The following is a 230,686-nucleotide window of genomic DNA, read 5'->3' on the forward strand; positions in this document are numbered from 1 at the left end:
CGGTCATCTGACGTTAGCGGTGGCGGAGTCGGAAGAGTTCGGTGAACACACCGCGGAGCAGTTACATGCCCGCGTACAAGCCAGTTTGGAAAAAGCCATCAAAGCCGGTGAGTTATCGCCACCGGATCAGGTTTTGGTGCTGGGATTGTGGGATCGTTTGCTGGAACAGGCTATTAAATAACCTTTGGCCCTGAAATCGCAGGGTTAGCGCTGTTGCACCGGTCTGCCTTTCAGTAATTTTCGAATCCAGAAGCGGTTAGGATTCAGTGCCGCCAGGGTAGAGGCATCCAGTGGCAGCGGTTCGCCAAATATCTGTGCTGCCAGAATTTCAGCCACCAGTGGCGCACTGCATAAACCACGTGACCCCAATGCACCCACCATAAATAACTCCGGCCACACTGGGGCTGGGGCTATTTCATCACCGCGCTGAATTTTGCGTGGCAGATCCTGATACTGCGCCAGAGTTGCGGCGTACTCCGGCACCGCACCGACCATCGGTAAATGGTCACGGATAGCACAGCGCACCCCACAACGGGCCTGATTATCACTGATATCAACCTGTTGCGGCCAGCTCACCTGTGGTAAGCAGCGTAAGAGTCGATCGCGGTTCTCTTGCTGCTCGTCAGCCCGAAAATCAGTGGCGACATCGCCGCGCTGATAACTGGCCCCAATACAGTGATGCTGATTGGCGGGGTTCACAGGTGTTAGGTAGCCGTCATAGCACAGAACCTGCCGTAACTGACTGAGTACGGGCGTGGTGGGGATATGCGATACCTGGCCGCGCACGGCAGAGAGCGGCAGATGGCGAGTTTGTTCCCACTCGGGTAAGCGGTGACCGGTTGCCAGAATCACGGTGGCATGCTGTTTGGCGGCTTGTGCAAAGGTTAGCTGCCACTGCCCATCAATCTGCGCTAACTGCTGCAATTCATGCTGATAATGGCAAACCATGCCGTTTTGTTGTCCCAGCGCTATGAGCGCGATGGTGAGATCTGATGGGCAGAGCCAGCCACCGGCAGGGTAGTGTATGCCATCGTGGGCGCAATCTAATCCGGCCAGCGCACTGAGTTGTTCGCGGTTCATCCCTTGGGCGAGAGCTTCCGGCCACTGGCTTTGCAGCATCTTATCAATCTTGCCGCGGCTTTTTTCATCAAATGCTAATTGGCTAACACCGCACCACTGGTGATCAAAACGAATACCTTGCTCAATCAATTGGTCATATTGGCGGCGGGCAAAGGTAAAGGCGCTGGTGAAAAAAGCCTCCAGTGCATCATTTTTGCCATTCAGCAGCGGGTAGAGCGCACCTTGCCGGTTACCGGATGCCCCCTGTGCCGGTTGTGTATCGGCGCAATAGAGTGTGACCTTCGCCCCACGGCGCTGCAAAGCCAATGCGGTTAATGCAGTGACAATCCCGCCGCCGACAATTGCGATATCATCACCATGGGCAGCAGAGGGGCGGTGATACCAAGGGGCGCATTGCGTATCGAGGCTTTGTGGTAAGGTGCCAGTCAGCATTTCACGTTTTTGCCCGAAGCCTTTCACTTTAGCGACCTCAAATCCTGCCTGCTGTAACCCTCGGCGCACAAATCCGGCGGCGGTGAAAGTGGCAAAAGTGCCTCCCGATCTGGCCATACGCGCCATCGAACTGAACAGGGTATCATTCCACATATCGGGATTTTTGGCGGGTGCGAAGCCGTCGAGGAACCAGACATCCACTTGATTATTCAAGCTGGCATCCCGCTGTGGCAGCAAGGTATTGACATCACCAAACCACAAATCCAGCGTGATAGCCCCTTCAGCCAGCAAAATACGGTGGCAGCCAGCAAGGGGCAGGGGCCATTGCGCTCGCAACTGTTCGGCAAAGGTCGCCAGTTCCGGCCAGCGTGCATGGGCAGCCGCCAAATCGGCGATCTGTAGGGGGTATTTCTCGAAGCTGATATAGTGCAAACGCTGAAGTTTGGCGGTGGGATTTTGCTGCTTAAATTGGGCAAAATCGCGCCATAATGTCAGAAAATTCAACCCGGTACCAAAGCCGGTTTCAGCAAAAATGCAGTTATCTCGTGGGTGTTGGGCAAAACGTGCCGGAAAGCCGTTGCCCTTGAGAAAAACATAGTGCGTCTCTTCCAGCCCATCGTCATTGGAAAAATAGATGTCATCAAACTGTTCCGATACAGGTGTACCCTGTTCATTCCAGCTTAATGTTGCAGTTTGGATTGGCGCTTGGCTCACGTTAAAAGACTCGTATCTCAAGGGGTGGGGCGATTCTAACTATGTGACCCGCCGCGTGCAAATTGTAAAATTATCTGGCTATATTACGCTGATCGGACTTGTTCGGCGTACAACTGTACGCTAAAGTGCGTTGCAAAATCCCGAATGTAAAATTAGTGGAAGAGGTATTGAATGAAGCGTGCAGTCATTACTGGCTTGGGTATTGTCTCCAGCATTGGTAATAACCAGCAGGAAGTTCTGGCATCTTTGCAGGAAGGCCGTTCTGGCATTACTTTCGCTCAGGAATTTAAAGACGCAGGTATGCGCAGCCATGTCTGGGGCGATGTAAAACTCGCCGCTGAGCCAAAAGATCTCATTGATCGCAAAGTGCTGCGTTTTATGAGCGACGCCTCAATTTATGCTTACCTTGCGATGCAAGAAGCGATTGCAGACTCTGGTTTGTCGGATGAGCAGGTCTCTAATTTCCGTAGTGGGCTGGTTGTCGGTTCTGGTGGTGGTTCTCCCCGCAACCAGGTGGCCGGCTCCGATGCCATGCGTACCCCCCGCGGCCTGAAAGGCGTAGGCCCTTACATGGTGACAAAAGCCATGGCGTCTGGTGTCTCCGCTTGTCTGGCAACACCCTTTAAAATCAAAGGGGTGAACTACTCCATCAGCTCCGCTTGCGCAACTTCTGCCCACTGTATTGGCCACGCTTTGGAGCTGATCCAACTGGGCAAACAGGATGTGGTCTTTGCCGGTGGTGGGGAAGAATTGTGCTGGGAGATGGCCTGTGAGTTCGACGCGATGGGCGCATTGTCGACCAAATACAATGAAACGCCAACCAAAGCTTCCCGTACTTATGATCAAGACCGCGATGGTTTTGTGATTGCAGGCGGTGGTGGCATGGTGGTGGTTGAAGAGCTGGAACATGCTCTGGCCCGTGGTGCACACATTTATGCTGAAATTGTTGGCTACGGTGCCACCTCTGACGGTGCCGACATGGTGGCACCATCAGGTGAAGGTGCAGTTCGCTGCATGCAGATGGCAATGGAAGGTGTGGATACTCCAATCGACTACATGAATGTACACGGCACTTCTACACCGGTTGGTGATGTGAAAGAGCTGGGCGCGATTCGTGAAGTATTCGGTGATAACACGCCAGCTATCTCCTCAACCAAAGCGATGACCGGTCACTCTCTGGGGGCCGCAGGTGTCCATGAAGCTATTTTCAGCCTGTTGATGGTTGAGCACGGTTTTATCGCACCAAGCATCAATATTGAAAATCTGGATGAGCAAGCGGCGGGGATGAATATCGTCACCAAGCCAACTCAACGTGAACTGACCACGGTGATGTCTAACAGCTTTGGTTTTGGTGGGACTAACGCCACCCTGGTTATGCGTAAATACCAGCAATAAGGTCAGTGGCAGATATTTCTGCTAGTTGATACTGAATAACTAGGCCCGCGAGAGATCGTGGGCTTTTTTATTCGCTATAAAATATAATTTATGCAAAAAATGGCGTGTCATCATCAGAGAGACGTATCTTTCTTGTTAATTTTATCTTTTTGTATAAAAGAATGAGAGGGGATCACTTGTTATTCATAAAAACATCTTATACTAAATAACTAAAGTGGATAACAATATAAAAAGTAGGTGGTTGAATGCTAACGTATTAGCTTAAATCTCACTTTTTTTTAATGTGCTCTTAGTTGCTTAAAGTCAAATTTAGCGTTAAAAACCCCTTGCCTGCCTAAAAGCGTTAATTCACAATATTAGAACAATAATTAAACAAACCTATTTTTGCTTTTTAATTTACCAACACAGCAGGGTAGTTCAATGAGCCATAATCAAAGTGATCAGAAGCTGAAGATTGCCGATTTAAACGAGCGCGTTGTTCATGAAATACTGGAAGTAATAAGTGATGGTATCTGGGATTGGAATGCAAACAATGGATTTGTTTACCGTAATTCCGGTTGGTATGAAATGCTGGGATACCCTGTTCATGCATTTGAAAATACAGTACATACGTGGGAAAAAATTATCCATCCCGATGATTTTGAGCGGGTCATGTTTCAGTTTGATGCCTATATTAATAATCAGTCCGAAAGATACCAGATAGAGTATCGCTGCCAGACTCATGAGGGCGACTATATCTGGATTGAAGATCGCGGCAAAGTGATTGAACGTAATCGCGATGGTTCGGTATCAAGGATGATCGGGGCTCACCGAAATATTCATGATAAAAAACATCGCCTTGAAAAGTTAGAGCTAAAAAACAAAACGCTGGAAGCATTAGTTGAAGAGCGAACGTCAGAGTTACGTAAAATCAATTACCAGCTACAGCAGCAATTAGATATCAAAAAAAGCCTTTCCGAAACCGATGTATTAACCTCAGCCGCCAACCGCTATTTACTGGAGAAAGTTCTGAAGCATGAATATAACCGTGCTAAGCGATTTTGCCAGCCGCTATCATTGCTTTCGCTGGATTTAGATAATTTTAAATTTATTAATGACCAATATGGCCACTCTGTCGGGGATTTAACGCTGACACATATTGTTGATGTGATTAGGAATAATATTAGGGAAATCGACGTTTTGGGCCGTTGGGGGGGCGATGAATTTATGATCGTGTTACCGAACACGCAATTAAACGAGGCTAAAACCATTGCTGAGGAGATCAGACAGCTCATTGAGGTAATGCCGGTGGATGGCAATATTCACGTGACAATGAGCTTGGGCGTGGTCGAGTTGGCGCAAAATGAAGCGCAGGAGCAATTATTAATCCGCGCGGATAAAATGCTTTATAACGCCAAGGCTGCGGGTAAAAATGTTATTAGAGGCTGATATTTTCATGCTTGCCGTTGCTGGCTTGCTATAACCGCAACGGCAATAACATTGGCGTTAATAACTAGCCGCTAATAACAATTAGGGTTTCAGTGCATACTCTGCGGCGGCTTTGGCATGGATAGCTGTGGTATCGAAGACCGGCACACTGGCATCTTGTGCATTTACCAGCAGGGTAATCTCAGTGCAGCCAAAGATAATGCCTTGCACACCTTGTTGCTCTAATTTTCCTATAATTCGGCGATACTCTTGGCGGGAGATATCATTGATAACCCCTAGACACAGCTCTTCATAAATAATGCGGTTAATGACTTCACGGTCAGCACTGTCTGGCGTAATAACCTCAATATCGTGTTTTTCAGTTAAGCGGCCACGATAGAAATCTTGCTCCATGGTATAGCGGGTACCCAATAAGCCTATTTTATTGATCCCTTGCTGCTTAATTTGTGCGGCTGTGGCATCAGCAATATGTAATAACGGCAATCCACTGGCGGCTTCAATATCATCGGCCACTTTGTGCATGGTATTTGTGCATACCACTACCACCTCAGCCCCCGCGAGTTTTAATGATACGGCAGCATCAGACAGCACTTTTGCCGCGCTCTGCCAGTCACCTTTAACTTGCAGCTGTTCAATTTCATGAAAATCAACACTGTAGAGAATAATTTTGGCGCTGTGCAACCCGCCTAATTGCTCTTTAACCTGCTGATTAATCATCCGGTAATAAGGAATGGTCGATTCCCAACTCATCCCACCAATAAGGCCCAAAATCTTCATCGTTATATTCCTGTCAGCATCGGTTGTGAGCTATCGGAAAAATCTATTCACTCTTATACCATTAACGGGTTTGATTGGCGCTTATAGGAATATTACTAGTAAACAGGCGATCACTATGGCTACCGCGACAATCACCAGTGACGGTTTTTGCAGTAAGTTTTGTACTGATTGCGGTAATGCGACAATCATTGGGTTAATCAGTGGCTGTAGGATTTTTTGGTCTTCGGCTAAATTTTGTGTCGCATTGGCCCGGTCTAATCGGGCGGAAAATAGCACATTGATAATATCGTTCAGCTGCGCTTGTGTCAGTGGCGTCGAGGGGCTGGCCTGAAAGCGGTTCTGGCTATAATCGAGCAATAACTGCTGCTCTTGCGCAGTGGCGGGCTGTTTTAGCGCGGTTTGTAGATTAACCAGTGTCGGCGCAGTTTGCTGGCTAAGAGCCACTTTAGTCTGCAAAAACTGGCTGAGGATCTGGAAATGGCGCGCTGGTAGCGGGTCACTACTTTTCACCCCCACCATATCAAATAGCGCTTGCCATATTTTTGCCGGCTGTTCGCCGGTGACGGCACTGAGTTTTGCCACCAGCGATTGAATATTTTGCTGTTCTGCCGGTAATAGTGGCCGGTCAGTTATGGTGGTCAGCTGTGGCTGCGGAATATTTAGCGTGCCGGATTGCAGCAGCACTAATACTTGCTGTAATTCGAAATGGCTTAACTGGCTTAATACTGTGTGACCAAAATTCTGGCGAATAAAGTCGCTCACCGCCTGTCGATTATTACCCTGCGGCAGCAGTTCAGTCAGTTGTTGGCGTAACTGGTGATTGGCGTGATTTTCCTGTGTCTGCAACAGGCGGGTTTGCAGCAGTTGTTCCGCTGGCTGGAAGTGGCGAGCGAGCAAATCACTGGTGCTGCTAAGGGATAAATCGTGACGCAGGGCGGCCCAGATCTCGGCTGACTTAATCGGGCTGAGAGCCATAATCCGCACAATCAGTTTTTCCAGTGTGGTGCGTTGAGCAGGAGTCAGTGCCTGATCGTCCACTTGGCCCTGATGGGTCATCTTGGTCGGTGCGACATTGCGATCACTGGCAAGGGGGGCACCTGGGCCGTTCAAAGGTTGCATATAACCGGTCCTTCGCTGTGGAGACGATACGATGGAAAATAGTGGGATTAGCCAGCGATAGGGCGGGCCGCCGACATGATACCTGTAAATGTGTCGCCTACATTACATTTTTTAAGTAAATGCCTTGGTCATTAATTGTAATGTTGAGTGATAGTTTAGGTTCAGACATTGATAATCTTGATTATGCCGCTAAGATGAGCGCTCATCCTGTATGGGACTGACTCAATAATTTTTGAGATGAATCGCCCGGATAATGGTTAAGCAAGGATAATGGTTAAAAGACAACGCGCTGCTAAGTGGTTCCTCTGTCTGGCTTGCCTGGTCATACTGGTCTGTATGACGCAACGCATTGCCAGCCTGCACGCGTTGGAAAAAACTCTCCTCCCTAGCTCGTCATCACAGACCCTTGCCGACACCAATGAAGCCCCCACACCTTGCGAGCTAAGTGCCAAATCTCTCTTGGCCTCACCGCCGGTACTGTTCGAGTTAGCCATTTTCTCTTTGGGTCTGTTACTGCTGCTGTTGATGCCGACCGCACCGACCCGCATGAGATTCCCGCCGCCCAGAGTTATCTCACCCAGTGATTTGAGGGTGCATCTGCGATTATGCATTTTCCGAGAATAGAGACGTTTTTGGCGTCATGACGGCAACCCAGTTGTTGCTGTGATTAATCTATTTTTGGAGAAAAACAGTGCTCAATTTAAGCAAGACAGCCCTGTTCTGTCTGTTGCTGCTATGGATGCCCACCCTTTGGGCGGCAGACAGCGGCTGGCTGGTCAGTCCACAAAATGACCACGCAAAAGTTCGGCTACGTGCCGAACCATCAACGGGCGGTGAAACCCGCATGTTACTTGCCGTTCAACTGCAAGATGGCTGGAAAACCTACTGGCGCTCGCCAGGAGAGGGGGGGATTGCGCCCACCATTGCATGGGATCTGCCGCTTGATGCAGTAAAATGGCACTGGCCAGTACCGCAACGTTTTGATGTTTCTGGGATTTCAACTCAGGGATATCATCAGCAGGTGATGCTGCCGATCGTCATTTCCGGGCCGCTGCCCAAGAGAATGAGCGGAACATTAACCCTATCGACCTGTAGCAATGTCTGCATTTTGACCGACTATCCATTTAGCCTCGATCTCTCCTCGCCGATAAGCGCTGAAAACCAGCAGCAATTTATGCACGATTTTGCCCAGGCGATGGGGCAAGTGCCGATTGCTAATGCCTTGACCAAACAGATTCAGGTGGGCTATGGCAACGGCGAAGTGCAGATTCTGGCGCTGCGTGAGGAGGGGTGGTGGCAGCCCGCGTTGTTCTTCGATACGCTGGATGACGTGGATCTCGGCAAACCCATCGTTAGCGTGCAAGGTAACCAACTGTCGGTGCGGGTTGCAGCCACGGATGGTTGGGGGGAAGGGACGGCGGATCTGCGCGGCAAGCCGCTGACCATGGTGATTAGCGATGCTGGCTTGGCGCAAGAAACCACGCTGAACATTGGGTCGGCACTCAGATTACCTGCGTCATCCACCACCTTTTGGTCGTGGATATTCATGGCGCTGGCGGGCGGATTGATTCTGAATCTGATGCCCTGCGTGCTGCCGGTATTGGCGATGAAACTGGGTTCGATCCTGCAAACAGAGCAGCAAACTCGCCGTCAGGTGCGTTGGCAGTTTTTGGCCTCTGCGGCAGGGATCATCAGCTCATTTTGGTTGCTGGCACTGCTAATGACCGCCTTACGTTTAGGCAATCACGCCCTGGGTTGGGGGATTCAGTTCCAGAGTCCGTGGTTTATCGGTTTTATGGTGCTGGTCACCGCGCTTTTTACCGCCAATCTGCTCGGCCTGTTCGACATCCAGCTCTCCTCGTCACTGAACAGCCGCATTGCTGCCCCGCGCATTGAGAAATCAGGCGCCCGTAGCATGGCGGGGCACTTTGGGCAGGGCGCACTGGCGACCCTGCTGGCAACCCCTTGTTCCGCGCCATTTCTCGGCACGGCAGTGGCGTTTGCCCTAGCGGCCCCGCTACCTGCGCTGTGGGGAATATTTACCGCGCTCGGGGTCGGTATGAGCTTGCCGTGGCTGGCGGTGGCCGCGTGGCCGACATTAGCTCTTTGCCTACCGCGCCCCGGCCGCTGGATGATCCATCTGCGCATTGCCATGGGGGGGCTGATGCTAGCCTCCAGTCTGTGGTTACTCACTCTGATGATCAGCCATATTGGCCTGCTAGCGGTGATTATCACGGCTGGCGTGCTGCTACTGGCGCTGTTACTCGCCATTGGCTGGCGCTATGGCGCCCGTGTTGCCGTCATCGTCAGCTTAATCAGCGTGCTGATTATAGGTGCCCTACTGCTGGCCGGTTCACTGACGGCTAACCTGTGGCGTCAGCCGCTCCATGACAACATCCCATGGCAGCCGTTAACAGAATCCGCCATTAAACAGGCACTGCGCGAGCATAAACGGGTGTTTGTCGACGTCACGGCTGATTGGTGTGTGACCTGCAAGGTCAACAAGATACATGTGCTGATGCGCGATGATGTGCAGCAGGCGCTGCAAGCGCCGGACGTGGTGGCGCTACGGGGTGACTGGACACGGCCCTCGGCTGCTATCACCCAATTTTTGCGCGAGCGCGGCACTGTGGCTATCCCATTCAATCAGATTTATGGGCCGCAGCAACCGCAAGGGGTAGTGCTCTCCCCGCTGCTGGATCGTGATGTTTTGTTGAAAGTTTTGGCCGATGCCAAAGGAGATAAAGAGTGAAAATTTTGATGATTTTGTTACTAGCGCTGATCGCCACGCCACTCTGGGCGGCAGAACCCTTCACACCCGCACAAGAGCTGCGGATCAAAGCGTTAATCCGCGAAACCCTGGTAGCGAACCCGGATATTCTGGAACAATCAGTCAATGCCTGGCAGCAGCAGGCCAATCAGGCGCAGGGGCAGCAGTTGAGTCAGTTTATCGCCGCCAATCAGCAAGCCCTATACCTAGACCCCGCTAGCCCACGGTTCGGTGCGGCAAAACCCGCACTGACCTTGGTGTCATTTACCGATTACAACTGCCCATTCTGCAAAACCTTTGATCCACTGCTGGAAAAAATAGTGCAGGAGTATCCGCAACTGGCGGTGGTGATAAAGCCTCTACCATTTAAAGGGGAAAGCTCAGTGACCAGCGCCCGACTGGCGTTGACTCTCTGGCAGCAGCACCCGGATCAATTTATGGCATTTCATCAGCGCCTGATGACGAAAAAAGGGCTCCATGACGCCAATAGCATTGCCGCGGCGCAGAAAAAAACCGGTGTCACGCCAGTGGAACCGAGTGAGCAAAGTCTGAATGTGCTGCGCAGTAATCTAAAATTGGCCGATCAACTGGGCATTCAGGGCACCCCCGCCACTCTAATTGGCGACCAACTGGTGCCGGGCGCTATCTCCTATCAACAGCTGGAGGAGATAGTGAAACAGCAACTGGCATCGGTGGATAAATGAGCCGCTTAAAGCGCTGGAGCAAAGAGCTGGCGGTTTTAGTGCTGCTGGTGGCGGTGGTTTCGCTGGGAATGGATTGGCTGCGCAGCCCGCAGGCACCGTCTGATTGGTCAGATACGCCTTTGCAAACGCTCACCGGGGAAACCGTCTCTTTACAGGCGATGAGCCAAAACAAACCGCTGCTGATCTATTTCTGGGCGACATGGTGCGGGGTGTGCAAATTCACCAGCCCCAGTGTCAATCAGTTGGCGCAGGAGGGCGAGAATGTGTTGACCGTAGCATTGCGCTCCGGAGATACCCCGCAGCTTGAGCGCTGGCTGAGCAAAAAAGGCTATCAATTACCGGTGGTTAACGACTCATCCGGCCAGCTATCAGCCCAATGGCAAGTCAGTGTGACGCCGACGCTGGTGATCCTCTATCAGGGCAAGATGGTGCAGCACACCAGCGGCTGGAGCAGTTATTGGGGGATGAAGCTGCGCCTGTGGCTGGCGGCATTCTGATATAACATTTTTCTATGCTATCGCCCGGTGCATTCATGCCGGGCTTTTTTTGGGCTTTATTGTGCGCTTTTTCTGCGCAGCGGCTTGCGCAGGCGCTGAGCCAGTATGACACCCGCGAGGGTAATGCCGCCGCCAATCAGGTGGTAGCTGTGCAATTGTTCATGAAGGAGAGTTACGGCAATAATGGCGGTAAATACGGGCGTCAGATTCATAAATATTGACGCGGTGTTTGCACCAAGGCGCATAACACCCTGAATCCATAAATAGGGCGCAATAATGGAGGCGGGAATGCCGGCAAATAGCACCAGCGGGATATTTTGCGCGGTTAATTGGACATCCGCTGCCAGCAGGAAATTAGGGATTAATAGCAGGACACCAAAGGCTATCTGCATATAAAGGGATTGCCAATTTGGTAACTGAATGGCCCAGCGCTTGGTTAACACCCCATAGAGGGCATAGGATGCCGATGCGCCTAACATCATCAATTCACCTTTGCCGATGCCATGTTGCAGCAATTGTGCGGGGTTGCCCGCACTGACTAGCCACACTAATCCCCCCAATGACAACAGGCTACCCAGCGCGATGCCCACTGTCGGGGCCACACGTAGCAACACAATACTAATCAGCACCGTCAGCAGCGGAATCAATGAACTGAGTATTCCCATAAACAGGGCGCTAACGCTGTGGGCCGCGTAATAGGCCAGACTTTGGTACAGCACCATGCCCAGTAACCCCAAAATCATCAGTTTCCACCAATAGACGCGTATCGCTGACCAGTTACGGATCACGCCCAACAGCAAAAATGGGGTTAATGTCAGTAGCGCTAACACCCAGCGGTAGAGAGAGATTGCGGCGGGATCAATGGCGGTTGCCGATACTTTGCTGACCACGGCATTGATTGACCAAATAATCACCGCGAACAGGGGGAATAACACATTCATGCTAATAATTCTCATCCATACACTTATGCGGTGCAGTTTACCGCTGTCTGGTTTATTCTATATAACGATAATCAGACAATAATTGGGGTAATCAGGACAATTTAAGCCGCAGGAATGGGGCTTGCCGGAGCCAATGCATCATGACAGAACCCTCTTTTCCCGTGGTGGCCGCCATCGAGCCGCAGAGTTTGTCCTTCCGCTGTGAGAGATATCATGCCAATACTGAATTCCTGCCGCATACCCACACCTACGGGCAATTAATCTGTGTAAAATCAGGGGTGTTGGCGATGAGTATTGGCGGTCAACGCTTTTTAGCACCGCCTGAATTCAGTGTCTGGGTTCCCGCCGGGGTCGAGCACTCCAGCTTTAACCGCAAATCACTACATTTTCGTGCCATTGATATTGCCCTCGATCTCTGTGATGGCTTACCCGATTCCGCCTGTTTGATGAATATCAGCCCAATCGTTAGCGCCATTATGGAGGATTGCTTCTCTCGCGGCTTATTGATGCCGGAAAGTGAGCAAGATAGGCGATTAGCCCACGTATTTATTGATCAGCTCAGGGTGTCACCGGTGCAGCGCACCTATCTGCCCACTTCGCAAGATAAACTATTGTCGCCAATCCTGGCCGCACTGGAGCGCTGCCCTGCGGATAACACCTCGCTGGCACTCTGGGCCAAGCGGGTCTATACCACTGAGCGGACATTATCGCGCCGTTGTCAGCAAGAGCTGGGAATGGCATTTAGCGAATGGCGGCAGCGACTGCGGTTTCTCCATGCTATCTCATTGTTAGAACAGGGAAAAACCGTACAAAATGTGGCGCTGGATGTAGGCTACAGCTCGGCATCTGCGTTTATTGCGATGTTTCAGCAAGTGGCAGGGACGACACCAGAGCGTTTTCGCCGCGCAAATCCCCGTCGTCCTTGAAACCACAGGGGTGTTAGCTGTGCTCACTTACCCGAATCACTTACTGATGTAAGCTCATCGGGATGCGTTTGCTGGCTGCCTACCTGTGGCTCCAATGACTTTGGGGATTCCTGTGCTCTTGAAACCACAGGGGTGTTAGCTGCGCGCACTTACCCAAATCACTTACTGATGTAAGCTCATCGGGATGCGTTTACTGGCTGCCTACCTGTGGCTCCAATGACTTTGGGGATTCCTGTGCTCTTGAAACCACAGGGGTGTTAACTGCGCGCACTTACCCGAATCACTTACTGATGTAAGCTCATCGGGATGCGTTTGCTGGCTGCCTACCTGTGGCTCCAATGACTTTGGGGATTCCTGTGCTCTTGAAACCACAGGGGTGTTAGCTGCGCGCACTTACCCAAATCACTTACTGATGTAAGCTCATCGGGATGCGTTTACTGGCTGCCTACCTGTGGCTCCAATGACTTTGGGGATTCCTGTGTTCTTGAAACCACAGGGGTGTTAGCTGCGCTCACTTACCCGAATCACTTACTGATGTAAGCTCATCGGGATGCGTTTGCTGGCTGCCTACCTGTGGCTCCAATGACTTTGGGGATTCCTGTGCTCTTGAAACCACAGGGGTGTTAGCTGCGCGCACTTACCCAAATCACTTACTGATGTAAGCTCATCGGGATGCGTTTACTGGCTGCCTACCTGTGGCTCCAATGACTTTGGGGATTCCTGTGCTCTTGAAACCACAGGGGTGTTAGCTGCGCGCACTTACCCGAATCACTTACTGATGTAAGCTCATCGGGATGCGTTTGTTGGCTGCCTACCTGTGGCTCTGCGTTTTTTGGGTATATACTAAGCCCCTGTTTTTCATCTGTAGGGCAGTGAGCTGCCGGAGAATAACGTGAAGATTCTGGTTGATGAGAATATGCCATACGCGGAGGATCTATTTCGGCGTTTAGGCGATGTGCAGGCGGTGCCGGGGCGACCAATCCCCCGTGAAGCGCTGGCTGACGCCGATGCGCTGATGGTGCGCTCGGTCACCAAAGTTAATGAGGCACTGCTGCAAGGCACCTCAATTGGTTTTGTGGGCACGGCGACTGCCGGTACTGACCATGTCGATGACAACTGGCTGCGGCAGCAGGGGATTGGCTTCTCCGCCGCTCCGGGTTGTAACGCGATAGCGGTAGTTGAATATGTTTTCTCCGCACTGATGATGATGGCCGAACGTGATGGCTTCCAGTTGCGCGATAAAACGGTCGGTATCGTTGGGGTAGGGAATGTGGGATCACGACTGAATGCTCGCCTGCAAGCCCTTGGTGTGCGCACACTGCTCTGTGATCCACCCCGCGCAGATCGTGGCGATAACGACACTTTTTGGCCGCTGGAAAAACTGGTGCGCGAAGCGGATGTCCTCACCTTTCATACGCCACTGAATAAAACCGGTGCTTATCAAAGCCTGCATATGGCGGATGATGAGCTACTGGCGGCCCTGCCGGATGGTCGTATCCTGATCAATGCTTGCCGTGGTGCGGTGGTGGATAACGCCGCACTGCTCCGCGCGCTGGAAAAAGGCAAAAAACTCAGTGTGGTATTGGATGTGTGGGAGCCGGAACCGGAGCTGTCGTTACCGCTGCTGGCCCTTGTCGATATTGGCACGCCACACATCGCCGGATACACCTTGGAGGGCAAAGCGCGCGGCACTACGCAAGTGTTCGAAGCTTTCAGTCAGCATCTGGGGCAGCCACAATCGGTAGCGCTAGCCACCTTATTGCCAGCGCCAGAGTTCAGCCACTTACAGCTCAATGGTGAGCTGGATGAAGGCAAATTAAAACGATTGATGCACTTAGTGTATGATGTGCGCCGCGACGATGCACCGCTACGCCGTGTTGCTGGCCTGCCGGGGGAGTTTGATCGCCTGCGTAAGCACTATCAGGAGCGACGCGAATGGTCATCACTTTGTGTGCAGTGTGATGATGCGGCCAGTGCCGAGCTGTTGCAGAAATTAGGTTTTATGACTCAGCTATTGTAACCCAATAACGCGATCTGAAAGGTGAGGATGGGTAGAAGAGTAAAGTGTCCGCGCCAGGGATGGCTTTTTTTTCAAAGGACAGACGGCGTCTTTACGATCTGCCTATTCTCACCGCTGTAAGAGCTGGGTCATCAACCTCAAGAGGTATTTTACCGTCTCTTTGTATTTGTATAAATCCTTGTATTTTAATGAACGTTAGTGGAGAAAACCAACATGTCTGACGGCTGGAATATTGCTCTGTTAGGAGCGACGGGCGCAGTAGGTGAAGCTTTGCTGGAGCTGCTCCATGAGCGCCAGTTCCCGGTTGGTGAGTTGTATCCGCTGGCCAGCGAGCGCAGTGCTGGGGCTACCGTGCGCTTTAACGGCAAAAGTATACTGGTTGAAAATGTTGCTGAATTTGACTGGTCACAGGCGCAGTTGGCTTTCTTTGTCGCCGGCCCTGAAGCCTCGCAGCAATATGCGGAAGAGGCGGGTAACGCCGGTTGTCTGGTTATCGACAGCAGTGGTCTGTTCTCAATGGAGCATGATGTGCCGCTGGTGGTGCCGAGTGTCAATCCTCAAGTGCTGGCGGATTACCGTAATCGCAATATTGTTGCGGTGGCCGATAGCATGACCAGCCAGTTGTTGACAGCTATCAAGCCGCTGACAGAACAAGCGGGTTTGTCCCGCCTGCATGTCACGGCGCTCATTTCTGCCTCAGCCCACGGTAAAGTCGCGGTGGACGATCTCGCCGGACAAAGTGCTAAGCTGCTCAACGGCATCCCTGCTGAACCGGGCTTCTTTGCCAAACAGCTAGCATTTAATGTCTTGCCGCTGATGGCGGATGAAGAGGGCAGTGTACGCGAAGAGCGCCGCTTGGTAGATCAGGTGCGCAAAGTGCTACAAGACGATGGTTTGCCTATTTCGGTGACTTGCATTCAGTCGCCAGTATTCTATGGCCAGGCGCAGGTGGTGCATCTGGAAGCGCTGCGCCCAATCTCCTCGGATGAAGCCCGTAGCGAGCTGGAGAGCTGCGAAGATATCCAATTATCTGAAGAAGATGATTACCCCACACAGGTCAGTGATGCATCGGGCAGTGATGTCCTGAGCATAGGTTGTGTGCGCAATGACTATGGTATTCCCGAGGTATTACAGTTCTGGTCGGTGGCCGACAACATTCGTTTTGGTGGCGCATTAATGGCGATTGAAACGGCGGAGCGCCTGTTGCAGGAGCAACTTTACTGATGTCCGAACTTGAGTTGGCTCAGCAAAAAACAGTTGCGCAGCAAGAGGGCGCAGTGGCAGAAACGGCCAGTTTGAAGATTGCGCTGGGTATCGAATATAACGGCAGCCGCTATTTCGGCTGGCAACGTCAGCAAGAGGTCACCAGCGTGCAAGCTTGCCTGGAGGCGGCACTCTCGAAAGTTGCTAATGCGCCTATTGGCGTATTTTGTGCAGGGCGGACGGATGCGGGGGTGCACGCGACCGGGCAGGTGGTGCATTTTGTCACCACGGCAGTGCGCAAAGATGCCGCCTGGACGATGGGGGTCAATAGCCATCTGCCGGGCGATATTGCAGTGCGCTGGGTAAAAACGGTTGATGAAGATTTCCATGCCCGTTTCAGTGCCACGGCCCGCCGCTACCGCTATATTATTTTTAACCATCGCTATCGCCCGGCGGTATTGGCGCAAGGGGTGACCCATTGCCATCAGCCACTGGATGCCGAAAGAATGGAGCAGGCTGCGCAGTGTCTACTTGGCGAGAATGATTTTACCTCGTTCCGCGCCGTGCAGTGCCAGTCGCGCACACCATGGCGAAATGTAAAACATATCAAAGTTACCCGACACGGCGCGTATATCGTGGTAGATATCAAGGCCAATGCCTTTGTGCATCATATGGTGCGCAATATTGTCGGCAGCCTGATCGAAATTGGTTGCGGTAATCAAGATGTGACCTGGATGGCCGAGTTGCTGGCGCTAAAAGACCGAACTCGCGCGGCGGCAACCGCGAAAGCGGAAGGGCTATATTTGGTCTCTGTTGACTATCCTGAGCGCTTTGGTTTACCCGCAGCGCCGATGGGGCCGCTTTTTTTGGCAGATGATTGATTAGGATAAAATGATGGGTGTTTGGCTGAACACTGACCTTAAGCTAAGGAATACTTAAGGAAGTTCAGCTAGTCTCAATCAAAGTTTAAGCTTGCTCACCACTCGAGAGTATTTATGGAATTTATACGTTTCGTTATTGATTTTATTTTGCATATTGATGTTCATCTGGCTGAGTTGGTGGCGCAGTATGGGGTCTGGGTTTATGGCATTTTATTCCTGATTTTATTCTGTGAAACCGGTCTGGTGGTGACGCCATTCCTGCCTGGCGACTCTTTGCTCTTTGTCGCCGGCGCGCTGGCATCATTGCCATCCAATGATATCAATGTGCATATCATGGTGGCCCTGATGGTGACGGCGGCTATTTTGGGGGATGCTATCAACTACACCATTGGCCGAGTGTTCGGTGAAAAGCTCTTTAGCAACCCGGATTCCAAAATTTTTCGCCGCAGTTATCTGGATAAAACCCATCAGTTTTACGAGAAACATGGTGGAAAAGCGATCATTCTGGCGCGATTTGTGCCCATTATTCGCACTTTTGCACCGTTCGTCGCCGGAATGGGGAAAATGTCCTATCGTCACTTTGCGGCCTATAACGTGATTGGGGCGTTGGTATGGGTGCTGTTATTCACCTATGCTGGTTACCTGTTTGGTAATGTGCCTATCGTACAGAACAATCTGAAATTGCTGATTGTCGCCATTATTGTGGTGTCAATTTTGCCCGGTGTATTTGAGATTTGGCGGCATCGGCGCGCGGCGGCACGTCAAAAAAATCAGTAAAAACGTTACCTAAGCCAAGGGTTCGACCAGTTTTTTATCTACACTGTCGAGCCAATATGGTTTAATGAGTGACATTTATGGTCTGTTCCTGCGGACAACCCGAATTTCTGTGCCTTAGCCACGCTGTGTTGGCGTGTATCTCAGGCATTTTTTATTGGGGCGTTTTCAGGGAGATGGTTAAAGCATGAACAGCGGACTGGCAACGGCCAGGTTCAAACAGAAAGGTCATCGATGAGCTGGATTGAACGAATTCTTAACAAAAGCAATATCACACAAACCCGTAAAGCGAGTATTCCTGAAGGGGTGTGGACGAAATGTGACAGTTGCGGTCAGGTACTTTACCGTGCCGAGCTAGAGCGCAATCTGGAAGTTTGTCCTAAGTGTGATCACCATATGCGTATGTCAGCCCGTGCACGGTTACATATGCTGCTGGATGCAGGTAGTGAAGTTGAATTGGGTAGCGAGCTGGAGCCGAAGGACATCCTGAAATTCAAGGATTCCAAAAAGTATAAAGATCGTATTTCGGCCGCTCAAAAAGAGACTGGCGAGAAAGATGCTTTGGTTGCCATGAAAGGAACCTTGCAGGGCATGCCTGTTGTTGCCGCCGCATTTGAGTTTGCCTTTATGGGCGGTTCAATGGCGTCAGTAGTGGGGGCGCGTTTCGTCCGCGCCGTAGAGCAGGCACTGGAAGATAATTGCCCGCTGGTGTGCTTCTCCTCCAGTGGCGGTGCCCGTATGCAGGAAGCATTGATGTCACTGATGCAGATGGCAAAAACCAGTGCGGCGCTGGCTAAAATGCAAGAGCGCGGTTTGCCCTACATTTCAGTGCTGACAGACCCTACCATGGGGGGTGTTTCCGCCAGTCTGGCGATGCTCGGTGATATCAATATCGGTGAGCCTAAAGCCCTGATCGGTTTTGCCGGCCCACGGGTTATCGAGCAAACCGTACGAGAGAAACTGCCGCCGGGCTTCCAGCGCAGTGAATTCTTGATTGAAAAAGGCGCTATTGACATGATCGTGCGCCGTCCGGTTATGCGTCAGACGATTGCCAGCATCTTGTCTAAATTGACTCATCAGCCACAGCCAAACGTGGTTGACGCCAAAGATAGTAGTGCTGCGACGGATACTCAGGCAGAAGCTTGATTCTCCCAACGGGCATCACCCTGATAAGGTGGTGCCCGGTTATTGTGAATAAAGGTCAGTGACGGGACTCATGAACAATCATCAAACTCCCCAAGCCACGTCGCCTTTGGCCGCGTGGCTTTACTATCTTGAGCGCTTGCATTCTCAGCCAATCGAGTTGGGTCTGGAGCGTGTTAAACAGGTTGCTGAGCGTCTTGATCTGCTTAAACCTGCCCCGAAAGTATTTACCATTGCCGGCACTAATGGCAAAGGCACCACCTGTTGTACTCTGGAATCAATTCTACTGGCAGCTGGCCTGCGGGTAGGGGTCTACAGCTCACCTCATCTTTTGCGTTACACCGAGCGAGTCCGTATTCAGGGGCAAGAGCTACCTGAGGCCGAACATAGCCACTCTTTTGCCCAAATTGAGGCCGGGCGCGAGGGTATCTCGCTGACTTACTTCGAATTTGGCACCTTATCGGCGCTGCAACTATTTAAGCAAGCTAAGCTTGATGTAGTGATTCTGGAAGTGGGGCTGGGTGGGCGTTTGGACGCGACCAATATTGTTGATTCTGATGTCGCGGCTATCACCAGTATCGCGATAGACCACACCGACTGGTTGGGCTTTGATCGCGAAAGCATTGGGCGCGAAAAAGCGGGTGTGTTCCGCGCCGGAAAACCCGCCGTGGTGGGTGAACCCGATATGCCGCAATCCATTGCCGATGTCGCCGCGCAACTTGGCGCACCACTCTATCAGCGTGATAAAGCATGGCAATTTAGTCAGCAAGCGAACCGTTGGAGCTGGCAGTGCGACGATCAGCAGTGGCGTGATTTACCGCTGCCCAATGTGCCGTTGGCGAATGCGGCCACCGCATTGGCGGTGCTGCACTATTGCGGATTACCATTGAGCGAATCAGTTATTCGCCAGGGCTTGCAGGCTGCCCGCCTGCCAGGGCGCTTCCAGATTGTCAGTGAGCAACCTTTGTTGATTTTGGATGTTGCCCATAACCCACATGCTGCACGTTATTTGACCGACAGACTCGCTCAATTGCCGAAACAGGGTAAAGTACGGGCAGTGGTTGGGATGTTATCAGATAAAGATATTGCTGGAACCTTAGCGTGCTTATCCGAACAGGTCGACGAGTGGTATTGCGCACTGCTAGAGGGGCCGCGTGGGGCTACTGCGGCGCAGTTGGCTGAGCATCTCACGCTATCTCGCCAATTTAGTGATGTTGAAACTGCCTGGCGTCAGGCCATGCAAGATGCACAACCACAGGATGTGGTCATTGTCTGTGGCTCTTTCCATACTGTCGCCCATGTGATGGCTGCATTGAATCTATGACCGTATCCTTTTGATAAAAATCGAATTTATAAACGAATGAACGTGGGGAATGCGAGTGGCAAGTAAGTTCCAGAACCGTTTAGTCGGGACCATCATTCTGGTGGCGTTGGGCGTGATTTTGCTGCCGGGGCTGCTGGATGGTAAAAAGAAGCATTATGAGGATGAGTTTGCTGCTATCCCATTAGTGCCAAAACCCGGTGATAGCCAGGAGATTGACGCGGTTCCACCGGTCAGTCAGCCTTTGCCTATCGCGCCACCAGAAGGTGCAGCGCAAGCGGTGGAAGTCCCTAAAGATGACTCCGCCTCTCAAGCCGCTAATGATGCCGGTAACCTGCCATCTGAACCGACAATCGTTGCACCGCCAGCGATGCAAAATAAGCCGATTGAGGTGAAACCTGTCGAGAAGCGACCGGTCGAAATCAAACCGACTCCGGCAGAGAAAAAACCGCAGGAAGTTAAGCCTAAAGCGGAGGTTAAGCCAGAAGTTAAACCAGAAGTTAAGCCGGAGAGCAAACCGGCCGCAGAAGAGAAGGCACCGGTAGGGCAGGCTTATGTCGTCCAACTGGGGGCGCTCAAAAACGCTGCTAAAGTGAATGAGGTGGTCGCTACATTGCGCCTGTCAGGCCATCGGGCATTTACGGTGCCTGCGACCCCGGTTCAGGGCCAGATAACACGAGTATTTGTCGGGCCGGATGCATCAAAACAAAAACTGCAATCCGCACTGCCGGAGCTTAATTCATTAAGCGGGCTGAATGGGCAGGTCAGGCCCTATAGCACGGGGCGTTAAGATTTAGCTAAGCAGTAGGATGTCAGTGCGCACGGGGTTTGGGCGCTAAGTTTGTGCGGCGATTGTTGTTTTTAAAATCGCCGCACTTTAATTTGTCGCGGGGTCAGAAACCCCTACGCAAACGTTTTCTTTTTCTGTTAGAATTCGCCGCGAACAGGATGCAGCGGCGATTTCGTCATTGGAATAGTCATGGTCTGGATTGATTACGTCATTATAGGGATTATCGGATTTTCTGCGTTAGTCAGCTTAATCCGGGGATTTGTCCGTGAAGCATTGTCACTTGTAACATGGGGATGTGCGTTTTTTGTCGCCAGCCATTTTTACACTTACCTTGCTATCTACTTCACCCGTTTTGAGGATGAAGTGGTACGTAACGGCATTGCCATCGGCATTTTGTTCATCGCGACATTGATCGTCGGGGCTATTGTTAACTATGTGATTGGTTCACTGGTTGAACGTACCGGGTTATCAGGAACAGACAGGGTATTGGGGATCTGTTTTGGGGCGCTGCGAGGTGTTCTGATTGTCTCAGCCATGTTGTTCTTTCTCGACACGTTTACCGGCTTCTCACAAAGTGAAGACTGGAAACAGTCACAATTAATCCCGCAGTTCAGTTATATCATCAGGTGGTTCTTTGACTACCTGCAGAGCACGTCGAGTTTCTTACCGAATCAATTACCGATTCGAAGCGGCTTATGAGGAAAAGACAACATGTGCGGTATTGTCGGTATCGCCGGTTTTGCACCGGTAAACCAGTCGATTTATGATGCGCTGACGGTGCTCCAGCACCGAGGCCAGGATGCTGCGGGCATCGTTACCATTGATGCCCATAATGGGTTCCGGCTGCGTAAAGCAAATGGCTTGGTGAAGGATGTATTTGAAACCCGGCATATGCTGCGCTTACAGGGGAATATGGGGATTGGCCATGTTCGCTACCCGACCGCTGGCAGCTCCAGTGCTTCCGAGGCTCAGCCCTTCTACGTTAACTCACCGTTTGGCATCACCCTGGCTCATAACGGAAATTTGACTAACGCTCACCAACTGAGAAAGAAATTATTCGAAGTTTCTCGCCGTCATGTGAACACCACCTCTGACTCAGAAATTCTGCTGAATATTTTTGCCAGTGAATTAGATCGTTTCCAACACTACCCGCTGGAATCTGACAACATTTTTGCCGCTGTTGCCGCCACGCATCAGTTGATCCGTGGTGCCTATGCTTGCGTCGCGATGATTATCGGCCACGGCATGGTCGCCTTCCGTGACCCTAACGGCATCCGTCCGCTGGTGATTGGTAAACGCACCCTGGTTGATGGCCGTAATGAGTACATGGTTGCTTCTGAAAGTGTGGCACTTGATACCCTTGGCTTCGAATTCCTGCGTGATGTAGCGCCGGGCGAAGCGGTGTATATCACCGAAAAGGGCCAGTTGTTCACCCGTCAGTGTGCTGAAAATCCAAAATTCAATCCGTGCTTGTTTGAGTATGTCTATTTTGCCCGTCCTGACTCCTTTATGGATAAAATTTCTGTTTACAGTGCGCGGGTGCGCATGGGGCAGAAATTGGGCGCAAAAATTGCTAAACAGTGGGAAGATCTGGATATTGATGTGGTTATCCCTATCCCGGAAACCTCCTGCGATATCGCGCTGGAAATTGCCCGTATTCTGGATAAACCGTATCGTCAGGGGTTTGTGAAAAACCGCTATGTAGGCCGCACTTTCATCATGCCGGGCCAGCAAGAGCGCCGTAAATCAGTGCGCCGCAAACTGAACGCCAACCGTGCCGAGTTCCGCGATAAGAATGTGCTATTAGTGGATGACTCAATCGTACGTGGTACGACCTCAGAACAGATAGTCGAGATGGCACGTGAAGCTGGGGCGAAGAAAGTCTATTTTGCTTCTGCCGCTCCTGAGATTCGCTTCCCGAATGTGTACGGTATCGATATGCCTAGCGCCAATGAGTTGATTGCCCATGGCCGCGAAGTGGACGAGATTCGCCAGTTGATTGGTGCCGATGCACTGATTTTCCAGGATCTTCCTGACCTTATCGAAGCAGTACGCGAAGATAACCCAGATATCACTCAGTTTGAGTGCTCAGTCTTTAATGGTGTTTACGTCACCAAAGATGTGGATCAGAGCTATCTGGAGTATCTGGAGTCGTTACGTAACGATGATGCACAGGCATTACGTAATCATAACGAAGCAGAAAATCTTGAAATGCATAATGAAGGGTAATTACTCCCTCGTGTTTTGAGTTGCCGCACTATAGGCCGCATATCAAAATCTACCGGTACATCCAGTGCCGTTTGAGCGGTAAAGGCAAATGAATTAAAAAGGTGCAACCTGCGCTCAGGCGCGGTGCACCTTTTTTGTTATCGATTCATCGGCAAAACAGTCGAGAGTGAGTGGCTATAACTTGCTAATCCCTGCCTGATACGGCAAAGTTTGCCCCTATTTCTTTATGTTATGCTTAGTTTGAAAAGCATAATGTCAGTGTGAGGCAGTGTTCCATGAAACGACTTATTATCGGTATCAGTGGTGCCAGCGGGGCCATCTATGGCGTGCGGCTGTTACAGGTGCTGCAACATGTCGAGGGCGTGGAAACGCATTTGATTCTCAGTCATGCGGCGCGTCAGACTCTGGCGCTTGAAACCGAATTCAGTGTTAAGGATGTGCAGGCGCTGGCGGATGTGGTGCATGACTCACGAGACATTGCGGCTTGTATCTCCTCGGGGTCATTCAAGACCCATGGCATGGTTATTTTACCCTGCTCAATCAAAACCTTATCTGGCATTGTCCATAGCTACACCGATGGATTATTGACTCGTGCTGCTGATGTGATATTGAAAGAGCGCCGGCCATTGCTGCTGTGTGTTCGCGAAACCCCGCTACATTTAGGCCATTTACGGCTGATGGTGCAGGCCGCTGAGTTGGGTGCGGTGATTATGCCCCCGATGCCTGCGTTCTATCACCACCCTCAAACCATTCAGGACATTGTTGATCAGACCGTTAATCGGGTTATCGATCAATTTGATATTGAGCTACCTGAAGATCTTTTTGTTCGTTGGCAAGGCCATAATTAACATTTCCCACTTAATTGATACATTTGTGCAACATCGCACTGAAATGGGGCGAGTAATGCACCATAATGATCCCGTTGCACGATCTGTGCTGTGATATAAATTGCCAATTTGATTTCTGTTCATAGCCTGATGCCCTGATTTAGTGATGATCGTGCTAAGAAAGCAGTGATGGAATCTGCTTTCCCTCCAGATAATTACTGGCACGATTACTGCAAATTGATCTATGAAAAGTTATTAATTTAAGAAAACTCTGGGCTGTGCAGAAATCTAACGTGCTTTATGGCATCGAAAATCAATTTGAGGATTATGTATGAATAAGAAGATTCTGGTTCTTCCTTTAGTTTTAGCATTGGCTGCCGCGAGCAGTGCTTTTGCTGCCATTCCTAAAGATGTCAAGATTGGTACTGATCCCACTTATGAACCATTTGAATCTAAAAATGCCAGTGGTGAACTGGTCGGTTTTGATATCGATATAGCAAAAGAGTTATGCAAACGCATTGATACTAAATGTACTTTTGTTGAGAGTGACTTCGATGCATTAATTCCATCACTCAAAGCTAAAAAAATTGATGCCATTATCTCCTCGCTCTCCATCACTGAAAAACGGCAAAAAGAGATTGCCTTCACCGACAAACTTTACGCCGCCAATGCCCGCTTAATTGCGCCAAAAGATAGCAAGATCGAACCGACTTTGGTGGCCTTGAAGGGCAAACGTGTTGGCGTGTTACAAGGGTCGACTCAGGAAGCATTCGCCAATGCTGAATGGCAGCCCAAAGGCATCGATGTTGTTGCCTATCAAAACCAGGACTTGATCTATGCTGACCTGGCTTCAGGTCGCATTGACACCGCTTTCCAGGATGAAGTGGCGGGCAGTGAGGGTTTCCTGAAACAAGAGGTCGGTAAAGGCTACGCCTTTGCTGGGCCGTCAGTTAAAAATGATCAATTCTTTGGCGTAGGCACCGGAATGGGCTTGCGTAAAGATGATGCAGAACTGAAAGCCGCGTTGGATAAAGCCTTTGCCGAAATGCGTAAAGATGGCACTTACGACAAACTGGCGAAAAAATATTTCGATTTTGATGTTTACGGCGGTTAATTCTATTACCGTCATGGCCCCTGTCTATTCCGGCAGGGGTCACTAAGGGTACTTAATAATAGTCATTTACCAGACTCCTTACTCAGTAAAACAGGATAACCCAGATGCTGGATGGATATTCGAAACTGATATTTGAGGGTGCGCTGGTGACGCTGGAGTTAGCATTGTGCTCAGTGCTGCTGTCAGTGATTATCGGCCTGATGGGTGCCGGTGGAAAGTTATCATCAAATCGGCTGTTATCTGGCTTATTTGAGTGCTACACCACGCTTATTCGCGGTGTACCGGATTTAGTTTTAATGCTGCTTATCTTCTATGGTTTGCAAATAACCCTAAATAGCGTGACTGAATCGCTCGGTTTTGAACAAATCAATATAGACCCTCTCTCCGCCGGGATTATTACCCTCGGCTTTATCTATGGTGCTTATTTCACGGAAACCTTCCGTGGTGCTTATATGGCGGTTCCTGCCGGCCAAATTGAAGCGGCCACCGCATTTGGTTTCACCCCAAGCCAGATTTTCCGCCGAATTATGTTTCCGGCGATGATGCGCTATGCACTACCAGGTATTGGTAATAACTGGCAAGTCATTTTAAAAGCAACAGCATTGGTCTCTATTTTGGGATTAAATGATGTGGTTAAAGCAACCCAGTTGGCGGGAAAGGGGACCTATCAACCCTTCTTCTTTGCTCTAGTGGCGGGTGCGGTTTATCTGATCTTCACCACGCTATCAAATGGTGTATTGCTATGGTTGGAACGGCGCTATTCCCAAGGGGTGAAGAGGGCTGAACTATGATTGAAATCCTGCACCAGTATTGGCAAGCACTACTTTGGAGTGATGGCTACCGCTTTACCGGAATGGCCGTCACTTTGTGGTTATTAATATCCTCGGTAGTCATGGGGGGGCTGCTAGCTATTCCTTTAGCGGTAGCTCGGGTGGCCGAACGGCGCTGGATTCGCTTACCGGTCTGGATTTTCACCTATATCTTCCGTGGCACACCACTATATGTGCAATTATTGGTATTCTATTCCGGTATGTACAGTCTGGAGATAATCCGAGGCAATGATCTACTTAATGCATTCTTCCGCAGTGGATTAAATTGTACTATTTTAGCGCTGACGCTAAATACCTGTGCCTATACTACCGAGATTTTCGCCGGTGCCATTCGTTCGGTGCCACATGGTGAAATTGAAGCAGCCAGAGCTTATGGTTTCTCGCGCTTTAAAATGTATCGTTGCATTATTTTACCTTCGGCCCTGCGTATTGCCTTACCGGCCTACAGTAATGAAGTGATTTTAATGCTGCACTCTACGGCGCTGGCTTTTACAGCCACAGTGCCGGATATACTGAAAATAGCGCGTGATATTAACGCCGCGACTTATCAGCCGTTTTATGCTTTTGGTATTGCTGCCGTACTTTATCTGATTATCTCCTTTACGCTAATTAGCCTGTTCCGCCAGGCAGAGAAACGTTGGCTGGCTCATATAAAACCGCAGGCATCGCATTAAGTACGGAGAAACCATGATGGACACATTAGAAACTATGACTGACGCATCAGAAACTAAAATAGCTGAAACCAAACTGTCTGTGACCGAATTGCATAAGCACTATGGTGAACACGAGGTTTTAAAAGGTGTTTCCCTCTCAGCCAAAGCGGGGGATGTGATCTCCATTATTGGCTCCTCCGGCTCGGGGAAAAGTACTTTTTTACGCTGTATCAATTTTCTGGAAAAACCCAGCGAAGGCACGATCAGTGTAAATAATCAAAATATCCGCTTAGTTCGAGATAAAGATGGGCAATTAAAAGTCTTCGATAAAAAAGAGCTGCAATTACTGCGTACCCGGTTAACGATGGTATTCCAGCATTTTAATTTATGGAGCCATATGACAGTGCTGGAAAATGTCATGGAAGCACCGGTTCAAGTATTAGGGCTGAGCAAAGCGGTGGCGAAAGAGCGGGCTATTCGTTATTTGGATAAAGTTGGCATTGATGAGCGGGCGCGGGCGAAATATCCGGTACATCTTTCTGGCGGTCAGCAACAACGTGTTTCTATTGCCCGCGCATTAGCAATGGAGCCGGATGTATTACTGTTTGATGAACCCACCTCAGCGCTAGACCCTGAACTGGTCGGTGAAGTATTACGTATTATGCAAAAACTGGCAGAAGAGGGGAAAACCATGGTGGTAGTGACCCATGAAATGGAGTTCGCTCGCCATGTTTCGAACCATGTTATCTTCCTGCATAAAGGGGTCATTGAAGAGGAAGGCCCGCCGGCTGAACTTTTTGGGCACCCTAAAAGCCTCCGCTTACAGCAGTTCCTTTCTGGTGCACTGAAGTAATCTACTCCAATGAGATGGGTGTTCTACTCATCTCATCGCCCTACCAACCTCTCAGCTTTTCATCTCCATAATAATAAAAATTCAAATCATTATGATTTGAATATAATGATATCAATATAAGCAATATAACATCTCATGTAAAAATAAATTAAAGAGTTTATAAGTTAATTATATTAGATAAAAAATTCATGTGTGATATTACTGTTTTTTCCTGTAAAGAAAGTTATTTTTTTAGCAAGTCCTGTGCTTAAAGTTAATACATTATTAATGATAATTAAGCATTAATAATTAATACTGATAACATATCATAAATTAATATTGGAGACACCATGAATAAGCCTATAGCTGAGTGGGGTGAGGTTTCATCTGAATACATTCACTTACTAAGTGAAAAGAATCCCCTTAGTTCCAAGGGAATGAATTATGACTATCAAATTATTTTCCAACTGGAGGATGATGAAGGCATTCGTGATGCCGTGAAGTATTCAGCTGCAAAACATCCAGATAAAACAATCATTATCCAATATGATATTAAAAATAAGAGGCATCGAATTGTCTATGGTGATTTGGAGAAAATGCAAGGTGATAATGTTCGTTGGCAGTTGAGTGGACATGGAGGTGCTAGGATTGGCATCACAAATTCTCGCCTTGCTTCTAATACTTCAGATGAACTTATTATCGGCATGCTGGAAATAAAAGAGAGGCTAAAATCAATCAATCCTAAACACATTGTTCTTTATGGTTGTAATTTAGCTAATGAGAATTATGTTGGCTATTTTGCTTTAAATTTTTCCAGAGGAATATGGAAAAACGGCATTAATGCATCAGTTAAAGCTTTCAATCAAGGTATTGTTGCTAATGTATTGGGGGAGAAATTAGGTATAAATACAGGTGTTGATTTGTATTATGATTTTGGTATTAAAGACAATAGTCATCGCGTTATTTATAGTAAAGATATAGAGGGTAATATTATTTTTAATGATAAGATGGTGTTGGGAGTCCTAATAAAAAACATAGCGCAGGAGTATATATCGATCCCTCGTGCAATTAGAGATTTCCCTGATCTATTAGAAAAAGAGTTCTCTCAACAGGGTAAGATATCTCCAGAATTAATAGAGAATGCGACCAAAGACTTGGATGCTAGTGAAAAATTTGGTTTTTTTTTGGATAAAAAATGTAAAGGAGAGATCCCCAAGGAAGAGTCCTTTTCTAATTGGGTAATGAGGGAAGCTAATAGTGGAAGTTTCGATGAGTTATTGGCTAAGGATTATTTACTAAATATAGAGAAAAATGAGAGTAGACAGATAGCTGATGTTATTGAAAATACAGATCTAACACAACCTAAACTCAGTGATCATCAAGACAGTGACTTGGAGCGATCGCTAGATAAGCCTACATCTAAAACTGTGGTTTTATTAGATGCTTTAGCTGACGGTAGTATCAGTGCTACCGACCTAAGTAAAAATACAAAAAACTGGCAGGGGATAGACATAACTCATCCTGACGAACTCTTGCTTAGCAGAGAAATACTAAAAGCAGTGAGTGAACCAGACTATTACCAAAATATACATTCGGATCTACTTGAACTACAAAAGATAAGTGCAAAAAATACTGATTTACTGGCAGTGCCAACAACTGACATATTAAGTCCCAGTCGAATCTTAGATAAAAATCAGGTTGGTAAAAATTTAAGCCTAATGAAAACTGCGGGTGATGATCAGGTCAAAGATATTAATCCTCACGGTTTGTCTGTAAATCGTTTTCAATCACTTGGGCAAAAAGTGGGTGCTGGTGCTCAAACAATAGGGATGTTGACCTTGTCTATTGCCACAGCAACAATGGCAAAAAGATTATTAGCGCTGGATATAACAGATGAGGAGCGAGCTGAAATAACCAAGCAATTAGCAATCAGTTGGAGTTCTACAGTCGTAGATTTAGGCACCGATCTTATGCAGCCCACGTTTGATAAATTACAGGGCTACTTTAATAAGAAACTCTTATCGGGAGTCCATTCGAGGGGAGGGCGTGCTGGCTATAAGATGGCGGCTAAATCGGCAAAGTTTGCCGGGGCGGGTTTAAATGTAGCTGCGGCTGGTTTTGAAATTTATGAGGCGATTGATAATTTTAGCAAAGCTGAACGAGAAACTGATCGAGATTTAAAAACAGACTATATTGTGAATGGCTCGCTCTCAACGATTGGTGCTGCGGTAAGTACAGCAACCGCGATAGCATTAGTCATGGGCGGGAGTATTGCTGGCCCTATTGGCATTGCTATTGGGGCGGCCATCATGTTAGCAGGTATGATATATAATGCGGTTCGCCAGGTGGAGTATATTAAGCGCGAAATTGAGCTTAATGGTTGGGAGGAGTTTAAAACCGGCATACGTCTGGCATTTGGTGCAGAGCCTGAAGAGTATATTAAGCAAAGGCTGGAAGAGAAGAGCAAGGCGGAATTAAGCACCTATATTACACAACAGGTTAATGATACCTTTGAGCAGCGCATAAAACCACTGGGATATAATCGCTACGCATATGTCAATGAACCTGTAGATTTAACCCCAGTTAAGAAATACGTTTATATTTATAAGGCAGATACCTATTTTATCGGGATGGAGGATAAGTACTTTAAGAGCGATTATAAAAATGGGTATATAACTGATAGCTTTCTGGATTTATTATATTCACATAATTATAGTGAAAAGAATCAAGATAGATATGGATTAATGCGCTATTCCAGAAGGCCCCTTTCAGAGAATGAGTTGAATCGCTGGAAAGAGAGTGTAAATGTTGATGACTATAAAATAATAGAGCTAGAGGTTACAGATTTAAATAATAAAGATGAACAAGATAATGCGATTATTTTCAACCGAGATCTTTTTAATTTCTATAATACAATTGGCTCAGCGCGAGATATTTGGCTCGACAGGGAGTCCAGCACAAGGGTTATTCTAGCCAGTGGTAAAGAGTATAATGACTTGAGTACACATTTTAATTCTGGTGGTGGAGATGACCTAATTTTCGCTCATGCAGATCATAGAAATAGCTTCGATGTTTCTCAAGGTCATAAAATATTCGTTGGTGGAGATAAAGAAGATACCTTTTATTTGATGGGTGATGTTGAAGCATCTGTTCATCGTCCTGCCAGTATTCTCGATGGTCAGGGGGGGAGTGACACCATTATAGCCATGGGTGTTCGTTTTAGTGCTGATGGTTATGAGATTAATTTAGCAAAAGGCTTTGTGAAATATATAAATGATAAATTGAGACTTGCTACTATTTATAATATTGAAAATGCTTATGGCCAGGCGGATACGAGTGACAAGTTGATTGGTGATGACAATATAAACTACTTAAATGGTGGTGGAGGCGATGGTTATGACCGACTAGAGGGGCTGGGAGGAAATGATATTCTTGTGTTACAACAAGGGGTGGCGATTGGTGGCAAAGGCTCAGATAATTATATTATATCTCCCCCCGTCACCAGCGTTATTGATGTGGTCATTATGGATGATGGACTAGATGAAGTCAGTACAGTTCAGTTGCCTTATAATGCCGAGAAAATACGTAATATTTTGCTAGATGGAAGTGATATAGTTATATCCCTTGGTGATGAGTATCATGAAAGTGGCGTAATTAGATTAAAGGGTGCTTATAAGACTAATGAGGCGGGTGATAAGAAGGCCCTGTCTCATCACTATATTATCCAAACTGCGGATAATCTGATATTGCTTCCAGAGTGGCCTCAGACATTGGATATAGCTGAAAATAAACTTCCGTTATCACTTAAAATGAATGCACACTATAATCCAATGGTTGAATACTTAACTCAAGCAGAGAACAAACAATCTGAACCGCCAATAGTGACTGTATATAAAAGAGGGAGTAGGGGTGACACTATTACCGTTAATGATAAAACCAGTACATTACCTACTTTCATTCGAGCTTCACTTAATAGTAGTCAATTAATAAAACATAAGTTTTTTGGTGATGGAGCGGGTTATCATTTTGAAAATTTAGGCCCCGGAGATTCCGTTGTTGCTAATGGCGGGGATAATACGTTCTATATTCCGAAATTATCTCTTCCAGAAGAGCGTGATAGTGACTCGCTAATTATTGATTGTCGTTTGCTGACTAATTATAGCCGAGAGGATAATCGAGTTAATTTGGTGCTAGGTGATATAACGGGTTATGAACTGCGGGTCACTGAAAATAGCCTGGGGGACTTAAGTCTCACTCACCGTGATAAACCTAATACATTCTTGAAGATAGCACTTAATTGCCCTGATGATCTTAAGTATAAAGATTCTAAGCGATTAATTTCATTCGTTGATAAGAATCACAATACTTTTTCTATTGAGAATAGAGGCGGTGGGTATGAAATTCATCCCGACTCCCCGGTAATAGTTAATCCGACAGCGCTCGGCGAGGATATTATCCTTCCTGAAGGCTATCGCCTGTTAAATAGTACACTAGATCTTATGGCGGGTGATGATTCCATTAGCGATCTGAGCTGTATTGGCCATAATATTGATGGTGGTTTAGGTGATGATATTATTTATGCCAAAGGTGGTGATAATAGACTTATTGGCGGAGAGGGGAGTGACCAGTTGTTCTCTGGTAGTGGTAATGACTATTTAGTCGGTGGTGATGGGCAGGATATACTATCCGCAGGCAGTGGAATAGATAAGATGGAAGGCGGTGAGGGAGATGATATTTATGTTATTGAGTTGGGGGTTGGGAAAACTACAATTCGAGATAACCACGGGAAAAATAGTGTAATACTTAAAGATATTGATCATAGAAAATTATGGTTTAAAAAACAGAATAACAACTTACTGGTTAGAATACTGGGGGTTGAAAAAGAGGTGGTGATAGAAGGTGACTCTCCAGGTCACAATATATTGGCGGGTTTTGTTCTGCAAACTAATGACCATAAAATAGAGGGGGAAGGGCTGGATTTATTGGTCGATAATATGATGCACATCCCAGATGTCATTCACGATGGTCGTAAGGAACCGGCCAGCCAAATATCTAATGATGTTCTCCAACAAGCCTGGAAAAATATCATTGCGGCATAATTTTGTGCCTTGTAGATCAGAGCATCGGGCCGTCGTCCGCCAATCTTCGAGCTATAAGATAGGTTTGTCAGCAAGATATTCCCCCTATAAGGAATATCTTGCTGGTCAATTTTACGTTATAGGTTTTTTCAGTACATCACGAAGTGCTTCTTCCAGTTCAAAATAGCGGAAAGCAAAACCAGCCTCTTCTAATCTTTTCGGTACTGCCCGTTGTCCACCCAATACTAAGGCTGCGGATTCGCCCAGTAATAAACGAATTGCCGCCGCAGGAGTACGAATGACCGCCGGGCGGCCTAATGCCTCGGCCAGGGTGGCAATAAATTGTTCGTTATGCACCGGATAAGGGGAGACCATATTAAAGGGGCCATTTAGGCCATTGGTCGTCAGTAAAAAATAGATGCCATGAACCATATCATCGATATGTATCCACGGCAGATATTGGCGACCATCACCAATAGGGCCGCCTAAACCGAGGCGCAACAGTGGCACCATCTTAGCTAATGCCCCACCGTGCGGGGCCAGTACGATACCGGTGCGCAGTAAACATACGCGGGTATGACTGCTTTCAGCGGCGCGAGCCAGACTCTCCCAGCGCTCACACAACTGATGAGTAAACTCTTCGTGTGGCGTCTCCTCTTCAGTGACCAATGCTTGCCCTTGGTCACCATAAAAGCCTACCGCCGATCCAGAAATAAGCACCGTCGGTGGCGCACTGCTGGCCTTGATTAAAGTGGTGAGTTTTTCGGTTATCTGCCAGCGACTTTGGCACAAAATCTCTTTTTGTTGTGAGGTCCAGCGTTTTTCTGCAATAGGTTCACCAGCAAGATTGATCACCGCATCAAAATTATTGAGGTCATGCTGATCATCTAGCGTCGACCAATAAGTGACTTGTGTGCCGAGCAGGTGATTTGCCCGCAGCGGATCTCGGGTTAGAGCGGTGACATGGTGGGCTTGTGACAAAAGAAAGGCCGTTAAATGGCGCCCAATGAGTCCTGTCGCTCCGGTTATTAAGATACGCATAGCCAATCTCCGTTTATGCCGTTTTTACTTCAGCATAGGTGATCCTGCACACTTCTCCCACGACCTTGAGCACATCCTGAGTGAATTTTTTGATAATATAAAAATAATAACTAAATAAATCTGTCGATCTGTCCGATTAATAGAGAGTTAACACACAGGTAATACCAGATCATGGCTAGCGCTGAACTGTCCTGCTTCTGCGCACGGGCAATAGTGATAAGCCACGGCATTGAATACTTTTAACACACTGAATTCACAGAAATCTGCTAGAGTAAACAGACAAATCTGAATAGAGGAGCGAACAGGCTCTCCCTGTGAAGTTGAAGGTTTTATAAATAACCGTTGTCTGTTTTATAAAAACCTGTGGTGGCTTATAAATCCTCTGGCTGAGATCAGTTGGTGATCTCATTGTTGTCCATACACTTTTCAGGTGCTCATGAAGCTAAATATCGAAGTTAATTGTTCTTATGTATGTGAACCCATATATAAGCAAGACGGTAGCTTATTAGCAGTCGAGTTATTGAGCCGATTTTCAGCTAAGTCGGTCGATTTACCCATTGATATAGAACAGTTTATTAGGGACATGAGTGTCGATGGAAAGCGTGAGTTATTCCAGGATCAATTGCGTGCGGTGAAAACCTATAGCGATTGGTTTATTGCTAACAATGTTCTGTTATCGATTAATATCGATTTTGATTTGGCCAGCGTGATTGTTAGCGATGACTCAACCGACCAGATGTTAGATGACATGCCCTTCCTGCGGTTAGAGATCATGGAGACCTTCTCCAATTTATCTGATGGCATGAATAACCCATTGTTACGTGAGTTGGCCGAGCGCTATCCATTATGGTTGGATGATTTGGGCAGCGGGGGTTCTACGTTAAATGCGGTCACGGCCAATATCTTTGAATATGTGAAAATAGATAAGCATTTCTTCTGGCAGCACAACAAACATACCTTCCCGATATTGATCAATAACATTAAGAAATACTGTCTTGGGGTTATTGTTGTTGGCGTCGAAAATCAAGATGAGTCGGAACAGCTCAAGGGGACTAATATTGATGCAATGCAGGGATATTTATTTAACTCTATGACATTGGCTGAGTTAGTGTCCCAACAGGCGCAATAACTGCTGCTCCCTCGTTTTACCTCATTTCGCGCTGACATGATTTTATTCTGTCAGCGCGATTTTTTGCGATAAAATACGCTAATGACAGATAGCTGTTTTTATCAGATTAATCCGACGGATTGGATGATAGAATAGTGGCTCTTTTAGCTCTCATTAAGTGCTGCGGCAGTGCTTGTCGCCTGATTTGCTGAGATTAGACCTGAGAAGACGATGTTATGAAGTTAATGTTTGCTTCTGATCTACATGGTTCACTGCCAGCGACTGAAAAGGTGCTGGAGATTTTTGCCCGCAGTGATGCCCAATGGCTGGTGTTATTGGGTGATCTACTCAATCATGGCCCGCGTAATGCGCTACCGGTGGGGTATCAACCAGCAGCAGTAGCTGAGTACCTTAATCCCCATAAAGAGCAGATTATTGCAGTGCGCGGCAACTGCGATAGTGAAGTCGATCAAATGCTGCTGCAGTTCCCTATCATGGCCAGTTGGCAGCAGATTATTATGCCGGAAACACGTCTATTTTTGACGCATGGTCACCTTTATCATCCCGGTGCACTTCCCCCGTTGCGTCATGGGGATGTCTTAGTCTATGGTCATACTCATCTGCCGCAGGCAGAGTGGCAGGATGAGGTGATTTGCTTTAATCCCGGCTCCGTTAGCATCCCTAAAGGGGGATATCCGGCGAGTTATGGCATGTTGGACGGCGCTGTTTTACAGGTTCTGACCCTACAAAATGATGAGCCTATCGCCCAGTTGGCATTGAAAAAACCAATAATATAAATAGTATTTACCCCCATTCAGGGTGCGCGTAGCAGAGTGCGGCCTTGAGGCGTCAGGGGAATCTCTTGATTAACAATTGCGCGCGTCTCATCGCGCCTAGATAGAAGGTTTTAGAGGATGGTGGAGCAAAATCCAGCAGCAGTCATCGAGTGGGTTGATATTGTTGATGAGCAAAACGAGGTTATTGCTCAATCCAGTCGTCAACAAATGAGAGCTCAACGACTACGCCACCGTGCTACCTATATTGTGGTGCATGATGGAATGGGCAAAATTCTGGTACAACGCCGAACTGAGAGCAAAGATTTCTATCCCGGCAAGCTTGATGCGACCGCCGGTGGTGTGGTGCAAAGTGGCGAGAATTACCTTGAATCTGCGCGGCGCGAAGCAGAAGAGGAGCTAGGTATCGCGGGTGTTCCGTTTGCCGAGCATGGGCAGTTCTACTTTGAAGAGGCCTGTTGTCGTGTGTGGGGGGCGTTGTTCAGCTGTGTATCTCATGGCCCATTCGCCTTGCAGGTGGAAGAGATTGATGAAGTTCGTTGGATGCTACCGGAGGAGATCACCGCGCGTTGCGACGAGTTTACACCAGACTCTCTGAAAGCCCTGTCACTGTGGTTAACCCGCAACAACGAACAGGATTACGGCAAGATTACGCCACGGGAAGATTGAGTCCAGATTATGGTTAATGTCCCGGCCAGCAGGCCGGGATGCTGAATCAACTTCACTGTGGGGCGGTTGGGCCAGCCAGCTATCTGAGCAAAACATGCTGGCGAATAACAGCGGCGATGCCCGGCTGCTCATTGTCGGCGATAACCAAATCAGCCCGCTGCTTGATGGCGTCAGCGCTGTTACCCATCGCCACGCCCAGACCAGCGCTCTCCAGCATACTCAGGTCATTAAAGTTATCTCCGAAAGCCACCACCTCGCGCATACTGATGCCCTGAGACTCAACCCATTGCTGCAAGCGCATACCTTTACTGTTGCCCGCTTGGGCGATATCCACTTGATCATGCCATGACCATTCACAGGCCAGCCCCATTTCATCTTCAACCATGGTAGCAAAGGCTTTCAGCTGTGCGGTATCGGCGTGGGAGGTGGCGAACTTCCAGATGGCGGTGGCGCTGTGGGCGGCATCTAATAAGCTATCGACGTGGAGCAGTGTCGGGCGCTGGGCGGCGGGTAATGACTCGGCCCAACTCAGTGAGCGGGTGACATGCCCACTGGTCTGCTGGTAGAGCATTGCATCATCGACATACATCAGCCCGTGGATATGGGTTTGCTCTAGCAACTGCAAGACCTGAACCGCTTGCTTAGGCTGCAATGGATTTGAATCCAACACTTTTTTGCCATGATAATCATAAATATAGGTGCCGTTACAGCAAATGGCGGGTGTATCAAGCTCTAACTCCTGATAAAACGGATGAATAGCCACATGATGACGGCCAGTTACCACCACCACCTTAACCCCTTCGGCACGGGCTTGAGCCAGTGCTGATAAAGATTCCGGCAGAATACGTTTTTTGTGATCCAGTAGTGTTCCATCCAGATCCAGTGCAATTACGCGATAGGTCATAGCAGTCCCAGACTTATTGAAGGGGCGAGTGAAATAGTATGTTTCAATATGATTTTCTGATAGTACACCGGATAAGCCACTGATTAAACCAGACTGTATATCGGCTAAGAGTAAGCAGGGTAAGTTTATCGCCACGAGGTCAGAGTGTTGCTATAGAGTGTTGTTATGCCCACTCAGTCAGGTAAGCTAGGCTAAAATAGTGTGTTAATAATCGATATTTGCTTAAGGCCGAGTGGGATGAGTCAGACTCATTCGGCTAAACAGTGTTGCCCAACAGGCTCGACTAAGGAGTAGAGATGAAGCAAGTGGTTTACGTGGCAAGCCCAGACAGTCAGCAGATCCATGTCTGGCAATTAGATTCCGCCGGTGCATTAACCTTGCTGCAACAGGTTGAGGTTCCGGGCCAGGTGCAGCCGATGGTCATCAACCCGAATCAGCGCCATCTGTATGTTGGGGTGCGCCCTGATTTTGCTATTGTCAGCTACAACATTGCCGATGATGGCACCCTGACTGCCGCAGGTATGGCACCGCTCCCCGGTAGCCCGACCCATATTGGCACTGATTTACAAGGCCATTTCCTGTTCTCTGCCTCTTACAGCTTCAACTGTGTCAGCATTAGCCCTATTGATGAGCATGGTGTGGTTCAGGCACCTATTCAGCAATTGGATGATTTGCCAGCACCGCACTCAGCGAATATTGACCCAACGAATCAAATTTTGCTGGTACCTTGCCTGAAAGAGGACAAAGTGCGGTTATTTGATTTAAGCACTGATGGCAAGTTAACGCCGCACGCACAGGCTGATATTAAAGTTGCTGCTGGTGCAGGGCCGCGCCACATGGCCTTCCACCCGAATCAGCAGATTGCCTATTGCGTCAATGAGCTTAATAGCTCAGTGGATGTGTATCAAATCAGTGATAACGGGCAGGAGTACCAACTGATTCAGACTCTGGACGCCATGCCTGCTGATTTTACGGGCACCCGCTGGGCTGCTGATATCCATATCACGCCAAATGGTCGCCATCTCTATATCAGCGACCGAACTGCCAGCCTGTTAGCTATTTTCAGCGTATCGGAAGATGGCCGTGAAATCTCACTGGTAGGGCATCATCTGACAGAAGCGCAGCCGCGCGGCTTTAATATTGACCACAGTGGCAACTTCCTAGTCGCATCGGGTCAAAAATCTGATCATATCGCAGTGTATCGGATTGATCAGAACAGCGGCGAACTGACGACGCTGAGTCGGTATCCGGTCGGAAAAGGCCCTATGTGGGTCAGTATTGGCGCACCACGGGCGTAATTGCAATTAACAGCCCGAAAGGGCTGTTTCCATACCCGCCACCGCACTTATCACGGCATCGGTGAGTCGGGTCAAAGCTTCGGGTGAGATGATATAAGGCGGCATAAGGTAAATAAGCTTGCCAAAAGGCCGAATCCACACGCCGTGTTCGACAAATCCCCGTTGCAGACGGGCGACATTAACCGGTTCTTTCATCTCCACCACGCCGATCGCCCCCAACACCCTCACATCTGCCACGGCGTGATGCTCTGCCAGCGGCAGTAGCGCCTGCTTCAATTGGCTCTCTATCGCGCTCACCTGCTGTTGCCAGCGATTCTCCGCCAACAGATTAAGAGTGGCGGAAGCCACGGCGCAAGCTAATGGATTTGCCATAAAGGTTGGCCCATGCATAAAGCACCCAGCATCACCATTACTGATGGTTTCTGCCACATTACGGCTAGTCAGTGTGGCGGATAATGTCAGATAGCCGCCGGTCAGCGCCTTACCCAGACAGAGAATATCGGGCACGACCTGCGCGTGTTCACAAGCAAAAAGCTTGCCGGTACGGCCAAAGCCAGTGGCTATCTCATCGGCAATCAACAAAATTTGATGCTGATCGCACAGCGCTCTAACCTGCCGTAGATAGGTGGGGTGATAAATTCGCATCCCGCCTGCGCCTTGCACTATCGGCTCTAGGATCACCGCCGCAATCTCGTCACAGTGCGCGGCAATCATGGTGGCGAAATCAGTGATATCGTCAGGGTTCCACGCCTCATCGAAACGGCATTGTGGCGCAGTGGCAAACAGATTTTCGGCTAAATAGCCCTGATACAAGCTGTGCATTGAGTTCTGAGGATCACAAACCGACATCGCACCGAAAGTATCGCCGTGGTAGCCATGGCGCAGGGTCAGGAGCCGCTGACGCCGTTCCCCTTTGGCCTGCCAGTATTGCAGTGCCATTTTCAGCGCCACTTCGACCGCCACCGAACCCGAATCCGCTAAAAAAACGCACTCCAGCGCCGGGGGAGTTATGGCGACCAACTGCCTGCACAGCTCCACAGCGGGGGGGTGGGTAATGCCGCCAAACATCACGTGCGACATCTTATCTAACTGCTGATGTGCGGCCTGATTCAGTGCCGGATGATTATAGCCGTGAATAGCTGACCACCATGAAGACATGCCATCAATCAATCTTCGACCATCTGCCAGCTGTAGCTCAACCCCCTCAGCGGCAACCACCGGATAGCAGGGCAGAGGGTCGGTCATTGAGGTGTAGGGATGCCAGATATGGCGTTGATCAAAAGCCAGGTCAGAAGGTGTCATGAGAGTTTACTGTAAACCAATTTGCTACAAGAATGGTTGACAGTATATCGAGTTTATTTACACTGACGACACTTTTTTCTCTTCTTTGGAGAAGCCGTAATGGCAAATTATATCCGCTGGACAGTCGGGCAAGCCCAGGCCCTGTTTGAGAAACCGCTGCTGGATTTACTGTTTGAAGCTCAGCAGATCCATCGTCAGCATTTTGATCCCCGCCAGGTGCAAGTCAGTACCTTACTCTCGATTAAAACCGGTGCCTGCCCGGAAGATTGCAAATATTGCCCACAAAGCTCGCGTTACAAAACCGGGCTGGAGAGCGAACGGCTGATGCAGGTTGAGCAAGTGTTGGCGTCCGCTAAAAAGGCCAAAGCGGCCGGCTCCACCCGCTTCTGTATGGGGGCTGCGTGGAAAAATCCCCATGAGCGCGACATGCCTTATCTGGAGAAAATGGTTGAGGGCGTCAAGGCGATGGGCATGGAAACTTGCATGACACTCGGCACACTGGATAAACAGCAAGCTCACCGTCTGGCAGATGCAGGGTTGGATTACTACAACCACAATCTCGATACCTCACCGGAATTCTACGGCAGCATCATCACCACCCGCAGCTATCAGGAGCGTTTGGATACCCTCAGCGAAGTACGCGATGCCGGTATCAAAGTCTGTTCCGGCGGCATCCTTGGACTGGGGGAGACAGTCCGTGACCGCGCCGGATTGCTGGTGCAGCTAGCGAATCTGCCCAAGCCCCCTGAAAGTGTCCCCATCAATATGCTGGTCAAAGTGAAAGGCACGCCGCTGGAAAATAACGATGATGTCGATGCGTTTGAGTTTATCCGCGCCATCGCGGTGGCGCGCATCATGATGCCCACCTCTTACGTCCGGCTCTCAGCTGGCCGCGAGCAGATGAACGAACAGACACAAGCCATGTGCTTTATGGCGGGTGCCAACTCCATTTTCTACGGCTGCAAATTGCTTACCACACCGAATCCAGAAGAGGATAAAGATAGGCAACTGTTCCGCAAATTGGGGCTGAATCCCCAACAGACCGCCACTGAGCAAGGGGATCGCGAGCAGCAGCAAGTATTGACCGAGCAATTGTTGCACAGCGATTCATCACCTGAAGACCGCGTTCAATTTTATAACGCGGCGGTGTAATGAGCTGGCAAAGCAAGATAGAGCAAGGGTTGCAACAGCGGCGTGCTGCGGCGGCCTACCGCAGCCGTCAGGTCAATGATGGGGCTAACGGGCGCTGGTTGCAGTCCGGCGAGCGGCAATATCTCAACTTCGCGGGTAATGATTATCTGGGACTCAGCCAGGATGCCTCGGTGATTGCCGCCTGGCAGCAGGGCGCACAGCGCTACGGGGTTGGCAGTGGTGGCTCGGGCCATGTGACCGGTTACAGCCAGCCCCATGCCCGATTGGAGCAACAACTGGCCGATTGGCTGGGTTACCCGCGTGCACTGCTCTTTATCTCCGGCTATGGGGCGAATCAGGCGGTATTGGCGGCCCTAACCAATGCCGATGACCGCATATTGGCCGATAAACTCAGCCACGCCTCGCTACTGGAGGCGGCTACGCACTCGCCGGCTCAGTTGCGGCGTTTTGCGCATAATCAGCCGGATTCACTGCAAAAGCTGCTGAGCAAGCCCTGTTGCGGCCAGACTCTGGTGGTCACCGAAGGCGTTTTTAGCATGGACGGTGACTGCGCGCCGCTGGCCGCGTTACAGCAACACAGCGCCGCCGCAGGGGGCTGGCTGATGGTGGATGATGCGCACGGCATTGGTGTGCATGGCGAGGGGGGGCGTGGCAGCTGCGCGTTACAAGGGGTGAAACCCGAGCTGCTGGTGGTGACCTTTGGCAAGGCATTTGGCCTTAGTGGCGCCGCGGTGTTGTGTCAGGAGCCGGTGGCTGAATATCTGCTGCAATATGCCCGCCACCTGATCTACAGCACGGCGATGCCCCCTGCGCAGGCCGTTGCTCTGCAAGCGGCACTATTACGCATTCAGCAAGGTGATGATCTACGCCAACAGCTTCAGCAACGTATCGCACAATTTCGTCGCGGTGCGGCGGATTTACCTCTGTCATTAGGGGCTTCAGACACCGCTATCCAACCGCTATTGGTGGGGGATAACCGGCAAACAGTGGCACTGGCACAGCAATTGCGCGCGGCCGGTTTATGGGTGACGGCAATTCGCCCACCCACTGTCCCGCCGGGCGGGGCCAGATTGCGCATTACCCTTAGCGCCGCGCATCAGCCGGATGATATCGACCGATTACTGGAGGTGCTTTATGGCGCTTGCCACTGAAAATCTGCCGTCAGCATCAGTGGATAAATCCGCGATTGCCGCTGCATTTAGTCGGGCAGCGGGCAGTTATGACACGGCAGCCGATTTACAGCGCCAAACGGGGGAGACCCTGCTGGCGCTGGGTCATCAGCATAGCGGGGTGGCGGTGCTGGATGCAGGATGTGGCACCGGTCATTTCAGTCGCCGCTGGCGTGAGCTGGGCAAGCAGGTCATTGCGCTGGATCTTGCCGCGGGCATGTTGGATCACGCGCGCCAACAGCAGGTCGCAGACCACTATTTACTGGCGGATATTGAGCATATTCCGCTGCCAGATCAATCAGTTGATATCTGCTTCAGTAATCTGGCGGTGCAGTGGTGCGCGGATTTATCGGTGGCATTGGCACAGCTGTATCGCGTTACGCGTCGTGGTGGCATTATCCTCTTCTCTACCCTGGCGGAAGGTTCACTTGATGAGTTGGGGCAGGCGTGGCAACAGGTGGATGGCAAGCGCCACGTCAATGATTTCCTGCCATTTCAGCAGATTAGCGCCGCTTGTCTGGAGTACCGCCATCAGCTGATACCACAGTTATATCAGCAACAATTTCCAGATGTGATAGCCCTTATGCGCTCGCTACAAGGTATTGGCGCTACCCATTTACATCAGGGGCGTGAGGCCGGCTTGAGTGGTCGTCAACGTCTGCTGGGGCTGCAACGGGCTTATAACAGGCAAGCGGATCACTACCCGCTGAGTTACCATTTAGTTTATGGGGTTATCTATCGTGATTAAATCTTGGTTTATTACTGGCACTGATACTGATGTCGGTAAGACGGTCGCCAGTTGCGCCTTATTGCAAGCCGCCGCCCGGCAGGGCCATCGAACTGCTGGCTATAAGCCGGTCGCTTCCGGTAGCCAGATGACGGCGGCTGGTTTACGTAACAGTGATGCGCTGGCACTACAGGCGAATAGCAGTGAGGCGCTCGATTATGTGCAAGTCAACCCGCTGACGCTACTGGAAGCTACCTCGCCACATATTGCCAGCGAAAGTGAAGGGCAGCAGATTCATTTATCTGCCCTATCGCAAGGCTTACGGCAGCTTGAACCATTAGCTGACTGGATAGTGGTAGAGGGGGCTGGCGGCTGGTTTACCCCACTCTCCGCGCAAGCCACTTTTGCTGATTGGGTGCAGCAGGAGCAATTGCCGGTGATTATGGTGGTTGGGATCAAGCTGGGATGCATCAATCATGCACTGCTGACTGCGTTGGCTATTCGGCAAGCGGGTTTGGCTCTGGCCGGTTGGGTCGCCAATGAGGTCATGCCAGCAGGAGGGCGGCAAGCAGAGTATCTGGCGACATTGACGCGGATGATCGATGCACCGCTACTGGGTGTTGTCCCCCATCTGACTGATCTTAATCAGTATCCGGTCACTGAACGTCGTGATCTGGGTGGCTTTCTCGACTTGAGCTTACTCTTCACCACAGACTTACACTCCACCACAGATAAGTTAACGGCGTAAGTGCGAACTGATAAAAGGGAGGTTGATGACACACCTATTTTGTCACTCCGAAACTGGCGGGGCGACTGCACCGATGGGCGCTCCGACGGTTCACGCCGTTACGACCCATTCGGCACATTTCCCCGCTTATCAACTTTGCCAGCAGTCTGAGGGCTAATAACCACTATTAGCCCGATAATTTTTGCGGCGCCATCGCCGCGGTCGGCCTGATGAGTTGCTGCGCTGGGCTGCATCAACTGGCCAAATGCTCAATAATCATATCCTCATCCAACTGATCCAAAGTCCCTTGCGCCACATTTCTCCCGCCCGCCATCAGGCAAAATCGATCCGCCACATGCTGAATCAGTGGTAATCGATGCTCAACCAATAAAACGGTCAAACCCAGGCTACGACTGAGTTGATGCAGGATATTGCCGATATCTTCACTCAACGGCGGCAAAGTGCCGCTCCCCGGTTCGTCGAGGATCAGTAGCTCCGGCTCCGCCACCAGCGCTCTGGCGATAGCCAACTGCTGTTGTTGATTGCGGGTGAGTTCGCCACCGCGTTGGCCACGTTTGTCATACAACTGGGGGAACAAATCAAATACCCAGCCTGGAATATGGCGCGACTTATGACGGCCCGCCAACACGGCGATCAGCATGTTCTCCTCGACACTCAATTGAGAAAAAATCTGCTGCCCTTGAGGAACATAACCGATACCCAGCGCAGTGCGCCCCTCGACCGGCTGCTGTAGCAAGTTTTGCGGCGGCTCATGGTTGGGCTGCCAAGTCATAGTGCCACTCTTAATTGGCAAATGGCCCATGATGCAATTAATTAACGTGGTCTTCCCGACACCATTGCGCCCAATCAGACAGGTGCATTGCCCACGGGGAAGCTCCAGATTGATATCCCAAAGGATATGATTCTGTCCATAGTATTGATTTACGGCGGTTAAACTCAGCATCAGTGCTTCTCCTCAGTCGATCTCAGTGGTTCACAGGTGGCCCAGTGTTCTGTAACGGCTAGTGAAGGATTAACCAGCAAATCTGCATACTTGATAGTGGCAGTACAGCATAAAACACCACACTTATGGCGGGTGGTTGTTAGTGTAAATTGAGCTAAATTTGGCTAATAGCGGTATAAAAACGCAATAACGGGCTATTTCTACTGCTAATCACCCCGCCTATTGGATAATTATCAGCCTATTGATGCGCTGCACCGATTTAGGTCATTTAACCTCTAATTTCTCTATTTCACAGAGATATAAAGCAACTCTTGGGCCAAGTTGGCGTAGATAGCGGTAAAACGCGTATGTTAACGAGCTGTAAATGGTTTTGACGTGGGGCGATAAGTGAAAGTCATTTAACCGGTGAGAAAAAGGCGGTGAGTGGCGGATGAGTTGCACCCAAGCGGTGCTCTGATGGAGATCTTGGTGCAGAAAAAACAGATCGGTGAAAATGATTGGCGCAGGGAGCGCAGAGGAGGAAACTTTAGACTTAGTAAGTCGAGTAGTTAGTTCTATTTGAAATATATGCTGAAATAAAAATGTAAAAAAAACACTAAAAAAGCTAATTAGTCCCTATTTCATCGTGAAGCTTTGCTTTTCGCCAACTCCCAGCCCCCATGGGGTTGAATGAGTTATCCACCATTCCTGTGGATAACCTTGTGCATTAGCCATAGAAAACTGATGGCAAGCGAGAGCGGGCGCGGCTTCTGACCCTGTTGTCCGGATTCTCTACTTTTAAAAAATACTATTTATTTTCAATTGGTTAATTAAAATCAAGCATCCTAAATTATAATCAGTGGTGATGGGTGGTCTTTAATCAATTAACTATCACTAAAGTGTTTCTGTTAACCCTTGGGGATAAAAATACCTTTACAGTGCAGCTACCGTCTGGGTGTCGCTGTCACGAAGCAATTCGGTGCGTAATTAAAGAAATTCCTACATTTTGGTGCTTGAAGCTGGTTTTATATCCAGTATCATAGGGGTGGCAAAATTTTATGGGGCTTTCATAATTAGCCTCCTGATAGTGTGTGTTCCTCCGGCGGGTAGCAAATTGATGAATAAAGCATTCAAACTACATTCTGAGTTTAAGCCTGCGGGCGATCAACCTGATGCCATTCGTAAACTGGAGGAGGGGCTGGAGAATGGTCTGGCCCACCAGACACTGTTAGGGGTGACGGGATCAGGTAAAACCTTTACGGTCGCCAATGTCATTGCTGACTTAAATCGGCCAACTATGGTGCTGGCACCGAATAAGACATTGGCCGCCCAGCTTTATGGCGAGATGAAAGAGTTTTTCCCCGATAACGCGGTAGAGTATTTCGTCTCCTACTATGATTATTATCAACCCGAAGCCTACGTCCCCAGCTCCGACACCTTTATCGAAAAAGACGCCTCGGTAAACGAACATATCGAGCAAATGCGGCTGTCCGCCACCAAAGCACTGCTGGAGCGGCGAGATGTGATTGTGGTGGCCTCGGTCTCCGCCATTTATGGTTTGGGTGACCCCGATTTATACCTGAAAATGATGCTGCATCTGACCAAGGGCATGATTATCGATCAGCGCTCAATATTACGCCGCTTATCAGAGTTGCAATACAGCCGTAATGATCAAGTGTTTCAACGGGGTACTTTTCGAGTGCGTGGTGAGGTTATCGACATCTTCCCTGCCGAGTCTGATGAGTGGGCGCTGCGGGTTGAATTGTTCGATGAAGAGGTTGAACGGCTCTCGATATTTGATCCACTGACCGGCCAGTTGCAGCATGAGGTGCCACGTTTTACGGTTTATCCGAAAACGCACTATGTGACCCCAAGAGAGCGCATTTTACAGGCCATGGAAGAGATCAAAGTCGAACTGGCTGAACGGCGTAAGGTACTGTTAGACAACAATAAACTGTTAGAAGAGCAGCGCATTGCTCAGCGGACTCAGTTTGACCTCGAAATGATGAATGAGTTGGGCTATTGCTCCGGCATCGAAAACTACTCCCGCTACCTTTCGGGGCGCGGCCCGGGTGAGCCGCCGCCGACGCTATTCGACTATCTGCCCGCCGATGGTTTGCTGATTGTCGATGAGTCCCACGTGACTATTCCGCAAATTGGCGGCATGTACAAAGGTGACCGTTCACGTAAAGAGACACTGGTCGAGTATGGATTCCGGTTGCCATCGGCACTGGATAACCGCCCGATGCGTTTTGAAGAGTTCGAGGCCTCGGCACCACAAACTATTTATGTTTCAGCAACGCCGGGCAAGTATGAACTGGAGAAGTCCGGTGGTGATATCATTGAGCAAGTGGTGCGGCCGACCGGCCTGCTTGACCCATTGATTGAAGTACGGCCTGTCGCCACGCAAGTAGATGATCTGTTATCCGAGATCCGTATTCGTGCTGCGATTAATGAGCGGGTGCTGGTGACCACCTTGACCAAACGAATGGCTGAGGATCTGACTGAGTATCTCACCGAGCATGGTGCACGGGTGCGTTACCTGCATTCGGATATCGATACCGTGGAGCGGGTAGAGATTATTCGTGATTTACGTCTGGGTGAGTTTGATGTGCTGGTGGGCATCAACTTGCTGCGGGAGGGGCTGGATATGCCAGAAGTTTCACTGGTTGCTATTCTCGACGCCGATAAAGAGGGTTTCCTGCGCTCTGAACGCTCCTTAATCCAGACCATTGGCCGCGCGGCACGTAACCTCAATGGTAAAGCCATTCTCTATGGTGACCGAATTACCGCCTCGATGGAAAAAGCCATTAGTGAAACGGAGCGGCGGCGCGCTAAACAACAAGCTTACAATGAAGAGCGTGGCATTATTCCGCAGGGGCTTAATAAGAAAATTGGTGACCTGCTACAACTGGGTCAACCCTCTACCCGTGGTAAAGGGAAAGGGCGGGGTGGTAAAGCGGCAGATCCTAATAATTACATGTCATTACCACCGAAAGCACTGGATCAGAAAATCCGCGAGTTGGAAGCCAAAATGTACACTTACGCGCAGAATCTGGAGTTTGAGCAGGCGGCAGAACTACGTGATCAAGTTCATCAATTGCGGCAACAGTTTATCGCCATCTCCTGATGAACTTAGCTCGCTAAGGGAACGGGTGATTAATCGGGAATTTTGCTTGTCGCATCAGCCAATCCTGATTACTGTGTGCGGCTGATAAAATTGTCACCTAATAAAGTGTGAGATAAATAATGAGTGATCACTTATCCAAAGACCCGCTGCACGGTATTACGCTGGAGCAATTGCTGACCAAATTGGTGGAGCACTATGGCTGGGAGGAGCTGGGATACCGTATCCAGATCAACTGTTTCACCAGTGATCCCAGCATTAAATCTAGCCTGAAGTTTTTGCGCCGTACCCCATGGGCACGGGCTAAAGTGGAAGCACTCTATATCCATACCATTGATAATGCGGCGTTGCAGGCTAAATCCAGGGAGTCACGCTCTTAGCTCATTCTAGGTGGAAGCAGTACCACCCAGTTGTTGCAAAGTGGCTTCCAGTGCCAGACGCAGTAGCTCGCGGTCATGGCGATAAGGAATATCTTTAGCTTCCAGCGGTTGCTGGACAATAATTCGATCTGTTACGCCACTGATATCAATCTGTGGGCTGACAATTGCCGCATCAATAATTTTGCGGCCAATTTTGCTCTCCATAATAGCCAGTTTTTCTTGCAGTGAGAGCGCCGCCGCCGCCACACTTAGTTCGCGTCCCAAATTGCCAATATAGATCATACTGGCAGAGCTGCGGCGTAAAGCTTGGGTTAAATCATCCAGCAGCAGCAGTGGCATCAGGCTGGTTAAAAAGCTGCCGGGGCCGATCAGAATGACATCTGCCTGACCAATGGCTTCGATTGCCTCCCGCGTCGCGTGGACATGAGGTGACAACAGCATCTCTTGCGGCATCTGAGCTAACTGGTCGATATTCACCTCACCATAAACCGGGTGTCCTTCACTATCGATAGCCAGCAAATCTACCGGGTGTTCGGACATTGGGATGAGCCAGGCATCCACTTTCAGCAAGCTACGTACCAGATTGATGGCTTCAATTGGCCGAATACTAAGATGATCCAGTGCCTTGAGCATTAGATTTCCCAGATTGTGGCCCGCCAATTCACCATTACCAGTAAATCGGTATTCGAACATGGCAGAGGCTACACTTGGCTCAGTAATCAATTGATTAAGGCAGTTTCGGGTATCGCCCCAGGCAATTCCGCCTTCTGAACGGCGTATGCGCCCGGTCGAACCGCCATTATCGGTGGTGGTAACAATACCTGTCAGGCGCGAGCCTAAAGGGGAGAGGGCTGACATCACGCGGCCCAGTCCATGACCGCCGCCTAATGCAACCACCCGATCGAGATCCGCTAATGTGCGATTTCGCATATTTTTCCTGTCTAAATATTGTTGCTTGGTTCTAATTACGGATACCTGCCATCTTTTCAATTGTAGGTGCCTTTATGCACCTTGAAATCTATTGGGTATCGCTAATGGTGGAATTGCTGCATAAGTTAACGGATTTGTCGCGACAACGCGATAAAAGTCATGATTTTCGTGATTTTAAACAAGGTATTAGCCGTCAGTAAAATAATTATCAATCACCGTGAGTTGTATTAGCTAAGTCGTTGTATATAAAAATATATAGCGAAAAACTGCGATTGGCTATCCTGTCGTTTTAGCGTTAGAATCTTGAGGAAAAGTGGGGTTTTTAGCCTGTTGCTGCTGTTATTGACTCCACTTTTTAAAACCATGGTTCAGTACAGTGCACAAACTGCGACTGAACATAAACTCCTAGCCTTGGTGTCTACGTTGTCCGGTGTCGCGAATACGTTTTTCGTTTACCGGCAATATGATGCTCTGGCCGTGGCTTTAAGCCACCAGGGTGCGAGGTAGAAATGCCTGCATCTCCCGTATTTGGAAAGGTGTTATGGTACAACTTACTGACGCATTTGCGCGCAAGTTCTATTATTTGCGCCTATCGATCACCGACGTGTGCAACTTTCGCTGCACCTACTGTCTGCCCGATGGCTATCGCCCCGACGGGCTAAAAAGTTTTCTGAACCTTGACGAGATAAGCCGCGTTAGCCGCGCCTTTGCTCTGTTGGGAACGGAAAAAATCCGCCTGACCGGTGGTGAACCCTCTATGCGGCGTGATTTTACCGATATTATCGCCACTATCCGGCAAAATCCCGCGATCCGCACATTAGCGGTGACCACCAATGGTTATCGTTTAGCGCGTGATGCCGCACAATGGCGGCAAGCTGGGCTGACGGCGATTAACGTCAGTGTCGATAGCCTCGACCCACGGCAATTTCATGCCATCACTGGGCAAGATAAATTTCATCAAGTCATGCAAGGCATTGATGCGGCTTTTGAGGCCGGTTTTGACAAAGTCAAAATCAATGCGGTGTTGATGCGCGATGTCAATGATCGCAATTTGAGCGCCTTCCTGAATTGGATAAAACCGCGACCGATCCAACTACGATTTATTGAACTGATGGAAACCGGCGAGGGCGGTAATCTGTTCCGCAAACATCATATCTCCGGTGGCGTCATTCGCCAGCAATTACTCCAGCAAGGTTGGCAGCAGAAAGAGCGCGCGCGCAGTGATGGCCCGGCTCAGGTATTCCATCACCCTGATTACTTAGGGGAAGTGGGGCTGATTATGCCGTACGAAAAAGAGTTCTGCGCCAGTTGTAACCGCTTGCGTGTTTCAGCGCTGGGGAATCTGCATCTATGCTTATTTGGCGAACAGGGCATTACGCTGCGTGATCTGCTGGGTAGCGACGATCAGCAAGATGAGTTGATGGCACGGATTCAGAGTGCACTGCAAACCAAAAAACAGACCCACTTTTTGCATCAGGGCAACAGCGGCATTACGCAGAACTTATCGTTTATTGGCGGCTAATGCCCTAAAACGTCAGCACGAAGGATTGACTTATGACACAACTGACCCACATCAACGCCGCAGGCGAAGCCCACATGGTGGATGTGTCCGCTAAAGCCGAAACCGTGCGCGAAGCGCGGGCGGAAGCTTTTGTTGAGATGCAGGCGGCGACCCTGGCCATGATTATTGAGGGTAGCCACCACAAAGGTGACGTGTTTGCCACGGCACGAATTGCCGGCATCCAAGCCGCTAAGCGCACTTGGGAACTGATCCCTCTGTGTCATCCGCTACTGCTGACCAAAGTGGAGGTTCAACTGGAAGCGCAGCCAGAGCACAACCGGGTGCGTATTGAGTCCTGCTGCCGCCTGACCGGCAAAACTGGGGTCGAAATGGAGGCCCTGACGGCGGCTTCAGTGGCGGCGCTGACCATTTACGATATGTGCAAAGCGGTACAAAAAGATATGATAATTGGCCCGGTTCGCCTGCTGGCGAAAAGTGGCGGGAAGTCCGGTGATTTTAAGGTGAACCCATGATTCAGATCCTCTTTTTTGCTCAAGTACGTGAATTGGTGGGCACTGACCGCCTGCAACTGGCCGCGGAGTTTCCCACAGTCGAAGCCCTGCGACAGTCGCTGTGTCAACGAGGTGAACGCTGGCAGTTAGCACTTGAAGAGGGCAAGTTGCTCACGGCGGTCAATCAATCATTAGTTAGCGCCCAGCATCCACTGGTGGCGGGTGATGAAGTGGCTTTCTTCCCACCGGTAACCGGGGGTTGATGATGGATCACACCCGAATCTACGTTGGGCCAGAAGCGTTTAACGTCGGCGATGAATATCATTGGTTATCGCAGTGTGATGAAGATGGTGCCGTTGTGACCTTTACCGGCAAAGTGCGCAACCACAATTTGGGTGAGAGTGTCAGTGCATTGACGCTGGAACACTACCCCGGCATGACCGAGAGAGCGCTGGCTGAGATTATTACCGAGGCTCGTAGCCGTTGGGCCTTACAGCGGGTCGCCGTGATCCACCGCGTCGGGCCGCTATTTCCCGGTGATGAAATCGTCTTTGTCGGCGTGACCAGTGCTCATCGTGGCATGGCGTTTGATGCGGCTGAATTCATTATGGATTACCTTAAAACGCGTGCGCCTTTTTGGAAACGGGAAGCTACTGCGCAGGGTGAGCGTTGGGTTGAATCGCGGGACAGTGATCATGCGGCCGCTAAGCGTTGGTAAATGGTACGTAAACCCATGTAAAGATCAGTGCTAAATGCCTATTTTTACTCCCTTGTTTAGGGTGGTTCTGTGGTAACCTAAAAGAGTCGGTGGGCTGTCAGTTGATAGCCTGTTTCATTATTTATATGCATAAGGTAACTACCATGGATCGCTATCCACGCTCTAATGGTTCTATTGTCGAACGTGCCAACACTGGCATTCAGGCATATATGGCGCAGGTATACGGCTGGATGACCTGTGGTCTGTTATTAACGGCGGTTGTCGCCTGGTACGCAGCGAATACCCCTGCGGTACTTAACTTTATCTTCTCTAGCCAAATCACCTTTTTTGGGCTGATTATTGCTCAGTTAGGTTTGGTGTTTGTGATTTCTGGCATGGTTAATCGCCTGAGTGGTTCGATGGCAACCAGCTTGTTTATGCTCTATTCCGCGTTAACGGGTCTTACACTCTCGAGTGTATTGATCATGTATACCGGTGCCTCCATTGCCAGCACCTTTATCATTTGTGCGGGTATGTTTGGCGCGATGAGCTTCTACGGTTACACCACCAAGCGCGATTTGAGCGGCATGGGCAGCATGCTGTTTATGGGTCTGATCGGTATCGTTCTGGCATCGGTTGTTAATATCTGGCTGAAAAGCCCAGCCTTAATGTGGGCTGTGACCTATATCGGCGTGTTGGTGTTTGTTGGCTTGACCGCGTATGACACCCAGAAGCTGAAAAATATGGGTGCACAGCTAGATGCTAACGATAAAGATAGCTTCCGCAAATACTCTATCGTCGGCGCATTGACCCTGTATCTTGATTTTATCAACCTGTTCCTGATGTTGTTGCGGATTTTCGGCAACCGTCGTTAATAGGACGTCGCCAGCTTAAGCTGGTGGCTTGAGGTTTTGAAGAAGGACACGAGGTTATTGATAAAGTGCCGGTTGCGGAGAGAACAGCTAGATCGTAAAGACGCCGTCAATCCATCCCTGGAGGCTCGAGCCGCGCCATCCTTGGCGCGGACGCTTTACTCTTCTATCCGTCCTCTCCGTTCCAGATCGCGTCATCGGGTTTTGTCAGTAGTCTGAAGGACACCAATCTGGTGTCCTTTTTGTTTGGGCCGAATATCAACTGAAACCAGATCTGATCCCCTGCCAACTAAACTTAATCCCTTAGGCTATTTTCCGCCTAAACATCCCATAAGCCGCACTCCCCGTCGTGGCGGTGATCACCAACAGCGGCCACAAACTGTGCCAGATAATATCGAAACTGGCATCCTTGAGATAAATCTGTTTGGTGATATCAGTAAAGTGGCGAATAGGATTGATCCAAGTGATGTTTTGTAGCCAAACTGGCATGTTCTCTACTGGCGAGACATAACCAGAAAGTAGGATCGCCGGCATCATAAACACAAACACGCCGATAAATGCCTGCTGCTGAGTGGAGCACAGTGATGAGATTAGCAAGCCAAAACCCACTAATGACAGCCCATAGAGCAGCATGGTGCCGTAAAATAGTGCCAGTGAGCCGGCAAACGGGATCTGGTAGAAAAAGATGCCAATAAACAACACGATACTTGCCTGGAAGGCGGCAACAATCAGCGCCGGAACGGCCTTGCCAATAAAAATCTGCCAGGTGGTCAGTGGTGAAACCAGCAACTGTTCCAGAGTGCCTTGCTCGCGCTCACGCGCTACCGAGAGTGCAGTCACAATCAGTACGCCGATGGTAGTTATCATCGCAATCAATGACGGCACTACAAACCATTTGTAGTCCAGATTTGGGTTATACCAATTTCGAATTACTAACTCACTGTTATTGGGCTTAATTTGGCCAGCGGTTAGCTCTAGCTGGTAATCACGCACGATTTGCTGAATGTAGTTCGCCGCAATCTGCGCACTATTAGAGTTGCGCCCATCCAGCACTAACTGTAACTGAGTGGTTTTACCGTTCGCCAAATCCGCACTGAATTGTTCCGGGAAGCGAATTAACAGCAGCGCTTTCTGGTTATCAATCACCGGTTGGATCTCTTGCGGGCTATGCAGCAGCAACACATGGGAAAATGCTTCGGCTTTCGCCAAGCGCTGGGTGAGTTCCACCGAGGCTTTGCCGCTATCTTCGCTATAAATGGCGATAGTGGCGTTGGTCACTTCCAAAGTGGCGGCGAACGGGAATAAGATCACCTGTAATATCACCGGCATGATTAATATCGCACGGGTTTGCGGTTCGCGTAATAGCGACTGTAACTCTTTAATAATCAATGTGTAGAGGCGATGAAACATATTTTGCTTCCTTCCTTTAATCTCACCGATGCTTAATCTAATCTGCGCTGCGTTTTCCATGCCGTCAGGCCGATAAACACGGCTGCCGAGGCTATCAGAAACAGGAGATTAACCACCAACACGGTTGCGATATTTCCCGCCAGGAATAGGGTTTGCAGGCTGCTGACAAAGTAGCGGGCAGGAATGATATAGGTCACAGCGCGCACTATCGCAGGCATGCTATCAATTTCGAAAATAAAGCCCGATAGCATCACCGCCGGCAGAAATGCGGCGTTCAGTGCCACCATGGCCGCATTGAATTGATTGCGGGTGATGGTTGAAATCAGCAGCCCCATCCCCAGCGTGCTGGCTAAAAACAGGCTGGTCATGACAAACAATATCCACAGTGAGCCGCGATAGGGCACGCCCAGAATAAACACCGCCACCACCATGCAGAGTGTCATGGCTATCATGCCGAGGACGTAATAGGGGATAAGTTTTGATAGCAGTAACTCGCTGCGCGTGACCTGAGTCGACAGCAGCGCCTCCATGGTGCCGCGCTCCCATTCACGGGCGATCACCAGTGAGGTCAGAATTGCGCCAATGACCGTCATGATAATGGTAATTGCGCCGGGAATAATAAAGTGTCGGCTGATGGCGGCGGGGTTAAACCAATAACGAACCTGAACTTCAATCAGCGGATCACTCTTTTGCCCTAAATTTTGCGCCTGTTGTTGCTGCCAGAGTTGCCACACGCCTTGCGCGTAGCCTTGCACAAAGTTGGCGGTGTTTGGCTCGCTGCCATCGGTAATCACCTGGATCGGCGCTTGACTCTCTGGCCGCGCCAGTTGCTCGGCAAAATCATTTGGAATGACGATTAAGCCGCGAATTTTCCCCGCTTGCATCGCCTGAATCAGTGCCGGACGATTATCACTGATTTGCGGTGTAATATAGGGCGAGCTGGCAAAGGCATTCGCCAGATCCTGCGCCGGTTTGCTCTGCTGCTCCATTAAAATGCCGACGTGCAGTTTGCTGGAGTCCAGATTGATGCCATAGCCAAAAATAAACAGCAGCAGCAGCGGGATGACGAAGGCGATCAGCCCGCTGCTGGGGTCACGCAGAATTTGGCGGGTCTCTTTCCGGCATAAGGCACGCAGGCGACGCCAGGAAAACCCGGTGTCCTGATAAGTTTCGCCCTCATTTACCGACGAGCTATTTGTCGGCGACTGATTTATTGGTAATGGATGTGGCTCGGTCATGACGATTGCTCCTGATCGTTTTGTTGGTCATAGCGCTGAACCAACCCGATAAATGCCTCTTCCATTGATGGGTTAAGAATTTCATCAGTGGCCACCTGCTGCTTTAGCTCATCCGGTGTGCCCGCCGCAATAATTTTGCCACGGTAAACCAGCCCGATACGGTCGCAGTACTCCGCCTCATCCATAAAGTGGGTGGTCACCATGACGGTCACCCCTTTATCGACCATCCCATTGATATGCAACCAGAACTCGCGGCGAGTTAGCGGGTCGACCCCTGATGTTGGCTCATCAAGAAACAAGATATCCGGCTCATGCATCAAGGCGCAGGCTAGCGCCAGCCGCTGTTTAAACCCCAGTGGTAGCGAGTCCGGCGTCTGCTTAAGAATCGGCGTAAAATTAAAGGCTGAGGTCATGTCTGCTATTTTGTCGCGCTGCGTTTTGCCTCGCAGGCCATAAACACCAGAGAAAAATTTTAGATTTTGTTCAACTGTCAGATTGCCGTACAGCGAGAATTTTTGCGCCATATAGCCCAAATGTTGTCGCGCCTTGCCGGAGCTGGTTTTCAGATCCATCCCCAGCACCAATGCATTACCGGAACTGGGTACTAGCAGGCCACACATCATCTTAAAAGTGGTCGATTTACCGGCACCATTTGGCCCGAGTAGGCCGAAAATCTCACCGCGCTTCACCTTAAAATTCACATGGTCAGTGGCGGCGAAATCACCAAATTTTTTGGTTAACTCTTGGGCTTCAATCACCGTCTCATCATGGCCGCCTTCCACTCTCGGCATGATTTTCGCCAGTGCCGATTCACTGGCTGGGCCACCGCCCAACAGGTCGATAAAGGCATCTTCAAAGCGGGGTTCAGCCTCCATCATCTCGGCATTGGGCTGATTGAGCAGGGGCAGTAGTTGGCGGTGATCAACCTCCGGCTTGAGGATCAGTCGCACATATCTCCCCTGAATCACCCCGTCACTGACCTGCGGTAAGGTGAGGGCGTGTTGCAACAGTTTGCGGTGGGTGCCCGTTTGGGCGGCCACCATAATTGTCCGGCCACTCATGCGCTGGGTGAGACTCTGCGGCGCACCGCTATACAGCAATTGACCCTCATTCAGCAGCAAGACTTCACGGCACTGTTCCGCTTCATCCAAATAGGAGGTGCTCCAGAGGATGAGCATACCGTCGCTCGCCAGCTCATGTACCATGCGCCATAACTCGCGGCGTGAGATGGGGTCGACCCCCACTCCCGGCTCATCCAGTAGCAGGACTTTAGGTTGACCGACCAGAGTACAGGCCAGGCCCAGCTTCTGTTTCATCCCGCCGGACAGTTTGCCCGCTAAGCGTTCAGTAAAGCGGGTCAAATCAGTAAAGGTCAGCAGGCGTTCAAATGTCTGGCGGCGCTGTTCGCCGGTCACCCCGCGCAGATCGGCATATAGCGTCAGGTTCTCCATCACCGTGAGATCTTCATATAAACCAAATTTCTGCGGCATATAGCCGAGAATTGAGTGCAACTGCCGATCGTTTTCCAGCGGATCGAGGCCCACTACTGTCATCTTGCCCTGGCTGGGTTTGAGTAAGCCGGCCAACATACGCAGCAAGGTGGTTTTACCAGCGCCATCCGGCCCGACTAAACCGGTGACCGCGCCACTGCGGATCTCGGTCGTCAGGCTGGCGACAGCAGGATGATCCAGTCCGGGGAAGCGCTTTTCAACGCCATCCAGAGTAATGAGATGCTGGATTCCATTCATAGCTTATGCCGCCTTAAGGTTGTGCAAAACGGACGGTGACCGGCATACCTTGTCGTAGCGACTCATCAGCGTCTGTGATGATAATTCGCAAGCGATAAACCAGGTCGGTGCGCAAATCCGGCGTTTCGACACTTTTAGGGGTAAATTCGGCGGTCGGCGACACGAAACCTATCTTGCCGTGATAAGGCTTGTCCGGGCGTCCATCGGTAAAAACTTCCACCTGTGTACCGGGGATAGCTCTATCTAAGTTGCGCTCACTGACATAGGCGCGCACCCAGACCGGATCGGTCAGTGAGAGGGTAAAGACAGTATTACTGGCGGATAAAATGGTTCCCGGTTCAACCGCCCGGGTCAGCACGGTGCCTGCTGATGGGGAGAGTAGGATGGTGTCTTGCAGATTGAGCTGGGCTTGGGCCAGTTCAGCCTCAGCCTGGGCCAGATTGGCCTCCGCCTGAGCAATTTCCTGCGGACGATTACCACTTAAATATTGAGCGAGCTTATCTTTCGACGCTTGCAGATTGGCCTGTGCCTGATTACGCGCCGTGCGGGCATTTTCCAGCTCGTTAGCGGAGGTCGCTTTGCTGGCCCACAACCCCTGCTGCCGTTTCAGGAAGCTATCGGCGTAGCTGAATGCAGCCTCACGTTGGGAAACTTCAGATTTCACCTGCGCTATCTCTTCGTCGCGATAGCCCGCCTTTAGCAACGCCAGCTGCGCCTGCGCACTTTGCACATTGGCTTGCGCCTGCTTGAGCGCATTGAGATAGGGGCCGTCATCCAGTTTCCCCAGCAGTTGCCCCGGCTGGAGTTCATCCCCCTCATCAACCGCCAGCGATGCCAGACGGCCGCCGACCCGGAAGCCCAGATTCACCGTGCGGATATCCACATTGCCGTATAAGGTCAATGATGAGTCATGTTGCTGACGATAATAACGCCATCCGTAACCCATCGTCGCCAACAGGGCGACAATCACAACGGCCACTATAATCTTCTTGCGATTCATAATGCTCCCTATCTGTTACTGGCTTTTATCACCACGGCCATGATCTTGATGAAAAAACAGTCGCGATTTCACTTGGATGCCTTGGCCCGCAATCCGTAAAGAAGCAGGTCAATATGTTCGATAAGCACTTGATTAATCATCTCAATTTCAGCTGGCCCCATCTCCTGCCAACCCGCTTGTCGGCGGATTGTCTCCCGCCCCATACGAAAAGCTAAAACCTCACCAATCAATGCATGGGTATGAAGAATGGTTTTAGTCGCGCTGGCATCAGCACCAATGAATGCGGCCAGTAGCAGGTTCAATTTTTGGTGTAATGGTGCAATGGCTTGAGCATGAATCAGCGGATAGGCCTCACTGGGCGAAAGTTGCTCGCGCGCCATGATTTTGCTTATATTTAAGGTCTCTGGCTGTGTCATCAAATGGCTAAATTCCAGTAATCCACGGCGAATATAGTGCAACTGTTGCTCGGCAGTTTGATCCTGAGGGGGGCGCTGGAGGAATTGATTAATCTCCTGCGCTAATGGCGCAAACGCCTGCTGAATAAAATCAGCAATTTGCTGAGCCACCGCCAGATATAACCCCTCTTTGGAGTTGAAATAGTAAGTGATGGCGGCGATGTTCTGACCCGCCCGCTGTGCAATATCTCGTGTCGTCGCGCCTTTCAGCCCCAGCTCGCCGAATAGTTCGGTTGCTGCCTGAATCAATTGCTGGCGCGCCTGCTCACCACGGCTGGTCACTGACACAGAGGTTGTTAAAGCATGAGGGGTGGAATGGGACATAGGCTCCCTACTCGGTTAACGGGTTTTATACCAATACCATTTGCGCCACTATTAATAGGTAGCCAAATAATAAATCAATCATATGATTAACTTTAGGATCACTCTATGAGTCTGTAAAGTTATGGTGCGTCAAAGCCCTATTTTTGTGAGCAGAGCGGGATTAATAGTCAGTAACAAGTCAGTTTTTTGGATGTATGTCGCATTAAAAAACTGAATAAACGTGTAAATATCCCTTTTATTGCTAAACATCTGTTATAATCAGCCGCAATGGTGCACTGCAGTTTGTGCCAATCCTCGTGGTAATGCCTCAATTCATGCCTCGTCTGATAATCTTCCCTTGAAACTGCACCTGACGATATCGTCGGGATTGGGAAGATCTGGAGCTTCTCGTAATATGTCATTTGATTCTCTCGGCCTAAACGCCGACATCCTGCGTGCTGTTGAAGAGCAGGGCTATCTTGTGCCGACGCCAATACAGCGTCAGGCAATCCCTGTGGTACTGGAAGGCCGTGATTTAATGGCCAGTGCACAAACCGGTACCGGTAAAACGGCGGGCTTCACCTTGCCGCTGTTACAACTGCTTAACCAGAACCAAGAACCAATTAAAGGTCGTCGCCCGGTGCGCGCGTTGATTTTAACGCCAACTCGTGAACTGGCTGCGCAGATTGACGAAAACGTACAGAGTTACAGCAAATACCTGAAGCTGCGTTCGCTGGTGGTATTTGGTGGCGTTAGCATTAACCCACAGATGATGAAATTGCGTGGTGGCGTCGATATCCTGGTCGCCACCCCAGGCCGCTTACTGGATCTGGAACATCAAAACGCGGTTGACCTCTCCAAAATTGAGATTTTGGTACTGGACGAAGCTGACCGCATGTTGGATATGGGCTTTATTCACGATATCCGTCGTGTATTGGCTAAACTGCCAGCTAAACGCCAGAATCTGCTGTTCTCCGCCACCTTCTCGGATGAGATTAAAGGTTTGGCCAGCAAGCTGCTGCACAATCCGGTCTCGGTTGAAGTGGCGCGCCGTAATACGGCTTCTGAGCAAATCACCCAAAGCGTTCATTTTGTGGATAAAAACCGCAAACGTGAGTTGCTCTCTCAGATGATTGGCGAAGGTAACTGGCAGCAAGTATTGGTGTTTAACCGCACTAAGCACGGCGCGAACCATTTAGCTGAACAGCTAAATAAAGATGGCATCACTGCCGCTGCTATTCACGGCAATAAGAGTCAGGGCGCACGTACTCGTGCACTGGCTGATTTTAAAGACGGCAAAATCCGGGTACTGGTAGCGACTGATATCGCTGCACGTGGTCTGGATATCGATCAGTTACCTCATGTGGTTAACTATGAGTTGCCGAACGTACCAGAAGATTACGTGCACCGTATTGGCCGTACTGGTCGTGCGGAACGTACCGGTGAAGCGATTTCACTGGTTTGCGTTGATGAGCACAAACTGCTGCGTGATATCGAACGTTTACTGAAACGTGAAATCCCACGTATTGCGCTGGATGGCTATGAGCCGGACCCAAGCATTAAAGCTGATCCGATTCAAAATGGTCGTCAGGGCCGTGGTGCGCAACGTCCGGGTATGGGCCGTGGTAGCAGTGCGGGTCGTCCACAAAATGGTGGTGGTGCAGCAGGTCGCGGCGATAGCCGTAACAGCCGTCCGCGCAGCCAGGCTGATGGTCAACGCCGTCCAGCAGGCCCGTCCTCTCGCGGACGTAGCCGCAATCCGGGCGAATAAGCTGTAAATGCTATTTGCTGATGGAACCGCCTCTTTGAGGCGGTTTTTTTTCATCTCAATCACCGCAACCAAGCGGTTATTCCTTGTTATACGCCGCTTTTCCCCCGTATTATTGCCGCTCTTTTTTGCGGTTATGCTGAGTGGGATTTATAGTCAGGGGCCGCTGAGTGTGATGGTACGGATAATGGATCAGGGTAATTAGCATGCGGGTAATATTGGCACCGATGGAAGGTGTATTAGATTCACTGGTGCGCCAATTACTCAGTGAAGTGAATGATTATGACCTTTGTATCACCGAGTTCTTGCGGGTGGTCGATCAACTCTTGCCGGCGAAATCCTTCTACCGCCTGTGTCCAGAGTTGCATAATCAAAGCCGTACGCAGTCAGGCACATTAGTGCGAATCCAATTACTGGGCCAGTATCCAAAATGGCTGGCGGAAAACGCGGCCCGTGCCGTTGAACTTGGCTCATATGGCGTAGATTTAAACTGTGGTTGCCCTTCAAAACTGGTCAACGGCAGTGGCGGTGGGGCCACGTTGCTAAAAGATCCTGAACTGATTTATCAGGGGGCAAAAGCGATGCGCGAAGCCGTACCGGCGCATTTACCGGTTACCGTCAAAATCCGCTTAGGCTGGGATTCTGGTGATCGTCAGTTTGAAATTGCTGATGCTGTGCAGCAAGCCGGTGCGACCGAACTGGCAGTGCATGGTCGAACCAAAGAAGATGGCTATCAGGCTGAACGGATCAACTGGCAGGCAATTGGCGAAATCCGTCAGCGCCTCACTATTCCGGTGATAGCTAACGGCGAAATTTGGGATTACCAGAGTGCTCAAGAGTGCATGAATGTCACCGGCTGTGATGCTGTAATGCTAGGGCGCGGTGCGCTGAATGTGCCCAATCTGAGTCGCGTCGTAAAGTATAACGAACCGCGTATGCCGTGGCCGGAAGTGGTCAAATTACTGCAAAAATATGTGCAGTTGGAAAAGCAGGGCGATACCGGCATGTATCATGTAGCGCGTATCAAACAGTGGTTAGGTTATCTGCGTAAAGAGTATGCCGAAGCGACAGATTTATTCAGTGAAATACGTGGGTTAAAAACCTCGAAAGATATTGCGCTAGCTATTCAGCGTATTTGATTGACAGATATCTATATTTGCAGATATTTATTAAGTCTTAGCGCTCAATAACTCAGTAAGTAACTTATCCCGTGCGGAAATATGAAAATAAGCACTGCTGCAAACGAGCCAATGATGCATGTTTGCAACAGTCGTTTTATTAGATATTAATGACCGTCATGCTGCATTGTTTTAAGGATTTTACCGAAACTGATTGTTTTACTTCCCACCTTTCTCATCCCATCTTCTGGAAGATAGCTGAACTTAACATAAAGTACTTTACCTTCTGCTTTATCTTTATGGCTTAAATGCTTAATAACCTGATACATTTCATTTATATCAGAAGGCATACCGGCAGCATCGGTTAAAATAGTGCCTATCGGAACGAATTTTAACGCCTGCTCGACAGTTTTGCTCAACAGGTCATGTAGTGGAAATAAGCCGCTAAAGCGCTTATGCGGCACATAATTTGTGATACCCATATAGATGTCAGGAAGTTCTTTAATATGATTCTCTATGCCGCGAGTCTCGTTCTTAATCAAAAATTCTGAAATTTCGAGTGGGGTGCCGATAAGTACTAAAGGCTTAACGCCACTCCCTTTCTCAGAAAAAAGATAATCGTTATGACTACTTTTGACTGCTTTTTGTAGTTCACCTCGATCAAGTATAAGGCTGTAATACTCCCCCTCTTTCACCACAGGCGCGGGTTCACGCCATAACGTAATTTCATTGGCAGATACAGAGCCAACTTCCATTGCGCCGGCCATTAGCAATATTAATGGAATTATGGTCTTTTTCATCAATAAGTTCCTTCTTAAAGTGGTTGCAGTATAAAGGTCAACAATCATGACATAATAATATAATATCTTTACTTAGCATAAGGATAGATAGAGTAAGAATACCCACACAATAAGATATAATACACGGAATATGCTTACTCATGAAAGTGCCGAAGTAAAAAATAACATTTAAAATATTAATGATTAAGTTCCGAGTTGATACTTAGCTATAAATTTTGACAGTTTGTAGTAACGATTAAACAACATGTTGTTATGCTAACAAAAGACGCATTACACGCCTTTTGTCATCAATGATAGTGAATTACTATCTCTTCTTACGCCCGATAAATTTAGCAACTCCTAGCAGGAATACCGCGCCAACAAAGATTAGTAAAGCATCAACCCAGAATGTCAGTGATGCTAGATTTTCATCATGAATATCAGCTAAACCTGCAGCTATCAAAAATACACCAAAGAAAATACCAAAAATTGTTGTTCCCATAGTAATACCTATAAATCCGAATTATTAAAAAATCATTCTGACAATTATAAGTTAATAATTAATTTGGCAGGATCTTTTTTACTACTATTGAGACCCCGTTTAGGTTTCTGCGGCTAATGGCTGCGCTAATTTACCTCACCGCCATATAATCTACTTAAATTGATATCCCTAGCGGGTCTTGATTGTCTTATAAACAACCACTATCGTTCAAAATAGACCTTTCAATCACGGCATACCCCGTTATCACTGAGAAATGTTTACCTTTGGGCAGTGATTAGTCAGCTTTAATCTTTGTAACAATCATTTGAAGAATGTGTGATGCGAAGGGCATTACTGTAATTTATAATGCGCTAGCTCAACCACAACCACTCCCAATAACCTATTTAAGCTGATGAACATGCATGTGAAAATCCGTTCTGCACTATTAAGTATTTTGCTTTTATCGACTGGTATCAGTGCTGCTCCTTTAGCCGTCGCCAGTGGTGGAACGACTGAAACTAAAGGGAAAGCCCCCCTGGAGCTGGCGTCCGGGAGTGCAATGGTGGTTGACCTACAAACCAATAAAGTCATTTATGCTAATAATCCAGATGAGGTCGTACCGATCGCGTCAATCACCAAACTGATGACAGCAATGGTGGTATTGGATGCTAAATTACCGCTTGATGAAATTATTTCGGTCGATGTTCATCAAACTAAAGAGATGAAAGGGGTATTTTCGCGAGTACGTGTAAACAGCGAAATTAGTCGCAAGGATATGCTGCTGTTGGCGTTGATGTCGTCAGAAAATCGTGCTGCGGCCAGCTTAGCTCATCACTACCCAGGCGGTTATAATGCATTTGTTAACGCAATGAATGTGAAAGCTAAATCTTTGGGAATGACGAAAACCCATTATACCGAACCCACGGGCCTATCGATTGATAATGTATCCACAGCACGTGACCTGACAAAACTATTGATAGCGACCAAACAGTATCCGCTGATTGGGCAGTTGAGCACCACGACAGAGAAAATGGCCACTTTCCGTGAGCCAAATTACACACTGCCTTTCCGTAACACTAACCATTTGGTTTATAATGATAAATGGAATATTCAGCTAACAAAAACAGGTTTTACTAATCAGGCTGGGCACTGTTTGGCGATGCGTACCGTCATTGGCAGTCGTCCTGTTGCACTCGTCGTGTTAGATGCTTTTGGTAAATATACCCATTTTGCTGATGCAAACCGCCTGCGTAGCTGGATGGAAACTGGCAAAGCTGCGCCGATTCCAGGTGCGGCGAAAAGTTACCGCCAACAAAAAGATAGCCAGGCACGTTTAGCTCAGGTCTCAGAATAAGCATCACAACGGAATTGAATGGCGGAGTTTGCAGCTAGGGCTGTAAACTCCGCCTATAGCTTTAGTCTGATTGACGACAATATATGTCAGGCACTGATATAACACTTTATTCAATGTGGCCGGTATTCAATACGATAGATGGGTATCACCCTCAGTGCCGTCATTTTTCTTGCCACTGTTTTAATTTTGAAGTTTTGCCGATCCCCGGATTAAAGCTATTGGTTGGATCTATCTGCTGATAAAAATCCTTTAATGCGGGTTTTGCTATATAAAGATGCCCGACATTATGCTCAGCTGGGTATTCCGCACCTTTGTCACTCAATAGTGCCAGCATCTTTTGCTTTAATGCTTGGGTATCGACGCCTTTCTTCACAATATAATCCTGATGGAAAACATGACACAAGAAATGACCATAATAGAGCTTGGCGACCAGACATTGATCTATTTCTGGTGGAAGTGTCTCAAACCACTGCTCTTCATTGCGTTGTAAGGCAATATCCAGCGCCAGAATATCTTCCACTTTGTCGGCGTGAACGGCGTGATAGCGCACCGCCGCACCTGCCGCGGCAAAGCGGTGCAAAAAGGCCTTTTTACCCTCCTCAGCGGTGCAGGTGATAAAGTTACCCTCAGCAGTGGCAAAAAAGTTTTTTAAGAATTGCTGTGCTTCCTCGATACCGCTACCTGACATTTTAAGCATCAGATGATGCTCATATTTATTGCGATACATCTTAAGGCGCTTAGGTAAATGATTAGGCAGTATCTGGCTGAAGCCCTGCATTATCCGATCAGTTAAGTGGTTGATTAGAAAAGGAACTTTACTCAGGCGGGCATCAATTTTTCCTTTTAAGGTAAAGAAGCGGGGGATGTTATTGGTACCCATACTATTGATCATCACAAAAGTGTCTTTGCCGTACACTTCGGCAATATCAAAAATATCGCGATGCATATATTCACCCGCTACCGGTAACTGCTTGAAGTCACGTAAAATAGCACGGCGTAATTCAGTTAATACCTGAGTTTGATTAGTGCCGATATAAAAGACTTGCTGCTGCTTTTCACTTGGGAAGGTATCCAGCCGTACTGCAAATACCGCTAATTTACCGGCACATCCAGAAGCTTCAAATAATCGTCTGGGATCGGCATTAAAGCGGGAAGGGGTCGGTGCATCAATATCTCGCACTCGAGTGGCATATTCGTGGTCTGAGGTTTGTTGTGCGCCTTGGCTAATATCACTGGCTCGGTATTTACCGCGTTCCAGACGTTGCAGAATTTCTTCTGGTGTATTACCTAGATTTATTCCTAAGTGATTAATTAACTGTAATTCACCTTGCGCATCAATTTGTGCATATAGTGCCATTTCAGTGTATGCCGGCCCTCGTTGAACTAAAGAGCCACCTGAGTTATTACAAATACCGCCAACTACGGAAGCACCAATACAAGAGGAGCCAATCACTGAGTGTGGTTCACGGTCATAAGGTTTCAGCAGCTTTTCCAACTGATTCAGAGTACTACCAGGGAAACCAATGACTTGCTTCCCATTATTCAATAATTGAATTTGATTGAGGCGTAAAGTATTTAGTATAACAATCGGTCTGTCATAATCATTGCCGCTGGGTGTGGAGCCTTCAGTCAATCCGGTATTCGCTGCCTGCATGATAACAATGGTATCGGCAGCCACACAGAGTTGTAGTAACTGCCATTGCTGCCATAACGTTGAAGGGAATACCACTGCGAGAGCCGCTCCTACTCCTGATCGGAACCCCTTACGATATCGCTCGGTTTGCCGTTCGCTGGTGAGCAAATAACGTGCACCCACAATCTGCTGTAATTGATTCAGCAAGGTTTGCGTTTTTTCATCATTGAAGTGATTCATTGGTGCGATTTCCTGTAGTGACATCGATTTTTTATATCACCGGGCATTACACCCGCGCGCAGATTAATATGAAATAGATATATTAGTGTCATAAAGTAAACATGAGGTAGGAGAGGCTTTCTCGATAAATCGTTTTATTTGTGATCAGTCTCACGTTCTTAGTGCTTAAACTGCTTTTAACCATGCAGTAATCGCAGCTTAAATATTACTAACATTAATGATTAAATTAGATAGTGATTCAATAAATATGGGCTTGTTAGATCCTCCCGGTCTTTTGATAATAATTTTGATTATTGCATGATGAGGTATAGGATCGGACTTCATTATTACACGGATCAGTAAGGTACCCATGAGTGAGCATTTTGTTGGTAAATATGAAGTTGAGTTAAAGTTTCATATATCGAATATTGGCCAATTACATGAGCAGTTGAAAATATATCAAGCAACACCATTTACCCTCAATAATCATGAAAAAGATATCTATCTGGAAGCTAACGGTGGTGATTTAGCGGCGAACCAGATCAGTATGGTTTTACGGGAGATGAACCCATCTGGCATTCGGTTATGGATAGTCAAAGGGCCAGGAATAGAGCGCTGTGAAGCCAGCAATATTGAAGATATCGATAAAGTGAAAAGCATGTTGGGCACTTTAGGGTATCAGCCGGCATTTACACTGGAAAAACAACGTAGTATCTATTTTATTGGGAGGTTTCACGTTACGCTGGATCACTTGGTAGGGCTTGGCGATTTTGCTGAAATTGCCATCATGACTGATGATGCAGCCGCGCTTAATAGTCTGGAGACTGAATGCCGACATTTAGCCGACAAGCTAGGATTATTGCCAGAACAGCAGGAGCATCGTTCATACCGGCAATTATTGGGTTTTTAATCACTCAATGACAATTAAGCAATATTGGTCGCCATAAATTCCGCGACCAAGCAGGCTTATTTTTTCATCAATGATTTTAGGTTTGCGAATGGATTATGGGTTGCAACTCCCTGATCATTCTGGGCGTCATCGCCTGCTATCACGGTTGAACCATATTGATCCGCTTCAGTGTATTTAGAGTGTTCATGATCATGGCAAAAAAGGCATAACATCTCCCAATTACTGCCATCTTCGGGATTATTACTGTGATCATGGTCAATATGGTGAACCGTCAATTCTCGCAGATTGGAATAAACAAACTCTCGAGAACATTTGCCACAAACCCATGGGAAAATCTTTAGTGCTTTCTCCCGATAGCCACTCTCCAGACGGGTATAGTTCTTCGGTATATATGCCATGTTAACCTTCAATTTCGTGCAAAATAATACTTTTATTTTAGCGTGAAATCAGGTTGTAGACTATCAACTATTGATGATAAATATCTCGATAGTGAACTATCCTGCCCGCAGGATGACTTAGGAAGATACTGAATCAATTATTATAAAAAGGGTTTAGATATTAATCGTATCCAACGTGTTTTTGAGACTTTTGCTGATGATTTAAAGGGCAAGAGCGTTTTACACTATCAGTAAGTGTTTACCACCTCATGTTGTGACTACCAGCATGTTTACATTATCAGTATAAAGTTATTAGCATGAGATTATCAGTATCCCGCTAATAGACTTACTTTACGGCAGGCATGCAGTGTGTTTCGCCTGAAATCCTTTGCCGAAACAGTTGAGGCGATATGAAAGAATCTGAAGTGCTGGCCGAAGTCAGTAATGAAAACCAGACATTAGTCGCCGTGGTGCAGCAGGACCAACGGGTCGTGTATTTCTATATCTATCCGCAGGAGGCATTTGAAGAGCGCTTCCCAGTTCGTGCTTGTTGGGTAAGAAATTTGGTTGCCGCCCCCCAATCTGCTGATAATGCTGCCCTTGAACAAGGCTTAGCCCCGCGATTAGCGGCCGAGTTTTGCCGTAATGTAGCCGGTGAGGCAGAACTTGATCCACAATTTATTACGATAGTCTGGTCTGAAAGTGATGATGGTGCGGCATTATGGTATCAGGGCCAATTACTGGCGATTATTCCTGGCTGGAGCTTATATATCGATCACTCCATTTGTTATTCTGCCAGCTGTATTAAAGATAATCCCCTGACATTACCCCTTGGCTCAGCTTCAACCAATACTCAATATGCCAACGCACAAAATACCCGTCAATTTTGGCGGAGTTGGCAGCAGGAAGAGGGAAATCCGTGGCCCGCATTACAGGCTGAATATATTCAATGCTATGAACAACACTTTGGTCCATCGTTGAAATATTATGCCATCGACCAAGGCAAGTGGCCGCCAATGGCCATTTCTCAGCACGAAAAAGAGGGAATATATTATTTTCTGACATTGGGGGTCAGTATTCGCCCTCAGCCGTGGGTTGAAATATTATTCAATGATGATGCCGCTAAATATCGGCGTTTGGAGATGGCAATAGCGATAGATGGGCAATATGTGGATGAGGACAATGCTATTCATATGGCCAGCGCTTTGGCTGGGTTCTCTCATGTTCCCTGGAGCAAAATAACTTGGCTAGGGGAGGGGCATACATTGGAGTCGTCAGTTGCGCCTCAGGGCTACGAAGGCTACATTTTATCGTCAGAGTTATATGCTGATGCAGACAATCTTACATTGCCCCAACAACAAGGCGACCCGGTCAATATATATTGGGCCAGCCCCATCTTTACTAGTGAAAGGGAGTTCGCTCATAGCATGCCAAATGGGGGGATTGATTTGTTGAAAAAGTTACAACAACAGGGTGTTAACCAGATTGTCATACCGCGTCAGCCAGTTATTTGATTTGTGCTGAACATTGCTGATCTGATTTGCAGATTTTGTTATTCGGGTCTTAACTTAATAATGATGATAGCTGTTTAAGCTTGTAATAGTGAGTTTGTCATGTTTGTTTGAGATCTTATGCTTAAGGCCAAAAGCAAGACGTGAACGACGGATTATTTACAGAGTCGCTAAATTAGCTGTCAGCGAAAATTAATTTTATGGAGGTGCTTATGGGCATACTATCTTGGATTATTTTTGGTCTTATTGCCGGTATTTTGGCTAAATGGATTATGCCCGGGGAGGATGGCGGTGGCTTTATTATGACCATCATTCTCGGTGTGGTCGGGGCTTTGGTCGGGGGCTATATCAGCACCTTCTTTGGTATGGGGCGAGTTGATGGATTTAACCTTGGTAGCTTTGTGGTTGCAGTTATCGGTTCGTTGGTCGTGCTATTTGTCTACCGAAAGTTAAGAAGTTAGCCCCGCCAAAGAGATTTGTGATAATGACATAAAATAATCATTACTCACTACAATCTATGCGCTTAAAAAGATATGAAAGGTGGCTATTTTTTTGTCACCTTTCTCTCATAAAACTATCATCGATATGCAATAAAAATATACGTTAATGGCTCATGACTACAGGCAATCTGAGAGACATGATATGGGCCAGGCATTGCGTAAATTCACTGTGGCTGATTATCCGGCTACGGTGCAAGAACCGCGTAAGAAGGTACTTGCCGTTAAAGGATTAGTTAAAGCATACAAATCACAGCATCGCGTTTTAGATGATATTAATTTCGAACTTCATGCTGGTGAATTTGTCGCAATTATTGGCCGTTCAGGTGCCGGTAAATCCACATTGCTGCATGTGTTAAATGGCACGATCCCTAGCAGTGCTGGTGAAATTATTAATTATCATGACAATGGCGATATGCAAAATATTGCAGCACTCACAGCAAAGCAGATGCGCAAATGGCGTGCCAAATGCGGTATGATTTTTCAGGACTTTTGTCTGGTCCCCCGTCTTGATGTTATTACTAATGTCTTATTAGGCCGCCTCAGCTATACCTCAACACTAAAATCATTCTTCAAAATATTCGCTGAGCAAGATCGAGCCAGAGCAATCGAGTTATTACAATGGCTTAATATGTTGCCCCATGCCCTGCAGCGTGCCGAGAATCTCTCTGGTGGCCAAATGCAGCGAGTTGCTATTTGTCGCGCCATGATGCAGAACCCCAAAATATTATTGGCCGACGAACCCGTTGCTTCTTTGGACCCAAAGAACACAACACGTATTATGAATACATTACAGAAAATAAGTGAAAACGATATTGCAGTGGTCGTGAATTTGCACTCTGTTGATTTAGTTAAGGACTATTGTACCCGCGTTATTGGTATAGCACATGGAAGAGTTGTTTTTGACGGGCCTCCGGCGCTACTGAATGACACCATTATTCAAGATATTTATAGCGATGAATCAACTGATCTTTTGCATTAATCCCTACTTATCCCTTTATCATAATAGGTTATTTTAATGAAAAAAATATTTTGTCTTACCTCATTATTGGCAAGCATGATGGTATTTAATGCTACAGCAGCGGATGCACCGAAAGAGATTAATCTGGGTATTCTTGGCGGGCAGAATGCGACACAGCAAATTGGCGATAACATGTGCGTCAAAGAGTTCTTGGATAAAGAATTAAATGTAAAAACGAATTTGCATAATGCATCTGATTATTCTGGTGTTATCCAAGGTCTATTGGGTGGGAAGATTGACCTGGTATTAAGTATGTCCCCCTCATCTTTTGCCTCTGTTTATATTAAAGATCCTAAAGCTGTTGATATTGTTGGCATTGCAATCGATGATACAGATAAATCGCGCGGCTATCATTCAGTTGTCGTGGTAAAAGCAGATAGCCCTTATCAGAAAATTGAAGACTTGAAAGGCAAAGCATTTGGTTTTGCTGATCCTGATTCAACGTCAGGTTTCCTGATCCCTAACCAAAGTTTTAAGCAGAAATTTGGTGGGACGGCAGATAATAAATATAACGATTTCTTCTCTAGTGTGACTTTTTCTGGTGGTCATGAGCAAGATATTCTCGGGGTTATTAATGGTCAGTTTGCCGGAGCGGTGACTTGGGCCTCAATGATCGGTGATTATAATACCGGTTATACCAGCGGAGCATTTACTCGCATGATCCGCATGGACCACCCTGATTTAATGAAACAGATCCGCATCATCTGGCAATCTCCATTGATTCCTAATGGCCCGATTTTAGTTCGCAGTGCATTGCCAGCTGAATTTAAAGCGCAATTAGTTGCAGCGGTTAAAAAATTGGACAAAGAAGATCACGGTTGCTTCATTAAAGCGATGGGCGGTAAACAACATATTGGTGAAACATCACTTAGCGAGTATCAAAATATCATTGATATGAAGCGTGAATTAACCAAAGGCGATCGTTAAGCCGATCCGGCGGATAAATAATATATCCCCAAGGGACTTGGAGTTGTAGGCAGCAAACAGATAAATCCCGACTCACTTATATATGTAAGCGAGTCGGGTGAGTGTGTGCCGCTAATCTCCTGTCAGCTCAAGTCAGTAGGGTATAGCTCTGGCTTAGCTGGGGTTATTGCTCTTAGGTGGTAGCTAATTTTGAATACAGACTTTAACCACTACTATCAGCAGATACGCGGTAAACAGAAACGTGAAACGTTGATTTGGTCATTAACATTGGCAATTATCTATCTTGGCGCGGGAAGTATTGCTGAGTTTAATTTGCATACTGTTTTTATTTCCATTCCAAATTTCTTTGATTATTTGGCTGAGACCATACCCGTACTCCATTGGCAAAGTTTATTTGCGGACGGTCGTACAGAAGGCTCTTTTGCTTATTGGGGCTATCGGCTTCCTATTCAGTTACCGCTGATTTGGGAAACACTACAATTGGCGGTGGCATCAACTATTTTATCCGTAATAGTTGCCACTATCCTCGCCTTTTTAGCCGCGAATAATACGCAAAGCCCACCTTGGTTGCGCTTATTTATTCGAACTTTTGTTGCATTTTTGCGTACCATGCCTGAATTAGCTTGGGCGGTGATGTTTGTAATGGCCTTTGGTATTGGCGCGATCCCTGGTTTTCTAGCACTTGCATTGCACACCATTGGCAGCCTGACCAAGCTATTTTATGAGTCGCTGGAAACAGCATCAGATAAACCTGTTCGCGGCTTGGCAGCTTGTGGTGCTGGTAAATTGCAACGAATGCGTTTTGCTCTCTGGCCACAGGTAAAACCAATTTTCCTCTCTTATAGTTTTATGCGTCTGGAGATCAACTTCCGCCAATCAACAATTTTAGGTTTGGTGGGGGCTGGAGGAATAGGACAAGAGCTGATGACCTCGATAAAACTGGATCGTTATGACCAAGTGAGCATGACGCTATTGCTAATTATCATTGTGGTTTCATTGTTGGATTACACATCCGGTAAATTACGTAAGCGAGTGGTAGAAGGAGCATCATAATGTTGACTTATCAGCTGACAACGGAGCAGATATCAGCGCTCAAACAGCAACATCCGCAGCTTTTTTTACAGCAAAAACGTTATGTTAGACTGGTTGCAGCTATTGCTGTGGGGATCTTTTTGTATTACATTTTTTTCTTCAAGGTTTTTGGTATTCCTTGGCAGACATTGACTCATGGAAGTCAGCAAATAAGCCGCTATTTTTTACGAATGTTTGTTTGGCATGATTTTATTAACTGGCCATTTAAATATTATTTCAGTCAGATATTTATCACCTTAGCTATTGTTTTTGCCGGGACACTCACGGCGACATTGATCGCTTTGCCCTTATCATTTTTGGCTGCGCGGAATGTCATGTCGACACCGGGTTTGCGTATTATTTCCTTTATGATTCGCCGCTTTTTAGATATCTTCCGGGGCATTGATATGGCCATTTGGGGGTTGATTTTTGTCCGTGCCGTGGGCATGGGGCCACTGGCTGGGGTGCTGGCGATTATCATGCAAGATATGGGATTACTGGGTAAACTCTATGCTGAAGGGCATGAAGCTGTGGATAAATCGCCCAATCGTGGCCTGACGGCTATGGGAGCGAATGCACTACAAAAACATCGTTTTGGCATATTTACTCAGTCCTTTCCAACATTTCTGGCGTTAAGTCTTTATCAAATTGAATCTAATACCCGTTCGGCAGCGGTCTTAGGTTTTGTGGGGGCGGGGGGTATTGGCTTGGTTTATGCTGAGAATATGCGGTTATGGAACTGGGATGTCGTGATGTTTATTACATTAATCATGGTGGTTATTGTCATGATCATGGATAAGATATCTGCCATCCTACGCAGAAAATATATCATTGGTGATTATATCTCGCTTTATCAGCCTGTCAATGGTATTAAGGCTAGTGTCTGAGATTACATAATAATAAAAGGTTAAGATGATAGTTAAGTAATATGTTTCATTGATATTTTAATGCTCATCTTAATATAATATTAGTCATTCCCTATAAATAATAGTGTTAACAGCCGTCTATTATCTATTTTGAGCTATGACCATTAATCAGATTTACATTGAGAAAATCAACGTTGATCTATACAATACTGCCCGCTAGACGTTAAAGAAATGTTTTTTTCTTGCGATATTCGCCACGTCTAATCTAAATAATAGGAATAGGGCAGTAATATGATGAACAACGATGTGCTCCGTAGTGTTCGCTACATGCTTAACGTAAATGATACCAAGATAACAGAAATCATTAAGCTGGCTGATTTTGACGTGAACAATGCGGATGTCGTTAATTTCCTTAAAAAAGAAGATGAAGCTGGTTATCAGGATTGCCCTGATCTGGTGATGGCACATTTCCTTAATGGCCTGATCTTCTTTCGTCGCGGTAAAGATGACAAGTTCCCAGCACCTGCGGTAGAACCCGTCATTACTAACAATATTGTGCTAAAAAAACTGCGTGTAGCATTTGAGTTGAAAGATACCGATATGCACGATGTGTTCAACGCGGTTGAATTCCCAGTGTCAAAACCTGAGCTGAATGCCTTGTTCCGTAAAGAGGGCAGCAAAAACTTCCGCCCTTGCGGTGATCAGGTTTTACGTTATTTCCTGAAAGGTTTGACTTTACGTATTCGTGGCCCTAAAAAGTAAAATTAATGATATCGGCCAACAGTTGTTATATTGATATAAGCAACTGATACATATTAGTGATAAGAAAACAGGAGTGGCAATTGTCATTCCTGTTTTTCGTTAAAATCAATGCTCCCATTTCTGAACTGACTCATCTCTTTTGTATTTCTCATATTAATGATCCCTCACATTAAGACTCAAGTTTTTTGCACTATCTGTGCTCATGCATTGCGCATTAATGGTGCAGATAATTCGCTGATATATTCAGTTATTTGACCATTATATATATATTCTTCAATTAAATTATCAAGATATAAAACTGGCATGGCGATTGCGCAGAGTAATTCGATCTTGTGTATTTTACTCAACGACCAGAGGTTAACGCAATGCAACATCGTAACTTAATTAAGGTTTTTGCACTTTCGGCTTCGGTTATCAGCATGGGGGTGGCTTTTGGCTCGCTGGCTGCGGATACAATTAAAGTGGGCATTTTGCACTCGTTGTCCGGCACGATGGCTATCTCTGAAACACCATTGAAAGATATGGCTCTGATGAGTATTGATGATATCAATGCCCATGGTGGCGTGTTGGGTAAACAACTTGAGCCAGTTATTGTTGATCCCGCATCTAACTGGCCGCTTTTTGCTGAGAAAGCACGGCAATTATTAACCCAAGATAAAGTTGCGGTGGTATTTGGCGCCTGGACTTCGGTTTCCCGTAAATCTGTATTACCGGTATTTGAAGAGTTGAATGGTTTACTGTTCTATCCGGTGCAATACGAGGGAGAGGAGATGTCGCCGAATGTTTTCTATACCGGTGCCGCACCCAACCAACAAGCTATCCCCGCCGTGGAGTATTTATTAAGTGAAGATGGCGGTGCAGCTAAACGCTTTATTTTGTTGGGTACTGATTATGTTTATCCGCGTACCACTAATAAAATTCTGCGCGCTTTCTTACACACCAAAGGCATTCAGGATAAAGATATTGAGGAGATTTATACCCCATTCGGCTACAGCGATTATCAAACCATTGTTGGCAATATTAAAAAATTCTCTGCCGATGGAAAAACAGCTGTTATCTCCACTATTAATGGTGATTCGAATGTTCCTTTCTACAAAGAGTTAGCCAACCAAGGTATTAAAGCGACTGATGTTCCGGTAATTGCTTTCTCAGTGGGAGAGGAGGAGTTACGTGGCATTGATACCAAACCATTAGTGGGTAATCTGGCTGCCTGGAACTATTTCCAATCGGTGGATAATCCGACTAATAAGAAGTTTGTTGAGCAATGGAAAGCTTACGCCAAAGCACACAAGTTGCCGAATGCGGATACTGCCGTCACTAATGACCCGATGGAGGCGACTTGGGTCGGTATGCATATGTGGGCACAGGCGGCCGAAAAAGCCAAATCAACGGATGTGGATAAGGTTCGTGCTGCCATGGCAGGGCAAACTTATCCGGCACCTTCAGGTTTTACGCTGACGATGGATAAAACTAATCATCATCTGCATAAACCTGTGATGATCGGTGAAATTGAGGCGAACGGGCAGTTCAATGTGGTATGGCAGACGGATGCTCCAATTCGTGCTCAGCCATGGAGCCCGTTTATCGCAGGGAATGACAAAAAACCAGACCATCCAGTAAAAAGCACTCAGTAGCGGTGACTTTCCAGAGTTGGCTTTTGTCGATGACGACAACTGACTCTGGATCTCTTTTGCCATATATCAGTGATGAGTGAGCCTATGAAATCATTAATTCCTGTGTGGGGGCGAGCGGCCAATTATATGCTCAGGCTGATGATTGGCCTGTTACTGGGGATGTCGACATTGGCAGTTGCTGGGCCAGCCCATGATTTTGCCGCGGCCAATCGCTCACAACAAGCCACTCTGTTACAGCAATGGGCGACAGAGCCAGATGCCAGCCGATTGCCTTTATTGCAGGCACTGAAACAGGAGACGTTGGTAATAGATAGCGCGGGGCAGGCTTTCGTCCAGAGTAATCAGGGGTTTACCCCGCTAGAAGGGCAATTGCAACCAACAGATACACCGAAGAAAGTGTGGCTTAACAACCGGTTACGAATCTTGATTGCCAACGCGCTGGCGTCTCAACGGTTGGTGAGTGCGGATGAGTCAGTGCGCTTACAGGCCGCATTAGAGTTACAGCAGCAGGCCAAAAGTGACCAATTGCCGCTACTTAACCAGCGTCTGAAATTGGAAACTGATAGCAAAGTTAAAGAAGCATTAGGCATCGCACTGGCTAATTTACAACTGACTGACAGCAATCCGCAGGTGCGTCTGAATGCTGTTCAGCTGTTGGGGCAATCCGGTTCACCCCAGACTCAGTCACGGCTGCAAATCTTAACCGATGCCAAGGTTGAACCTGATGCGCAAGTCCGCACTGCGGCGGCCAGTAGCCTAAAACAGGTGCAAAACCGATTATTGGTGGGCGATATTATTGGCCAAGTGTTCAGCGGGTTATCACTGGGTTCCATCTTATTGCTGGCGGCATTGGGCCTGGCTATTACTTATGGTTTATTGGGGGTCATTAATATGGCCCATGGTGAGATGCTGATGCTGGGGGCCTATTGCGCTTATTTGGTGCAATCACTGTTTCAACAATTTGCACCGCACTGGTTGGCACTGTATCCGCTGGTCGCTTTGCCAGTCGCCTTCTTTATCACTGCCGGTATTGGCATGGCGCTAGAACGTACGGTGATCCGACACCTCTATGGGCGGCCATTGGAAACGCTGTTGGCGACTTGGGGGATCAGCCTAATGCTGATTCAGAGTGTGCGGATGATTTTTGGTGCACAAAATTTAGAAGTCGCCAACCCGGCGTGGCTCTCTGGCGGGCTACAGATCTTGCCGAATTTAGTTTTACCCTGGAATCGTATTGCGGTGATTGCATTCGTAGTCGTTATTCTGCTGCTCACTTGGTTACTGTTGAATAAAACCCGCCTTGGATTACAGGTGCGGGCCGTGACACAAAACCGAGCAATGGCTGCTTGCTGCGGGGTGGCGACAGGGCAGGTAGATATGTTGGCCTTTGGCCTCGGCTCAGGTATTGCTGGGTTAGGTGGGGTGGCACTATCTCAACTGGGGAATGTCGGCCCAGAGTTAGGGCAGGGTTACATCATCGACTCTTTCCTGGTGGTCGTTCTCGGTGGTGTCGGCCAATTAGCGGGCAGTGTGGTTGCGGCGCTGGGGCTGGGAATGCTGAATAAAATTCTGGAACCGCAGATTGGCGCAGTACTAGGTAAGATTTTGATTTTAGTGCTGATCATTTTGTTTATTCAAAAACGACCACAAGGTCTGTTTGCCCTCAAGGGCAGGGTGAGTGACTGATGAATCAACCTCTAGCGATCACTTTGACGCAAAAAGCACCAATTGTCAGTCGGTCATTGGGTGCCGTAGCGGTGGTGGCACTAATGATTCTGCCTTTTCTGGTGTTGTTGCCTGCGGAGAATCCACTGGCAATATCGACCTATACCTTAACACTTATCGGTAAAATTCTATGTTACGCGGTGGTCGCTATTGCACTCGACCTGGTGTGGGGGTATGCCGGATTACTATCACTTGGGCATGGCCTATTTTTCGCCCTCGGCGGTTATGCCATGGGGATGTATCTGATGCGGCAGGCGGCAGGCGATGGGCTACCCGCATTTATGTCTTTTCTGTCATGGTCTGAGTTGCCGTGGTTTTGGAGTGGTAGCCAACACTTTGCTTGGGCGTTGTGCCTGATCGTGTTGGTGCCCGGCTTACTGGCTTTTATTTTTGGCTATTTTGCATTTCGTTCCAAAATAAAAGGGGTCTATTTTTCCATCATGACACAGGCATTAACCTATGCGGGGATGCTACTCTTTTTTCGCAATGAAACCGGCTTTGGTGGTAATAACGGCTTCACGGGTTTCACCACCATGCTGGGATTTCCGGTATCGGCAACCTCGACTCGTATTGCCCTGTTCCTCGCAACACTTATCCTATTAATCGCCAGCCTGGCACTGGGGTTTGCATTAGCTCGTACCAAGTTTGGCCGGGTACTGACCGCAGTGCGTGATGCTGAAAATCGGCTGACATTTTGTGGTTATGATCCGAAAGGTTTCAAGCTGTTTGTCTGGACACTATCCGCCGTGCTGTGTGCTTTGGCAGGTGCTCTATATGTGCCACAGGTCGGTATTATCAACCCCAGTGAAATGTCGCCGACTAACTCCATTGAAGCCGCTATCTGGGTGGCACTTGGTGGGCGCGGCACTCTTATTGGCCCAGTACTGGGGGCGGGAATTGTTAACGGCGCAAAAAGTTGGTTCACCATGGCTATGCCGGAATATTGGCAATTCTTCCTCGGCTTAATATTTATTCTGGTGACCTTGTTCTTGCCGAAAGGTGTTATTGGCTTGCTGAAGCGGGGGAGAGAAAAATGAGCCGATTTCAAATTACTGAGCAACTGATTTATCCAGAGATCATCGCTCAGGAGCCAGGAGCTATTGAGTATGCGGCTGATAAGTATCGCCAGCAACGTGATCCCGTGCTGACATTGGAAAATATCAATGTCAGCTTTGATGGTTTTCACGCGTTACGTGATCTCTCATTACAAATTGGTGTCGGAGAGTTACGCTGCATTATTGGCCCAAATGGTGCGGGTAAAACGACCTTGATGGATGTGATAACCGGTAAAACGCGCCCACAGACCGGCAAGATGATGTATGACCAACAGCATGATCTTTCAACGATGAATACGATTGAAATTGCCCAAGCGGGGATCGGGCGGAAATTTCAAAAACCCACAGTATTTGAAGCGCTAAGTGTCTTTGAAAATCTAGAGCTGGCGCAAAAAAGTACCAAAACAGTTTGGGCGAGTCTAGGTGCCAAGTTAAACAGTGAGCAGCGGGATCAAATTGATGAAACGTTGACCATGTTACGCCTCAGTGATATGCGGCAACGGCAGGCAGGGTTGCTATCTCATGGTCAAAAGCAATTTCTTGAAATTGGTATGTTATTAGTGCAAGACCCACATTTACTACTATTAGATGAGCCAGCCGCTGGGATGACTGATGCAGAAACCGCCTATACTGCCGAGTTATTTAATCAACTGGCAGGAAAGCATTCACTGATGGTTGTGGAGCACGATATGGGATTCGTTGAGACTATTGCCGATCATGTCACGGTATTGCATCAAGGGCAGGTGTTGGCCGAAGGCTCACTAGCAGAGGTGCAAGCTAATGAACAGGTGATCGAGGTGTATCTCGGGCGCTGATTTGCCTCCCTATTATGGGTTAACCAAATGCTGGATGAGGTTTGATTGTTTTTTGATCGATCACTATCCGTTGAGTTGAGGGTAAAATATGCTGCAAGTAAATGAACTCGAACAGTATTATGGCGGCAGTCATATCTTGCGTAACTTGTCATTCGAGGCTGCTGTAGGGGAGATTACCTGCTTATTGGGCCGTAATGGCGTCGGTAAAACTACGTTGCTTAAATGCCTGATGGGACTCGTGCCACTCAAAAATGGTAGCATCACTTGGGAAGGTAAAAATATTAGCCATCAAGCACCACACCAACGGGTAAAAGGTGGAATTGCTTATGTGCCACAAGGGCGAGAAATTTTCCCCCGACTCACAGTAGAAGAGAATATCTTGTTAGGCCTTTCGCGCTTTCCCGGCTCACAGAGCAAGGTTGTGCCAGAGAGTATTTATCAACTTTTCCCCATCTTACAAGAGATGAAGCATCGCCGTGGTGGGGATTTATCCGGTGGTCAGCAGCAGCAACTGGCGATTGGTCGGGCATTGGCTTGCCAACCTCGGTTACTCATTCTGGATGAGCCAACCGAGGGAATTCAGCCCTCAGTTATCAAGGAGATCGGCGTGGTTATTAAAAAGCTGGCCGCCCAAGGAGATATGGCCATTCTTTTGGTTGAGCAGTTTTACGATTTTGCCGCAGAACTGGCTGATAACTATTTAGTGATGTCCCGCGGAAAAATTATTCAGCGGGGGCGTGGTACTGATATGGAACAGGATGGCGTCCGTGGGCTGGTCGCTATTTAGCTCTCCTTTATGGAAGGTGAGTCTCATCAATTGGCAGAGAGTCCGATGCACCCCATTCAGCCCACGAGCCGTCATAGAGTGATACCGATGGTGCATTTACGGCTGCCAACCCCAGAGCAACGACGGCGGCTGTTACACCAGAACCACAACTGGTAATTATAGGTTTGGTTAAATCTACCCCTTGGGCTGCAAAAATTTTTGCCAGCTCTTGTGGTGATTTTAAATTGCCATTCTCTACCATGCTCCCCCAAGGAGTATTGATACTGCCGGGGATCCGCCCAAGGCGTAAACCGGGGCGAGGTTCTGGTTCCTGTGCTTTAAATCTACCTGCTGGTCGGGCATCTAAAATCTGTATTTGATCATTGCCAAGTGCGGCGATAACCTCATCAACACTTTTGACGGCTGCTTTATTAAAACTCACATTGAAAGTTTGATGGGTTGGTTTAGTCGTACCACTTTCTAATACGTAACCAGCCTGATGCCATCCGCTAATACCGCCGGCCAAGATACGTACATTTTTGGCACCGAATATACGGAACGTCCACCAAACCCGTGGTGCAGAAAAGAGATTACCATCATCATAAATCACTAAGGTATGTTGCTCACTGATCCCTAATTGGCCAACCATCTCACTGAACTGCTGTGGGGATGGCAGCATATGAGGTAAGTCAGTGCTGTGATCTGCTATTGCATCAATATCAAAGTAAACGGCGCCGGGAATATGCCCCTGCTTAAACTCGGTCTGAATATCTCTTTTAGGTATCAATCCTGGCGGCGACATTCTGGCATCCAAAATAACGATTTTTCCATCGTTCTTATGTTCAGCCAGCCACTGCGGTGTAACCAGAAAAGGTGAGCTCATAGCGAATTACCTGTAAAAATCAAAAGGAGCAATTGAGTGATCGCTTCATCGTGGTGCTCACTATATAACGAAATTACGCGATTGAAACCCTGACTTATCAGCTATGCGTAACATCTTGCATTTTTCGAAATCTATTTTTCAAAAAATTACATAATGAAAATATATAATTATGTTCACTGTTCGATTTTTGTGAATTGGTCACTGAGGATTTCTTCTGTTTATGCAATATTCATCAGCTTGAGAATATTTTTCGTAGTACATCGCAAAAAGAGTCTTTCATTCTATTTTCGTCTTGATAATGAAATTTTGATTTCGTATAACCATTGGCATGTAAAGCCTCTGATGGGGGCAATAATCTATAAGCAAGCAGAGGAAATAGGATGAAAAAGGTTCGAATTGGCCTTATCGGTACGGGTTATATTGGTCTTTGTCATACCATTGCTTATGCGCAGGTTGCGACTGTTTTCCCATTAAAGGGCTGTCAGTATTAGAAATGCTGGCAGAAGTCACCCCAGAACTAGCCCGGTAGCGTGCCGTAGAGTTTGGATTTCCCCTGAGTTTCCCTACCACTAATCCCACAAACAAAAAAACCAACCCTAACGGATTGGTTTTCTTGAGGTATTTTGGTCGGCATGAAAGGATTTGAACCTTCGACCCCCGACACCCCATGACGCCCGTCTCTAACCTTTGAAACCCGCATAAACACTGGCTTTCATTTGTTTTAACTGTATAAACAAACAGTGCATTTTTTACGATTTCCACGCTATACACATCAACGACTTAGGGTATGGTTTTACCATCGAGTAACCTTTGATCATCTAACATGATTTTTTAAAATGAAGGGGTCTGCAAGCATTGTTATATTCTAAATAAAATGTTAATCATCGTTTAAAAGTTGTAACTCTTTAGCACATATCCCTTTAATTCTATCTATGGCTCTGTCAGTGTCTTCTTCAATATATTCATAGTACTCTAGAGACGATTCTTCTTTTTCTTGATTCAATCTATTTAAAATTATTGATAATTCTTTAAAAACATCTTTGTCAATAAAAATAGACTTAACTTGCATTTTTTCTAGCACTATTTTCAATGACTTAAGGTGATTAATTTTTAAAATATTAAAATTCTCTATTTCCTCTTCAATATCTGGTCTTTTATCATAAATGGCCTTTTCTTCTTTCCAAGCATCTTCCATTTGTTTCAATGCACTTTTGGTGAGGTAGTCTTCAGGAAACCCTGGGTCCTGAAAGGAACTAAAGTAGTATGCTTTATCGATAGTTTTAACATTCTCACTAATGTAATTTTTTATATGGTATAAGCATAAAAAAATATCTTCATAAATTTCTTGTTTTTTTAACCAAACTTGCTGATTAATCCATAGCTTATGTGTAAATCTCGATTCTATACTTTTTACTATCTCTGTGTTTTCAACTAATTGTTTTTTTAATGTTATAAAATTATTAGTTATAGCTTGTATTTCAGAATATTTGACTGAATAGCCTTTTACAAAGATAAGTAAAACTGAAAATGTCGGTATCAATAAAAATAAAAGTAACGCTACCCAAATACTTGAATCTGTAGATTTTATAATTTCTAAGAGCGCTTTATAATCTGCTATTGTCATATAATTCACCTAACTGTAATTTCTGCATGTGGTACTGTAACCCATGCTACATGATTCTCTGTATAAATCTGCGTTGATTTAGCATCGCTATGAGCCATGCGAGCTTGCGGATCCATGCCTTGTATTTTAAACATGTGGGCGGCGAGGGCGCGGATCTCATGAAATGTTGGGCGTTGCTCAAAGGGCAATTTAGAACCTACACCCACTTGATCACGTAGCGTAGAAAATGCCCGACTCAAATAATCAGGTGCCACCTGGGTTGGGTGGCGTACTTCTTTGCTGGTGGGATTGCTACGATTGAGTGGTAAGCGATGGACAACATATGGACTGGCGATGTTATCCCGGCTTTCATCAATGATAGCTTTGAGGACATTGCCTATGGGTATGGCCACATGAGATGCTTCTTTGTGCTGAACCTTTTGACGATGAATGTAAAGCATCCCATAAATCCCGTTTACTGGCTCGTCATACATTTTACAGCCACAAACACCTTCTTTGGGTTGGCTGATATTGTAACGAATACGTGATACTTCTAATCGTGCCTGGGCAGTTTGAATTGCCAGATCCATTGCCGTTCTCAACCATCGATCAGCAGCATTACGAATTTTAATAAAATCTTCAATTGATAATCGGCGTCTTATTTTGCTATCTGTTCGCCGCATTTTTTTACGCGCGGCCGGATTATCCATCATCAGTGATTCATCGACTGCATAGCTGAATAGTTTTTTTAGAAAGCTGGCTTTGCGGTTCTGAACATTTGCTGATGCATCAGCATGATAGTGTTGGATGAATCCATTTACGTGCTCAAGGTCGATATCGCAAGTGGCAATATTGGAAAAATATTCTTTAACTCTCACTTTGTCGCTTTCCCAGTCGGCCTTGGTCGCTGCTGCTGGTTTTTCATCGATAATTGCACGGGCTAATATTTTATCAACATGCTCTGAGAATGGGCGTGCTTCGCCATTATTGCCGCCAGATTCCCGGATCAGTGAATGGATAGAAACCGTTTTTTCTGGGCGCATTTGATTGTTGTATTCGCGCGCAACAGCGATGGCAATAGCACGATCAGTGCCGAGAGATTTTCTCTTGCCGGTAACCAGGGTAAAACGATAAACACCCGTAGATTTATCAAAATACAGTTGGTCTGGTAAATGCCTGTTTACTCGCTGCCGGGGACGGGCTGCCATGATTTACGCCTCAGTAATCATTTGATGAACAAGTGATGAGATTGCTGTTTCAACTCCCCAACGTTCTGAGGAATTAACCCAGATACCCCCATCAATAATTTTTCCTTTCAGTTTTCCAATCTCAATCCAGCGCTTAATAGTTCTATTATCTGGAACAGAACCCTCTTCAAACTCACGCTGGCCCCATGCGCTTGCTTTCATCAATTTTCCACTTTTAAACATGATGACTCCCCCACACTGTTTATTTAAAGGCCCGCCGCACACAGGCCGTGACAAAAATCATTCTGTTGCTGGTGGATCACACTGTACTGGCTCAGCGATAACACCATGACGATTTAATACACTAATAATTAATTCCCGCTTACAGCCGATCGCTGGAACGTCGCGCAATTCATTTACCAGCATTGAGAAAATATGCCGTGGTAATGCTTCGGGTTTGGCTGCTGTGAATAGTCGTGCTCCATATGGGATGCTGCGCAAATCAATCAGTACCTCAATTTCTCGCTCACCGAACGCTTCTGGATCGCCGAATTTTGATACAACCTCAGCCACCGGCTCCAGCGCTTTCAACTCTGCAAGTTGCTCACGCAGGGATAGCAGTTGTCGTGCTATCTCTGCCTCGCGACCAACCGGGTAAAACTCCGCCATATTATTTTCGAAGGCGGTAATCAGGTACCGGAGTTGCTCGTCAGTTATCTCCGTTGGATATTCCCGCTTATTTTTACTCGGCATACGCATCTCCCTGTACTGCTCGCTTTGCAGCAATTGCTATTCCAGCTCGTGAACCGCAGGGGTCGATAGCTGTGTTATGAATCCCGTACAGAACCTCTTTCATATCTTTTATCTGTGCTTCTGCTGCTGCCAGTTGAGCTATCAAATCTTCACCTGGTTTTTGAAAGCATACCCAGTTGGTATTGGCCCGTTTACCTGATGGGTGCCCAAATATGGGCGGTACTGGCGACAGCTTGATAATGTCTCGGGTAGGGATGTGTACTTCATTCCATTTGAATATCAGCACCCCACCGGCCCGAAGTACGCGGAACGCCTCAGCAAAGCCTTTGTTCAGGTCGTCTTTCCATGACTTACTGAGGATGCCGTATTTCTTACCCTGCCAACCCTCTGGCCCACAATGGGTAAGGTGAGGCGGGTCGAATACGACGATCTGGAAAGTATTATCCGCAAATGGCAACTGGCGAAAATCAGCAACCAGGTCTGGTGCTATCTCCAGTTTCCGTCCATCACATAGGATGTGGCTCTCGACACGAATATCGACGAATACAGCGCGCGGATCGGCACGGTCAAACCAGAACATACGGGAGCCGCAGCACATGTCGAGGATGGTTTTATTCATCAACTGCTACTCCTGCAATTTTTGTCGCTGAAAATGTAGGTTGTTGTTCCATATCTACAGAGAAATGCCCAACGCTAACCCCATCAATGAAAATCTCAAAGCTGAGTGGCCAGTTTGATTCCCAGCCATCGAAGCGCTCCCAGAAATCTTCGGCGGCGATCCCGGCTAAAAACTCGTAACCACCATCACTGCTATATGCTGGGTCAATATCTTCTGCATTATCAGGGAATACCCACCCCTCAGTTCGGCAGATATATTGGATTTTATCAGGCATTCTGTTCACCCCTCAGGCTGGCGGCGAAACTCAATGCTTCTTTGCTAGCTACAGCCCAATGCCGTTCGGCCTCGTAATCACCATCACTGTCATCTGCCCACGATTTAAATGCTTCCGCCAATTCATCAACACCCTGAGCCTTTGTCTCGTTAAGAGCCTGAGTGGTGGCGCTCATTTCAGCTTTGATTATTTCTAATGCTTGGGCGTGAGTTATATGACCAGCCATGTTTTCATCAAACCAGCCTTGCAAGCCATTCACCTCCATTCCGTCTGGAATTTCCAACTGAGCCTCGTCAGTAGTACCCTCAAGCCACTCCCTTGCTTGACCTAAATTCCCTTGAGTAATGCAGAAAAGAGCCGCTTGTGCACCCATCATGGTGCGATGCAGTAACCATGCATTTGATAACTCACTGGCGGCTTTATCGGTAAGCGCCGTATTCTCGCCAACCAACCGCTGCACCCGAGCAATGGTGTCACCCGCAACAGAGCCGGTAATCCCCAAAACCTCGGCGATCAGTGAACAAGTATTGAGTGCCGCATCAAGATCAGTTTTAAGGCTGGCGATAGTTGCCCTGTACTGTGGTTCGCAAGAGTGAGCGCCACTAAAACCGCGCTTCCACGTAAAGCCGCACTCGCATTTGAAGATGTCGTTATCTGGTTTCATCACTGTTTCCTCGCATAGAGAACGCCATCAACTGGCAGGCATTCATATTCAGGTGGCAGACCTTGTTGCTGGATGTCGGCTATACAGTTCTTATCATCCGGATAGACGTAGCCTTGCGGCTCGTACTGGCACGGCTGGAATGTGTAGCAGACGAGTAGAAACAGGCCGTACATCATGATTGGTTAGCCGTAGTCAGTTCATTGAATCGCGCCAAGAAAATAACTCGAGCATGGCTAGGAGACATGGGGCAAATTGCGATATCGGCAGGTGGAATGCCCGCTAGCATCGGCCAAACTTCGCCGTCATCTATATCCAGCTCTAGACGCTCGGTAGCCAACATCACCAGATCGAAGTGATGAACCTCTGGTGACATCTCAGCGGGTAAACCAAACTTACTCCGGACAACTAAATCAATACGGCACTCAATGCTTTTGTAATCTGGCAGTAAGCGCTTTAAAGGGGAGGGAATATCTTTGCAGTACGCTTCTGTTGCATCGTGCAGTAGCGCCTCCAGTGCATATTCAGGGCTAACTAGCTGACTGACTAACCATGAATGCTGAGCAACAGAATAGAAATAGGGGATATGGCCAGCGAACCGGCATTCATTAGATAGCGCTTGCGCAATATCATTAATACTAATGCTGCTTTCTTTTGGATCTGCATAATCAAAATGCAGCAAATCCGGATATGTTTTTATGCATGACATTTAAATTTACTCCACTGTTGATGACACCCGCACGTGCCGGTATTGGTTTATGCTTTCTTCTTTTTGGCGGTTTTTATTGGCTTAGCCTTTTCACCGCTCATTTTTGCGTAATTGAGGGCTACCTTTAGGCAGTCGTCGTAAATGCCGCGACTGCGAGTAGTTGGCTGAGAAGCGCGGCGATACAGATCAACCGCTTCATTTGCCCCCCCCTGAGCCACCGGTAAGGAATAGCCCTCATCCATAAGCTGCTGTGTAATGTTCTTGCTGATAAATTGAATCGGATTCATGAAATAACCCTCAGCCTGAATTTAGGTAACAGTTATCCAATCACCCAATTAATGGGCAATTTATAATTCATTGATTAACTATTCTTTTTCGACAGGCTTATAACTCAATAAAACACACAGCCGGTTAATAACATCCGTCAAGAAAATAGTAAGCACTGCTGCTTCATGTCTCCAACGATAGGGAATATCATCCTCATCATCGTATTCAACATCATCACGAGTATTAATGCGCTTGAAATGGAAGTTTTCAGTTAATAGAAATGAAAGGTCACCAGTACATAAACACATTTGGTCAACAATGAATCCATCATTTAAATTATCAGCAAGTTCAGATTTTATTGTGTCAATTTCTGCGGCATATTTAATAACTTCGTTTTGCTCACCTTTACGTGATAACTGAACAAAGTCGCCAATATAGAAACCATCAAAAGCATCTTTATCGTCGCTAGTAAATCTTTTCAATCGAGTGGTGAGGCCATGTTTGATATCACTAATGTGAATAGTTTCAGTCTTGATGGAGCCTACCGCCTTGACGAGGTAGGAAACAAACAAGGAGGCGAAAGGCTTACTACCAGTCGCAACAATTAAAAAAGCATGTTCGATATTATAATAGGCATTAATGATAGTGGTTTTAACAAATGCTTTTTTGCATAACTCAGAGATAACGATATCTTTGACGGCATTTCGCTCTGCTCGTTTAAGTTTTTTACCTGTTTGTGACTCGATAACAGCAGCACGTTCGTTTACTTCTTTATTGATAACATGAGATGGCATTATCTTTTCATCAATGCGTAGTGAAACAGATAACCCGCCATTAAACGGTGTAACTAATTCACCAGTGATAATATTTGAAATGAAACCAACTCGGCTCTTTTCATTCTCAGCAATGGCAGTAAACAGAACTTCATTTAAGTGAACTGAAAGTAATTCAGCTTCAGGCAGCGTTGCCTTAAAAATAATTGCATTTTTTAATTGGGCTTGTTTCACGTTAATTACTCCACATAGGTTTATAAGCAATTATCACCGCACCGATAATTGTTATTTAGTTACTCCACACACAGAGAAGTACTCCGATCCGGGGGCTTTATACTGTACGGGTTTAAAGGGATAACCCGCCCGGAGCACTTCTCTGTGTGAAAAGGGCGGCTGGCCCAATCTGGTGTTGGCAGGCGCAGCCGCTAAAGACACAGCACAGCAATGGAACAAGGATGTGATTTCCGGCGCTTATTTCCGGCTGCTGCAATTGCACAGGCTAGCTCTTTGGCAAACCACAATCGACTGAGCACTACATTTGACCACCTTGAGCTGCTTGGCTTGAACGCGGTTTTCCGACCTAACTACCTTGTCGGTAACTTGCATCAGAGGCTGCTATGACACATATCCGGTGTAATGCTCATGCGATTGTGAGCCTGGTTACTTCTCCACCTCAGGCGGCGGTGGTATCTTGGGAGTTCTCACACCACCAAGAAAGGACGCTATATGAATACCTACGCAAATCTGTGGAATGAAATTTCTTCTGATATCTGCAGTAAGTACAACGTGCCACATTCATATTTTTTCGAAAAAGAGCAACTCGGTCGAAGTGATGTTTTAATTGCTAGAAACCATGCTTATTTGATTCTTATGCTGGAGTTGGTCCTCCAGGAACACAGAGATAAATATTCTCTACCATTTGAAAAACTCTCTGGTTCCGCTGCCCTTCATCATAAAATTTTCCTTAAAACTAAGTGGCTCCCACAGGTCATTAGAGATCTATGCTACGAGGATTGCCTGTTTGTGCTTCTTGAGGATCTTCGACCTGAAAACCTTTCAGCTGAAGCCCAAAGTTTTTTAAAAAATATCGAAGCTCAGAAATTTGTTTTTGAACCAAACAAACCTCTGTTGGAAGGGTGGACTCCTGAGAAGTACGAACTCCAAGTAAAACACCTTGCTCAAAACATCCGCTAACCTCTCTACCCCATGAGGCTGCTGATATCAAATCACTGTCCATCGCAGCCTTTTGTTTTACAAAGCACTTAACGACATAGAGTCGATGCTCCAGCCAAGCTAAGAGTTCCTCAGCATTTAAATCACCTGCGTAAATGTACGGTTCGCGCTCTGCACTCATGCTTATTACTCCACACTGTTAACCCTACTAAGCGAATCATCCGGTGTTTCTATGCCACCGGCAGCTACTACGTGGGCGTCCTGCCTGTTCGCTGTTGATGGATTAAATCATGCTACTTAAAGTAGCTAAAATCAACTACAAAAAGTAGAAATGATGGAAGTTATCAATGAAAATATGCTTACTATCTGATTTTTAGGCATAAAAAAACCGACATAAGTCGGTGTTTATTAGAAAGGGAGTAATTCTAAGAGAAGTCGTTAAATTTGAGAGGCAAGTGCTTTATAAGTTTACCGAAAAAATAAAGCTCATTCATTTCATTGGCTTCAATGAAGAATGGTGGGTATTTATCGTTATCAGAAAGAACTGATAATCGTCTCCCTTTCACCTTTTGCAGTCGCTTGACGAATGTTGAGTCTTCGAAATTGAACACATAAACACCATCACCATTGAAGTGATCTATCTTTGTGTCAATAAACAGCAGGTCGCGCGGGTGAAGTGTTGGCATCATGCTATCGCCATCAACATTCATTAAATGTATACCATCCAATGACTTACGCCCAAATAGTTCATATATTTTATCTTTGGGTATTTCAATCGAGCTAATCACGGCTGGAAATTCGTTGTTGATATAGCCATGGCCAGCTGAGGCGAAAACCTCAAGTTGCCTTAATTTTACAACTTTCGAGTCAACTTCAACATCTCCCCCAGTAGCGGTTCCGTAATCTAGATACGCTGGAGAAACGTTTAAGTGATCCGCAATCTTCAGCATCTTCTCATCTCGCGGTTTTGCTGTACCCAAGGTATAGCGCCGCGCCATCTCATAAGAGACACCACTTAGCTTTGCCAGGTTACTGACGCTGATTTCATGCTTGCTCATCAGTGCGTTCAAACGAGCCGCAAAATCATCATATTTAATTTCATTTTCTACCATGAGTAGAAGAGTACAACCGCTACTAATATTAGTCATTTCTATTTTTGGTTGTTGATTTTAGCTACTTTAAGTAGCATTATCCCTTTTGTAGAAACTATAGGAGGGCATAATGTCCAATAAATGCAAAAACACCACTGACCGGGCGATCAGAGCCGTTGGCTCATTGTCCCGCGTCTCTCGGGCTTTCGAGTTCAAATCTGTTCAGTCTGTCGCTAATTGGATTATCAATGACCAGGTGCCAGCGGATCGGGTAATTCAACTATGCGCAATGGGGAAGTGGGTAGTAACACCCCATGAACTACGCCCAGATATCTATCCAAATCCTCGTGATGGTATGCCGCAGACGGATGCAGCTTAACCAATTTATTTAATCGGCATCACCACCAAAGAGAGAGAAACATTGTGGATAACAAAGACTTTCCAACTCAGCCGGATATTAGTGACGCGATACACCAGCTGATCACCCAGACACCGGGCAAGTATGACGCTATGGCTAAACAGTTATGTCCGCTGTCCGGTACTGAGAATGCATTACGTAACCGCGTTCGCCAGTTAGCAGGGCAGTTTGTGCCGCTGGGCATGGCGGTCGAGATGGAATCAATTTCGGGCCGTTCTGATATCACAGAGGCCATGTGTAAGCGTGCTGGTGGTGTGTTCGTGAAGCTGCCGGAAGTGAATGACGTTGGCAATGATGAGCTGCTGATCAAGTTTAACGATCTGCTGATGGCGCTGGGTGATTTTGGTCGTGCTCACAATCAGTTTACCGCTGATGGCGTTTTAGATCGTGATGAGACTAAGCGGCTGAAAGCCAAGGGTTATAAAGCGCAGTCGATTATTGCAGAGATTGTGGCGGTGACGGTGATGTTATGGGGTGACGCCCCAGTGTGCGGCACTGAGGCGTCGGGTGCATTAACTAAACGTGTGGAGTAATTAACGCATGAACATTGTAGCGGCTAAACGATTCATCCCGCAACTGCGTTGTGTTGGGTTAAATCCGTTCCGGTATGAACGAATGATAAGGGGCCAGTGGAAACCGTGCAACCACAGCAGGGTGAGTGGGATTGTGGGTGTGGTCTGCCGTAAGTGGGGGCGGGTATGACGAATCCCGGTTCTGGCACCACTAACCCTATCCAACTGCTTGATCGGTATTACCACGATCGGCGCGGCGTGCGGGTTCATGTGGTTGGCTACGACAGCACTACGGGGCAGGTAATTTTTCGCCGTGATGATTATGCGCATGAGTGTTCAGTGCCCATTCGGCATTTTAGGAAAGAGTTCAGGCAGGTGGATGTATGAGCGTAAAGCTATCAAGTTTTGTTTGGGACGGCTGCGCGGCTGCGGGTATGAAGATATCGAAGGTGGCCATTATGGCCCGTCTTGCTGATTTTTCTAATGATGAGGGGGTGTGCTGGCCGTCAGTGACGACGATTGCCCGGCAGATTGGGGCAGGCGAGAGCACCGTCCGTACCGCGCTGGCTGAATTGGAAACCGATGGCTGGTTAAGCAAGAAAGCCCGCCGTGCGGGTAACCGCAATGCCAGTAATGTTTATCAGTTGAATGTTGCCAAACTTAAGGCTGCTGCTCATGCGTCAGAATCCGACACCTCAAAATCTGACGGGTCAAAATCTGACGGCTCAAAATTCGACGGGTCGGAATCTGGCAGAAATGGCACTTTTGACCCGCCAGAATCTGGGGGCGATCCGTCAGTAAATTCAACACCAGATCCATCAAGTATAAAACCTACTTGTCAGCCGCCGATGGCGACCGACCCCGAAGTTGAAATTACTGATCAGGCCAAAGACGTTTTAAAACATCTGAACCAAACCATCGGCACTCGGTACCAGACCAGCAAATCATCGCTGGAGAACATCCGCGCCCGACTGAAAGAGCAATTCACCGTTGCAGAGCTGAAACTCACGGTTGATTACCTGCACGCTAAGTGGGCCGCAGATCTGGATATGGCTGAATACCTGCGCCCGACAACACTTTTCCAGCCAACTAAATTCCCTGGCTACCTTGAAGGTGCCAGCCGCTGGCATGCACACGGACGCCCAGTCCGCAAGGATGGCAAATGGGTTAAGGCGAGCGGGGAATTACTGACTGGCGATACCACTCTGCGCGATAAAGCCTATAAGCGTTTCATTGGTTCAGGCTTACCTGTTCGTAACCCAACCCCACTTGAAACCATGGTCAGCAACGAGGCCAGTAAACTTGGTTTGCGCGGTATGGGTAATGGTTTTGGCGTCAATAAGTGGAACGCCATCTGGAAAGAATGCAGCCAGCGTGTGAGTGGGGAGGCAGTTCATGATTGATTTCTCCAATACCGAATATGTCCAATCATTGGCGGCGCTTAAGTCGGCTGAATCTCATTTGCTGAAAGAAGTTGGCGATCAGTGGCGTACTCCCGATGCGTTGTTTTGGGGCATTAACCAGATGTTTGGCCCACTGGTTCTGGATCTGTTCAGCGACGGTGAAAACAGTAAATGCCCTGACTACTACACGGCTGAAGATAATGCGTTGGCACAGAACTGGGCTAAGCGAGTGGAAGCGCTTAAAGGTGCGGCGTTCGGCAACCCGCCATACTCCCGCGCTAAACAGCATGAAGGTGAATACATCACCGGTATGACCCACATCATGCAGCACACAGCGGCAATGCGTGAGGCCGGGGGGCGTTATGTTTTCCTGATCAAAGTCGCCACGTCAGAGAGCTGGTGGCCTGAACAAGCGGATCATCTGGTTTTCATTCGTGGTCGCATTGGTTTCGATCTCCCACACTGGTTTATTCCGGCAGATGATAAACAGGTTCCGAGTGGTGCATTCTTCGCGGGTGCGATAGCGGTATTTGATAAGTCGTGGTGCGGGCCAGCAATGAGTTATGTCTCGCTGGATCAGCTTATGGCTATTGGAGGGGCATTCTTAGCGCAGATCCGCAGAGAGGCCGAGCGCCTTGCACCACAAAGCCAGCCACAAAATATTTCTGAAATTATTCCGGTACCGGAAACTGGTAACACTGTCTGGCCCGTCGAAGTAAATCTGTATTTTGGCAAGGTACCAGGTGCCGCTGAATTACCTACCGATCTGCAACATAAAATCTTAGGCAATATCAACCGTATGAAGTTAGACGGTATTCCGTCTGATGCCATTATTGCCGCCGCCACAACACTTACCGCCGCTATGGGAGCAACAGTATGAAAGAGATCATCGTAGATAATTTTGCCGGTGGCGGTGGTGCTTCTACCGGGATCGAAATGGCAACCGGACGCAGTGTTGATATTGCAATCAATCATGACCCGAATGCTATCGCCATGCACACCACCAATCACCCCGACACCCTGCATTACTGTGAGTCGGTATTTGATATTGACCCAGTAGCCGCGACTGCCGGCCGACCTGTCGGGTTGGCCTGGTTCAGTCCTGATTGTCGCCATTTCAGCAAAGCCAAAGGCAGCAAGCCAGTTAAAAAAGAGATCCGGGGGCTGGCGTGGGTGGTTATTCGTTGGGCATTGGCGAAAAAGCCTCGAGTCGTGATGCTGGAAAATGTCGAAGAGTTTAAAACGTGGGGGCCGCTAATTACTGCCGAAGATGGTACAGAACACCCTGATCCCGTCCGCGCGGGTGAGACATTCTCCGCATTTGTAGCGATGCTGACCACCGGCATTGCTGCTGCGCACCCAGCGCTACAGGAGTGCTGTGAGGTTTTAGGGCTTGATATCAAGGGTGCTGAGGCTAAACAGCTGGTGTCTGGTCTGGGGTACGTCGTGGATCATAGAGAGCTTCGGGCCAGTGATTATGGTGCGCCGACCATCAGAAAGCGCTTTTTTATGGTGATGCGTTGTGATGGTTTGACAGTGGTGTGGCCTGAGCCGACTCACGGCGATCCTAAGTCGTTGGATGTTCAAAGCGGCCACCGTAAACCGTGGCGCACCGCCGCCGAGTGTATTGATTGGTCAATCCCTTGCCCGAGTATCTTCGAGCGCAAGAAACCGCTGGCAGAGAACACACTGAAACGTATTGCGCGTGGCATTCAGCGCTTTGTTATCGATAACCCCACGCCGTTTATCGTGAAATGCAACCACACCAGCAGTAAAACTACCTATGACTGTTTCCGAGGGCAGGCGCTGGATCAGCCATTGCAGACTATTACTAAAACTCATGGTTATGCGGTTGTGACCCCTCATATCACTAAATTCCGCTCTGGCGCCACAGGGCAGGAATGCGACGAACCGCTGCCAACAATTACCGCCGGTAGTTCTGCTCGCCCGGGTGGTAATGGTCATGCGCTGGGAATGGTTGAAGCAAAACTGGCTCCGATCATTGCTCGTCAATTTGGCAATAGCATCGGTCACGCCATCGATGAGCCAAACGGCACGATCACTGCAGGCGGCGGTGGTAAAAGTCAGTTATGCACCGCGTTTTTGGCTAAGCACTTTGGTGGCAATTATACCGGCGCTGGCGCTGCTATGGATGCACCAGCGCACACGGTCACAACTACTGATCACCATGCGCTAGTGACCTCAAGTCTCATTAAGATGCGCGGTACAAATACGGGTCAAAAAGTTACAGAACCGCTCCAAACTGTTACTGCAGGTGGAAATCATTTTGGGGAGGTTCGCGCCTTTTTACTGAAATATTACGGTAATGAGAAAGAGGGCGTTAGCCTGAATGATCCCCTGCATACAGTTACCACTAATGACCGGTTCGGCCTGGTAACGGTCGAGGGCACTGATTACCAGATCATCGATATCGGCATGCGCATGTTGCAACCCCATGAGCTATACGCCGCGCAGGGATTCCCGAGCTGGTACATCATCGACCGTGACTACACCGGTACTAAATACGCTAAAGATAAACAGGTAGCCCGCTGTGGTAATGCGGTGCCACCGCCGTTTGCTGAAGCTCTGGTTAGAGCCAATCTCCCAGAAATGTGTGTAGAGCGTAAAGAGGTGGCAGCATGAAACTATCCCATTCTGTTGTGACTATGAGTAGTCGCGAAATCGCTGTACTGGTAAACAGCAAGCACGGAGATGTGAAACGCTCTGCAGAACGCTTATGTGCTGGTGGCATTTTAACCGCGCCGTTGGCGCAGTTCGAATTTGAGCATAACGGCAACCGATATTATGAGTATCGGTTTAATAAACGCGACTCACTCGTATTAGTTGCCCGACTCTCACCTGAATTCACCGCTGCAGTGGTTGACCGCTGGCAAGAGCTGGAACAGAACCTGATCCCTCAAACCTTGCCAGAAGCGTTGCGTTTGGCTGCTAATTTGGCAGAAGAAAAGCAACAGCTTGAGAATCAGCTTTCTATTGCTGCGCCAAAAGTTGAGTTTGTCGATCGCTACGTTAAGGCTACTGGCTCAATGGTATTCCGTCAGGTTTGTAAGTTGTTGAGTGCTAAGGAACCGGAATTCAGGCTTTTTCTTATGGATAATCGCATTATGTATCGGTTATCAGGCGGGTTGATACCGCATCAACAGCATATTGATGCTGGACGGTTTGAAGTTAAAACCGGTACCAATCAGATAAATAGCCATGCTTTCACTCAAGCTAGATTTACACCAAAGGGCGTCCGCTGGGTTGGTGGCTTGTGGATTGAATATCTTGCTAAGAAAGGTGCTGCATGAGGGCATTATTAACCCCATTCATCCAGCAAGAACTCGGTGTTGTGATACTGAAGCCGGGCGCTGAACTGTTGCCATATTTATCTAGTCGCTTGCTGGTGGCCACTGAGCCGGAGGAATTTAAATCACTTCCATCAGGGCGGTTACCAACAATCGATCAGCAACTGGCTAATGATCCGCGCTTGCTGCCATTTTTTGAGCATGAGCGCGTTATTAATGCCGCTGGTGGGCCACGAGTGCTGGAGGCATGGGTTAAGCAACTGAAAGAGTGCCAATGGCATGATCCGGATGATACCCACGTTCAAAATCTCACAACATTGCGTTATGGCCAGCGTTCTATTCGTTTGTGTTGGCATCATGATAATAAGCTGAGAGAGCATACACTCCCCCGATTGGACCAACTGGCCACCAGCAATCTCATCACTTGGATAATCTCAGCAATATGCAGTCATTTTCGGCTTCCGGAGGGCCACCAGCTCACTATGCCGGAGTTGTGTTGGTGGGCAGTGGTTAACGAGGTTTCCGATCTACTACCCGATTCAATTGCTCGAGCAAGTTTGCGAATGCTGCCAGCAGCGATGAAGTCAGGGCCGACGAGGGAGAGTGATATCACTTGGACGCCAAACCCGACCCAAATCATTGAAACCAAAGTGGAACAGGTTAAGAAGGTGCTGGCGCTGAAAATTGATGATGAGCCACCAGCCAGTTTTATGCGCATCCCTAAGCGGTATCGGTGGGAGAACAAGAAGTGGCTCAAGTGGGTTAAATCCCAACAGTGCTGCGGGTGTGGTAGTTCAGCGGATGACCCTCATCACATCATCGGTCACGGTCAGGGTGGTATGGGGACTAAGGCACATGACCTTCTCACAATTCCGCTATGCCGCATTTGTCATGACGCGCTGCATGCTGATATGCGTGTGTGGGAAGCGGAGCATGGAAGCCAAATTGAGCTGTGGTTTCATTTTATGGACCGGTCTATCTCGATCGGGGCAATGGCCTGATGGTCATAATGTGTGGAGTAAAAACTATGAATTCAGTAAACGGTATGCGGACCGATTACAGTCTGGAGAAAATATCATGATCCTTGAATCGGCATTAAAACACCTTGGCCCTAAAGGGATGTCAATAACAGATACCTCCAGAGCTACAGCGTCAGATGAAATAACGGGTACGGATGTGATGGCAGCGCTGGGCATGGCTGAATCAAAGTCTGAATTCGGTATGGCTCTATATCTTGGTAAGCACGGAGATAGCGAAGAAGATAAACAACGAGCCATAGCGATGTTGACCCAATTCGCACTTAAAAAGGCTCCAAGGGCCATAAAGAGAGCTTCCGGCGCTAAATTCGGTGGGTGCCTGCGGATAATTGCATTTCTTGCATTCAATGAATTTTGCCGGACAGCAGAAACAAAACAGACGTGTCATTGTTGCAACGGCGAAGGACTGATTAGTCAAAAGAAAGAGTTTAGGAATCAGAAAGCTATAGATAGACAAGAGTACCTTGATAGCTTGCCCGGTAACATTGGGTGGTTATATGACAATGAAATGAAAGTCAAAAATGAAGGTGTCGAGGTCATTAAGGTTTCTTGCAAAATATGCAAAGGGAAAGGGGTTCTGCCTGCACGTTGCCGCTGCATGGGGACGGGTGAGACTCTGGATGAGAAGGAAAGCAAACTGCGCGGAATTCCCGTAGTTAAAGAATGCCCCAAATGCAAAGGGAGGGGATTCAAGCGGGTTCAACCATCAGTCATCTACTTTGCCGTTAAGAAGAAGCTCCCCGAATTACCTGAAAGAACATGGCGTTATACGTGGAAACCATTTTATGAATCACTGCTAACTAAATGTTATCAGGAAGAAAGTCATGTTGAGGCTATATTTAAAAAAATAACTCGATAAGTTCTAGTTGCAAAAGTTGCCGCTTTTGGCTAGATTTAACTCTAAGAATGGGTTAATTCGTTCTTAAGCAATTTTAAACCTCGCTTCGGCGGGGTTTTTGCGTTTCTAAGGTATGCGGTCAGCACATTGGTAGGTGTTGACGCCGGAACCGTAACCGGCTTCAAAATGACAAGCCCCGACATAAGTCAGGGCTTTTTTTGTTTGTGGAATGGGCGGCAGAAGAGTGCTGATAACACTACCTCTGCCATTCACCCGTTTGTAAGGTCACGGGCGAACCAAGGCCCACCGCTTGTGTGCACAAAGCGATCTGAGCCTACCAAAAAACGGTAGACTGATCTATGAAAAACACTGTTTATTTAAACAGTAACAAATTAATCAATGCTGATTCCCTTCGTTATATCAAAACATTACCCGATAACTCTATTGACCTGATTGCAACGGACCCCCCTTACTTCAGGGTTAAAGCCTGCAAATGGGATAACCAGTGGGGAAGCGAATCAGCATATTTATCGTGGCTTGATGAAGTATTAGCAGAGTTTTGGCGAGTCTTAAAACCAGCCGGTAGCCTGTATATGTTCTGCGGAAGTCGCTTAGCGGCTGATACTGAAATACTGGTCCGCGGTCGCTTTAACGTGCTTAACCACATTGTTTGGGCTAAGCCATCAGGCCCATGGCGCCGAATGCATAAAGAGGATTTACGCTCTTACTTCCCCGCCACTGAGCGGATCATTTTCGCTGATCATTATTCTGGGCCATTAATGCCTAAAGGCAGCATCTACGCTGCTAAATGCTCAGCCTTAAAACAAAATGTATTCCGGCCTCTAATCGACTATTTTCGGCTGGCTCGGGCTTCGCTCGGTGTGTCAGCGAAAGCAATTAACGCGGCTACCGGTCGGCAGATGTCTAGTCATTGGTTTAGTGAAAGCCAATGGCAGTTGCCGAACGCCGAACAATACGCAGCATTACAAAAGCTATTTGATCAGATTGCCGCTGAAAAGCATCTGCAGGGTTTACTGGATAAGCCGCATCATGAATTAGTAGAAAAATATCAGACATTGCATAGACAGTATTCAGAATTGAGCCTCGAGTATGAATCATTGCGGCGACCGTTCGCAGTCACTGCTGATGTGCCATATACCGATGTTTGGACTTATCCTCCCGTACCGTACTACCCCGGCAAGCACCCTTGTGAAAAGCCCGCTGAAATGATGGAGCACATAATCAGGTCTAGCAGTAGACCCGGTGATGTAGTTGCTGATTTCTTTATGGGATCAGGTACGACGATAAGGGCCGCTATAAAGCTGGGCAGAGTAGGGATCGGGGTAGAGCTTGAAGAAGAGCGATTTAATCAGACTGTTGAAGAAATAAAAGAGTTATTCACTTAAACCCTCGCTCATGTAGTTGAGGGATATCCGTTTTAGCCCATCAGTCACCCAATCAACTCCACACACATTACTCCGCATGAGTGGCTGCACTGGTGGGCTAAATTCCTTAACTACGCGCCCAACCCGCTGACCGGGAGGGGGAGATCATGAAAATGAGCAATATCGCTTCTAATGCTTCCTACCTGGTGTCGGGTGGTAGTTTTATTTTCTGGGTTAAAGAGCTAATTGCTGGCTTCACACCTGATGAGTGGACGGTGATTGGTGTTCTTGGTTCGTTATTCTTCATGGCCCTGACATTCCTGCTTAATGCTGGCATCAAGATATGGGACAGGCGTCACGGCTATAAACCGGACGGTGAATAATGGCGTCGATAAAAACCAAACTCAGCGCTGCTGTTCTCGGATTGGTTTTAGCTGGCGCACCGGCATCAGTCATTCTCAGCCAGTTTTTGGATGAGAAAGAGGGTAACCGGCTGGTGGCCTATCCCGATGGGAAGAATATCTGGACCATTTGCCGTGGTGCGACTCAAGTTGATGGCAAGCCGGTAGTAAAAGGCATGAGGCTATCAGCGGAGAAATGCGCTGCAGTGAATAAGCTGGAGGCTGACAAGGCCATAAGCTGGGTTAAGAAAAATGTACGGGTGCCACTGACTGAACCACAGATTGCAGGTATTGCTTCATTTTGTCCCTATAACATCGGCCCGAGTAAATGTTTCCCCGCTACGTTCTATAAAAAACTCAATGCTGGCGACCGTAAAGGTGCTTGCGCTGAGATCAAACGCTGGATACATGACGGCGGGAAAGATTGCCGGATTCGCTCAAATAACTGTTACGGGCAGATAGAGCGCCGCGCGCAAGAAAGCGAACTGACGTGCTGGGGGCTGGATGAATAAAGCCATTGGGATACTCATTGCTGTACTTATAGTTGCTGCTATTTGCGTAGCTGGCGGGTACTGGTGGGGTAGCGACAGCAAAGATTCGGAATGGTCCCTTAAGTGGACCAAGCGTGATAAGTCAGATCTTGAGGCAGAAAAAGCCGCTAAAAAGAGCGCTGACGAGAAAGAGGGTCAACTTCAAGCTGCACAATCAGCCGGATTAAAAGCATATCAACAAGGGGTAGCAGATGCTGAGAACAAAGCAAAAGGCACTATTGCTGCTTATCGCGCTGGCCATATCAGGCTGCAAAAGCGCTTCGAGTGTCTCTCCGCTTCAGTTGGGGATATGTCCGTTACTCCCACCAGTGGACAGCTCACTGATGCAGCCAGAGACTGCGGATTTTCAGACGCAGATGTCGGGTTTCTTATTTCAATCGCTGAACGAGCCGACAAGTTAGTCGAGAAGGTCACCGCGCTACAAAAGGTTGTCACTGACGACCGGCTAATAATCAACAGCATCACACATCAATAGCATTGGCTTTGAAGCGTGAGCTGCGGATATGCAAAGGACGTCTTGATGAGATTATTCATTGGAAAAAATTGAATTAACTCAGCTTCAGTTCAGCTTGGTTAATTAAATTCTCATAAAAGATTATACCGAGCTTGGCAATCTCTAAGGGGTTTTGTGAATCGATTTTTTCTCCTAAATGTGACGTTGGCGGGTTATACCAATCACCATTATTTTTTACTTTTACAGTAATAATCTGTTCAGGGTAGTGATTTACAGCTATAGGGTCACCTTCGTAATGTTGGATTTGGTCATTATCTATTACAAGTTTGTTTATTATACCAAGACCAGGCTTAACAAAATTGATGGTACTATGCGCTTTTTGAATAGCAGCAACATCTTGAATTGAGTGGTTATCGGCATTTCTTGCCTGTTTTAAATATCGTAAAAGCATATCTTTACGACGAAGAGATTTTTGTTGTCCAAACCAAGGATGGAAATTTGACGGTATTTTTGTAGAGTCATTGCACTGAGCTTCAATTTTTGACCAAATTTTCTCAATACTATTTAGATAATTGCGCCAATGCTCTTCAAATTCTTCATAATTTTTAGATTCTTCCATTCTGATAAGGTTGCGTTTCGCATTATCAGATTCTTTTCTGGCTGCGACTAATAACATCATCATATCTCTTATCTATGTTTCTAATTGATTTAAAAATAATCATACATCTCTTAGTAAACTTATTAAATAAAACTTAAATGCGGGATCTAATCATGCCACCCAGAATACCGCGCGCCTGCCGTAAGCATGGGTGCCGCAATACCACGATCCACAGCACTGGTTATTGTCCTGAGCATCAGAATACAGGATGGGAGAACCACCAGCAGGGTAAGACCAGGCATGAGCGTGGCTATGGTACTCACTGGGATAAGTTGAAGCCGTTGATAAAGGCCAGAGACAAAGGGCTGTGCCAACAGTGTCTGCGTGAAGGTCTGGTGGTGGCGGGTACAACGGTCGATCACATCAGAGCTAAGGCTCACGGTGGCACTGATGACCCATCCAACCTCGAACTGTTGTGCTGGCCTCACCATAGAAAGAAGACTGCGACCGAACGAATCAAGTGATAATGATTATCAACATCACCAATGTGAGCACCAAAACGGTGCATCATCACATCAAATGAGAATCAATATCATCAATGGGAGGGGGGGGATCGAATCTCTGCAGCCCTTGCCCTACCGTACCGCCAGCCTCGTCAAATTTTTATACGTCCGAAATAAGAAATCTTTTTTCGATAATTTTTAACATTTGGAGTCATCAATGGGAACAGCGATGAGGGCTGCTGGTGGGGGAAGAAAACAGAATTCACCCACCAAAAATAAAAGCAGTCTGACCCGAATTGCTCCCCCAAAAGAATTATTGAGCGAGACGGCGATCGGACTTTGGAAAACGCAAAGCAAAATCCTGATCGAGCGCGGCACGTTCGAATTAGAAGATGCACCTCTGTTACTTGCCTACTGCAATTCCTTTCACCTGATGATTACCGCCGAAAAAGTTATCGCCGCGCTTGCTCTCAAGGATCTTGAGAACTTAGGTCTGGCTGATCTCGGTGGTACCGGTGGATTAAAAAAACATCCGGCAGTTGCCGTCCGTAACGACTGTGTTTCTCAACTGGCGCGCCTCGGCTCGCTGCTCGGTCTAGATCCCCTTAGCCGAATAAGAATTACCGGGGGAAGTTCACCAGAGGAAGAAGAGAACGAATTCGACGAGTTTTAACTATGGCAACATACCCTCACGTAAATGCAGCAAATCAGTATGCGCGGGATGTGGTCAGCGGAAAGATAATTGCGGGTTTATATGTCATTGCCGCCTGCCAGCGTCACATTGATGATCTGGCTGAGTCTAAAAATAAAAATTATCCATACCGGTTCGATAAAGATAAAGCGGAGCGGGCCTGTAGATTTATTGGCTTGATGCCTCACACCAAAGGTGAGTGGGCGAGAAAACGGCTAAAAATAACACTGGAACCCTGGCAGCAATTTATCTTTGCCGTTGGGTTTGGTTGGCTAAAGAAGAAAAATAAACTCCGTCGCTTCACTGAGATTTATGTCGAAGTGCCTCGGAAAAACGGTAAATCGCTGATTGCCGCTGGCGTTGGTAATTATATGTTCTGTGCTGACGGGGAGTTTGGCGCGGAAGTTTATTGTGGTGCTGTGACAGAAAAGCAGGCGTGGAAGGTGTTTCAGCCTGCGTTGCTGATGGTGCAAAAACTGCCTGCAATGCGGAAGAAATTTTCCATCAAGCCGTGGGCTAAAAAAATGACTCGCCCGGACGGTTCGGTATTTGAGCCTGTCATTGGTGATCCGGGTGATGGTGATTCACCGTCATGCGCCATCATTGACGAGTATCACGAACATGCCACGGATTCACTGTATACCACGATGACTACTGGCATGGGTTCGCGAAGCCAGCCAATGACACTGATCATTACCACGGCGGGCTTTGATATGCAGTCGCCCTGTTATGAGAAGCGCACACAAATTGTAGAGATATTGGAGGGCATCCGCAAAGGCGGCGAAAGTGATCACATCTTCGGGATTATTTATACCCTTGATAAAAATGATGATTGGACTCAGCCAGAGGCATTAGCTAAAGCCAACCCCAATATGGGGGTTTCCATTGAACCCGATTTTCTGCGGGCTAAACAGCAACTGGCCATTTCGACCCCGAGCCAGACCAACAAGATTAAAACCAAACACTTCAATATTTGGGTTACGGCTAAATCAGCTTATTACAATATGGAGAAGTGGAAGGATGCAACGGATAAATCGCTCACCATAGAGCAGTTTAACGGGGAAGAGTGCTATCTCGGCATTGACCTGGCTTCTAAGTTGGACTTGAACTGCGCTTGCCCCATATTTATGCGGGAAATAAACGACAGGAAGCATTATTACTGTGTCGGCGCGATGTTCTGGGCGCCGGAAGATACTATTTATTCAACCGCAACCGAGCTAAAACGCACCGCAGAACGTTATCAAAACTTCGTTCAGCAGGGCTTTTTAATCCCCACGGACGGCGCGGAAGTCGATAACCGGCTTATTTTTGAGACGATTTCTAAGCTGAATAAGCAGGTAAAAATAGTTTCTTCCCCCATTGACCCACATGGCGCAACCAGTCTTTCACACCTTCTGGATGAAGAGGGGGTGTCGCCCATTATCATCACGCAAAACTTTACCAATATGAGTGATCCAATGCGGGAGATTGAGGCGGCTCTTGCTGCCGGGCGTTTTCATCATGACGGCAATCCCATTATGCAGTGGTGCATGACCAACGTTATTGGTCGGTATTACCCCGGCAGTGACGATCGGGTGCGACCAACCAAGCAGGGCGATGAAAACAAAATTGACGGCGCAGTGGCGGGGATTATGGCTATTGGTCGAGCCATGCTGAACGACACCGAAAAATCTCTTTCTGATCACCTTATTTCTCACGGAATACGCTCTCTTTAAAGGCAACTCTATGATCCAATTCCTGACAATTTTGTCCTTAATTGTGGGGCTTATCGGTGCGGCACTGCTTTCCTATGGTGCGTGGTTGATTATCCCTGCCATGGGTTTTTCGGTTGCTGGTGGCTTATGCCTGGCATGGTCTTATCTGGTGTCCAGATCGGTGGCTCAAAAACCCAATGACAATGGTGGAGGGGCTTAATGTTTTTTCCAAATATGTTTAAGTCCGCACCGGATACTGCCCGCGTAACCACTCCCGCTGAATTAGCCGAGATAGTGGGCATGACTTACGACACTTACACCGGTTTGAGAGTTAGTAGCCAAAAGGCGATGCGCCTTACTGCTGTGTTTGGTTGCATCCGCGTTCTGGCTGAGTCAGTCGGTATGCTGCCTTGCAACCTTTACAAATCAGCTAATGGCCAGCGGGAAAAAGTCCCAAAAGAGCGGCTGTCTAAACTGTTATCTCTCAAGCCTAATGGATACATGACCCCGCAGGAGTTCTGGGAACTACTGATTGTTTGCTTATGTCTTCGCGGCAACTTCTACGCCTATAAAGTCAAAGCGCTAGGTGAGGTGGTGGAGTTATTGCCACTCGATCCTGGCAGTGTTGAACCGAAGTTGAATAGTCAGTGGGAGCCGGTATACCGGGTTACTTTTCCAGATGGTAGTACTGACGTTTTATCGCAAGATGATATTTGGCATGTTCGTATTCTCACACTTGATGGGCTTAATGGATTAAACCCCATAGCATATGCTCGCGAAGCGATATCGCTGGGGCTGGCCACTGAAGAACACGGCTCGCGGCTATTCAAAAATGGCGCAGTGACATCGGGTGTTTTGCGAACTGAACAGACGTTAACTGACGCAGCTTATGCGCGGCTTAAGGGCGATTTTGAGGGTAGGCACTCTGGGCTGGCAAATGCCCATAAGCCGATGATCCTTGAGATGGGCCTCGACTGGAAAGCGATGGGAATGAACGCTGAAGATAGCCAGTTCCTTGAAACCCGCAAATTTCAACTTGAAGAGATATGTCGCCTGTTTCGGGTGCCTATGCATCTGGTACAAAACACTGATCATGCAACATTCAGTAATATTGAGAATCTCGGTATTGGTTTTATTAATTATTCTTTAGTGCCTTACCTCACCCGAATTGAGCAACGTATCAATATCGGTCTGGTACGGGAGTCAAAACAGGGCGAGTTTTATGCCAAGTTCAATGCTGGCGCGTTATTACGGGGTGATATGAAGTCTCGTTTTGAGTCTTATGCGACCGGAATTAACTGGGGCATCTTCTCCCCGAATGACTGCCTCGAGTTGGAAGATAGAAACCCACGTCCGGGCGGTGACATCTACCTCACCCCAATGAACATGACCACTAAACCGCAAGAAAGCAAAACCAAACCTACTGAGGATCAAAAACATGCTGACTAAGCAACGCATGGATTTCCCGCTAAAGCTGAAATCAGTCAGTGACTCGGGAGAGTTTGAGGGCTATGGCTCCGTCTTTGGCGTGAAAGACAGCTATGACGATATTGTTGTGCCAGGTGCTTTCATCAAATCATTGAATGCATGGCGGGATAAAAATGCCCTGCCTGCCATGTTATGGCAGCACCGTATGGATGAGCCGATCGGCATTTATACCGAAATGAAAGAGGATGATGTCGGGTTGTTCGTTAAGGGACGATTGCTCATTGACGACGACCCACTCGCCAAACGCGCTCACGCACACATGAAGGCCGGTTCTTTAACCGGCCTTTCTATTGGGTACATGCTCAAGGATTGGGAGTACGACCGCAATAAGGAAGCGTACTTACTGAAGGAGGTCGATCTGTGGGAAGTCAGCCCAGTGACATTTCCGTCTAACGATGAGGCGCGGGTCAGTGATGTGAAATCTGCTTTTGCCCGTGGTGAAACCCCATCCCCTAAAAGTATTGAAAGAGTCCTGCGCGACGTTGGGCTTTCTCGCACTCAGGCCAAAGCATTTATGGCTGAAGGATATGGCGCGATCTCTCTGCGTGATGCAGATGAGGTTAATGATGCGCTTAATGCACTGAAATCTATTAAATTTTAATTTGGAGAGTTACCCATGGCTGTTGAAATCAAAGATGTAGAGCAGGTCGCGCAGGAGCTTAATCAGAAATTCTCTGAGTTTAAAGAGAAAAACGATAAACGCCTTGATGCGGTTGAGCAGGAAAAAGGCAAACTGGCTGGGGAAGTGGAGACGCTTAACGGCAAACTGACCGAACTGGATAACTTAAAAGCCAGCCTGGAAGAAGAAATTAAGTCACTCAAGCGCCCTGGTGGTGGTACCAACACCAAAGCAGCGACTGAGCACAAATCTGCCTTTATGCAGTTTGTTCGCAAGGGCAAAGACGATGGCCTGCGTGAACTAGAGCAGAAAGCACTGAACACCGGTACGGATGCTGATGGCGGCTATGCAGTGCCTGAAGAGCTGGATCGCACCTTGCTGGATATCCTGAAAAATGAAGTGATTATGCGTCAGGAATCTACCGTTATTACCGTGGGTACCAGTGACTATAAGAAGCTGGTTAACCTGCACGGTGCGGGTTCTGGCTGGGTTGGCGAGCAAGCCGCTCGTCCGGAAACTAATACGCCTCAGTTAGCACAAATTGTTCCGTTTATGGGGGAGATTTACGGTAATCCACAAGCTACCCAGACCATGCTGGATGATGGTTTCTTTGATGTTGAAGCGTGGATTAATAGTTCCCTGAGTCTGGAGTTTTCTGAGCAAGAAGAAGTTGCGTTCACGAATGGTAGTGGGGTGCTGAAACCAAAAGGTTTTCTGGCCTATGCGTCTACCGATGAAAAGGATAGCGTGCGGGCATTTGGTAAGCTGCAACACCTTCTCTCTGGTGCTGCCGCTGCAGTGACCGCCGACAGTATCATTCAAATGATTTACACCCTGCGCAAAGTTCATCGCAACGGTGCTAAGTTTATGATGAATAACAACTCATTGTTCAAAATCCGTATTTTGAAAGATGAGCGTGGTGATTACCTGTGGCGTCCAGGCTTAGAGCTTGATCAGCCGTCTATGTTGGCTGGTTATGGTATTGCTGAAAATGAGCAAATGCCTGATATCGCTGCAGATGCTAAAGCGATTGCATTCGGTAACTTCAAGCGCGGTTACACCATTGTTGACCGTATCGGCACCCGCATTCTTCGCGATCCTTACACTAACAAACCGTTTGTTGGTTTCTATACCACCAAGCGTACTGGTGGGATGCTGGCTGATTCTCAGGCTATCAAGCTGCTGAAAATCGGCGCAGCTGCATAACATTGCCAATTAATCCAACGGGGCCTGATGGCCCCTTTCTTTTGAGGTGTCTATGCACAAACTGACTAAAAATCTTGAATGGTCTCCTGACGGTTGCCATGTTGAAACCCTGCCTGCGGGTGAATATGAAAAGTTGCCCGCCCGCGTTCTGGACATTGCTTCACAGTTAAACATTTTGGAATTAGTTGACCTCCAACTGCCGGGGCAAAAAGCTGATGAGCAGCCAGAGCAGCCAGAGCAGCCAGAGCAGCCAGAGCAGCCAGAGCAGCCAGAGCAGCCAGAGCAGCCAGAGCAGCCAGAGCAGCCAGAGCAGCCAGAGCAGCCAGAGCAGCCAGAGCAGCCAGAGCAGCCAGAGCAGCCGGCGGACAAGAAAAGCAAAAAATAAGACCTCTGGGAGCTAATCATGATATTGGAAATTGATCAGATAAAAGCTCAGTGTCGAATTGATCCGGAATTTACCCATGAAGATGAGTTACTTAAACTTTATGCTGACGCAGCAGAAAAGAGAGTTACCCGCCACTTAAACCGGAATATTTATGAGGCTGAGGTGCCGGAAACAGATCCTGACGGGCTTATTGTCAGTAGTGATATCAAACTGGCTATGTTGGCACTCATTAGCCATTGGTATGAAAACCGCTCGTCAGTCAGTGATTACGAACAGTCAGAAGTGCCGATGAGTTTTTATTTTCTGGTCGGTTCCTACAGGTTTAGCCCATGACTCAACGCCGTTTCACTGAAATCAACGCCACTTATCGGCCACCGGCCCCCGGTGAACTGAATAAGCGCGCCCAGTTCCGCACCCGTGAAGATGTTCCCGGCAACGGTCATATGGGGGTTGATACTGTCTACCACAACGCCTTCGATACCTGGGCCAAGCTGTCAGCCATTGGTGATTCTGTCCGTATCGGTTCGGTGCAGATAGATGTCGCCATTACGCACCGCATTGTGATCCGCTACCGAGCGGGTGTCACTACCGATGATGAGGTGGTGATTGCGGGCATGGTTTACCGGGTCAAGGGAACCACCAACTTGAATGAGGCCAGCCGCTTTCTGGTTATCACTGCTGAAGAGCTGGGTACCGTGGAAGCTATCGGGGAGGGGCATTAATGGGTATTGAAAACTCAACCAGCGGTTTATACCTGCATGTCGATTTTGCTAAAGCGCCGGAGCTAACCTTTAACAAAGCGCGCGTCCGGCGGGCATTTGTCACCGTCGGGCAGAGTGTGTTGCGTGAATCGCGGCGCCTGGTGGCGCGGCGGGCGATATCGAAAGCCGGAGAAGCACCAGGCTACCGAACAGGGGCGCTGGCTAGATCCATTGGTTTTCGTGTGCCAACCGCGACCGCCAATCGCCCCGGCTTTCTGGTTCGCATCGCCCCCAACCAGAAAGGCGGTAAAGGCTCTCGCCCCATTACCGGGGATTTTTATCCGGCTTTTCTTGATTACGGCGTTCGCCGCAAGGCAAAACGTAATAAAAATCACCGTCGCGGCGGTTCCGGTGGCGATGGCTGGAAAATCAAACCGCGTAAAAACTTTATGGAGCAGGCGCTGCTAAATCGCCGTGCGTGGATTGAACGCGTGCTGTTTGAAGCACTGCAAAGCTCACTGAGGCCGGTTAAAAAATGAAACTCTCATTGATTATTAATGCGCTGCGATTGCGCTGCCCATCATTTGATGGACGAATATCCGGTGCTGCTGAATATGCGCCGCTTGCTGAAACGGCAAAAATGAAAATCCCCGCCGCCTGGGTCATTCCGCTGGCTGACAATGTCGGTGAACAAAAGTCACAAACCGACTACTGGCAGGATCTTACTGACGGTTTTGCGGTGATTGTGGTGCTGGATAACACCCCTGATCAGCGTGGGCAAAAAGCCGCCTTTGATGCGGTGGATGATATCCGCGCTGAGTTGTTTAAAGCGCTGTTGGGCTGGGAGCCTGAATCCTGCTATGACCCGATTCAGTATGATGGTGGCAACCTGCTAGATATGAACCGCGCTCACCTTTACTACCAGTATGACTTCTCAGCCATACGGGATATCACAGTGGAAGATACCCACCAGTGGGACGACCTGCAACAGCTTGCCGAGCTGGAGCGGATCATGGTGGATGTCGATTTTATCACCCCTGACGGCACCATTGAACACAAGCTAAACATTCCCCTTAACGACGAGTAACCCCTTATGCATGTGATCCCCAAGCATGGCCGGTCAGTTCCTGACCCGGTCAGAGGTGACTTTTTGCCCGCAGCGGGCCGAAACGTCGATGAAAATATTTACTGGCACCGTCGGATAGCGTCAGGAGAAGTGACCGTCAAGGTCGCAGAACCTGAAAAAATCGCACCACCGGCACCCCTCGTTCAACCTGAGCAAAAGGCCAAAAAACAATGATCAGCTTTAACAACATCCCTAATGATTTACGGGTGCCGTTGTTCTTTGCCGAAATGGACAATAGCGCGGCGAATACGGCACAGGACAGCGGGCCATCGCTGATTATCGCCCACGCGCTGGAAGACAGTTCGATTGAGAAAAACACACTCGTCATTATGCCGTCGGCCGATCGGGCGGGGCAGGTGGCCGGACGGGGTAGCCAGCTCGCACGAATGGTGGCAGCTTATCGGGCTGTCGATCCCTTTGGTGAGTTGTGGGTGGTTGCCGTGCCTGAAGTAGCGGGTGATCCGGCCACTGGCACCCTCACTGTCACCGGTACCGCGCAAGCCTCCGGCGCTCTCTCTATTTATCTTGGCTCTACTCGAGTGCAGGTGATTGTCACCGCACTGGATACGCCGGCGATTATCGGTACCAGTATCGCTGCGGCGGTTAATGCTCTGCTTGATTTGCCGATTACCGCAGTTGCGGCGGCGGGCGTCGTTACGCTTACAGCCAAAAACAGCGGGCTTACTGGTAACGGCCTGCCTGTCAGCCTGAACTATCGCGGCACGGTCGGTGGTGAGCAGAATCCATCCGGCGTGAATGTGGCGATTGTTCCAATGGCGGGTGGTGCTGGCGCTCCGGACCTGTCAGCGACTATTGCCACCTTAGGTGATGAACTGTTTGATTTTATCGCCTTCCCGTTTAATGACTCGGCATCACTGGCCACTATCGGCAAAGAGATGAACGACGATAGCGGGCGCTGGAGTTGGTCACGGCAGTTATATGGCCATGTGTACACCGCCAGGGTGGGGGATTTGTCGGATCTGGTGGCTTTTGGTGCCACATTCAACGATCCGCATCTGACTATTGCTGGTTATGAAACTGGCGTACAGATGGCAACCGATGAGCTGATTGCAGCACGAACCGCGCGTAATTCGGTGTTTATTCGCAATGATCCGGCGCGACCTACGCAAACCGGCCTGTTAAATGACGCACTTCCGGCTCCGGTGGGGACGCGTTTCATTCTGTCCGAGCAGCAATCTCTGTTAACCCACGGTATCGCCACCGCCTACAGCGAGGGCGGGGTACTGCGCATTCAGCGTGATATCACCACCTATCAGAAAAACGCCTACGGCAATGCTGATAACAGTTTTCTTGATAGTGAAACCTTGCATACCAGCGCTTACGTGCTGCGTCGCTTGAAATCGGTGATCACCAGCAAGTACCCACGGCATAAGCTGGCGAACGATGGTACCCGCTTCGGCGCAGGCCAGGCAATTGTCACGCCGAAGGTTATTAAGGGGGAGATGCTCTCCATTTATCGCCAGTTAGAGCGCGCGGGCATTGTTGAGAACTTTGAGCTGTTCAGGCAATACCTAATTGTCGAGCGCAACGCGGATAACCCTAACCGGCTCGATGTGCTGTTCCCACCTGATTATGTCAACCAACTGCGCGTGTTTGCGCTGCTTAATCAGTTCCGTCTGCAATATAGCGAAGAGGTGGCCTAAATGTCCCGAATTGGCGGTACGTGCTTTTTTAAAATTGATGGTCAGCAATTATCTCTGACTGGCGGCATTGAGGTGCCAATGAACACCGCGGTGAAGGACGATGTGATCGGGCTGGATGGCTCGGTGGATTACAAAGAGACTCACCGCGCTCCCTATACCAAAGGGACATTTAAAGTCCCGAAAGATTATCCCATTAGCAAGATCACTTCCGCAGATACCATGACCATCACCAGCGAGTTGGCGAACGGTCAGGTGTATGTCCTTTCCAGCGCCTGGCTACATGGCGAAGCGAACCATAATGCCGAAGAGGGTACGGTAGATATGGAATTCCACGGGCAAGAGGGCTTTTACCAATGAAACTGACATTAACAGCACCGATTACCGCGCATGGTGAAGAAGTTACAGAGATTGAAATGAGAGACCCTACGGGTAAGGATGTTCGTGAAATCGGATATCCCTATCAACTCAACCCTGATGAGTCAGTGAAATTATTGTCTGCTGCAGTATGCAAATATATTACTCGACTTGGCAATATTCCACCGAGTGCGGTGGATTCAATGTCTCCGGCCGATTTAAATCTTGCAGGCTGGGCGGTGGCTCGTTTTTTCCTCGGCAGTTAACATCAGATGATCTTGTCGCCCGCTATTTTAATTGCGCCAAATATTGGGGCATTAATCCAATAGAAATGCTTGATCAGTCATTTTCTTCACTCGATTTACTGGAGAAACAGGCTATCCGCATAGAGCAGGAGATAAAAAATAATGGCGGATAGTTTCCAGCTAAAAGCACTCATTACAGGTGTTGATAAACTGTCTCCGGCTTTGGGCCGGATTCAGAAGAACATGCGTTCATTCCGCCGAAACCTTGATAAAAGCTCAGCGGGCGCAATGCCATTAGCTGCTGGTTTGGTTGCTGGATTAGCTGGAGCCGGTATTGCTTATGCAAAACAGGAGGATGCAGCAACAGGCTTAAAAGTTGCCATGATGGACGCTGGTGGATCTGTCGGTATCGAATTCGAAAAGATCAATAAACTGGCTGTCGGATTGGGTAATAAATTGCCCGGTACTACTGCTGATTTCCAAAACATGATGCAGATGTTGGTCAGGCAAGGTATCCCCGCTACTAATATTTTAAGTGGGGTGGGAGAAGCTTCTGCTTATCTAGCTGTACAGTTGAAGAAAACCCCTGAGGCCGCCGCCGAGTTCGCGGCAAAAATGCAGGATGCTACAGGGACCGCTTCTAATGACATGATGGGGCTGTTTGATACCATCCAAAAAGCCTTTTATATGGGGGTGGATGATACCAATATGCTGGCGTTCTTCGGTAAGACCAGTTCTGTATTGAAGATGGTCAACAAGGACGGACTCACTGCCGCCAAAGCATTAGCCCCGATCTCGGTCATGATGGATCAGATGGGGATGAAGGGCGAAGCATCAGGTAACGCATTACGTAAGGTGTTTCAGGCAGGCTTTGACGGTAAGAAGATGAATGCCGCCAATAAGTTACTGGGTAAAAAAGGTATTAAGCTCGATTTTACCGACGGTAAGGGTGAGTTTGGTGGTCTGGATAATATGTTTAATCAACTCCAGAAATTGCAATCACTGACCACCAAGCAAAAAACCACCATTATCAAACAGATATTTGGTGATGATGCAGAAACACTACAAGTGGTAGATGCCCTTATTACCAAAGGTAAAACGGGCTACGACGAAGTATTGCAGCGGATGAATAAGCAGGCGACGCTGCAGCAACGTGTTGATGCTCAACTTGGCACACTCACTAACTTATGGGAGGCCATGACGGGTACCGCAGTGAACGGGCTGGCGGCGATAGGTGGGGCATTTGCTGGTGATGCTAAACATGTTGTTACCTGGTTGGGGGATTTAGCCGAGCGGTTCAGTGACTTTGCAGCGACTAACCCTGAAGTTATCCGTGGAGCGATTGGCCTTGCTGCTGGGTTTGTTGTCCTGAAGTTGAGCATGTTGGGCGTGAATATTGCTCTCGGCCTGATAAGTAAAACTATCGGTATGAGTCCAATTGGTATGCTTATTCGTGTTGTAGCAATGGGGGCAGGCTTAATACTGGCCAATTGGGGAACCCTTGGTCCATGGTTTAAGGATATGTGGGGTTCAATTACTGGCTGGTTCAGCACTGCTTGGGAATTTATCAAGGAGTGCAGCGCCACAGGCTGGCAGTTCGTTAAGGATCTGTTTTTCAACTACCATCCTCTGGGAATCATTATTGAGAATTGGGAGCCGATAGTTGGCTGGTTTAAAGATATGTGGGAGCGAGTCAGCGTTTATATCGAGCCAATCCTTAATGCGATGAATAAAGTGAAAGGGTGGGCAAACGATGGTTGGGATTATGTTTTTGGCGACGATAATAGCGGGCAACCAGCTACGCAGGGATTATCAACACAATCCAATAATTACCTATTATCCAGCCAAAACCAGCAAAAACTTAATGGAGAAATGACAGTTAAGTTTGAAAACGCCCCGCCGGGCATGAATGTGGTGAGCACCCAAAGTAATCAACCCGGCTTCGGGATGGGCTATGATGTTGGTTACAATCGATATGCTTATCCAAAATAAAGGAGTAGTCGTGAAATTCATTGTGTTAGTGATTTCATTATTGAGTGCAAATATCGCCTATGCAGTTTGCAACTCACCTGTTACTGAACAGGGGTTACTCCATTCTATTGGGGCGGCTCCGGCAAACCATAAAGCCAGTAACGAGAGTGGTGCGGTTAAACATACATATCATTTTAGAAAAGGTGGCTCTGCTGAAGACGTTTTTGCTGATGATAGTGCTTCATGGGAGCCTGATTTTAATATTGAAATCATCAACCCCGCCTGCATAAGTAAAGTGAATGTTGTGTTTTATGTGGATGATGCTGAAGCTAAAATAAGCAGCAGTAATATTAAACTTGCTGGGAATGCTTATAGATATTTGACGGGTGCAGACGTGGCGATATTCCACAATCAATTGAATAAACTCAAAGATGTTCAATGGTTTAAGCCATCCACGGATCGGGTTGATATGTACTTTTGGCGAAATGAAGGAAAACCAGAGCATTATCTCGTAGGCTTCACGTTTAAAGGGATTTAGGCCCGTTAGATATTAAGGTTCTTTCTAACCCACTTCGGTGGGTTTTTTTATGCCCGGAGAATGTATGAGCTGGAAAGATAAGCTATTACCGGCCTCGTTTCGTGGTGTGCCATTTAAAACGCAGGATGATGAGGCCACTTTCGGGCGCCGGACACAGACCCACGAATATCCCAACCGCGATAAACCTTACTCCGAAGATCTGGGGCGGGTGACGCGCCGCGATACCCTTTCAGCCTATCTGATTGGTGATGATTACCAGGCGCAGCGTGATCAGTTGATTACCGCCATTAATCAGGCCGGGCCGGGGAAACTGATCCACCCGCAGTACGGCGAGCTAAATGTCTGTATTGACGGTGAGATCAGAGTGAGCCATAGCGCGGCTGATGGCCGTATGTGCACCATCAGTTTTAATTTTGTTGAAGCCGGTGAACTCTCTTTCCCCACCTCTGGTGTGGCCACTGGCCAGAAGCTGGTTTCTTCCTGTGATGCCATGACCGACTGTGTCACTGATGCATTCGGTAAGGATTTCGGGCTGGAGGGGATGGCTGACTTTATCCAGAACGGCGTGATCAGCGATGCCAGCGACATGATGAACACCGCTATTAAAACCTTTGACGGCGTGAACTCGGCTATTGCTGACGCGGGCCGCTTGCTCGATGGCGACTTATCGGTGCTGCTGATGCCGCCCAGTTCCGGCATGAATTTCGTTAACCGGCTGCAACGTATGTGGCGTTCGGGTAACAGTCTGCTGGGTAACAGCGACGACATTATCAATAAAATTAAAGGGCTGAGCGGGTTTACCGTGGGTCGTGATCTGGCTCCACATGGGGTATGGAAAACCGACAGCAAAACCATTCAAACCCAGACCACCCAGCGCAATGTGGTGGCGCAAGCTATCCGCACCACCGCCCTGACTGAGGCCGCGCAGAGTGTGGCTGATTTACCACAGGCCCGCCCGCCATTGACAGCAACAGTGACCCCACAGGCGCAACTGCCGCTGGTCACCCATCCGGCGGTCACCTCGCTTAGCGACGCTGTAGCTGCTACCCCGCCCGTGACTTATGAGTCATTAACTGAGATCCGCGACACACTGAATACAGCCATTGATCAGGAGCTGCTACGGGTGACGGATGATGCTTTGTTCCTGGCTATCAATACCGTTCGAGCCGATGTGAATCGCGATATCAGCATGCGGCTCGAGCAGATAGAAAAAACTACCTTTCGAACACCAGATGAAGTGCTGCCCGCGTTGGTGCTGGCGGCTGATTGGTATGACTCAGCCGCGCGTGAAACTGACATTATCGGTCGCAACCAAATCACCCATCCCGGCTTTGTACCGGTTAAAACACTACGGGTACCCATTCGATGAATAATGATGTCACGCTACGGGTAAATGGCCGCGAGTGGGTAGGGTGGACCTCTGTATCTATCTCAGCAGGTATCGAGCGATTGGCTCGCGACTTTAATGTAGAAATCACTCGTCAATGGCCTGGTAGTGAAGAAGCTGGACACCTTCAGCCGCGAGTGAAAAAGGGCGATCAGGTCACAGTGTTGATTGGCACTGACTTGGTGGTCACCGGCTATATCGATGCCACACCGGTACGCTATGACGCCCGCTCAGTATCGGTGGGCATTGTCGGTCGCAGTAAAACCGAAGACTTGATCGACTGCTCCGCACTGATAACCCAATTTACCGGCCGCTCTTTTGTCCAGATAGCAACCCAGCTTGCCGCGCCATTTGGTGTGTCCGTAGTTAATGCTGGCGTCGAAAATACGCCCATGCAGGGGTTGCAGGTTGATTACGGCGAAACTGTGGTGGATGTGCTCGATAAAATGATGGGTATTCAGCAAGTGCTGGCCTATGACAATCCAGCCGGTGCTTTGGTCATTGGTCCGGTGGGTGCTTCGCGCACGGTTACCGCGCTGGTACTGGGTGAGAACATCATTTCTTGTGACACGGAACAGAGCATTAAAGACCGTTTTTCTGAATACGTAGTCGCTGGCCAGCGGTCGGGGAATGATGACGATTTCGGCGCGGCAACGACTAATGCGATCCGGGCTAAAACCGTTGACGGTGGCGTGAGTCGCTATCGTCCCATGGTTATCAAACAGAGCGGTAATGCGACTGGCTCCACGGTGATTGAACGCAGCCAGTTTGAAATGCTACGGCGGGCGGCGCGTACCGATGAAGTAACTTATACAGTGCAAGGTTGGCGACAGGGTAACAGCGATTTGTGGTCACCCAATCAACTGGTGACGGTGTTTGATCCAGTGCTTGGCTTTAACAACCGCAAAATGTTGATAGCAGAGGTGACTTACAGCAAAAACGAGCAGGGAACAATCACCCAGTTACGTGTTGGGCCGCCCGATGCTTACCTACCAAAACCACCCAACCCCAACAAGCGACGCAAGAAAGCCGAAGAGGACGAATTCTAATGAGTCGATTATTCAATTGCTTGCAGCGTGGACTGTCAAATATGTTGGTGCGCGCTGTGGTTCGCCGCCTTGATTCCAGCAGTAAAAATCAGATGCTGCAAATCCAGATGATAGCGGATGAGTTAAAAGACAACATCGAACATCTGGAGCCTTATGGTTTCACTAGCGCCGCACATACTGGCGCGGAAGCGTTCGCTGCTTTCCCTGATGGTGATCGTTCTCACGGTGTGGTGTTGGTGGTTGCTGATCGCCGGTACCGAATTAAAGGGCTAAAGGATGGGGAGGTTGCCATTTACAGCGACGAAGGGGACAGCATTATTCTCAAGCGCGGCAACAAAATAGAGCTGAACACCAAACAGTTTATTGTTAACGCGGAAGAAAAAGCAGTATTCAACACCCCGCTTATCGAAGCTAAAGGGGAGATAAAAGCAGTCGGTAACATTGAGTCTGAGGCTGATGTTAAAGATAAAACTAGCACCATGGCGGATATGCGCGGTCAGTTCAACTCGCACACTCACCCGCACGGTGAGCCGAACACCGATAAGCCTAACCAGAAGATGGAGTAACCCATGATCCTGATGGTGAACGGCCAACAACAATCAGTTTCCACCCCAACGGATAGCCTAACCCGCGCGGTGATTATTTCTCTTTTTACCTGGCGCCGCGCTGATCCCGATGATGATTCAGAGCAGCCCATGGGGTGGTGGGGTGATAGCTATCCCACCATACAAAATGACCGTATTGGCTCCCGCTTGTACTTGCTCCAACGTACCACACTGACCAGTAAAACAGTTGAGCTGGCGCGAGGTTATCTGGATCAGGCATTAGCCTGGCTAAAAGAGGACGGCGTAGTTTCACGAATAGCCATCAATGTACAGCGGCGCGGCACTGACATACTGACTGCTGAAATAACGCTGTATCGCAACGATGGCAGTTCTCAGCTAATAACATTCGATGATTTATGGAGTGCACTCAATGGCTGACAGCGGATTTAACCGCCCGACACTTCCCCAACTCATTACCCAAATCCGCAGTGACCTTAATTCTCGATTCCAAACTGATGCCGTTCTTCGCCGTACCGATACCGAGGTTTACAGCCGGGTGCATGCGGCGGCGGTGCATACCGTTTATGGCTATATTGACTATCTGGCCCGCAACCTGTTACCGGATCTGTGTGATGAGGATTGGCTAGCGCGACACGGCAATATGAAACGCTGCCCACGCAAAGAACCCTCAACGGCGACAGGTTTTGTGCGCTGGGAGGGCGTCACCAACGGTATTGAAGTGCCTGCCGGCAGAGTAATTCAACGTGATGATTTGCAGGAGTACACCACCACGGCAGCGGCACTCTCGGTTGCCGGTGTACTGCGAGCGCCCGTCATTTGTGCGGTCGCTGGCACGTTGGGAAATACTGACGATGGTATCAGCATGGTGCTGGCTCAACCGATTAATGGCCTGCCCTCGTCTGCCGCTGCCGACAGCATTGAGGGCGGCGCTGATGCGGAGCCAGTAGATGAGTGGCGGGCGCGCATCATTGAGCGCTGGTATTACACTCCACAGGGTGGCGCAGATGGTGATTACATTATCTGGGCTAAAGAGGTGCCTGGTGTTACCCGCGCCTGGACTTATCGCCACTGGATGGGAACTGGCACGGTCGGTGTGATGGTGGCCAACAGCAATCTTGAAAACCCTATTCCGGATAACGCGGTGGTCAGCGCGGTGCGCGATCACATCTTACCGCTGGCTCCGGTGGCGGGGGCCAGCCTCTATATCCTTGCGCCAGTGGCAAAAGTGGTGCCGTTCCATATTCGCCTCACGCCAGATACGCCAGAAGTGCGCTATGCGGTTATCGCCGAACTACGCGCTATGTTTCTGCGTGATGGGGTGCCTGGGGGAACACTGGATCACTCGCGTATCAGCGAGGCTATCAGTATCGCCACTGGGGAATATAAGCACGTTCTGGTCAGCCCGACCGATGATATACCGCTGGCCGCGACTGAGCTGCCCATTGTGGGAGATCTAACGTGGACTTAATCGATAGCTATAGCCAGTTATTAACCAACCTGCTGCCGCGTGGCCCGGCGTGGGAGGGGGGTGATCCCCTACTGCTGGGGCTTGCACCGTCTTACTCCCGCGTCCATCGGCGTGGGGATGGTTTAATGGTGGAAGTTGATCCACGCACCACCACCGAATTGATTGACCGCTATGAACAATTAACCGGCTTGCCGGATTCATGCGCACCGCCTGGCGTACAGACCTTGGCCCAGCGGCAACAGCGACTGGATGCAAAAATTAATGTCACTGGCGGGATTAACAAGGCGTTTTATCTGGCACAACTGGCGGCATTGGGCTATCCGGATGCCACTATCACCCAGTTTGAAAGTGATGTTTTTCGCTGCACTTCGACCTGCATTGATTCGCTTTATGCAGAAGAGTGGCGCTACTGGTGGCAGGTCAATATGCCAACCGTCACGCAGATAACTGACATGACCTGCACCTCAGTTTGTACTGCCAGTCTGAGAACGTGGGGTGATACCACAGCTGAATGTGTCATCAACAAACTTTGTCCTTCGCACACCTATGTGACTTTCTTATACCCGGAGTAACCCTTTATGCATCGTATTGATACCACAACCGCCCAGGTTGATAAATTTGGCGCGGGCAAGAACGGCTTTACCCGTGGTAACCCACAAACCGGCGTGCCAGCCACGGCATTAGATGATGATTATTTTGATGCTATCCAAGAGGAACTGGCTGGCATAGTGGAAGCTGCTGGTATTGTTTTAGACAAAAGCAATCGTGCCCAGGTACTGGCCGCAATAAAAAAATTAATTGGCAGTGAAACCGACACTAAATATCTAAAGACAGGTAACAACCTGGTTGAAATTAAAAACGCCGGTGCCGCCGCAGTCGCAGCTGCTCGCACAAACCTTGGTGTATCTCCCCACGGATTTTCCCGTTTTACATCAAGCGGAAGCTTTACCGTTCCTGCCGGTGTTACTCAGATTTTTGTGAGTGGCTGCGCAGCTGGAGGTGGCGGGGGTTCCTCACTCGCCACTAACAGCAGTTCTTTCGTTACGGGGGGGTCTGGTGGAGGTGCTGGTCAGCCAGCTCTGAATGTACCAATCACTGTCACGCCGGGCCAAGTTATCCCGGTAACGATTGGCACTGGCGGAACCGGTGCAACGGCAGCAGCGAATAATGCTACAGCGGGAGGAAATACTCAACTCGGAGCTGGAGGGGCATTGATGAATCTAGGCGGTGGATCTCCAGGCCTCGTAGGTGGTGGCGGGACAAGCTTCCCAAGCGATTATGGTGGCCCAGGTGGTGGTGCAGGTTATCCAGGTGGATGTGCCGCTCAGAATACAAATTCATTCTCAGCAACCACGGCTACTGGTGGACAGGGCGGTCAAGGTGCAAGCGGGCCTTTTGGTCAGGCTGGTCCCGCAGGGCGAGGGTCGATAAGCAATAACCTTCCGGCTGATATCGGGTATGGTTATGGTGCTGGCGGGAGTGGTTCTGGCGGCGCATACAGGTCTACTGTCACTGCACCTGGCGGCAGCGGCGCATCGGGTTTAAACGGTTATGTTGTAATTGAATGGTGATTAGAATGAGTAAATACGCATTGATTGAAAACGGCACAGTAATCAACGTTGTTCTTTGGGACGGCGTTGAGTTTAATGAAAAAGATGGTACTGGGTGGAGTCCTCCTGAAAGCGTCATTGCCGTAAAGGTAAAGGAGGGCGAATTCCCTAATATAGGCCTCGGCTACGTGGATGGCGTGTTTGAGCAGGAATTTCCAGACGAAGTTGTGATCCCTCCAGTTGAACAACATGACAGCTAAAATCAGGCGCGGCACGAATGTGGATTAAACCCCGCGATGGTGTTGGTGTCCATGTATAGAGAATGATAGGGGGTAGGATTAGATAGGGCAGGGATGCCCATTGAGTTGGTTGTACAATAAAACTGGGCTTATTTGGCCCGGAAATTAAACTCTAGGTACTAACCTTCGTTCTGCAATTAACCGATAGTCATCTTCAAATCGATCGGAGAGTATGAATTCACTACCATTGATCGGTTTGAATTTTCTCATCCCGTCCCACCACAAAAGCTTGCCATCACTATTGATTAAACGTTTGGCCCATTGTGGTGCGAGACTAAAATAATTTTCAGTTCCGGTCATTAATTTCCATTCCATCACAACGAGTTTCCTTACGGTATGATCATGATTTATGTGAGCAATAAGGATAATGGCATTCGTTCGAGGCTTTCAAATTGGTTCGACAGATCAATAATGAAAGATTGATCGTTTAAAACGATCGTTGAGATTTATCAGGTTTATAAAATACAAAGCCTGGCTTAATTGCTCGGTCTATTCTAGGCACAAATGGGGCAAAACATTTTCATATATGTGTAGATTTGTGCGTAGTTGCATTTTTGAAGGTTGTGTTAAATAGCTGATATTTCACGATTGTGTAGGTAGGTGCAGAGTAGCGATATATAGACTCAACACTGAATAGACGTATTGAGCCATAGCGACCAAATATAGACGGAGTTTTACCATTCTCTTACCATTGTTTTACCATCACTAAATCCCACAAACAAAAAAACCAACCCTAACGGATTGGTTTTCTTTGGGTATTTTGGTCGGCATGAGAGGATTTGAACCTCCGACCCCCGACACCCCATGACGGTGCGCTACCAGGCTGCGCTACATGCCGATGCTACGGCTTTTATAGTACATTTTATCGTTACTAATGCAAGGCTTGGCAAAACAACCGCCTATTTTTCGAACACTCAATGTTCTGTTTTTAGAACTAGTTCGCAATAAAACGTTTTATATCTGTCAGCACTTGCAATAACAGTGGGAGCTGTGGCTTTTCATCTTTGATTTCATTGCCTTGCTCATCATAGGTACGATATTCACCGTTGTTATCTAACACAATCGTTTGTGTCGGCGTAGTGATAACGAGGGTGCCATTGTCGCCTGTCGCCACCCAGTTGTTATTACGCTGTGCAGCAAATAAATCTTCCCCTTGCGAGTAATCTTCTGATGCCGTTTTGACATGTAATAACCGCTGCATCAGTGTGGTCATGATATCTTCATGATTGGTTAGCTTATTCACGGTCTGTGCGGGGGTTCCCGGCCAGTGAACCACTAATGGTACTTGGAGCTGTTGGCGATTAAAGCGACTACCCGCGCCCCAAGTATTATTACCGCTGTCATTAAATTCAACGCCATGGGCTGCAGTAATAATAACCACGGTTTTATCGAGCTGCCCACTCTGCTTTAGGGTGTCCAGAATAGTGGCAATCTGCTGATCCACATCTCTCGCACCTGATTGATAGTTTTGGATAAAGTCAGTCGGCAGTGCTACTTTTTTCCCGGTGATCGGATCTTGCGCTTCCTTTGCCCCGTTCAGGTTAATGTATGAGAACCAAGGCGCATTGTTTTTGGCTGTTGATAGCCATTGTTGCCATTGGGCCGTGGTTTCGCTGTCTGTTTGTGTCACTGGCGCTGGCAATGTGAAGTCAGCTAACAGCGCCTGACGGTAGAGTGGTGACTCAAAGCCATCGGATGAGAACAGACCAAACTGATAACCCTGCGCACTCAATGCCGTCATAAATACAGATGGTTCGCGGGCAGAGAGAACACCGTCTAAATAGGTAGGCGATATTCCATAAAACAGGCCAAACAAACCGGTGTCCTGGCGGTTTCCCGAGCTGTAGTGGTGATCAAATTGGATGTTTTCCCGGCCAAACTCTGCCAGTGCTGGCATATCTTTTTGTAGGCTACTGGTGCGAATACCGTCCACCACAATCAATAGCAGGTTATAGCCGCTGCCTTTATCGCTGAAAGTAATCGGGTTTAGCGGATATTCAACCGCCAGTGCATCCGGCGTGCCTTGTTCCATCAGGCGGCGCTGATACTCTTGCTGATCAAGCAAGCCGTGTTTCTCGAGGAATTTACGGGCGGTCATCGGGTAGGAGAGTGGCAAGTTTGCTCGCTGCATACTGATTGGGCGATAGAAGTTGGCATCAGCCCAGATATACATCAGATGCGAGGCAAAGAATGCGGAAATAAATACTGCCACCAGTGGCTTAACAAAGCGCTGCCGATTAAGACTGCGCAGTTTTTGCCAGGCCCAGGTGCCAAAAAGCATCTCGACCAAAAAAATGACCGGCACTGAGATAAACATCAATTGCCAATCGCGCGCGAGTTCTGTTTGATCCGGGTTAACCACTAACTCCCATACCACCGAATTAAGGTGTAAATGGAAACGGGTGAAGACCTCGGTATCCACCAATAGCAGGGTTAAACCGGCAGTAGCGAAGGCGGCGGAAAGAAAACGTAGTAGCCGTTGTGACATCACCACAAAGGTGAGGGGGAATATCACCAGCAAATAGGCGGCAAAAACGATAAAGCTAAAGTGCCCAAGCCAGCTAACGAGGGCATAGATACGGCCAATCAGCGATGAGGGCCAATCGGAGACAAACAGATAGCGACTACCCAGCACCAGGCTGAACAGAATATTAAATAGGGCGAACCAGTGCCCCCAGCTGATCATCTGGGAGACTTTTTCACGATAGCGCTGACGATTTGTCACCATATTGAGATTGCAGTTTTGGCCGATAAATTAATGAGCTTTATCTTCACGTACTGAAGCCTGAAGAGCCTCAGCGAAAGAACGTGCCAATACTTTGCGTTGCGCAGGGGCAATGCTGGTATTGATCAGATTTGTTACCATATTTCCCAACACCATCAATGAAAGATCGGTTGGGGTACGATGTTTTTCCAGTACGCAGACCAATTCAGACAGTAGTTGTTCAACGTGTTCGTCACTATAACGGGATGATTGTGCCATAAAAATTGTACTCAACACCTGACAAAGTCCCACATCTTACCGTATAGAGACGCGCTTTTCCGCTATTTTATAGCATTAAGAATCATTAGCCATTAATTGAGGGGTGCCGTCGCTTTTGGGTTGCAGCTCTCAGGTATCAGTGATTGAATACGCCCCTAGCCAAAAGGAGTATTTATCATGAGTCTGGATATCGACCAGATTGCCTTACATCAACTGATTAAGCGTGATGAACAAACGCTTGATGTGGTGTTGCGCGATTCCCTGTTACCTGCCAATGCTGTCGTTGAAGAGATGATGGCCGAGCTGCATCGTGTTTACAGTGCCAAAAACAAAGCTTATGGCTTGTTTAATGAGCAAAGTGAGCTGGCGGATGCGCTGAAACGATGCCGTAAGGGTGATGAAGACTTCCTCAGCTTTAGCCGTGCGGCGACTGGGCGTTTACGTGACGAGTTAGCCAAATATCCGTTTGCTGAAGGTGGTGTGGTGCTGTTTTGCCAGTACCGCTATCTGGCAACCGAATATTTGCTGATCTCGGTGCTGAGCAGCTGTAATAGTATGCGAGTGAATGAGCAGCTTGATCTGAGTACCACCCACTATCTTGATATTAACCGCGCTGATATTGTGGCCCGTATTGATTTGACTGAGTGGGAAAATAATCCAGAATCGACCCGTTACCTGACCTTCCTGAAAGGGCGGATAGGGCGAAAAGTATCTGATTTCTTTATGGATTTCCTGTCGGCAGCCGAAGGGTTGGATACCAAAGCGCAAAACCGTGGTTTATTACAAGCCGTCGATGACTATTGCGCAGATGCTGAGTTAGGCAAAAATGAGCGCCAGGCATACCGTCAGCAGGTCTATAGCTACTGCAATGAGCAGTTACAGTCTGGCGAAGAGATTGCTTTGCAGGAGTTGGCTCAAGAGCTGCCGAAGTTTGGTGAAAAAGATTTTCAGCAATTCACGGCTGAGCAGGGTTATGCATTGGAAGAGAGCTTCCCGGCGGATCGCGGCACCTTGCGTCAGTTGACCAAGTTCGCGGGCAGTGGCGGTGGGTTGAGTATCAATTTTGATGTATTACTGCTGGGTGAGCGTATTTTCTGGGATGCGGCAACAGATACACTGACTATTAAAGGTACGCCACCGAATCTGCGTGATCAGTTGCAGCGTCATTCAGGTAAGCCGTAACAGTTTGTATTGTAATGTTATTGAGCCAATAAAAAACGCCGCATAAGCGGCGTTTTTTATTTCGGCGTCCCGAATATTGACAGCGACGCGATTAAACGCGAACGAAGTCGATATGAGTCAGTTTTGGCTTGAAAGCGTGACGCTGAACAGCCTGTACTTTAACTTTGGTCTCTTTACCGTCGATAACCAGAGTCAGTACGGAATCATAAAAGCCCGGTTTCAGTTCAAGGTTTTTGGTGGTGTCATGGTCAAGAGCAATAGAAATAGCTGCTTCTGTGCCACCGTAAACGATTGCCGGGAATTTATTTGCTGCACGCAGGCGGCGGCTCGCACCCTTACCCTGGTCGTTACGTACTTCTACTTTGATAGTGGTCATTTTGTTTTCTCTTAAGAAATTTACCCTGCTACAGGCGACCCAGCAACAGGTTCGATACTCGGCTTTGATTGGGTAAACCCAGAGCAAAGCGGGCGACATTCTAGCGAAATATCAGCCAGACAGCAAATAAAACTGCGAAAATCTCAGGCTAGATGCGGCTTAAGCTAGGGAGTCAGCTCGGCGAAAACGGCCCTGATAATCAAATATCTTTTCTCTGATTTGCCACCACTGCCCACGCCGACGGGCAACGACAAAATCGGGGTAACGTAACAGCGCTTGTTGCGCGATGATATCGGCTGCGGTTTGCCATTTGAGGGCAATACCCGGTGCGCGTTGGTGGGGGCGCAGGAAAATCTGCTCAAATGCCATACGCTGCGCGGCTGTGGTTAAGCGAAAGCGCTCACTGGTATGGGTGCCGTCTTCATCGTAATAGGTGATTTTCAGCCACTCGCCTTTAGCGTCATGGCCGGTTTCCAGACTCATGCCGCCACAACGTAACACTAGCGCATCTTTCAGTTTTAGCGCGGCTTTCAGCATGTCGTCAGGATCAACCAGCACCTCCTGACACTGATGACAGCGGCGTGCGGCGATATCATTTTCTGCGCCACAATGGGGGCAGGATTTGCAGCGGAAGCGGTAGTCACATTGCGCTCGCGCGCCCTGGTCATTCTCAAACCAGCCCTGACACCGACGGCCATAGTGCTCAATTATCTCGCCAGACTCGGTACATTTCCCCCAGAAGATATTGGCGAAACCGCAATCTGGGCAGAAGACCTGCACCGGCTGGCTGCCGCTATGAGGTTTGCTAGTACCCACTTCGGGAGTGAACAGGTCGTGGGGATTACCAGCATAATCCAGAATCAGGCAATCTTTTTTACCCGGTGAGAGCCGTAAGCCCCGGCCGACAATCTGCTGATATAAACTGACCGACTCTGTGGGGCGCAAAATGGCAATCAGATCCACATGAGGCGCATCAAAGCCGGTGGTCAGCACTGCCACATTAACCAGATAGCGCAGTTGTTGCTGCTTAAATGCGGTGATTAGCGCATCTCGCTCGGCAGGGGGAGTGCCAGCGCTCACTAACGCGGCCTCGCCTTTGGGCAGTAATCCGTGTACTTCTTTGGCGTGCTCGACGGTGGCGGCAAAAATCATCACCCCGCGCCGTTGGGCGGCGTACTCCACTATCTGGCTAACAATATGTGGGGTGATGCGCTGTTGCTGTTTAAGCTCCCGATCAAGATCCGCCTCACGGAACATGCCATCGCTATTGCTGGTCAGGCGGCTGAAATCATATTGCACGACCGGCATATCCAGCCGCTCCGGCGGTACTAGAAAGCCGTGTTTGATCATGTAACGCAGCGGCAATTCATAGATACAATCGCGGAACAGTGTTTTTTCATCACCACGGGTAATGCCATGATAGTGGAATTGATAGATCCAGCCTTTGCCCAACCGGTAGGGGGTCGCCGTCAGTCCCAATAACCGTAGCCGTGGGTTAGTGGTGCGTAAATGCTGGATAATTTGCTGATACTGGCTGTCATCTTCGTCACTGATGCGGTGACACTCATCGATAATGAGCAGCGAAAAGGCGCTATCAAATAGCGGGAGATTGCGTGCCACAGACTGTACGCTACCAAAGACCACTTTCCCTTCGCTTTGGCGCTGCTGTAGTCCGGCGGCGAAGATATCAGCCTCTAAATCGTAGGCACAGTATTTGGCGTGATTCTGCGCCACCAGCTCTTTGACATGGGCCAACACCAGCACGCGACCACGGGCCAGTTTCGCCAATTCGGCGATAACTAAACTTTTACCCGCGCCAGTGGGTAAGACAATCAGTGCTGGCTCGGCATGGCGACGAAAGTGGGTGAGAGTGGCGTCTACCGCTTCTTGCTGATAGGGGCGTAGCGTAAAGGCCATTAAAGCACTTGCCCGAAGTGGGGCGTTATCGCGCTTAATCCATTCACCATTTGCAACAATTGCCTGCATTGTATGAGTGACATTTATCTCTCCTCATAACGAAAAACTTTCTATTATTATGCCTGTCTGATGTGGTCAACGCGAGAGCCTTGGCGGTGAATGACGAGGAGTCAGGATGTACATTGCGTCAGCAGGGGCTGATCCTTTCTCAATAGTGTTTTTTTGAGTAACTGTTCCTAGGATGATAGGGCAACCGCCGCTATACTGATGAATCAGGTCGGTTAGGCAGCAAATGATTTTCCCCTATACAACTTTACTGCTTCATTATTTCATACCGTATTATTAGCACTCTGTCGTCGTTGGCAGGTGTGAGTGCGGGTATCGTGCCCGTCAGTGGCACGACAATACAACAGGCAAAGTAGATTCAATGCGATTGGACAAGTTTTTATCTCAGCAATTAGGTGTTAGCCGGGCGTTGGTAGCGCGCGAGCTGCGGGCCAAACGGGTCACGATTGATGGCGAAGTGGTCAAAAGTGGTGCAATTAAGCTGACACCAGAGAGCGACGTGAGATTCGATGGCAACCCATTACAGCAAACCCTTGGCCCACGTTACTTTATGCTGAATAAGCCGCAGGGTTATGTGTGTTCGACAGAAGATCCCGATCACCCGACGGTACTCTATTTCCTTGATGAGCCAGTGGCTTACAAGCTGCATGCTGCCGGGCGGTTGGATATTGATACCACGGGGTTAGTGCTGATGACCGATGATGGTCAATGGTCGCACCGGATTACCTCCCCACGCCATCATTGTGAAAAAACCTATTTGGTGACACTGGAGCATCCGGTCGCGGAAGATACGGCGCAGCGGTTTGCTGACGGCGTACAGCTGCATAATGAAACGTCGCTGACCAAGCCCGCTCAGCTCGAGATTATCGAGCCACAGCTGGTGCGGTTAACCCTCAGCGAGGGGCGCTATCATCAGGTAAAACGTATGTTTGGAGCCGTCGGGAATCGGGTATTGGCGCTGCACCGTGAACGTATCGGCGCGATGAAACTTGATGACGATTTGGCCCCCGGTGAGTATCGCCCGCTCACGGCGGAAGAGATTGCCAGCGTAGGCGCTCCCCATCTGTAATCGCTTTTCTATCGTCGCGTGGGTGAGCGGTTCCCACGCGACCCGCAGTCGATATCACCTGCCGTAAGTTATTGAAGGAGTTGTTGAACGTGCATGCCAGTAACCAAAATGAAGCGCAGAACCGGACATCCCACTTTGGCTTAATCTTTATCCTGGGTTTGCTGTCGATGCTGATGCCGCTGGCGATAGATATGTATCTGCCGAGTATGCCCATTATTGCGCAAGAGTTTGGCGTCGAGAGTGGTGCGGTGCAGATGACTCTGAGCGCGTATGTGCTGGGGTTTGCTATCGGGCAGATGTTCTATGGGCCAATGGCTGACAGCATAGGGCGCAAGCCGGTTATCTTCTGGGGCACGCTAATCTTTGCACTGGCAGGAATGGCTTGTGCCATGGCGCAGTCGGTTGAGCAACTGATTAACTTGCGCTTCCTGCATGGTTTATCTGCCGCCGCCGCCAGTGTGGTGATTAATGCATTGATGCGTGACATGTTCACCAAAGATGATTTCTCCCGAATGATGTCTTTCGTGGTGTTGGTGATGACTATCGCACCGCTGCTGGCACCGATTATCGGTGGCGCACTGCTGGTGTGGTTTAGCTGGCATGCTATTTTCTGGACCATGGCCGGCGCGGCATTGATTGGTGCGGTGCTGGTGTTTCTGTTTATTAAGGAGACCCTGCCACCAGAGAAGCGGCAACGCTTTCATCTGCGCACCACCATCGGTAATTTCGCCACGCTATTTCGCCATAAACAAGCTCTGAGCTATATGTTAGCGAGTGCTTTCTCTTTTGCCGGGATGTTCTCGTTCCTCAGTGCCGGGCCTTTTGTTTATATCGACTTAAACGGCGTTTCACCGCAGAACTTTGGCTATTATTTTGCACTGAATATCGTCTTTTTATTCTTGATGACGCTGATTAACAGCCGCAATGTTCGCCGTTTTGGCGCCCTGAAAATGTTCCGCTTTGGTATGTTGGTTCAATTCGTGATGGGGATCTGGCTGCTGGTGGTTTGTGCTACCGGGCTGGGATTCTGGGCATTGGTTCTAGGGGTGGCGGCCTATGTCGGCTGTATCGCGATGATCACCTCGAATGCTATGGCGGTTATTCTGGATGGCTTCCCACATATGGCGGGAACCGCCTCTTCTTTGGCGGGGACTTTACGGTTTGGTATCGGTGCTATCGTGGGGACGTTGCTGTCGATGGCTCCCTCCCGGAGTGCCTGGCCGATGGTAAGCTCGATGGCGTTTTGTATTATTGTTGCCATGCTGTTGTATCTCTATGCCAGTCGCCCGCAAAAAAATGCGATGAAAAAAGCATAGTGAGTAAAAAGTGAAGGGCAGACGCCGCAGGCGCTCCCTTTGCCGCTATTATCCCCCGCAGTTCCTCTTGCCCTATTTGTTAAATTTCGCCCAATAAGCCGCCGTTTTTTGCGCTCAATCAATATAGTAAGCATGCGTATCATAATTCATTGCATAGTTATGCCTGGACACATATTGTTAATTTTTTGAGCGATAATACAAAAAAGTGAAAAATAGTTATCGGCGGGTTTTGCTAAGATAATTCTGTCATTAAAATGGTGCCAATACTAATTTATTTGTATGTTTATCAATTGGTTAATGTATTTTTATTGTGTCGATCTCACCTTGAATTGTTCCTCAATTGTAAAATATTGGCAGCGATTAGGTAACATGTTTGCAAGAAAAATGGTTGAGCTAACCGCCATAAAGGTATAAATATAACGAAAAATGGGATCTAAATCCCAAACTGGCAGTTTTAGCCTTGGCAGCAATAGCTGAAAAAGGGTTAAAAACAACGCAAAAATGACATTGTTAGTTTTTAGTTTCTAAATTGTTACCAATGTTGTGTTTTGATGGGGTCTGAATCAGGCACAATGGCAACTTAGCGGCTATAACTTTAGTGAGTGTGAGTCATCGTGGTGCCTTTGTAATTTTTGAATTTTTATTTTGACTAGGAAAAACACGTGAATAATATCCAACTTTCGGTAGTACATCGTCTGCCGCAAAGTTACCGTTGGTTATCTGGGTTTATCGGGGTCAATGTTGAGCCGATACCACTGACGGCGATAGACGATACCCAAAATAACCTAATGGGGCTGAAATTGCTCAGCCACGATGGTAAACATGCGCAGATTATCATGCAGCGGCTCCATCTCTCGCTTCAAGAGATACAAGTGGACTCCGCAATTGTTGAGTGGGAAGGTGAGCCTTGCCTCTTCGTTCATCGGCAGGATGAGAGTGCGACTATGTGTCGCCTGAAAGATGTCGGTGTCGCCATCGCCGAGACCATGACGGCACTTTACCCCTTCTGATACGTGATTAAGCGTTCATCGGCGCTATTCGTCGGCCCTATGTATTCATCGATGATATGGTCAGTCCGCTATGCTGGCACTTTTTTATGTCTGCGTCATTAATCAGCGAATTGTAGCAGCTGCTGTGTATATTGCTGTTTTGGCGCGGCAAATATCGTCTGACAGTCACCTTGCTCCACCACTTCCCCCTGCTTCAACACAATCACCTGATGGCAAAGCGAGCGCACGACTTGTAAGTCATGGCTGATAAACAGGTAGCTAAGCTGGTAACGCTGCTGGAGGGATTTGAGTAGGGCCAGAATCTGTGCCTGTACCGATTTATCCAGCGACGAGGTTGGCTCATCTAAGATAAGCAATTGAGGTTGCAGGATTAATGCCCGTGCAATAGCGATGCGCTGGCGCTGCCCACCGGAGAATTCAGTCGGGTAACGATAGCGGCTCACCGGATCCAGACCCACCTCTTCCATGGCCTTAATCACCCGCTGTTCACGGTGTATGGCACTGAGTTTCTGATGAACTTCTAGCCCTTCAGCGATGATCTGCTGAACATTCAAGCGCGGGTTGAGCGCTGAATAGGGGTCTTGGAACACCACCTGAATGCGGCTGCGATAGGGCAGCATCTGTTTTGAGGTAAAACTGTGCAGCGGTTGCCCGTTAAACCAAATCTCACCTTTTGATGGCAGTAAGCGTAACAGCGCCAGCCCGGTGGTGCTTTTCCCTGATCCCGACTCCCCGACCAATCCCAGACTTTCTCCCGGTTTTAGCTCAAAACTGAGATCTTTTAGCGCATAGTGGTGATCGACTGTCCGGCGTAGCAAGCCACGTTTGATGGGGAACGCCACTTGCAGCCCTTTGACCTCAAGCAGTGGCGCAAGACCTGCTGCGAGGGGCAAGGGGTCGCCCTGTGGCTCGGCATCCAGTAGCTGGCGAGTGTAGGGGTGCTGTGGCGCACTGAACAGCGCCTGACGGCTATTGTGCTCTACAATACGCCCTTCCCGCATCACGGCTACGTTATCTGCCAGTCGGCGGACAATATTCAGGTTATGAGTGATAAACAGCAGACTCATGCCCATCTCTTGCTTTAACTCTTTCAGCAAACTCAAAATTTGCGCCTGTACCGAGACATCCAGTGCGGTGGTGGGTTCATCGGCAATCAGTAATTTGGGTTGGGTCAATACCGCCATGGCAATCATCACTCGCTGACGCTCGCCCCCGGAGAGCTGATGCGGGAAATCAGCTAATCGACCTTTGGCATGACGAATACCGACGCGGTCGAGACACTGAATAATTTCCGCTCTGGCCGCCTCCTGACGCATACCGCGATGCAGTGACAGCACTTCGGCTAACTGCTTCTCGATGGTGTGCAGCGGGTTGAGTGACACCATTGGCTCTTGAAAAATCATGGCGATCTGATTGCCGCGAATACCACGCAGTGTGGGTTCATCGGCATGGAGTAGTGATTGGCCAGCAAACAGAATATCGCCAGCAGGATAGACCACCGGTGGCGAGGGCAGTAAGCGCAATACCGACAACGCGGTAACACTCTTGCCGGAGCCAGACTCCCCGACTAACGCTACTGTTTCACCGCTATTGACCTGCAATGAGAGCGCGCTGACCACTTCACGGTCAACGCCCGCCTGGCGAAATGCCACACTGAGGTTTTGAATATCCAGGAGTGGAGAGGTCGCCATATCAGTACACCTTACTGGGGTCAAAGGCGTCACGTACTGCTTCGCCAATAAAGATCAATAGAGATAACAGCACGGCCAATACCAGAAATGCCGTGATGCCAAGCCATGGCGCTTGAAGGTTATTTTTGCCCTCCAATAACAGCCCGCCCAAGGATGGCGACCCCATGGGTAAACCAAAACCGAGGAAGTCGAGTGAGGTCAGGGTGGTGATTGATCCACATAAAATAAAGGGCAGGAAGGTCAGTGTTGCCACCATCGCATTGGGCAACATATGACGCGACATAATCGTCCGGTCACGCACGCCCATGGCCCGTGCTGCACGGATATAGTCATAATTACGGGTGCGCAGGAACTCGGCCCGCACCACCCCTACTAACCCCATCCAGCCGAATAGCACTGTGATGGCGAGTAGCCACCAGAAATTGGGCTGCACGATGCTGGAGAGTAAAATGACTAAAAACAGTGTCGGCATCCCCGACCAGACCTCAATAAATCGCTGACCCCATAAGTCGACTCTGCCGCCGTAATAGCCTTGAATGGCCCCAGCACAGATACCTATCACGCTGGAGAATAGGGTCAGCGTCAGGCCAAATAACAGTGAAATGCGGAATCCATAAATAACTTTGGTCAATACATCACCGCCGGTACTATCAGTGCCTAATAAGTTGGTACGACTGGGTGGCGAAGGGAAGGGGACTTCCGTGGCAAAATTGATGGTGTTATTACTAAAACGAATAGGTGCCCAAATAGCCCAACCATTATTTTTAATTCGGTCAAGCACATAGGGGTCTTGGTAATCTGCGGCAGTGGTTAAAATTCCGCCAAAGGTGGATTCACTGTAGTTGACCATAAAGGGCAGGTAGATCTTGCCCTGATAGTTCACCAGCAGCGGCTTGTCATTGGCTATCAGCTCGGCAAATAAACTAATAATAAAGAGTGTCAGGAAGATCCACAGTGACCAGTAACCACGACGATTTTGGCGAAAGCGCGCCCAACGGGCCTGATTAATTGCACTTAATTTTATCATTAGTGGCGACCCTCAAAATCAATCCGTGGGTCAACCAGGGTATAGGTGATATCGCTAATGATATTTAGCAGTAAACCAATCAGAGTGAAAATATAAAGAGTGCCAAACATCACCGGATAATCCCGCTGTAGGGTCGCCTCATAGCCCAGCAGCCCTAGACCATTCAGGGAAAACATCACTTCAATCAACAGTGAGCCGGTGAAAAACATGCTGATAAAGGTAGCCGGGAAACCGGCGATCACCAGCAACATGGCATTGCGGAACACATGGCGATACAGGATCTTCTCCTCCGGCAGCCCTTTGGCCCTGGCTGTCACCACATACTGCTTGCGGATCTCATCGAGGAAGGAGTTTTTAGTCAGCATCGTCAAGGTGGCGAAGCCGCCAATCACGGTTGCCAATACCGGCAAGGTGATATGCCATAAATAGTCGGTAATTTTGCCATACCACGGCAGTGTATCCCAGTTACTGGAGGTCAGCCCGCGTAATGGGAACAGATCGAAATAGCTACCGCCAGAGAACAGCACCACCAGTAAAATAGCGAATAAAAACGAAGGGATAGCGTAGCCGACAATAATTAAGGCGCTGCTCCAGTTATCAAAGGCGCTACCGTTGCGCACCGCTTTTCTAATCCCCAAGGGAATGGATACCAGATAGATAATCAGCGTGCTCCATAGCCCAAGTGAAATAGAAACCGGCAAACTATGCTTAATCAATGACATCACTGATTCGCCACGGAACAGGCTGTCGCCAAAATCAAAGCGCATGTAGCTCCACAGCATATCGAAATAGCGCTGGTGCAGCGGTTTATCAAAACCAAAGCGCTGCTTGATTTCAGCAATCACTTCCGGATCTAACCCGCGTGAGCCGCGATAGTTGCTGTCACCCACTTGTGCCGCATTTAGCCCGACCTTTGCGCCACCCAATCCACCATCACCGCCACCGGCGCTATAGCCGCTGTTGTGGCCCAGCTCAATATTGGCGATGGCCTGATCAACAGGCCCGCCGGGTGCAATCTGCACGATAAAAAAGTTGATAGTAATAATCGCCCACAAGGTGGGAATGATCAGCAATAGCCGCCGTAACAAGTATGCGCCCACAGCAGCCCCCTATTGGCGTTCTGTTGGCAGACGAGCTGCCTTGTTGACATCAAACCACCAGCTATCAAATCCTAGCGAATAGGTGGGGCGTTGTGCAGGCATTGAGAACTTATCCCAATAAGCAAAGCGGCTATGGTTGGAGTACCACATCGGGATCATCAACTGGTTCCAGATTAACACCCGGTCAAGGGCGCGACCCAGAGATAGCAAGGCTTCCGGTTGCTCCTGATGTTTGACTATCAATTCAATTAACTGATCAATAGCCGGATCTTTAATGCCAGAGGCGTTATAGGTGGAGTCGACATAAGCCGAGCTCCACAATATGCGCAGATTGGGGCTAGGGTAGGGCATCGCCCCGTAAACGGTGGGGATCATGTCGTAATCCCGGCTGCGCAGGCGGTTAACAAACTGAGAGCTGTCAACCTCGCGGACTGTCATGGTAATGCCCAAACGCAGCAAATTATGTTTGAACGGCTGAACATATTGGAAGTTGCTGCCACTGAGTAGCAGCAATTCAAACTCAAAAGGTTTGCCGGTTTTACTGTTGACCAACTGCTGATTTTTGACTTCCCAGCCCGCTTGGGCCAGTAACTCGCGCGCTTTTAACAGATTATCCCGTGCATCGCCGCTGCCATCGGTTTGCGGCGGCTGATAAATTTGGTTGAAGACTTCTGGCGGTATTTTGCCTTTGAGTGGGGCTAACCAAGCCAGCTCTGCGCTGTCCGGATAACCTGTTGCCGCATATTCGGTATTCTGGAAGAAGCTATTGGTGCGCTGATAGCTGTTGAAATAAAAAGCTTTATTCATCCAGTCAAAATCAAAAGCCAGTGTCAGCGCCTGGCGAACCCGTCGATCGCTAAAAATAGGGCGTTGGACATTAAATGCCAGCCAGCGGGTATTTTGTGCGGAGTTATCGACAATATCCTGCTTGATAATATAGTTTTTTGCAAAGTTGCCGCCCACATATTGGGTCGCCCAGCTTTTCGGTGAGCTCTCTTCGCGGAAATCAAAGGCGCCAGCTTTAAATGCCTCCAGCGCGACTTTGTCGTCTAAATAGTAGTCATAACGGATGGTGTCAAAATTATGCTGGCCACGATTGACCGGTAAGTTAGCGGCCCAGTAATTTCGCACCCGCTCATAGGTAATAAATTGCCCCATCTTATATTTGCCAATGCGGTAGGGGCCGCTGCTGACCGGCGGTTTACTCAGCGGGTCACTCAATTTATGCTCTTTCCAGAAGTGTTCGGGCATGACCGGCAAGCCAAACAGGCCCAGCATTTTATCTTTATTGGGCTCGGGGAATTCAAAACGCACGGTCAGGTTGGAAATGGCTTTGACCTGCACATCTTTATAGATGATGCGAAATTGCGGCACGCCTTCGGTCATGAATTTATTGAATGTAAATGCGACATCCTGCGCGGTAATCGGGGTGTCATCATGAAAACGAGCGCGGGGATTGATATCAACTTCAATCCAGTGGAAATCAGGGGCATAACGCGCTGACTCTGCAATTAGCGGATAATAGCTACCAATCTCATCGTCTGAGGTGCTAAATAGCGAATCATATAACCTCTCCGTCCGGATTGCCGCGTTGCCGCGTAAGGCATAGCGGTTGAAGTTATCAAAGGTGCCAATGGTGGCTAAGGTAATATTACCCCCCTTGGGGGCCGCCGGATTAACGTAATCGAAATGGCTAAAATCTGATGAATACTTAGGTTCGCCCAGTATGGCAAAAGAAGCACCCTCTTTAATAGTTTCAGCCTGTAGACCGAAACTCAGGGCAGAAAGCGCCAAGGCAGCAAATAGGCGTAACAACATATTAGTGGTGATCTCCTGCATTCCATTCAGATAGTAATAATCTTAAACGAAATTACCAGTTTGCAGGGGCGTAAAGCAAACATTAAGCCAATAATATCTAGCGGACTTTAAACTTCAGCAGTGTGGGCGATGCTCATTACGAGGCCCATGGATGGGTCTCGCCGCTGCCCGCAGCGTTCAAATCTGCTCCCGGCAGATTTGTCCCCCGAATCACTGACCTGGGTCAGCTTATCGGCGGCGACACAATGGGGGGCTGTCGCGCTTATAGCTTGTGGGCTAGTTTTTATTAGCCATTTTGCTTATGACAAAATGTAATTAAATCTTCAACAGACAATGGTTTGCTCAGTAAATAACCTTGTAGGTAGTTAACATTGTGCTGTACCAAATAGTGGAGTTGTTGTTCGGTCTCAACCCCCTCGGCGACGGTCTCAATATTCAGCTTCTTAGCTAACATTAATACTGCATCTAATACTGGTGCCGCCACAGTATTAACACAGATAGTGCTGACAAATCCGCGATCAATTTTAATATAATCTAAAGTAAAACGTTCTAAATAGATTAGCGCGCTATGGCCAGTGCCAAAGTCATCGACTGCAATTTGTACGCCCTGTGAATGCAGCCACGCAAATTGCTTAATGGCTAACTCCTCTTCAACCATGCCCCGCTCAGTTATCTCGAATACCGGCGCAAAGATATCGGTATTTAATTGCTGCAATAGGTGGGAGACATCTTTGCGGAACTGGTCATCCGCCAGATGGACTGGGGAAATATTAAAAGCAAGCTTAGTACCGGCCGGAATGTGGTCTGCCATTAACTCACAATCCCTGAGAATTAACTCAAATAAGTGCCGAGTCAGTGGTTGTATCAGATGCTGAGCTTCTGCATAGGGAATAAAGAGATCTGGTGAAATTCGCCCTTCAATAGGGTGCTGCCAGCGAATAAGTGCTTCCAGACCTGATATTGTGCGATCATGTGAACGAAATGCCGGCTGATACTCAACAAAGAATTCACCACGGCGGATACCACGCAAAATTTCAGCTTCAGCACTTTGGCTGGCAATTAAAATATAATAAGCCAAAATCCCGACCAGAGCGGCAAGTAACAGCCCGCCTAATAAGGTCATACGAATATCATCAGCAGTCAGGCTAGTATGGTAAATTAATATCTTAATCGGGTAACCGGGTAATTGCACCTCACGGGCGCTCCTGGCAGGTAACTGGCTGATGGGTATTACTTTAGAGTTAAAAGTGGTTACCGCTAATTCATCGATAATAATGGCTAACCCATTCACTTGATTATCTGAATAATTTAGCAACAAATAGGGATGTAGGGCTAATTCGAGCGTAGCCAATACGCCGGTATTACCGCGACCAGCTTCTCGCAACCAAACACCAATTGCGGGTTTGCTTGGCATCATGGGCGTGCCTTGCTGAATCTCAAAATCTATCGGCTGGGATAAATTAATTTTGGGATATAGCACAGTGGCCGGTACATGCATCGCACCGGTCGCTGAAGAGCAATAAGCAATATCGTCTTTCACCAATAAGAATGCTCTGACACCATTAGTAAATGCAGCACGATAGTGAAGAGCGGAACTGGCTTGCTCACAACTCTTCGTGCTCAGAGGTATAAGCTGAGACATGGTTGTTGTCAGTTCATTCAGGAACTGAGACGAGTAGGAGATAATGTGATCACTTTGTGTTGTTAATTTACGTTCGCTGCTGCGATAAAGTAATGACAGCGTAATAATGACAAAACAAATAAAGAAACAGAGGGCAAGAATGACACTTTTTTTTACAAGATGGCGTCTGGATAGAATATTGCGTGAGAAAGCACTGCTTGAACCCATGTGACGCCGCCCCTCAGCATGTTTGATAAAGTGGTATGAGTATAAATAAGTTAGTAACGTCGCGCTACCGGTTTGCCAATGAGCGTTATCGACATTAATTAGCTTATCAAATTGAATTTCAAGCTAATCCAATATAAAGAAAAGATGCCCATTAGATGCATCAAATAAGTGAAATGGACATTCATTGATATATTTCAGTAAAACAAATTTTCAGCTTATTAATGCAATTTACATATTCTTATAAAGGATAATCGTTGGTAGATATGCCTTTATGCCAGAAACGTCTTGGTTAAGAGATGCGCATTTTACACAGATAATTCTTGAATTTCGCTGTTTTCAATAAAAAAAGAGATTTCCTACAATCTGATCGGAAATAGGGTTAGAGGTGGGAATATTGAGTATCAGGCAATAAAAAACGCTGCCAGTGGCAGCGTTTTAGCATTTCGTTTGGTATCTCGGACAACAGGAATAAAAATGTGCTAGCTGCGCGAACCGCTACTTAGTACTCGGCGCCCATCGCGATAACGCTTATTCCAATAATCTTCATTTAGGCTCGATATTGTCACACCGACACTGGTCGATGCATGAACAAATTTATCGTTACCTAGATAGATACCTACATGGCGACCAGTCGATCCTGCACGAAACAGCACCAAATCACCGGGGCGCAATTTAGTCCGTTGGATTTTTTTACCGAGATCCTGCTGCTCAGAGGTTGAGCGCGGCAAATCCATACCAAATTGTTCACGGAAAGTGGTTTGTACAAATGCGGAACAATCAATCCCGCGTTTGGTGCTACCGCCTAAACGATAACGAACCCCTTTCCACCCTGCATACTGTTCTAAAATCTTCGACTTGACGTCAACGTTGCGCACCATTGCTTCGAATTCATCCTGAGAGGCTTGCAGTAAAAGCCCATCTTTGTCATTAACTGCACGCATCTCAGTTTGCGAATTATGTAAGTTCGAAGTCTGTGGTGAACTACACGCGGATAACATTACCGCTGCTGCAACCGCAGGAATTACCCGCAGAATATATCTCATAATAGGTTGAGACTTGACCATTGTTGTTGTTTTCCCTTGCTGTCCTTACGACGGATGTCGCTACCAAAATTGCCAAACGAATCGAGATTATTGGTTGTGGTCCGATGAGACAATCACTTAACCGAATAAATGTGCAGGAACGCACAATATTAATCAGGACAGCGGTGAAAATACGGATATCCGAGCACAAACGTTTTTGAGATTACCGTAATGATTAATAAAAGGCGAGAGCTTTTATAACCATTATTTTACTAAATGTTAATGTAACATAATGTAAGGTTTTATATTAAAGAGGAATAGCTGAATTTGTAACCATTTGGTGATAATAATCGAGTGGAAGCATTAATGAGGGGAGAGGCAAAAAATAGACTGTTTTGCCTCAATAAAGCGCAGGTGCGGGCTATCGAGTTGTTGCCCCAGGCAAGTGGCGGTTGATGGCATTAATTATCTTATCGCTTAATGGCGTCAGTAATATCCAACTTATACCAACCAGTACCACTGAGAGCGAGCCGACAGCAATATCAGTAAACCAATGTGCGCCAATCATCACTCGAGGCAGTGAGAAAATAACCACAATCAGTAAAGCAATGGCGAAGGCCCCGCGAGAAAAGTAGCGCAGCATAAAGCAGGCAAAAATCATCAACATCATGCCATGGTCGCCGGGGAAGCTGTCACTTGAGGCATCTTTGGTTGGGATACCCGTTAACTCGCTGACACGATTGATATTTTCAAAAAATAGTGTCGGGCTAGGATGCGAAACCGGTAGCAGATGACCTAATTGGTTAAGGACAACCGCGGTCAACAACATAACAACCCCCGTGACAATAAGACGGCGGCGGCCAGCAGGTGTCTCCTTCATATAGAAGTAAAGATAAAGCACCCCCATACACATCAGCGAAATAACATCGAAAGCGCGGTTATTGGTGATCGCGACCAAATGCAGGAATGAAGGGCTGGAGAGCAGGTGCTGGTTAAAATAGAAGAATATTGCTGAATCTATTTTAAACCAATAACCGTGGTTCACAGGGATATACCAGGATAAAAATAGAGCAATCCCGAGTAAGTTGAGTAGTAATATTGTCGGTAAATGACGACGGGTCATGCGGCGGCCTATAGATTGTCAATGTACGAATTGTGTAACTAATAAAAACGGGGCGCATTATACCCCGTTATCTAATCGAATATTCAGTAATTCATGCTGTAATTTGTTCCAATCTGCTTCTGTTGCGCTGATCAGTTCAATTCGGCTATCCAGCGGCGGTATTGGGCGGGTTTCTATTTGCAGGTCAGCACCTTGGCGATTAATCACCAATGTACCTTCGGCAATACGCATAACCCCTTTGACACGTTCTACCGGATTTAATCGCACCCACTCCAAAAGTGGAACCGTATCAAACAGAGTATCTGCATTAAATACCCAACCACAACTCAGATAACCTTGACCCTGATTGAGCGCCCGACGCCAAGGCTCACTCCCTTTTAAGCTCAAGGCGGCCAGCCCTTTTTGTCGCACTGTACTGTGATGATGCGCACCGTCGGGCAATTCATCACTATTACTGTGTGGTGTATCGAGCAGGGCAATATCAATTTTCCCCTGTTCAGCATAATAGAGTGGGCGTGCTACGGGCTGTCGATCATGCCATTGCTGTAGTGCGGCATAATCTGCTGCGCTATAGGTATCTTGTTTGTTTGCCACGATAATATCTGCGGCGGACAACTGGTCACGGAAATTCTCATTCTCCGTGTAACGAGGCTCATTCAGTTGGCGGGCATCTAATAGGCAGAGAGTTGCACGCAGATCAATCCATGGCAGATAAGTATCGGAAGTTAATAATGATAATATCTGTTTGGGATGGCCCAATCCTGTAGGCTCAATTAATAATCGATCTGGTTTGGCCTGTTGCAGCAGCATATTCAAGCCCACTTGCATTGGTAATCCATTAACGCAACACATGCAGCCGCCCGGTATCTCTTTCAATACCGCTCCGCTGTCTGCGAGTAGCGCACCATCAATACCAATTTCACCAAATTCATTCACCAAAACCGCCCATTTTTCATCTTCTGGCTTCTGTGACAGCAAATGGCGAATTGTGGTGGTTTTGCCGCAGCCCAAAAAGCCAGTAATCAAGTTTGTTTTTGTCATATGGGGGCCTCTGATATTAAATTTTTTCTCAATAAGATATCAAGGTGAGGGTTGTTTTCAAGGTTCTGATGAGCAAAGGATATAACACCGAGTAAACTTATTATTAAACGAAAAAAGCGCAAATGGAGAATATTTCCTAGGAAAGGTAGGAGTCCCGCCTAATAGTTATACACCGATACGAAATATAATTCACTTCTTCGAGGTATTCTAGTGAGTTATAGGCCGAGTAGGGTAATAAATAATGCTCTATCATTTCCATTGCTTTGCTTGAAATCCTCTATCTTTAAAATGACAGATATGAGAGTCGAGGTGGTTATGAGAAATTGTCGGGTACTAATTATCTTAGCAATAGTGTTTTCATGGATAATCTCTTTTCCTGCAAGTAGTGCGCAATCTAACCTGTCTGTTTCAGGCACAATCACGTTTTACGGAGCCATTGTAGATAGCCCATGTAATACTGCAGTAGTGAATCAAACGATGACAACAAGCTGTTATCGTAATGGTGAAACAGTGACTCATCGACAAACTCTTTCAAGTAATATGCCTTTGATTTCTCAGTTGCCCGGTAATTTAGCCTCTTCTCGTATGGAATGGCTGAACCCGCAGCGTAGCTTGGGAATTATGACTGTCACTTACCTTTAATATTTCTGCTAATAATATTCCTAGTTGGATGAAAACACGGTTTATCACATCGATAAACCGTGATAAATCTCATGATGCTGTTTGGCCACATGGTATACTGATCACTATTCAGAGGCCCTTTGGTCAGGCCAATTTGGCATAGTTATGCTAACAGCGTGATGCAGGAAATAAGGTTATGCGGTTATATCAGGAAGTGGGCAGTCAGTTGCGAGCGGCGATTGTCAGCGGGAAATACCATTTGGGCGATCGTTTACCCCCAGAACGTGATATCGCTGAAAACTTTAGTGTTAGCCGCAGTGTGGTGCGTGAAGCGCTGATCATGCTGGAGCTGGAGAAGTTGGTCGAGGTGCGCAAAGGCTCCGGTGTTTACGTGGTTAATGTGCCTGATCTGCTAGCTGAAGGTGAGTCCGCTGTGTCAGCCGACAGTGGTTACGGCCCCTTTGAACTGCTGCAAGCCCGCCAATTGCTGGAAAGTGAAGTCGCCGCTTTTGCTGCCATGCAGGCCACCAAGGCCGATATCATCAAAATGCGTCAGGCCATCGAGCAGGAAAAAACGGCATTGGCGGCCGGAGCGGTGGATGAGAGCGCTGATGAGCTGTTTCATTGTCTGTTAGCGCAATCGACACAAAATAGCGTGCTCGCCAATATGGTGGCAGAGGCCTGGCAAGCGCGGAAAACCAGCGCGATGTGGCAGGGTGCTCACAGCCATACGCTTGATTTCAGCTATCGCTGGCAATGGCTGGAAGACCATCAGAAAATCCTGCAAGCGGTGTTGCGCCGTGACAGTAAAGCGGCTAAGCAAGCCATGTGGCAACATTTAGAAAATGTAAAACTGAAGTTGTTGGAGATTTCAGATGCGGACCATCCGGACTTCGACGGCTATCTATTTGAGTCGACGCCGTATCAGCTTGAAGAGTGATCACGCCCTTCGCCTCTGAAGTCGCAGGGGGCGCTTGCTACCTCCCTGCAACTCCCACCACTTTGGGCAGAATATGGGCCAAATACTGTTATTTGGCCGTCAAATTAAGCCTGCTGTGCCAACCGTTTTACACTCTCTTTCGCGCCAAATTGTTGCAAGCTGAGATAAGCGTCCGTGACCGCCTGAACAAATTCTGGCTGCTGCGGCAAGAATTCACCAAACAGCGATTTCAGCGACAGTAAACTTTGTACGCGAGCAACCCCCTCTTCACTGGTGGCGACACACTGTCTAAAGCTGTCAGCCATAGGGTCACGGATATCAATCGCTTGGCCGCTATCATCCACGCCACTGACATAGCGCATCCAACCAGCAATACCCAACGCCAGACAACGATAGGTTCCGCCATGCTGTAAGTGCCAACGTACGGAGTCCAGCATCCGCTGTGGCAGCTTCTGGCTACCATCCATGGCAATCTGCCAGGTGCGGTGTTTTAGCGCCGGATTGCAGTAACGCTCGATCAATTGGTCTGCGTAGGCATTAAGGTCAACGCCAGTAACACGTAGGGTTGGCGCTTGTTCATCCATCATCAAGCGACGCGCGGTCAAACGATAGTTATCGTCCGCCATACAATCATTAATGTGCTGATAACCTGCCAGATAACCCAGATATGAGAGATATGAATGGCTGCCGTTCAGCATGCGCAGTTTCATCTCCTCAAATGGTAAAACATCATCGACCAGCTGTACGCCAGCCGCTTGCCAATCAGGACGGCCAGAGACAAATTTGTCCTCAACCACCCATTGAATGAACGGCTCACAGGCAATACCGCAAGGGTCAGCTACGCTCAATGTATCGGCGATTTCCTGCAATGTCTCAGCGGTAGCCGCAGGAACAATGCGGTCAACCATGGTATTAGGGAAGGTAACATTTTGGCTGATCCAACTGGCCAGTTCTGGGTCACGAGCTGTCGCCAGGCCTAGCACCGCATTTTTGACAACATGGCCGTTTTCCGGAATGTTATCGCAAGAGAGTACGGTAAATGGTGGCAGACCACGTAAGCGGCGCAGTCGTAGCGCCTCAACCAAGATACCCGGCGCAGAGGTCGGGGCATCAGGTATTGCCAGGTCTGCGCGGACAAACTCATTTTGCAGATCCAGTTGGCCAGTACCCGGTTCAATGCAGTAACCTTTTTCAGTGATGGTCAATGAAACGATAGCCACTTGTGGCTCGGCTAATTTTTCCAACACCTGAATAATGCCATCCAGTCGAGCATGCACCGACTCGCAGACGGAGCCGACAACAATGGCCTGATTCCCTTGCGCGCCTTTTTCCAGTACCGAGAAGAGGTGATCTTGTTGGCGTAAATTTTGAATCAGTACGTCGCCACCAAACAGGCTGACTTCACAAATGCCCCAGTCCCCCCCTTGCTGATTCAGTACCCGGTCAGTGAGAAGCGCCTGATGGGCACGATGAAATGCGCCAAAACCGATGTGAACAATACGGCTTTTCAGTGCCCTTCTATCATAAGTGGGCAGTTGTACGCTGGCGGGAAGTGTGCTGTTGGCAATGGTGTTCATACGTGGCTCCAAAATCATTCACCCCCGATCATCACCAAGGGCTGACATAAAAGGTGGCAAATAAAAAAGTTGTTAGACCAGTTTTAGTTGGCTGTTCGTAGGAAAAGAGCCACACCATACCGACCATTTTCTTTTGCTTGTTGCCATGAATATCGGCTTGCAGTGTAAAGCCATATGACAGAAAATAAAATTGGTAAGTCCAATATTGGTAATATTCGTGAGTTGGATCAACCAATGAGGTTTTGCTTTTTGACACTCGGCGGCTAAAGAGTAAGGATAAAGCTGAGTGATACCTATTGGAAATCGGTATAACAACATTTTTAGCACCTGAACAGTTTACGCATACGCAGAAGGTAAAAAATAAATGGAACAAACATGGCGTTGGTATGGCCCGAATGATCCGGTGTCGTTAGATGATATCCGTCAGGCTGGCGCAACCGGAGTAGTGACTGCACTGCATCATATTCCGAATGGCGAAGTCTGGCCGGTGAGTGAAATCAAACAACGCCAGGCTGAATTAGCGGCTAAAGGCTTGGTATGGTCGGTGGTAGAAAGTGTACCTATTCACGAAGAGATCAAAACGCACAGCGGTAACTATCAGCAACACATTGAAAATTATCAACAAACGCTGCGTAATCTTGCCGCCTGTGGTATTGATACCGTGTGCTACAACTTTATGCCAGTGCTGGACTGGACACGCACGGATCTGGAGTATCAATTACCAGATGGCTCCAAAGCATTGCGTTTTGATCAGATAGCTTTCGCCACCTTCGAACTGCATATTCTGAAACGCCCAGGTGCCGTCAATGACTACACGACAGAAGAGCAGGCGCAAGCGGCAGACTATTTCGATGCCATGTCTGAGGCGGATATCGCCAAACTGACCGGCAATATTATTGCCGGGCTGCCAGGGGCTGAAGAGGGTTATACGCTGGATCAATTCCGCGCGCGCCTGGCTGAGTATGATGGCATCGATAAAGCGCAACTGCGTGAAAACATGGCTTATTTCTTGCGTGCTATTATTCCGGTTGCGGAACAAGTTGGCTTGCGGATGGCAGTACATCCGGATGATCCACCGCGTCCAATTCTTGGCCTGCCGCGTATTGTTTCAACCATCGAAGATATGCAGTGGCTAAAAGAGACCGTCGATAGCATTCATAATGGTTTTACCATGTGCACCGGCTCTTATGGCGTGCGTGCTGATAATGATTTGGTGAAAATGATCGAAACCTTTGGCGATCGCATTCACTTTACCCATTTGCGTTCAACATGCCGCGAAGGGAATCCAAAAACTTTCCATGAAGGCGGCCATCTGCAAGGCGATGTTGACATGTACTCGGTGGTTAAAGCGATTTTAACTGAAGAGCAACGTCGTCAAGCTGCGGGAGATATGCGTCCGATCCCAATGCGACCAGATCATGGTCACCAGATGTTGGATGATTTACATAAGAAAACCAATCCAGGCTACTCGGCTATTGGCCGCTTAAAAGGGTTGGCTGAAGTGCGGGGCGTAGAGCTGGCGCTGAAAAGAGCCTTCTTCCCTGAGCTGAAGTAATATACCTGTCATCTTTCAAGTTGCAGGTGTGTTGGTTGCGCTCAACAACCCGAATCACTTACTGATGTAAGCTCGTCGGGATTATTTTGTTTACCACCTTCCTGCACCTTGAAATCTATAGGGTATGGATTGGGGATAAAACAGTTAAGGGCCGGTTTTCTGGCCCTTATATCCAGATGAGAGTATTAGTCTGCGCGCCCCATATAACGGCGCTCCGCAATATGAATGCGGATTTTCTCACCTGGGCTGATATATTCAGGCACCTGAATAGATAGGCCGGTGCTCATCACTGCCGGTTTGTTACGGGCACTGGCTGATGCGCCTTTGATACTCGGCGCGGTCTCAACAATTTCCATATCAACGGTTTGTGGCAACTCTAACGCCAGCAATTGGCCGTCCATGGTTAACACTTGCATACCCGGCATACCGCCTTCAGGAATAAACAGCAGCTCATCTTCGATCTGCTCTTTTTTGAAGTTGTATGGCGTGTAATCTTCATCATCCATAAAGACGTATTCGTCGCCATCGATGTAAGAGAAATTCACTGAGCGGCGGGTGAGAGTGATGGTATCGAGGATCTCATCACCCTTAAAACGCTCTTCAACTTTTAAACCGGTACGCACGTCAGAAAAACGCATTTTATACAGCGTACTTGCGCCGCGAGCGCTTGGGCTTTGCACATCAATATCTTTCACCAGCAGTAATTTGCCGTTGAGGTTGACTGCCATACCACGTTTGATTTCGTTAGCTCTTGCCATTTATTAACCGCCAATCAGGATTGAAGATAAGTTGCGACAAGTTACTCGTGCCGCGTGATTCAGGCAAGCTGCTAGCGCAAAAAAGAGTGATATTTTCACCACAAAATCGACCTCAAGCATACACCGGTAGCAGCCCCAATAATGCCGCAATATGCGCCACCGCATTAACCAAGCCAAACAGGATAATAAAGCCGATCATAAAGCGCCCACCCGGAGCACGATAAGTTGCTTGTGGAAAGCGTCGACGGCTGGCGCGCGCCATCAGTGCGGGTACGATAACCGCCCAAATGGTGGCGGCTAAACCGGCGAAGCCAATCGCATATAAGAAGCCATTAGGGAACAGCAGGGCACCGATGGTGGGGGGGACAAAAGTGACTAACGCTGATTTGGTGCGCCCATTGCGATCATCAGAAAACTTAAAGAAATCAGCAATGTAATCGAACAAACCAAGAGATACCCCCAAGAATGAGCTAGCCAGTGCCATATAAGAGAAGGCGTTGAGTAACTGGCTGGTGAGCTGGCGGGTAGCAACCGCATCCATCTGTTTTAGCAAGCTGCCAATATTCCCGCCGTCGGCAATCACTTGTTTGAATGCATCCCGAGCGATATTGCCCTGAATGGCATACTGCCACAGCACATAAATCACCAACGCGATCAGTGTGCCGAACAACAGGCTCTGCACCACGGCTTTGCTCTCTTTCTGGTAGTACTTCACCAGCCCCGGCACATTGCCGTGGTAGCCAAATGAGGTTAGTAAATAGGGCAGGGCCGCCAACGCATAGGGCAAATAACTGGCGCTACTGTCGGTTTGATTGAACAAAACCGCGCTTTCCACATGGTCAAACATATCACCGACTGACATAACAAAGGTGATAACCATTCCGCCGATTAATATCGTACTCAGACGATCCACGGCACGGGTGGATAGCCAAACAATAAATGCTACCAATATGGCAAAGATAAAGCCCGCCGTGGTCTGGCCAACTCCGGTCACATTTTGCAGGGTGTGGGAGATAATGGAACCACCGGCAGAGATATAGGCGTAGGTCAGAATGTAGAGCACAAAGGTGATCGACAGCCCATTGATTGAGCTCCAAACTTTACCCAGCAGATCTTGCACCATGGTGTGAAAACTGGCCCCGGTAGGGTAATTCAGGTTCGCTTCCAGAATCATCAGGCCGGAAATCAGCATACAGGCCCAAGTATAAATCAGCAGTATGACTGATCCGCTGAACCACACCCCCGCAGTCACGATTGGGATTGAGAACATACCCGCGCCCACGGCGGTTCCGGCGACAATCATCGCGCCGCCAAGGACGGAAGGTCGTGACAAAGGTTGGGATGATTCCATCGACATACAACTCCAAATTCTCTTCGTACTTGAAATTGCAGGTGTGTTCGCTGCATTTACTGGCAGCCTACCTGCAACACCAATTACGTTGGAAATAATAGCTAATAGGGTGAATAGTTCTTTTGTACTAGCTCAATGGTACAAGATGCACATGAAACTGTAAACAGCTGAATATTCTTGTGCTGATTAATTAGCCAGTGATTAGTTTGGTTCAAGGGGGGCGCTATCTCTATATCACCCAGCCTGGGTTGAGTTGAATGATAAGCCCGTGAGAGTAAAGCGCGACAGAAAGGGATATTCGTGGGCTGGATCGGCTATTCAGCGGCTGTTTAAGAATAGTACTGGTAGTTCTGCGGGGCGATTGTTATTGTCCGCTCTTATTCCACCAGCCTACAGGAGCCTGCTGATGGAGTGTCGCTCAGATTGCGGTGCCTGCTGTATTGCTCCTTCTATTTCCAGCCCGATCCCCGGTATGCCACTCGGCAAACCCGCTAACACCCGTTGCCTGCATTTAGATGATCAGATGCGCTGTGGTATTTTTCACTCCCCAGCTCGCCCCGCGGTTTGTGCCAGCCTGCAAGCACTGCGGGAGATGTGTTTTGACACCCGCGAACAAGCGCTGGTCTATTTGATTAAGCTAGAAGCCGATACTGCGCCTTAATGAATAGGAGGGCGATATCACTATTGCCCTCCTAAACGGCTGATAAAGCTGAACCAAAGGGAAACGTGCCGTTCGGGTCGTAAGCGGCGTAAGCCGCCGGAGTGCCCGTAGGTGCGGTCAACCCTTGGCCCACCTATCCTCTATGCCCCAATGGGCACACTATGAGCGGTATTTTTTAGTACCGGCCCGCTGTACTTCTCAATCTCAAGCTGCGCCATCTGCCCACAGTTACCCTGCGCCAGACTGGAAGAGCCGATATCGAAAGTCAGACAGTTGATATTGCCATTTTTACAGATGGAACCCGGCACTGACGGCTCGGCGGGGTCAAACCATGCACCTTCACTGATCCGTACCACGCCTGGCCGCACATCCTCTGATACCACTGCACCCACCAATATCTGCCCGCGATCATTAAACGCCCGCACCAAATCACCATTCACAATCTGGCGTGCGCTGGCATCTTGCGGGCTGATCAGTATCGCCTCCCGATCGGCAACCGCATATTTTTCACGTAGCGGCGTGTTATCTAACTGCGAATGCAGTCGGTTAATCGGATGTGCGGTATTCAGTGACAGCGGATATTTCTTCGCCTCTACGCCGCGATACCACTCGTGTGGTGGCATCCAGGTCGGAATTCCCTGACAATCGGCATAATCCATTTTGGCGATGGTATCGGAGTAGATCTCAATCTTGCCGGACGGCGTGCCGAGCGGATTGAGCAACGGATTTTCACGATAGTCAGCGAACCGGACCCACTGCTTATTCGCCTCGGGGATCGGGAAGCGAATATAGTTGTTTGACTCCCAGAACATATCAAACGGCGGCAGCGCCACCCGCGCAGTACGGGCCTGAGATTTCATATCGTCATACATCGATTTCAACCACTGGGTTTCATCTTTGCCCTCGGTAAAGGCATCAATCACCCCCAAACGGGTCGCCATTGCGGCGAAGATATCAAAATCGCTGCGGGACTCATGTTGTGGCGGCACACACTGGTGCATCGGGAAGACATAAAGCTGCGAATAGTCGCCGCCCATCTCCAGATCGTTACGTTCATAACTGGTGGTGGCGGGCAGCACAATATCCGCGTGCTTCGCGGTGGCGGTCCAGTAGGGTTCGTTCACCACGATGGTTTCTGGGTGCTGCCAGGCTTTCACCAGATTATTGGTGTCCTGATGCTGATGGAAGGTGTTACCACCCGCCACATAGACCATTTTGACATCCGGATAGGTCACTTTAGTGCCATTGAAATCAATGGTTTTCCCCGGATTAGCCAAACATTCGGCAATGCGTGCCACCGGGATCGGCGTCGGTGAATTCTTCGGCGCCTTACCGGCAGAGATCCCCGGCAAGATGCCGCCTTTCGCGGTCGGGCTACCGCCGGAGGAGTAGTGATAGCTGAAACCAAAACCACCGCCCGGCAGGCCAATTTGGCCGAGCATTGCCGCGACTGTCACCAGCAGCCAGTGCTGCTGTTCACCATGGTGCTGGCGCTGAATCCCCCAGCCGCCCATGATCATGGTGCGCTGTTTCGCCATATCTCGCGCCAGTTGGCGCAGTACATCGGCATCCACGCCACTGATATCTGCTGCCCACTCTGCTGTCTTCGGCTGGCCGTCAGCTTCCCCCAACAGATAGGTCTGGAATTTGTCAAAACCGATAGTATAGGTTTTGATAAAGTCGGGATTATGCAACTTCTCAGTCAATAAGGTGTGGGCAATGCCAATCAGCATGGCGCTGTCGGTATAAGGGCGCGGGGCGATCCATTGTGCATTGGTAAATTTGGCGCTGTCATTATGCACCGGGTCAATACTGATGACTTTGGTGCCTTTTTTCTTCAGCGCCTCAAAACCGGTTTGGCCCACATGGTCGGGGATATTCCAGCTATTTTTCAAGGTGATCATCGGGTTACAGCCCCACAGGATCACCAGTTCGCTGTTATCAACCACATTCGGCCAGGCGGTTTGCTGCTCGTAAACCTCCATCGACCCCATCACGTGGGTCATAATCACCTGTGCAGCCCCGGTGGAGTAGTCGCCGGCATAGCCGAGGAAGCCGCCACTGAGATTCATTAGCCGCTGTAGCAGGGTGCGACTGTTGTGCAGCATACCGACACTTTTCCAGCCATAAGAACCGGCGTACAGCGCCTGCGGGCCGTGATCTTTCTGCACACGTACAATCTCATTGCACACCAATTCGGTAGCTTTATCCCAACTAACCCGCACCCACTCATCGCGGCCACGCAGCTCGGTATGGCTGCCGGGGCCGCCCTCCAACCAGCTTTTTCGCACCATCGGATATTTTATGCGGTTATCGGCATGTACCTGATACGGGGCCATGGTGATCAACTCATTCGGCCAAGGGTCATCTTTGACCGGCTGAACAGCGACCATGCGGCCATTCTCGACGATGGCTTCAAATGCGCCCCAATGCGCGCCAGTCAGAATCCCTTTTTGCGCCTGACGCAGCGCCAGAAACTGAGGTAAAGCTTGACTGATGGCTTGTGCTAATGCGGATTTAGGCCACAGGCCGCCAACCAGTGGTAAAACTGCCAAGGCACTGCTGCCCAGTAAGAAGCGACGGCGGCTCATTTGTAAAGGTTGTATTTGGTATTTAGTCATTTTCGCCTCTTATTTACAGCTTGGCCGGCATATCACTGGCATGTTTTTGTACGTACTGGGTCATCACGCGCAGCTGTTCCTGCGTCAGGGAGGTGCGTGGTGCCATGCCTTTGATTACCCCAATCCATTGGTTCGCGTTGAAGCGATCCAGCGCCGTCAAGCCGTGGCAGCCGGTGCAGTTGGCTGACATCATATCGGCGGCATAGCGCCATATTTTCTGTTGATCATCAACCAGTTGCTTCTTCGATAACCACACCTGAAGCGCGACCTGATGCCACACCAGTTGGGTTTCCGGGTCTGTCTGGGTGCTAAGGGTTTTCAGTGCTTTTTGCGCGTCGTCACCCAGTAAAACACTCAGGATGCGCTTGCCCTGGGCGGCATAGAATACCTCTGCTACGCCATCTTGCTGCCAGCCTTTAACATCCACCAACACCTGATCACCTTGCTGTTTCAGCACTTCAACTTGGGTCGATGGCATCAGATTACCGGCGTTATGGCTATCACTGGCGTTCATAAAGAACGGCTCAGTAGCGATGGTATAGAGCGTGGTGGCACTGGCGGGAGTTTGCGCGGCGGCGGTTGCCAGTTCAGCAGCACCCGCTTGGGTTACTTCACTCATATCCGGCAGGATGTGGGCGACACCTTTATGGCAGTCGATGCAGGTTTCACCTTTTTTAATCGCCACAGGATGCTGAATGCGCGCTTCAGCACTTTGCCCAGTGATATCCATGGCATCAAAACTGTGGCATGAGCGGCAGGTGGCGGAATCACTCTCTTTCAGTGTCTTCCAGACCGATTGGGCCATGGCAAGTTTATGAGCTTCATATTTCTCTGGTGTATCAATAGTGCCAGCCATTTCACCGTAGATATCTTTCACCGCGCGGATTTTGGTCCATAAATAGTCCAGTGGCTCATGGGGTACATGACAGTCAGCACATTCAGCACGGATGCCTTTGGTATTTTGAAAGTGGACACTTCCCTGATATTCAGCCAAGGGCTGTTGCATGGTGTGGCAGGAGACGCAGAACGCGGTGTCGCTGGTTTTATGGAGGACAGTAGCAGTACCTGCCAATAACGCCGCACCTATAATGATGCCGATCAGCAGTATCCATAACCATCCCCACCGGCGTCGTTTCACGAAGCCAGTCTGTTTTTTGCTCATAATTGCACCCACTGTAAATTATCTAATAATTATTGGTGAAACAGACGGATCAAATGCACTAATAGCTAAGATGCCAGATAATCTGCCAATAAAAACTTATCCAATAGCGATAAATCTATCCCATAATATAAGTAGGTCTATTGTAGGGCGATTTTCTACTGATGGCTAACCCGAATGGGGTATTTAGCAATATTAGTTCAGATTTGCTGAGTATAAATGCGAGGAATGAACGAATTTTTGCGACGCAGGGCAAATAACCAGCTGAAATTGCTGGTTATATGGTAAGTTATATAGCGCTGTTTTTTAGTCGTAAGTGCGGTAAAACTGCTGATTGAGCCATAAATCGATGGCGTGGCGGCTGGCTTCAAAATGCGGTTCAGGTAACTCCCGTGGATTACACCATAGCCATTGCTGACACTTATCCGGCTCTTTCAGCTCTGGCTGTCCACCGGGATGCTGCGCCAGTAAGCAGACCGAAACGGTATGTTTGCCCTCATCGCGCCAGGTGGCAATGTTATTGCACAGCGCGATAACATGCAGATTATTGATATTTAAGCCGGTTTCTTCGAAAATCTCGCGTGTCGCCGCCTGCTCAAATGACTCCCCAGCCTCCATATGACCACCGGGAATTGACCAGTAAGGGGCATGCTGACCGCAACGCTTACCCAACAGTACATCACCTTGTTGATTGACGATAATCACGCCAACACCGACCACAACAGACATCGTATTCACTCCCTATAAATGTGTATCAGCAACCATCAGCTAGTTTGGCCATTTCGCTGCTGACATAAACCTGTTCATAGCAAAAATGTGCGGGATGTCAAAAATCCATCAAGAATTAGAGCAGAAAACTTGCATATATTCTTAGCTGGAAACACACTCCTTGAAACGTTTCAGCGTTATCTCGTCACCAGATGATAAAGGGTAACGCTCCTGTTTCTCATTAAAGCTGAAACGATTCAACTTCAGCAGGAGAGGAGATATATGTTCCAATTATCGACGAAAGATATCCATCTGGCTGCACAAGCAGACAGTAAAAACGACGCTATCACTCAGGTGGCCGCGGCACTGACTCAAGCGGGTTGCGTGGCTGCCGCTTATGTTGATGGCATGTTGGCCCGCGAGCAGCAAACATCCACCTATCTGGGTAATGGTATCGCCATTCCACATGGTACCACTGATACCCGCGACTTAGTGCTGAACACCGGCGTACAGGTGTTCCAATTCCCGCAGGGCATCGCGTGGGGCGACGATCAAACCGCCTATATCGTGATTGGCATTGCGGCCCGTTCTGATGAGCATTTGGCCTTATTGCGCCAGTTAACCCACGTATTAAGTGATGATGCGGTGGCGGAGCAACTGGCCACCACTACCTCGGCTGAAGAGTTACGCAGTTTGCTGATGGGCGAGAAAAAAGCGGCTGAATTCCATTTCGACACCTCACTGATAGCCCTTGATGTGGCGGCGGATAACCTGATCACGCTGCAAGCGCTGAATGCCGGTCGTTTACAGCAAATCGGCGCAGTCGATGCCCGTTTTGTGAGTGATGTGATTACCCGTGCGCCACTGAATTTGGGGCAGGGTATCTGGTTGAGTGACAGCACCGAAGGCAATTTGGTCAGTGCTGCCACGGTAAGCCGCCCGGCGACTGCTTTCGAGCATCATGGCGAAAAAGTGGCTCTGCTGCTGACACTCTCGGTAGCTGATGATCAACCGCTGTCGGTGCTGAACTATCTCAGCGACCTGCTACTGGCGAAAAAAGCTGACCTGTTGCTGAACGCCGATGCTGCCGCGCTGCTGGCACTGCTGACCCGCGAGTATGTTGAGCAAAGCGAAGTCTTAAGCGCTGAATTTGTTATCCGTAACGAACACGGGTTACATGCGCGACCAGGGACGATTTTAGTCAATACAATCAAACAGTTTGCCAGTGAAATCACCGTGACCAACTTGGACGGCACCGGTAAACCCGCTAATGGACGTAGTCTGATGAAAGTAGTGGCTTTAGGGGTTAAAAAAGGCAATCGCCTGCGCTTTACCGCCAGCGGTGAAGATGCACAGGCAGCACTGGATGCCATTGGTGAAGCTATCGCCGCCGGTTTGGGCGAGGGGGCAGCATGAGCAGAAGAGTCGCCACCATCACACTGAATCCGGCTTACGATCTGGTGGGTTTTTGCCCTGAAATCGAACGTGGTGAAGTCAATCTGGTGAAAACCGCCGGTCTACATGCCGCAGGGAAAGGGATCAATGTTGCCAAGGTGCTGAAAGACTTGGGAATTGATGTCACCGTCGGCGGCTTCTTGGGTAAAGATAACCAAGATGGCTTCCAGCTGTTATTCAGTGAACTGGGTATCGCCAACCGTTTTCAGGTGGTGCCAGGCCGTACCCGCATTAACGTCAAACTGACGGAAAAAGATGGCGAAGTGACCGACTTTAACTTCTCCGGTTTTGAAGTGACCAAACCGGATTGGGATCGCTTCGTCAACGACTCATTGAGCTGGTTGGGGCAGTTCGACATGGTTGCGGTCAGCGGCAGTCTGCCCGCTGGCGTCAATCCAGATGACTTCACTGACTGGATGAAACGCCTGCGCTCCCAGTGCCCATGCATCATCTTCGACAGCAGCCGTGAAGCACTGGTCGCCGGGCTGAAAGCTTCACCATGGTTGGTGAAACCAAACCGCCGTGAGTTGGAAATTTGGGCCGGGCGCCCACTACCCGAACTGGGTGATGTGGTGGAGGCCGCGCACGCCTTGCGCGACCAAGGGATTGCCCATGTGGTTATCTCTCTCGGTGCGGAAGGGGCATTGTGGGTCAACGCCTCCGGTGCCTGGCTGGCAAAACCGCCGGCCTGTGAAGTGGTCAGCACTGTCGGTGCCGGTGACTCAATGGTAGGTGGCCTGATCTACGGATTATTAATGCGCGAGTCCAGCGAACACACGCTGCGTCTGGCGACAGCAGTCGCTGCTTTGGCCGTCAGTCAGAGCAATGTGGGTATTACGGATCGCCCGCAGTTAGCCGCCATGATGGCAAAAGTCGACCTGAAACCCTTTAATTAATCTCCGGAGGCGAAATGAAAACGCTACTAATAATAGACAGTTCGCTCGGGCAGGCCAGAGGCCACCTCGCGACACTGATGTTGGGTGCTGCGGCGGCAAAAGCAGGACTGAGCTGGGTTGAGAGTGCAGCTGATGCCGAGCTGGTGATTGTCGCTGGGCAATCAGCCCCGGCTGACAGTGCGCTGAACGGCAAAAAACTCTATATCGGTGATGTAGAAACAGCGGTACGCGATCCGGAGGCTTTCCTGGCCCAAGCCATTGCTCAGGCCAAACCCTATCAGGCGACTGTTGCAGCATCTGCGCCTGTTGCGGCCAACAGCGCGCCAAAACGTATCGTGGCAATTACTGCGTGCCCAACAGGGGTGGCGCACACCTTTATGGCAGCAGAAGCCATTGAAAGTGAAGCGAAAAAACGTGGCTGGTGGGTAAAAGTTGAAACCCGTGGCTCCGTGGGTGCAGGCAATACAATTACACCCGAAGAGGTGGCGGCGGCTGATCTGGTGATCGTGGCCGCTGATATTGAAGTGGATCTCGATAAGTTTGTCGGCAAACCGATGTATCGCACCACCACAGGTCTGGCGCTGAAGAAAACCGTGCAAGAGCTGGACAAAGCTCTGGTGGAAGCTGAGGTTTATCAGCCAAAAACCGGCAGCAGCACCAGCAGCAAGAAAACAGAAACTGGCGGCCCGTATCGCCACCTGTTGACCGGTGTCTCCTACATGCTGCCGATGGTGGTGGCGGGGGGCTTGTGTATCGCGCTCTCCTTTGTGTTCGGCATCAAAGCATTTGAAGTGAAAGGCACCCTGGCTGCCGCCTTGATGCAAATCGGTGGCGGTTCTGCATTTGCCCTGATGGTGCCAGTTTTGGCGGGCTTTATTGCCTTCTCCATTGCTGACCGCCCAGGTCTGACGCCGGGTTTGATTGGTGGTATGTTAGCCGTAAGCACTGGTGCGGGTTTCCTCGGTGGTATCATTGCCGGTTTCCTGGCAGGTTACGTCGCGAAAGCTATCAGCACTAGACTGCAATTACCGCAAAGTATGGAAGCGCTCAAACCGATATTGATCATCCCGCTAGTGGCGAGCTTGATTGTCGGTTTGGTGATGATTTATGTGGTCGGTACGCCGGTGGCAAAAATCATGACTGGCCTGACTGATTGGCTGCAATCCATGGGTACTGCGAATGCGGTGCTGCTGGGGGCTATCCTCGGTGCGATGATGTGTACCGACATGGGTGGGCCGGTCAACAAAGCGGCCTACGCCTTTGGTGTGGCGCTGCTTAGCTCTTCAGTTTATGCACCGATGGCAGCCATCATGGCGGCGGGGATGGTGCCACCGCTGGCAATGGGTCTGGCAACACTGTTGGCGCGTCATAAGTTCGACAAAGGTGAGCAGGAGGGGGGCAAAGCCGCGCTGGTTCTGGGTTTATGCTTTATCTCTGAAGGGGCGATCCCGTTTGCTGCCCGTGACCCAATGCGCGTCTTGCCGTGCTGTATCGCCGGTGGCGCACTGACAGGTGCACTCTCTATGGCATTCGGCGCACAACTGATGGCACCACATGGCGGCTTGTTCGTGCTGCTGATCCCAGGGGCTATCCATCCAGTGCTGTTATATCTGGTGGCTATTATTGCCGGTACTGTGTTGGCAGGTGGTACATACGCCATGCTGAAACGCCCTGATGACGTGGTGGCGAAAGTCGCGTAACACTCTATTCAGTTAGCGCATTATTCAGTTAGCGCAGTTTAGGTAGAGATAAAAAAACCGGCCTCAAGTGCCGGTTTTTTCATGTGTGCCGGGCATGCTCAGCAGCTCGGGGGTGAAAGTCCCCTGTCCAGCCTGATGGTGGCGAAGGACTAGTGAAGCGCAAGGGCGTCGTCGTGAGGCGGGGTCTGAAGGAAGCGTGGAGCAAAACCATGACCTGACGGACAGAAACCCGATATAAGGCCTACCCGACTGGCGGAGCAAGCATGTGATTGCGAAGGCCATAACCATCAAGAGCCGGGGTGGTAGATTGGGCAGGTGTGTGGTGAAAGCGGCTGAGCTTACCCCGGGAGGCCTGTCCGGCGTTCTGTATTCAGAACTGAGTGCATCGTAAGGTGCGCTGACCGGTGGACAGGAGTCAGCAGAGGGCATAGTAGGACGTGACGTCTGAAGGCCCGAACGGTAATGAGTGACGAGTATCAGCGGAGGTTCTGAACGGTCATGCAGCAGAAAACGCATCGCGGCCCTGAAGCCCGAAGAAGGGGTGAAGCCCCGGACGCCGGTTCCCGGGGGGCTGAAACCGGGCAGGCACCGACGACCAGAGAAAGTCCGTCGTCAACAGCGTGGCTGATGGAAGCCATCTGTGAACCCGTCAATCTCAGGCAAGCCCTGAAAAGAGTGAAGGCCAATAAAGGTGCGGCGGGAGCCGACGGCATGAGCGTAAGCGAACTGCCGGAGTACCTGAAACACCACTGGCCCGAACTGAAAGCGCAACTGCTGTCCGGCAGCTATCGCCCATCCCCTGTAAGAAGAGTGACCATCCCGAAACCCTGCGGCGGCGAACGTCTGCTGGGTATCCCGACGGTGGTGGATCGTTTTATCCAGCAGGCGATGATGCAGGTGTTGCAGATGCAGTGGGATGCGTCGTTCAGCGACAGCAGCTACGGGTTCCGCCCCGGGCGCTCTGCCCATCAGGCTGTGAAACAGGCTCATGAATATATTGGGTCCGGGTATCACTGGGTGGTCGATCTCGATCTGGAGAAGTTCTTCGACCGGGTGAACCACGATGTACTGATGAGCCGGATAGCGAAACGGGTGTCGGATAAACGGGTGCTGTCACTTATCCGCAGGTTCCTGAATGCAGGCGTGATGGAAGCCGGTCTGGTAAGGCCGGTGACAGAAGGGACGCCGCAGGGCGGCCCGCTGTCGCCGTTGTTATCGAATCTGCTGCTGGATGACTTCGATAAGGAACTGGAGAAACGCGGCCTGAAGTTCGCCCGTTATGCAGACGACTGTAATGTGTATGTGAAAAGCGAACGTGCAGGCAATCGTGTGATGGCGGGGCTGACGCACTGGCTGAGCCGTAAACTGAAGCTGAAGGTGAATGCGAAAAAGAGCGCAGTGGCGCATCCGGAGTCGCGTAAGTTCCTGGGTTACAGCTTCATAAGGGGCAGGAAAGTGTGGTGCGTGGTGTCGCCGGGATCGGTGAAGCGGTTCAAAACGCGGATAAGGGAACTGACGGGACGTAACACGGGCAGAAGCCTGGAGCAGCTAATCGAGCCGTTAAAGCGATATATGACGGGCTGGAAAAGCTACTACAGGCTGAACGAGTGGCCATCGCTGATAAGAGAGCTGAACGGGTGGATAAGGCGCAGGCTGCGGAGTGTCCTCTGGAAACAGTGGAAAACGGGCGGCAAGCGTTATAAAGAGCTGCACAATCGCGGGGTTAGCAAAGACCTCTCGGCGCAGACGGTGGGAAGTTGCCATAAACAGTGGCGGGTGAGCTGTAGCCCGGCGCTGAACATAGCACTTCCCAATAACCTGTTCGTCAGACTGGGCCTGCCAGAGTTATAGGAAGGCGACGATCAACATAACCGAACCGCCGTATACGGACCCGTATGTACGGTGGTGTGGGAGGAGGCTGGTTGTGAGATCAGCCCCTATCCCGATTTTGACTCAAGCAGTTGCCTCAATCGTATTGGCTAAACTTCAGCTTGCGACTTCAACCAGGCTATCTCTTCGGCCCAAATATCCATATTCACCGTTTCCAGAATGAGCGGAATATTATCAAAACGCGCATCGCGCATAATATAGCTGAATACGGTTTTGCCGATATTACCCTCACCGAGGCTATGATGGCGGTCGACACGGCTGTTAAATTCGCTTTTCGCATCATTAAGATGCATACCGCGCAGATACTGAAAACCGACGATATCACCGAGCTGCTTGAAGGTGTGCTCGCAATCGGCTTCGGTACGTAAATCATAACCAGCGGCGAAAGCATGGCAGGTATCAATACAGACGCCAACCCGGCTTTTATCTTCTACGCCGTCAATGATGGCGGCCAGATGTTCGAACTTAAAGCCCAGATTACTGCCCTGTCCGGCGGTATTTTCGATCACCGCCGTGACACCCTCACTGGCATCCAGCGCGATATTGATTGATTCGGCAATGCGCGCCAGACACTTATCTTCATCAATTTGCAGTAAATGGCTGCCGGGGTGGAAGTTCAGTAGTGACAACCCCAGTTGCTGGCAGCGGGCCATTTCGTCAATAAAGGCTTCGCGAGATTTCTCTAGCGCCTCAATGACCGGATGGCCAAGGTTAATCAGATAGCTGTCGTGCGGCAAAATTTGAGCCGAAGTGTAGCCATATTGCTCACAAGCTAGCTTAAACTTCTCAATAACATCTTCCGCTAGTGGGGCTGCGCGCCATTGGCGCTGATTCTTGGTAAACAGGGCAAAGGCGGTGGCCTCAAGCTCATGCGCCCGAATCACCGCCTGGTCTACGCCCCCCGCGGCACTGACGTGTGCTCCGACAAATTTCATTCCATTCTCCTTTGGTAACCGAGCCATTATGGCATTGATAGCGGAATGATTGAATGGTGGAAGCGGAGAGAAAAGAGAAGGGCCGCTTGATGCAGCCCTTGGTGACACTATTTTATGCCGCGATATGCTGAACCAGTAAGTTGATGCCTGTCCCGCCAACCAACAGCCAGACAAACAGCAGCAGGGCCAGTAACAGTGGTTTAACCCCCGCCTGACGAATGGAGCCAATATGGGTGGTTAGCCCCAGTGCCGCCATCGCCATTGCCAACAAAATGGTATCCAGTGTAATCAGATGGTTGACCCAGGCTGCGGGCAGCAGATTGAGTGAGTTAAAACCGGCCATCAGAATAAATATCACCGCAAACCAAGGAATGGTGATGGCACTTTTCTCACGTTTTTCCCCGCTGGTTTTTAGGCTGCTACGCCCCAGATAGGCGGAAAGTAACAGCAAGAATGGTGCTAACATCATCACCCGGATCATTTTGGTGATAACTGCCGCATTTTCAGCATCAGGGCCAATGGCATGTCCGGCAGCTACCACCTGCGCCACTTCGTGGATCGTCGAACCGGCAAAGATACCAAAGGTCTCCTGACTCCATGGTAGCCACTGGTAATGTAGGTTTAGCTGATACAGCCATGGGTAAACAAAGATAGCCAGCGTACCGAAAATTACCACCGTGGCGACGGCAACCGCCACTTTGCTGGCGTCAGCTTTCAGCACCGGCTCGGTGGCCATAATGGCGGCGGCACCACAAATACTGCTACCAGCACCAATCAACATCACTGTTTGCTGATCCAAGCCGAAAACACGTTTACCCAGCCAACACGCCAGGATAAAGGTAGAGCTTAGGGTTAACAGGTCAATGAGCATACCGGTCGCGCCGACATCAGCGACTTGCTGGAAGGTCAAGCGGAAGCCGTACAAAATGATCCCCAATCGCAGCAAGTGCTGTTTGGCGAGCAGCACGCCGTCAGCACAAACGGGTTGCACCCACGGGTAGAGTGTATTGCCGACGACGATACCAAATATGATAGCCAACGTCAGGGCGCCGAGGCCCATATCGATAAACCACGGCATATCACCCACGGTAAGCGCCAACCCAGTCATCACACCGGTTAACACCAAACCCGGAAGATAGCGGGGCAGGGTAAACTGCTGTGGTCGAGGGAGTTCTTTGCTATGAGAAGTTGCCATGTTTTATATCCTATTGCCTGTAAAGATTGTGGGTAGTTTAACGACTTTGGCAATAATAGATAAATTCATTATATATTTATAATTAATCGATATAAGTGGTAAGTGGGAATTAGGCCCGAGTCAAGGCCAGGAGCACGGCTATCGGTGAGTCAGGCATACGAAAATAGGTATGCCTGATAATACATTTAGCGGGATGTTGGCTGAGCAGCTTGCATGGTTACAGTGGGGGTAGTGTCACTATTTGGATTCTGGGCTGAGCCAAGAACACAAGTCTCAAAATCCTCCGCCATCATACATTCCGACTGACACTCCTCCGGACTTTCGCCTGCGAGTTCACATGCACTGGCATAGGTAGGAATGGTTGCCGTGGCTAAAAAAAGCAGCAAATACTTAATGGTGTTATTCATAATTAATACCTCGCTAATTGAAATTCATCCATAGATTTCAGATGCGAATAGCTATTGCTAATACACTAATAAATAAAACAATTAATAATATTGGTGCGGGGATATACGATAACTTATCACATCATGGAAAAGAGTATGTCTATAAAACGAGCTGCACAATGAGTTAATATGCGTATTAATTTGTCTAAATCATCGGAATAAGTAATGGATATTAGGTGTAATAAGGTTACCGTTAGTCGGTAGTAATATTATTAATTATGTTATTACTTTGCTGGCATCCTCAGCATATAAACAACTATGCCCCATTTTAATCCGTTTAAGACTGAACGCGGTATCCCGCTTTGCTAAACCTTCAGTTATCTATTGACTATCTGGTTGATTTTAAAGATGGTTATCAGTACGGTTGCCGCAGTTGCTTACTCTATTTTCTTTCACTCAGATGATAACAAATAACCCTCTTTCCGCTTAATTTCCTGCACCGATAACCTGCCGATTTTGCTTAAAGGTGTTAGTCTTATACGGTAATTGAGGCTATAGGCTTTTTCGTCAGTGATGGTATTGACAACTAATAAGTTAGCTCGGTTCATCCAGTAACTGACGAGCAGAGTGATGATAGCGTCCTCCATTTTTTACTACAGAGACCGTTATGCACATAACCTTACGTCAACTTGAAGTCTTTACTGAGGTGCTGAAAAGCGGCTCTACGACCCAAGCCTCGGTTGTGCTCGCGCTTTCACAATCAGCAGTCAGCGCTGCCTTGGCGGATTTGGAAGGGCAATTGGGGGTGCAACTGTTTGATAGGGTCGGTAAGCGGTTGGTTACCAATGAACATGGGCGTTTACTTTACCCCAAAGCATTGGCACTACTCGACCAGACAATGGAAATAGAACAGCTTTTTTTGCAGGATCTGGGGGCATTACGTATCGCCGCCAGCAGTACCATTGGCAATTATATGTTACCGGGCATGATTGCTAAGTATCGGCGCGATTTCCCCGGCACACCTCTGGAGCTGAATATCGGCAACAGTCAGGATGTGATTGAGGCGGTGGCTGATTTTCGCGGTGATCTGGGGCTGATTGAGGGGCCGTGTCATATGCCGGAGTTGATGACACAAGCCTGGCTACAAGATGAGCTGGTGGTCTTTGCCGCGCCGGATAATCCGCTGTGCCACAAAATGCTGACACTGGATGAGCTAGCGAGTGCAGACTGGATCTTACGTGAACGCGGCTCAGGCACCCGTGAAGTGCTGGATCACCTGCTATTGGCGAAATTGCCGCACTTTAAATTGGTCATGGAGCTGGGTAATTCGGAGGCGATTAAGCGGGCAGTACGTTATGGCATGGGCATCAGTTGCCTGTCGCGCAGGGTGATAGCCGATCAACTTGCCAATGGCGAATTGATTGAGCTGAATATCCCGCTACCCACACTGGTGCGTACCTTATACTTGATTCACCATCGGCAAAAACACATCTCTAACGCCTTGCAGCGTTTCCTGAGTTATTGCCAGGAAGAGCACTGAGCGGCGTAGATGAGCCGCAAGCGAATGACTCGTGTCGGCCCGCGGATTTTAAGTGTTTTACACCAGCTCTGCGGGTTATTGCGGCAAGAAAAACCTACGGCTAACTGTTTTTACTGGCAATCGCGCTTTTGCTAATAATTGCGCTGGGATCATGAAGGTATCTTATATCAGTGCATTGTTACTATCCGAGCGGGTGGGATTTGTTACAATCCCGCCTTATTTTTTAAGGGTGGATTAGGGTAATAATGACTCAGCAAAATACTAAAACCCCAGTGCCGCAGGGCGCACAGCGTCTGCGACGAGAGTTAAAATCGCGGCATTTAGCCATGATTGCTATCGGCGGATCTATTGGTACCGGCTTATTTGTTGCCTCTGGGGCAACAGTATCGCAAGCAGGCCCAGGGGGCGCACTGCTCTCCTATGCATTGATTGGCCTGATGGTTTACTTCCTGATGACCAGCCTTGGTGAATTAGCGGCATTTATGCCCGTTTCCGGCTCATTTTCAACTTACGGCTCCAAATATGTTGAGGAGGGCTTCGGCTTCGCCCTCGGCTGGAACTACTGGTACAACTGGGCGGTCACTATCGCCGTTGACCTGGTCGCCGCACAATTGGTGATGAATTACTGGTTCCCCGATGCCCCCGGTTGGATCTGGAGTGCGCTATTCCTCGGGCTGATGTTCTTGCTGAACTACATCTCAGTCAAAGGTTTTGGCGAAGCGGAATACTGGTTCTCCCTGATTAAAGTGGTCACGGTTGTGGTCTTCATCATTATTGGTGTGATGATGATAAGCGGCATCATGAAAGGGGGCGAAAGTGCAGGTTGGCACAACTGGACGATAGGTGATGCCCCGTTTGCGGGTGGATTCTCTGCGATGATTGGGGTGGCGATGATTGTCGGTTTCTCCTTCCAGGGGACGGAACTGATCGGTATTGCCGCCGGTGAATCAAAAGATCCGGGCAAAAACATTCCTCGTGCCGTGCGTAAAGTATTCTGGCGTATTCTGCTGTTCTATATCTTCGCTATTTTGATTATCAGCCTGATTATTCCGTATACCGACCCAAGTCTGTTACGTAATGACGTTAAAGATATCAGTGTCAGCCCATTCACCTTGGTGTTCCAGAACGCGGGCCTGTTGTCAGCGGCGGCAGTGATGAATGCGGTTATCCTGACGGCGGTACTCTCTGCCGGTAACTCTGGCATGTACGCCTCGACCCGCATGCTGTTTACCTTAGCCTCCGAAGGTAAAGCGCCACGGATTTTTGCTAAACTGTCTAAGGGCGGTGTGCCGCGTAATGCCCTGTATGCCACTACCGTAGTTGCGGGGTTATGCTTCCTCAGCTCAATGTTTGGTAACCAAACCGTCTATCTATGGTTGCTAAATACCTCAGGGATGACCGGCTTTATCGCCTGGTTAGGTATTGCTATCAGCCACTATCGTTTCCGCCGTGGCTATATGATCCAGGGTCGTGATTTGAACGATTTGCCGTATCAGTCCGGTTTCTTCCCGCTGGGGCCGATTTTTGCCTTTGTGCTCTGCTTGATCATTACCTTGGGGCAGAACTATCAGGCATTCCTGCAAGACCGCATTGACTGGTATGGCGTCACCGCCACCTATATCGGCATTCCATTGTTCCTGGTGATTTGGTTCGGCTACAAGCTGACCCGTGGCACTAAGGTTATCAAATATAAAGAGATGGAATTCCCGAAATGGCGTGATGATAGTGAAGATTATCAGGAGCCGAAAAAAACGGTGTGACCTCTGACTAAATAGGATCTGGTGGTCAATAAACTGTTGTAGTGATGAAGGGCGATATTTGTATCGCCCTTTTTTACGGCGGCAATCTGCTTGTTATTTAAGCGATATGTCAGTCGGTCGGGCCATCAATAGCCAAAAAATTTCTCTGATATACCCCACTCTCCCGACCAAATTTTGGCCTGCTGGGCCGCGCCAATTAAATTACATTATAAAATATAGGGTTACATATAATTATACGCAGTCAATTACACCAATCTTATTGATAATTATTATCGTTTGATTTATTGTTAGCACCATATTGAATTCGTCGTTCCCCTCCTGTCGAGCCAAATGGACAGTGATTGGAGGCTGGGAACCAGCAACGAAAACATGAGTTTTAAGCAGTAATAATGGCTCGTAACAGGTAACGGAATAATGAGTATAACCACAGAATCCATGACCAAAACATCCAGCGGGGCTGATGTTGATGTGATGGGGCGCTATAAGAGCATGGCGCGGGCATCATGGAGCAAATTGGGCGTCATGTTGGCGGTGTTTGCCCTGATGTTACCACTGTCGATGATGAGTTCGTGGAGGCTGACGGCGTTGCGTTTAGGTGAAGATCGGGCGATCAGTTTTGGTATCGATGTTCGCCGCCTACGGCTAGGAACATTGTTACGTATCAGCATGTTATCGGCACTGGCGGTGGCCTTTGTTGTCGGACTGGTGGCACCACATATTGCGCGCATGATGTTTGGTGAGCAAGGAGACGCGCAAACGCAATATTATTACCGTGGTTGTGGTGCATGACATCAATATCGCCTTGCGCCATGGCGACCATGTACTGATGTTACAAAATGGCACCTTGATTGCGGATGGTCGACCGGAAGAGGTGATTACACCGCAGAGTCTGGCCAAAGTGTATGGAGTGAAAGGGCGTATTGAGCGCTGCTCGCAAGGCACTGCGCAAGTATTAATTGATGGATTGATAACGGAACCCCAATAGCCTTGGGTCTATTTCGACAGTAATAGGTTTCACATAATAATAATTAAGCATTAGGCAGTAATAGTTGGAAGCGCTATTTCTGCTGTGGTGAGCTATTGCCGAAATTTATAAAAATAACTTTCACCTGCCCGACAGGCGGCATCGTTATATGCAAAAAGAACCTGACGGAAAGGCTCTGAGTAAATTTATACCTCATGGAGAACGTGTAATGAATAAGGTAAATCAGGCTTTTAGGAAAACAAAATCTGCGGCATTAGTCATCGCTGCAATTATCTCTTCTCAGGCACATGCTGCCGAAACTAATTTCTCTGAAACAAAGAGTACACCTACAGATACTATTGTGGTTACAGCATCAGGTTTCCAGCAACGTATTCAAGACTCGGCGGCGTCTATTTCTGTGGTAACCCGCGAGCAAATCGAAAATAAAGCCTATACCGATATTACCGATGCGCTGAAAGATGTTCCCGGCGTCGTGGTAACAGGCGGCGGCAGCCACAGCGATATCAGTATTCGTGGGATGGCGGCGAAATACACCTTAATTCTGGTGGATGGTAAACGTGTGGATACCCGTGGGACACGGCCAAACAGTGATGGTTCAGGTATCGAGCAAGGCTGGTTGCCACCACTGGCTGCCATTGAGCGCATTGAGGTGGTTCGCGGGCCGATGTCCTCACTATATGGCTCGGATGCTATGGGCGGCGTGATTAACGTGATCACTCGCAAAGTGGGTAAAGAGTGGCACGGAACAGTGCGCGCTGATGCCACTTTGCAGGAAGACTCTAAATCCGGTGATATATTCCAGACTAATGCCTATGCCTCCGGCCCATTAATTGATGGCTTACTGGGATTAAAAGTTAGCGGCCTGCTCTCTCATCGTAGCGAAGATAAAATCGTCGATGGTTATAATGAGCAGCGCCTAAGAAATGGTGCGGCGACATTTACCCTGACACCCGACGATAAAAATGAATTTGATTTTGATATTGGCCACTATGTGCAAGACCGTAATTCAACGGCAGGGCGCTCAGTGGCATTAAATGGTAAAAGTAGTGATGTGCAGTATGACCGCAATAATTATGCGATTACTCATCACGGCTATTATGATTTTGGTAACTCAACCAGCTATGTTCAGCGCGATGAAACCCGTAATCCATCACGGGAAATGAAAAGTGTCGATAATATCTTTAATACCCAGACCTCATTCCTGCTGGATAATCACACCCTTATTCTGGGCGGTCAATATCGCTATGAAGAGCTAAATGACACCGGTAACCAATTAGCCTCGGCCAAAGATTTAACCAAATTAACCCGCTGGAGCTGGGCACTGTTTGCTGAAGATGAGTGGCAGATGACCAATGATTTCGCTCTGACCGGCGGCGTTCGCATGGATCAGGATGAAAACTATGGCACCCACTGGACGCCACGGTTATACGGCGTTTGGCATTTGGCAGAGCAATGGACATTAAAGGGTGGGGTATCGGGAGGTTATCGTTCACCGGATCTACGTCAGGCCACCGAAAACTGGGGGCAGATCACCGGGGGCCGTGGCGATCCAGCCATTATTATCGGTAATGCCAACCTGAAACCAGAACGCAGCATCAGTCAGGAGATAGGTATTCTCTGGGATGATCAGGAGGGTATGAATGCGGGTGTGACGCTGTTTAATACTGATTTCAAAGATAAAATTACCGAGGTGCGCCGTTGCACCGACACCACAGGTAAGGCGTCGGGTCAATGTATGATCAATGGCGCCTCATATAAATTTATCAGTGACCGCACCAACGTCGACAAAGCCATTACTCGTGGTGTGGAAGCCACTTTCGGTTGGGATATTAACCAAGAGTGGTCACTGACCTCCAACTACACCTTTACCCAATCTGAGCAGAAGAGCGGGCAGTTTGCCGGCCAACCACTGAATCAGATGCCGAAACACATGCTAAATGGCACCCTAAACTGGCAGGCAAGTGAAGCACTGGCAACCTGGGTGCGCGCTAACTACCGAGGTAAAACCTCTGAGTACCTCAATCGCACCAGTATCGGCGGCAGTACGCCATCCTATACATTTGTCGATTTAGGCGCTAACTATCAGCTCACGAAAGAGTTCCGCCTAATGGGTGGGGTCTATAACGTACTGGATAAACGTGTGGATATTGAAGTAAATGACAAGGTGTTGGATGGTCGTCGGTATATGGTGGGGGCCAGCTACGATTTCTAATCCTCTTCGTCCTTGAAGCCGCAGGGGTGTTAGCTGCGCTCACTTACCCGAATCACTTACTTGAGTAAGCTCATCGGGATGCGTTCGCTGGCTGCCTACCTGCGACTCCAATGACTTTGAGGATCAAGTTTTGTCTTGAAGCCGCAGGGGTGTTAGCTGCGCTCACTTACCCGAATCACTTACTTGAGTATGCTCATCGGGATGTGTTCACTGGCTGCCTACCTGCGACTCCAATGGCTTTGAGGATCAAGTTTTGTCTTGAAGCCGCAGGGGTGTTAGCTGCGCTCACTTACCCGAATCACTTACTTGAGTAAGCTCATCGGGATGTGTTCACTGGCTGCCTACCTGCGACTCCAATGGCTTTGAGGATCAAGTTTTGTCTTGAAGCCGCAGGGTTAGCGGCGTTCGCTTACCCCTGCTTATTTAACTTATGCCAATATCAATCACTTTTTGGAATGCCGCACGCTGTGTCAGGCTTTGATACCAGCGCTGTAAGTGTGGCAATTCAGGACGGGGAATTGACAGATTAAACCAGCCATAGGCCAGACACCCGAGCGGGATATCGCCAATACCAAATTTATCGCCGGAGAGATAAGCTTGCTTAGCAAGGGCGCTATCGGCAATCGCCATTAACTTATTCAGCTGTTCCATGCCCTGAGCTATCTTGGCTTTATCCTGCTGCTCCGGCGGGGTCCGCACCAACCCGATAAACACTGCGCTAAAGGGCGCTGCGATACTGGAAGTCACCCAATCCATCCATTTCTCTGCACTCGCTCGTTGCTGTGCATCAGAGAGATAAAGCGTGTTCTCACCATATTGAGCAGCTAAATATCGCACGATGGTATTAGATTCCCACAGAATAAAATCGCCATCTTGCAGGCAGGGGATCAAGCCATTGGGGTTCATTGCGCGATAAAGTGGCTCATTCAACTGACCATATTGGCCGCCGACATCAATTCGCTCATAGCTAAGCGCCAACTCTTCCAAACACCAAAGCACTTTTTTGACATTACTCGAGTTATTCCGACCCCAGACAGTTAGCATGTAACCCCCTATATTTGTTTGAAATATTGTCTATCTCTTGTGTTGCCAATGGTGGATATTCCAGTCATGCAAAATCGCTAAATCCACCAATTCATTGCCAGGATTGATCACTGTGGCGTGGTCAACATACTCCAACAGCGGTTTGTCATTGATCGAATCACTGTAACCATAGGTATGGGCAAAATCTAACTGCGGCGATGCCGACAGCCACTGTTTTAGCCGCTCGACTTTACCTTCGCGATAAGTCAGGGTGCCATAGGTTTTGCCGGTATAGCGGTTATCTTCCACCGCAACCCCAATAGATAGGGCGGCATTGGCGGCGAAATGCTGTGCAATGGGCGTCACCAAATGCTCGCCAGTGGCTGAGATAATCACGATGTAATCACCGCGATTACGATGCCAGGCCAGCATTTTTCGGGCTTGCGGGTAGATGCGCGGCAGAATATCGCGCTCGATAAAATGCTCAACCCAACCGGCAACTTCCGTCGTCTGCCGCCCAACCAAGGGGGAGAGTGTCGACTCCATGTAACAGGACATCGATAGCTCACCCTGATAATACTGTTTCATTAAATACTGTTCTTGTTCTGCCAGCGCAACGGGCGCAAGCCCCTTATCAACCAACCAGCGCAACCATAGGCCAGAACTGTCATCGCTAATCAGTGTTTCGTCGAGATCAAACAGGGCTAAGTCCATTAAGTCTCCTCCAGGCAGACAGAAAGGTTGACGTAAAACTTAATCGTGCATGTGCTGGACATCAGAAATTCCCAACCGGAATCAGGGGTATTCATAGCCTAAGCTAATACTTTCTACCCAAACATGAAAGGAGATCAGATTAGCCAGCCAATAAGACAGCTTAATGATCGTGAAGAGTGCGAGCGGTAATCAGTAATGAAAGAAATAACATAGAACGGATTGATATTGGTGCGCTGCTGAATTTCGGTGTTAATTGTTTATATCGTTTAGGTATAAATTGTTAAGTATCTAGTCGAGAACGCTCTTAAAACTGCTTTTTACACTCAATACAACATGTGATGAATGCGGTTTGCTACTAAACGCCTAAGGGCCAAAGAGAGTGTTGTCGTCTGTCTGCTTTCACCCCACAGCTCAGGAGCTGATTATGCTGATTCTTCGTTTATATGGTTGTCCAGTTTTCATTGGTTCTGAGCAGAAAAAACAGCCAATTGAACACCCTGGAGTGAAAAATGAGCCACCAAAAGTTAAGCAATCCACGATTCGTTAATCCATCCGCCGCCAATGTGGCATCGGCCACCACACTGCCTTTATTGGATCTCTCCTTGCTGAATGGCAGTGAAACTGAGCGCCAGGCATTCTTAGTCGCCCTACGCCATGCGGCACGGGATATCGGATTCTTCTATCTCACCGGACATGGCATTGACCCCGCGTTATTACAGCAAATCCAAACCCTGTCGCGTAAATTCTTTGCGCTGCCCGATGAAGAGAAACTGGCGGTTGCCATGGTGCACTCCCCCCATTTTCGCGGCTATAACCGTGCCGCCGCTGAACTCACTCGTGGTCAGCCCGATTGGCGCGAACAGTTTGATATTGGTGCCGAAAGAGCCCCTCTGCCACAAACATCGGGCGCCCCTAGTTGGGCACAGCTGCAAGGCCCCAATCAGTGGCCAGCCAACTTACCTGAATTAAGACCCGCGTTACTGCAATGGCAGCGGGAAATGACCGGCATGGCGCTGCGCTTGTTGCGGGCTTTCGCGCTGGCATTAAATCTGGATGAGAATGCGTTTGATGAGCTGTATGGCGATAAGCCCAATGAACACATCAAACTGATCCGCTATCCGGGGCGTGAAACCACCCACAGCGGACAGGGCGTAGGCGCCCATAAAGACTCAGGTTTCCTCAGTTTCTTGCTACAAGACCAGCAACGTGGTTTGCAAGTTGAAGTGGAAGAGGGGCGCTGGATTGATGCCGTTCCGCAGCAAGGTACTTTTGTGGTCAATATCGGTGAGCTATTAGAGCTGGCCAGTAATGGTTACCTACGTGCCACAGTACATCGGGTAGAAACACCGCCAGCCGGTGCGGATCGTCTCTCTATTGCATTTTTCCTCGGCGCACGTCTGGATGCCGTGGTGCCACTGTATCAATTGCCGGCAGCGCTAGCGGCTGAAGCACGCGGGCCAGCCAGTGATCCGCACAATCCGCTGTTTCGTGATGTGGGGCTTAATTATCTGAAAGGACGGCTGCGCTCTCACCCTGATGTTGCCAAAAAGCACTACCCTGACGTGATCGCGCCATCAGAAGCAGCCAATACAACCTATTGATACTCAATGATAAAAACTTAATTTTTGGGATAATGATGATGAAAAAAACAGTGATGACAAAAACACGCGTTTCTGGCTGGGTTAGTGCGGCACTGCTGACGGCTCTGGCAGCGACTTTCACGCTATCGGCACAAGCTGCCGAGGCACTGCGCGTCGCGGCAGATCCAGTACCTCATGCAGAAATATTGCAATTTGTGCAAAAACTGGACCCGTCACTGAATCTGAAAGTTATTGAGATCCCCAATGGTGTGAACTCCAATGAGTTGTTGGCCCACGGGGATGTTGATGCCAACTACTTCCAGCATGTGCCCTATTTGCGCTCTCAAGAGCAGGCGCTAGGGCAGAAATTTGCCGTCGCCGCGACCGTGCATATCGAGCCGTTGGGGGTCTATTCCCACAAACACAAAACTTTTGCTGATGTGCCGGATAAAGGCAGTGTAGCGGTGCCAAATAACGTCACCAATCTCAGCCGTGCGCTCTATTTATTGCAAGATCAGGGGCTGATTACACTAAAACCGGGCTTTACTGATCCGGCTAAAAATCAGGCGACACCGAAAGATATCGCGAGCAATCCAAAACAGCTGAAAATTTTGGAAATCGAGTCACCGCAGATCCCACGTTCACTGGATGATGTTGATTTAGCGGTCATCAACGGCAACTATGCGCTGGAAGCCGGGCTGAACCCAGCAAAAGACGCATTGGGTCTGGAGAAAGCCGCCGGTAACCCGTATGCCAATATTCTGGTCACCACGCCAGCGCTGGCAAATGACCCGCGGATCTTACAGTTGGCGAAAGATTTGCAGTCACCGGAAGTGGCGAAATTTATCACTGAAAAATACGCAGGTTCAGTCATCCCGGTGGCAGGCAATAGATCATGATTAGCATCGAACGCCTGAGTAAAACCTATCCGCAAGGAGGGCTGCCGATGGTGGCCCTGACGGAGGTCTCGCTTGAGATCCCCACCGGCTCGGTGTTCGGTATTATTGGCCGCAGCGGTGCGGGCAAAAGCACCTTAATCCGCTGTTTGAACCTACTGGAGCGGCCCACTTCGGGCCGTATTCAGGTGGATGGCCGTGAGTTAACCACTCTTTCTGAGCGAGAATTGCGCCTGCAACGGCAGAATATCGGCATGATTTTTCAGAATTTCCATCTACTTCACTCACGTAATGTGCGCGACAACATTGCGGTGGGTTTGGAAATTATTGGTATGCCCAAGCCGCAGCGCCAGCAACGTGTCGCCGAGTTATTGGCGTTAGTTGGGTTGAGCGACAAGGCCGATGCATTCCCCTCGCAGCTATCGGGTGGGCAAAAACAGCGCGTCGGCATTGCAAGGGCGCTGGCGGCTAAACCGGCCTATCTGCTATCTGATGAAGCCACCAGTGCTCTTGACCCAGAAACCACCGCATCAATATTGGCGCTGCTGCGCGATATTAACCGCCAACTGGGGTTAACCATCGTGCTGATCACCCATGAGCTGGACGTGGTGAAATCCATCTGTGATAACGCCGCCTTACTTGAGCGCGGACGGGTGGTGGAGACCGGTATTATTACGGATTTACTGGCTTCCCCTCACTCGCGTCTGGGGCGTTCATTGCTACCGACCTGCGGCCCGACCTCTCTATCCGGCACGCCAGTTGCGGAGCTAACCTTCTTCGATACTCTATCGGCGTCGCCGGTACTCAGTGAGCTGGCGCAGCAACATGCGGTTGGGGTCACACTGTTGGGCGGTGGTGTGGAATCCATTGGTGGTCAACGGGTTGGCCGCTTACAGGTTGATTTTAGCCACCCAGACGGCGGGTTAAATTTAGCTGAAATATTACAATTTCTTAATGAGCGCGGTGTGAGGGCTGAACTGATATGAACAGTGGCATGAGTTGGCAGGATCTGCTGGCATTGGTGACGAATGCTACCGGCGAAACCATTTATATGGTGGTGATCGCTACCTTTTTCACCGTCTTGATTGGGCTGCCATTAGGTGTTTTGCTATTTGTTTCGCGTCCGAATGGTGTTTTACCTGCGCCTCGGCTGAATACTTTTATTGGTGCCATTGTGAATCTGGGGCGTTCGATGCCCTTTGTGGTGCTGTTGATTGCATTAATTCCGATTACGCGCTGGATTATCGGCACCACCTTGGGCAGCACTGCGGCAATTGTTCCCATCACGTTAGGCGCTATTCCATTCTTTGCCCGAGTGGTAGAGGCGGCCTTGGATGAAGTCGATAAAGGGCGGATCGAAGCGATTTTATCAATGGGCGGCTCAGCCAGACATGTGATTCAAAAAGTGTTATTACCGGAAGCGCTACCTGCCTTATTGGCCGGAATGACCTTAACTGTCGTGATGCTGGTGGGGTTCTCATCCATGGCGGGTGTTATTGGTGGCGGCGGACTGGGTGATCTGGCTATTCGTTATGGTTATCAACGCTTTAATAATGAAGTGATGGTCGCGACATTAATCATTCTGGTGATTTTGGTGCAAGGTGTACAAAGCCTGGGTGATAAATGGGTCAGGTCTCTGGCGCATCGGCGGTAACATTTTTTGCCGTTTTTTGCTCATCCGCACTACCCACTCTGCTCTTTTTTCTCTTGATCTGTTCTTGACGTTCTCTTTTTTGCCTATCAAAATGATAGGTATAAAAGAGGGGGGTGATTGAATGGAATCTAATACACCTTTGTGCTATCAGGGCATGGCTATCAGTGAGTTTCCGCTTAGCCCTATTTCAGTACGTAAAATAGTGAATGATTTGGCGACGAATCATACCAGTCGTATTCGGATGAGCACACATGCCAAACAAAGGATCGCTGAACGGCGCATAACACTGCGGCAAATTTTATCTGTTTTTGCCAGCAAGCACAGTCGGTTTACCGAAGCACCACACCAAACTGCGGCTGGCGATTGGAAGTTTAACTTGCAAGGTATCGCTGCTGGAGATGTGATCGAGGTGGTTACTGTACTGAAACGGCATGAAAACGATCCTACTCTGTTCGTTATCACGGTCATGATTAAGTAAGGGAGAGAAAGTCATGCATCACTATACGGAGAGCGGCTTAACAACAGTGTGGTTGGCTAATGGCTATCAATGTGACGTTATTGATGGCGAGCATTTTACCAGTATTGATGATGTTGATGGTTTGCATCGTCTGATTGGTAAAATATTAGTTAACCGCTGTAGTCCACTACTTGCCGACGAAATCCGTTTTATACGTATTGAAATGAATATGTCGCAAAAATCACTTGCGGCACTACTGGGGGTGGATGTCCAAACGATTGCTCGCTGGGAAAAGGGGCAGAGCAGCTTGCCACGCACCGCTGATGTCGCTCTGCGCGCGCTTTATGTGGAGTCGATTGATGAAGCCAGTGATGTGGGGCATTTTTTGCGTATATTGGCAGATTCTGAAGTCCAGCAATCGATGGAAAAACTGATTTTTGAAGAGCGCGGGCATGTCTGGCAAAGGGCGGTTTAGTGCTTGTTGCTGCTGGGATAACGATAGGCGTGAATATCACACCTATCGTATTTATCTGATTTAAAGCTCGCCGTTCAGCGCTTGCGCTAAGTCAGCTATCAAATCTTCGGTATCCTCAATGCCCACGGATAAGCGCAGTAATTGCGGAGTGATGCCGTGTTTTAAGCGGGTTTCCAGCGGAATTGAGGCGTGGGTCATGCTATATGGCTGGCTGATTAAGCTTTCGACGCCACCGAGGCTTTCGGCCAGGGTAAACAGATGTGAGCGCTTAATCACTGCGCGGGCGTAGCTGTCATCCCCCTTCAGTCGCACCGAAATCATGCCACCAAAACCGGCCATCTGTTTGGTTGCCAGCGCGTGCTGTGAGTGACTTTTTAGCCCCGGATAGTAGACATTTTCCACTTGCGGCTGCTGTTCAAGCCATTCGGCGATGCGCTGCGCACTGTGGTTATGTCGCGCCATCCGCAGTGCCAGGGTGCGTAAGCCCCGTAGTGTCAGGAAACTGCTGAAGGGGTCTAAAATCCCGCCAATGGCGTTATGCAAAAAGCCCAATTGCTCCGCCAGTTCAGGGTTGTTGCCCACCGCCGCGACTCCGGCGACCACATCAGAGTGACCATTAAGGTATTTGGTTGCTGAATGCACCACAATATCAAAACCGAGTTCCAGCGGGCGTTGAATGTAAGGTGAGGCAAAGGTGTTATCGGCCACACTGATGAGTTGGTGCTTTTTGGCAATCGCCGCAATGGCCGCTAAATCAGCCAGTTTTAGCAGCGGATTGGTTGGCGTCTCCACCCAGATCATTTTGGTATCGGGCTGAATCGCGTGCTCCAGCGCGGCGGTATCCGCAGGGGAGACATAAGTCACCCGCAAACCGGCGGTGCGGCTGCGAACCTTCTCCAACAGGCGATAAGTACCGCCATATAAATCATCAACCGCAATGATATGACTACCTTGATCCAGCAGTTCAAGCACTGTTGAGCAGGCCGCCAGGCCAGAAGCGAAAGCATAGCCACGAATGCCGCCCTCCAGCTCGGCAATGGCCTGCTCTAGCGCGGTGCGAGTGGGGTTGCCACTGCGGGAGTATTCATAGCCGGTATGTTCGCCGGGGGCTGGTTGCGCAAAAGTGGAGGTTGCATAAATAGCGGGCATCACTGCGCCAGTGCTGTCTGGGGTGTAACCGGCGTGGACGGTCAGGGTATCAAACTTTGCCATGATAAAAATCCTTAATATGAGAAAATTAAACCAGCTTTTGACGCCAGGTATTCAAAACATCAGTGCGAGTAATCAGGCCGAGAAAGTGCTCGCCATCCAGCACCACCGCGACATGACCATCATTAAACGTGGCCAGCAGAGAGCGGTAATCCGCCTCTTTTTGTAACGTGTTGACCTGACGGGTCATCGCGCTACTGGTGGGTAATTTGAAATGGCTGGCATCGGCTTGCACCGCATTCAGCAGATCCCACTCGTCGATTAAACCAACCACTTTTTCCCCGTCTAACACCGGCAACTGCGAAATGTCATATAAGCGCATGCGGGCATGGGCGACCGACAGCGTATCTTGCGGCGAGACAGAAACTGTTGCGCCATCCTGATGGCTATAGGTGATGAAATCCCGTAAATCGCCATGCTGCGGCTTGCTCAGTAGACCCTGCTCCAGTAACCAGTAGTCGTTGAACATTTTTGACAGATATTTATTACCGCTGTCACAGACAAAAGTGACCACCCGTTTGGGGCTGGTTTGCTCACGGCAGTAGCGCAATGCCGCGGCCAGCAGGGTGCCGGTGGAGGAGCCTGCCAGCACCCCCTCTTCCCGCAATAGGGTGCGGGCGGTGCTGAAGGCTTCGGCATCATCAATGCGGTAGGATTTTTTTACCTGAGAAAAGTTGCTCAGTGGCGGGATAAAATCTTCCCCAATGCCCTCAACCAGCCAGCTGCCCGCATCGCCAATCTGCGAACTGTCGACATAATCGGCTAAAATAGATCCGGCGGGATCAGCCAGGACAAACTCCGTCGTCGGCGAGAGATCCGCGAAATATTGGCTTAGGCCACTGAGTGTGCCGCTGGAGCCGACGCCCACCACGATGGCATCAATCTGTTCGCCCATCTGCTGCCACAGCTCTGGGCCGGTGGATCTCCGGTGCGCGGCAGGATTGGCCGGATTGTTGAATTGGTCAATATAGAGAGCGCCGGGGGTCTCCTGCGCCAGTCGCAGCGCATAATCCTGATAATAAGCCGGATGGCCTTTACCCACATCCGAACGCGTCAGTAGCACTTGAGCGCCCAAGGCCCGCAGGTGGAAAATCTTCTCCTGACTCATCTTATCCGGCACCACCAAAACCAGCTTGTAGCCCTTCAGCGCGGCAACCAGCGCCAGCCCGAGGCCAGTATTGCCAGCGGTTGCTTCAATAATGGTGCCGCCGGGCGGCAACAAACCATCTTGTTCCGCCTGCTCAATCATGGAGAGCGCGACGCGGTCTTTAATCGAGCCGCCGGGGTTTTGATTTTCCAGCTTCACAAACAGTTGGCACGGGCCGGTATCAAAGCGGGTTAGCTCCAGCAGAGGGGTGTGGCCGATAAGATCAAGCACCGAGCGAGGAATAGCCATTTTTTTCTCCAATAAAAGGTGCTTCAAAAAATGAATTAACTGAGTGAGTTGGTTAGCAACCTATTGGCTGAATCATAGCGCCAGCAGCTTAGGCACTAAAAAGAACAAATAACCTGTATTTATTCCTTTTTGGAATATATTTATTGATTTTTAGACGCTTAGGTGCTTAGGTGTCGGGACGTTCAGATAGGGAGATGTTTAGCCGTATAGCCATCAAAAATAGGTAAAACGGGGGTCTTTACAAAACAAAAGGTAAAACTACGCCCAATTGACACGGCAATGGGATAAATTTAGAAAAGGTACTGAAGTGTGACTAAACTAATGGTTCAGTATCAGTAGAAAGACGTTATTTTTTCGCTAATTGGACCGTGGTACTTTCTGGAAACACCACTTATTTCCGATTATTTGCAAGGATACTCTGGCGACCTCATGATGAAATTTATCCTCCCTTTAAAGATAAAAAAATTTACCTTCAGTGCCGGTTTATTGCTCCTGGCGCTACCCACAGCGCACGCGGCTGATGATCCGGCGGTTCCTCCGGTCGATGCCAAAGCCTATGTATTGATGGATTACAACAGTGGAAAAGTGCTGGCTGAAGCTAACGGTGACCAGCGCCTTGATCCCGCCAGTTTGACAAAAATTATGTCCAGCTATGTGATTGGACAGGCAATTAAAGCCGGTAAAGTGCATCCAGATGATTTAGTGACAGTGGGGAAAGATGCCTGGGCCACCGGTAATCCGGCGCTGCGCGGCTCTTCACTGATGTTTTTGAAACCGGGCGATCAGGTGAAATTGTCCGATTTGAATAAAGGCATTGTTATTCAGTCAGGTAACGATGCCAGTATCGCGCTGGCAGATTATGTGGCTGGTAGTCAGGACAGTTTTGTTGGTTTGATGAATAATTACGCCAAAGCGCTGGGGCTGACGAATACTAACTTTATGACAGTGCATGGCCTTGATGCGCCGGGGCAGTACAGTACCGCTCGTGATATGGCGGTGCTGGGGCAGGCATTGATTCGCGACGTGCCAGAAGAGTACGCGCTACATAAAGAGAAGGAATTTACCTTTAATAAGATTCGACAGATTAACCGTAACCGTCTGTTATGGAATACAAATCTCAATGTTGATGGTATGAAAACCGGCTTTACTACTGGTGCGGGGCATAACCTGGTGGCTTCTGCCACCGATGGGCCGATGCGTTTGATCTCGGTGGTATTGGGTGCGCCCAGTGATCGGGTTCGATTCAGTGAAAGTGAAAAGCTGCTGAGTTGGGGGTTCCGTTTCTATGAAACTGTGGTGCCGATTAAAACCACGAAACCTTTTGTGACGCAGAAAGTCTGGTTTGGTGATACCGGTCAGGCAGAGCTTGGTGTCGCAGAAGATGCGGCTATCACCATCCCGAAAGGGCAGATGAAGAACCTGAAAGCCAGTTACAAGCTGGATCAGACTGAACTGCGCGCGCCACTGACGAAGCATCAAGTGGTCGGCACTATTGATTTTCAGCTTAATGGCAAAACCATTGAGCAGCGCCCGCTGGTGGTGCTAAATGAAGTCAAAGAGGGCGGTTTCTTTAGCCGCATGTGGGACTTTGTGATGATGAAGTTCAGCCAGTGGTTTGGCGGTATTTTCGGTTAATTTCAGGTCACTGATAAATAAGGAAAATGCAGGCTGCTGACAAAGTCAAATGAAGGGGGATCGTGCCGTTGGGGTCGTAGTGGCGTGAGCCACCGAAGTGCCCCTGGGTGCGGTAAACCCTTCACTCACTGGGCTATCAGCAGCTTGGTCATTAACCTCAATGGCTACTTTTCAGTAGCCATTTCAAACCATTAACAAAGCTGATTGGCGGGGAGATGTGCCGAATGGGCCACTACTTATTTAAAATACAAGTGGCGTAAGCCGTCGGAGTACCCATCGGTGTAGTCGCCCCGTCGCTCCCGAGCGATAAAATAGGTTTGCCAGTAACCTCAGTTTACTCTCGATGCGGCAATCACTCAGTTACAGGCAACAACCTTGATTGCCAGCCCACCACGGGAGGTTTCGCGGTATTTTGCGTTCATATCCTTGCCGGTTTCATACATCGTTTCGATGACTTTATCCAGGCAGACACTGGGTTCGCTAGTGCGGCGCAGCGCCATGCGGGCAGAGTTGACGGCTTGTACCGCGGAGATCGCGTTGCGCTCAATGCAAGGCACTTGAACTTGCCCGGCAACCGGGTCACAAGTCAGCCCCAGATTGTGCTCCATGGCGATTTCAGCGGCGATACAGACCTGAGCAGGGCTACCGCCCATCAATTCAGCCAAGCCGGCTGCGGCCATTGAGCAGGCAACCCCCACTTCCCCCTGACATCCCACTTCAGCGCCAGAAATGGATGCGTTCATTTTATACAGCGCACCAATCACACCAGACACCAGAAAATAGCGGCTGTAGGAGTTCTCATTCACCGGGCGAATAAACTTATCGTAGTACGCCAGTACTGCAGGAATAATGCCGCATGCGCCATTGGTCGGTGCCGTGACAACCCGCCCACCGGCTGCATTCTCTTCGTTGACGGCCAGCGCATACATATTGATCCAATCGACAACCATCATCGGGTCGGCATTATGCTTGTCGGTGGTGACCAACATACGGCGTAATGCTGCGGCACGACGTGGCACTCTCATTGGGCCAGGTAACAGACCTTCAGTGTTAATACCGCGCTCAATACCGGCGCACATGACCTGCCAAATAGCGGCAAAGTGTGCGCTTATTTCGGCTTTACTGTGCAACGCCAGCTCATTTTGCATCACTAAACCGGACAGTGATAAACCAGTATCTTTACAGTGTTTTTGCAAGTCACGGGCAGAGTTGAACGGGTAGGGCACCGAAACCGCGTGACCATCTTGCTGAGCAAAGTGGGCTTCATCGACAATAAAGCCACCGCCGATGGAGTAGTAGGTTTTACTGAAAAGTGTCTCATCACCGGCATGTGCCGTGATGGACATGCCATTTTCATGCAGTGGCAAATTGGTTTCGTGGAAGTTCATCCCACCCTGGGCAGGAAAATCAACTTCGTGGCTGCCATTGGCTAACAGCAGGCGCTGACGCAGTTCTACATCGCGGATGAAACCGGCGATGGCATCAATATCAACGGTATCGGGCAGATTACCCGCTAAACCCATAATAATGGCGATATCAGTATGATGACCTTTACCGGTCAGAGAGAGTGAACCGTAAACATCCACAGTGATTCGCGTGACGGCAGAAAGATGCCCCAGTGTGATTAAATCATCGGTAAACAGCTTGCCAGCCTTCATCGGGCCGACGGTATGGGAGCTGGAAGGACCAATACCAATCTTGAAAATGTCAAAAACGCTGACCATATATTAGCCTCTTAAAGGTTCTAATTATTAATTCGCTTACAAAGCCGTGGAATAAGAAGCCGACGCGGACGCACCGGCTTTTGAAACGATTACTGCGTTAGATAGGCTGGCCGTGGAAGATGACCAGCCTCAGTATTATTTGCCGAACAGGCTGAACAAGATGGCAGAGATAGCAATCAGACCCATGATAACCACGAATACGTTACTGATCTGGCCACTGTATTTGCGCATCGCTGGCACTTTATGGATTGCGTACATTGGCATCAGGAACAGCAGCATGGCGATAATCGGGCCACCCAGAGTCTCAATCATGCCCAGAATGCTTGGGTTCATGGTTGCAACGATCCAGGTTGTTACCAGCATGAACAGCGCAGTTATGCGGTTCAGTTTGTCATGATTGATGGTTTTGCCCTTGCTACGCAGAGACTTAATCATCATGCCGTTAAAGCCTTCACGTGCGCCCAGATAGTGACCCAGGAACGATTTGGTGATAGCGATAAAGGCAATAACCGGTGCCATGTAGGCAATGATTGGGGTATTAAAGTGGTTAGCCAGGTAAGACAAAATAGAGATATTTTGGCTTTTCGCTTCTGCCAAATCAGCCGGTGACAGGCTCAGAACACAGCTGAAGACGAAGAACATGACCGTGACAACCATCATGATGTGAGCAAAAGCCAAAATGCGTGAACATTTTTTCTCAGCATCAACGCCGTACTCTTCACGTTTTGAGACCGCAAACGCAGAGATGATCGGGGAGTGGTTGAATGAGAACACCATGACCGGAATAACCAGCCACATGGTCATCCACAGGCCGCTTCCGGTGCCATTGCCGTCCATTGATACGTGCTCGAAGATGGCACCAGACCAGTTAGGGATCAGGTACACCGCCAGCAGCATCAATGCCGCAACAAATGGGAACACCAGGATGCTCATTGCTTTTACAATGGCGTGCTCACCAAAACGCACGATAGTCATCAGGCCAATGATAAGAATCAGTGACAAGATGGCACGTGGTGGTGATGGCAGATGCATCTGGTGGGTAATGAAGCTATCGACGGTGTTGGTAATCGCGACACTGTAAACCAACAAAATTGGGTAGATAGCGAAGAAGTAAAGCAGTGTAATCAACTTACCTGCGCCGATGCCGAAGTGCTCTTCAACCACTTCAGTAATGTCTTCACCTGGGTTTTTACCTGAAAGCACAAAGCGGCACAGACCACGGTGAGCAAAGAAGGTCATCGGGAAAGCAATGATGGCCATCACAATTAGCGGTAGCAGACCGCCGATACCCGCATTGATTGGCAGGAATAATACACCTGCACCTATTGCTGTACCGTATAGACCCAGCATCCACATGGTGTCACTTTTACGCCAGGTAGATGTTGAAACTTTTCCCGTGGAGGCAAGGGTGCCTGCTTGAGTAGTGTCCATGAAAAATCTCCATAGTGAACACGTTAATTTAAAATTAAGAACCGAAAGTTAGATACCTGTAGTGCATTATTGAGTTTCACTATCAGGTGAAAAATTCAGTCAAAAACGATTCGGTTAAAATGAGTGCCCTGGTTATTACTTTGGTGCCGTAGTGGTGCTTTATATCTAAAAAATAGAGTGCAAAATTTAACCAATATTCGGCGCGTAATTCGCCTTATTGGCTATTTTTGTTGTTACCGTGAGCTTGGTAGTTTTTGCTGGCGGCAAGATAACGATTTGTAGTGAAAACTACCGTGATCCTGCTCTCAAATGCTTAATAAACTCGTTTTAGGTCACTTGTTGCAAATTTACAACTGATTGTTATGTGAATGTTTAAACTTCATCACTAAAGGCGCTTAAAAGTCTATTTTCATTTATGGTCAATAAACAAACAGTCTATTCTTTATCGTCCATCTCTTGGCGTGCAATATATTTTAACCATGATGATGGATCTAGCATAATTCAAATTTTTCGCTGATTTATTGATGGATATCATTAGTTTAAAATAGAGGAATTAATTCAATCTATTGATTTTTATGTATTTATTATATTATTCTGACATACAAGCAATTTATGAATCTGATGTTAATATAATCAGTCGAATATGAAATCAGCGCTGTGGATTATCGTAGGTGAGAATAATCTAGCGATGAATATCGGCATATTTGTTATGGAGTTTTTTACAGTCGGTAATTTGTCAGACAAAAGCTTCCGCTATTCTCTTATTTAAATGGGTTAAAAGAAGGCTAAATGTTAAATTAATTTACCTTAAATTCAGCGCTTATCGGAACCAGATAAATAATGAAATTGTGTTTTAAAAATTTCAAGATGGGAATATTGCTTAACCATAAATAAAATATGGTTATTAGGCGGGATTTATACAACCTAAATATAGTCAGATTTTTGCCTAGTAATTCACGGGTAGAGCAAACCACCCGTCGAAGATAAAAATAATATTTTTACTATGTAATTCAAGGTTAACAGTCGATCTTGATGCCCTGCGCTAAAAAGAACTGACTGAATTCAGCATCAGGCTGACGGTCGGTGACTACTGCATCAAAGAGAGTCAAAGCACCTATACTGGCGGGCTTTATGTTGCCAAACTTACTGTGGTCGGCGACCAGAATTTTATGCTGAGATTTGGCAATGGCACGATGCTTCAACAGGATCTCATCGAAGTTGAAACAGGTTGCGCCATACTCAATTGAAACTCCCGCCGCCGAGATAAAAGCTTTATTCGGGCAGATATTATCCAGTTCATTATGCTGGCTGATAGGGGTGAAAATATAGTTATTGGGTTTGAACTCACCGCCACACAGGATGACTTTGCAATTGGGCTTATCTTGCAGGGAGAGAAAGGTGTTAAGGGAGTAACAAATTGCGGTAAATGTTAGTTCTTCATCGATCTCGTCAATGATTGAGGGGATGGTGGTACCGCAGTCAAAAAAAACGGTATCGTTTTCCACTATCAGGCGAGCTGCTAACTGACCAATGCGCCGTTTCTCCTCAACCTGCTTGGCCTGTTGATCAGAGACAAAATAGCTATTGGCATTGTTGCTTTTGGGGTCCATCACCACATACCCGCCGAGTAAAATAACTGCGGTCGGTTCGGCGCTAAGATCCCGCCGGATGGTCATCTCTGAAACCCGTAGCAGGTTTGCGGCCTCTTTTAGATGGATTTTATCGGAACGCTTTAGGACCTGAGTAAGTTTATTAATTCGTTCTGCACGGCGGGTTTCCATAAGAGATTCCTGAAAAAATTTGCTATACCCTGGGCTGCAAAACAGCACAGGGCAATAAATAAGCCCGGTATTAACCGGGCTTATCATATGTTAGTAGCTTGACTCGGCCGCTTGCTGGCCTGAAACGATAGCAACCCCAGAGCTGGTACCAATTCGAGTTGCTCCTGCCTGAATCATTTTTTCAGCAGTGGCTCGGTCACGAACGGCACCGGATGCCTTAACCCCCATCACCGGGCCTACCGTGGTACGCATCAATTTTACATGCTCCTCTTTAGCGCCACCGGTGCTGAAACCTGTTGAAGTTTTCACAAAGGCAACATCTAACTCACGACACATCTCACACACCTGGACGATTTGTGCGTCGCTGAGCAGGCAAGTTTCTAATATTACCTTCAACGGTGTGGAGGCGCAATTATCACGCACGGCCTTAATATCGGCTTTGACTTCAGCTATTTTTCCGCTTTTCAGCCAGCCAACATTGATAACCATATCAATCTCTTGTGCGCCGGCATTGATAGCCGCTTGAGCTTCAAACGCTTTTGCTTCAGTCAGACCCGCACCCAATGGGAAGCCAATGACTGAACACACTTTAACTGGGCTGCCGGCTAACTGCTGAGCCGCCAGTGGAACATAACCTGAGTTCACACATACAGCATAGAAATGGTGTTGTTTGGCTTCTTCACACAGCTTAATAATTTGTGCTTCGGTGGCATCCATTGCCAAGAGGGTATGGTCGATATAATTAGCGTAATTGATTGTCATGATTATTATCCTTTTGTTTATCTGTAAGTTGGCTCTGTTGTTATAATGGTAACATTTCTTGGGGTAAAACAAAGCTAACATTCACTGGTTACAATGATTTTTGTTATTTAAGTAACATTAATAGTGAGGGGGAGATAGGTCTGTTTGTTATTTATTGATTTAAAAATATTTTTTAACGTGGGGGTAAGCTGAAAACAGTGCCGATCATTATGGGGCAATCGGCAATGTGAGATAAATAACGTGGCGTTGTTAGCTTCTGACCCACCCGCGACTGATCGGTAAGGCAAAACTCAGGTGATAAAGGCGCTTCATGCCACTCGAGATAGCATCTCCGAATAGATTCCACACTAACTGAGCGAACAGGCAACCGATAATCCCTAGCAAGAAAGCCCCCACCATATCTAATGGCCAATGAACCCCCAGATAGACCCGTGACCAGGCAATGGCAATAGCTATCACCATCATTGTGATCGCGGGCCAGATTTTGTGCCAGAAAACAAAGGCTAAGGCGAAGGTAAAGATAGCGGTGCCATGGTCACTCGGGAAAGAGCTATCCGGGGCATGACTTAGATAATTATAGCCAAGGCCAACGGCAAAAGGCCGGTCGTGGGGGAGAAGCATGCCGATACACGCCGCTGAAAGCATGGAAAAAGCGAGAGCAATAGCTGCCTTGGAGACCATTGTGCGCTGTAAGTCCATGGTGTTTTTCGGCCCCCATAGCCACAAGCCTACCAGCAACACAGGAACAATCATGATCAAGTCACGTGCGATGAAGGTCGCAAAAGAAATCATCCATGGTGATGATGCGGGAGTCGCATTAATCATGGAAAAGAAAAAGTAATTCATTTGTTCCATTATTTTGTCCTTTAATCACGGTTGTAATAACCGCTAATCATCCAAAACAGAGCTAACTGGCTAAGCCATACCCACCAACCCGCCCACAGGTTGTGAGTCAGGAAGTGTGCGCCGCGCATAACTTGACCAAACCCCATCAACATGCCAAGAGTGACACCGACGAACCAACACAGGGTCGCCAGCCGTGGCCGCTCCGGATAAAACAAGAAAAACAGTGCCATAACAGCAAAACCGCTGGATGCATGGCCTCCAGGAAAGCAGTGGCCAGGGCCTGCACCGACAGGCGCACTCCCCATCAGCACATAACTGAGGGATTTCCCGCCATACGCCATCAGATCCCAAGGGCATGAGTGTGCACTGGTGGCTTTTAGAATGCCTATCACCAACGGGCCAATACCAAACAACAGCATACTGGTGACTATTCGCCCATTTCGGCGATAAAGACCCCATAACAAAGCCACCACAGCAGCGCTGATAATGGTGATTTTTAATAGCCGGTGATTCAGTAAATCCAGCCAGTAGTTATGTTCCAGCGGAAAGTTCCGCCCGACGGGATCAAACCAATAATTACTGATAAGCCAATCCAACTGCTCGTTGCGGGCTAGCCAGAGAAAGAGTAATCCACTGATTGCCAACCCAAAAGCCTGCCAAAAATAGAATGTTAGTGGCAATGAGTAAAGGGAGTTTGTCTTAATTGTTGGTGTTGTTGAGATGCTATTTAATGTTGGTGTGGTGGCCTCATATTGAGGCGCGTGTTTGCATTGAGGTGGGTGTTTGCTGGTCTTCACGAAATAACCTGAGCAGAAATAGGGAATGTTATTACTGTAATAATTTTGTCTTAAGAAAGCCTTAAGGGGGATATGAGGGGCAGAACTCAAATTCCAGGCAAGAAAAAACCCGACTAGTCTAATTACTCTATATAAAACAACAATATACAATAAATGCAATGAGTTGATTAGTTATTGAGGGGTAGTAAATCCTAGGGAAGAGTAACCTCCGCCGCCACTTTGTCGCCAGCTTTCATGGTGGTTAGCGGGTTGAACTGCACTGCGGTTTCTAAGTGTTCTGGCGCAAAGTGAGCATAGCGCATTGTCATTTGAATATCACTGTGACCAAGGATGCGCTGTAATACCAGAATGTTGCCCCCGGACATCATAAAGTGAGCGGCAAAGGTATGGCGTAAAACATGCGTAAGCTGGCCAGTGGGTAATTTAATGTCTGTGGTGTTGATTGCGGCCATAAAGCGGAAATCACATTCACTGAACAGACGGTCTCCCTCTAACGCGACTAACTCGTCATGAAGTTCTTTGCTGATTGGCACGCTACGGTTCTTTTTACCTTTTGTTCTGACAAAGGTAATTTTGTAAGGGCTAACTTGTGAGCGGGTGAGTTTCTCCGCTTCATTCCATCGCGCCCCGGTGCTGAGACAAACTTTTACCACCATTGGCAAATCTACCCGGCCAAAACTACATGCGGCCAATAGCGTTTTAATCTGCTCATGGGTGAGCCACGCCATCTCTTTTTCTGCCACTGCATACTTACGCAGGTTGTCTAATGGGTTCGGTAGGTTCCATTCCCCTAATCTGGCCAACTCGCTGAACATACCGCTCAAAAAACTTTGTTCCAGATTCACGGTGACCGGCTTGGCACCTTTCTTCCATTTCTCTGAGAAATAAATCTTGCCAGATAAACGCTTAGAGCGGTAGTGAGCAAAATCTTTGCCACTCAAACTATGAGCGGGGGGATTACCCAGCGCAGCAACTATCAATTCTAGTTTCTTATAAATTTTTTCACCGGCTTCCAGAGAACGGCCATGCAGGTTATACCAAAGTTCGGCAACCTCACTTAACGTGCGGCGGTCTGGTGCATCACCCAACCAAGGTTTATTGCTCACCTGATCCATGGTGTAACGTTCAAAGGCTAGGGCTTCACCTTTAGTCGCAAACATTTTTCTCACCCGGCGACCTGTACGGCCTGCCGGGTAGCACTCACATAGCCATTGACCTGTTGGTTGTTTGCGTACTGACATTGATAACCCCCTTGGAAGATAAGGAGTCATTTAACTGTATGAATAGGGGTCTTCCCCTGTTGTGGTGGCTGAGGGCATTATAGTGGCAGTCTTGATTTTCTGAGGAGCCTGCCATGGACGAAAAGTCCCTCTATGCACACATTCTCAACCTGTCCGCGCCGTGGCAGGTCAAATCAGTTTCTCTCGATGAAAATGCCGGTTCTGTGACAGTTACTGTCGGCATCGCTGAACATACTCAGTTAACCTGTCCGACCTGTGGTAAATCCTGCCCTATACATGACCATCGACACCGTAAATGGCGTCACCTCGATACTTGCCAGTTCACCACGCTGGTTGAAGCTGATGTCCCACGCATTGACTGCCCTGAACACGGTTGCCAGACACTGCCCGTCCCCTGGGCTGGACCCGGTAGCAGGTACACGTTGTTGTTCGAGTTTTTTGTCCTCTCATGGCTGAAAATCAGCACGGTAGATGCCGTCAGAAAGCAGCTTAAGCTGAGCTGGAATGCCGTAGACGGTATCATGGTGCGTGCCGTTAAACGGGGCCTGTCCCGGATAAAAAGGCCTTTATCGGCCCGCCACCTCTGCGTGGACGAAGTGGCCTTCAAAAAAGGCCATAAGTACGTCACCGTTATCTCTGACCGGCAAGGCCGGGCTCTGAAACTGACAGATGACCGCGGCGTTGAGAGCCTTGCTAGCTATCTGCGTAGCCTGAGCGATCACCAGTTGGATGAGATAAAAACGTTGTCGATGGACATGAACATGGCCTATATCAGCGCAGCCCGGATCCATCTTCCCAATGCCGTGGATAAAATCGCCTTCGACCACTTCCATGTGGCAAAAACGCTCTGCGGCGTTGTTGATAAAACACGAATGACGGAAATGAAACGCATCTCGTCGTTAGACAGGAAAGGGGCTCATCGCTCGCGTTATCTGTGGTTTTACGGTAAACAAAATCGACACGGAGGCAGGGCGGAACGGTTGGAAGTAGCACGTCTGGTATTACCCGAAACTAGCCAGTGTTGGGTAATGAAAGAACTTGCCCGCGACCTTTGGCACAGGCGTTATGACAGGCATAGCCGCAGGCTGTGGCAAGAATGGATGTTAATGGCAAAGAATAGCGGGATCCCTCTCATGGCAAGCGTTGCCCGCATGGTGGCAAAGCGTCTTTACGGGATCCTAAATGCAATGAAACACCGAGTATCGAACGGTAATGCGGAGTCTCTAAACAGCAAAATACGCCTGCTCAGGATCAAGTCACGAGGCTTTAGGAATAAAGAACGGTTCAAACTGGGTGTGCTGTTCCACTACGGAAAGCTGAACATGGCGTTCTGAGTCTCCCACCATGATCGGGGAAGACCCATGAATAGACAGTGGTCAATGTTTGTTATTCCAAATATATACAAGGAATTACTAAATAGGCTGAATTTTTGATGAAAACTCTGCATAGATCGGAGCATTCATTACCGCTGTGGCTAAAACTAGAGAACTAAATGTAATTAACACCGCATTCACTTTTGATGAGTTATTCAGGCCACCATCTTCCAACGCTGGTTGTAATTGTGTGCAGAAAGGAAGTGTTACATCAATAATCTTTTCCCAAATTTGTTCTGCTTCTTCAGGTGAGGTTTTTTCACCAAATGAAACCCTGAATAAATTAGGGACTTTACGAGACATATATGTCTCAAGACAATGGGCGATAGCTGAACAGAAAAGCGATATGGAACCTCGCTTTCTAAAATAGTCAAGCTGCTGTAGTTCCATCTGTTGCAAACTCGATTTTTTAATTAAAATTTTCTTTTTGTTTTCCACTGCTTTCATTAATGAATAAGCACAAATTATATGAGTTGCTTTTGTGTTGTCATTAAATATTTTTGAATATAGATTATCTTGTATCCATATTCCAGACTTTTGGTTATATGCTGAAATAGGTTCACCGTGAAAACACATTAATGCTTGGCCTACAGTATAGGACGGTAGTAAGTTTGCTCTTCTTTTTATTACACTAGCTGCACTACCTCTACGACCACCGTCGTATTCGACATCTTTTAATTGTGAAAATTCTTCTTTTAACCGTTTTTGAATTTTATCAGTACTTCGAAAATCTGACGCTTCAACTTTATTTTGGCTATTGTTATATTGAATTATATTTTGTATTAACTCATTATCTCCATTATTCACACAGACAAAGCGAGCTTGAACTTTTGCTTCATCTGATGGAGAGCGACTGAGTGAGCCAATTGCACCGGTAGTTTGAGCCCCATTTACTATTGACAGGCCACGAATACTTAATTTCTCTGTATCTTTTGAGTAGTTGAATGAATGAACAAGTATAGTTACGCCATTATTAAATACCCAGAAATTTCCAGGGGAATGCTCAGCCGTCTTCCTTATTCCATTATTAATGTTTGAGTTTGATGAGCGGGCACCCAAGTAATCTCTTATGTTGGCTGAGAATATTTTTGTTTTATGTTTTTTATATGTTCTATGCAAAAATTTTGCTGGGATACTTGAGCAGAACGCTTTCCAACCATCTCCATTAACTTCATAGCCACCATCTAAATCTATAGAATAGGATTCGTCAACTAATATTGGAGACAATGATTCATTGTACCAATCGGATAACATTGAATCACCTACTTCCGTTGATTCAACTGATATCTTATCTTTTTTGAAATCATTTGCTAAGATAGTTTTTGCAGTTTGCTGGACAGTTATTAGCTCATTTCTTACATTTTTTGAACAAGGTAAATTATGAATGTACCAAATGTAAATATTTTTAATTTCGTCATTGTTTATTTTAGCTCTAATTTCTTTTGCGGCAGATCTTAACCTTTCGGGTACTTCATTAATATCTCGCTGCAATAACCAAGGTAAGGCCGTATTCAAGTCACTTGCTTTGTTTGCAGGAGCCTCTTGTCTATCTTTAGTAGACATATAACATTGAGCTATGACAGCATATTCATCTTCTTGATTGATAAAAACCAAATCACATTTTTTGTCATCATGCCCATCAGTAATAGATTCGGCTGCCACAGTTTCTAAATCATCAATATTGAAACGTAGAGCTAAAGCAAATAATGCAAGTCCATTATCTCCGTAGTCTTTTAAATCATTTCTAGCTTCAAATGCCTCTTTCCACGTACTCATTTGATACCTCATTTTACTATTATGCTAAATATTAAATGAAATTTTCATGATTTTAGATTTTGCTGTGATTTCATTAATTAAACAATCAAAAGAAAACTTCCCACCCTCAACCCGCACTTTACCACCCGGAATACGAATAATGTCTCGCACACTAACCTTTCCCTCTATATCAACAACCCACTTACCATCCTGAACTTCATCGAACTTGCGATCAGCAATATAGGTGACATCCCCATCAAGGATAACAACCGGGTCTTTTAATCCGTCAGGTAAGAACGCCTTATCGAACATATAGAAATTCGAGTCGTAGAGTTTGCCGTCTAACAACTTTTGGCGAGGAATCTGCACGATATCAAGCTGTTTAGCATTTTCATACATCGCGCCCTCACCAGTAGTTAACCAACGCAGTGATGCGCCAGTCTCTAAAGCACACTGAATCACGAGGTCTGCGGGAAAAGTATCACGTAGATAACGGTTGGCTAATGTACTGGCAGATATGCCTAGTTGCTCACATAAAGCCTGCTTTGTACCGAAGCCATAAGCCTCCAGCATCCGGTCAATTGCCGCTTGGCCACCACGTCGAAGATCCATGTTAATCTCGAAAAATGAAGTTTATTGATTGACATTCACTTTTCGAGAGATTAAATTCATCTCGAAAAGTGAATAACCACCCATTATTAATCTTTACTACCGCTCACCACAAGCGAATAGGGGATGTTGCATCATGAGACCTAATATTTCAATCACTCTTCTAACTCCTCACGTCACAGTTGAGAGATATGCCGAGTTAACCGGTTTGGATTCAGAAACTATCAAAGCGATGTTGGCCGATGGTCGTTTAACCCGTCATCGCCTCCGGAAAGATAAAGATATGAAGCGCGAAAAAGTCATGATCAACATGGCTGCACTCACCGTAGATGCTCTCTCGAATTGTGATATTGCAATCGCCTAGTTCGATATTGCGTTATTGGGAGGGTATCGACCATGTTTGATTTCCAGCTTTCTAAACACCCGCGCTTTGATATGTCATGCCGTGCTTTCGCCCGGAATAACAATTTAACGGCGGTTGCCGAGCAAATCGGTATGAAGCCGCAGACCCTGCGTAACAAACTTAATCCTGACCAGCCGCACCAGTTGAGCTGCATAGAACTGTTGACGCTCACTGACATTACCGAAGATCCAACCCTGCTTGATGGCTTGCTGTCTCAACTGCAATGCTTGCCAGCGGTACCGGTTAATGAAGCCAATCCCGCTAATTTACCTATTCATACCTTGAGCGCTACGGCAGCTATCGGTGCTATTGCCGGTGAAACCGTCACCGCCGGGCCTATGACGCAATCCCGTAGAAACGCCATTCTTGACCGTGCGAATCAGGCCATTCGTGACCTGTCGCTGATTGTTGTCTCGGTTGAAGCGCGTTTCCAATCCACGCCAGCACTGGCCGCAGCGGTTGACTTTATCAGCGCTAGCGGACGGTTCCGGGCCTGAACTGAGGAACTTATGAAAGTTTTCGCTAACTACCTGAAACAACAATCACCCAGCCAACAATTAAGCCATTTTGACCACGGCTGGATTGAATTACCAAACGGCCAGCGCTGGCAACCCTGCGCCAGCCGAGTGGTGTTTCTAGGGGAATCACGTAAACCTATCTTTAAAACCAAGCGCCGCCGGTGGTGGTTCCGTTTGATGGGATTAAGGGGGTAACCATGTCGGCCAATAACAGCAAATGGATAGCCATTATCCGCAACAAAGTGACCGGCAGTCACAGCCGGGCAAGGGTGATATGGGAAAAACTCCCGGCACAGCACCGGGGAATTTTACTCCACTCCGCAGGGATGAAATCAGAGCACTGCCGGTATCTGTGGGATGATTTTTCCCGTGAAGAATTACATCAGTTGCAGCGAGGGATTCAGCGATTACGGGCGCTGGTAGATACGTTCGGTCAAGTCGGTACGCTAGATTTTGTGAAAGGGAATAAGTGCAACCGAAAGCCGCAGCATCAACCGGCACCCGTCAAAACTTACGGCCCGGAAATGATTACAGCCCAACCAATGGTCAATATTCATTACAGTGATAATTAGGAAATAGGATGAAAGTAATCGCAGTAGATAAAGCGGGTTTGATGGCAGATTTTGACCACTGGGGTGTAGCCCATAATTATGCTCAATTTTTCTTGGGTAAATGTCGTTCAGTGGGCAACCGTATTGAATTACAGCCAGTGATGTTTAATGACACCATGCATTTGACCAACCCCCATCAATGGTTTGCGGCCAATGCGGCATTTTGGGGCCGGGCATATCGTGAGGCGGAATCAAACAGTGATCAAATTGAAGCGCTAGCCTCTATTCGCGCCATTTTTTATATATCCAGTGCGCTGGGGCTAGGTGTCGTCACTTGGAATATTAATAACTGGTGGATTAAAACCATTGAGATCCACGGGCTAGTACAAATTAACCACTCTTGTGCCTCAGCCAGCACTACGCCACACCTGCATTAATTAGCCAAAGCCACAAATACCAACGGCCTCCCATCGGTGGTCGGGGATCCTTATTACCTAAATTTGGAGTCAGTCACATGCACCTGCCTCAAACGCTAGGGTACATGAGTTACGGGCGAGTCTGGAGCGAATGACCGCTACCATCCAGCGCCCAGTAAATGACTTTATCGACGGGGAGTTTTTATCCCTGTCTTTACCCTTTAATGGCGAGTTCAGCCGGGAGCCGGAGGGGCTACGCCGCCCGCAAGATATCAGCATCACCGAAGACGAACTCTTTGTTCAGAACCCGACTGACCACCAATGGCGCAGCCAGTATTTAGGCGGGATGCCCCAATTTCTGGCCCGCTATTTTGGTGATCGATATTCCAACTTGTACCAATCAAAAGGCCGTCGCCATGCCAATACATTCTTACGCACTACGGTGGGCGAGAATGTATTGCCACGTCTACAGATGGTTAACCGCCAGTACCAGCCGGTCATCAACGCGCCCGGTTTCTTACCGTGGTCCTTTGCTGATGATCTCGAACGCCTGCCATCGTTTGGCCGGGATGAGTTACGCAACCTGTCCCACCGGGTGGCTGATTTTATGTCTGAAAGTTTTACCGACTATATCGAACGTAATTTCACCAGTCAGAGCAGCGACCCAAAAGAACTCTGGCAGCGCACCCAACGGGCCTATATCTGCCTTGTAAAACTGAGCAAACAAGTGGGAACTGAACCGCCGTACTGGCGGGAATTCAATTCCAGCCGCAAGACAATTAACCCGCGAAAAATTGAATCCGGCCTGCTGCGCATGATGTCGCCGAATTGGTGGCGTGTACGTTTAAAACGCCTGCGTGATCTGCGCCGTGAACATATGGCCATTGCGGTGGGGCAAGTACAGAAATCAGCGTCAGCCTATGTCAGCCGGTCAACCATGGCTGAATGGGTGGAACAGAAGCGGCGCAACCGTGAGTTTTTCAAGGCATTTGAGCTGGAAAATCAGGACGGTGAACGAGTTTCGTTAGAAGACATGGTGAATGGCAGCAACGCCAATCCCGCAATACGGAGATGTGAACTGATGGTTAGAATGCGAGGTTTTGAAGATTTAGCCAATGAAATGGGCTGTGTGGGGGAGTTCTACACCATCACCGCGCCGTCTAAATATCATGCGGTGTATCACGGTGGCGGCTTTGTCACCAACTGGAATGGGGCCAGCCCCCGGCAGACACAAAAATACTTATGCAGTGTATGGGCTAAAGCCCGTGCCGCCATTGCCCGCGCCGGGATTAATGTCTTTGGTTTTAGGGTGGTAGAGCCGCATCACGATGGCACCCCACACTGGCATGTGTTGCTGTTTATGCTGCCGCAGCACGTCTCACCGGTGCGCGACATTCTTTGCTATTACGCCCGGCTGGAAGATTCAGAAACATTACAAAGCCCCGAAGCACTGAAAGCCCGTTTCCATGCTGAACCTATTGATCCGGCCAAGGGCAGTGCAACCGGCTATATCGCGAAATATATATCAAAGAATATCGACGGTTACGCGCTGGGCGAGGAAGAAGATGGCGAAACCGGCGGCAGTGCGCGAGAGATGGCCAAAGCAGTCACCGCATGGGCCAGCCGTTGGCGTATTCGGCAGTTTCAGCAAATCGGTGGTGCGCCGGTCACCGTCTGGCGCGAGTTACGCCGCTTGCCGGGAGACGGGCAAATACTACCGGATCAGGATATGGATAACGTGCGTTTTGCTGCGGATGTGGGCAACTGGTATGCCTACACCGAGTTTCAGGGTGGGCCGATGGTGAGCCGGAATTGTCTGACTGTGCGCCTGTCCTATGAGATCACCGAAATGGGCAACATCTACGCCGAAGATGTGCAGCGTATTCAGGGCATTTATTCCCCTTTATTGGGGCTTGAATCCCTTATCTGCACCCGTCTGGTTAAGTGGCAGATTGTGCCGAAGTTGGCCGAAAGCGCAGCGCAGGCCGGGGTTTTAGGTTTTTCTGGCGGCAACGCCGCCGCTAGGAGTTCTGTCAATAACTGTACGCCGGAGTCCCGGCAACGATTAACAGAAGAGTTACGCCTGAGAGGTTTTTGGGGTAATGAGGAGGAAATAGCGATACTGGAACGGGGCAGCAGCCTGCAATTTTATGCTGATCGTTCAGTCAGGCTTAAAAATGGTCGGTTAGAGGAAGTTGCGCCACTACCGGAGCACCAACGTTGGCCGGGATGGAGTTAGTGGAACCTTTAATTTCCTTAGATTGTAAGGTTATCAGTACCCTAATCTTTTAATATTATTGTACTGTATGCAAACACAGTGAAAACAGAGTAAATAGAGGGGTAGGGTCGTGACAGATCTATTTTTTGAATCTTTGGCTTTGGATCGTATTGATTTGGTTGCAAGGTTGGTCACGAGTAGTAATTGCCAAGAAGAGGACAGGGAATTAGCGCTATTTTGGATTGCAGAAATGACAGCGGCATTAATTGACGAATTAAATAAAATTGAAAAAAACAGTTATCAAAACCACCTTACCGATAGCTAAAGTTATTATCAAAAAACAACTTATAAATATTTTGAATAAAATAATTTATACAAATAATACTTCACAGACTGTATATCACTTTATTTTCTTAAATCTTATTAACTCATGACTGCTTCCGTGTGGATAGCCTCCTGCGGAAGCAGTATAAAAGTAACCTTATTGATTGCATGTAATAAAAATCTGAAAATAAAGCTTAATATTCAATATGATAAAGGAATAGTGTTAATATCGCCCGATGAAAACCACACCTACACCCCATGATGCTATTTTTAAACAATTTCTTACCCATCAACAAACTGCCCGTGACTTTTTGGAGATCCACTTACCGCCTGAATACCGAAAAATATGTGACTTAAATACCCTACAACTGGAGTCCGGTAGTTTTATCGAACATAACCTGCGGGCCTATTACTCTGACGTACTCTACTCGCTGAAAACGCAGACGCAGGACGGGTATATTTACGCCCTAATCGAACATCAAAGTTCACCTGATAAGCATATGGCTTTTCGGTTAATGCGTTATGCCATCGCCGCCATGCAGCGCCATCTCGATGCGGGTAACGACAAACTGCCACTGGTGATACCTATCCTGTTCTATCATGGGCAGGTCACACCCTACCCGTATCCCATGAGCTGGCTACAAGCGTTCAACCAGCCAGTGCTGGCCGGGCAACTCTATGGCGGCAGCTTCCCGCTGGTCGATATCACGGTGATCCCAGATGATGAGATCATGAGCCACCGGGGCATTGCCATGCTAGAACTGTTGCAGAAGCACATTCGTCAACGTGACATATCCGAGCTGATGGAACCACTGGTCACACTGCTATCAAGAGGTTACAATACGGAAGATCAGCTAGTATCATTGATGAATTACATGCTACAGAATGGTGAAGCTCTCACGCCGGAAACGTTTATCTGGGAACTGGCCCACCGTCTACCACAGCACGAAGAGGTACTCATGACGATTGCACAGAAACTGGAACAAAAAGGCCGCATAGAAGGCCGCATGGAAGGGGCGCAAGAAACAGCCCTGAAAATTGCTAGCGCTATGCTGGCTAATGGCGTTGATCGTACTCTCGTAATGAAAACGACCGGTCTGAGTGAAAAAGAGCTGACTCAACTCTGCCATTAATTCAAAGGCTGAGTCCCTAATGTTAGCAGGCGATGTTGCTTTAAACGTCACCTGCTTACTTATTTACTGCACCTAATTCTTTTCTTGATCTATCATTCATCGTTATTCCCTGTACTGCCTCAATAACTCGCTATTTTTACAGCAAAAAAAATGTTTGTCCTAAAATGATACTGGTCAATTGCACAGTGGATCGCGGTTGGGCTATAGTCACGCCGCAGCGGAAAAATCTGCTGCCGGGTTTGGAACCCCGTATTTCAACAGGGCGCATAACTGTGTAAGCGGTTATTATGTGCGGAGCACGGCTACATCTGTAATCAATGGTGAGCTGGGCAGGGGCATCGCAAGATGCGCCGGATTCTCTGTTGACCGGTAGTTCCAACCTTGCTCAGTTCACCACCCATTAAGAGATTGGAACCTCGGGCGGTGAGTTTAACCACCTTCAACTGAGAGGTTGTCATCATGGATTCGACGACTAAGCCCCCTTGCAATACCATTACCTACCCACCTGTATCGCTCCCTATCGCCCTCCTGTTGGAGGTGCGCCATGTACGATGATTCGCCCCGCGAATTAGAAGAACTAATCGACCACTGCCGCGCCCTGATTTACGCCATCGTCACCCTTGATCGAGCAGATACAAAAGAAGTTCTCTCGCTTATTTTATGGCAACAGATTGACGTGTTACGCAGAACTTATGAGCGAGATACTCATGAGCCACAAGAAATGGCTTAACTTGCGCTAGTGACCATCTTTATTACCGGATAGGTTCACCCCTAAAATAACAAAACCCACCTTATGGTGGGTTTCGCCAGAATTTCTTCTGGTATTCAGAACGCCTTTACCGGGCTTGGCCACGACCGAAACAATAACAACTCGGTAGCTGGATGTCTGGAAAATCAGTCTGCTGCATCCAAACTCATCCTATCCTCGATTGGGGGCAGCATCAAATCCAATGGCGGCAGATGCACTACCTTGTGCAACAAGCTGAGCATCATTTGTCGCTGCTGTGGGTTCATAGAATCGACAACGGTTTTGATCAGCTTATCCCCGGTCTTGGCGCTGGGGCTAATGGTGTGGGAAAAGGTCACATTCATCACGAAAGTGTGGCCACACTCCACATCATTGCAGGCGCAATATAAATCTGAAATCTGCCGGTGTTTACGGTTGGTTTTTCGGATAATCGCTGCGCCACCGCATTCGGGGCATAAAACTTTCATCACTCGCATGTTTCTGGCTCCCCAAGTGGCTAACCTATAGAATTTTAACGTGTTTACTCTCATGGTGCACCTGAGTTTGCTATTTGTGCATCAAAATTTAGCTGTAGATGTGCCGGGATCTCTGGATCGGCACTGATGGCTGCACTAAAGCGCCGTTGTACTGGTGAAATTTCATCTTTTCGGTAGGTGTTCCGCGCTTTTTCCGGATCACCTAAACCCGCCGCATTTTCCGGTATCTGCCCGGCTAACCCAGCCGGGAAGCGGTGAGCATTGAGAATGTCCTGCGCACTGATATTTTTCACATTGGCAAACTCATCTTTGGCGCTGATATCCCCCATCTGAATGAATTTCACCGCCTCCGGGTCACCGTTCGGGATGTTGACCAAGATGGTGCTGAAATTACCAATCCCTTTGCTGTCAGCTAGCTGGCGTTCAATTTCTTCCTCCACTTCATCGGTCATTGACGGGTCACTGGTATATAAAATACCGCCAGTGTGCGCCCCATTGTGGTAATAGCGGCGACGGAAAATCACCGCTTCACTGTTGAGCAATGCGGAGTGGATACCACCGATATAATCCGGCAGGCCATAAACCTGTTGTTGCGGGTCGTATTGTTTGAGAAAAATGACCTCATTTTCCGGGTAAACAAGAGGTTCACCCTCCTGCAATACCACGTATTCACCGCTTTTGCGGATACGGGTATACAGGGCCGGTAAGGGGGCCAGACCAATCACGTTGCCCCAGCCGTTACGGATTTTAAGAATGCCCACATCACCAAAGGTAAAATAATCAAAAATAGCGGCTTCAATCTCTTCATGGGTCAGGCCACCGCTTTGGTAATCCGATGCCACCATATTTTTACGGGCATAAATCACGCCGCCATGTTGGCCATTAAGATTTATCAATTGTGCCAGCGCCAGCCGGTCAATCGGCAGGGTGTAATGGTCATACTCATTGTCATACCAGATATCGCGGTAATCGGTGCCCGGAGCTATCAGCCGGGTTACATCTGCCAAAAATGGCCCGTGTTGAGGGGCCAAGCGAAGCAGTGACCAGCGGTGATATGGCCGACCCGTTCCGGCCCCGCTATGCCGTTAATCTGCAATTGCTGGATGATGATGGCAAGGCGGCGCCAGACGCTATCACAGGGCAATAATCTGCCCACGGTGCTGCCGGGTGAACAGCTACAGCAACAGCGTGATGGCGTATCGCAGCGGGTGACGGTGGCGGGGGATTGGGAGCGCAAAACCGATCAGGTGATTCGTGAAGAATCCATGAGCCGGGTGATTACCGCCGATGATGAAACCCGCACACTGGTGGCCCGTGAAACCACCGTTCAGGCCACCGATAAAACCACGGTGCTGGGGACGGCCACCTTACTGGCCGGTGCTATCCAGCAGATTAGCGAGGGAGATTACAGTCTGGCCACCCAAGCCAGTTACATGGCCAAAGTGGGCAAAACCTTCACCACCGATGTGGGGCAGGATTTGATAGAGAAGATTGGCAATATCCGCAGCAGTATCGCCGCTGCCCGGCAGGATGTGATAGCGCCGGTGGTGTGGATTGGTAGCCAGCAGATTAACGTGATGGCCCTCATGATCGATACGCTGGATGTGGTGAAAGAGCTGGCAGCACTGACCGCCGCACATACTCATACCAATACTGATGGCCCACTGAACGCAGGGAGCATCACCGCCACTGGGGCCAAATCAGACGGATTACGTGATAAATATTCCCCTGTGATCGGCTAATCGATCTCGCCCAATCAGCCCGCCGCGCGCGGGCTTTTTTACGCCCATCTAAAACCATCGCCAGCGGCCCCACATGCCACGCAGTAAACCCATCATCACACCGCAATACCCGAAATGGATCACGCCAGCCACGACCCGCACACGTAGCGGAATATGCCACGAAAGAAACGTAATCATGACGGAAACGGCACTACACCGCACCCGCCTGCACACTTTGCGTTATAAAGTTTTTTCAGTTTTAAATTTCTACAAAACACCCCGCCAGCCCGCGCCGTGGCTGGGGCTTTGCGGCGTTATGCCAACTGAAAAGATTGAAAAGAATTTCAGTGTTTTTCAGTTTTTGGATCTCGGAGTGGACCGCGGGAAAGTATTAGTACATTGAATTTAAAGAATATTGTGTGAATTACGTGGGGTTGGTGGATCTTTTTGTGTGAGCTGTCAGATGGGGGGGGAAAAGCTGGCAGACTACAGCTGGCGCGGGTGGGGCCATTTTTGATCTGCGTGGTCAATGTTGTAACGGTTTGTATAACCTGTCTTTATTGTGGTGTGGGGATTGACGTCACATACTTTCCAAAAGCCTGAATATCACCCTTTCTATCAAATTTATACCAGATGTGTTTTCCAAGGAGAAAGTAAGGTGCGTTTATGAGGCTCCCTTTGGGATGATGGACTGATAAGGCATTCATTGTTCGTCATTACAGGATGTGAATGTCGAATGATAGTTCAACAGGGATATATTATGGATTCATTAAAATTTATTCAGGCTATGGCTGAGGGGATCAAGTCTATTCCTATGGACTTATATCTGGGGGTTGAGCGAACCTTTCAGGATTTGAATCTCTCGGATGGAGGGCGATATTATCAACAACGTAATATGTTTGATGATAAGCGTTTCCTGAGCGCTTTTGGCAATCTTATTCGTGATAGATCCATCATCGCCAAAATGGCAGATATCATTATTAATGATACGCTCAGTCACTTACCGGATGAAGCCATTCACCAATTGCATGAAAAGCTGATCTATGGGGCAACTGGGAAAGCAACACGTATGACGGCCCAAATGTTGATATCGGGCTATATCAGTGGAAAAGTCGTTAGCGGCCTGGCGGCTAGCTCCTTGGTAAAACTGGGTTTCAGATTTGGTACTACTGGTATGGTGTCTGGTGTAATGCTCCAAGGGATTGCAGCGCGGGCTAGCGAAGCATCACGAAAATTGGCTGGAGAAAGTCCATTGCTTTACAGCAAGCTAAGGCCTAACGATTACGATATGTTATTCTTTCTTTTTGAAAAGCCATTTGAGCGCTTCCTTCAACTTAGCAAAATGGTTCAAAGTAACCCTTTAATCTTGGGGCGTTTTGCTAATGAAATCAAAAGTTATTAATGGGCTATTACGTTTTATTTTCGATATGCTTGGCGTTATCGTTGCGTCCTTAATGGCTATAGGATTGATGACTGCTTACGCTTTCTATGAAGGGATTGCTGCTTGGCTAGTCGCTATTGGTGTCGTTATTGCTAGCGCTATCATTTATTGGGCCGTGCAAAAATGCAGTGATAAACTCACGGTAACGAAACAGAAATAATGGCTACGTTATCGCATCTGAGTGATGCTAATTCATTTCTAAACGAGTAACTGGCTGATAAGTTTTAAATTCTGCCGCCACTCCATCGCCAATAGCCATGTAAAGTGGTTGTAAGATATTGATAGATAAGGGCTTGAATTCCAGGCAAGAAAAAACCCGACTAGTCTTGAACCTAAGAAGGCGGGACTATCGGGCTCCTCAATATGGGGACATCAAAGAAAAGCAGTGGCACTAATTCAGACCCCAGTCCAGTAAGAAAGTTCTGGGTAAATGAAAAAAGTATAAAATAATGTTTAGCTTTCCCTTAAATGCCCCTTTTGGTGGGTTAACCTAATATTCCAGGCCAGACAATGACTATCAAAGAGCCTGCCAACGTCAATAGCACGTTGGCAATGGCATAGGTCCCCGCATAGCCTAGCGCAGGGATGTTACTGCGTGCCGTGTCGCTGATGATATCCATGGCAGGTGCGCAGGTTCGTGCTCCCATAATGGCCCCGAAAAGCAGGGCGCGGTTCATGCGTAATACATAAGCGCCAAAGAGGAAGCAGATAACAACAGGGACCAGGCTGACAATCAAACCGGAAATCAACATCTGACCGCCGACAGCACCCAGGCTGCTATTGATACCACCACCGGCGCTTAATCCGACGCCAGCCATAAAGACCATCAATCCAAACTCTTTCACCATATTCAGCGCACCTTGCGGGATATAGCCAAAAGTAGGGTGGTTGGCACGAAGAAATCCGAGCATGATCCCGGCCATTAATAGGCCCGCGGCATTACCAATCCCGAAACTGAAGTTACTGAACTGGAAGGTAATCAGGCCGATCATCAGCCCCAGAATGAAGAATGCGCAGAAAGCCAGCAGGTCAGTGACCTGACTGTGAATGGAGATAAAGCCTATTTTTTCTGCCACGCTTTTGACGCGCCGTGCATCGCCGCTGACTTGCAGCACATCACCTTTATTCAATACCACATTGTCATCAATCGGCATTTCGATTTGGCTGCGGATCACACGGTTAAGGAAACAGCCGTGGTCGGTCAATTTTAAGTGGCTGAGCCGCTTACCGACAGCATTGCTGTTTTTGACCACAATCTCTTCGGTAACAATGCGCATGTCCAGCAGGTCGCGGTCAAACACCTCTTTGCCGTTACGAAAGCTCGGATCAAGGCGGGAGTGGGCATCTGGGTAGCCCACCAGTGAGATCTCATCGCCCACTTGCAACACCGCATCACCGTCTGGATTGGCCAAAATACCATTGCGGCGAATGCGCTCGATATAGCAACCGGTTTGCCGGTAAATCCCTAATTCACGTAGATTTTTACCATCTGCCCATGCCACCAATTCTGGCCCAACTCGATAAGCGCGAATGACCGGCAAATAGACTTTCCGCTGGCTATCCGTATCCAGGCCTCGCTCACGGGCAATTTGTTGGGCGCTGGTGGGCAAATCTTGATGCTGGAGTTTTGGCAGATAGCGCGCCCCCAAAATCAGGCTAACCAGCCCGATAAGATAGGTTAGGGCGTAACCGAGGCTCAGGTTATCTTGGGCGTGTTGCAGTGCCGGATTATTTGCAATGGTATTGCGTAACGTATCGCCTGCGCCCACCAACACGGGGGTGGAAGTCATTGATCCGGCAAGCATCCCGGCGGTTAGGCCAATATCCCAGCCAAATAATTTACCTAGCCCCAGCGCCAGAATCATTGCGCTGCCGACCATGACCAAGGCGAGCATCAGGTAGTTTTTGCCATCGCGGAAGAAAATAGAGAAGAAGTTTGGGCCAGCTTCAACACCGACGCAAAAAATAAATAGCATGAAGCCCAGATTCAGTGCTTCTGTGTTGATGGTAAAGTGCTGTTGCCCCAGCAATAGTGATACCACTAACACACCAATAGCATTACCTAATTGGATTGGCCCCAGTCGTAGTTTACCCAGGCATAATCCTAGCGCTAAAACCACGAATAACAGCAAGATGTAGTTGCCGTTTAACAAATTTGCGACGTTTATATTCACAGATATGACTTTCTATTAGCCCAGATGACTCACGATGCACACGCGCTTGGTGTAGCGGTAGAGCGACACAATTCATTAAATTCTAAAAAGTTATCGCCAAACAGGAGATAAGCGATAGCGGGGCTTATTCTAATCGGTCTGCTGTAAGACAGCCAGTAGTAAGCGGGAAGTTTGATATGACCAGAGGGAAATGCTTAATTATTTATTAAAGATGGGGTTATGTGCTATTAACTGGGGTGGATGTGGCTTTTGGGCACTATTTTTACTGGCGACTCTACCTTAATCCAAATAATAAAGGGTGTTAGACACCCTTTATTCGATAAGCCAATCTAGATTGAGTGAGCGCTTAGTCGGCTCTTTGCCAGTTAATTACTGGAACAGGCTAAGATTTTCTTTGGCGTATGCTTCAAAATCAGTACAACCACCAATGTGCTTCTCATCAATGAAAATCTGTGGCACGGTCTCTACCGGTTTGCCGACAGTTTTTTCCAGATCAGCTTTGGTGATACCTTCCGCATGAATATCGATGTAACGGAATTTAAAATCGTCACGTTCAGTTTCCAGTTTTTCTGCCAGTTCTTTAGCACGGACACAGTAAGGACATCCAGGACGCCCGAAAATTACAGCAAACATGTAAAACTCCTTGATTAATTTGAGGTAATCACTTCGCCAATAATGACTGATGTATTCGACTGTTAAATGACTACTAGCGCATTACTTACTCTCACTGGGGTCTACTATGCCCGCTGGCGTGGCGAAAAAAAAGCAGGAATTGCCTGTTGATATGATAAATCTTACCTATTTGCTACTTGGTACTGTTACAAATTGTATGGATTCAATACACTGGGCAAATGCTGATATATTCCCAAGCAAATTTGAGTGGTAGCTAACATTGCTGCGGCTCAAGGTATGAAGGATACAGAGCTTATCGGAGGTAAAGATGCGCTCGTTAGGAGATATGCCCCGCATTGTAATTATTTCAGAAGTGTTGGGGATGCTGTTACTGGTGGTTGCCTATCTCAGTATCAATGACTTTTTGTCATTACCGGGTACGATGGGCACACCGGCTGTTGCGATTATTATGATTTTTGTCGGGATCGGCCTGATGATCCCTGCGGCAGTATGTATTGTTTGGCGCGTTGCAAGTGGATTTGGTCCACTATTAGGGAGTGCTGATAGAATATCCAGGCCACAAAGCAAGAAAGAGCGAGATAAAGCAGAATCCGAAAAAGAGAATAAATCTGAGTAGGATAAGTACTGAGTCTTAATATGGGCATTAAATTAGTCGGGATTGATCATGGCGCTGTCGGTCAATATTACGTAAGCTATGCCACTTTTCGTATTATGAGAATCGTGAGGTAGATGGTTATGGATTCACTCATCGTCCCGGATTTAACCTTATTACGGCGTTGGCTGGATCAACTCGGTATCTCATTTTTTGAATGCGATTCCTGCCAGGCGCTGCATTTGCCGCATATGCAAAATTTTGAGGGCGTGTTTGATGCCAAAATCGATTTGGTTGATAACGTCATCTTGTTCTCGGCGTTGGCCGAGGTCAGACCGACGGCACTGATCCCATTAGTGGCGGATCTTAGCCAAATCAATGCCAGTTCACTGACAGTTAAAGCCTTTATTGATATTCAGGATGATAATCTGCCGAAACTGATTGTCTGCCAATCACTGACCATCGAAGTTGGGGTGACATTGGCTCAATTTGGCTACTTTATGCAGCAGTGTGAAGAGCAGATTTCGATGATTATTCTCGAGGCGCGCGCCAATGATTTACTCTTTATTGGTACTAGCGAAGAGGATGAATCACCGCCAACTGCCACAGCTTACCCGGTTATCCACTAATATCCTTTCATTCAATGTGTCGCTGATTCCGGCGGCACACTGCAATTGCCCCTGCAAACCATAAGATCTTCTGCTTTTTACCCTCTAATGCCAGATATTTATCGCCGTTTATACCGTTAGTGACGAATTACATAGATAAAATATGCATAAAAAATCGATAAAAGGCGTTTTTTACCCTAGAGTCTGGTGCGGATTGCGAACTGCGGTTATGCTGCTGTTGCTGCAAGGGGCATAATACTCCCTCACAAAATCAGTGATTACACTTGTTAGGTTAATAATTACTCAGTGTGCATAGTCATGCATTCGTTGTGGGTGGCAATAGTACCTGGCAGGGCAACGGTATTGTATCCTCGGATACAAATTTAGCGCTCTATTTCACCCCCTATTTGGAGGAGTTAACGGATGTTCACCCAACGTAAAAAGTGGTTATCGGGTGTTGCTGCTGGCCTATTAATGGCCGCGTCCGTCTCAGCATCCGCTGAGGAAAAAACACTGCACGTTTACAACTGGTCCGATTATATCGCGCCGGATACGCTGGCTAATTTCCAAAAAGAGACCGGCATTAAGGTTGTCTATGATGTGTTTGACTCCAACGAGGTGTTGGAAGGTAAGTTGATGGCCGGGAGCACTGGGTTTGATTTAGTGGTGCCGTCAGCCAGTTTCCTTGAGCGCCAATTGTCTGCTGGCGTATTTAAGCCGCTAGATAAAAGTAAACTTCCTAATAACAAAAATCTCGATCCTGAGCTATTGGCGCTAGTCAGTAAGCACGATCCCGATAATAAGTTCGCGATCCCTTATCTGTGGGCGACGACCGGTATCGGCTATAACGTCGAAAAAGTGAAAGCTGCGTTAGGAAAAGATGCACCGGTAAACAGTTGGGATCTGGTGCTAAAGCCTGAAAATCTTGAGAAGCTGAAAAGCTGTGGCGTCTCTTTCCTGGATGCACCAAGTGAGATTTTCGCCACTGTACTGAACTACCTGGGCAAAGATCCAAACAGTATTCAGGCGACTGACTACACTGGCCCGGCAACGGAATTATTATTGAAATTACGGCCGAACATCCGTTATTTCCACTCGTCACAATATATTAATGATCTAGCAAACGGTGACATCTGTGTGGCTGTCGGTTGGGCGGGTGACATCATGCAGGCCTCTAATCGCGCTAAAGAAGCGAAGAATGGTGTGAATGTGGCTTACAGCATTCCAAAAGAGGGCGCATTGGCTTTCTTTGATGTGTTTGCCATGCCATCTGATGCTAAAAATCAGGATGAAGCCTATCAGTTCCTTAATTACCTGATGCGTCCTGATGTGATTGCGAATATCAGCAACCACGTGTTCTATGCTAATGCCAACAAAGCCGCAACACCGCTGGTTAATGCTGAAGTCCGCGATAATCCGGGTATCTATCCACCGGCAGATGTGCGGGCTAAAATGTTCACCCTGAAAGTACAAGAGCCGAAAATCGATCGCGTGATCACCCGGGCTTGGACAAAAGTGAAAAGTGGTAAATAACCCGTTGATGGGCAAGTGAAATAGACTATGGTAGGGGCAGGGGGTTATCCCTCTGTTCCTGTTTTTTTATTGCGCCGCAGCTAGTATGCGGCCTGTTCTGCTTTTACGGAGAGCACGCTGAGTGAATGATGTAACTCCCCGCCCACAGCCCAAATCCCAGAAGGTGTTTACGCCCTTGCTGGAGATCCGCAACTTAACTAAATCATTTGATGGTCAGGCCGCTGTAGATGATGTCAATTTGACTATCTATAAAGGTGAGATCTTTGCGCTGTTGGGCGCTTCAGGCTGCGGTAAATCCACGCTGTTGCGGATGTTGGCCGGTTTTGAACAGCCGACTCAGGGGCAAATCGTCCTTGATGGGCAGGATTTGTCTCATGTACCGCCCTATCAGCGCCCGATCAACATGATGTTTCAGTCGTATGCACTGTTCCCGCATATGACGGTTGAGCAGAACATTGCGTTTGGTTTGAAGCAAGACAAGCTGCCCTCGGCTGAAATTAAGAGCCGGGTGGCTGAGATGCTGACGCTGGTACACATGCAAGAGTTCGCCAAACGCAAACCACACCAGTTATCTGGCGGTCAGCGCCAACGTGTTGCACTGGCGCGTAGCTTGGCGAAACGGCCAAAACTGCTGCTGCTGGATGAGCCAATGGGCGCGCTGGATAAAAAGTTGCGTGACCGTATGCAACTGGAAGTGGTGGATATTCTGGAGCGAGTCGGGGCCACCTGTGTGATGGTGACTCACGATCAGGAAGAGGCCATGACCATGGCTGGGCGCATTGCCATTATGAACCGTGGCAAATTTGTGCAAATTGGTGAGCCAGAAGAGATTTATGAGCATCCCAATAGTCGATTTAGTGCTGAATTTATCGGTTCAGTGAATGTGTTTGAAGGCGTATTAAAAGCGCGCTTGGACGATGCTCTGGTCATCGACAGCCCCGGTTTGCGCCATCCTCTAAAAGTGGATTCCGATGCCTCGGTGGTTGACGGCGTGCCAGTATTTGTTGCCCTACGACCAGAAAAAGTGATGTTGTGCGAACAGATACCGGCAGATGGCTGCAACTTTGCCGTCGGCGAAGTGGTGCACATTGCCTATTTGGGCGATCTCTCCATCTATCATGTCAAACTCCATAGTGGCCAGATGCTGAGTGCACAGCTACAAAATGGTCATCGCTACCGCAAAGGGATGCCCACCTGGGGCGATGAAGTGCAATTGTGCTGGGATGCTGACAGCTGCGTGGTTTTGAATAGCTAGATTTGAGTAGCTAGTTTTGAGCTGCAAATGGTCTTGGGGAGCTAAATATTGTGATACCAGAATCCACTCATGGCGCGGCAGAGCCACCAACCCGCGCGGTCGGGCCAATTAAGGCGCTGATACAACGTCTCCAGATGGCACATGGCCGTAAACTGGTCATAGCCATGCCCTATCTATGGCTATTCCTGCTGTTTATGCTGCCATTCCTGATTGTGTTCAAAATCAGTTTGGCCGAGATGGCCCGTGCAGTACCGCCCTACACTGATTTGATGACCTGGCTGGATGGCAAGCTGGATATCTCGCTGAATCTGGGTAATTACCTGCAACTGCTTGATGATCCACTCTATATCGATGCCTATTTGCAATCACTGCAAGTGGCCGCCGTATCCACCTTTTGCTGTCTGATGATTGGCTATCCATTGGCTTGGGCTATTGCCCACAGTAAATCATCTACGCGCAATATCCTATTGCTGCTGGTGATCTTGCCCTCCTGGACCTCATTCCTGATTCGGGTTTATGCCTGGATGGGCATCCTAAAGAACAATGGCATTTTGAATAACTTCCTGATCTGGATCGGGATTATCGATCAACCGCTGATTATTCTGCACACCAATTTGGCGGTATATATAGGCGTGGTCTACTCCTACCTGCCTTTCATGGTACTCCCCATCTATACCGCACTGACGCGGCTGGATTACTCATTGGTAGAAGCGGCGTCAGATCTCGGTGCCAGGCCCTTGAAAACCTTCGTTAGTGTCATCATGCCGCTCACCAAAGGCGGGATTGTGGCGGGTTCCATGCTGGTGTTCATTCCGGCGGTGGGGGAATTTGTTATCCCTGAACTGCTCGGCGGGCCAGATAGCATCATGATTGGGCGTATTTTGTGGCAAGAGTTCTTCAATAACCGCGACTGGCCGGTGGCTTCTGCGGTAGCAACAGTGATGTTGGTATTGCTGATTGTGCCGATACTCTGGTTCCACAAACACCAGAATAGAGAGATAGGAGGCGCGGAATGAACAACCTACCGGAAGTGCGGTCGGTGTGGCGTCGGGTGATCTTGATAATCGGCTATACCTTCCTGTATGCGCCGATGCTGATGCTGGTGATCTACTCGTTTAACAGCTCAAAGCTGGTCACCGTCTGGGCGGGTTGGTCTATCCGCTGGTATATCGAACTGTTTAACGATTCGGCGATGATATCCGCTGTTGGATTGAGTCTGACTATCGCCGCCGCCTCAGCCACCATGGCCGTGGTGCTGGGGACGATTGCCGCAGTGGTGATGGTGCGTTTTGGGCGTTTTCGCGGCTCGACGGGTTTCGCTTTCATGTTGACCGCGCCGCTGGTCATGCCCGATGTGATTACCGGTTTATCCCTGCTGCTACTGTTTGTCGCCATGGGGCACGCCATTGGCTGGCCGGCAGAGCGCGGCATGTTCACCATCTGGCTGGCGCATGTCACCTTCTGTACCGCCTATGTGACAGTGGTGATAAGTTCGCGATTACGTGAACTGGACCGCTCTATCGAAGAGGCGGCGATGGATCTGGGTGCCACGCCACTGAAAGTGTTCTTTGTCATCACGGTGCCCATGATTGCTCCGGCATTAATTTCTGGCTGGCTGCTGGCCTTTACCCTGTCGCTGGACGACTTGGTGATTGCCAGCTTTGTTGCCGGGCCGGGGGCGACCACCTTACCGATGCTGGTATTCTCGAGTGTGAGAATGGGGGTTAATCCGGAAATCAATGCCCTGGCGACCTTGATTCTGCTGGTGGTTGGCATCATTGGTTTAATTGCATGGTGGTTTATGTCCCGAGCAGAAAAACAGCGGTTACGGGAGCTACGCAAAGCTGCCCGCAGCTGATGATTAAAAAAGGGTTGATGGTTAAAAATAGTTGATGGCTAAAAATGGCTGATTGTCCTTAAAACTGTTAATCTTTCACTTACTTTGACGCCGCTTTCTAGCGGCGTTATTGTGAGGGATAACAGCAGGTTGTCGAAACTGAAACGGGGTATAGACAGGGCAATATGAGATTATCATTTTCATCCTCAGCATTTTCGTCTGCTGCCACCACCCCAGTACCGGTTTTGATTGCCGGCACGGCTATCATTGCAACTCATTTTCTTGGCGTGCTGTTATTAGTGGCTGAATTGGGGTGGAGTGGCACGGGGGAGTTTGTTGATGAAAATCTGCAAAGCTGGGACTCCGGCTTAATCTTAGTCGCCAGTATTCTATTGCTGCTGCTGGAAGTTGTCTGTGGCGTTGCGGTATGCCATCGGCAGAACTGGGCGCGTTGGTGTTATCTATTGTGCCAGATAGTCGTGGTTAGCTATCTGCTGCTAGTTTCACTCGATTGGCTGCTACTGGATGTTTTCCGTGTCGAGGGCGAGAGCGGCACTGAAATCCTGCATAGCTTGCTGCTGCAAAAAATACCTGATGTGGTGATTATTGGTCTGCTATTTTTCCCCTGGCATCGCTATTTCAACCACGCAAAATGAGTGTTTAGCGCGACACAGTGTTACAATTCGCCCCCACCAACAGCTTCGGCTGCGAATTATTTAACGTCTCAGATTATCACGGTCAATTATTAATGCATTGCACTCAGTATATGGCGGGTAGCTGCCGTTCCTGCCAGTGGCTGGATAGACCTTATCCGCAACAACTGGCTGACAAACAACATCATTTGCACGATCTGCTGGCAGATCACCCGGTGGCCCAATGGCTAATGCCGGTTTTCGGGCGCGAGAGTGCTTTTCGCAATAAAGCAAAAATGGTGGTCAGTGGCAGTGTCGAGCGCCCGCTATTGGGGATGTTACATCGTGACGGCAGCGCCGTTGACCTATGCGACTGCCCACTCTATCCCGCCAGCTTTGCGCCCATTTTTGCTGTGCTCAAAACTTTTATCGCCCGCGCGGGCCTAACACCCTATAACGTTGCCCGCAAGCGCGGCGAGCTTAAATTCCTGTTACTGACTGAAAGCAGCTACAGTGGCGAACTGATGCTGCGCTTTGTCTTGCGCTCTGAAACCAAGCTGGCGCAATTGCAGGCGGCGCTGCCGTGGTTACAACAACAACTGCCCCAACTGGCGGTTATCTCGGCTAATATTCAGCCGGTGCATATGGCGATTTTGGAGGGGGAGCAAGAGATCCCCCTTACCCAGCAGCAGGCGCTGCCGGAACAGCTTAATCAGGTGCCACTGTTTATCCGCCCACAGAGCTTTTTCCAGACAAATCCGCAGGTTGCAGCTTTGCTCTATGCCACGGCGCGGCAATGGGTACGTGAGTTGAGCATTAGTAGCATGTGGGATCTGTTCTGCGGTGTGGGCGGTTTTGGTTTGCATTGTGCCGGGCCTGAGACTCAGCTTACCGGGATTGAAATTAGCGCCGAAGCCATCGCCTGTGCACGGCAGTCAGCGGATCAGCTAGGGCTAAAAAATGTCAATTTTGCGGCGTTGGACTCCACCCGTTTCGCCACCGCAGAAGCACAGGTGCCCCAATTAGTATTGGTTAACCCGCCACGGCGTGGAATAGGGGCCGAGCTTTGTGATTATCTGACTCAGATGGCACCTAAATTCATTCTCTATTCAAGTTGCAACGCAGAGACAATGGCGAAAGATATTAGCAGGTTAGCCGATTACCATATTGAGCGGGTGCAGTTGTTTGATCTCTTCCCGCATACCGCTCATTACGAAGTGTTGGTATTACTTGTTCACAACTCTAAAAGCTAACTAGCCAAAGTTATTGAGGCCGCAGGGGTGTTGGCTGCGGCATTAAGTCGGCAAGGTATTATTGCGGGAACCACTTATCATTGATGGTTTTATATGTCCCATCAGCTTTCACCGCATCAATAGCTTTATTCAGTTTTTCCAGCAGTGCGGTGTTATCTGGGCGCACGGCAATCCCAAGGCCTGTACCGAAGTATTGTGGATCAGTCACATGCTCACCCACTGATGCTAAATTCGGATTAGTTTTCAGCCACTCATTCACCACCGCAGTATCACCAAACACCCCATCAATACGGCCATTTTTCAGGTCAATAATGGCATTCTGGTAGCTGTCATAGGCCACGGTTTGGATTTCAGGGTGCATATCCTGCAAATATTTCTGATGTGTTGTCCCATTTTCCATCCCAATCTTCTTACCTTTCAGGTCAGCAAAAGTGCTGAACTTGCCTTTTGGGGCGATCACAATGGCTGAGTTGGCATAGTAAGGCTGGGTGAATGCCACTTGTTTGCTACGTTCTGGCGTGATGTCCATGCCGGAGATAACGGCATCATAACGTTTGAATTTAAGCGCAGGGATCAGGCTATCAAAGGCTTGATTGGTGAATGTGCAGTTGGCTTCCATTTGTTTACACAATGCTTTTGCCAGATCCATATCAAAGCCGACGATTTCGTTATTGGCACCAATGGATTCAAATGGCGGGTAGGTGGCGGAGGCGGCAAAACGGATGGTATCCGCTGCGGTGGCGCTGAAAACCATACCACTTAAGATTGTTGCCAATAGTAACTTTTTCATGCTTAAACTCCTGTCAGAATTTTTTAAATGGAATGCGGTGTTAGTTATTGATTTTATTATTACTAGTGATTTTTTGTCGCAGCTTATTTGGATAACTGATGGGGTTTACATTGCCAGTTTATGAATTTATATGCAAGTAATGTGATTAAAAATTTAGTTTTTATTTTTTTAAGGGAAGAGTGGGCATGATTCAACTTTGGTTTAGGTTGATTTTGACTTTCTCTTTTGATGTTGAGCGCAATCAGGAATATTGCCGACAAAGATTGCAGGCCGAATGAGCCGCATGGACGCGGCGAAAGGGGCTGTCGAGCTGGGAGCGAGTCAGCCCCGGTTCGATTAGCCGGCAAGCTGCCGGAGGGGATGGCGAAGCCACAATATTTCGCGCAAGCCGCAGGAGCAGGAGGGCCGGCCTGCCTCCTGCTCGGTTGAGGTCACAGAGGTAAAGTGTTCACTGAACGAATATCAACCGAAACCAGATCCGATCTCATGTCACCCGAACAGACCACCAAACCTGCTCTACTCCAATCAACGGGATAGGGGATGTCTCCCCTCAATTTCGCCGCTCAAACGCCAGTGCTCTGCGCTCCACCAACCGCATCAATAATGTCAGCAGCCCATTCACGCACAGATAGACAATCCCGGCAGCCCCAAACACCATCACGTCATAAGTACGGCCATACATCAGTTGGCTGTAACCCATAACTTCCATCAATGTGATGGTGTAAGCCAGTGAGGTGCTTTTGAACACTAACACCACTTCGTTGGAGTAGGATGAGAGTGCGCGTTTAAAGGCAAATGGCAAGAGGATGCGTAACGACTGGGCTTTGGACATCCCTAGTGCTTCGCAGGATTGCCACTGACCGGATGGAATCGCGCGGACAGCCCCATAGAACAGCTGAGTGGTATAGGCCGCGCTGTTCAATGCCAGCGCAATCATTGCGCACAACCAGGGTTGCGACAGCAGACTCCATAACCACGGATATTCACGGATAGCCGGGAACTGCCCTGGGCCGTAATAGATCAAAAAGATCTGCACCAGCAGCGGGGTGCCAGTGAACAGCGTGATATAGATCTTGACCAGCGGCGTGATAATGGGGGTTTTCAGTGTCAACACAATGGTAAACAGCAGTGATAACACTAATGCCACTAATAAGGAGGCAATGGTCAGCGTCAGGCTGGTATGCAGCCCTTTTAGGATCTCGGGTAAGTATTCCAGCATCAGGATGGGCTCCGTTCAAAACGAGTGGTACGGAGTTCAATCCATTTGAGCACGTACTGGCTCAGCAGGGTCACTACCAGATAGATTGCTGCGGCAATCATATACCAAGTGAAGGGTTCCTGAGTGCGGGTGGCGATGCTTTTGGTTTGCAGCATCAGGTCATTCACACTGATCAGCGACACCAACGCGGTATCTTTTAGCAGCACCAACCATTGGTTACCCAATCCGGGTAAGGCATGACGCCACATCTGCGGCATAATCAGGCGAAAGAAGATGGCCGCCTGGCTCAAACCCAATGCTTGCCCCGATTCCCACTGCCCAATCGGCACGGCTTTTAGTGCGCCACGTAAGGTTTGCGACGCGTAAGCCGAATAGAGCAGGGCGAGGGCTATCACACCACACAGGAACGGGCTGACCTCGAAATCATCAATATTGAGCTTAATTGGCAGCTCAAACAGATAGAGATTCAGGGTAAATCCGTCCGACAGCATCATCAGCAGCTGAGAGGAGCCGAAATAGATAAACAGGACCACCAGAATCTCGGGTAGCCCGCGTAAAATGGTGACCCAGCCGGTGGTCAGATAGCTGACAACTTTCAAGCGCGACGATTCACAGACGGCAAACAGCATCGCCAGAACCAGACCGAGGGCCAGTGCACAAACGGCAAGGCCGACGGTCATACCGGCGGCGCTTGCTAAAGGTTGAAATTCATTCATGGGTGCTTAGATTACTGCTGGAACCATTTTTTATAGATTGTCTGATAGGTGCCATCGGCTTTAACTTTCGCCAGTGCAGCATCTAACTTACCCAGTAATTCGCTATTGGTCTGACGAACGGCGATACCTAAACCAGTACCGAAATAGTCAGCGTCAGTCACCTTATCACCGACCGCAGCCAGTTGGTCATTCTGCTTTAGCCACTCATTCACTACCGCAGTGTCACCAAATACCGCGTCCAGACGGCCATTTTTCAGATCAAGAATCGCATTCTGATAGCTGTCATAAGGGACGGCAGTGATTTCAGGGTGTTTCTCCATCAGGTATTTTTGATGGGTGGAACCGTTTTGCATCCCCACGCGCTTGCCTTTCAGGGCAGCTAAATCAGCCACTTTGCCTTTCTCGGCGATAAACAGTGCGGAGTTATCATAATAAGGTTTGGTGAAAGCAACTTGTTTTTGGCGCTCAGGAGTGATGTCCATACCTGAGATAACCGCATCAAAACGTTTGAATTTCAGGCTTGGGATCAAGCTGTCAAACGCCTGATTGGTAAAGGTGCACTCAGCCTGCATCTCTTTACACAGCGCATTCGCCAGATCGATATCGAAGCCCTGCATTTTATTATTGGCATCAATAAATTCGAATGGCGGATAAGTGGCTTCAGCAGCGAAACGGATAGTTTCAGCGGCAGAGGCAGACAGACTGATACTGGCGAGGAGTGCCGCAACTATTAATTTTTTCATCGCAAATTCCCAAATAGATATCAATGTGACAGATAGCTGGCAAAAGCTTCGGTTGTTGGTTGAGTAAAGTGGCTGGCATCGCCTTGTTCCACCACGTGGCCATTTTCCATATACACCACACGGCTGGCGGTTTTACGGGCGACTTCAACTTCATGGGTGACTATCACTTGAGTGATGCCGGTTCCGGCCAATTCACGGATGATGCTGACGATTTGCGCGGTAATCTCTGGGTCGAGTGCCGCGGTGGGTTCGTCAAACAGCAGAACCTGAGGCTCCATCATCAGCGCACGGGCAATGGCCACGCGCTGTTGCTGACCACCGGAGAGGTGCAGCGGGAAGCGGGAAGCGAAGTCGGTCAAACGCAGTCGCGTCAGTAATTTCTGCGCCCGCGCCATGGCTTCATCTTTTGACAGACCCAGCACGCGGCAAGGGGCCTCAATCAGATTCTGTACCACAGTCAGATGCGGCCAAAGATTGTATTGCTGGAACACCATACCCACATTCTGGCGCAATTCGCGAATCGCTTTTGCCCCCGGAGCTTGGGTAAAATCGAAGTGATTACCGGCGATCTGCAAGGTGCCGGAACGCGGCATCTCCAACAGGTTGAGCACGCGCAGTAGTGAGCTTTTACCGGCACCGCTTGGCCCTAGTAACACTAAGGTTTCGCCTGCCGGACAGTCTAATGTAATGTCGAACAGCGCTTGATGTGCGCCGTAGTAACAGTTAATTCCGCTAAGTTGAATACTCATGCGCCAAATCTGAATAGCCAATGATGCGGTGAATGGTAACTTCCGCGGCATACTTATGCAATCTTTGTGCGTTAAAATTTATTAATAACCAGAGTTCAGTGGGAAAAACAGCATAACATTTGGATTTGACCCTACTCAGAGGGAATTTGTCGTGCGATGAATAAATCTGACAGAGCATCTGCAGCGGCAGATTAAAAAATAGTCAAAATGGGAATCTGCTTGTAAATCAAAGCATACCGATTGACTGGAAGAAAACCGGTACACATTGATGGCAAGAATAATCCGGCAGCTACTTCAACTTTATCTGAGTGAAAGTTGAGAAGATGATATCCACATCAGCGGCTTGTAGATTATGTTGGCGTATTGTTTTAGTGAATACGTTTTTGTCGGCAATGGTCGTTTTTTCGCAGGTTTTCAACTCGTCCGCTATCTGTTTAAGGATCTTGCTACTCAGCTCGCCAATATCAGTGCGCACCGTCTCCAGTGATTTTGGCTGCCAATGGGGTTCTGGCTGTGATAACCAGTCTGCGCGATAGCGGTATTGAATCGCTTTTGCCGCATTGATTTGTGCCACCATAAAGGGCTTGATCGATGCTGTCTCGAGACCTAACGACGCCGCTTCCGCGAGTGTTTTATCGATCACTTTCTCTTCTTGGGCAATGTCTTCCACCGGCAGATGGTTGGCAGCCTTATCGCCCGCGACATCTTTCATATAGCTTAAACGGGTATTGATTAGCTGGGCGGTTTGCCCACATTCGGAGGTTGCCTGGGCGGCGCTGGCGACAAAAAATCCGCTGACGGCGAGGAGTCTGATGAGTGAATGAACTGAGAACATGACAACTTCTTCCTTGTTGAAGTTAGTTGTTAGCAAGGTTACCAAATATCACTCCGGTGTGACAAATTTCCGGCAGATAAGTATACCCACCGGAAGAGAAGAGTGTGGAATCAGTGATCACCCAGTAGCTGACGTAAGCTGCTGGCGGGGGCAGAGACGCCCATAAAACGGATATCATCGACCACCCAGCAGCTCCCTTCGCGGATCATCAACACCTCATCTTGCCACGTCACCGATTTACCGCCGGCACTCTGATGAGTCAAATTAACACGCAACGGAATGTTTCGGGCGTCGGTATTGGGAATGGTCGAGGCGCTGGCAACATCCGCGTGGGTAGTACCTTCGCGCAGACTGGTAAAGATATCGCCGTTAATGGCTTGGGTGCTATTCACTTGAGCTGTGCTACGGGTGCCCGCCTGTTTTCTGGCAGTCTGAATCATTGCGTAAAGCGTCTGGCTCAGATAAGGGCGAAATTGGGCCGAGAGATTATCATCGGGCAAGCCAGTGTGATTGCCAATTTGTTGAACCCGCAGATCATAGAATTGTTGCGCCACCTGATCCGGCCCACCGTCAACACAAGGTGCTGTGCGGCTGCTGATATCCTTAAACGCCGGATCAACGGTGCTGGTACAGGCGCTAAGCAGAATGGCGAGCGGAAGAATCAGAGCAATTTTTTTCTTTTTCATATGATGACCTTAGGTGAAAGAATCTATTATGAAAGTGATTGTAGTATAAGACCTATTTTCTCGACTGTCTTATGCTGGCTGGAAATCGCTTTATTCAGCACTTCTATGCTCCGCGGTGGGCTATAAACCGCGCACTTTACCGTGATCTTTTAGCCAGCGGGCGGTGCGATTAATCCCCTCATCCAGTGACACTATTGGGCGATAGCCCAACTCTTGCTCAGCACGGTGGGTATCCAGCGTCAGATCAAAGTTGAGTTTGGCGACACCATAATGTGTCAGCACCGGCTCCTTTTCCGCCTTATTCCCCAGCTTCTCCATGGCTCTGGCCATAATATCCATCATCGGATAGGGCACCGAGCGGATACGGCACGGCATATCTAGCTGTTCGAGCAGATGTTGTACGATGGTGCGCAAGGGGCGGGGTTGCTGATTGGTAATATTATAGGCTCGGCCCGACAGGGTATTCTGGCTTTGGGTCGCCAGCCACATGGCATGTACGGCGTTTTCCAGATAAGTCATATCCACCAGTGCATTACCGCCACGGGGCAGCAGCAGGGTGCCATAGTGCTTAATCATCTGTAGCAGGCGCGGCAGCATCACTTTGTCGTGCGGGCCAAATAAGCCCTGCGGGCGCAGGATGGTAAAGTGCGTTTGTGGGTTGGAGAGCGCCAATTGCTGGATAACTTGTTCACCGGCGGCCTTGCTGCGGGCAAATTCATTGGCGTAACGTGCTGGCCGAAAATCTTCCTGAATATTACGGTGGTGATGATAATCGAAATAAATAGCAGGTGAGGAGATATGAATGAAATTCTCCACGCCATAGGCGGCGGCCCATTCGCCTAAGCGGCGTGTGGCGCGCACATTGGCCAACTCAAAAGCCTGCTCAGTGCCCCATGGCGAGGTAAAACTGGAGCAGTGCCACAGGGTATCGACATCCGCCAGCATAGCTTTTGCCTGCGAGGAAACCAGATTGGTCAGATCCGCATGAATAAATTCAGCGCCCATTTTTGTCAGTAATGCGCCCATCGCCGCATTGTTGCCAGCAGCGATGACTTTGATACCCTGACGACGGAGATATTCAACGGCATTTCGGCCTAACCCACAGGTTGCACCGGTGACCAATACCTTCATAGCGAATTCGGTTCCCACCAAAAATCAGAATGCTAGCGTCTGGAATCATTCGCTCAGCAAATAAGATGCCATTCTTCCGTGAAATGATGCGCTATGCAATCAGAAAGCACCGACTGTCCGCTTTTTCCTTGGCTTTACAGTGTTGTTGACTGCGAATCAGAGGAAAAAGGGGCATTAGTTATGCCGGAGGTTTATGGCAAAGCCAGCATCAAGCTGGGTGCGTGAAGGGGCGACTGTTCCTAGGGGCGCTTCGGTCGCTTACGCGACTACGACCCCAACGAAACATCTCCCCTTCAATCGACTTTTTTAACACTCTGGGGCATTAGTTATGCCGCTCAATTTAGGGTGTTGGCTCGTCACCTGATTCACTTTGCGCCGATGTGCGCTGCGGCTGTTGGCGATCATATTGCTCCGCCAGCGCCGCAATACGTTTTGCCATGCCACGGAAGATAAACAGGTGGGCTGGCATCATCACAAACCAGTAGAGCAGGCCGCTAAAACCTGCCGGATGCCACCATGCCCGCACATCAAAACTGCGACGCCTGCCTAAATCTTTGATGGTAAATGTCAGACGGCCCAAACCGGGGGCTTTCATGCCGAACATCATCGCTAATTGACGTAACGGCTTGACGGTAATGACTTTCCAGCCATCAATCAGGTCACCTAACTCCAGTGTTTCGCGATCCGGGCGGCCATAGACTACGCCGCCGCCAGCAATATCATCCATCCAGGCGCGGGTTCTCCACAGCAGATTGCCGTAGAAATAGCCCTCTTTGCCGCCGATTTGTTGCACCACATGCCACAGTGCTTCGCTGGAGGCGGTGGTGTAGAGTTGGCAACCTGCCTGCTTGGGGTAAAATCCGTAACCGGGCCGCCAGCGGGCGCGGGCTTCGGGGTCATAGCCCCAGTCAGCAGAGTCCACCACTTCATCTTCACGGCGCAGTGTCTCTTTGACCGCATCGTCAAAACTCACCAGTTGCTGCGGGATCAGCGCCTGCAATGCTGTGCCATCGGCCGGTAAATCGTGGTTTAGCCCCTCAATCAATGCGCTGGCAATGGGGGTCGGCACTGAGGTGATCATGCTAATGAAATAGACCGAGATAAAGCGGGTCGGCAGCGGGATCGGGATCAACCAGCGCCGTTTACCACTGATGGCAATAAAGCGCTCGAACAGGGTTTGATAGCTGATGTACTCCGGCCCTGCGACATCGAAAATGCGGTTCTCTTGCGCCGGATGATTGAGCAATTGTGTCAAGTAAACCAGCAGGTTATCTAGCGCGACCGGGGATGATTTCGAGCGCACCCAGCGAGGTGGCGTTAGGATCGGCAGGTTATAAACCATGTCGCGCATCACTTCAAAAGCGGCTGAGCCGGGGCCGACGATGATGCTGGCGCGCAGTTCCGTCACCGGAATGCCACTTTGGCGCAGTAAATCGCCGGTCAGTTTGCGCGCAATCAGATGGGGAGAGCTGCTGTTTCCCGGCTGTAATGCGCCCAGATAGATAACCTGCTTCACTGAGCAGGGCGCGGCCTGTAGGGCGGCCAACATATTGTTGGCGGCCAGGCGCTCCTGCTCAATTAGATCCTGCCCGTCACCCATGCCATGCACCAAATAATAAACCACATCAATATCTTGCAGGGCGGCACTGAGGGTGTCGGGCTGATAAACATCGGCAAAACGGCACTTAACGCCGGGCCACGGCTGCTCTTTTAACCACTCGACACGGCGGGCGGCGGCAGTGACATGGTGCCCCTGTTGGCTGAGTCTGGGGATCAGGTGCTGGCCAATATAGCCACTGGCCCCCAGCACCAATATCCGTTGCGGCATCATGGGCGCTGCTCGGCCAAAAACTCACGCCACAGTGCGACCACTTTTTCCAGATCCTGGCGGCTTACATTGATGTGGGTAATCATTCGGGTGACTGGACCAGCGCTGATTAATACGCCACGTTCGCGCATCCAGGGGCCTAATTTTGCCGCTGACTCGGCAGATTGCTTAATATACAGCACATTAGTTTGTGCGCCGGGTGCCACAATCTCGACATCCAGTGAGCGCAGCTGCTGCTCTAGCCAGGCAGCATTGTCATGGTCATCTTTTAAGCGGGCGACATTGTGCTCTAAGGCGTACAACCCTGCCGCTGCCAGAATACCGGCCTGACGCATACCACCGCCGGTCATTTTACGCCAGCGGCGGGCGCGATGAATATATTCCGCACTGCCACATAGCAGTGAACCCACCGGCGCACCCAGCCCTTTGGAGAGACAAATGGTCAGGGTATCGCAATATTGGCTAATGTCACTCAAGGGGCGATTTAGCGCCACCGCCGCATTAAAAATACGTGCGCCATCAATATGGAGCGCCAGTCTCTGCTCTCGGGTCAAGGCCCAGGCTTGTTGCAAATAGCTCAGTGGCAACACTTTGCCGCTATGGGTATTTTCCAAACTTAAGAGCCGGGTTTGGGCAAAATGAATATCGTCAGGTTTGATGGCGGCTAACACTTTATCCAGCGGTAGGGTGCCGTCATCATTGGCATCAATGGGTTGCGGCTGAATGCTGCCAAGTACCGCCGCGCCACCTGCTTCATACAGGTAGTTGTGCGCTTTCTGGCCGACAATATACTCTTCACCCCGTTGGCAGTGGGTCAATAGCGCGACCAAATTGGCCTGTGTGCCGCTCGGCAAGAATAGGGCGGCCTCTTTACCCGACACTCTGGCGGCTTCGGCTTCTAAAGCATTTACCGTCGGGTCATCGCCATACACATCGTCGCCAACTTCGGCATTCACCATGGCATTGCGCATCGCGGCGTCAGGTTGCGTTACTGTGTCACTGCGTAAATCGATTAGCATAATTCTCTCGCGGTCAGAAAAAGGGGTATGCTTCATCATAGCCAGATTGATAAAACAAGAAAGGAGTGGCAGGGATTATTTATTGATAATGAGAATAATATTTGTCAGGGCAATTGATAATTGATGAAATTATGGTTATCCGCTGATTTATTAGGATTTTTCTCGATTGGCGTAGACCAAACACGAAGCTGTATTAATTTGTTCCAGGCATTTTCCCTGTTTATCGGTAAAGAAGCGCTTTTCCAGTTCGCGGGCATCGGCTCTATCCAATAGCGCAAAACCGTACTGCTGTAGCAGTGCATCAAGGCCATTGGCGGCGATGCCAAATCGCCAGGCTTCGCCAATAGTGCGCACCCCCTCAACACTCTCTTTTACGCCATATTCGCCGTTGAATGGTGAGCTGTCGGTTGATCCGTGGTCATCCACCAACAGATGATCATAAACAAAATCAAAAATAATCTGACTGCCATCGCGGCTGTAGTCACTGATGGCACTCAATAGCCTTTTGACCTGCGCCGGCTCCAGATACATCAGCAAGCCCTCTAATAGGAATAGGCACTTCTCTCCGGCGGCTAAGGGGAGGGTGGCGAGGGTGTCGGCCAAGTTTTGCTGATTAAAATCAATGGGTAAAAAGACCAGATTGGCAGGTGGTGAGATGTGGGCCTCACTCAGTTTTTCGATTTTATGCTGCTGCATGGCGGGACTATCAATTTCAATAATAGCGCTATGTTGCAGCGCGTAATGAAAGCGAATGGCTCTGGAATCAAAACCGGCCCCCAGAATAAATATTTTGCTAAAGCGCCCTGCGGTTTTTTTGAAAATATCATCAATATATAAAGTGCGGGCGACAATGTAGGGGTAGATGCCGGCGGGAGTTGCGAGATTGAATACGTCATCACCCAGCAGAAAGGTTTTCTGCATCATAGAGAAGAGTGAATGGAAGGTCTGACTCAGAATAACCGCCACATAATCATCACTTTTAAGATGGGGTCTCTTCTCACCGTATGACTTTGCGCGCAGCAAACAGGTTAATTCAGCGGTAGCGGAAACTCCTGACTTAGCTCTCTTTGGCATAGCGATACCACCATCAATGGGGTCAGTGTGCTGTTTATACCGTGATTGTGTTTATACCGAGATTATGTTTATACCGGGATTATGTTGATAACGGGTCAATAAATGACTCTACGCCTCTCTGGGTTATTTAGCAGGGTGATAAGTTGAAAGTGTTGCTTACGCCACATAATGGATCTGGTTATTTCTGGATTGAGTCGCCGTTGGGGAAGAGATGCACTGAACGCGGCTGTGTCACCGCTTGAGGTTATTGACAATGTGCCAGTAGCGGAGAGAACAGGCGGATCGTAAAGACGCCGTAGATCCATCCCTGGAGGCTCGTTCCGCGCCCTCCCTGGCGCGGACGCTTTACTCTTCCGTCTGTCCTCACCATTCCCGATCGAGTCATCGGGGTTTACCATCGTCTGAGGCGGCTGAGTCACCGCTTCCATGGTTAATTATGACGTTATATTTGCGATGGTGGTATTGATGTAATCAATAGTATCAACGTAGCCAATTGGTTTTTGCCAGTTCGACGACTTCATCACCACGGCCATTGATAATCGCCCTGAGCATATACAGGCTGAATCCTTTGGCCTGCTCAAATTTGATTTGTGGCGGCATCGATAACTCCTGCTTAGCCGTCACCACATCCACCAATACCGGCCCTGGATGGGCAAATGCGCTCTCTAGTGCGGCATCCAGCTCAGAGGCTTTCTCCACCCGAATGCCCTTGATGCCGGCGGCATTGGCAATGGCGGCAAAGTCTGGATTATGCAGGTCGGTGCCATCAGTCAGATAGCCGCCCGCTTTCATCTCCATCGCCACAAATCCCAGCACACTGTTATTGAATACCACAATTTTCACCGGCAATTTGAGCTGCGCCAGGGTGAGGAAATCCCCCATTAGCATGGTGAAACCGCCATCGCCGCACAGGGCAATCACTTGCCGCTCCGGGGCGGTGGCTTGCGCGCCAATCGCTTGTGGCATGGCATTCGCCATCGAACCGTGGTTGAACGACCCCAGCAAGCGCCGTTTACCGTTCATCTCAAGATAGCGGGCCGCCCACACTGTCGGGGTGCCCACATCACAGGTGAAAATAGCGTCATCGGTGGCGTGGCGGCTGATCTGCTGCGCCAAATATTGCGGATGGATCGGCTGGTTATCATTGGCGGTCGCCAGCCCATCCAGATCTTTGCGGGTGGTATGATAGTGCTCCAGCGCTTTAGCTAAAAATTTGCTATCACTTTTCGCCTCTAGCTGCGGTAACAGTGCGCGCAGCGTGGTTTGGATATCACCGACCAGCGCCATATTCACCGGGCAGTGAGCACCAATGCTGCCGGGGTTGATATCAATCTGGATGATATTTGCATTGGTGGGATAAAAGGCGCGATAGGGGAATTGGGTGCCGAGCAGCACCAAGGTATCGGCACTCATCATGGCGTGGTAACCGGAGGCAAACCCAATCAGCCCGGTCATACCCACGCTGTAAGGATTATCCCACTCAATATGTTCTTTACCCCGCAGCGCATGAACCACGGGGGCTTGCAGCATTTCAGCCAACTTGACCACTTCATCGTGGGCATCAGCACAACCGCTACCGCACATCAGAGTGATATTTTTCGCCTTATTCAGTGTTTGCGCCAAAATTGCCAACTCACTCATCGGCGGCTGCACCAGTGGCAATTTCGGTGTTTGCCACACTACGGCGGCCTCTTCGGGCGCGGGCTGTAGCGCCACATCACCGGGTAACACAATCACGGAGACGCCACGGTTAAGAATGGCCTGGCGCATGGCTATCTCCAGCACCCGAGGCAGCTGCTCTGGGTTGGAAACCAATTCACAGTAGTGGCTACATTCGCGGAACAGCTCTTGCGGGTGGGTTTCCTGAAAATAACCACTGCCAATTTCGCTGGAGGGGATGTGGGCGGCAATCGCCAACACCGGAACATGGTTGCGGTGACAATCAAATAAGCCATTGATCAGATGGAGGTTACCAGGGCCGCAGGAGCCAGCACAGACCGCCAGTTGCCCGGTAAGTTGCGCCTCGGCACCGGCGGCGAAAGCCGCCACCTCTTCATGGCGCGTCCCCAACCACTCAATGGTGCCCATGCGGTGCAGGCTATCACTCAGGCCGTTGAGTGAGTCACCAGTGACACCCCAAATTCGCTTAACACCTGCTTGTTCCAACGTTTTTGCGACCAGTGTTGCCACGGTTTGCTTCATAGTTGTTCCCTCAAGGATTAATGGCGAGTCATTATTCTCTGAGGTCAAAGTATGGCGCGTTTAACAATTATTGCCCATTAACGGCGCGGATTGCCCCATTAATGGCGTGAATAACCCCTTATGGGGGGGATCGCCACTTATGAGGCAGCAAGCAGGGCGGTTAGGCCAGTTGGATATCACCCTGTAGCTGGCAACTACAAGCCAGAACATAGCCTTGGGCAATCTCTTCGGGGGTCAGTGTCATGGTGCTGCTGGTGGTGTACTCCCCGTGCAGAATGCGGGTCTTACAGGAGCCACAGACCCCCGCGCGGCAAGCTGCCATCACCGGAACTTTATGTTGCTCCAGTGCAAACAGCAGTGAGGTGCCGACCGGGACTTTCACACTGCGCAGCGGATGGCTAATGGTCATCGTCAATTCATTGCTGGTATCAATAGCTTCGTCGGCGCTGCGGAACTGCTCTTTTTGGAAATGATCGGCTGGAACAGATTGCTCACGGCAATACTGCTCCACCCAATCCATGTATGGGGCGGGGCCGCAAGTCATCACCCGGCGGCGGCTGATGTCTGGTGCCACCTGTTGCATGATTTGAGCATTGATTCTGCCGGCGATAAAGCCCGCCGTTGCTGCGGATTCCGCCACCAGAGTGAGCTGCAATTGCTGCGGATAGCGCTGCAATAAGTGTTGCCACTCATCGGCAAAAATCACATCCACTGGCGAACGCACATTAAAAATCACCTGAATGTCCGCTTGCGCACGTCGTGCCAGCAGATCACGGCACATTGACATCACCGGCGTGACCCCGCAACCGGCGGCCAACATCAGGTAGCGGTCATCATCAACATGGGCGCAGGTAAACTCCCCCTGGGCCTCGGAAAGCCACAGGTAATCACCCACTTTCACCTGCTGCGTCAGCCAGTTAGATCCCTCGCCATCGGCTAAACAGCGCACCGTGAGTTGGATAAAGGGGCTGAGTCCGGGCGTGGAGGAGAGTGTATAGGCGCGCAGGGTGTCATCACTGTTGCGAATACTGACCAGAGCATATTGCCCTGGCAGATAGGGGTAAAAATCGTGGTTAATCAGCCGCAGGCTCCAGACGTCGGGCGTTTCTTGCACTATGGAGTGGACTTGCATACGGTTAGGGCAGAGGGCGGTTGGGCAGTCCATTGGGATAAAATTGGCACTTGGGGTCAAATCGGTCATCGGGGCCTCACAGCAAATCAGGTTATTCTCGGGCAAAACCAGTCACTATGCCCGGTCAGTGGCGTTAAACCGCACTGGCCGGGCAAGCTGTTATTGCTTAACTATTCAGGGCTTATTGATCTCAGCTTTAACTGCCCAGAATCGCGCTCATATCCTGTTCTACTGTGGTAATAGGGCGCATACCAAATTTCTGGTACAAAATCCCCATCAGGTTGTCCGTCAGGAAGCCAGGTGCAGTCGGGCCGGTATAGATATTTTTTACCCCCAGTGATAGCAAGGTCAGCAGGATGACAATGGCTTTTTGTTCGAACCATGACAGCACCAGACTGAGGGGCAGGTCATTGACGGTACAGCCCAGTTTTTCTGACAATTTCACCGCCAGCATGATGGCTGAGTAAGCATCATTACATTGCCCGACATCCAGCAGGCGAGGTAATCCCTCCAGCGTGCCGAAATCCAGTTTGTTGAAGCGGTACTTACCGCAGGCTAGGGTCATAATGATGCAATCTTGCGGCACACTGCGGGCAAAATCAGTGAAATAGCTGCGTTCTGTGCGGCTACCATCACAGCCCCCCACCAGAAAGACATGGCGTAGTTTTTTAGTGGCGACCAGATCAATCACTGTATCAGCCGCATTCAGCAGGGTCTGGCGGCCAAAACCGACAGTAATCATCTGCTCCAGCTCATTGTACGGGAAGCCCGCCATGCCCAATGCCTGATCGATGACCTGCGCGAAATCCTCACCCTCCAGATGATTCACACCCGGCCAGCCAACAATGCTGCGCGTCCAGATGCGGTCGCCGTAATTGCCCACATTAGGGTCAATGATACAGTTGGATGTCATCAGAATCGGGCCGGGGAATTTGGCGAATTCTGTCTGCTGATTCTGCCAGCCACTGCCATAGTTACCCACCAGATGTGAGTAGCGTTTTAACTCTGGGTAGCCGTGAGCGGGCAGCATTTCACCGTGGGTATAGATGTTAACCCCGGTTCCCTCGGTCTGCTCCAGCAGCATTTGTAAGTCTTTGAGGTCATGGCCGGAGATCAAAATAGCTTTACCCGCCACCGGACGCACGTTAACCGCCGTCGGCTGCGGATCACCATAGGCCTGGGTTTCGCCAGTGTCCAAAATAGCCATGACGTTGAAGTTCATTTTGCCAATGCCCATGGCGTTATTGAGCAGGGTGTCGACATCACGGGGCTGGGTACCCAACCAGGCCATATAAGCATGATATTCAGCATAAATTTGCTCATCGTGCTGACCCAGTACGTGGGCGTGTTCCATATAGGCCGCCGCACCTTTCAGGCCATACAAACAGAGCATCCGTAAGCCATGGATATCGTCGCCTACCTCCGCTTTATCGCTATTTAGGGCGAATTGTTGCGATTGCTGTTGCAAGGTTGGGATGTCGTCTGACAGTAGTTGCAGTTCAGCTAATGGGTGATCAACAGTGATAGTGCTATCGAGCAAACGACAACGGATCGCCAGTGATTGGCGTAGCAAGATGGCCTCTTTGGCGTAGCCGATAATTCTGTCTGAGTCGAAATTCACATTGGTGAGGGTCGAGAAGAAGGCTCTGGGTGCAAAGCTATCAATCTGATGATCAATGATGCCCACTTCGCGCGCGGTCAATGCCCAAGCTGACAGCCCTTGCAGCACGGCAACTAATAGGTCTTGTAAATCAGAGGTCTCGGCGGTTTTCCCGCACATCCCCTGGGCGTAGGAGCAGCCATTACCCGCAGGTGTTCGGATGGTTTGTTCACATTGCACACAGAACATAATTATTTTTCCTTTTAAAATTGCATTTGTAATGCATGTTTAAAAGCATAGAGGGGCGAGACGGGTTTAAAAAGGCTTTTTTAATGCAACTTTGACTTGTTTTGATTTGGCGCAACTTTTGCTGCGAATGAGAATTTATTCAGTTTTAGGCCGACTTACTCAGTTTCAGGCCGGAGTAGCGCGCAGTGAATCGGACAATTCACTGCGCAGAAGAAGCTTATGAGGAGAAGAGTGCGATCAATATCGGAGCCAGCAGGCTCAGTAAAAAGCCGTGGACGATCGCGGCAGGAACCATTTCCAGCCCGCCACTGCGCTGCAATACCGGCAGCGTAAAGTCCATTGAGGTTGCGCCACACAAGCCCAATGCGGTGGAGCGGCTGCTGCGTACCAGTGTTGGGATCAGCATGATTGCCACCAACTCTCGCGCCAGATCATTAAAGAATGCGGCGCTACCAATCACTGGGCCAAATGCATCAGTCAGCAAAATACCTGACAGCGAATACCAACCAAAGCCAGAGGCCATCGCCAGCCCGGTTTTAATGGGCAGACCCATCAGTACTGCGGCGAGCAAACCACCGATCAATGCACTAATACCGACAACAAATGCCACTATGGTGCCACGGCGGTTTAGCACGATCTGACGCAGTGTCATGCCACTGTTACGTAATTGAATGCCCACTAAAAACAGCAGGAAAATCAGTGCCAACTCGCTACCTTTCGCGGCAAATTGCAACCACGGCCATTGGCTTAAACCCAGCAGGAAACCAATAATGACCACGCCACATAATTTCAGCGATTCCAGTGCCATATGTAGCCGTGAGGGTAATGCTTCTTGCCGGTGAGTATTTTTCCACGGTAATTTGCGTTCGAGTAAAAATAGCGCCAGTAAATTGGCACAAAAAATACAGAGAAAAAAGACCGCGGTGTACTGGAAAATAAGCAGCAAATTGGCGCTGAGGTTCTCCAGAAATGCCAGACTGATCCCCATAAAGAATAAAATCACGTAGACCATCCAGCTTAATAAGCGGTTGATCAATTGAATTAATGATTTGCGGTTAAGTGGGATCAGATAGCCAATAATTAACGGCAAAAGAATGATCAGTAATCCTGAATACACGAGTTGTACCGTCCTATACCCTTCGACTTTGGGTATCATGAGCAGATGAATAGTGGGCTATGGCGCAATAAACTATCTAAAATCGAGGGAAGAGTAAAGCAGCACGCAATGTACCGTGGCACTTGACGAATAAGGTTTTTTTTACCTCTGTCAGCCGGATTATCCGCTATGCTTGCCGGGTTAACAGTGTTATCTAGTAGTATTACGAATAAATTCGCATCGGAGGCGCAGCATGTATCTTGAACGCGTAGATATAGTCGGTTTTCGCGGTATCAATCGTATTTCATTGAACCTTGATGATAATACCGTGCTGGTCGGTGAGAATGCCTGGGGTAAATCCAGCCTATTAGATGCCCTGACATTACTTTTATCCCCCGAACCGCAACTTTATCATTTCACCATGCAGGATTTTTATTATCCGGCAGGGGATGAGAGTGCTAAAGAGCGCCATTTGCAGATTATTTTCACCTTCTGTGAGAAGGATATTGGCCACTGGCGTGCGCCTCGTTATCGCCAATTAGCCCCGCTTTGGATAAACCATGATGATGGTTTGCATCGTATTTATTATCGGGTTACAGGAGAGTTGGCTGATGACGGCACCGTCTGCACCTGGCGTACTTTCCTCGATTTAGAGGGGCAGCCTCTAGCTTTGCATGATATTGAGAAGCTGGCACGAGGCGTGATTCGTATCCATCCGGTATTGCGCTTACGGGATGCGCGCTTTATGCGTCGGCTACGCAGTACCACGGACGAAAACAGTCATCAGCCGGATAAAGTGGCACTGAATCAGCAGTTGGATCAATTAAGCCGCGAGTTGGTGCGTAATCCGCAAAAACTGACGAATACGGAACTGCGCCAAGGGTTGGTGGCGATGCGCCAACTGCTGGAGCACTATTTTGCCGAGCAAGGATCGCAATCTGTTGCTCTACGTAATCACCGTTATCGCCCACAACCGGAGCGAGAAGCCTGGCAGGCCCTCGACAGCATCAACCGCATGGTGGCTGAACCCAATAGCCGCAGTATGCGGTTGATATTATTGGGGATGTTTTCAACGTTACTGCAAGCCAAAGGCTCACTTAGCCTGGACCCTCATGCGCGACCATTACTGCTGGTCGAAGACCCGGAAACCCGCTTGCACCCCATTATGCTGTCAGTGGCGTGGGGGCTGCTCAGCCAGTTGCCACTCCAACGTATCACCACCACCAACTCCGGTGAGTTAGTCTCTTTGGTGCCGATAGAGAGTATTTGTCGGCTGGTGCGTGAATCCTCTCGAGTCGCGACTTACCGCATTGGCCCGCGCGGCATGAGCGCCGAAGAGAGTCGCCGCATCGCGTTTCATATTCGCTTCAACCGCCCCTCTGCTTTATTTGCCCGCTGCTGGCTGTTGGTCGAGGGCGAAACGGAAATTTGGTTACTCAATGAACTCGCCCGCCAGTGTGGTCACCACTTTGAAGCGGAAGGGGTAAAAGTGATTGAGTTTGCCCAGAGTGGCCTACGGCCACTGCTGAAGTATGCCAACCGCATGGGCATCCAGTGGCATGTTCTGACCGATGGTGATGATGCCGGCAAAAAGTACGCCGAGACAGTACGTAATATGGCGGACACTGGACGTGACCACGAGCGGGATCGTCTGACCATCTTGCCAGCACCGGATATGGAGCACTTTCTATATCGTGCAGGATTTGATGCGGTTTATCACCGGGTATCAGCCATTCCAATGAATGCCAAAATGCAGCCGCGCAGGGTGATTGAGAAGGCTATTCATCGTACCTCCAAGCCGGATCTGGCCATTGAAGTGACCAGCCAGGCCAGAGAGTGGGGGGTAGAATCTATTCCCCCGTTACTGAAAAAAATGTTTTCTCGGGTCGTTTGGCTGGCACGAGGACGGGCTGATTAGCGGCCGCGAGCTAGATTAATTCGGTGGTAAAATGTGCGGCTACCTGCTCTTCGAGTTGCTCAAGCAATTGATAGCGGCGGCGGTATTCCGCACGTTTTTTGCTGGCAATATCTTCAATTGGCTTACGCGCAATCTGCGGGGGTAAGCTGAAATGCCCCTGGGCGCACTGTTCTCCACCCAGTGAGCGCCAGAAACTATCGTAAT

Annotated in this window: 224 protein-coding genes, 2 tRNA genes, 6 pseudogenes and 1 riboswitch (2 of these 233 only partly in view); of the genes and pseudogenes, 143 read left to right on the forward strand and 89 right to left on the reverse strand. The window is 48.8% G+C overall.

The annotated features are described in order from the left end of the window. A protein-coding gene (locus FFE93_RS06740; protein WP_005278915.1) for a YfcL family protein crosses the window boundary here: on the forward strand, positions 1–181 show its 3' portion. The gene continues 95 nt to the left of window position 1, outside the view; the window shows 181 of its 276 coding nt (coding positions 96–276); the start codon falls outside the window, past its left edge; the stop codon is at positions 179–181. A 23-nt stretch (positions 182–204) separates the two neighbouring features. Here the strand turns inward: FFE93_RS06740 and mnmC are convergent, their stop codons facing one another. Continuing rightward, complete coding sequence (gene mnmC, locus FFE93_RS06745; protein WP_138774935.1) at positions 205–2,226, reverse strand: bifunctional tRNA (5-methylaminomethyl-2-thiouridine)(34)-methyltransferase MnmD/FAD-dependent 5-carboxymethylaminomethyl-2-thiouridine(34) oxidoreductase MnmC; 2,022 nt, start codon at positions 2,224–2,226, stop codon at positions 205–207. A 171-nt stretch (positions 2,227–2,397) separates the two neighbouring features. Here mnmC and fabB point away from each other — a divergent pair, with 171 nt between their 5' ends. Both fabB and FFE93_RS06755 read left to right on the forward strand, forming a co-directional pair. Beyond that, positions 2,398–3,621 carry a beta-ketoacyl-ACP synthase I gene (fabB, locus tag FFE93_RS06750; protein ID WP_005278921.1) on the forward strand — a complete coding sequence of 408 codons (1,224 nt, stop codon included), beginning with the start codon at positions 2,398–2,400 and terminating at the stop codon, positions 3,619–3,621. 420 nt (positions 3,622–4,041) lie between these two features. Then, positions 4,042–5,049 (forward strand): sensor domain-containing diguanylate cyclase, encoded by a 1,008-nt coding sequence (locus FFE93_RS06755; protein ID WP_138775213.1) that lies wholly within the window; start codon positions 4,042–4,044, stop codon positions 5,047–5,049. Between the two features lie 81 nt (positions 5,050–5,130). Here FFE93_RS06755 and FFE93_RS06760 read toward each other — a convergent pair whose 3' ends face one another. Further along, complete coding sequence (locus FFE93_RS06760) at positions 5,131–5,826, reverse strand: aspartate/glutamate racemase family protein (RefSeq protein WP_049600966.1); 696 nt, start codon at positions 5,824–5,826, stop codon at positions 5,131–5,133. 81 nt (positions 5,827–5,907) lie between these two features. Continuing rightward, a complete protein-coding gene (flk, locus tag FFE93_RS06765; protein ID WP_138774936.1) occupies positions 5,908–6,945 on the reverse strand; it encodes a flagella biosynthesis regulator Flk in 1,038 nt (345 codons plus the stop codon). A 270-nt stretch (positions 6,946–7,215) separates the two neighbouring features. Here flk and FFE93_RS06770 point away from each other — a divergent pair, with 270 nt between their 5' ends. From FFE93_RS06770 to FFE93_RS06785, 4 genes are all read left to right on the forward strand, one after another. Beyond that, on the forward strand, positions 7,216–7,569 hold the full coding sequence (locus tag FFE93_RS06770; RefSeq protein ID WP_032898875.1) for a hypothetical protein: 354 nt from the start codon (positions 7,216–7,218) through the stop codon (positions 7,567–7,569). Positions 7,570–7,636: 67 nt separating this feature from the next. After that, a complete protein-coding gene (locus FFE93_RS06775; protein ID WP_138774937.1) occupies positions 7,637–9,697 on the forward strand; it encodes a protein-disulfide reductase DsbD family protein in 2,061 nt (686 codons plus the stop codon). 8 nt (positions 9,698–9,705) lie between these two features. Further along, a complete protein-coding gene (locus tag FFE93_RS06780) occupies positions 9,706–10,419 on the forward strand; it encodes a DsbA family protein (protein WP_005278934.1) in 714 nt (237 codons plus the stop codon). Then, positions 10,416–10,916, forward strand: coding sequence for a protein disulfide oxidoreductase (locus tag FFE93_RS06785; protein ID WP_138774938.1), 501 nt, complete (start codon positions 10,416–10,418; stop codon positions 10,914–10,916). The genes FFE93_RS06780 and FFE93_RS06785 overlap by 4 nt, the downstream gene beginning before the upstream one ends. Before the next feature lie 56 nt (positions 10,917–10,972). Here FFE93_RS06785 and FFE93_RS06790 read toward each other — a convergent pair whose 3' ends face one another. Then, positions 10,973–11,857: a DMT family transporter gene (locus FFE93_RS06790; RefSeq protein ID WP_005278937.1), complete on the reverse strand. Its 885-nt coding sequence runs from the start codon at positions 11,855–11,857 to the stop codon at positions 10,973–10,975. 140 nt (positions 11,858–11,997) lie between these two features. Between FFE93_RS06790 and FFE93_RS06795 the strand changes: the two genes are divergently transcribed. The 16 genes from FFE93_RS06795 (at position 11,998) to FFE93_RS06880 (ending at position 32,499) form a co-directional block, all read left to right on the forward strand. Further along, entirely contained in the window at positions 11,998–12,783 is a 786-nt protein-coding gene (locus FFE93_RS06795; protein WP_138774939.1) for an AraC family transcriptional regulator, read from the forward strand. 892 nt (positions 12,784–13,675) lie between these two features. Then, positions 13,676–14,803 (forward strand): 4-phosphoerythronate dehydrogenase PdxB, encoded by a 1,128-nt coding sequence (pdxB, locus tag FFE93_RS06810; RefSeq protein WP_138774942.1) that lies wholly within the window; start codon positions 13,676–13,678, stop codon positions 14,801–14,803. Between the two features lie 213 nt (positions 14,804–15,016). Beyond that, positions 15,017–16,027 carry an aspartate-semialdehyde dehydrogenase gene (locus FFE93_RS06815; protein WP_049601619.1) on the forward strand — a complete coding sequence of 337 codons (1,011 nt, stop codon included), beginning with the start codon at positions 15,017–15,019 and terminating at the stop codon, positions 16,025–16,027. Continuing rightward, a complete protein-coding gene (truA, locus tag FFE93_RS06820; RefSeq protein ID WP_074007331.1) occupies positions 16,027–16,887 on the forward strand; it encodes a tRNA pseudouridine(38-40) synthase TruA in 861 nt (286 codons plus the stop codon). Before FFE93_RS06815 ends, truA begins: the two co-directional genes overlap by 1 nt. A gap of 114 nt (positions 16,888–17,001) precedes the next feature. Continuing rightward, a complete protein-coding gene (locus FFE93_RS06825) occupies positions 17,002–17,664 on the forward strand; it encodes a DedA family protein (RefSeq protein ID WP_005276713.1) in 663 nt (220 codons plus the stop codon). Positions 17,665–17,895: 231 nt separating this feature from the next. Continuing rightward, positions 17,896–18,807: an acetyl-CoA carboxylase, carboxyltransferase subunit beta gene (gene accD, locus FFE93_RS06830; RefSeq protein ID WP_005276714.1), complete on the forward strand. Its 912-nt coding sequence runs from the start codon at positions 17,896–17,898 to the stop codon at positions 18,805–18,807. Positions 18,808–18,877: 70 nt separating this feature from the next. After that, positions 18,878–20,128 (forward strand): bifunctional tetrahydrofolate synthase/dihydrofolate synthase, encoded by a 1,251-nt coding sequence (gene folC / locus FFE93_RS06835; protein WP_032898391.1) that lies wholly within the window; start codon positions 18,878–18,880, stop codon positions 20,126–20,128. A gap of 55 nt (positions 20,129–20,183) precedes the next feature. Beyond that, positions 20,184–20,915, forward strand: a complete 732-nt coding sequence (gene dedD, locus FFE93_RS06840) for a cell division protein DedD (protein WP_032898403.1) — start codon at positions 20,184–20,186, stop codon at positions 20,913–20,915. 189 nt (positions 20,916–21,104) lie between these two features. Further along, complete coding sequence (gene cvpA / locus FFE93_RS06845; protein WP_004875284.1) at positions 21,105–21,614, forward strand: colicin V production protein; 510 nt, start codon at positions 21,105–21,107, stop codon at positions 21,612–21,614. A gap of 12 nt (positions 21,615–21,626) precedes the next feature. Continuing rightward, positions 21,627–23,144, forward strand: coding sequence for an amidophosphoribosyltransferase (gene purF, locus FFE93_RS06850; RefSeq protein ID WP_005276717.1), 1,518 nt, complete (start codon positions 21,627–21,629; stop codon positions 23,142–23,144). A 275-nt stretch (positions 23,145–23,419) separates the two neighbouring features. Next, on the forward strand, positions 23,420–23,992 hold the full coding sequence (locus FFE93_RS06855; protein WP_005276719.1) for a UbiX family flavin prenyltransferase: 573 nt from the start codon (positions 23,420–23,422) through the stop codon (positions 23,990–23,992). A gap of 310 nt (positions 23,993–24,302) precedes the next feature. Next, positions 24,303–25,085, forward strand: a complete 783-nt coding sequence (gene hisJ, locus FFE93_RS06860; RefSeq protein ID WP_005276721.1) for a histidine ABC transporter substrate-binding protein HisJ — start codon at positions 24,303–24,305, stop codon at positions 25,083–25,085. A gap of 104 nt (positions 25,086–25,189) precedes the next feature. After that, complete coding sequence (locus tag FFE93_RS06865) at positions 25,190–25,876, forward strand: histidine ABC transporter permease HisQ (RefSeq protein WP_005276723.1); 687 nt, start codon at positions 25,190–25,192, stop codon at positions 25,874–25,876. Beyond that, the gene (locus FFE93_RS06870) at positions 25,873–26,589 is read left to right on the forward strand and encodes an ABC transporter permease (protein ID WP_032898392.1); all 717 of its coding nucleotides are present in this window, start codon (positions 25,873–25,875) and stop codon (positions 26,587–26,589) included. Before FFE93_RS06865 ends, FFE93_RS06870 begins: the two co-directional genes overlap by 4 nt. 34 nt (positions 26,590–26,623) lie before the next feature. Then, a complete protein-coding gene (gene hisP, locus FFE93_RS06875) occupies positions 26,624–27,421 on the forward strand; it encodes a histidine ABC transporter ATP-binding protein HisP (RefSeq protein ID WP_005276727.1) in 798 nt (265 codons plus the stop codon). 329 nt (positions 27,422–27,750) lie between these two features. After that, positions 27,751–32,499, forward strand: coding sequence for a C80 family cysteine peptidase (locus tag FFE93_RS06880; RefSeq protein WP_138774943.1), 4,749 nt, complete (start codon positions 27,751–27,753; stop codon positions 32,497–32,499). A 111-nt stretch (positions 32,500–32,610) separates the two neighbouring features. Here FFE93_RS06880 and FFE93_RS06885 read toward each other — a convergent pair whose 3' ends face one another. After that, positions 32,611–33,519: a TIGR01777 family oxidoreductase gene (locus FFE93_RS06885; RefSeq protein WP_032898394.1), complete on the reverse strand. Its 909-nt coding sequence runs from the start codon at positions 33,517–33,519 to the stop codon at positions 32,611–32,613. Positions 33,520–33,955: 436 nt separating this feature from the next. On the opposite strand from FFE93_RS06885, the gene FFE93_RS06890 reads away from it, so the two are divergent. The 3 genes from FFE93_RS06890 (at position 33,956) to yfcD (ending at position 36,090) form a co-directional block, all read left to right on the forward strand. Then, positions 33,956–34,648: an EAL domain-containing protein gene (locus FFE93_RS06890; protein ID WP_186367700.1), complete on the forward strand. Its 693-nt coding sequence runs from the start codon at positions 33,956–33,958 to the stop codon at positions 34,646–34,648. A gap of 215 nt (positions 34,649–34,863) precedes the next feature. After that, a complete protein-coding gene (gene yfcE / locus FFE93_RS06895) occupies positions 34,864–35,424 on the forward strand; it encodes a phosphodiesterase (RefSeq protein WP_032898395.1) in 561 nt (186 codons plus the stop codon). A 117-nt stretch (positions 35,425–35,541) separates the two neighbouring features. Next, on the forward strand, positions 35,542–36,090 hold the full coding sequence (gene yfcD, locus FFE93_RS06900; RefSeq protein ID WP_005276741.1) for an NUDIX hydrolase YfcD: 549 nt from the start codon (positions 35,542–35,544) through the stop codon (positions 36,088–36,090). A 79-nt stretch (positions 36,091–36,169) separates the two neighbouring features. Here the strand turns inward: yfcD and FFE93_RS06905 are convergent, their stop codons facing one another. Then, positions 36,170–36,994: a pyridoxal phosphatase gene (locus FFE93_RS06905; RefSeq protein ID WP_138774945.1), complete on the reverse strand. Its 825-nt coding sequence runs from the start codon at positions 36,992–36,994 to the stop codon at positions 36,170–36,172. A 296-nt stretch (positions 36,995–37,290) separates the two neighbouring features. Here FFE93_RS06905 and pgl point away from each other — a divergent pair, with 296 nt between their 5' ends. Beyond that, positions 37,291–38,292: a 6-phosphogluconolactonase gene (pgl, locus tag FFE93_RS06910; RefSeq protein ID WP_138774946.1), complete on the forward strand. Its 1,002-nt coding sequence runs from the start codon at positions 37,291–37,293 to the stop codon at positions 38,290–38,292. A 6-nt stretch (positions 38,293–38,298) separates the two neighbouring features. On the opposite strand, the gene bioA is transcribed toward pgl, so the two are convergent. Further along, positions 38,299–39,594, reverse strand: a complete 1,296-nt coding sequence (gene bioA, locus FFE93_RS06915) for an adenosylmethionine--8-amino-7-oxononanoate transaminase (RefSeq protein ID WP_138774947.1) — start codon at positions 39,592–39,594, stop codon at positions 38,299–38,301. Positions 39,595–39,693: 99 nt separating this feature from the next. On the opposite strand from bioA, the gene bioB reads away from it, so the two are divergent. The 4 genes from bioB to bioD are packed head-to-tail and all read left to right on the forward strand — an operon-like array spanning position 39,694 to position 43,390. Next, a complete protein-coding gene (gene bioB / locus FFE93_RS06920) occupies positions 39,694–40,746 on the forward strand; it encodes a biotin synthase BioB (RefSeq protein WP_032898396.1) in 1,053 nt (350 codons plus the stop codon). Next, complete coding sequence (gene bioF, locus FFE93_RS06925; RefSeq protein WP_138774948.1) at positions 40,746–41,897, forward strand: 8-amino-7-oxononanoate synthase; 1,152 nt, start codon at positions 40,746–40,748, stop codon at positions 41,895–41,897. Before bioB ends, bioF begins: the two co-directional genes overlap by 1 nt. Next, positions 41,881–42,663: a malonyl-ACP O-methyltransferase BioC gene (bioC, locus tag FFE93_RS06930; RefSeq protein ID WP_049601586.1), complete on the forward strand. Its 783-nt coding sequence runs from the start codon at positions 41,881–41,883 to the stop codon at positions 42,661–42,663. Before bioF ends, bioC begins: the two co-directional genes overlap by 17 nt. Beyond that, positions 42,656–43,390 (forward strand): dethiobiotin synthase, encoded by a 735-nt coding sequence (bioD, locus tag FFE93_RS06935; RefSeq protein ID WP_057648496.1) that lies wholly within the window; start codon positions 42,656–42,658, stop codon positions 43,388–43,390. Before bioC ends, bioD begins: the two co-directional genes overlap by 8 nt. 232 nt (positions 43,391–43,622) lie before the next feature. Here the strand turns inward: bioD and FFE93_RS06940 are convergent, their stop codons facing one another. Beyond that, entirely contained in the window at positions 43,623–44,333 is a 711-nt protein-coding gene (locus tag FFE93_RS06940; protein WP_005276754.1) for an ABC transporter ATP-binding protein, read from the reverse strand. Positions 44,334–45,429: 1,096 nt separating this feature from the next. Between FFE93_RS06940 and uvrB the strand changes: the two genes are divergently transcribed. Both uvrB and FFE93_RS06950 read left to right on the forward strand, forming a co-directional pair. Beyond that, complete coding sequence (gene uvrB / locus FFE93_RS06945) at positions 45,430–47,442, forward strand: excinuclease ABC subunit UvrB (RefSeq protein WP_049601583.1); 2,013 nt, start codon at positions 45,430–45,432, stop codon at positions 47,440–47,442. Positions 47,443–47,561: 119 nt separating this feature from the next. Beyond that, on the forward strand, positions 47,562–47,819 hold the full coding sequence (locus FFE93_RS06950; protein WP_005276758.1) for a VF530 family DNA-binding protein: 258 nt from the start codon (positions 47,562–47,564) through the stop codon (positions 47,817–47,819). A gap of 6 nt (positions 47,820–47,825) precedes the next feature. Here FFE93_RS06950 and yvcK read toward each other — a convergent pair whose 3' ends face one another. Then, positions 47,826–48,749 carry a uridine diphosphate-N-acetylglucosamine-binding protein YvcK gene (gene yvcK / locus FFE93_RS06955; RefSeq protein ID WP_005276760.1) on the reverse strand — a complete coding sequence of 308 codons (924 nt, stop codon included), beginning with the start codon at positions 48,747–48,749 and terminating at the stop codon, positions 47,826–47,828. 390 nt (positions 48,750–49,139) lie between these two features. Beyond that, positions 49,140–49,304, forward strand: a riboswitch (molybdenum cofactor riboswitch). Here yvcK and moaA point away from each other — a divergent pair. From moaA to FFE93_RS06980, 5 genes are all read left to right on the forward strand, one after another. Next, a complete protein-coding gene (gene moaA / locus FFE93_RS06960; RefSeq protein ID WP_032898399.1) occupies positions 49,291–50,271 on the forward strand; it encodes a GTP 3',8-cyclase MoaA in 981 nt (326 codons plus the stop codon). (Overlaps the previous riboswitch by 14 nt.) Positions 50,272–50,303: 32 nt before the next feature. After that, positions 50,304–50,783, forward strand: coding sequence for a cyclic pyranopterin monophosphate synthase MoaC (gene moaC, locus FFE93_RS06965; RefSeq protein ID WP_005276766.1), 480 nt, complete (start codon positions 50,304–50,306; stop codon positions 50,781–50,783). Beyond that, the gene (gene moaD, locus FFE93_RS06970; protein WP_032898400.1) at positions 50,780–51,025 is read left to right on the forward strand and encodes a molybdopterin synthase sulfur carrier subunit; all 246 of its coding nucleotides are present in this window, start codon (positions 50,780–50,782) and stop codon (positions 51,023–51,025) included. Before moaC ends, moaD begins: the two co-directional genes overlap by 4 nt. Before the next feature lie 2 nt (positions 51,026–51,027). After that, positions 51,028–51,480 (forward strand): molybdopterin synthase catalytic subunit MoaE, encoded by a 453-nt coding sequence (moaE, locus tag FFE93_RS06975; protein WP_032898401.1) that lies wholly within the window; start codon positions 51,028–51,030, stop codon positions 51,478–51,480. Positions 51,481–51,623: 143 nt separating this feature from the next. Next, positions 51,624–52,334: a Bax inhibitor-1 family protein gene (locus tag FFE93_RS06980; protein ID WP_005276770.1), complete on the forward strand. Its 711-nt coding sequence runs from the start codon at positions 51,624–51,626 to the stop codon at positions 52,332–52,334. Positions 52,335–52,634: 300 nt separating this feature from the next. Here FFE93_RS06980 and FFE93_RS06985 read toward each other — a convergent pair whose 3' ends face one another. The 5 genes from FFE93_RS06985 to cecR all read right to left on the reverse strand — a co-directional run bounded on the left by FFE93_RS06985 (position 52,635) and on the right by cecR (position 58,506). Then, entirely contained in the window at positions 52,635–53,741 is a 1,107-nt protein-coding gene (locus FFE93_RS06985; RefSeq protein WP_005274364.1) for an ABC transporter permease, read from the reverse strand. A 32-nt stretch (positions 53,742–53,773) separates the two neighbouring features. Next, positions 53,774–54,979, reverse strand: a complete 1,206-nt coding sequence (locus tag FFE93_RS06990; protein WP_138774949.1) for an ABC transporter permease — start codon at positions 54,977–54,979, stop codon at positions 53,774–53,776. Then, a complete protein-coding gene (locus FFE93_RS06995; RefSeq protein ID WP_057648492.1) occupies positions 54,976–56,727 on the reverse strand; it encodes an ATP-binding cassette domain-containing protein in 1,752 nt (583 codons plus the stop codon). Before FFE93_RS06995 ends, FFE93_RS06990 begins: the two co-directional genes overlap by 4 nt. A gap of 13 nt (positions 56,728–56,740) precedes the next feature. Continuing rightward, complete coding sequence (gene hlyD, locus FFE93_RS07000) at positions 56,741–57,727, reverse strand: secretion protein HlyD (protein WP_032897925.1); 987 nt, start codon at positions 57,725–57,727, stop codon at positions 56,741–56,743. Positions 57,728–57,795: 68 nt separating this feature from the next. Further along, positions 57,796–58,506 (reverse strand): transcriptional regulator CecR, encoded by a 711-nt coding sequence (gene cecR, locus FFE93_RS07005; RefSeq protein WP_032897926.1) that lies wholly within the window; start codon positions 58,504–58,506, stop codon positions 57,796–57,798. Positions 58,507–58,900: 394 nt separating this feature from the next. Between cecR and rhlE the strand changes: the two genes are divergently transcribed. Both rhlE and dusC read left to right on the forward strand, forming a co-directional pair. Next, positions 58,901–60,256, forward strand: coding sequence for an ATP-dependent RNA helicase RhlE (gene rhlE / locus FFE93_RS07010; protein ID WP_005274375.1), 1,356 nt, complete (start codon positions 58,901–58,903; stop codon positions 60,254–60,256). Positions 60,257–60,459: 203 nt separating this feature from the next. Next, positions 60,460–61,392 carry a tRNA dihydrouridine(16) synthase DusC gene (dusC, locus tag FFE93_RS07015; protein WP_138774950.1) on the forward strand — a complete coding sequence of 311 codons (933 nt, stop codon included), beginning with the start codon at positions 60,460–60,462 and terminating at the stop codon, positions 61,390–61,392. A 146-nt stretch (positions 61,393–61,538) separates the two neighbouring features. Here dusC and FFE93_RS07020 read toward each other — a convergent pair whose 3' ends face one another. Together FFE93_RS07020 and FFE93_RS07025 are read right to left on the reverse strand one after the other, a co-directional pair. After that, positions 61,539–62,171 carry a hypothetical protein gene (locus tag FFE93_RS07020; RefSeq protein WP_138774951.1) on the reverse strand — a complete coding sequence of 211 codons (633 nt, stop codon included), beginning with the start codon at positions 62,169–62,171 and terminating at the stop codon, positions 61,539–61,541. A gap of 304 nt (positions 62,172–62,475) precedes the next feature. Then, positions 62,476–62,652 (reverse strand): hypothetical protein, encoded by a 177-nt coding sequence (locus tag FFE93_RS07025; protein WP_005274383.1) that lies wholly within the window; start codon positions 62,650–62,652, stop codon positions 62,476–62,478. Positions 62,653–63,049: 397 nt separating this feature from the next. On the opposite strand from FFE93_RS07025, the gene pbpG reads away from it, so the two are divergent. Further along, on the forward strand, positions 63,050–63,985 hold the full coding sequence (gene pbpG / locus FFE93_RS07030; RefSeq protein WP_032897931.1) for a D-alanyl-D-alanine endopeptidase: 936 nt from the start codon (positions 63,050–63,052) through the stop codon (positions 63,983–63,985). A gap of 160 nt (positions 63,986–64,145) precedes the next feature. Here the strand turns inward: pbpG and dld are convergent, their stop codons facing one another. Then, a complete protein-coding gene (dld, locus tag FFE93_RS07035) occupies positions 64,146–65,858 on the reverse strand; it encodes a D-lactate dehydrogenase (protein ID WP_054872758.1) in 1,713 nt (570 codons plus the stop codon). 349 nt (positions 65,859–66,207) lie between these two features. On the opposite strand from dld, the gene FFE93_RS07040 reads away from it, so the two are divergent. After that, a complete protein-coding gene (locus FFE93_RS07040) occupies positions 66,208–66,747 on the forward strand; it encodes a class IV adenylate cyclase (protein ID WP_054872759.1) in 540 nt (179 codons plus the stop codon). Between the two features lie 56 nt (positions 66,748–66,803). Here the strand turns inward: FFE93_RS07040 and yajD are convergent, their stop codons facing one another. After that, on the reverse strand, positions 66,804–67,145 hold the full coding sequence (gene yajD, locus FFE93_RS07045; RefSeq protein WP_005189583.1) for an HNH nuclease YajD: 342 nt from the start codon (positions 67,143–67,145) through the stop codon (positions 66,804–66,806). A gap of 389 nt (positions 67,146–67,534) precedes the next feature. Between yajD and FFE93_RS07050 the strand changes: the two genes are divergently transcribed. The 12 genes from FFE93_RS07050 to urtE all read left to right on the forward strand — a co-directional run bounded on the left by FFE93_RS07050 (position 67,535) and on the right by urtE (position 79,795). Further along, positions 67,535–68,638 (forward strand): suppressor of fused domain protein, encoded by a 1,104-nt coding sequence (locus FFE93_RS07050; RefSeq protein WP_005274392.1) that lies wholly within the window; start codon positions 67,535–67,537, stop codon positions 68,636–68,638. A 209-nt stretch (positions 68,639–68,847) separates the two neighbouring features. Next, a complete protein-coding gene (locus tag FFE93_RS07055) occupies positions 68,848–69,096 on the forward strand; it encodes a GlsB/YeaQ/YmgE family stress response membrane protein (RefSeq protein ID WP_005274394.1) in 249 nt (82 codons plus the stop codon). A 181-nt stretch (positions 69,097–69,277) separates the two neighbouring features. After that, positions 69,278–70,114: a phosphonate ABC transporter ATP-binding protein gene (gene phnC / locus FFE93_RS07060; protein WP_005274396.1), complete on the forward strand. Its 837-nt coding sequence runs from the start codon at positions 69,278–69,280 to the stop codon at positions 70,112–70,114. A gap of 36 nt (positions 70,115–70,150) precedes the next feature. Beyond that, positions 70,151–71,080, forward strand: a complete 930-nt coding sequence (gene phnD / locus FFE93_RS07065; protein ID WP_138774952.1) for a phosphonate ABC transporter substrate-binding protein — start codon at positions 70,151–70,153, stop codon at positions 71,078–71,080. A gap of 189 nt (positions 71,081–71,269) precedes the next feature. Beyond that, complete coding sequence (gene phnE / locus FFE93_RS07070; RefSeq protein WP_054872764.1) at positions 71,270–72,133, forward strand: phosphonate ABC transporter, permease protein PhnE; 864 nt, start codon at positions 71,270–71,272, stop codon at positions 72,131–72,133. Beyond that, the gene (gene phnE, locus FFE93_RS07075; protein ID WP_138774953.1) at positions 72,133–73,038 is read left to right on the forward strand and encodes a phosphonate ABC transporter, permease protein PhnE; all 906 of its coding nucleotides are present in this window, start codon (positions 72,133–72,135) and stop codon (positions 73,036–73,038) included. Before phnE (FFE93_RS07070) ends, phnE (FFE93_RS07075) begins: the two co-directional genes overlap by 1 nt. A gap of 270 nt (positions 73,039–73,308) precedes the next feature. Next, entirely contained in the window at positions 73,309–73,779 is a 471-nt protein-coding gene (locus FFE93_RS07080; protein WP_005274408.1) for a DUF1456 family protein, read from the forward strand. A 365-nt stretch (positions 73,780–74,144) separates the two neighbouring features. Further along, the gene (gene urtA, locus FFE93_RS07085) at positions 74,145–75,413 is read left to right on the forward strand and encodes an urea ABC transporter substrate-binding protein (RefSeq protein WP_054872765.1); all 1,269 of its coding nucleotides are present in this window, start codon (positions 74,145–74,147) and stop codon (positions 75,411–75,413) included. A gap of 84 nt (positions 75,414–75,497) precedes the next feature. Next, a complete protein-coding gene (gene urtB, locus FFE93_RS07090; protein WP_138774954.1) occupies positions 75,498–77,099 on the forward strand; it encodes an urea ABC transporter permease subunit UrtB in 1,602 nt (533 codons plus the stop codon). After that, positions 77,099–78,175: an urea ABC transporter permease subunit UrtC gene (urtC, locus tag FFE93_RS07095; RefSeq protein ID WP_032897937.1), complete on the forward strand. Its 1,077-nt coding sequence runs from the start codon at positions 77,099–77,101 to the stop codon at positions 78,173–78,175. Before urtB ends, urtC begins: the two co-directional genes overlap by 1 nt. After that, positions 78,172–79,008: an urea ABC transporter ATP-binding protein UrtD gene (gene urtD / locus FFE93_RS07100; protein ID WP_049601534.1), complete on the forward strand. Its 837-nt coding sequence runs from the start codon at positions 78,172–78,174 to the stop codon at positions 79,006–79,008. The genes urtC and urtD overlap by 4 nt, the downstream gene beginning before the upstream one ends. A gap of 88 nt (positions 79,009–79,096) precedes the next feature. Further along, positions 79,097–79,795 (forward strand): urea ABC transporter ATP-binding subunit UrtE, encoded by a 699-nt coding sequence (urtE, locus tag FFE93_RS07105; RefSeq protein WP_005274418.1) that lies wholly within the window; start codon positions 79,097–79,099, stop codon positions 79,793–79,795. 7 nt (positions 79,796–79,802) lie between these two features. Here the strand turns inward: urtE and sseA are convergent, their stop codons facing one another. Next, positions 79,803–80,657: a 3-mercaptopyruvate sulfurtransferase gene (gene sseA / locus FFE93_RS07110; RefSeq protein WP_138774955.1), complete on the reverse strand. Its 855-nt coding sequence runs from the start codon at positions 80,655–80,657 to the stop codon at positions 79,803–79,805. Positions 80,658–81,037: 380 nt separating this feature from the next. Here sseA and FFE93_RS07115 point away from each other — a divergent pair. Then, positions 81,038–81,183 (forward strand): annotated as a pseudogene (locus FFE93_RS07115) (gfo/Idh/MocA family oxidoreductase); the annotation flags it as partial. A gap of 98 nt (positions 81,184–81,281) precedes the next feature. Here the strand turns inward: FFE93_RS07115 and FFE93_RS21490 are convergent. From FFE93_RS21490 to rdgC, 11 genes are all read right to left on the reverse strand, one after another. Then, positions 81,282–81,354: transfer RNA gene (locus FFE93_RS21490), tRNA-Pro, on the reverse strand. A 180-nt stretch (positions 81,355–81,534) separates the two neighbouring features. Further along, the gene (locus FFE93_RS07125; protein ID WP_138774957.1) at positions 81,535–82,281 is read right to left on the reverse strand and encodes a hypothetical protein; all 747 of its coding nucleotides are present in this window, start codon (positions 82,279–82,281) and stop codon (positions 81,535–81,537) included. A 5-nt stretch (positions 82,282–82,286) separates the two neighbouring features. After that, the gene (locus FFE93_RS07130) at positions 82,287–83,468 is read right to left on the reverse strand and encodes a phage integrase Arm DNA-binding domain-containing protein (protein WP_138774958.1); all 1,182 of its coding nucleotides are present in this window, start codon (positions 83,466–83,468) and stop codon (positions 82,287–82,289) included. Positions 83,469–83,471: 3 nt separating this feature from the next. Then, a complete protein-coding gene (locus FFE93_RS07135) occupies positions 83,472–83,690 on the reverse strand; it encodes a hypothetical protein (protein ID WP_050077941.1) in 219 nt (72 codons plus the stop codon). Positions 83,691–83,747: 57 nt separating this feature from the next. Then, the gene (locus FFE93_RS07140) at positions 83,748–84,200 is read right to left on the reverse strand and encodes a polyphosphate kinase (RefSeq protein ID WP_261369048.1); all 453 of its coding nucleotides are present in this window, start codon (positions 84,198–84,200) and stop codon (positions 83,748–83,750) included. Beyond that, positions 84,190–84,819, reverse strand: a complete 630-nt coding sequence (locus tag FFE93_RS07145; protein ID WP_138774960.1) for a class I SAM-dependent methyltransferase — start codon at positions 84,817–84,819, stop codon at positions 84,190–84,192. Before FFE93_RS07145 ends, FFE93_RS07140 begins: the two co-directional genes overlap by 11 nt. After that, complete coding sequence (locus FFE93_RS07150; RefSeq protein ID WP_138774961.1) at positions 84,812–85,093, reverse strand: hypothetical protein; 282 nt, start codon at positions 85,091–85,093, stop codon at positions 84,812–84,814. The genes FFE93_RS07145 and FFE93_RS07150 overlap by 8 nt, the downstream gene beginning before the upstream one ends. Next, complete coding sequence (locus FFE93_RS07155) at positions 85,086–85,757, reverse strand: hypothetical protein (protein WP_138774962.1); 672 nt, start codon at positions 85,755–85,757, stop codon at positions 85,086–85,088. Before FFE93_RS07155 ends, FFE93_RS07150 begins: the two co-directional genes overlap by 8 nt. A gap of 172 nt (positions 85,758–85,929) precedes the next feature. Continuing rightward, a complete protein-coding gene (locus FFE93_RS07160) occupies positions 85,930–86,463 on the reverse strand; it encodes an HD family hydrolase (protein ID WP_138774963.1) in 534 nt (177 codons plus the stop codon). Between the two features lie 47 nt (positions 86,464–86,510). Next, the gene (locus FFE93_RS07165; RefSeq protein WP_138774964.1) at positions 86,511–86,750 is read right to left on the reverse strand and encodes a hypothetical protein; all 240 of its coding nucleotides are present in this window, start codon (positions 86,748–86,750) and stop codon (positions 86,511–86,513) included. Positions 86,751–86,828: 78 nt separating this feature from the next. After that, positions 86,829–87,737: a recombination-associated protein RdgC gene (gene rdgC / locus FFE93_RS07170; protein ID WP_077173678.1), complete on the reverse strand. Its 909-nt coding sequence runs from the start codon at positions 87,735–87,737 to the stop codon at positions 86,829–86,831. Positions 87,738–88,229: 492 nt separating this feature from the next. On the opposite strand from rdgC, the gene FFE93_RS21925 reads away from it, so the two are divergent. After that, positions 88,230–88,697 (forward strand): hypothetical protein, encoded by a 468-nt coding sequence (locus tag FFE93_RS21925; protein WP_099460466.1) that lies wholly within the window; start codon positions 88,230–88,232, stop codon positions 88,695–88,697. A 404-nt stretch (positions 88,698–89,101) separates the two neighbouring features. Here the strand turns inward: FFE93_RS21925 and FFE93_RS07180 are convergent, their stop codons facing one another. Continuing rightward, positions 89,102–89,824, reverse strand: coding sequence for a S24 family peptidase (locus tag FFE93_RS07180; protein ID WP_138774965.1), 723 nt, complete (start codon positions 89,822–89,824; stop codon positions 89,102–89,104). 73 nt (positions 89,825–89,897) lie between these two features. On the opposite strand from FFE93_RS07180, the gene FFE93_RS07185 reads away from it, so the two are divergent. From FFE93_RS07185 to FFE93_RS07245, 13 genes are all read left to right on the forward strand, one after another. After that, positions 89,898–90,146 (forward strand): YdaS family helix-turn-helix protein, encoded by a 249-nt coding sequence (locus FFE93_RS07185; RefSeq protein WP_049602723.1) that lies wholly within the window; start codon positions 89,898–89,900, stop codon positions 90,144–90,146. 44 nt (positions 90,147–90,190) lie between these two features. Then, positions 90,191–90,718 carry a YmfL family putative regulatory protein gene (locus FFE93_RS07190; protein ID WP_050946212.1) on the forward strand — a complete coding sequence of 176 codons (528 nt, stop codon included), beginning with the start codon at positions 90,191–90,193 and terminating at the stop codon, positions 90,716–90,718. 165 nt (positions 90,719–90,883) lie between these two features. Then, positions 90,884–91,084 (forward strand): DUF4222 domain-containing protein, encoded by a 201-nt coding sequence (locus FFE93_RS07195; RefSeq protein WP_138774966.1) that lies wholly within the window; start codon positions 90,884–90,886, stop codon positions 91,082–91,084. Then, complete coding sequence (locus FFE93_RS07200; RefSeq protein ID WP_138774967.1) at positions 91,081–92,100, forward strand: conserved phage C-terminal domain-containing protein; 1,020 nt, start codon at positions 91,081–91,083, stop codon at positions 92,098–92,100. Before FFE93_RS07195 ends, FFE93_RS07200 begins: the two co-directional genes overlap by 4 nt. After that, complete coding sequence (locus tag FFE93_RS07205) at positions 92,093–92,980, forward strand: phage N-6-adenine-methyltransferase (protein WP_138774968.1); 888 nt, start codon at positions 92,093–92,095, stop codon at positions 92,978–92,980. The genes FFE93_RS07200 and FFE93_RS07205 overlap by 8 nt, the downstream gene beginning before the upstream one ends. After that, the gene (locus tag FFE93_RS07210; protein WP_138774969.1) at positions 92,977–94,743 is read left to right on the forward strand and encodes a DNA cytosine methyltransferase; all 1,767 of its coding nucleotides are present in this window, start codon (positions 92,977–92,979) and stop codon (positions 94,741–94,743) included. Before FFE93_RS07205 ends, FFE93_RS07210 begins: the two co-directional genes overlap by 4 nt. Then, positions 94,740–95,411, forward strand: a complete 672-nt coding sequence (locus FFE93_RS07215; protein WP_261369049.1) for a phage antirepressor KilAC domain-containing protein — start codon at positions 94,740–94,742, stop codon at positions 95,409–95,411. Before FFE93_RS07210 ends, FFE93_RS07215 begins: the two co-directional genes overlap by 4 nt. Beyond that, on the forward strand, positions 95,408–96,409 hold the full coding sequence (locus FFE93_RS07220) for a DUF968 domain-containing protein (RefSeq protein ID WP_138774970.1): 1,002 nt from the start codon (positions 95,408–95,410) through the stop codon (positions 96,407–96,409). Before FFE93_RS07215 ends, FFE93_RS07220 begins: the two co-directional genes overlap by 4 nt. Positions 96,410–96,485: 76 nt before the next feature. After that, a complete protein-coding gene (locus FFE93_RS07225; RefSeq protein WP_138774971.1) occupies positions 96,486–97,304 on the forward strand; it encodes an antitermination protein in 819 nt (272 codons plus the stop codon). A gap of 338 nt (positions 97,305–97,642) precedes the next feature. Continuing rightward, positions 97,643–98,689 carry a DNA-methyltransferase gene (locus FFE93_RS07230; protein WP_077294250.1) on the forward strand — a complete coding sequence of 349 codons (1,047 nt, stop codon included), beginning with the start codon at positions 97,643–97,645 and terminating at the stop codon, positions 98,687–98,689. Between the two features lie 146 nt (positions 98,690–98,835). Continuing rightward, positions 98,836–99,051: a phage holin gene (locus tag FFE93_RS07235; RefSeq protein ID WP_138774972.1), complete on the forward strand. Its 216-nt coding sequence runs from the start codon at positions 98,836–98,838 to the stop codon at positions 99,049–99,051. Continuing rightward, positions 99,051–99,581, forward strand: a complete 531-nt coding sequence (locus tag FFE93_RS07240; protein WP_138774973.1) for a lysozyme — start codon at positions 99,051–99,053, stop codon at positions 99,579–99,581. The genes FFE93_RS07235 and FFE93_RS07240 overlap by 1 nt, the downstream gene beginning before the upstream one ends. Next, complete coding sequence (locus tag FFE93_RS07245) at positions 99,574–100,095, forward strand: DUF2514 family protein (protein ID WP_138774974.1); 522 nt, start codon at positions 99,574–99,576, stop codon at positions 100,093–100,095. The genes FFE93_RS07240 and FFE93_RS07245 overlap by 8 nt, the downstream gene beginning before the upstream one ends. A gap of 73 nt (positions 100,096–100,168) precedes the next feature. Here FFE93_RS07245 and FFE93_RS07250 read toward each other — a convergent pair whose 3' ends face one another. Then, positions 100,169–100,756: a hypothetical protein gene (locus FFE93_RS07250; RefSeq protein ID WP_217283957.1), complete on the reverse strand. Its 588-nt coding sequence runs from the start codon at positions 100,754–100,756 to the stop codon at positions 100,169–100,171. An 89-nt stretch (positions 100,757–100,845) separates the two neighbouring features. Between FFE93_RS07250 and FFE93_RS07255 the strand changes: the two genes are divergently transcribed. The 26 genes from FFE93_RS07255 to FFE93_RS07385 all read left to right on the forward strand — a co-directional run bounded on the left by FFE93_RS07255 (position 100,846) and on the right by FFE93_RS07385 (position 120,137). Then, the gene (locus FFE93_RS07255) at positions 100,846–101,196 is read left to right on the forward strand and encodes an HNH endonuclease (protein WP_138774975.1); all 351 of its coding nucleotides are present in this window, start codon (positions 100,846–100,848) and stop codon (positions 101,194–101,196) included. Between the two features lie 196 nt (positions 101,197–101,392). Beyond that, complete coding sequence (locus tag FFE93_RS07260) at positions 101,393–101,848, forward strand: P27 family phage terminase small subunit (RefSeq protein ID WP_138774976.1); 456 nt, start codon at positions 101,393–101,395, stop codon at positions 101,846–101,848. 2 nt (positions 101,849–101,850) lie between these two features. After that, a complete protein-coding gene (locus FFE93_RS07265) occupies positions 101,851–103,581 on the forward strand; it encodes a terminase large subunit (protein WP_138774977.1) in 1,731 nt (576 codons plus the stop codon). 10 nt (positions 103,582–103,591) lie between these two features. After that, positions 103,592–103,780, forward strand: coding sequence for a DUF2244 domain-containing protein (locus FFE93_RS07270; RefSeq protein WP_138774978.1), 189 nt, complete (start codon positions 103,592–103,594; stop codon positions 103,778–103,780). Beyond that, positions 103,780–105,009, forward strand: a complete 1,230-nt coding sequence (locus FFE93_RS07275; protein WP_138774979.1) for a phage portal protein — start codon at positions 103,780–103,782, stop codon at positions 105,007–105,009. Before FFE93_RS07270 ends, FFE93_RS07275 begins: the two co-directional genes overlap by 1 nt. Further along, complete coding sequence (locus FFE93_RS07280) at positions 104,999–105,649, forward strand: HK97 family phage prohead protease (protein ID WP_049617365.1); 651 nt, start codon at positions 104,999–105,001, stop codon at positions 105,647–105,649. The genes FFE93_RS07275 and FFE93_RS07280 overlap by 11 nt, the downstream gene beginning before the upstream one ends. 15 nt (positions 105,650–105,664) lie before the next feature. Beyond that, positions 105,665–106,873: a phage major capsid protein gene (locus tag FFE93_RS07285; protein ID WP_138774980.1), complete on the forward strand. Its 1,209-nt coding sequence runs from the start codon at positions 105,665–105,667 to the stop codon at positions 106,871–106,873. A 52-nt stretch (positions 106,874–106,925) separates the two neighbouring features. Then, positions 106,926–107,258 carry a hypothetical protein gene (locus FFE93_RS07290; protein WP_145528839.1) on the forward strand — a complete coding sequence of 111 codons (333 nt, stop codon included), beginning with the start codon at positions 106,926–106,928 and terminating at the stop codon, positions 107,256–107,258. A gap of 18 nt (positions 107,259–107,276) precedes the next feature. Further along, positions 107,277–107,591 carry a head-tail connector protein gene (locus tag FFE93_RS07295; protein ID WP_138774982.1) on the forward strand — a complete coding sequence of 105 codons (315 nt, stop codon included), beginning with the start codon at positions 107,277–107,279 and terminating at the stop codon, positions 107,589–107,591. After that, positions 107,588–107,980 (forward strand): phage head closure protein, encoded by a 393-nt coding sequence (locus FFE93_RS07300; RefSeq protein WP_138774983.1) that lies wholly within the window; start codon positions 107,588–107,590, stop codon positions 107,978–107,980. The genes FFE93_RS07295 and FFE93_RS07300 overlap by 4 nt, the downstream gene beginning before the upstream one ends. Next, positions 107,980–108,498 carry a hypothetical protein gene (locus FFE93_RS07305; protein WP_049603051.1) on the forward strand — a complete coding sequence of 173 codons (519 nt, stop codon included), beginning with the start codon at positions 107,980–107,982 and terminating at the stop codon, positions 108,496–108,498. The genes FFE93_RS07300 and FFE93_RS07305 overlap by 1 nt, the downstream gene beginning before the upstream one ends. Beyond that, entirely contained in the window at positions 108,495–109,046 is a 552-nt protein-coding gene (locus tag FFE93_RS07310) for a hypothetical protein (RefSeq protein WP_049603052.1), read from the forward strand. The genes FFE93_RS07305 and FFE93_RS07310 overlap by 4 nt, the downstream gene beginning before the upstream one ends. Before the next feature lie 6 nt (positions 109,047–109,052). After that, positions 109,053–109,259: a DUF2635 domain-containing protein gene (locus FFE93_RS07315; protein WP_138774984.1), complete on the forward strand. Its 207-nt coding sequence runs from the start codon at positions 109,053–109,055 to the stop codon at positions 109,257–109,259. Continuing rightward, on the forward strand, positions 109,256–110,749 hold the full coding sequence (locus tag FFE93_RS07320; protein ID WP_138774985.1) for a phage tail sheath subtilisin-like domain-containing protein: 1,494 nt from the start codon (positions 109,256–109,258) through the stop codon (positions 110,747–110,749). The genes FFE93_RS07315 and FFE93_RS07320 overlap by 4 nt, the downstream gene beginning before the upstream one ends. Next, positions 110,750–111,106: a phage tail tube protein gene (locus tag FFE93_RS07325; protein WP_038277325.1), complete on the forward strand. Its 357-nt coding sequence runs from the start codon at positions 110,750–110,752 to the stop codon at positions 111,104–111,106. After that, positions 111,103–111,369 (forward strand): phage tail assembly protein, encoded by a 267-nt coding sequence (locus FFE93_RS07330; protein WP_050159698.1) that lies wholly within the window; start codon positions 111,103–111,105, stop codon positions 111,367–111,369. Before FFE93_RS07325 ends, FFE93_RS07330 begins: the two co-directional genes overlap by 4 nt. Before the next feature lie 141 nt (positions 111,370–111,510). Next, a complete protein-coding gene (locus FFE93_RS07340; RefSeq protein ID WP_138774986.1) occupies positions 111,511–113,340 on the forward strand; it encodes a phage tail tape measure protein in 1,830 nt (609 codons plus the stop codon). Positions 113,341–113,350: 10 nt separating this feature from the next. After that, entirely contained in the window at positions 113,351–113,857 is a 507-nt protein-coding gene (locus tag FFE93_RS07345) for a hypothetical protein (RefSeq protein WP_138774987.1), read from the forward strand. 64 nt (positions 113,858–113,921) lie between these two features. Then, complete coding sequence (locus FFE93_RS07350; protein WP_138774988.1) at positions 113,922–115,226, forward strand: DNA circularization protein; 1,305 nt, start codon at positions 113,922–113,924, stop codon at positions 115,224–115,226. Then, positions 115,223–116,293: a phage baseplate assembly protein gene (locus FFE93_RS07355; protein WP_138774989.1), complete on the forward strand. Its 1,071-nt coding sequence runs from the start codon at positions 115,223–115,225 to the stop codon at positions 116,291–116,293. Before FFE93_RS07350 ends, FFE93_RS07355 begins: the two co-directional genes overlap by 4 nt. Next, positions 116,293–116,859 carry a phage baseplate assembly protein V gene (locus FFE93_RS07360; RefSeq protein ID WP_138774990.1) on the forward strand — a complete coding sequence of 189 codons (567 nt, stop codon included), beginning with the start codon at positions 116,293–116,295 and terminating at the stop codon, positions 116,857–116,859. Before FFE93_RS07355 ends, FFE93_RS07360 begins: the two co-directional genes overlap by 1 nt. 3 nt (positions 116,860–116,862) lie before the next feature. Further along, entirely contained in the window at positions 116,863–117,276 is a 414-nt protein-coding gene (locus FFE93_RS07365; RefSeq protein WP_138774991.1) for a phage GP46 family protein, read from the forward strand. Continuing rightward, a complete protein-coding gene (locus FFE93_RS07370; RefSeq protein WP_138774992.1) occupies positions 117,269–118,327 on the forward strand; it encodes a baseplate J/gp47 family protein in 1,059 nt (352 codons plus the stop codon). The genes FFE93_RS07365 and FFE93_RS07370 overlap by 8 nt, the downstream gene beginning before the upstream one ends. Continuing rightward, a complete protein-coding gene (locus FFE93_RS07375) occupies positions 118,318–118,899 on the forward strand; it encodes a YmfQ family protein (RefSeq protein WP_138774993.1) in 582 nt (193 codons plus the stop codon). Before FFE93_RS07370 ends, FFE93_RS07375 begins: the two co-directional genes overlap by 10 nt. Positions 118,900–118,905: 6 nt before the next feature. After that, positions 118,906–119,898 carry a hypothetical protein gene (locus FFE93_RS21695; RefSeq protein ID WP_138774994.1) on the forward strand — a complete coding sequence of 331 codons (993 nt, stop codon included), beginning with the start codon at positions 118,906–118,908 and terminating at the stop codon, positions 119,896–119,898. A 5-nt stretch (positions 119,899–119,903) separates the two neighbouring features. Further along, on the forward strand, positions 119,904–120,137 hold the full coding sequence (locus FFE93_RS07385) for a hypothetical protein (protein WP_138774995.1): 234 nt from the start codon (positions 119,904–119,906) through the stop codon (positions 120,135–120,137). A gap of 144 nt (positions 120,138–120,281) precedes the next feature. On the opposite strand, the gene FFE93_RS07390 is transcribed toward FFE93_RS07385, so the two are convergent. From FFE93_RS07390 to FFE93_RS07405, 4 genes are all read right to left on the reverse strand, one after another. After that, positions 120,282–120,491 (reverse strand): hypothetical protein, encoded by a 210-nt coding sequence (locus tag FFE93_RS07390; protein ID WP_138774996.1) that lies wholly within the window; start codon positions 120,489–120,491, stop codon positions 120,282–120,284. 446 nt (positions 120,492–120,937) lie between these two features. After that, positions 120,938–121,014: transfer RNA gene (locus FFE93_RS07395), tRNA-Pro, on the reverse strand. A 96-nt stretch (positions 121,015–121,110) separates the two neighbouring features. Further along, on the reverse strand, positions 121,111–122,904 hold the full coding sequence (gene yejM / locus FFE93_RS07400) for an LPS biosynthesis-modulating metalloenzyme YejM (RefSeq protein ID WP_049601528.1): 1,794 nt from the start codon (positions 122,902–122,904) through the stop codon (positions 121,111–121,113). 27 nt (positions 122,905–122,931) lie between these two features. After that, complete coding sequence (locus FFE93_RS07405; RefSeq protein ID WP_005274427.1) at positions 122,932–123,159, reverse strand: YejL family protein; 228 nt, start codon at positions 123,157–123,159, stop codon at positions 122,932–122,934. Positions 123,160–123,336: 177 nt separating this feature from the next. Here FFE93_RS07405 and yejK point away from each other — a divergent pair, with 177 nt between their 5' ends. Then, positions 123,337–124,341, forward strand: coding sequence for a nucleoid-associated protein YejK (gene yejK / locus FFE93_RS07410; RefSeq protein WP_049601523.1), 1,005 nt, complete (start codon positions 123,337–123,339; stop codon positions 124,339–124,341). A gap of 91 nt (positions 124,342–124,432) precedes the next feature. Here yejK and rplY read toward each other — a convergent pair whose 3' ends face one another. Together rplY and FFE93_RS07420 are read right to left on the reverse strand one after the other, a co-directional pair. After that, positions 124,433–124,717, reverse strand: coding sequence for a 50S ribosomal protein L25 (gene rplY / locus FFE93_RS07415; RefSeq protein ID WP_005274435.1), 285 nt, complete (start codon positions 124,715–124,717; stop codon positions 124,433–124,435). 159 nt (positions 124,718–124,876) lie between these two features. Further along, positions 124,877–126,634, reverse strand: coding sequence for a DEAD/DEAH box helicase (locus FFE93_RS07420; RefSeq protein WP_049601645.1), 1,758 nt, complete (start codon positions 126,632–126,634; stop codon positions 124,877–124,879). A gap of 427 nt (positions 126,635–127,061) precedes the next feature. On the opposite strand from FFE93_RS07420, the gene rsuA reads away from it, so the two are divergent. From rsuA to FFE93_RS07435, 3 genes are all read left to right on the forward strand, one after another. After that, entirely contained in the window at positions 127,062–127,769 is a 708-nt protein-coding gene (gene rsuA, locus FFE93_RS07425; RefSeq protein WP_005274441.1) for a 16S rRNA pseudouridine(516) synthase RsuA, read from the forward strand. A gap of 89 nt (positions 127,770–127,858) precedes the next feature. After that, positions 127,859–129,085: a Bcr/CflA family multidrug efflux MFS transporter gene (locus tag FFE93_RS07430; protein ID WP_005274444.1), complete on the forward strand. Its 1,227-nt coding sequence runs from the start codon at positions 127,859–127,861 to the stop codon at positions 129,083–129,085. A 662-nt stretch (positions 129,086–129,747) separates the two neighbouring features. After that, positions 129,748–130,095 carry a YejG family protein gene (locus FFE93_RS07435; protein ID WP_005274448.1) on the forward strand — a complete coding sequence of 116 codons (348 nt, stop codon included), beginning with the start codon at positions 129,748–129,750 and terminating at the stop codon, positions 130,093–130,095. 98 nt (positions 130,096–130,193) lie between these two features. Here FFE93_RS07435 and yejF read toward each other — a convergent pair whose 3' ends face one another. The 8 genes from yejF to FFE93_RS07475 form a co-directional block, all read right to left on the reverse strand. Continuing rightward, positions 130,194–131,786, reverse strand: coding sequence for a microcin C ABC transporter ATP-binding protein YejF (yejF, locus tag FFE93_RS07440; protein ID WP_005274451.1), 1,593 nt, complete (start codon positions 131,784–131,786; stop codon positions 130,194–130,196). Position 131,787: 1 nt separating this feature from the next. Next, positions 131,788–132,813, reverse strand: coding sequence for an ABC transporter permease (locus FFE93_RS07445; protein ID WP_032897938.1), 1,026 nt, complete (start codon positions 132,811–132,813; stop codon positions 131,788–131,790). Continuing rightward, on the reverse strand, positions 132,813–133,913 hold the full coding sequence (locus FFE93_RS07450) for a microcin C ABC transporter permease YejB (protein WP_005274454.1): 1,101 nt from the start codon (positions 133,911–133,913) through the stop codon (positions 132,813–132,815). Before FFE93_RS07450 ends, FFE93_RS07445 begins: the two co-directional genes overlap by 1 nt. Before the next feature lie 9 nt (positions 133,914–133,922). After that, positions 133,923–135,731, reverse strand: a complete 1,809-nt coding sequence (locus FFE93_RS07455) for an extracellular solute-binding protein (RefSeq protein ID WP_032897939.1) — start codon at positions 135,729–135,731, stop codon at positions 133,923–133,925. A 286-nt stretch (positions 135,732–136,017) separates the two neighbouring features. Beyond that, complete coding sequence (locus tag FFE93_RS07460) at positions 136,018–137,580, reverse strand: cyclic di-GMP phosphodiesterase (protein ID WP_005274461.1); 1,563 nt, start codon at positions 137,578–137,580, stop codon at positions 136,018–136,020. 479 nt (positions 137,581–138,059) lie between these two features. After that, positions 138,060–138,644 carry a bifunctional murein DD-endopeptidase/murein LD-carboxypeptidase gene (gene mepS / locus FFE93_RS07465; protein ID WP_019209417.1) on the reverse strand — a complete coding sequence of 195 codons (585 nt, stop codon included), beginning with the start codon at positions 138,642–138,644 and terminating at the stop codon, positions 138,060–138,062. 379 nt (positions 138,645–139,023) lie between these two features. Further along, complete coding sequence (locus tag FFE93_RS07470) at positions 139,024–139,725, reverse strand: phosphatase PAP2 family protein (protein WP_005274465.1); 702 nt, start codon at positions 139,723–139,725, stop codon at positions 139,024–139,026. A gap of 57 nt (positions 139,726–139,782) precedes the next feature. Further along, a complete protein-coding gene (locus FFE93_RS07475; protein ID WP_057648460.1) occupies positions 139,783–140,766 on the reverse strand; it encodes a CobW family GTP-binding protein in 984 nt (327 codons plus the stop codon). 315 nt (positions 140,767–141,081) lie between these two features. Here FFE93_RS07475 and FFE93_RS21840 point away from each other — a divergent pair, with 315 nt between their 5' ends. Both FFE93_RS21840 and FFE93_RS07485 read left to right on the forward strand, forming a co-directional pair. Next, entirely contained in the window at positions 141,082–141,408 is a 327-nt protein-coding gene (locus FFE93_RS21840; RefSeq protein WP_032897951.1) for a hypothetical protein, read from the forward strand. Between the two features lie 175 nt (positions 141,409–141,583). After that, positions 141,584–142,327 (forward strand): GntR family transcriptional regulator, encoded by a 744-nt coding sequence (locus FFE93_RS07485; protein WP_049601514.1) that lies wholly within the window; start codon positions 141,584–141,586, stop codon positions 142,325–142,327. 104 nt (positions 142,328–142,431) lie between these two features. On the opposite strand, the gene FFE93_RS07490 is transcribed toward FFE93_RS07485, so the two are convergent. Next, the gene (locus tag FFE93_RS07490; RefSeq protein WP_138774997.1) at positions 142,432–143,904 is read right to left on the reverse strand and encodes a mannitol dehydrogenase family protein; all 1,473 of its coding nucleotides are present in this window, start codon (positions 143,902–143,904) and stop codon (positions 142,432–142,434) included. Positions 143,905–144,268: 364 nt separating this feature from the next. Here FFE93_RS07490 and uxuA point away from each other — a divergent pair, with 364 nt between their 5' ends. Then, positions 144,269–145,459: a mannonate dehydratase gene (gene uxuA / locus FFE93_RS07500; protein WP_005274482.1), complete on the forward strand. Its 1,191-nt coding sequence runs from the start codon at positions 144,269–144,271 to the stop codon at positions 145,457–145,459. 185 nt (positions 145,460–145,644) lie between these two features. On the opposite strand, the gene yeiP is transcribed toward uxuA, so the two are convergent. Both yeiP and mtr read right to left on the reverse strand, forming a co-directional pair. Further along, positions 145,645–146,217 carry an elongation factor P-like protein YeiP gene (gene yeiP / locus FFE93_RS07505; protein WP_005274485.1) on the reverse strand — a complete coding sequence of 191 codons (573 nt, stop codon included), beginning with the start codon at positions 146,215–146,217 and terminating at the stop codon, positions 145,645–145,647. Between the two features lie 112 nt (positions 146,218–146,329). Further along, positions 146,330–147,574 carry a tryptophan permease gene (gene mtr, locus FFE93_RS07510; protein WP_138774998.1) on the reverse strand — a complete coding sequence of 415 codons (1,245 nt, stop codon included), beginning with the start codon at positions 147,572–147,574 and terminating at the stop codon, positions 146,330–146,332. Positions 147,575–147,974: 400 nt separating this feature from the next. Here mtr and FFE93_RS07515 point away from each other — a divergent pair, with 400 nt between their 5' ends. Continuing rightward, entirely contained in the window at positions 147,975–148,229 is a 255-nt protein-coding gene (locus FFE93_RS07515; RefSeq protein WP_005274490.1) for a YkgJ family cysteine cluster protein, read from the forward strand. A 140-nt stretch (positions 148,230–148,369) separates the two neighbouring features. Here FFE93_RS07515 and torA read toward each other — a convergent pair whose 3' ends face one another. From torA to FFE93_RS07530, 3 genes are all read right to left on the reverse strand, one after another. Continuing rightward, positions 148,370–150,850 (reverse strand): trimethylamine-N-oxide reductase TorA, encoded by a 2,481-nt coding sequence (gene torA / locus FFE93_RS07520; RefSeq protein WP_138774999.1) that lies wholly within the window; start codon positions 150,848–150,850, stop codon positions 148,370–148,372. A 13-nt stretch (positions 150,851–150,863) separates the two neighbouring features. Then, positions 150,864–152,012: a NapC/NirT family cytochrome c gene (locus FFE93_RS07525; RefSeq protein ID WP_138775000.1), complete on the reverse strand. Its 1,149-nt coding sequence runs from the start codon at positions 152,010–152,012 to the stop codon at positions 150,864–150,866. A 303-nt stretch (positions 152,013–152,315) separates the two neighbouring features. After that, positions 152,316–152,738, reverse strand: a complete 423-nt coding sequence (locus FFE93_RS07530; RefSeq protein WP_005274499.1) for a nucleotide triphosphate diphosphatase NUDT15 — start codon at positions 152,736–152,738, stop codon at positions 152,316–152,318. Between the two features lie 261 nt (positions 152,739–152,999). On the opposite strand from FFE93_RS07530, the gene fruB reads away from it, so the two are divergent. From fruB to ltrA, 4 genes are all read left to right on the forward strand, one after another. Further along, on the forward strand, positions 153,000–154,133 hold the full coding sequence (gene fruB, locus FFE93_RS07535) for a fused PTS fructose transporter subunit IIA/HPr protein (RefSeq protein WP_138775001.1): 1,134 nt from the start codon (positions 153,000–153,002) through the stop codon (positions 154,131–154,133). After that, a complete protein-coding gene (gene fruK, locus FFE93_RS07540; protein ID WP_032819407.1) occupies positions 154,130–155,068 on the forward strand; it encodes a 1-phosphofructokinase in 939 nt (312 codons plus the stop codon). The genes fruB and fruK overlap by 4 nt, the downstream gene beginning before the upstream one ends. Positions 155,069–155,082: 14 nt before the next feature. After that, positions 155,083–156,768 carry a PTS fructose transporter subunit IIBC gene (fruA, locus tag FFE93_RS07545; RefSeq protein ID WP_005274509.1) on the forward strand — a complete coding sequence of 562 codons (1,686 nt, stop codon included), beginning with the start codon at positions 155,083–155,085 and terminating at the stop codon, positions 156,766–156,768. A 627-nt stretch (positions 156,769–157,395) separates the two neighbouring features. Beyond that, the gene (gene ltrA / locus FFE93_RS07550) at positions 157,396–158,619 is read left to right on the forward strand and encodes a group II intron reverse transcriptase/maturase (RefSeq protein WP_261368997.1); all 1,224 of its coding nucleotides are present in this window, start codon (positions 157,396–157,398) and stop codon (positions 158,617–158,619) included. Between the two features lie 128 nt (positions 158,620–158,747). Here the strand turns inward: ltrA and nfo are convergent, their stop codons facing one another. From nfo to FFE93_RS07565, 3 genes are all read right to left on the reverse strand, one after another. Continuing rightward, positions 158,748–159,593, reverse strand: coding sequence for a deoxyribonuclease IV (gene nfo / locus FFE93_RS07555; protein WP_049601498.1), 846 nt, complete (start codon positions 159,591–159,593; stop codon positions 158,748–158,750). Between the two features lie 112 nt (positions 159,594–159,705). Next, positions 159,706–160,788, reverse strand: a complete 1,083-nt coding sequence (locus FFE93_RS07560) for a YeiH family protein (protein WP_032897943.1) — start codon at positions 160,786–160,788, stop codon at positions 159,706–159,708. A gap of 185 nt (positions 160,789–160,973) precedes the next feature. Further along, the gene (locus FFE93_RS07565) at positions 160,974–161,195 is read right to left on the reverse strand and encodes a hypothetical protein (protein WP_032897944.1); all 222 of its coding nucleotides are present in this window, start codon (positions 161,193–161,195) and stop codon (positions 160,974–160,976) included. Positions 161,196–161,841: 646 nt separating this feature from the next. Between FFE93_RS07565 and yieE the strand changes: the two genes are divergently transcribed. The 5 genes and pseudogenes from yieE to FFE93_RS07590 all read left to right on the forward strand — a co-directional run bounded on the left by yieE (position 161,842) and on the right by FFE93_RS07590 (position 167,671). After that, complete coding sequence (yieE, locus tag FFE93_RS07570) at positions 161,842–162,714, forward strand: DNA-binding transcriptional regulator YeiE (RefSeq protein ID WP_005274521.1); 873 nt, start codon at positions 161,842–161,844, stop codon at positions 162,712–162,714. 245 nt (positions 162,715–162,959) lie between these two features. Next, positions 162,960–164,474 carry an amino acid permease gene (locus tag FFE93_RS07575; protein ID WP_005274524.1) on the forward strand — a complete coding sequence of 505 codons (1,515 nt, stop codon included), beginning with the start codon at positions 162,960–162,962 and terminating at the stop codon, positions 164,472–164,474. Positions 164,475–164,960: 486 nt separating this feature from the next. Then, positions 164,961–165,215 (forward strand): annotated as a pseudogene (locus FFE93_RS07580) (iron chelate uptake ABC transporter family permease subunit); the annotation flags it as partial. Next, positions 165,208–165,459: pseudogene (locus tag FFE93_RS07585) on the forward strand (ABC transporter ATP-binding protein); the annotation flags it as partial. The pseudogenes FFE93_RS07580 and FFE93_RS07585, both read left to right, overlap by 8 nt. Before the next feature lie 208 nt (positions 165,460–165,667). Continuing rightward, on the forward strand, positions 165,668–167,671 hold the full coding sequence (locus FFE93_RS07590) for a ligand-gated channel protein (protein ID WP_005274535.1): 2,004 nt from the start codon (positions 165,668–165,670) through the stop codon (positions 167,669–167,671). 423 nt (positions 167,672–168,094) lie between these two features. Here the strand turns inward: FFE93_RS07590 and FFE93_RS07595 are convergent, their stop codons facing one another. Further along, positions 168,095–168,715 (reverse strand): glutathione S-transferase, encoded by a 621-nt coding sequence (locus FFE93_RS07595; protein WP_032898252.1) that lies wholly within the window; start codon positions 168,713–168,715, stop codon positions 168,095–168,097. Between the two features lie 30 nt (positions 168,716–168,745). Then, positions 168,746–169,408, reverse strand: a complete 663-nt coding sequence (locus tag FFE93_RS07600; protein WP_005276200.1) for an HAD family hydrolase — start codon at positions 169,406–169,408, stop codon at positions 168,746–168,748. Positions 169,409–169,832: 424 nt separating this feature from the next. Between FFE93_RS07600 and FFE93_RS21700 the strand changes: the two genes are divergently transcribed. The 7 genes from FFE93_RS21700 (at position 169,833) to FFE93_RS07630 (ending at position 174,470) form a co-directional block, all read left to right on the forward strand. Further along, positions 169,833–169,955 (forward strand): hypothetical protein, encoded by a 123-nt coding sequence (locus FFE93_RS21700; RefSeq protein WP_261369050.1) that lies wholly within the window; start codon positions 169,833–169,835, stop codon positions 169,953–169,955. Further along, positions 169,918–171,009: an isopenicillin N synthase family dioxygenase gene (locus FFE93_RS07605; protein WP_049601485.1), complete on the forward strand. Its 1,092-nt coding sequence runs from the start codon at positions 169,918–169,920 to the stop codon at positions 171,007–171,009. Before FFE93_RS21700 ends, FFE93_RS07605 begins: the two co-directional genes overlap by 38 nt. A gap of 53 nt (positions 171,010–171,062) precedes the next feature. Continuing rightward, positions 171,063–171,887 carry a MetQ/NlpA family ABC transporter substrate-binding protein gene (locus tag FFE93_RS07610; RefSeq protein ID WP_032898274.1) on the forward strand — a complete coding sequence of 275 codons (825 nt, stop codon included), beginning with the start codon at positions 171,063–171,065 and terminating at the stop codon, positions 171,885–171,887. Then, a complete protein-coding gene (locus FFE93_RS07615; RefSeq protein ID WP_049601483.1) occupies positions 171,884–172,870 on the forward strand; it encodes a methionine ABC transporter ATP-binding protein in 987 nt (328 codons plus the stop codon). The genes FFE93_RS07610 and FFE93_RS07615 overlap by 4 nt, the downstream gene beginning before the upstream one ends. Continuing rightward, positions 172,867–173,538, forward strand: a complete 672-nt coding sequence (locus tag FFE93_RS07620; RefSeq protein WP_032898258.1) for a methionine ABC transporter permease — start codon at positions 172,867–172,869, stop codon at positions 173,536–173,538. The genes FFE93_RS07615 and FFE93_RS07620 overlap by 4 nt, the downstream gene beginning before the upstream one ends. A 121-nt stretch (positions 173,539–173,659) precedes the next feature. Beyond that, a complete protein-coding gene (locus FFE93_RS07625; protein WP_005276218.1) occupies positions 173,660–174,016 on the forward strand; it encodes a DUF4258 domain-containing protein in 357 nt (118 codons plus the stop codon). 13 nt (positions 174,017–174,029) lie between these two features. Beyond that, positions 174,030–174,470, forward strand: a complete 441-nt coding sequence (locus FFE93_RS07630) for a helix-turn-helix domain-containing protein (RefSeq protein WP_032898259.1) — start codon at positions 174,030–174,032, stop codon at positions 174,468–174,470. A gap of 60 nt (positions 174,471–174,530) precedes the next feature. Here FFE93_RS07630 and FFE93_RS07635 read toward each other — a convergent pair whose 3' ends face one another. Further along, a complete protein-coding gene (locus FFE93_RS07635; RefSeq protein WP_005276225.1) occupies positions 174,531–175,682 on the reverse strand; it encodes a trans-sulfuration enzyme family protein in 1,152 nt (383 codons plus the stop codon). Between the two features lie 25 nt (positions 175,683–175,707). Continuing rightward, positions 175,708–177,075 (reverse strand): pyridoxal-phosphate dependent enzyme, encoded by a 1,368-nt coding sequence (locus tag FFE93_RS07640; RefSeq protein ID WP_138775002.1) that lies wholly within the window; start codon positions 177,073–177,075, stop codon positions 175,708–175,710. Between the two features lie 429 nt (positions 177,076–177,504). Here FFE93_RS07640 and FFE93_RS07645 point away from each other — a divergent pair, with 429 nt between their 5' ends. Further along, entirely contained in the window at positions 177,505–178,710 is a 1,206-nt protein-coding gene (locus tag FFE93_RS07645; protein ID WP_054872778.1) for a serine hydrolase, read from the forward strand. Between the two features lie 356 nt (positions 178,711–179,066). On the opposite strand, the gene FFE93_RS07650 is transcribed toward FFE93_RS07645, so the two are convergent. The 7 genes from FFE93_RS07650 to FFE93_RS07680 form a co-directional block, all read right to left on the reverse strand. Next, positions 179,067–180,434 carry an L-serine ammonia-lyase gene (locus tag FFE93_RS07650; RefSeq protein ID WP_005276234.1) on the reverse strand — a complete coding sequence of 456 codons (1,368 nt, stop codon included), beginning with the start codon at positions 180,432–180,434 and terminating at the stop codon, positions 179,067–179,069. A gap of 135 nt (positions 180,435–180,569) precedes the next feature. Next, positions 180,570–181,865, reverse strand: coding sequence for an HAAAP family serine/threonine permease (locus FFE93_RS07655; protein ID WP_032898261.1), 1,296 nt, complete (start codon positions 181,863–181,865; stop codon positions 180,570–180,572). 1,016 nt (positions 181,866–182,881) lie between these two features. Then, complete coding sequence (gene deoR, locus FFE93_RS07660; RefSeq protein WP_032898262.1) at positions 182,882–183,646, reverse strand: DNA-binding transcriptional repressor DeoR; 765 nt, start codon at positions 183,644–183,646, stop codon at positions 182,882–182,884. Between the two features lie 90 nt (positions 183,647–183,736). Continuing rightward, complete coding sequence (gene deoC / locus FFE93_RS07665; RefSeq protein ID WP_005276247.1) at positions 183,737–184,408, reverse strand: deoxyribose-phosphate aldolase; 672 nt, start codon at positions 184,406–184,408, stop codon at positions 183,737–183,739. A gap of 249 nt (positions 184,409–184,657) precedes the next feature. Continuing rightward, complete coding sequence (ybjG, locus tag FFE93_RS07670) at positions 184,658–185,263, reverse strand: undecaprenyl-diphosphate phosphatase (protein ID WP_005276249.1); 606 nt, start codon at positions 185,261–185,263, stop codon at positions 184,658–184,660. Positions 185,264–185,274: 11 nt separating this feature from the next. After that, the gene (locus FFE93_RS07675) at positions 185,275–185,934 is read right to left on the reverse strand and encodes a phosphatase PAP2 family protein (RefSeq protein ID WP_005276254.1); all 660 of its coding nucleotides are present in this window, start codon (positions 185,932–185,934) and stop codon (positions 185,275–185,277) included. Between the two features lie 308 nt (positions 185,935–186,242). Continuing rightward, a complete protein-coding gene (locus tag FFE93_RS07680; protein ID WP_138775003.1) occupies positions 186,243–187,292 on the reverse strand; it encodes a tyrosine-type recombinase/integrase in 1,050 nt (349 codons plus the stop codon). A gap of 113 nt (positions 187,293–187,405) precedes the next feature. Between FFE93_RS07680 and FFE93_RS07685 the strand changes: the two genes are divergently transcribed. Continuing rightward, positions 187,406–188,626, forward strand: a complete 1,221-nt coding sequence (locus FFE93_RS07685) for an ISL3 family transposase (protein ID WP_138775004.1) — start codon at positions 187,406–187,408, stop codon at positions 188,624–188,626. Between the two features lie 78 nt (positions 188,627–188,704). On the opposite strand, the gene FFE93_RS07690 is transcribed toward FFE93_RS07685, so the two are convergent. Both FFE93_RS07690 and FFE93_RS07695 read right to left on the reverse strand, forming a co-directional pair. Then, positions 188,705–190,441, reverse strand: a complete 1,737-nt coding sequence (locus tag FFE93_RS07690) for an AIPR family protein (RefSeq protein WP_138775005.1) — start codon at positions 190,439–190,441, stop codon at positions 188,705–188,707. A gap of 24 nt (positions 190,442–190,465) precedes the next feature. Continuing rightward, positions 190,466–191,032, reverse strand: a complete 567-nt coding sequence (locus FFE93_RS07695; protein ID WP_138775006.1) for a phage repressor protein CI — start codon at positions 191,030–191,032, stop codon at positions 190,466–190,468. A 133-nt stretch (positions 191,033–191,165) separates the two neighbouring features. On the opposite strand from FFE93_RS07695, the gene FFE93_RS07700 reads away from it, so the two are divergent. The 9 genes from FFE93_RS07700 to FFE93_RS07740 all read left to right on the forward strand — a co-directional run bounded on the left by FFE93_RS07700 (position 191,166) and on the right by FFE93_RS07740 (position 197,322). After that, a complete protein-coding gene (locus FFE93_RS07700) occupies positions 191,166–191,393 on the forward strand; it encodes a hypothetical protein (protein ID WP_032819427.1) in 228 nt (75 codons plus the stop codon). A 32-nt stretch (positions 191,394–191,425) separates the two neighbouring features. Next, a complete protein-coding gene (locus FFE93_RS07705; RefSeq protein ID WP_005276278.1) occupies positions 191,426–191,929 on the forward strand; it encodes a phage regulatory CII family protein in 504 nt (167 codons plus the stop codon). Positions 191,930–191,941: 12 nt separating this feature from the next. After that, positions 191,942–192,145: a phage filamentation protein Fil family protein gene (locus FFE93_RS07710; protein WP_005276280.1), complete on the forward strand. Its 204-nt coding sequence runs from the start codon at positions 191,942–191,944 to the stop codon at positions 192,143–192,145. 2 nt (positions 192,146–192,147) lie between these two features. Then, the gene (locus FFE93_RS07715; RefSeq protein ID WP_005276282.1) at positions 192,148–192,522 is read left to right on the forward strand and encodes a hypothetical protein; all 375 of its coding nucleotides are present in this window, start codon (positions 192,148–192,150) and stop codon (positions 192,520–192,522) included. Positions 192,523–192,530: 8 nt separating this feature from the next. Next, positions 192,531–192,938: a hypothetical protein gene (locus FFE93_RS07720; protein WP_138775007.1), complete on the forward strand. Its 408-nt coding sequence runs from the start codon at positions 192,531–192,533 to the stop codon at positions 192,936–192,938. Between the two features lie 130 nt (positions 192,939–193,068). Further along, the gene (locus FFE93_RS07725) at positions 193,069–195,156 is read left to right on the forward strand and encodes a replication endonuclease (protein ID WP_138775008.1); all 2,088 of its coding nucleotides are present in this window, start codon (positions 193,069–193,071) and stop codon (positions 195,154–195,156) included. Positions 195,157–195,265: 109 nt separating this feature from the next. Further along, positions 195,266–195,460: a hypothetical protein gene (locus FFE93_RS07730; RefSeq protein ID WP_005276288.1), complete on the forward strand. Its 195-nt coding sequence runs from the start codon at positions 195,266–195,268 to the stop codon at positions 195,458–195,460. Positions 195,461–195,695: 235 nt separating this feature from the next. Beyond that, entirely contained in the window at positions 195,696–196,592 is an 897-nt protein-coding gene (locus FFE93_RS07735) for an Rpn family recombination-promoting nuclease/putative transposase (RefSeq protein ID WP_054872917.1), read from the forward strand. A 544-nt stretch (positions 196,593–197,136) separates the two neighbouring features. Next, positions 197,137–197,322 (forward strand): hypothetical protein, encoded by a 186-nt coding sequence (locus FFE93_RS07740; protein WP_005276294.1) that lies wholly within the window; start codon positions 197,137–197,139, stop codon positions 197,320–197,322. A gap of 189 nt (positions 197,323–197,511) precedes the next feature. Here the strand turns inward: FFE93_RS07740 and FFE93_RS07745 are convergent. Then, a pseudogene (locus FFE93_RS07745) lies at positions 197,512–197,870 on the reverse strand (ogr/Delta-like zinc finger family protein). Next, complete coding sequence (locus FFE93_RS07750; protein WP_005276300.1) at positions 197,867–198,823, reverse strand: phage portal protein; 957 nt, start codon at positions 198,821–198,823, stop codon at positions 197,867–197,869. The pseudogene FFE93_RS07745 and the gene FFE93_RS07750 overlap by 4 nt, the downstream one beginning before the upstream one ends. On the opposite strand from FFE93_RS07750, the pseudogene FFE93_RS07755 reads away from it, so the two are divergent. The 4 genes and pseudogenes from FFE93_RS07755 to FFE93_RS07770 all read left to right on the forward strand — a co-directional run. Continuing rightward, positions 198,784–199,558: pseudogene (locus FFE93_RS07755) on the forward strand (hypothetical protein); the annotation flags it as partial. The gene FFE93_RS07750 and the pseudogene FFE93_RS07755 overlap by 40 nt on opposite strands. A gap of 73 nt (positions 199,559–199,631) precedes the next feature. After that, positions 199,632–199,940 (forward strand): hypothetical protein, encoded by a 309-nt coding sequence (locus FFE93_RS07760; RefSeq protein WP_261369051.1) that lies wholly within the window; start codon positions 199,632–199,634, stop codon positions 199,938–199,940. 357 nt (positions 199,941–200,297) lie between these two features. Then, the gene (locus FFE93_RS07765) at positions 200,298–200,939 is read left to right on the forward strand and encodes a hypothetical protein (protein WP_032898267.1); all 642 of its coding nucleotides are present in this window, start codon (positions 200,298–200,300) and stop codon (positions 200,937–200,939) included. Further along, complete coding sequence (locus tag FFE93_RS07770) at positions 200,920–201,138, forward strand: hypothetical protein (RefSeq protein ID WP_032898268.1); 219 nt, start codon at positions 200,920–200,922, stop codon at positions 201,136–201,138. The genes FFE93_RS07765 and FFE93_RS07770 overlap by 20 nt, the downstream gene beginning before the upstream one ends. Positions 201,139–201,463: 325 nt before the next feature. Here the strand turns inward: FFE93_RS07770 and FFE93_RS07775 are convergent, their stop codons facing one another. Both FFE93_RS07775 and FFE93_RS07780 read right to left on the reverse strand, forming a co-directional pair. Beyond that, on the reverse strand, positions 201,464–203,152 hold the full coding sequence (locus FFE93_RS07775) for an aspartate:alanine antiporter (protein ID WP_032898269.1): 1,689 nt from the start codon (positions 203,150–203,152) through the stop codon (positions 201,464–201,466). Between the two features lie 369 nt (positions 203,153–203,521). Beyond that, positions 203,522–203,785 (reverse strand): GrxA family glutaredoxin, encoded by a 264-nt coding sequence (locus FFE93_RS07780; protein WP_004873700.1) that lies wholly within the window; start codon positions 203,783–203,785, stop codon positions 203,522–203,524. A 307-nt stretch (positions 203,786–204,092) separates the two neighbouring features. On the opposite strand from FFE93_RS07780, the gene FFE93_RS07785 reads away from it, so the two are divergent. From FFE93_RS07785 to rlmC, 8 genes are all read left to right on the forward strand, one after another. Further along, a complete protein-coding gene (locus FFE93_RS07785; RefSeq protein ID WP_032898270.1) occupies positions 204,093–204,401 on the forward strand; it encodes a YbjC family protein in 309 nt (102 codons plus the stop codon). 119 nt (positions 204,402–204,520) lie between these two features. Continuing rightward, on the forward strand, positions 204,521–205,006 hold the full coding sequence (locus tag FFE93_RS07795; protein WP_032898271.1) for a YbjN domain-containing protein: 486 nt from the start codon (positions 204,521–204,523) through the stop codon (positions 205,004–205,006). Between the two features lie 402 nt (positions 205,007–205,408). Beyond that, entirely contained in the window at positions 205,409–206,518 is a 1,110-nt protein-coding gene (potF, locus tag FFE93_RS07800; protein WP_049601471.1) for a spermidine/putrescine ABC transporter substrate-binding protein PotF, read from the forward strand. Between the two features lie 121 nt (positions 206,519–206,639). Next, positions 206,640–207,773 carry a putrescine ABC transporter ATP-binding subunit PotG gene (gene potG / locus FFE93_RS07805; protein WP_138775009.1) on the forward strand — a complete coding sequence of 378 codons (1,134 nt, stop codon included), beginning with the start codon at positions 206,640–206,642 and terminating at the stop codon, positions 207,771–207,773. Positions 207,774–207,823: 50 nt separating this feature from the next. After that, positions 207,824–208,789 (forward strand): putrescine ABC transporter permease PotH, encoded by a 966-nt coding sequence (gene potH / locus FFE93_RS07810; protein WP_138775010.1) that lies wholly within the window; start codon positions 207,824–207,826, stop codon positions 208,787–208,789. Beyond that, positions 208,786–209,631 (forward strand): putrescine ABC transporter permease PotI, encoded by an 846-nt coding sequence (potI, locus tag FFE93_RS07815; RefSeq protein WP_032898273.1) that lies wholly within the window; start codon positions 208,786–208,788, stop codon positions 209,629–209,631. The genes potH and potI overlap by 4 nt, the downstream gene beginning before the upstream one ends. 164 nt (positions 209,632–209,795) lie before the next feature. Beyond that, a complete protein-coding gene (locus tag FFE93_RS07820) occupies positions 209,796–210,266 on the forward strand; it encodes a YbjO family protein (RefSeq protein ID WP_005276328.1) in 471 nt (156 codons plus the stop codon). A gap of 92 nt (positions 210,267–210,358) precedes the next feature. Beyond that, the gene (gene rlmC, locus FFE93_RS07825) at positions 210,359–211,495 is read left to right on the forward strand and encodes a 23S rRNA (uracil(747)-C(5))-methyltransferase RlmC (RefSeq protein ID WP_032898275.1); all 1,137 of its coding nucleotides are present in this window, start codon (positions 210,359–210,361) and stop codon (positions 211,493–211,495) included. Positions 211,496–211,553: 58 nt separating this feature from the next. Here the strand turns inward: rlmC and FFE93_RS07830 are convergent, their stop codons facing one another. From FFE93_RS07830 to FFE93_RS07900, 16 genes and pseudogenes are all read right to left on the reverse strand, one after another. Then, the gene (locus tag FFE93_RS07830) at positions 211,554–212,285 is read right to left on the reverse strand and encodes an arginine ABC transporter substrate-binding protein (protein WP_005276333.1); all 732 of its coding nucleotides are present in this window, start codon (positions 212,283–212,285) and stop codon (positions 211,554–211,556) included. Between the two features lie 550 nt (positions 212,286–212,835). Then, positions 212,836–213,504, reverse strand: coding sequence for an arginine ABC transporter permease ArtM (gene artM / locus FFE93_RS07835; protein WP_032899150.1), 669 nt, complete (start codon positions 213,502–213,504; stop codon positions 212,836–212,838). Then, positions 213,504–214,220: an arginine ABC transporter permease ArtQ gene (artQ, locus tag FFE93_RS07840; protein WP_005279817.1), complete on the reverse strand. Its 717-nt coding sequence runs from the start codon at positions 214,218–214,220 to the stop codon at positions 213,504–213,506. Before artQ ends, artM begins: the two co-directional genes overlap by 1 nt. A gap of 11 nt (positions 214,221–214,231) precedes the next feature. Continuing rightward, positions 214,232–214,963, reverse strand: coding sequence for an arginine ABC transporter substrate-binding protein (gene artJ / locus FFE93_RS07845; RefSeq protein WP_005279816.1), 732 nt, complete (start codon positions 214,961–214,963; stop codon positions 214,232–214,234). A 20-nt stretch (positions 214,964–214,983) separates the two neighbouring features. Then, positions 214,984–215,712 carry an arginine ABC transporter ATP-binding protein ArtP gene (artP, locus tag FFE93_RS07850; RefSeq protein WP_049601639.1) on the reverse strand — a complete coding sequence of 243 codons (729 nt, stop codon included), beginning with the start codon at positions 215,710–215,712 and terminating at the stop codon, positions 214,984–214,986. A 289-nt stretch (positions 215,713–216,001) separates the two neighbouring features. Then, positions 216,002–216,547 carry a chorismate mutase gene (locus tag FFE93_RS07855; RefSeq protein WP_138775011.1) on the reverse strand — a complete coding sequence of 182 codons (546 nt, stop codon included), beginning with the start codon at positions 216,545–216,547 and terminating at the stop codon, positions 216,002–216,004. A 110-nt stretch (positions 216,548–216,657) separates the two neighbouring features. Continuing rightward, positions 216,658–217,233: a lipoprotein gene (locus tag FFE93_RS07860; protein ID WP_049601465.1), complete on the reverse strand. Its 576-nt coding sequence runs from the start codon at positions 217,231–217,233 to the stop codon at positions 216,658–216,660. Positions 217,234–217,353: 120 nt separating this feature from the next. Then, positions 217,354–218,364, reverse strand: coding sequence for an NAD-dependent epimerase/dehydratase family protein (locus tag FFE93_RS07865; protein WP_049601462.1), 1,011 nt, complete (start codon positions 218,362–218,364; stop codon positions 217,354–217,356). Positions 218,365–218,704: 340 nt separating this feature from the next. Then, positions 218,705–220,195 carry a DUF2867 domain-containing protein gene (locus tag FFE93_RS07870; protein WP_099460423.1) on the reverse strand — a complete coding sequence of 497 codons (1,491 nt, stop codon included), beginning with the start codon at positions 220,193–220,195 and terminating at the stop codon, positions 218,705–218,707. After that, a complete protein-coding gene (gene ltaE, locus FFE93_RS07875; RefSeq protein WP_032898062.1) occupies positions 220,192–221,211 on the reverse strand; it encodes a low-specificity L-threonine aldolase in 1,020 nt (339 codons plus the stop codon). The genes FFE93_RS07870 and ltaE overlap by 4 nt, the downstream gene beginning before the upstream one ends. 150 nt (positions 221,212–221,361) lie before the next feature. Continuing rightward, a complete protein-coding gene (locus tag FFE93_RS07880; protein WP_138775012.1) occupies positions 221,362–222,285 on the reverse strand; it encodes a class I SAM-dependent methyltransferase in 924 nt (307 codons plus the stop codon). A 240-nt stretch (positions 222,286–222,525) separates the two neighbouring features. Continuing rightward, positions 222,526–222,591, reverse strand: a pseudogene (locus FFE93_RS21930) (gluconate 5-dehydrogenase); the annotation flags it as partial. Positions 222,592–222,765: 174 nt separating this feature from the next. Further along, the gene (gene poxB / locus FFE93_RS07885) at positions 222,766–224,487 is read right to left on the reverse strand and encodes a ubiquinone-dependent pyruvate dehydrogenase (protein WP_054872790.1); all 1,722 of its coding nucleotides are present in this window, start codon (positions 224,485–224,487) and stop codon (positions 222,766–222,768) included. Between the two features lie 160 nt (positions 224,488–224,647). Next, positions 224,648–225,619 (reverse strand): NADH oxidoreductase, encoded by a 972-nt coding sequence (hcr, locus tag FFE93_RS07890; protein WP_049601637.1) that lies wholly within the window; start codon positions 225,617–225,619, stop codon positions 224,648–224,650. Between the two features lie 196 nt (positions 225,620–225,815). Next, positions 225,816–227,468: a hydroxylamine reductase gene (gene hcp, locus FFE93_RS07895; RefSeq protein WP_005275056.1), complete on the reverse strand. Its 1,653-nt coding sequence runs from the start codon at positions 227,466–227,468 to the stop codon at positions 225,816–225,818. Positions 227,469–227,685: 217 nt separating this feature from the next. Beyond that, on the reverse strand, positions 227,686–228,585 hold the full coding sequence (locus FFE93_RS07900; protein ID WP_005275057.1) for a lysine exporter LysO family protein: 900 nt from the start codon (positions 228,583–228,585) through the stop codon (positions 227,686–227,688). A gap of 232 nt (positions 228,586–228,817) precedes the next feature. Here FFE93_RS07900 and FFE93_RS07905 point away from each other — a divergent pair, with 232 nt between their 5' ends. Further along, positions 228,818–230,482, forward strand: a complete 1,665-nt coding sequence (locus tag FFE93_RS07905; RefSeq protein ID WP_054872792.1) for an ATP-dependent endonuclease — start codon at positions 228,818–228,820, stop codon at positions 230,480–230,482. 10 nt (positions 230,483–230,492) lie between these two features. On the opposite strand, the gene FFE93_RS07910 is transcribed toward FFE93_RS07905, so the two are convergent. After that, positions 230,493–230,686: the final stretch of a VirK/YbjX family protein gene (locus FFE93_RS07910; RefSeq protein WP_138775013.1), read on the reverse strand. The gene runs 766 nt beyond the window's last position; only the last 194 of its 960 coding nucleotides appear in the window; its start codon lies off the right edge, out of view; its stop codon occupies positions 230,493–230,495.

This window comes from Yersinia sp. KBS0713 (assembly GCF_005937895.2).
Classification (GTDB): Bacteria; Pseudomonadota; Gammaproteobacteria; order Enterobacterales; family Enterobacteriaceae; genus Yersinia; species Yersinia bercovieri.

What these genes read in the sequence shown, in the direction of transcription:
- FFE93_RS06940 (WP_005276754.1), bottom strand. Translation starts at nt 44,333, where the DNA reads ATGCTGAGTTTAACCGCCGTAAATCAATACTATGGACAGAATCATATC.
- FFE93_RS07020 (WP_138774951.1), bottom strand. Translation starts at nt 62,171, where the DNA reads ATGAAAAAGACCATAATTCCATTAATATTGCTAATGGCCGGCGCAATG.
- torA (WP_138774999.1), bottom strand. Translation starts at nt 150,850, where the DNA reads ATGACTAAATACCAAATACAACCTTTACAAATGAGCCGCCGTCGCTTC.
- FFE93_RS07250 (WP_217283957.1), bottom strand. Translation starts at nt 100,756, where the DNA reads ATGATGATGTTATTAGTCGCAGCCAGAAAAGAATCTGATAATGCGAAA.
- FFE93_RS07620 (WP_032898258.1), top strand. Translation starts at nt 172,867, where the DNA reads ATGAACAGTGGCATGAGTTGGCAGGATCTGCTGGCATTGGTGACGAAT.
- FFE93_RS07780 (WP_004873700.1), bottom strand. Translation starts at nt 203,785, where the DNA reads ATGTTTGCTGTAATTTTCGGGCGTCCTGGATGTCCTTACTGTGTCCGT.
- FFE93_RS07245 (WP_138774974.1), top strand. Translation starts at nt 99,574, where the DNA reads ATGAATAAAGCCATTGGGATACTCATTGCTGTACTTATAGTTGCTGCT.
- uvrB (WP_049601583.1), top strand. Translation starts at nt 45,430, where the DNA reads ATGAATAAAGCATTCAAACTACATTCTGAGTTTAAGCCTGCGGGCGAT.
- fruB (WP_138775001.1), top strand. Translation starts at nt 153,000, where the DNA reads ATGTTCCAATTATCGACGAAAGATATCCATCTGGCTGCACAAGCAGAC.
- FFE93_RS07650 (WP_005276234.1), bottom strand. Translation starts at nt 180,434, where the DNA reads ATGGTCAGCGTTTTTGACATTTTCAAGATTGGTATTGGTCCTTCCAGC.
- FFE93_RS07310 (WP_049603052.1), top strand. Translation starts at nt 108,495, where the DNA reads ATGAAACTCTCATTGATTATTAATGCGCTGCGATTGCGCTGCCCATCA.
- purF (WP_005276717.1), top strand. Translation starts at nt 21,627, where the DNA reads ATGTGCGGTATTGTCGGTATCGCCGGTTTTGCACCGGTAAACCAGTCG.
- FFE93_RS06760 (WP_049600966.1), bottom strand. Translation starts at nt 5,826, where the DNA reads ATGAAGATTTTGGGCCTTATTGGTGGGATGAGTTGGGAATCGACCATT.
- flk (WP_138774936.1), bottom strand. Translation starts at nt 6,945, where the DNA reads ATGCAACCTTTGAACGGCCCAGGTGCCCCCCTTGCCAGTGATCGCAAT.
- phnC (WP_005274396.1), top strand. Translation starts at nt 69,278, where the DNA reads ATGGGCCAGGCATTGCGTAAATTCACTGTGGCTGATTATCCGGCTACG.
- FFE93_RS07565 (WP_032897944.1), bottom strand. Translation starts at nt 161,195, where the DNA reads ATGAATAACACCATTAAGTATTTGCTGCTTTTTTTAGCCACGGCAACC.
- FFE93_RS07605 (WP_049601485.1), top strand. Translation starts at nt 169,918, where the DNA reads ATGAGCCACCAAAAGTTAAGCAATCCACGATTCGTTAATCCATCCGCC.
- FFE93_RS07165 (WP_138774964.1), bottom strand. Translation starts at nt 86,750, where the DNA reads ATGAATCCGATTCAATTTATCAGCAAGAACATTACACAGCAGCTTATG.
- uxuA (WP_005274482.1), top strand. Translation starts at nt 144,269, where the DNA reads ATGGAACAAACATGGCGTTGGTATGGCCCGAATGATCCGGTGTCGTTA.
- artQ (WP_005279817.1), bottom strand. Translation starts at nt 214,220, where the DNA reads ATGAATGAATTTCAACCTTTAGCAAGCGCCGCCGGTATGACCGTCGGC.
- urtA (WP_054872765.1), top strand. Translation starts at nt 74,145, where the DNA reads ATGCAACATCGTAACTTAATTAAGGTTTTTGCACTTTCGGCTTCGGTT.
- potF (WP_049601471.1), top strand. Translation starts at nt 205,409, where the DNA reads ATGTTCACCCAACGTAAAAAGTGGTTATCGGGTGTTGCTGCTGGCCTA.
- FFE93_RS07205 (WP_138774968.1), top strand. Translation starts at nt 92,093, where the DNA reads ATGATTGATTTCTCCAATACCGAATATGTCCAATCATTGGCGGCGCTT.
- FFE93_RS07655 (WP_032898261.1), bottom strand. Translation starts at nt 181,865, where the DNA reads ATGGACACTACTCAAGCAGGCACCCTTGCCTCCACGGGAAAAGTTTCA.
- yejF (WP_005274451.1), bottom strand. Translation starts at nt 131,786, where the DNA reads ATGGCGACCTCTCCACTCCTGGATATTCAAAACCTCAGTGTGGCATTT.
- FFE93_RS06880 (WP_138774943.1), top strand. Translation starts at nt 27,751, where the DNA reads ATGAATAAGCCTATAGCTGAGTGGGGTGAGGTTTCATCTGAATACATT.
- mtr (WP_138774998.1), bottom strand. Translation starts at nt 147,574, where the DNA reads ATGTCGATGGAATCATCCCAACCTTTGTCACGACCTTCCGTCCTTGGC.
- FFE93_RS07385 (WP_138774995.1), top strand. Translation starts at nt 119,904, where the DNA reads ATGAGTAAATACGCATTGATTGAAAACGGCACAGTAATCAACGTTGTT.
- fabB (WP_005278921.1), top strand. Translation starts at nt 2,398, where the DNA reads ATGAAGCGTGCAGTCATTACTGGCTTGGGTATTGTCTCCAGCATTGGT.
- FFE93_RS07160 (WP_138774963.1), bottom strand. Translation starts at nt 86,463, where the DNA reads ATGTCATGCATAAAAACATATCCGGATTTGCTGCATTTTGATTATGCA.
- urtC (WP_032897937.1), top strand. Translation starts at nt 77,099, where the DNA reads ATGAATCAACCTCTAGCGATCACTTTGACGCAAAAAGCACCAATTGTC.
- FFE93_RS07770 (WP_032898268.1), top strand. Translation starts at nt 200,920, where the DNA reads ATGAAATCAAAAGTTATTAATGGGCTATTACGTTTTATTTTCGATATG.
- deoR (WP_032898262.1), bottom strand. Translation starts at nt 183,646, where the DNA reads ATGGAAACCCGCCGTGCAGAACGAATTAATAAACTTACTCAGGTCCTA.
- FFE93_RS07260 (WP_138774976.1), top strand. Translation starts at nt 101,393, where the DNA reads ATGGGAACAGCGATGAGGGCTGCTGGTGGGGGAAGAAAACAGAATTCA.
- dusC (WP_138774950.1), top strand. Translation starts at nt 60,460, where the DNA reads ATGCGGGTAATATTGGCACCGATGGAAGGTGTATTAGATTCACTGGTG.
- FFE93_RS07740 (WP_005276294.1), top strand. Translation starts at nt 197,137, where the DNA reads ATGTACGATGATTCGCCCCGCGAATTAGAAGAACTAATCGACCACTGC.
- ltaE (WP_032898062.1), bottom strand. Translation starts at nt 221,211, where the DNA reads ATGCTAATCGATTTACGCAGTGACACAGTAACGCAACCTGACGCCGCG.
- FFE93_RS07150 (WP_138774961.1), bottom strand. Translation starts at nt 85,093, where the DNA reads ATGCCTGATAAAATCCAATATATCTGCCGAACTGAGGGGTGGGTATTC.
- ltrA (WP_261368997.1), top strand. Translation starts at nt 157,396, where the DNA reads ATGGAAGCCATCTGTGAACCCGTCAATCTCAGGCAAGCCCTGAAAAGA.
- FFE93_RS07590 (WP_005274535.1), top strand. Translation starts at nt 165,668, where the DNA reads ATGAATAAGGTAAATCAGGCTTTTAGGAAAACAAAATCTGCGGCATTA.
- moaA (WP_032898399.1), top strand. Translation starts at nt 49,291, where the DNA reads ATGGTACAACTTACTGACGCATTTGCGCGCAAGTTCTATTATTTGCGC.
- FFE93_RS07705 (WP_005276278.1), top strand. Translation starts at nt 191,426, where the DNA reads ATGTTTGATTTCCAGCTTTCTAAACACCCGCGCTTTGATATGTCATGC.
- yeiP (WP_005274485.1), bottom strand. Translation starts at nt 146,217, where the DNA reads ATGGCAAGAGCTAACGAAATCAAACGTGGTATGGCAGTCAACCTCAAC.
- FFE93_RS07725 (WP_138775008.1), top strand. Translation starts at nt 193,069, where the DNA reads ATGACCGCTACCATCCAGCGCCCAGTAAATGACTTTATCGACGGGGAG.
- FFE93_RS07830 (WP_005276333.1), bottom strand. Translation starts at nt 212,285, where the DNA reads ATGAAAAAGTTACTATTGGCAACAATCTTAAGTGGTATGGTTTTCAGC.
- FFE93_RS07330 (WP_050159698.1), top strand. Translation starts at nt 111,103, where the DNA reads ATGAAACTGACATTAACAGCACCGATTACCGCGCATGGTGAAGAAGTT.
- pbpG (WP_032897931.1), top strand. Translation starts at nt 63,050, where the DNA reads ATGCATGTGAAAATCCGTTCTGCACTATTAAGTATTTTGCTTTTATCG.
- yejK (WP_049601523.1), top strand. Translation starts at nt 123,337, where the DNA reads ATGAGTCTGGATATCGACCAGATTGCCTTACATCAACTGATTAAGCGT.
- FFE93_RS07710 (WP_005276280.1), top strand. Translation starts at nt 191,942, where the DNA reads ATGAAAGTTTTCGCTAACTACCTGAAACAACAATCACCCAGCCAACAA.
- FFE93_RS07295 (WP_138774982.1), top strand. Translation starts at nt 107,277, where the DNA reads ATGATATTGGAAATTGATCAGATAAAAGCTCAGTGTCGAATTGATCCG.
- FFE93_RS07690 (WP_138775005.1), bottom strand. Translation starts at nt 190,441, where the DNA reads ATGAGTACGTGGAAAGAGGCATTTGAAGCTAGAAATGATTTAAAAGAC.
- bioB (WP_032898396.1), top strand. Translation starts at nt 39,694, where the DNA reads ATGGCAAATTATATCCGCTGGACAGTCGGGCAAGCCCAGGCCCTGTTT.
- FFE93_RS06905 (WP_138774945.1), bottom strand. Translation starts at nt 36,994, where the DNA reads ATGACCTATCGCGTAATTGCACTGGATCTGGATGGAACACTACTGGAT.
- FFE93_RS07300 (WP_138774983.1), top strand. Translation starts at nt 107,588, where the DNA reads ATGACTCAACGCCGTTTCACTGAAATCAACGCCACTTATCGGCCACCG.
- FFE93_RS07325 (WP_038277325.1), top strand. Translation starts at nt 110,750, where the DNA reads ATGTCCCGAATTGGCGGTACGTGCTTTTTTAAAATTGATGGTCAGCAA.
- hisP (WP_005276727.1), top strand. Translation starts at nt 26,624, where the DNA reads ATGACTGACGCATCAGAAACTAAAATAGCTGAAACCAAACTGTCTGTG.
- FFE93_RS07870 (WP_099460423.1), bottom strand. Translation starts at nt 220,195, where the DNA reads ATGATGCCGCAACGGATATTGGTGCTGGGGGCCAGTGGCTATATTGGC.
- FFE93_RS07125 (WP_138774957.1), bottom strand. Translation starts at nt 82,281, where the DNA reads ATGACAATAGCAGATTATAAAGCGCTCTTAGAAATTATAAAATCTACA.
- FFE93_RS07760 (WP_261369051.1), top strand. Translation starts at nt 199,632, where the DNA reads ATGCCACGCAGTAAACCCATCATCACACCGCAATACCCGAAATGGATC.
- FFE93_RS07490 (WP_138774997.1), bottom strand. Translation starts at nt 143,904, where the DNA reads ATGAACACCATTGCCAACAGCACACTTCCCGCCAGCGTACAACTGCCC.
- mepS (WP_019209417.1), bottom strand. Translation starts at nt 138,644, where the DNA reads ATGGTCAAGTCTCAACCTATTATGAGATATATTCTGCGGGTAATTCCT.
- FFE93_RS06870 (WP_032898392.1), top strand. Translation starts at nt 25,873, where the DNA reads ATGATTGAAATCCTGCACCAGTATTGGCAAGCACTACTTTGGAGTGAT.
- urtE (WP_005274418.1), top strand. Translation starts at nt 79,097, where the DNA reads ATGCTGCAAGTAAATGAACTCGAACAGTATTATGGCGGCAGTCATATC.
- FFE93_RS07530 (WP_005274499.1), bottom strand. Translation starts at nt 152,738, where the DNA reads ATGTCTGTTGTGGTCGGTGTTGGCGTGATTATCGTCAATCAACAAGGT.
- moaC (WP_005276766.1), top strand. Translation starts at nt 50,304, where the DNA reads ATGACACAACTGACCCACATCAACGCCGCAGGCGAAGCCCACATGGTG.
- FFE93_RS07220 (WP_138774970.1), top strand. Translation starts at nt 95,408, where the DNA reads ATGAGGGCATTATTAACCCCATTCATCCAGCAAGAACTCGGTGTTGTG.
- hlyD (WP_032897925.1), bottom strand. Translation starts at nt 57,727, where the DNA reads ATGAATCGCAAGAAGATTATAGTGGCCGTTGTGATTGTCGCCCTGTTG.
- FFE93_RS07735 (WP_054872917.1), top strand. Translation starts at nt 195,696, where the DNA reads ATGAAAACCACACCTACACCCCATGATGCTATTTTTAAACAATTTCTT.
- FFE93_RS07390 (WP_138774996.1), bottom strand. Translation starts at nt 120,491, where the DNA reads ATGGAATGGAAATTAATGACCGGAACTGAAAATTATTTTAGTCTCGCA.
- FFE93_RS07265 (WP_138774977.1), top strand. Translation starts at nt 101,851, where the DNA reads ATGGCAACATACCCTCACGTAAATGCAGCAAATCAGTATGCGCGGGAT.
- FFE93_RS07575 (WP_005274524.1), top strand. Translation starts at nt 162,960, where the DNA reads ATGACTCAGCAAAATACTAAAACCCCAGTGCCGCAGGGCGCACAGCGT.
- urtB (WP_138774954.1), top strand. Translation starts at nt 75,498, where the DNA reads ATGAAATCATTAATTCCTGTGTGGGGGCGAGCGGCCAATTATATGCTC.
- FFE93_RS07255 (WP_138774975.1), top strand. Translation starts at nt 100,846, where the DNA reads ATGCCACCCAGAATACCGCGCGCCTGCCGTAAGCATGGGTGCCGCAAT.
- fruK (WP_032819407.1), top strand. Translation starts at nt 154,130, where the DNA reads ATGAGCAGAAGAGTCGCCACCATCACACTGAATCCGGCTTACGATCTG.
- FFE93_RS07610 (WP_032898274.1), top strand. Translation starts at nt 171,063, where the DNA reads ATGACAAAAACACGCGTTTCTGGCTGGGTTAGTGCGGCACTGCTGACG.
- potI (WP_032898273.1), top strand. Translation starts at nt 208,786, where the DNA reads ATGAACAACCTACCGGAAGTGCGGTCGGTGTGGCGTCGGGTGATCTTG.
- FFE93_RS06990 (WP_138774949.1), bottom strand. Translation starts at nt 54,979, where the DNA reads ATGACCGAGCCACATCCATTACCAATAAATCAGTCGCCGACAAATAGC.
- deoC (WP_005276247.1), bottom strand. Translation starts at nt 184,408, where the DNA reads ATGACAATCAATTACGCTAATTATATCGACCATACCCTCTTGGCAATG.
- FFE93_RS07865 (WP_049601462.1), bottom strand. Translation starts at nt 218,364, where the DNA reads ATGAAGGTATTGGTCACCGGTGCAACCTGTGGGTTAGGCCGAAATGCC.
- FFE93_RS07405 (WP_005274427.1), bottom strand. Translation starts at nt 123,159, where the DNA reads ATGGCACAATCATCCCGTTATAGTGACGAACACGTTGAACAACTACTG.
- FFE93_RS07290 (WP_145528839.1), top strand. Translation starts at nt 106,926, where the DNA reads ATGCACAAACTGACTAAAAATCTTGAATGGTCTCCTGACGGTTGCCAT.
- FFE93_RS07025 (WP_005274383.1), bottom strand. Translation starts at nt 62,652, where the DNA reads ATGGGAACAACAATTTTTGGTATTTTCTTTGGTGTATTTTTGATAGCT.
- yvcK (WP_005276760.1), bottom strand. Translation starts at nt 48,749, where the DNA reads ATGCGAAATCGCACATTAGCGGATCTCGATCGGGTGGTTGCATTAGGC.
- FFE93_RS07215 (WP_261369049.1), top strand. Translation starts at nt 94,740, where the DNA reads ATGAAACTATCCCATTCTGTTGTGACTATGAGTAGTCGCGAAATCGCT.
- FFE93_RS07860 (WP_049601465.1), bottom strand. Translation starts at nt 217,233, where the DNA reads ATGAAAAAGAAAAAAATTGCTCTGATTCTTCCGCTCGCCATTCTGCTT.
- FFE93_RS06885 (WP_032898394.1), bottom strand. Translation starts at nt 33,519, where the DNA reads ATGCGTATCTTAATAACCGGAGCGACAGGACTCATTGGGCGCCATTTA.
- yfcE (WP_032898395.1), top strand. Translation starts at nt 34,864, where the DNA reads ATGAAGTTAATGTTTGCTTCTGATCTACATGGTTCACTGCCAGCGACT.
- bioC (WP_049601586.1), top strand. Translation starts at nt 41,881, where the DNA reads ATGGCGCTTGCCACTGAAAATCTGCCGTCAGCATCAGTGGATAAATCC.
- FFE93_RS07595 (WP_032898252.1), bottom strand. Translation starts at nt 168,715, where the DNA reads ATGCTAACTGTCTGGGGTCGGAATAACTCGAGTAATGTCAAAAAAGTG.
- FFE93_RS07050 (WP_005274392.1), top strand. Translation starts at nt 67,535, where the DNA reads ATGAAAGAATCTGAAGTGCTGGCCGAAGTCAGTAATGAAAACCAGACA.
- FFE93_RS07695 (WP_138775006.1), bottom strand. Translation starts at nt 191,032, where the DNA reads ATGGATCTTCGACGTGGTGGCCAAGCGGCAATTGACCGGATGCTGGAG.
- FFE93_RS06790 (WP_005278937.1), bottom strand. Translation starts at nt 11,857, where the DNA reads ATGAATGTGTTATTCCCCCTGTTCGCGGTGATTATTTGGTCAATCAAT.
- FFE93_RS07470 (WP_005274465.1), bottom strand. Translation starts at nt 139,725, where the DNA reads ATGACCCGTCGTCATTTACCGACAATATTACTACTCAACTTACTCGGG.
- FFE93_RS06825 (WP_005276713.1), top strand. Translation starts at nt 17,002, where the DNA reads ATGGAATTTATACGTTTCGTTATTGATTTTATTTTGCATATTGATGTT.
- FFE93_RS06785 (WP_138774938.1), top strand. Translation starts at nt 10,416, where the DNA reads ATGAGCCGCTTAAAGCGCTGGAGCAAAGAGCTGGCGGTTTTAGTGCTG.
- moaD (WP_032898400.1), top strand. Translation starts at nt 50,780, where the DNA reads ATGATTCAGATCCTCTTTTTTGCTCAAGTACGTGAATTGGTGGGCACT.
- FFE93_RS07320 (WP_138774985.1), top strand. Translation starts at nt 109,256, where the DNA reads ATGATCAGCTTTAACAACATCCCTAATGATTTACGGGTGCCGTTGTTC.
- FFE93_RS07275 (WP_138774979.1), top strand. Translation starts at nt 103,780, where the DNA reads ATGTTTTTTCCAAATATGTTTAAGTCCGCACCGGATACTGCCCGCGTA.
- FFE93_RS07685 (WP_138775004.1), top strand. Translation starts at nt 187,406, where the DNA reads ATGGACGAAAAGTCCCTCTATGCACACATTCTCAACCTGTCCGCGCCG.
- bioF (WP_138774948.1), top strand. Translation starts at nt 40,746, where the DNA reads ATGAGCTGGCAAAGCAAGATAGAGCAAGGGTTGCAACAGCGGCGTGCT.
- FFE93_RS21700 (WP_261369050.1), top strand. Translation starts at nt 169,833, where the DNA reads ATGCTGATTCTTCGTTTATATGGTTGTCCAGTTTTCATTGGTTCTGAG.
- dld (WP_054872758.1), bottom strand. Translation starts at nt 65,858, where the DNA reads ATGAATCACTTCAATGATGAAAAAACGCAAACCTTGCTGAATCAATTA.
- yejM (WP_049601528.1), bottom strand. Translation starts at nt 122,904, where the DNA reads ATGGTGACAAATCGTCAGCGCTATCGTGAAAAAGTCTCCCAGATGATC.
- artP (WP_049601639.1), bottom strand. Translation starts at nt 215,712, where the DNA reads ATGAGTATTCAACTTAGCGGAATTAACTGTTACTACGGCGCACATCAA.
- yajD (WP_005189583.1), bottom strand. Translation starts at nt 67,145, where the DNA reads ATGGCATATATACCGAAGAACTATACCCGTCTGGAGAGTGGCTATCGG.
- FFE93_RS06995 (WP_057648492.1), bottom strand. Translation starts at nt 56,727, where the DNA reads ATGAATGGAATCCAGCATCTCATTACTCTGGATGGCGTTGAAAAGCGC.
- urtD (WP_049601534.1), top strand. Translation starts at nt 78,172, where the DNA reads ATGAGCCGATTTCAAATTACTGAGCAACTGATTTATCCAGAGATCATC.
- FFE93_RS07560 (WP_032897943.1), bottom strand. Translation starts at nt 160,788, where the DNA reads ATGGCAACTTCTCATAGCAAAGAACTCCCTCGACCACAGCAGTTTACC.
- FFE93_RS07820 (WP_005276328.1), top strand. Translation starts at nt 209,796, where the DNA reads ATGAGATTATCATTTTCATCCTCAGCATTTTCGTCTGCTGCCACCACC.
- FFE93_RS07635 (WP_005276225.1), bottom strand. Translation starts at nt 175,682, where the DNA reads ATGGCAAAGTTTGATACCCTGACCGTCCACGCCGGTTACACCCCAGAC.
- FFE93_RS06855 (WP_005276719.1), top strand. Translation starts at nt 23,420, where the DNA reads ATGAAACGACTTATTATCGGTATCAGTGGTGCCAGCGGGGCCATCTAT.
- FFE93_RS06980 (WP_005276770.1), top strand. Translation starts at nt 51,624, where the DNA reads ATGGATCGCTATCCACGCTCTAATGGTTCTATTGTCGAACGTGCCAAC.
- FFE93_RS07185 (WP_049602723.1), top strand. Translation starts at nt 89,898, where the DNA reads ATGTCCAATAAATGCAAAAACACCACTGACCGGGCGATCAGAGCCGTT.
- FFE93_RS06780 (WP_005278934.1), top strand. Translation starts at nt 9,706, where the DNA reads ATGATTTTGTTACTAGCGCTGATCGCCACGCCACTCTGGGCGGCAGAA.
- FFE93_RS07240 (WP_138774973.1), top strand. Translation starts at nt 99,051, where the DNA reads ATGGCGTCGATAAAAACCAAACTCAGCGCTGCTGTTCTCGGATTGGTT.
- FFE93_RS07280 (WP_049617365.1), top strand. Translation starts at nt 104,999, where the DNA reads ATGCTGACTAAGCAACGCATGGATTTCCCGCTAAAGCTGAAATCAGTC.
- FFE93_RS07225 (WP_138774971.1), top strand. Translation starts at nt 96,486, where the DNA reads ATGATCCTTGAATCGGCATTAAAACACCTTGGCCCTAAAGGGATGTCA.
- rlmC (WP_032898275.1), top strand. Translation starts at nt 210,359, where the DNA reads ATGCATTGCACTCAGTATATGGCGGGTAGCTGCCGTTCCTGCCAGTGG.
- FFE93_RS07355 (WP_138774989.1), top strand. Translation starts at nt 115,223, where the DNA reads ATGAATAATGATGTCACGCTACGGGTAAATGGCCGCGAGTGGGTAGGG.
- FFE93_RS07135 (WP_050077941.1), bottom strand. Translation starts at nt 83,690, where the DNA reads ATGTTTAAAAGTGGAAAATTGATGAAAGCAAGCGCATGGGGCCAGCGT.
- nfo (WP_049601498.1), bottom strand. Translation starts at nt 159,593, where the DNA reads ATGAAATTTGTCGGAGCACACGTCAGTGCCGCGGGGGGCGTAGACCAG.
- FFE93_RS07130 (WP_138774958.1), bottom strand. Translation starts at nt 83,468, where the DNA reads ATGGCAGCCCGTCCCCGGCAGCGAGTAAACAGGCATTTACCAGACCAA.
- artJ (WP_005279816.1), bottom strand. Translation starts at nt 214,963, where the DNA reads ATGAAAAAATTAATAGTTGCGGCACTCCTCGCCAGTATCAGTCTGTCT.
- FFE93_RS07515 (WP_005274490.1), top strand. Translation starts at nt 147,975, where the DNA reads ATGGAGTGTCGCTCAGATTGCGGTGCCTGCTGTATTGCTCCTTCTATT.
- FFE93_RS06755 (WP_138775213.1), top strand. Translation starts at nt 4,042, where the DNA reads ATGAGCCATAATCAAAGTGATCAGAAGCTGAAGATTGCCGATTTAAAC.
- FFE93_RS07040 (WP_054872759.1), top strand. Translation starts at nt 66,208, where the DNA reads ATGAGTGAGCATTTTGTTGGTAAATATGAAGTTGAGTTAAAGTTTCAT.
- rhlE (WP_005274375.1), top strand. Translation starts at nt 58,901, where the DNA reads ATGTCATTTGATTCTCTCGGCCTAAACGCCGACATCCTGCGTGCTGTT.
- FFE93_RS07625 (WP_005276218.1), top strand. Translation starts at nt 173,660, where the DNA reads ATGGAATCTAATACACCTTTGTGCTATCAGGGCATGGCTATCAGTGAG.
- FFE93_RS06795 (WP_138774939.1), top strand. Translation starts at nt 11,998, where the DNA reads ATGACAGAACCCTCTTTTCCCGTGGTGGCCGCCATCGAGCCGCAGAGT.
- FFE93_RS07145 (WP_138774960.1), bottom strand. Translation starts at nt 84,819, where the DNA reads ATGAATAAAACCATCCTCGACATGTGCTGCGGCTCCCGTATGTTCTGG.
- FFE93_RS07155 (WP_138774962.1), bottom strand. Translation starts at nt 85,757, where the DNA reads ATGAAACCAGATAACGACATCTTCAAATGCGAGTGCGGCTTTACGTGG.
- FFE93_RS07485 (WP_049601514.1), top strand. Translation starts at nt 141,584, where the DNA reads ATGCGGTTATATCAGGAAGTGGGCAGTCAGTTGCGAGCGGCGATTGTC.
- fruA (WP_005274509.1), top strand. Translation starts at nt 155,083, where the DNA reads ATGAAAACGCTACTAATAATAGACAGTTCGCTCGGGCAGGCCAGAGGC.
- FFE93_RS07195 (WP_138774966.1), top strand. Translation starts at nt 90,884, where the DNA reads ATGACGAATCCCGGTTCTGGCACCACTAACCCTATCCAACTGCTTGAT.
- hisJ (WP_005276721.1), top strand. Translation starts at nt 24,303, where the DNA reads ATGAATAAGAAGATTCTGGTTCTTCCTTTAGTTTTAGCATTGGCTGCC.
- FFE93_RS07640 (WP_138775002.1), bottom strand. Translation starts at nt 177,075, where the DNA reads ATGGCTATTCCTCGCTCGGTGCTTGATCTTATCGGCCACACCCCTCTG.
- phnD (WP_138774952.1), top strand. Translation starts at nt 70,151, where the DNA reads ATGAAAAAAATATTTTGTCTTACCTCATTATTGGCAAGCATGATGGTA.
- rplY (WP_005274435.1), bottom strand. Translation starts at nt 124,717, where the DNA reads ATGACCACTATCAAAGTAGAAGTACGTAACGACCAGGGTAAGGGTGCG.
- yfcD (WP_005276741.1), top strand. Translation starts at nt 35,542, where the DNA reads ATGGTGGAGCAAAATCCAGCAGCAGTCATCGAGTGGGTTGATATTGTT.
- FFE93_RS06770 (WP_032898875.1), top strand. Translation starts at nt 7,216, where the DNA reads ATGGTTAAAAGACAACGCGCTGCTAAGTGGTTCCTCTGTCTGGCTTGC.
- yieE (WP_005274521.1), top strand. Translation starts at nt 161,842, where the DNA reads ATGCACATAACCTTACGTCAACTTGAAGTCTTTACTGAGGTGCTGAAA.
- FFE93_RS07315 (WP_138774984.1), top strand. Translation starts at nt 109,053, where the DNA reads ATGCATGTGATCCCCAAGCATGGCCGGTCAGTTCCTGACCCGGTCAGA.
- poxB (WP_054872790.1), bottom strand. Translation starts at nt 224,487, where the DNA reads ATGAAGCAAACCGTGGCAACACTGGTCGCAAAAACGTTGGAACAAGCA.
- FFE93_RS07365 (WP_138774991.1), top strand. Translation starts at nt 116,863, where the DNA reads ATGATCCTGATGGTGAACGGCCAACAACAATCAGTTTCCACCCCAACG.
- pgl (WP_138774946.1), top strand. Translation starts at nt 37,291, where the DNA reads ATGAAGCAAGTGGTTTACGTGGCAAGCCCAGACAGTCAGCAGATCCAT.
- FFE93_RS07600 (WP_005276200.1), bottom strand. Translation starts at nt 169,408, where the DNA reads ATGGACTTAGCCCTGTTTGATCTCGACGAAACACTGATTAGCGATGAC.
- FFE93_RS07460 (WP_005274461.1), bottom strand. Translation starts at nt 137,580, where the DNA reads ATGGGTTCAAGCAGTGCTTTCTCACGCAATATTCTATCCAGACGCCAT.
- FFE93_RS07765 (WP_032898267.1), top strand. Translation starts at nt 200,298, where the DNA reads ATGGATTCATTAAAATTTATTCAGGCTATGGCTGAGGGGATCAAGTCT.
- FFE93_RS07200 (WP_138774967.1), top strand. Translation starts at nt 91,081, where the DNA reads ATGAGCGTAAAGCTATCAAGTTTTGTTTGGGACGGCTGCGCGGCTGCG.
- FFE93_RS07715 (WP_005276282.1), top strand. Translation starts at nt 192,148, where the DNA reads ATGTCGGCCAATAACAGCAAATGGATAGCCATTATCCGCAACAAAGTG.
- FFE93_RS07630 (WP_032898259.1), top strand. Translation starts at nt 174,030, where the DNA reads ATGCATCACTATACGGAGAGCGGCTTAACAACAGTGTGGTTGGCTAAT.
- moaE (WP_032898401.1), top strand. Translation starts at nt 51,028, where the DNA reads ATGGATCACACCCGAATCTACGTTGGGCCAGAAGCGTTTAACGTCGGC.
- FFE93_RS07140 (WP_261369048.1), bottom strand. Translation starts at nt 84,200, where the DNA reads ATGCCGAGTAAAAATAAGCGGGAATATCCAACGGAGATAACTGACGAG.
- FFE93_RS07680 (WP_138775003.1), bottom strand. Translation starts at nt 187,292, where the DNA reads ATGTCAGTACGCAAACAACCAACAGGTCAATGGCTATGTGAGTGCTAC.
- FFE93_RS07700 (WP_032819427.1), top strand. Translation starts at nt 191,166, where the DNA reads ATGAGACCTAATATTTCAATCACTCTTCTAACTCCTCACGTCACAGTT.
- FFE93_RS21840 (WP_032897951.1), top strand. Translation starts at nt 141,082, where the DNA reads ATGAGAAATTGTCGGGTACTAATTATCTTAGCAATAGTGTTTTCATGG.
- FFE93_RS21695 (WP_138774994.1), top strand. Translation starts at nt 118,906, where the DNA reads ATGCATCGTATTGATACCACAACCGCCCAGGTTGATAAATTTGGCGCG.
- FFE93_RS07420 (WP_049601645.1), bottom strand. Translation starts at nt 126,634, where the DNA reads ATGGCCTTTACGCTACGCCCCTATCAGCAAGAAGCGGTAGACGCCACT.
- FFE93_RS06950 (WP_005276758.1), top strand. Translation starts at nt 47,562, where the DNA reads ATGAGTGATCACTTATCCAAAGACCCGCTGCACGGTATTACGCTGGAG.
- FFE93_RS07340 (WP_138774986.1), top strand. Translation starts at nt 111,511, where the DNA reads ATGGCGGATAGTTTCCAGCTAAAAGCACTCATTACAGGTGTTGATAAA.
- phnE (WP_138774953.1), top strand. Translation starts at nt 72,133, where the DNA reads ATGTTGACTTATCAGCTGACAACGGAGCAGATATCAGCGCTCAAACAG.
- hcr (WP_049601637.1), bottom strand. Translation starts at nt 225,619, where the DNA reads ATGCAAGTCCACTCCATAGTGCAAGAAACGCCCGACGTCTGGAGCCTG.
- sseA (WP_138774955.1), bottom strand. Translation starts at nt 80,657, where the DNA reads ATGAGCTCACCTTTTCTGGTTACACCGCAGTGGCTGGCTGAACATAAG.
- FFE93_RS06815 (WP_049601619.1), top strand. Translation starts at nt 15,017, where the DNA reads ATGTCTGACGGCTGGAATATTGCTCTGTTAGGAGCGACGGGCGCAGTA.
- FFE93_RS07230 (WP_077294250.1), top strand. Translation starts at nt 97,643, where the DNA reads ATGAAAAACACTGTTTATTTAAACAGTAACAAATTAATCAATGCTGAT.
- FFE93_RS07615 (WP_049601483.1), top strand. Translation starts at nt 171,884, where the DNA reads ATGATTAGCATCGAACGCCTGAGTAAAACCTATCCGCAAGGAGGGCTG.
- FFE93_RS07350 (WP_138774988.1), top strand. Translation starts at nt 113,922, where the DNA reads ATGAGCTGGAAAGATAAGCTATTACCGGCCTCGTTTCGTGGTGTGCCA.
- FFE93_RS07525 (WP_138775000.1), bottom strand. Translation starts at nt 152,012, where the DNA reads ATGAGCAAAAAACAGACTGGCTTCGTGAAACGACGCCGGTGGGGATGG.
- FFE93_RS07360 (WP_138774990.1), top strand. Translation starts at nt 116,293, where the DNA reads ATGAGTCGATTATTCAATTGCTTGCAGCGTGGACTGTCAAATATGTTG.
- FFE93_RS07445 (WP_032897938.1), bottom strand. Translation starts at nt 132,813, where the DNA reads ATGATAAAATTAAGTGCAATTAATCAGGCCCGTTGGGCGCGCTTTCGC.
- FFE93_RS07370 (WP_138774992.1), top strand. Translation starts at nt 117,269, where the DNA reads ATGGCTGACAGCGGATTTAACCGCCCGACACTTCCCCAACTCATTACC.
- FFE93_RS07475 (WP_057648460.1), bottom strand. Translation starts at nt 140,766, where the DNA reads ATGACAAAAACAAACTTGATTACTGGCTTTTTGGGCTGCGGCAAAACC.
- FFE93_RS21925 (WP_099460466.1), top strand. Translation starts at nt 88,230, where the DNA reads ATGAATACCTACGCAAATCTGTGGAATGAAATTTCTTCTGATATCTGC.
- FFE93_RS06865 (WP_005276723.1), top strand. Translation starts at nt 25,190, where the DNA reads ATGCTGGATGGATATTCGAAACTGATATTTGAGGGTGCGCTGGTGACG.
- rsuA (WP_005274441.1), top strand. Translation starts at nt 127,062, where the DNA reads ATGCGATTGGACAAGTTTTTATCTCAGCAATTAGGTGTTAGCCGGGCG.
- FFE93_RS07210 (WP_138774969.1), top strand. Translation starts at nt 92,977, where the DNA reads ATGAAAGAGATCATCGTAGATAATTTTGCCGGTGGCGGTGGTGCTTCT.
- FFE93_RS07795 (WP_032898271.1), top strand. Translation starts at nt 204,521, where the DNA reads ATGGATTCACTCATCGTCCCGGATTTAACCTTATTACGGCGTTGGCTG.
- cecR (WP_032897926.1), bottom strand. Translation starts at nt 58,506, where the DNA reads ATGTCCCATTCCACCCCTCATGCTTTAACAACCTCTGTGTCAGTGACC.
- FFE93_RS07855 (WP_138775011.1), bottom strand. Translation starts at nt 216,547, where the DNA reads ATGTTCTCAGTTCATTCACTCATCAGACTCCTCGCCGTCAGCGGATTT.
- FFE93_RS07080 (WP_005274408.1), top strand. Translation starts at nt 73,309, where the DNA reads ATGATGAACAACGATGTGCTCCGTAGTGTTCGCTACATGCTTAACGTA.
- FFE93_RS07235 (WP_138774972.1), top strand. Translation starts at nt 98,836, where the DNA reads ATGAAAATGAGCAATATCGCTTCTAATGCTTCCTACCTGGTGTCGGGT.
- FFE93_RS06890 (WP_186367700.1), top strand. Translation starts at nt 33,956, where the DNA reads ATGAAGCTAAATATCGAAGTTAATTGTTCTTATGTATGTGAACCCATA.
- folC (WP_032898391.1), top strand. Translation starts at nt 18,878, where the DNA reads ATGAACAATCATCAAACTCCCCAAGCCACGTCGCCTTTGGCCGCGTGG.
- FFE93_RS07905 (WP_054872792.1), top strand. Translation starts at nt 228,818, where the DNA reads ATGTATCTTGAACGCGTAGATATAGTCGGTTTTCGCGGTATCAATCGT.
- FFE93_RS07455 (WP_032897939.1), bottom strand. Translation starts at nt 135,731, where the DNA reads ATGTTGTTACGCCTATTTGCTGCCTTGGCGCTTTCTGCCCTGAGTTTC.
- FFE93_RS07880 (WP_138775012.1), bottom strand. Translation starts at nt 222,285, where the DNA reads ATGCCAAAGAGAGCTAAGTCAGGAGTTTCCGCTACCGCTGAATTAACC.
- hcp (WP_005275056.1), bottom strand. Translation starts at nt 227,468, where the DNA reads ATGTTCTGTGTGCAATGTGAACAAACCATCCGAACACCTGCGGGTAAT.
- FFE93_RS07180 (WP_138774965.1), bottom strand. Translation starts at nt 89,824, where the DNA reads ATGACTAATATTAGTAGCGGTTGTACTCTTCTACTCATGGTAGAAAAT.
- FFE93_RS07720 (WP_138775007.1), top strand. Translation starts at nt 192,531, where the DNA reads ATGAAAGTAATCGCAGTAGATAAAGCGGGTTTGATGGCAGATTTTGAC.
- FFE93_RS07285 (WP_138774980.1), top strand. Translation starts at nt 105,665, where the DNA reads ATGGCTGTTGAAATCAAAGATGTAGAGCAGGTCGCGCAGGAGCTTAAT.
- FFE93_RS06985 (WP_005274364.1), bottom strand. Translation starts at nt 53,741, where the DNA reads ATGTTTCATCGCCTCTACACATTGATTATTAAAGAGTTACAGTCGCTA.
- FFE93_RS07270 (WP_138774978.1), top strand. Translation starts at nt 103,592, where the DNA reads ATGATCCAATTCCTGACAATTTTGTCCTTAATTGTGGGGCTTATCGGT.
- FFE93_RS07785 (WP_032898270.1), top strand. Translation starts at nt 204,093, where the DNA reads ATGCGCTCGTTAGGAGATATGCCCCGCATTGTAATTATTTCAGAAGTG.
- FFE93_RS07645 (WP_054872778.1), top strand. Translation starts at nt 177,505, where the DNA reads ATGATGAAATTTATCCTCCCTTTAAAGATAAAAAAATTTACCTTCAGT.
- truA (WP_074007331.1), top strand. Translation starts at nt 16,027, where the DNA reads ATGTCCGAACTTGAGTTGGCTCAGCAAAAAACAGTTGCGCAGCAAGAG.
- ybjG (WP_005276249.1), bottom strand. Translation starts at nt 185,263, where the DNA reads ATGGAACAAATGAATTACTTTTTCTTTTCCATGATTAATGCGACTCCC.
- artM (WP_032899150.1), bottom strand. Translation starts at nt 213,504, where the DNA reads ATGCTGGAATACTTACCCGAGATCCTAAAAGGGCTGCATACCAGCCTG.
- cvpA (WP_004875284.1), top strand. Translation starts at nt 21,105, where the DNA reads ATGGTCTGGATTGATTACGTCATTATAGGGATTATCGGATTTTCTGCG.
- bioA (WP_138774947.1), bottom strand. Translation starts at nt 39,594, where the DNA reads ATGACACCTTCTGACCTGGCTTTTGATCAACGCCATATCTGGCATCCC.
- FFE93_RS07055 (WP_005274394.1), top strand. Translation starts at nt 68,848, where the DNA reads ATGGGCATACTATCTTGGATTATTTTTGGTCTTATTGCCGGTATTTTG.
- FFE93_RS07305 (WP_049603051.1), top strand. Translation starts at nt 107,980, where the DNA reads ATGGGTATTGAAAACTCAACCAGCGGTTTATACCTGCATGTCGATTTT.
- accD (WP_005276714.1), top strand. Translation starts at nt 17,896, where the DNA reads ATGAGCTGGATTGAACGAATTCTTAACAAAAGCAATATCACACAAACC.